General features: G+C 63.0%; 224 protein-coding genes and 3 tRNA genes (1 of these 227 running past the window's edge). 120 read left to right on the forward strand and 107 right to left on the reverse strand.

The window, feature by feature from the left end; genetic code table 11:
- On the forward strand, positions 1–905 hold a 905-nt coding region (locus tag NKI47_RS05050), incomplete at its 5' end, for an IS91 family transposase (protein WP_352588026.1).
- Between the two features lie 494 nt (positions 906–1,399).
- On the opposite strand, the gene NKI47_RS05055 is transcribed toward NKI47_RS05050, so the two are convergent.
- The gene (locus tag NKI47_RS05055; RefSeq protein WP_023675440.1) at positions 1,400–2,293 is read right to left on the reverse strand and encodes a LysR family transcriptional regulator; all 894 of its coding nucleotides are present in this window, start codon (positions 2,291–2,293) and stop codon (positions 1,400–1,402) included.
- Between the two features lie 151 nt (positions 2,294–2,444).
- Between NKI47_RS05055 and NKI47_RS05060 the strand changes: the two genes are divergently transcribed.
- From NKI47_RS05060 to NKI47_RS05095, 8 genes are all read left to right on the forward strand, one after another.
- A complete protein-coding gene (locus NKI47_RS05060) occupies positions 2,445–3,635 on the forward strand; it encodes an MFS transporter (protein WP_031211387.1) in 1,191 nt (396 codons plus the stop codon).
- Positions 3,632–4,114 (forward strand): cyclophilin-like fold protein, encoded by a 483-nt coding sequence (locus tag NKI47_RS05065; RefSeq protein WP_502894480.1) that lies wholly within the window; start codon positions 3,632–3,634, stop codon positions 4,112–4,114. The genes NKI47_RS05060 and NKI47_RS05065 overlap by 4 nt, the downstream gene beginning before the upstream one ends.
- A 12-nt stretch (positions 4,115–4,126) precedes the next feature.
- A complete protein-coding gene (locus NKI47_RS05070; protein WP_023675437.1) occupies positions 4,127–4,522 on the forward strand; it encodes a (R)-mandelonitrile lyase in 396 nt (131 codons plus the stop codon).
- A gap of 26 nt (positions 4,523–4,548) precedes the next feature.
- Complete coding sequence (locus tag NKI47_RS05075; RefSeq protein WP_023675436.1) at positions 4,549–5,565, forward strand: zinc-dependent alcohol dehydrogenase family protein; 1,017 nt, start codon at positions 4,549–4,551, stop codon at positions 5,563–5,565.
- Between the two features lie 58 nt (positions 5,566–5,623).
- The gene (locus NKI47_RS05080) at positions 5,624–6,052 is read left to right on the forward strand and encodes a lipocalin-like domain-containing protein (protein ID WP_352588029.1); all 429 of its coding nucleotides are present in this window, start codon (positions 5,624–5,626) and stop codon (positions 6,050–6,052) included.
- 40 nt (positions 6,053–6,092) lie between these two features.
- Positions 6,093–7,274, forward strand: a complete 1,182-nt coding sequence (locus NKI47_RS05085) for an arabinose transporter (RefSeq protein WP_352568106.1) — start codon at positions 6,093–6,095, stop codon at positions 7,272–7,274.
- Between the two features lie 6 nt (positions 7,275–7,280).
- Positions 7,281–7,640 carry a GNAT family N-acetyltransferase gene (locus tag NKI47_RS05090; RefSeq protein ID WP_352568312.1) on the forward strand — a complete coding sequence of 120 codons (360 nt, stop codon included), beginning with the start codon at positions 7,281–7,283 and terminating at the stop codon, positions 7,638–7,640.
- Between the two features lie 200 nt (positions 7,641–7,840).
- Positions 7,841–8,404 (forward strand): GNAT family N-acetyltransferase, encoded by a 564-nt coding sequence (locus NKI47_RS05095; RefSeq protein ID WP_352568107.1) that lies wholly within the window; start codon positions 7,841–7,843, stop codon positions 8,402–8,404.
- Positions 8,405–8,494: 90 nt separating this feature from the next.
- Here NKI47_RS05095 and NKI47_RS05100 read toward each other — a convergent pair whose 3' ends face one another.
- The gene (locus NKI47_RS05100) at positions 8,495–8,893 is read right to left on the reverse strand and encodes a GFA family protein (RefSeq protein WP_352568108.1); all 399 of its coding nucleotides are present in this window, start codon (positions 8,891–8,893) and stop codon (positions 8,495–8,497) included.
- Positions 8,894–9,130: 237 nt separating this feature from the next.
- Positions 9,131–9,583 (reverse strand): Lrp/AsnC family transcriptional regulator, encoded by a 453-nt coding sequence (locus NKI47_RS05105; RefSeq protein WP_023675430.1) that lies wholly within the window; start codon positions 9,581–9,583, stop codon positions 9,131–9,133.
- Between the two features lie 118 nt (positions 9,584–9,701).
- Here NKI47_RS05105 and NKI47_RS05110 point away from each other — a divergent pair, with 118 nt between their 5' ends.
- Positions 9,702–10,712 carry a nucleoside recognition domain-containing protein gene (locus tag NKI47_RS05110; RefSeq protein WP_352588034.1) on the forward strand — a complete coding sequence of 337 codons (1,011 nt, stop codon included), beginning with the start codon at positions 9,702–9,704 and terminating at the stop codon, positions 10,710–10,712.
- A 57-nt stretch (positions 10,713–10,769) separates the two neighbouring features.
- Here NKI47_RS05110 and NKI47_RS05115 read toward each other — a convergent pair whose 3' ends face one another.
- Positions 10,770–12,512: a chloride channel protein gene (locus NKI47_RS05115; protein WP_502898024.1), complete on the reverse strand. Its 1,743-nt coding sequence runs from the start codon at positions 12,510–12,512 to the stop codon at positions 10,770–10,772.
- A 327-nt stretch (positions 12,513–12,839) separates the two neighbouring features.
- Between NKI47_RS05115 and NKI47_RS05120 the strand changes: the two genes are divergently transcribed.
- Entirely contained in the window at positions 12,840–13,124 is a 285-nt protein-coding gene (locus NKI47_RS05120; protein WP_352588487.1) for an SCP2 sterol-binding domain-containing protein, read from the forward strand.
- 54 nt (positions 13,125–13,178) lie between these two features.
- On the opposite strand, the gene NKI47_RS05125 is transcribed toward NKI47_RS05120, so the two are convergent.
- Entirely contained in the window at positions 13,179–13,781 is a 603-nt protein-coding gene (locus NKI47_RS05125) for a GNAT family N-acetyltransferase (protein WP_352588490.1), read from the reverse strand.
- 208 nt (positions 13,782–13,989) lie between these two features.
- On the reverse strand, positions 13,990–15,123 hold the full coding sequence (gene odc2, locus NKI47_RS05130; RefSeq protein ID WP_352588039.1) for an ornithine/lysine decarboxylase: 1,134 nt from the start codon (positions 15,121–15,123) through the stop codon (positions 13,990–13,992).
- A 562-nt stretch (positions 15,124–15,685) separates the two neighbouring features.
- On the opposite strand from odc2, the gene NKI47_RS05135 reads away from it, so the two are divergent.
- The 4 genes from NKI47_RS05135 (at position 15,686) to NKI47_RS05150 (ending at position 19,701) form a co-directional block, all read left to right on the forward strand.
- A complete protein-coding gene (locus NKI47_RS05135) occupies positions 15,686–16,885 on the forward strand; it encodes an amidase (RefSeq protein ID WP_352588042.1) in 1,200 nt (399 codons plus the stop codon).
- Position 16,886: 1 nt separating this feature from the next.
- On the forward strand, positions 16,887–17,786 hold the full coding sequence (locus NKI47_RS05140) for a LysR family transcriptional regulator (protein ID WP_352588045.1): 900 nt from the start codon (positions 16,887–16,889) through the stop codon (positions 17,784–17,786).
- Positions 17,787–17,872: 86 nt separating this feature from the next.
- Positions 17,873–18,541: a DUF1007 family protein gene (locus NKI47_RS05145; RefSeq protein ID WP_352564924.1), complete on the forward strand. Its 669-nt coding sequence runs from the start codon at positions 17,873–17,875 to the stop codon at positions 18,539–18,541.
- 5 nt (positions 18,542–18,546) lie between these two features.
- Positions 18,547–19,701 (forward strand): nickel/cobalt transporter, encoded by a 1,155-nt coding sequence (locus NKI47_RS05150; protein ID WP_502894479.1) that lies wholly within the window; start codon positions 18,547–18,549, stop codon positions 19,699–19,701.
- A gap of 177 nt (positions 19,702–19,878) precedes the next feature.
- Here NKI47_RS05150 and denD read toward each other — a convergent pair whose 3' ends face one another.
- The 4 genes from denD to NKI47_RS05170 form a co-directional block, all read right to left on the reverse strand.
- Positions 19,879–20,850 (reverse strand): D-erythronate dehydrogenase, encoded by a 972-nt coding sequence (gene denD, locus NKI47_RS05155; RefSeq protein WP_352588048.1) that lies wholly within the window; start codon positions 20,848–20,850, stop codon positions 19,879–19,881.
- Position 20,851: 1 nt separating this feature from the next.
- Complete coding sequence (locus tag NKI47_RS05160; RefSeq protein ID WP_352588051.1) at positions 20,852–21,058, reverse strand: hypothetical protein; 207 nt, start codon at positions 21,056–21,058, stop codon at positions 20,852–20,854.
- Positions 21,059–21,120: 62 nt separating this feature from the next.
- Positions 21,121–22,104: a cation diffusion facilitator family transporter gene (locus NKI47_RS05165; RefSeq protein WP_352588053.1), complete on the reverse strand. Its 984-nt coding sequence runs from the start codon at positions 22,102–22,104 to the stop codon at positions 21,121–21,123.
- 114 nt (positions 22,105–22,218) lie between these two features.
- Positions 22,219–22,905 (reverse strand): GNAT family N-acetyltransferase, encoded by a 687-nt coding sequence (locus tag NKI47_RS05170; protein WP_352588056.1) that lies wholly within the window; start codon positions 22,903–22,905, stop codon positions 22,219–22,221.
- An 83-nt stretch (positions 22,906–22,988) separates the two neighbouring features.
- On the opposite strand from NKI47_RS05170, the gene NKI47_RS05175 reads away from it, so the two are divergent.
- Complete coding sequence (locus NKI47_RS05175; RefSeq protein ID WP_352488769.1) at positions 22,989–24,173, forward strand: pyridoxal phosphate-dependent aminotransferase; 1,185 nt, start codon at positions 22,989–22,991, stop codon at positions 24,171–24,173.
- Positions 24,174–24,195: 22 nt separating this feature from the next.
- Positions 24,196–24,576 carry a YciI family protein gene (locus NKI47_RS05180; protein WP_254816974.1) on the forward strand — a complete coding sequence of 127 codons (381 nt, stop codon included), beginning with the start codon at positions 24,196–24,198 and terminating at the stop codon, positions 24,574–24,576.
- A 23-nt stretch (positions 24,577–24,599) separates the two neighbouring features.
- Here NKI47_RS05180 and NKI47_RS05185 read toward each other — a convergent pair whose 3' ends face one another.
- Both NKI47_RS05185 and NKI47_RS05190 read right to left on the reverse strand, forming a co-directional pair.
- Positions 24,600–25,355, reverse strand: a complete 756-nt coding sequence (locus tag NKI47_RS05185) for an SDR family oxidoreductase (protein WP_352588059.1) — start codon at positions 25,353–25,355, stop codon at positions 24,600–24,602.
- Positions 25,356–25,578: 223 nt separating this feature from the next.
- Positions 25,579–26,325 (reverse strand): tellurite resistance TerB family protein, encoded by a 747-nt coding sequence (locus NKI47_RS05190; RefSeq protein ID WP_352588062.1) that lies wholly within the window; start codon positions 26,323–26,325, stop codon positions 25,579–25,581.
- A 277-nt stretch (positions 26,326–26,602) separates the two neighbouring features.
- Here NKI47_RS05190 and NKI47_RS05195 point away from each other — a divergent pair, with 277 nt between their 5' ends.
- On the forward strand, positions 26,603–26,962 hold the full coding sequence (locus NKI47_RS05195; protein WP_352588065.1) for a YybH family protein: 360 nt from the start codon (positions 26,603–26,605) through the stop codon (positions 26,960–26,962).
- A 22-nt stretch (positions 26,963–26,984) separates the two neighbouring features.
- On the opposite strand, the gene trhO is transcribed toward NKI47_RS05195, so the two are convergent.
- Positions 26,985–27,905 carry an oxygen-dependent tRNA uridine(34) hydroxylase TrhO gene (gene trhO / locus NKI47_RS05200; protein ID WP_502898020.1) on the reverse strand — a complete coding sequence of 307 codons (921 nt, stop codon included), beginning with the start codon at positions 27,903–27,905 and terminating at the stop codon, positions 26,985–26,987.
- A gap of 18 nt (positions 27,906–27,923) precedes the next feature.
- Complete coding sequence (locus tag NKI47_RS05205) at positions 27,924–28,085, reverse strand: hypothetical protein (protein WP_352588071.1); 162 nt, start codon at positions 28,083–28,085, stop codon at positions 27,924–27,926.
- On the opposite strand from NKI47_RS05205, the gene NKI47_RS05210 reads away from it, so the two are divergent.
- Complete coding sequence (locus NKI47_RS05210) at positions 28,075–28,713, forward strand: 2-dehydro-3-deoxy-phosphogluconate aldolase (protein ID WP_352448209.1); 639 nt, start codon at positions 28,075–28,077, stop codon at positions 28,711–28,713. The genes NKI47_RS05205 and NKI47_RS05210 overlap by 11 nt on opposite strands.
- A 51-nt stretch (positions 28,714–28,764) precedes the next feature.
- On the opposite strand, the gene NKI47_RS05215 is transcribed toward NKI47_RS05210, so the two are convergent.
- The 3 genes from NKI47_RS05215 to NKI47_RS05225 form a co-directional block, all read right to left on the reverse strand.
- Positions 28,765–28,838, reverse strand: a tRNA-Gln gene (locus tag NKI47_RS05215).
- Positions 28,839–28,943: 105 nt separating this feature from the next.
- Positions 28,944–30,797 carry a peptidoglycan L,D-endopeptidase MepK gene (gene mepK, locus NKI47_RS05220; protein ID WP_352588074.1) on the reverse strand — a complete coding sequence of 618 codons (1,854 nt, stop codon included), beginning with the start codon at positions 30,795–30,797 and terminating at the stop codon, positions 28,944–28,946.
- A 359-nt stretch (positions 30,798–31,156) separates the two neighbouring features.
- Complete coding sequence (locus NKI47_RS05225) at positions 31,157–32,719, reverse strand: sigma-54-dependent transcriptional regulator (RefSeq protein WP_352588077.1); 1,563 nt, start codon at positions 32,717–32,719, stop codon at positions 31,157–31,159.
- Between the two features lie 152 nt (positions 32,720–32,871).
- On the opposite strand from NKI47_RS05225, the gene NKI47_RS05230 reads away from it, so the two are divergent.
- From NKI47_RS05230 to NKI47_RS05255, 6 genes are all read left to right on the forward strand, one after another.
- On the forward strand, positions 32,872–34,707 hold the full coding sequence (locus NKI47_RS05230) for a M3 family oligoendopeptidase (protein WP_352588080.1): 1,836 nt from the start codon (positions 32,872–32,874) through the stop codon (positions 34,705–34,707).
- 390 nt (positions 34,708–35,097) lie between these two features.
- Positions 35,098–35,895 carry a helix-hairpin-helix domain-containing protein gene (locus tag NKI47_RS05235; protein WP_352588083.1) on the forward strand — a complete coding sequence of 266 codons (798 nt, stop codon included), beginning with the start codon at positions 35,098–35,100 and terminating at the stop codon, positions 35,893–35,895.
- 155 nt (positions 35,896–36,050) lie between these two features.
- Positions 36,051–37,202 (forward strand): aminodeoxychorismate synthase component I, encoded by a 1,152-nt coding sequence (locus NKI47_RS05240; protein ID WP_352588086.1) that lies wholly within the window; start codon positions 36,051–36,053, stop codon positions 37,200–37,202.
- Entirely contained in the window at positions 37,151–37,813 is a 663-nt protein-coding gene (locus NKI47_RS05245; RefSeq protein ID WP_352588089.1) for an aminotransferase class IV family protein, read from the forward strand. Before NKI47_RS05240 ends, NKI47_RS05245 begins: the two co-directional genes overlap by 52 nt.
- A 17-nt stretch (positions 37,814–37,830) precedes the next feature.
- The gene (locus tag NKI47_RS05250; protein WP_352454072.1) at positions 37,831–38,118 is read left to right on the forward strand and encodes a YciI family protein; all 288 of its coding nucleotides are present in this window, start codon (positions 37,831–37,833) and stop codon (positions 38,116–38,118) included.
- On the forward strand, positions 38,115–39,053 hold the full coding sequence (locus NKI47_RS05255; protein WP_352568133.1) for a heme-dependent oxidative N-demethylase family protein: 939 nt from the start codon (positions 38,115–38,117) through the stop codon (positions 39,051–39,053). The genes NKI47_RS05250 and NKI47_RS05255 overlap by 4 nt, the downstream gene beginning before the upstream one ends.
- A 98-nt stretch (positions 39,054–39,151) precedes the next feature.
- Here the strand turns inward: NKI47_RS05255 and NKI47_RS05260 are convergent, their stop codons facing one another.
- Together NKI47_RS05260 and NKI47_RS05265 are read right to left on the reverse strand one after the other, a co-directional pair.
- Positions 39,152–39,595 (reverse strand): hypothetical protein, encoded by a 444-nt coding sequence (locus NKI47_RS05260; RefSeq protein ID WP_352588093.1) that lies wholly within the window; start codon positions 39,593–39,595, stop codon positions 39,152–39,154.
- Between the two features lie 15 nt (positions 39,596–39,610).
- On the reverse strand, positions 39,611–39,787 hold the full coding sequence (locus NKI47_RS05265) for a MoaF-related domain-containing protein (RefSeq protein WP_352588096.1): 177 nt from the start codon (positions 39,785–39,787) through the stop codon (positions 39,611–39,613).
- 302 nt (positions 39,788–40,089) lie between these two features.
- Between NKI47_RS05265 and NKI47_RS05270 the strand changes: the two genes are divergently transcribed.
- The 7 genes from NKI47_RS05270 to NKI47_RS05300 all read left to right on the forward strand — a co-directional run bounded on the left by NKI47_RS05270 (position 40,090) and on the right by NKI47_RS05300 (position 48,584).
- Complete coding sequence (locus NKI47_RS05270; protein ID WP_352588099.1) at positions 40,090–41,139, forward strand: LacI family DNA-binding transcriptional regulator; 1,050 nt, start codon at positions 40,090–40,092, stop codon at positions 41,137–41,139.
- 447 nt (positions 41,140–41,586) lie between these two features.
- The gene (locus tag NKI47_RS05275) at positions 41,587–43,032 is read left to right on the forward strand and encodes a homospermidine synthase (protein WP_352588102.1); all 1,446 of its coding nucleotides are present in this window, start codon (positions 41,587–41,589) and stop codon (positions 43,030–43,032) included.
- Between the two features lie 187 nt (positions 43,033–43,219).
- Complete coding sequence (gene omp10, locus NKI47_RS05280; RefSeq protein WP_023720183.1) at positions 43,220–43,594, forward strand: outer membrane lipoprotein Omp10; 375 nt, start codon at positions 43,220–43,222, stop codon at positions 43,592–43,594.
- A 190-nt stretch (positions 43,595–43,784) separates the two neighbouring features.
- Complete coding sequence (locus NKI47_RS05285; protein WP_352588105.1) at positions 43,785–45,812, forward strand: 5'-nucleotidase C-terminal domain-containing protein; 2,028 nt, start codon at positions 43,785–43,787, stop codon at positions 45,810–45,812.
- A gap of 150 nt (positions 45,813–45,962) precedes the next feature.
- Positions 45,963–47,027, forward strand: coding sequence for a ferrochelatase (gene hemH, locus NKI47_RS05290; protein ID WP_352588108.1), 1,065 nt, complete (start codon positions 45,963–45,965; stop codon positions 47,025–47,027).
- A gap of 131 nt (positions 47,028–47,158) precedes the next feature.
- On the forward strand, positions 47,159–48,109 hold the full coding sequence (locus NKI47_RS05295; protein ID WP_352588111.1) for an SPFH domain-containing protein: 951 nt from the start codon (positions 47,159–47,161) through the stop codon (positions 48,107–48,109).
- A gap of 10 nt (positions 48,110–48,119) precedes the next feature.
- Positions 48,120–48,584 (forward strand): NfeD family protein, encoded by a 465-nt coding sequence (locus NKI47_RS05300; protein WP_352454064.1) that lies wholly within the window; start codon positions 48,120–48,122, stop codon positions 48,582–48,584.
- A 7-nt stretch (positions 48,585–48,591) separates the two neighbouring features.
- Here NKI47_RS05300 and NKI47_RS05305 read toward each other — a convergent pair whose 3' ends face one another.
- The gene (locus NKI47_RS05305) at positions 48,592–49,593 is read right to left on the reverse strand and encodes a KpsF/GutQ family sugar-phosphate isomerase (protein WP_023675389.1); all 1,002 of its coding nucleotides are present in this window, start codon (positions 49,591–49,593) and stop codon (positions 48,592–48,594) included.
- 177 nt (positions 49,594–49,770) lie between these two features.
- Here NKI47_RS05305 and NKI47_RS05310 point away from each other — a divergent pair, with 177 nt between their 5' ends.
- Positions 49,771–51,510 carry an outer membrane beta-barrel protein gene (locus NKI47_RS05310; RefSeq protein ID WP_502898021.1) on the forward strand — a complete coding sequence of 580 codons (1,740 nt, stop codon included), beginning with the start codon at positions 49,771–49,773 and terminating at the stop codon, positions 51,508–51,510.
- Positions 51,511–51,642: 132 nt separating this feature from the next.
- Here NKI47_RS05310 and galU read toward each other — a convergent pair whose 3' ends face one another.
- On the reverse strand, positions 51,643–52,548 hold the full coding sequence (gene galU, locus NKI47_RS05315) for a UTP--glucose-1-phosphate uridylyltransferase GalU (protein ID WP_352588118.1): 906 nt from the start codon (positions 52,546–52,548) through the stop codon (positions 51,643–51,645).
- Between the two features lie 207 nt (positions 52,549–52,755).
- Between galU and NKI47_RS05320 the strand changes: the two genes are divergently transcribed.
- Both NKI47_RS05320 and NKI47_RS05325 read left to right on the forward strand, forming a co-directional pair.
- Positions 52,756–53,982 (forward strand): lytic murein transglycosylase, encoded by a 1,227-nt coding sequence (locus NKI47_RS05320; protein ID WP_352588121.1) that lies wholly within the window; start codon positions 52,756–52,758, stop codon positions 53,980–53,982.
- 26 nt (positions 53,983–54,008) lie between these two features.
- Positions 54,009–55,256 (forward strand): SGNH/GDSL hydrolase family protein, encoded by a 1,248-nt coding sequence (locus tag NKI47_RS05325; protein WP_352588124.1) that lies wholly within the window; start codon positions 54,009–54,011, stop codon positions 55,254–55,256.
- 36 nt (positions 55,257–55,292) lie between these two features.
- Here the strand turns inward: NKI47_RS05325 and NKI47_RS05330 are convergent, their stop codons facing one another.
- On the reverse strand, positions 55,293–56,747 hold the full coding sequence (locus NKI47_RS05330) for a glutamate synthase subunit beta (protein WP_352588127.1): 1,455 nt from the start codon (positions 56,745–56,747) through the stop codon (positions 55,293–55,295).
- Between the two features lie 143 nt (positions 56,748–56,890).
- A complete protein-coding gene (gene gltB, locus NKI47_RS05335; RefSeq protein WP_352588129.1) occupies positions 56,891–61,621 on the reverse strand; it encodes a glutamate synthase large subunit in 4,731 nt (1,576 codons plus the stop codon).
- 477 nt (positions 61,622–62,098) lie between these two features.
- On the opposite strand from gltB, the gene NKI47_RS05340 reads away from it, so the two are divergent.
- Complete coding sequence (locus NKI47_RS05340) at positions 62,099–63,151, forward strand: threonine aldolase family protein (protein ID WP_352588132.1); 1,053 nt, start codon at positions 62,099–62,101, stop codon at positions 63,149–63,151.
- Positions 63,152–63,242: 91 nt separating this feature from the next.
- Here the strand turns inward: NKI47_RS05340 and NKI47_RS05345 are convergent, their stop codons facing one another.
- A complete protein-coding gene (locus NKI47_RS05345) occupies positions 63,243–63,707 on the reverse strand; it encodes an Hsp20 family protein (RefSeq protein WP_352588135.1) in 465 nt (154 codons plus the stop codon).
- 474 nt (positions 63,708–64,181) lie between these two features.
- On the opposite strand from NKI47_RS05345, the gene NKI47_RS05350 reads away from it, so the two are divergent.
- On the forward strand, positions 64,182–65,153 hold the full coding sequence (locus tag NKI47_RS05350; RefSeq protein WP_352588138.1) for an alpha/beta fold hydrolase: 972 nt from the start codon (positions 64,182–64,184) through the stop codon (positions 65,151–65,153).
- Positions 65,154–65,173: 20 nt separating this feature from the next.
- Here the strand turns inward: NKI47_RS05350 and NKI47_RS05355 are convergent, their stop codons facing one another.
- The 3 genes from NKI47_RS05355 to NKI47_RS05365 all read right to left on the reverse strand — a co-directional run bounded on the left by NKI47_RS05355 (position 65,174) and on the right by NKI47_RS05365 (position 67,829).
- The gene (locus NKI47_RS05355) at positions 65,174–65,683 is read right to left on the reverse strand and encodes a DUF1579 domain-containing protein (RefSeq protein WP_352588141.1); all 510 of its coding nucleotides are present in this window, start codon (positions 65,681–65,683) and stop codon (positions 65,174–65,176) included.
- Between the two features lie 102 nt (positions 65,684–65,785).
- Positions 65,786–66,559 carry a histidinol-phosphatase gene (hisN, locus tag NKI47_RS05360; RefSeq protein ID WP_352588144.1) on the reverse strand — a complete coding sequence of 258 codons (774 nt, stop codon included), beginning with the start codon at positions 66,557–66,559 and terminating at the stop codon, positions 65,786–65,788.
- 328 nt (positions 66,560–66,887) lie between these two features.
- Positions 66,888–67,829, reverse strand: a complete 942-nt coding sequence (locus NKI47_RS05365; protein ID WP_352488728.1) for an N-formylglutamate amidohydrolase — start codon at positions 67,827–67,829, stop codon at positions 66,888–66,890.
- A 153-nt stretch (positions 67,830–67,982) separates the two neighbouring features.
- Between NKI47_RS05365 and cpdR the strand changes: the two genes are divergently transcribed.
- Entirely contained in the window at positions 67,983–68,345 is a 363-nt protein-coding gene (gene cpdR, locus NKI47_RS05370) for a cell cycle two-component system response regulator CpdR (protein ID WP_006199474.1), read from the forward strand.
- Positions 68,346–68,449: 104 nt separating this feature from the next.
- Positions 68,450–68,524 (forward strand) — tRNA-Val (locus NKI47_RS05375).
- Positions 68,525–68,590: 66 nt separating this feature from the next.
- Here NKI47_RS05375 and fcl read toward each other — a convergent pair.
- Positions 68,591–69,553, reverse strand: coding sequence for a GDP-L-fucose synthase (gene fcl / locus NKI47_RS05380; RefSeq protein ID WP_023675376.1), 963 nt, complete (start codon positions 69,551–69,553; stop codon positions 68,591–68,593).
- A 155-nt stretch (positions 69,554–69,708) separates the two neighbouring features.
- The gene (locus NKI47_RS05385) at positions 69,709–70,860 is read right to left on the reverse strand and encodes a dihydrodipicolinate synthase family protein (RefSeq protein WP_352588148.1); all 1,152 of its coding nucleotides are present in this window, start codon (positions 70,858–70,860) and stop codon (positions 69,709–69,711) included.
- Positions 70,861–71,103: 243 nt separating this feature from the next.
- On the opposite strand from NKI47_RS05385, the gene NKI47_RS05390 reads away from it, so the two are divergent.
- From NKI47_RS05390 to NKI47_RS05450, 13 genes are all read left to right on the forward strand, one after another.
- On the forward strand, positions 71,104–72,159 hold the full coding sequence (locus NKI47_RS05390) for a LacI family DNA-binding transcriptional regulator (protein WP_352588151.1): 1,056 nt from the start codon (positions 71,104–71,106) through the stop codon (positions 72,157–72,159).
- On the forward strand, positions 72,156–73,172 hold the full coding sequence (locus NKI47_RS05395) for a Gfo/Idh/MocA family protein (RefSeq protein WP_352588154.1): 1,017 nt from the start codon (positions 72,156–72,158) through the stop codon (positions 73,170–73,172). Before NKI47_RS05390 ends, NKI47_RS05395 begins: the two co-directional genes overlap by 4 nt.
- Positions 73,169–74,770 carry an acyl CoA:acetate/3-ketoacid CoA transferase gene (locus tag NKI47_RS05400; protein ID WP_352588157.1) on the forward strand — a complete coding sequence of 534 codons (1,602 nt, stop codon included), beginning with the start codon at positions 73,169–73,171 and terminating at the stop codon, positions 74,768–74,770. The genes NKI47_RS05395 and NKI47_RS05400 overlap by 4 nt, the downstream gene beginning before the upstream one ends.
- On the forward strand, positions 74,763–75,539 hold the full coding sequence (locus NKI47_RS05405; protein ID WP_352588160.1) for an enoyl-CoA hydratase/isomerase family protein: 777 nt from the start codon (positions 74,763–74,765) through the stop codon (positions 75,537–75,539). Before NKI47_RS05400 ends, NKI47_RS05405 begins: the two co-directional genes overlap by 8 nt.
- A 14-nt stretch (positions 75,540–75,553) precedes the next feature.
- Positions 75,554–77,065 carry an aldehyde dehydrogenase family protein gene (locus NKI47_RS05410; RefSeq protein WP_352588163.1) on the forward strand — a complete coding sequence of 504 codons (1,512 nt, stop codon included), beginning with the start codon at positions 75,554–75,556 and terminating at the stop codon, positions 77,063–77,065.
- A gap of 59 nt (positions 77,066–77,124) precedes the next feature.
- Positions 77,125–78,378, forward strand: a complete 1,254-nt coding sequence (locus NKI47_RS05415; RefSeq protein WP_031194023.1) for an ABC transporter substrate-binding protein — start codon at positions 77,125–77,127, stop codon at positions 78,376–78,378.
- A 144-nt stretch (positions 78,379–78,522) separates the two neighbouring features.
- Entirely contained in the window at positions 78,523–79,482 is a 960-nt protein-coding gene (locus NKI47_RS05420; RefSeq protein WP_023675368.1) for a carbohydrate ABC transporter permease, read from the forward strand.
- The gene (locus tag NKI47_RS05425) at positions 79,479–80,423 is read left to right on the forward strand and encodes a carbohydrate ABC transporter permease (RefSeq protein ID WP_023675367.1); all 945 of its coding nucleotides are present in this window, start codon (positions 79,479–79,481) and stop codon (positions 80,421–80,423) included. Before NKI47_RS05420 ends, NKI47_RS05425 begins: the two co-directional genes overlap by 4 nt.
- 4 nt (positions 80,424–80,427) lie before the next feature.
- Positions 80,428–81,543: an ABC transporter ATP-binding protein gene (locus tag NKI47_RS05430; RefSeq protein ID WP_023675366.1), complete on the forward strand. Its 1,116-nt coding sequence runs from the start codon at positions 80,428–80,430 to the stop codon at positions 81,541–81,543.
- Between the two features lie 5 nt (positions 81,544–81,548).
- Positions 81,549–83,063: a GMC oxidoreductase gene (locus NKI47_RS05435; RefSeq protein WP_352588166.1), complete on the forward strand. Its 1,515-nt coding sequence runs from the start codon at positions 81,549–81,551 to the stop codon at positions 83,061–83,063.
- Positions 83,060–83,821, forward strand: a complete 762-nt coding sequence (locus NKI47_RS05440; RefSeq protein ID WP_352588169.1) for a 3-ketoacyl-ACP reductase — start codon at positions 83,060–83,062, stop codon at positions 83,819–83,821. Before NKI47_RS05435 ends, NKI47_RS05440 begins: the two co-directional genes overlap by 4 nt.
- A 12-nt stretch (positions 83,822–83,833) precedes the next feature.
- Entirely contained in the window at positions 83,834–85,462 is a 1,629-nt protein-coding gene (locus NKI47_RS05445) for a GMC family oxidoreductase (RefSeq protein ID WP_352588172.1), read from the forward strand.
- 10 nt (positions 85,463–85,472) lie between these two features.
- Entirely contained in the window at positions 85,473–85,784 is a 312-nt protein-coding gene (locus tag NKI47_RS05450; protein WP_352588175.1) for a Dabb family protein, read from the forward strand.
- Here NKI47_RS05450 and NKI47_RS05455 read toward each other — a convergent pair whose 3' ends face one another.
- The 15 genes from NKI47_RS05455 to NKI47_RS05525 all read right to left on the reverse strand — a co-directional run bounded on the left by NKI47_RS05455 (position 85,785) and on the right by NKI47_RS05525 (position 101,477).
- Complete coding sequence (locus NKI47_RS05455; protein WP_352568163.1) at positions 85,785–86,630, reverse strand: EamA family transporter; 846 nt, start codon at positions 86,628–86,630, stop codon at positions 85,785–85,787.
- Positions 86,631–86,637: 7 nt separating this feature from the next.
- The gene (locus tag NKI47_RS05460; protein ID WP_352588178.1) at positions 86,638–87,552 is read right to left on the reverse strand and encodes an endonuclease/exonuclease/phosphatase family protein; all 915 of its coding nucleotides are present in this window, start codon (positions 87,550–87,552) and stop codon (positions 86,638–86,640) included.
- An 89-nt stretch (positions 87,553–87,641) separates the two neighbouring features.
- Positions 87,642–89,192, reverse strand: coding sequence for a cation:proton antiporter (locus NKI47_RS05465; RefSeq protein WP_352568165.1), 1,551 nt, complete (start codon positions 89,190–89,192; stop codon positions 87,642–87,644).
- A 148-nt stretch (positions 89,193–89,340) separates the two neighbouring features.
- On the reverse strand, positions 89,341–90,405 hold the full coding sequence (locus tag NKI47_RS05470) for an ABC transporter ATP-binding protein (protein ID WP_023675358.1): 1,065 nt from the start codon (positions 90,403–90,405) through the stop codon (positions 89,341–89,343).
- A gap of 16 nt (positions 90,406–90,421) precedes the next feature.
- Positions 90,422–91,213 carry an ABC transporter permease gene (locus NKI47_RS05475; RefSeq protein ID WP_352588181.1) on the reverse strand — a complete coding sequence of 264 codons (792 nt, stop codon included), beginning with the start codon at positions 91,211–91,213 and terminating at the stop codon, positions 90,422–90,424.
- Positions 91,210–92,124 carry an ABC transporter permease gene (locus NKI47_RS05480; RefSeq protein ID WP_023675356.1) on the reverse strand — a complete coding sequence of 305 codons (915 nt, stop codon included), beginning with the start codon at positions 92,122–92,124 and terminating at the stop codon, positions 91,210–91,212. Before NKI47_RS05480 ends, NKI47_RS05475 begins: the two co-directional genes overlap by 4 nt.
- A gap of 64 nt (positions 92,125–92,188) precedes the next feature.
- Entirely contained in the window at positions 92,189–93,295 is a 1,107-nt protein-coding gene (locus tag NKI47_RS05485) for an ABC transporter substrate-binding protein (protein WP_352588184.1), read from the reverse strand.
- A gap of 241 nt (positions 93,296–93,536) precedes the next feature.
- Positions 93,537–94,709, reverse strand: a complete 1,173-nt coding sequence (locus NKI47_RS05490) for an iron-containing alcohol dehydrogenase (protein ID WP_352588187.1) — start codon at positions 94,707–94,709, stop codon at positions 93,537–93,539.
- A gap of 38 nt (positions 94,710–94,747) precedes the next feature.
- The gene (locus NKI47_RS05495) at positions 94,748–95,239 is read right to left on the reverse strand and encodes a DUF2569 domain-containing protein (RefSeq protein ID WP_352588190.1); all 492 of its coding nucleotides are present in this window, start codon (positions 95,237–95,239) and stop codon (positions 94,748–94,750) included.
- Positions 95,240–95,281: 42 nt separating this feature from the next.
- Positions 95,282–96,718, reverse strand: coding sequence for an aldehyde dehydrogenase family protein (locus NKI47_RS05500; protein WP_352588193.1), 1,437 nt, complete (start codon positions 96,716–96,718; stop codon positions 95,282–95,284).
- Positions 96,681–97,106, reverse strand: coding sequence for a type II toxin-antitoxin system VapC family toxin (locus NKI47_RS05505; protein WP_352588196.1), 426 nt, complete (start codon positions 97,104–97,106; stop codon positions 96,681–96,683). The genes NKI47_RS05500 and NKI47_RS05505 overlap by 38 nt, the downstream gene beginning before the upstream one ends.
- Entirely contained in the window at positions 97,090–97,485 is a 396-nt protein-coding gene (locus NKI47_RS05510; RefSeq protein ID WP_352588199.1) for a helix-turn-helix domain-containing protein, read from the reverse strand. Before NKI47_RS05510 ends, NKI47_RS05505 begins: the two co-directional genes overlap by 17 nt.
- A 111-nt stretch (positions 97,486–97,596) precedes the next feature.
- Positions 97,597–98,967: a glutamine synthetase family protein gene (locus NKI47_RS05515; RefSeq protein ID WP_352588202.1), complete on the reverse strand. Its 1,371-nt coding sequence runs from the start codon at positions 98,965–98,967 to the stop codon at positions 97,597–97,599.
- Between the two features lie 100 nt (positions 98,968–99,067).
- The gene (locus NKI47_RS05520; RefSeq protein WP_352588205.1) at positions 99,068–100,630 is read right to left on the reverse strand and encodes an amino acid permease; all 1,563 of its coding nucleotides are present in this window, start codon (positions 100,628–100,630) and stop codon (positions 99,068–99,070) included.
- A gap of 22 nt (positions 100,631–100,652) precedes the next feature.
- Entirely contained in the window at positions 100,653–101,477 is an 825-nt protein-coding gene (locus NKI47_RS05525) for an N-formylglutamate amidohydrolase (protein ID WP_352588208.1), read from the reverse strand.
- A 145-nt stretch (positions 101,478–101,622) separates the two neighbouring features.
- Here NKI47_RS05525 and NKI47_RS05530 point away from each other — a divergent pair, with 145 nt between their 5' ends.
- From NKI47_RS05530 to NKI47_RS05540, 3 genes are all read left to right on the forward strand, one after another.
- Positions 101,623–102,450 (forward strand): MurR/RpiR family transcriptional regulator, encoded by an 828-nt coding sequence (locus NKI47_RS05530; RefSeq protein WP_023675348.1) that lies wholly within the window; start codon positions 101,623–101,625, stop codon positions 102,448–102,450.
- Between the two features lie 506 nt (positions 102,451–102,956).
- Entirely contained in the window at positions 102,957–103,772 is an 816-nt protein-coding gene (locus tag NKI47_RS05535; protein WP_023675346.1) for an SDR family oxidoreductase, read from the forward strand.
- 39 nt (positions 103,773–103,811) lie between these two features.
- Complete coding sequence (locus tag NKI47_RS05540; RefSeq protein ID WP_031211357.1) at positions 103,812–104,306, forward strand: MaoC family dehydratase; 495 nt, start codon at positions 103,812–103,814, stop codon at positions 104,304–104,306.
- Between the two features lie 41 nt (positions 104,307–104,347).
- Here NKI47_RS05540 and NKI47_RS05545 read toward each other — a convergent pair whose 3' ends face one another.
- Complete coding sequence (locus NKI47_RS05545; protein WP_352588212.1) at positions 104,348–104,560, reverse strand: hypothetical protein; 213 nt, start codon at positions 104,558–104,560, stop codon at positions 104,348–104,350.
- Between the two features lie 156 nt (positions 104,561–104,716).
- Between NKI47_RS05545 and NKI47_RS05550 the strand changes: the two genes are divergently transcribed.
- Together NKI47_RS05550 and NKI47_RS05555 are read left to right on the forward strand one after the other, a co-directional pair.
- A complete protein-coding gene (locus NKI47_RS05550; protein ID WP_352588215.1) occupies positions 104,717–105,358 on the forward strand; it encodes a TetR/AcrR family transcriptional regulator in 642 nt (213 codons plus the stop codon).
- Positions 105,359–105,535: 177 nt separating this feature from the next.
- Complete coding sequence (locus NKI47_RS05555; RefSeq protein ID WP_352588218.1) at positions 105,536–105,775, forward strand: DUF680 domain-containing protein; 240 nt, start codon at positions 105,536–105,538, stop codon at positions 105,773–105,775.
- 103 nt (positions 105,776–105,878) lie between these two features.
- Here the strand turns inward: NKI47_RS05555 and NKI47_RS05560 are convergent, their stop codons facing one another.
- From NKI47_RS05560 to NKI47_RS05585, 6 genes are read right to left on the reverse strand one after another with little or no spacing between them, the layout of a single operon-like run.
- Positions 105,879–106,103, reverse strand: coding sequence for a hypothetical protein (locus NKI47_RS05560; protein ID WP_023675341.1), 225 nt, complete (start codon positions 106,101–106,103; stop codon positions 105,879–105,881).
- A gap of 53 nt (positions 106,104–106,156) precedes the next feature.
- On the reverse strand, positions 106,157–106,735 hold the full coding sequence (locus tag NKI47_RS05565) for a sarcosine oxidase subunit gamma (RefSeq protein ID WP_023675340.1): 579 nt from the start codon (positions 106,733–106,735) through the stop codon (positions 106,157–106,159).
- Complete coding sequence (locus tag NKI47_RS05570) at positions 106,728–109,721, reverse strand: sarcosine oxidase subunit alpha (protein WP_352588221.1); 2,994 nt, start codon at positions 109,719–109,721, stop codon at positions 106,728–106,730. The genes NKI47_RS05565 and NKI47_RS05570 overlap by 8 nt, the downstream gene beginning before the upstream one ends.
- The gene (locus NKI47_RS05575; protein WP_292519105.1) at positions 109,718–110,014 is read right to left on the reverse strand and encodes a sarcosine oxidase subunit delta; all 297 of its coding nucleotides are present in this window, start codon (positions 110,012–110,014) and stop codon (positions 109,718–109,720) included. Before NKI47_RS05575 ends, NKI47_RS05570 begins: the two co-directional genes overlap by 4 nt.
- Before the next feature lie 8 nt (positions 110,015–110,022).
- Positions 110,023–110,445, reverse strand: a complete 423-nt coding sequence (locus NKI47_RS05580; RefSeq protein ID WP_352588224.1) for a hypothetical protein — start codon at positions 110,443–110,445, stop codon at positions 110,023–110,025.
- Positions 110,445–111,698 carry a sarcosine oxidase subunit beta gene (locus tag NKI47_RS05585; protein ID WP_352588227.1) on the reverse strand — a complete coding sequence of 418 codons (1,254 nt, stop codon included), beginning with the start codon at positions 111,696–111,698 and terminating at the stop codon, positions 110,445–110,447. Before NKI47_RS05585 ends, NKI47_RS05580 begins: the two co-directional genes overlap by 1 nt.
- 200 nt (positions 111,699–111,898) lie before the next feature.
- Here NKI47_RS05585 and NKI47_RS05590 point away from each other — a divergent pair, with 200 nt between their 5' ends.
- Positions 111,899–112,273, forward strand: a complete 375-nt coding sequence (locus NKI47_RS05590; RefSeq protein ID WP_352588229.1) for a YrdB family protein — start codon at positions 111,899–111,901, stop codon at positions 112,271–112,273.
- Positions 112,274–112,319: 46 nt separating this feature from the next.
- Here the strand turns inward: NKI47_RS05590 and NKI47_RS05595 are convergent, their stop codons facing one another.
- Positions 112,320–113,060: a hypothetical protein gene (locus tag NKI47_RS05595; protein ID WP_352588231.1), complete on the reverse strand. Its 741-nt coding sequence runs from the start codon at positions 113,058–113,060 to the stop codon at positions 112,320–112,322.
- Positions 113,061–113,256: 196 nt separating this feature from the next.
- Between NKI47_RS05595 and NKI47_RS05600 the strand changes: the two genes are divergently transcribed.
- The 5 genes from NKI47_RS05600 (at position 113,257) to NKI47_RS05620 (ending at position 116,684) form a co-directional block, all read left to right on the forward strand.
- Complete coding sequence (locus NKI47_RS05600) at positions 113,257–114,015, forward strand: SDR family oxidoreductase (RefSeq protein WP_352588234.1); 759 nt, start codon at positions 113,257–113,259, stop codon at positions 114,013–114,015.
- A 129-nt stretch (positions 114,016–114,144) separates the two neighbouring features.
- Positions 114,145–114,531 carry an SET domain-containing protein gene (locus NKI47_RS05605; protein ID WP_352454023.1) on the forward strand — a complete coding sequence of 129 codons (387 nt, stop codon included), beginning with the start codon at positions 114,145–114,147 and terminating at the stop codon, positions 114,529–114,531.
- Positions 114,532–114,794: 263 nt separating this feature from the next.
- Positions 114,795–115,067 carry a 30S ribosomal protein S21 gene (gene rpsU / locus NKI47_RS05610; protein WP_023675331.1) on the forward strand — a complete coding sequence of 91 codons (273 nt, stop codon included), beginning with the start codon at positions 114,795–114,797 and terminating at the stop codon, positions 115,065–115,067.
- Positions 115,068–115,228: 161 nt separating this feature from the next.
- Positions 115,229–116,074, forward strand: coding sequence for a tetratricopeptide repeat protein (locus NKI47_RS05615; protein ID WP_352588237.1), 846 nt, complete (start codon positions 115,229–115,231; stop codon positions 116,072–116,074).
- Positions 116,075–116,210: 136 nt separating this feature from the next.
- Entirely contained in the window at positions 116,211–116,684 is a 474-nt protein-coding gene (locus NKI47_RS05620; RefSeq protein WP_352588240.1) for a DUF992 domain-containing protein, read from the forward strand.
- A 147-nt stretch (positions 116,685–116,831) separates the two neighbouring features.
- On the opposite strand, the gene NKI47_RS05625 is transcribed toward NKI47_RS05620, so the two are convergent.
- The 3 genes from NKI47_RS05625 to NKI47_RS05635 are packed head-to-tail and all read right to left on the reverse strand — an operon-like array spanning position 116,832 to position 120,318.
- Positions 116,832–118,058: an ABC transporter permease gene (locus NKI47_RS05625; protein ID WP_352588243.1), complete on the reverse strand. Its 1,227-nt coding sequence runs from the start codon at positions 118,056–118,058 to the stop codon at positions 116,832–116,834.
- Positions 118,048–118,791, reverse strand: a complete 744-nt coding sequence (locus NKI47_RS05630) for an ABC transporter ATP-binding protein (RefSeq protein ID WP_352588246.1) — start codon at positions 118,789–118,791, stop codon at positions 118,048–118,050. Before NKI47_RS05630 ends, NKI47_RS05625 begins: the two co-directional genes overlap by 11 nt.
- A 12-nt stretch (positions 118,792–118,803) precedes the next feature.
- Positions 118,804–120,318 carry an efflux RND transporter periplasmic adaptor subunit gene (locus NKI47_RS05635; RefSeq protein ID WP_352588249.1) on the reverse strand — a complete coding sequence of 505 codons (1,515 nt, stop codon included), beginning with the start codon at positions 120,316–120,318 and terminating at the stop codon, positions 118,804–118,806.
- A gap of 1,067 nt (positions 120,319–121,385) precedes the next feature.
- Here NKI47_RS05635 and NKI47_RS05640 point away from each other — a divergent pair.
- Complete coding sequence (locus tag NKI47_RS05640) at positions 121,386–122,837, forward strand: MFS transporter (protein WP_352588252.1); 1,452 nt, start codon at positions 121,386–121,388, stop codon at positions 122,835–122,837.
- On the opposite strand, the gene coaBC is transcribed toward NKI47_RS05640, so the two are convergent.
- The 3 genes from coaBC to ubiE all read right to left on the reverse strand — a co-directional run bounded on the left by coaBC (position 122,834) and on the right by ubiE (position 126,778).
- Entirely contained in the window at positions 122,834–124,291 is a 1,458-nt protein-coding gene (gene coaBC / locus NKI47_RS05645; RefSeq protein ID WP_352588254.1) for a bifunctional phosphopantothenoylcysteine decarboxylase/phosphopantothenate--cysteine ligase CoaBC, read from the reverse strand. The two genes, NKI47_RS05640 and coaBC, sit on opposite strands and share 4 nt — an antisense overlap.
- Positions 124,292–124,356: 65 nt before the next feature.
- A complete protein-coding gene (gene ubiB, locus NKI47_RS05650; RefSeq protein WP_352588257.1) occupies positions 124,357–125,931 on the reverse strand; it encodes a 2-polyprenylphenol 6-hydroxylase in 1,575 nt (524 codons plus the stop codon).
- A gap of 70 nt (positions 125,932–126,001) precedes the next feature.
- The gene (gene ubiE, locus NKI47_RS05655; protein WP_352588260.1) at positions 126,002–126,778 is read right to left on the reverse strand and encodes a bifunctional demethylmenaquinone methyltransferase/2-methoxy-6-polyprenyl-1,4-benzoquinol methylase UbiE; all 777 of its coding nucleotides are present in this window, start codon (positions 126,776–126,778) and stop codon (positions 126,002–126,004) included.
- 167 nt (positions 126,779–126,945) lie between these two features.
- On the opposite strand from ubiE, the gene NKI47_RS05660 reads away from it, so the two are divergent.
- From NKI47_RS05660 to NKI47_RS05670, 3 genes are all read left to right on the forward strand, one after another.
- Positions 126,946–127,920, forward strand: a complete 975-nt coding sequence (locus NKI47_RS05660) for an adenosine deaminase (protein ID WP_352588263.1) — start codon at positions 126,946–126,948, stop codon at positions 127,918–127,920.
- Between the two features lie 141 nt (positions 127,921–128,061).
- Positions 128,062–128,691: a uracil phosphoribosyltransferase gene (gene upp, locus NKI47_RS05665; protein ID WP_023675320.1), complete on the forward strand. Its 630-nt coding sequence runs from the start codon at positions 128,062–128,064 to the stop codon at positions 128,689–128,691.
- 100 nt (positions 128,692–128,791) lie between these two features.
- Positions 128,792–129,352 (forward strand): TIGR02281 family clan AA aspartic protease, encoded by a 561-nt coding sequence (locus NKI47_RS05670; protein WP_352588266.1) that lies wholly within the window; start codon positions 128,792–128,794, stop codon positions 129,350–129,352.
- A 111-nt stretch (positions 129,353–129,463) separates the two neighbouring features.
- On the opposite strand, the gene deoA is transcribed toward NKI47_RS05670, so the two are convergent.
- The 6 genes from deoA to NKI47_RS05700 are packed head-to-tail and all read right to left on the reverse strand — an operon-like array spanning position 129,464 to position 135,638.
- On the reverse strand, positions 129,464–130,783 hold the full coding sequence (gene deoA / locus NKI47_RS05675; RefSeq protein ID WP_352588269.1) for a thymidine phosphorylase: 1,320 nt from the start codon (positions 130,781–130,783) through the stop codon (positions 129,464–129,466).
- The gene (locus NKI47_RS05680) at positions 130,783–131,601 is read right to left on the reverse strand and encodes a purine-nucleoside phosphorylase (RefSeq protein ID WP_352588272.1); all 819 of its coding nucleotides are present in this window, start codon (positions 131,599–131,601) and stop codon (positions 130,783–130,785) included. The genes deoA and NKI47_RS05680 overlap by 1 nt, the downstream gene beginning before the upstream one ends.
- Entirely contained in the window at positions 131,598–131,990 is a 393-nt protein-coding gene (cdd, locus tag NKI47_RS05685) for a cytidine deaminase (RefSeq protein ID WP_292657331.1), read from the reverse strand. The genes NKI47_RS05680 and cdd overlap by 4 nt, the downstream gene beginning before the upstream one ends.
- A gap of 6 nt (positions 131,991–131,996) precedes the next feature.
- Positions 131,997–132,968 (reverse strand): ABC transporter permease, encoded by a 972-nt coding sequence (locus NKI47_RS05690; RefSeq protein ID WP_352588275.1) that lies wholly within the window; start codon positions 132,966–132,968, stop codon positions 131,997–131,999.
- A 1-nt stretch (position 132,969) separates the two neighbouring features.
- Entirely contained in the window at positions 132,970–134,109 is a 1,140-nt protein-coding gene (locus tag NKI47_RS05695; protein ID WP_023675313.1) for an ABC transporter permease, read from the reverse strand.
- The gene (locus NKI47_RS05700) at positions 134,106–135,638 is read right to left on the reverse strand and encodes an ABC transporter ATP-binding protein (RefSeq protein WP_352588278.1); all 1,533 of its coding nucleotides are present in this window, start codon (positions 135,636–135,638) and stop codon (positions 134,106–134,108) included. The genes NKI47_RS05695 and NKI47_RS05700 overlap by 4 nt, the downstream gene beginning before the upstream one ends.
- Positions 135,639–135,820: 182 nt before the next feature.
- Here NKI47_RS05700 and NKI47_RS05705 point away from each other — a divergent pair, with 182 nt between their 5' ends.
- Positions 135,821–136,030 (forward strand): SlyX family protein, encoded by a 210-nt coding sequence (locus NKI47_RS05705; protein WP_031194007.1) that lies wholly within the window; start codon positions 135,821–135,823, stop codon positions 136,028–136,030.
- An 85-nt stretch (positions 136,031–136,115) separates the two neighbouring features.
- Here NKI47_RS05705 and NKI47_RS05710 read toward each other — a convergent pair whose 3' ends face one another.
- The 3 genes from NKI47_RS05710 to NKI47_RS05720 all read right to left on the reverse strand — a co-directional run bounded on the left by NKI47_RS05710 (position 136,116) and on the right by NKI47_RS05720 (position 138,373).
- Positions 136,116–137,105 (reverse strand): BMP family lipoprotein, encoded by a 990-nt coding sequence (locus tag NKI47_RS05710; RefSeq protein ID WP_023675310.1) that lies wholly within the window; start codon positions 137,103–137,105, stop codon positions 136,116–136,118.
- 215 nt (positions 137,106–137,320) lie between these two features.
- Positions 137,321–137,983, reverse strand: a complete 663-nt coding sequence (msrA, locus tag NKI47_RS05715) for a peptide-methionine (S)-S-oxide reductase MsrA (RefSeq protein WP_023675309.1) — start codon at positions 137,981–137,983, stop codon at positions 137,321–137,323.
- A gap of 66 nt (positions 137,984–138,049) precedes the next feature.
- A complete protein-coding gene (locus NKI47_RS05720) occupies positions 138,050–138,373 on the reverse strand; it encodes a hypothetical protein (protein ID WP_023675308.1) in 324 nt (107 codons plus the stop codon).
- 428 nt (positions 138,374–138,801) lie between these two features.
- Here NKI47_RS05720 and NKI47_RS05725 point away from each other — a divergent pair.
- The 4 genes from NKI47_RS05725 (at position 138,802) to NKI47_RS05740 (ending at position 141,477) form a co-directional block, all read left to right on the forward strand.
- Positions 138,802–138,891: transfer RNA gene (locus tag NKI47_RS05725), tRNA-Ser, on the forward strand.
- A gap of 176 nt (positions 138,892–139,067) precedes the next feature.
- Positions 139,068–140,354: a DUF262 domain-containing protein gene (locus tag NKI47_RS05730; RefSeq protein WP_352588281.1), complete on the forward strand. Its 1,287-nt coding sequence runs from the start codon at positions 139,068–139,070 to the stop codon at positions 140,352–140,354.
- On the forward strand, positions 140,341–140,976 hold the full coding sequence (locus tag NKI47_RS05735) for an MAE_28990/MAE_18760 family HEPN-like nuclease (RefSeq protein WP_352588283.1): 636 nt from the start codon (positions 140,341–140,343) through the stop codon (positions 140,974–140,976). Before NKI47_RS05730 ends, NKI47_RS05735 begins: the two co-directional genes overlap by 14 nt.
- 105 nt (positions 140,977–141,081) lie before the next feature.
- On the forward strand, positions 141,082–141,477 hold the full coding sequence (locus NKI47_RS05740) for a hypothetical protein (protein WP_352588287.1): 396 nt from the start codon (positions 141,082–141,084) through the stop codon (positions 141,475–141,477).
- A gap of 240 nt (positions 141,478–141,717) precedes the next feature.
- Here NKI47_RS05740 and NKI47_RS05745 read toward each other — a convergent pair whose 3' ends face one another.
- From NKI47_RS05745 to NKI47_RS05760, 4 genes are all read right to left on the reverse strand, one after another.
- Positions 141,718–142,125 carry a hypothetical protein gene (locus NKI47_RS05745; RefSeq protein WP_023675307.1) on the reverse strand — a complete coding sequence of 136 codons (408 nt, stop codon included), beginning with the start codon at positions 142,123–142,125 and terminating at the stop codon, positions 141,718–141,720.
- Positions 142,126–142,390: 265 nt separating this feature from the next.
- The gene (locus NKI47_RS05750) at positions 142,391–142,663 is read right to left on the reverse strand and encodes a hypothetical protein (RefSeq protein ID WP_031211351.1); all 273 of its coding nucleotides are present in this window, start codon (positions 142,661–142,663) and stop codon (positions 142,391–142,393) included.
- A gap of 462 nt (positions 142,664–143,125) precedes the next feature.
- A complete protein-coding gene (locus NKI47_RS05755) occupies positions 143,126–143,725 on the reverse strand; it encodes a YdeI/OmpD-associated family protein (protein ID WP_352588290.1) in 600 nt (199 codons plus the stop codon).
- Between the two features lie 120 nt (positions 143,726–143,845).
- Positions 143,846–144,271: a cupin domain-containing protein gene (locus NKI47_RS05760; protein WP_352465923.1), complete on the reverse strand. Its 426-nt coding sequence runs from the start codon at positions 144,269–144,271 to the stop codon at positions 143,846–143,848.
- Between the two features lie 321 nt (positions 144,272–144,592).
- Here NKI47_RS05760 and NKI47_RS05765 point away from each other — a divergent pair, with 321 nt between their 5' ends.
- The 14 genes from NKI47_RS05765 (at position 144,593) to NKI47_RS05830 (ending at position 157,455) form a co-directional block, all read left to right on the forward strand.
- Positions 144,593–145,027: a DUF3597 domain-containing protein gene (locus NKI47_RS05765; protein WP_023675304.1), complete on the forward strand. Its 435-nt coding sequence runs from the start codon at positions 144,593–144,595 to the stop codon at positions 145,025–145,027.
- A 407-nt stretch (positions 145,028–145,434) separates the two neighbouring features.
- On the forward strand, positions 145,435–145,665 hold the full coding sequence (locus tag NKI47_RS05770; protein ID WP_023675303.1) for a hypothetical protein: 231 nt from the start codon (positions 145,435–145,437) through the stop codon (positions 145,663–145,665).
- A gap of 232 nt (positions 145,666–145,897) precedes the next feature.
- The gene (locus NKI47_RS05775) at positions 145,898–146,086 is read left to right on the forward strand and encodes a DUF3606 domain-containing protein (RefSeq protein WP_023675302.1); all 189 of its coding nucleotides are present in this window, start codon (positions 145,898–145,900) and stop codon (positions 146,084–146,086) included.
- Positions 146,086–146,268 carry a hypothetical protein gene (locus NKI47_RS05780; RefSeq protein WP_254816845.1) on the forward strand — a complete coding sequence of 61 codons (183 nt, stop codon included), beginning with the start codon at positions 146,086–146,088 and terminating at the stop codon, positions 146,266–146,268. Before NKI47_RS05775 ends, NKI47_RS05780 begins: the two co-directional genes overlap by 1 nt.
- Positions 146,269–146,381: 113 nt before the next feature.
- Positions 146,382–147,863: a hypothetical protein gene (locus NKI47_RS05785; RefSeq protein WP_352588293.1), complete on the forward strand. Its 1,482-nt coding sequence runs from the start codon at positions 146,382–146,384 to the stop codon at positions 147,861–147,863.
- 334 nt (positions 147,864–148,197) lie between these two features.
- Positions 148,198–148,287 carry a K(+)-transporting ATPase subunit F gene (locus NKI47_RS05790; RefSeq protein ID WP_352588296.1) on the forward strand — a complete coding sequence of 30 codons (90 nt, stop codon included), beginning with the start codon at positions 148,198–148,200 and terminating at the stop codon, positions 148,285–148,287.
- 25 nt (positions 148,288–148,312) lie between these two features.
- Entirely contained in the window at positions 148,313–150,016 is a 1,704-nt protein-coding gene (gene kdpA / locus NKI47_RS05795; RefSeq protein WP_352588299.1) for a potassium-transporting ATPase subunit KdpA, read from the forward strand.
- Positions 150,017–150,023: 7 nt separating this feature from the next.
- The gene (locus NKI47_RS05800; RefSeq protein WP_352588302.1) at positions 150,024–150,233 is read left to right on the forward strand and encodes a hypothetical protein; all 210 of its coding nucleotides are present in this window, start codon (positions 150,024–150,026) and stop codon (positions 150,231–150,233) included.
- Positions 150,230–152,323, forward strand: coding sequence for a potassium-transporting ATPase subunit KdpB (gene kdpB / locus NKI47_RS05805; RefSeq protein WP_352588305.1), 2,094 nt, complete (start codon positions 150,230–150,232; stop codon positions 152,321–152,323). Before NKI47_RS05800 ends, kdpB begins: the two co-directional genes overlap by 4 nt.
- A 12-nt stretch (positions 152,324–152,335) precedes the next feature.
- The gene (kdpC, locus tag NKI47_RS05810; RefSeq protein WP_023675296.1) at positions 152,336–152,905 is read left to right on the forward strand and encodes a potassium-transporting ATPase subunit KdpC; all 570 of its coding nucleotides are present in this window, start codon (positions 152,336–152,338) and stop codon (positions 152,903–152,905) included.
- A 53-nt stretch (positions 152,906–152,958) separates the two neighbouring features.
- A complete protein-coding gene (locus NKI47_RS05815; protein ID WP_352588308.1) occupies positions 152,959–155,700 on the forward strand; it encodes a DUF4118 domain-containing protein in 2,742 nt (913 codons plus the stop codon).
- Positions 155,697–156,389: a response regulator transcription factor gene (locus tag NKI47_RS05820; protein ID WP_023675295.1), complete on the forward strand. Its 693-nt coding sequence runs from the start codon at positions 155,697–155,699 to the stop codon at positions 156,387–156,389. Before NKI47_RS05815 ends, NKI47_RS05820 begins: the two co-directional genes overlap by 4 nt.
- Positions 156,390–156,510: 121 nt before the next feature.
- The gene (locus NKI47_RS05825) at positions 156,511–156,816 is read left to right on the forward strand and encodes a hypothetical protein (RefSeq protein WP_023675294.1); all 306 of its coding nucleotides are present in this window, start codon (positions 156,511–156,513) and stop codon (positions 156,814–156,816) included.
- Positions 156,817–156,945: 129 nt separating this feature from the next.
- Complete coding sequence (locus NKI47_RS05830; protein ID WP_352465927.1) at positions 156,946–157,455, forward strand: NUDIX hydrolase; 510 nt, start codon at positions 156,946–156,948, stop codon at positions 157,453–157,455.
- 78 nt (positions 157,456–157,533) lie between these two features.
- Here the strand turns inward: NKI47_RS05830 and NKI47_RS05835 are convergent, their stop codons facing one another.
- From NKI47_RS05835 to NKI47_RS05860, 6 genes are all read right to left on the reverse strand, one after another.
- Positions 157,534–158,385: a citryl-CoA lyase gene (locus NKI47_RS05835; RefSeq protein ID WP_352465928.1), complete on the reverse strand. Its 852-nt coding sequence runs from the start codon at positions 158,383–158,385 to the stop codon at positions 157,534–157,536.
- Positions 158,382–159,566, reverse strand: coding sequence for a CaiB/BaiF CoA transferase family protein (locus tag NKI47_RS05840; RefSeq protein ID WP_352465929.1), 1,185 nt, complete (start codon positions 159,564–159,566; stop codon positions 158,382–158,384). The genes NKI47_RS05835 and NKI47_RS05840 overlap by 4 nt, the downstream gene beginning before the upstream one ends.
- Positions 159,567–159,581: 15 nt before the next feature.
- A complete protein-coding gene (locus NKI47_RS05845) occupies positions 159,582–161,105 on the reverse strand; it encodes a tripartite tricarboxylate transporter permease (RefSeq protein ID WP_352568211.1) in 1,524 nt (507 codons plus the stop codon).
- A gap of 4 nt (positions 161,106–161,109) precedes the next feature.
- Positions 161,110–161,643, reverse strand: coding sequence for a tripartite tricarboxylate transporter TctB family protein (locus tag NKI47_RS05850; RefSeq protein ID WP_352453996.1), 534 nt, complete (start codon positions 161,641–161,643; stop codon positions 161,110–161,112).
- Between the two features lie 158 nt (positions 161,644–161,801).
- Entirely contained in the window at positions 161,802–162,779 is a 978-nt protein-coding gene (locus tag NKI47_RS05855; RefSeq protein ID WP_352588314.1) for a Bug family tripartite tricarboxylate transporter substrate binding protein, read from the reverse strand.
- 207 nt (positions 162,780–162,986) lie between these two features.
- Positions 162,987–163,526, reverse strand: coding sequence for a GNAT family N-acetyltransferase (locus tag NKI47_RS05860; protein WP_352576228.1), 540 nt, complete (start codon positions 163,524–163,526; stop codon positions 162,987–162,989).
- A gap of 225 nt (positions 163,527–163,751) precedes the next feature.
- On the opposite strand from NKI47_RS05860, the gene NKI47_RS05865 reads away from it, so the two are divergent.
- From NKI47_RS05865 to NKI47_RS05880, 4 genes are all read left to right on the forward strand, one after another.
- Positions 163,752–164,207, forward strand: a complete 456-nt coding sequence (locus tag NKI47_RS05865) for a DUF2214 family protein (RefSeq protein WP_352453993.1) — start codon at positions 163,752–163,754, stop codon at positions 164,205–164,207.
- A 185-nt stretch (positions 164,208–164,392) separates the two neighbouring features.
- Positions 164,393–165,370: a tripartite tricarboxylate transporter substrate-binding protein gene (locus tag NKI47_RS05870; protein WP_352588319.1), complete on the forward strand. Its 978-nt coding sequence runs from the start codon at positions 164,393–164,395 to the stop codon at positions 165,368–165,370.
- A gap of 79 nt (positions 165,371–165,449) precedes the next feature.
- Positions 165,450–165,917, forward strand: a complete 468-nt coding sequence (locus tag NKI47_RS05875) for a tripartite tricarboxylate transporter TctB family protein (protein WP_352568215.1) — start codon at positions 165,450–165,452, stop codon at positions 165,915–165,917.
- Positions 165,918–165,926: 9 nt separating this feature from the next.
- Positions 165,927–167,438: a tripartite tricarboxylate transporter permease gene (locus NKI47_RS05880; RefSeq protein ID WP_352588322.1), complete on the forward strand. Its 1,512-nt coding sequence runs from the start codon at positions 165,927–165,929 to the stop codon at positions 167,436–167,438.
- Positions 167,439–167,472: 34 nt separating this feature from the next.
- Here the strand turns inward: NKI47_RS05880 and nth are convergent, their stop codons facing one another.
- Positions 167,473–168,294, reverse strand: coding sequence for an endonuclease III (gene nth / locus NKI47_RS05885; protein WP_352588325.1), 822 nt, complete (start codon positions 168,292–168,294; stop codon positions 167,473–167,475).
- Between the two features lie 22 nt (positions 168,295–168,316).
- Between nth and NKI47_RS05890 the strand changes: the two genes are divergently transcribed.
- Complete coding sequence (locus NKI47_RS05890) at positions 168,317–168,811, forward strand: DUF2244 domain-containing protein (protein ID WP_023675281.1); 495 nt, start codon at positions 168,317–168,319, stop codon at positions 168,809–168,811.
- Between the two features lie 56 nt (positions 168,812–168,867).
- Here NKI47_RS05890 and NKI47_RS05895 read toward each other — a convergent pair whose 3' ends face one another.
- Positions 168,868–169,587 (reverse strand): class I SAM-dependent methyltransferase, encoded by a 720-nt coding sequence (locus tag NKI47_RS05895; RefSeq protein ID WP_352588328.1) that lies wholly within the window; start codon positions 169,585–169,587, stop codon positions 168,868–168,870.
- A 162-nt stretch (positions 169,588–169,749) separates the two neighbouring features.
- Between NKI47_RS05895 and NKI47_RS05900 the strand changes: the two genes are divergently transcribed.
- From NKI47_RS05900 to NKI47_RS05920, 5 genes are all read left to right on the forward strand, one after another.
- Positions 169,750–170,643: a methylated-DNA--[protein]-cysteine S-methyltransferase gene (locus tag NKI47_RS05900; protein WP_352453988.1), complete on the forward strand. Its 894-nt coding sequence runs from the start codon at positions 169,750–169,752 to the stop codon at positions 170,641–170,643.
- 116 nt (positions 170,644–170,759) lie between these two features.
- Positions 170,760–171,668 (forward strand): ribokinase, encoded by a 909-nt coding sequence (locus NKI47_RS05905; RefSeq protein ID WP_352588331.1) that lies wholly within the window; start codon positions 170,760–170,762, stop codon positions 171,666–171,668.
- 6 nt (positions 171,669–171,674) lie between these two features.
- Positions 171,675–173,135: an amidase gene (locus tag NKI47_RS05910; RefSeq protein ID WP_352588334.1), complete on the forward strand. Its 1,461-nt coding sequence runs from the start codon at positions 171,675–171,677 to the stop codon at positions 173,133–173,135.
- A gap of 104 nt (positions 173,136–173,239) precedes the next feature.
- On the forward strand, positions 173,240–173,854 hold the full coding sequence (locus NKI47_RS05915; RefSeq protein ID WP_292663261.1) for a LysE family translocator: 615 nt from the start codon (positions 173,240–173,242) through the stop codon (positions 173,852–173,854).
- Between the two features lie 52 nt (positions 173,855–173,906).
- The gene (locus NKI47_RS05920) at positions 173,907–174,275 is read left to right on the forward strand and encodes a hypothetical protein (RefSeq protein ID WP_245274634.1); all 369 of its coding nucleotides are present in this window, start codon (positions 173,907–173,909) and stop codon (positions 174,273–174,275) included.
- Between the two features lie 490 nt (positions 174,276–174,765).
- On the opposite strand, the gene NKI47_RS05925 is transcribed toward NKI47_RS05920, so the two are convergent.
- Positions 174,766–175,707 (reverse strand): nucleoside hydrolase, encoded by a 942-nt coding sequence (locus tag NKI47_RS05925; RefSeq protein ID WP_352453985.1) that lies wholly within the window; start codon positions 175,705–175,707, stop codon positions 174,766–174,768.
- A 144-nt stretch (positions 175,708–175,851) separates the two neighbouring features.
- On the opposite strand from NKI47_RS05925, the gene NKI47_RS05930 reads away from it, so the two are divergent.
- Together NKI47_RS05930 and NKI47_RS05935 are read left to right on the forward strand one after the other, a co-directional pair.
- A complete protein-coding gene (locus NKI47_RS05930; RefSeq protein ID WP_023675270.1) occupies positions 175,852–176,277 on the forward strand; it encodes an Hsp20 family protein in 426 nt (141 codons plus the stop codon).
- A 65-nt stretch (positions 176,278–176,342) separates the two neighbouring features.
- Positions 176,343–176,600 (forward strand): BQ00720 family protein, encoded by a 258-nt coding sequence (locus tag NKI47_RS05935; protein WP_023675269.1) that lies wholly within the window; start codon positions 176,343–176,345, stop codon positions 176,598–176,600.
- 111 nt (positions 176,601–176,711) lie between these two features.
- Here the strand turns inward: NKI47_RS05935 and ptsN are convergent, their stop codons facing one another.
- The 6 genes from ptsN to lptC all read right to left on the reverse strand — a co-directional run bounded on the left by ptsN (position 176,712) and on the right by lptC (position 181,953).
- Positions 176,712–177,176, reverse strand: a complete 465-nt coding sequence (gene ptsN, locus NKI47_RS05940; protein ID WP_023675268.1) for a PTS IIA-like nitrogen regulatory protein PtsN — start codon at positions 177,174–177,176, stop codon at positions 176,712–176,714.
- Positions 177,177–177,235: 59 nt separating this feature from the next.
- On the reverse strand, positions 177,236–177,820 hold the full coding sequence (hpf, locus tag NKI47_RS05945) for a ribosome hibernation-promoting factor, HPF/YfiA family (protein WP_023675267.1): 585 nt from the start codon (positions 177,818–177,820) through the stop codon (positions 177,236–177,238).
- Positions 177,821–178,111: 291 nt separating this feature from the next.
- A complete protein-coding gene (gene rpoN, locus NKI47_RS05950; RefSeq protein ID WP_352588337.1) occupies positions 178,112–179,638 on the reverse strand; it encodes an RNA polymerase factor sigma-54 in 1,527 nt (508 codons plus the stop codon).
- A gap of 197 nt (positions 179,639–179,835) precedes the next feature.
- Entirely contained in the window at positions 179,836–180,654 is an 819-nt protein-coding gene (lptB, locus tag NKI47_RS05955; RefSeq protein ID WP_023675265.1) for an LPS export ABC transporter ATP-binding protein, read from the reverse strand.
- The gene (locus NKI47_RS05960) at positions 180,654–181,253 is read right to left on the reverse strand and encodes an LptA/OstA family protein (protein WP_023675264.1); all 600 of its coding nucleotides are present in this window, start codon (positions 181,251–181,253) and stop codon (positions 180,654–180,656) included. The genes lptB and NKI47_RS05960 overlap by 1 nt, the downstream gene beginning before the upstream one ends.
- Positions 181,240–181,953 (reverse strand): LPS export ABC transporter periplasmic protein LptC, encoded by a 714-nt coding sequence (gene lptC / locus NKI47_RS05965; protein ID WP_023675263.1) that lies wholly within the window; start codon positions 181,951–181,953, stop codon positions 181,240–181,242. The genes NKI47_RS05960 and lptC overlap by 14 nt, the downstream gene beginning before the upstream one ends.
- A gap of 308 nt (positions 181,954–182,261) precedes the next feature.
- Here lptC and sppA point away from each other — a divergent pair, with 308 nt between their 5' ends.
- The 4 genes from sppA to lhpI all read left to right on the forward strand — a co-directional run bounded on the left by sppA (position 182,262) and on the right by lhpI (position 184,985).
- The gene (gene sppA, locus NKI47_RS05970; protein ID WP_352588340.1) at positions 182,262–183,218 is read left to right on the forward strand and encodes a signal peptide peptidase SppA; all 957 of its coding nucleotides are present in this window, start codon (positions 182,262–182,264) and stop codon (positions 183,216–183,218) included.
- An 81-nt stretch (positions 183,219–183,299) separates the two neighbouring features.
- On the forward strand, positions 183,300–183,584 hold the full coding sequence (locus NKI47_RS05975) for an integration host factor subunit beta (protein WP_023675261.1): 285 nt from the start codon (positions 183,300–183,302) through the stop codon (positions 183,582–183,584).
- 47 nt (positions 183,585–183,631) lie between these two features.
- On the forward strand, positions 183,632–183,964 hold the full coding sequence (locus tag NKI47_RS05980; protein WP_023675260.1) for a LapA family protein: 333 nt from the start codon (positions 183,632–183,634) through the stop codon (positions 183,962–183,964).
- Positions 183,965–184,016: 52 nt separating this feature from the next.
- Positions 184,017–184,985, forward strand: coding sequence for a bifunctional Delta(1)-pyrroline-2-carboxylate/Delta(1)-piperideine-2-carboxylate reductase (gene lhpI, locus NKI47_RS05985; RefSeq protein WP_023675259.1), 969 nt, complete (start codon positions 184,017–184,019; stop codon positions 184,983–184,985).
- Positions 184,986–185,105: 120 nt separating this feature from the next.
- Here the strand turns inward: lhpI and NKI47_RS05990 are convergent, their stop codons facing one another.
- Entirely contained in the window at positions 185,106–185,474 is a 369-nt protein-coding gene (locus NKI47_RS05990) for a VOC family protein (RefSeq protein ID WP_352588343.1), read from the reverse strand.
- An 86-nt stretch (positions 185,475–185,560) separates the two neighbouring features.
- The gene (locus NKI47_RS05995; protein WP_023675258.1) at positions 185,561–186,244 is read right to left on the reverse strand and encodes a helix-turn-helix transcriptional regulator; all 684 of its coding nucleotides are present in this window, start codon (positions 186,242–186,244) and stop codon (positions 185,561–185,563) included.
- Positions 186,245–186,350: 106 nt separating this feature from the next.
- On the opposite strand from NKI47_RS05995, the gene NKI47_RS06000 reads away from it, so the two are divergent.
- The 7 genes from NKI47_RS06000 to olsB all read left to right on the forward strand — a co-directional run bounded on the left by NKI47_RS06000 (position 186,351) and on the right by olsB (position 193,796).
- Entirely contained in the window at positions 186,351–186,836 is a 486-nt protein-coding gene (locus NKI47_RS06000; RefSeq protein ID WP_023675257.1) for a DUF1772 domain-containing protein, read from the forward strand.
- An 88-nt stretch (positions 186,837–186,924) separates the two neighbouring features.
- Complete coding sequence (locus NKI47_RS06005) at positions 186,925–187,986, forward strand: RsmD family RNA methyltransferase (protein ID WP_352588346.1); 1,062 nt, start codon at positions 186,925–186,927, stop codon at positions 187,984–187,986.
- Complete coding sequence (locus NKI47_RS06010) at positions 187,987–188,850, forward strand: TrmH family RNA methyltransferase (protein ID WP_023675255.1); 864 nt, start codon at positions 187,987–187,989, stop codon at positions 188,848–188,850. It abuts the gene before it with no gap.
- A gap of 26 nt (positions 188,851–188,876) precedes the next feature.
- Complete coding sequence (gene lspA / locus NKI47_RS06015; protein ID WP_352588495.1) at positions 188,877–189,353, forward strand: signal peptidase II; 477 nt, start codon at positions 188,877–188,879, stop codon at positions 189,351–189,353.
- A gap of 51 nt (positions 189,354–189,404) precedes the next feature.
- Positions 189,405–190,394 carry an acrylyl-CoA reductase (NADPH) gene (gene acuI / locus NKI47_RS06020; RefSeq protein WP_352453975.1) on the forward strand — a complete coding sequence of 330 codons (990 nt, stop codon included), beginning with the start codon at positions 189,405–189,407 and terminating at the stop codon, positions 190,392–190,394.
- An 88-nt stretch (positions 190,395–190,482) separates the two neighbouring features.
- Entirely contained in the window at positions 190,483–192,771 is a 2,289-nt protein-coding gene (locus NKI47_RS06025) for a PAS domain-containing hybrid sensor histidine kinase/response regulator (protein WP_352588349.1), read from the forward strand.
- 149 nt (positions 192,772–192,920) lie between these two features.
- Complete coding sequence (gene olsB, locus NKI47_RS06030; protein ID WP_023675251.1) at positions 192,921–193,796, forward strand: l-ornithine N(alpha)-acyltransferase; 876 nt, start codon at positions 192,921–192,923, stop codon at positions 193,794–193,796.
- Between the two features lie 167 nt (positions 193,797–193,963).
- On the opposite strand, the gene grpE is transcribed toward olsB, so the two are convergent.
- Positions 193,964–194,599, reverse strand: a complete 636-nt coding sequence (gene grpE / locus NKI47_RS06035; protein ID WP_352588352.1) for a nucleotide exchange factor GrpE — start codon at positions 194,597–194,599, stop codon at positions 193,964–193,966.
- 236 nt (positions 194,600–194,835) lie between these two features.
- On the opposite strand from grpE, the gene NKI47_RS06040 reads away from it, so the two are divergent.
- Both NKI47_RS06040 and NKI47_RS06045 read left to right on the forward strand, forming a co-directional pair.
- Positions 194,836–195,039: a hypothetical protein gene (locus NKI47_RS06040; RefSeq protein WP_352588355.1), complete on the forward strand. Its 204-nt coding sequence runs from the start codon at positions 194,836–194,838 to the stop codon at positions 195,037–195,039.
- 126 nt (positions 195,040–195,165) lie between these two features.
- Entirely contained in the window at positions 195,166–196,188 is a 1,023-nt protein-coding gene (locus NKI47_RS06045; protein WP_352588358.1) for a fatty acid desaturase, read from the forward strand.
- Between the two features lie 148 nt (positions 196,189–196,336).
- On the opposite strand, the gene NKI47_RS06050 is transcribed toward NKI47_RS06045, so the two are convergent.
- The 6 genes from NKI47_RS06050 to cysG form a co-directional block, all read right to left on the reverse strand.
- Positions 196,337–196,957, reverse strand: coding sequence for a DJ-1/PfpI family protein (locus NKI47_RS06050; RefSeq protein WP_352588361.1), 621 nt, complete (start codon positions 196,955–196,957; stop codon positions 196,337–196,339).
- A 135-nt stretch (positions 196,958–197,092) separates the two neighbouring features.
- Positions 197,093–197,629, reverse strand: coding sequence for a DUF934 domain-containing protein (locus tag NKI47_RS06055; RefSeq protein WP_352568237.1), 537 nt, complete (start codon positions 197,627–197,629; stop codon positions 197,093–197,095).
- A gap of 98 nt (positions 197,630–197,727) precedes the next feature.
- Entirely contained in the window at positions 197,728–198,492 is a 765-nt protein-coding gene (locus tag NKI47_RS06060) for a phosphoadenylyl-sulfate reductase (RefSeq protein ID WP_352448339.1), read from the reverse strand.
- Positions 198,467–200,137, reverse strand: coding sequence for a nitrite/sulfite reductase (locus NKI47_RS06065; protein ID WP_352588365.1), 1,671 nt, complete (start codon positions 200,135–200,137; stop codon positions 198,467–198,469). Before NKI47_RS06065 ends, NKI47_RS06060 begins: the two co-directional genes overlap by 26 nt.
- Positions 200,138–200,210: 73 nt before the next feature.
- Positions 200,211–200,516 carry a DUF2849 domain-containing protein gene (locus NKI47_RS06070; RefSeq protein ID WP_352453967.1) on the reverse strand — a complete coding sequence of 102 codons (306 nt, stop codon included), beginning with the start codon at positions 200,514–200,516 and terminating at the stop codon, positions 200,211–200,213.
- A complete protein-coding gene (cysG, locus tag NKI47_RS06075; protein WP_352588369.1) occupies positions 200,513–201,964 on the reverse strand; it encodes a siroheme synthase CysG in 1,452 nt (483 codons plus the stop codon). Before cysG ends, NKI47_RS06070 begins: the two co-directional genes overlap by 4 nt.
- 439 nt (positions 201,965–202,403) lie before the next feature.
- Here cysG and NKI47_RS06080 point away from each other — a divergent pair, with 439 nt between their 5' ends.
- On the forward strand, positions 202,404–202,853 hold the full coding sequence (locus tag NKI47_RS06080; protein WP_023675241.1) for a baeRF12 domain-containing protein: 450 nt from the start codon (positions 202,404–202,406) through the stop codon (positions 202,851–202,853).
- A gap of 91 nt (positions 202,854–202,944) precedes the next feature.
- Here NKI47_RS06080 and NKI47_RS06085 read toward each other — a convergent pair whose 3' ends face one another.
- The 5 genes from NKI47_RS06085 to NKI47_RS06105 all read right to left on the reverse strand — a co-directional run bounded on the left by NKI47_RS06085 (position 202,945) and on the right by NKI47_RS06105 (position 208,866).
- A complete protein-coding gene (locus NKI47_RS06085) occupies positions 202,945–203,697 on the reverse strand; it encodes an SDR family NAD(P)-dependent oxidoreductase (RefSeq protein ID WP_023675240.1) in 753 nt (250 codons plus the stop codon).
- A 61-nt stretch (positions 203,698–203,758) separates the two neighbouring features.
- Positions 203,759–206,011: a transglycosylase domain-containing protein gene (locus NKI47_RS06090; protein ID WP_023675239.1), complete on the reverse strand. Its 2,253-nt coding sequence runs from the start codon at positions 206,009–206,011 to the stop codon at positions 203,759–203,761.
- A 291-nt stretch (positions 206,012–206,302) separates the two neighbouring features.
- A complete protein-coding gene (locus tag NKI47_RS06095) occupies positions 206,303–206,554 on the reverse strand; it encodes a hypothetical protein (RefSeq protein WP_352588372.1) in 252 nt (83 codons plus the stop codon).
- Between the two features lie 202 nt (positions 206,555–206,756).
- Entirely contained in the window at positions 206,757–207,377 is a 621-nt protein-coding gene (locus NKI47_RS06100) for a ribonuclease D (RefSeq protein WP_023675237.1), read from the reverse strand.
- 103 nt (positions 207,378–207,480) lie between these two features.
- A complete protein-coding gene (locus NKI47_RS06105; RefSeq protein WP_352588375.1) occupies positions 207,481–208,866 on the reverse strand; it encodes a M20/M25/M40 family metallo-hydrolase in 1,386 nt (461 codons plus the stop codon).
- 449 nt (positions 208,867–209,315) lie between these two features.
- Here NKI47_RS06105 and polA point away from each other — a divergent pair, with 449 nt between their 5' ends.
- The 3 genes from polA to NKI47_RS06120 all read left to right on the forward strand — a co-directional run bounded on the left by polA (position 209,316) and on the right by NKI47_RS06120 (position 213,450).
- Entirely contained in the window at positions 209,316–212,264 is a 2,949-nt protein-coding gene (gene polA / locus NKI47_RS06110) for a DNA polymerase I (protein ID WP_352588498.1), read from the forward strand.
- Between the two features lie 360 nt (positions 212,265–212,624).
- Complete coding sequence (locus NKI47_RS06115; RefSeq protein WP_352577441.1) at positions 212,625–212,903, forward strand: type II toxin-antitoxin system RelE/ParE family toxin; 279 nt, start codon at positions 212,625–212,627, stop codon at positions 212,901–212,903.
- A gap of 94 nt (positions 212,904–212,997) precedes the next feature.
- A complete protein-coding gene (locus NKI47_RS06120; protein ID WP_352568251.1) occupies positions 212,998–213,450 on the forward strand; it encodes a hypothetical protein in 453 nt (150 codons plus the stop codon).
- Between the two features lie 141 nt (positions 213,451–213,591).
- Here the strand turns inward: NKI47_RS06120 and NKI47_RS06125 are convergent, their stop codons facing one another.
- Complete coding sequence (locus NKI47_RS06125) at positions 213,592–213,996, reverse strand: Fur family transcriptional regulator (RefSeq protein ID WP_023675234.1); 405 nt, start codon at positions 213,994–213,996, stop codon at positions 213,592–213,594.
- A gap of 211 nt (positions 213,997–214,207) precedes the next feature.
- Here NKI47_RS06125 and NKI47_RS06130 point away from each other — a divergent pair, with 211 nt between their 5' ends.
- From NKI47_RS06130 to NKI47_RS06140, 3 genes are all read left to right on the forward strand, one after another.
- Positions 214,208–216,409, forward strand: a complete 2,202-nt coding sequence (locus tag NKI47_RS06130; RefSeq protein WP_352588379.1) for a caspase family protein — start codon at positions 214,208–214,210, stop codon at positions 216,407–216,409.
- 102 nt (positions 216,410–216,511) lie between these two features.
- A complete protein-coding gene (locus NKI47_RS06135; protein WP_031211345.1) occupies positions 216,512–216,892 on the forward strand; it encodes a hypothetical protein in 381 nt (126 codons plus the stop codon).
- On the forward strand, positions 216,889–217,593 hold the full coding sequence (locus NKI47_RS06140) for a DUF4760 domain-containing protein (protein WP_352588382.1): 705 nt from the start codon (positions 216,889–216,891) through the stop codon (positions 217,591–217,593). Before NKI47_RS06135 ends, NKI47_RS06140 begins: the two co-directional genes overlap by 4 nt.
- Before the next feature lie 84 nt (positions 217,594–217,677).
- On the opposite strand, the gene NKI47_RS06145 is transcribed toward NKI47_RS06140, so the two are convergent.
- Positions 217,678–218,760: a trypsin-like serine peptidase gene (locus NKI47_RS06145; protein ID WP_352588385.1), complete on the reverse strand. Its 1,083-nt coding sequence runs from the start codon at positions 218,758–218,760 to the stop codon at positions 217,678–217,680.
- Positions 218,761–219,151: 391 nt separating this feature from the next.
- On the opposite strand from NKI47_RS06145, the gene NKI47_RS06150 reads away from it, so the two are divergent.
- Positions 219,152–220,249 carry a S1 family serine peptidase gene (locus NKI47_RS06150; protein ID WP_352588388.1) on the forward strand — a complete coding sequence of 366 codons (1,098 nt, stop codon included), beginning with the start codon at positions 219,152–219,154 and terminating at the stop codon, positions 220,247–220,249.
- Between the two features lie 67 nt (positions 220,250–220,316).
- Here the strand turns inward: NKI47_RS06150 and NKI47_RS06155 are convergent, their stop codons facing one another.
- Positions 220,317–220,667 carry a hypothetical protein gene (locus NKI47_RS06155; protein WP_023675228.1) on the reverse strand — a complete coding sequence of 117 codons (351 nt, stop codon included), beginning with the start codon at positions 220,665–220,667 and terminating at the stop codon, positions 220,317–220,319.
- Positions 220,668–220,857: 190 nt separating this feature from the next.
- On the opposite strand from NKI47_RS06155, the gene NKI47_RS06160 reads away from it, so the two are divergent.
- Entirely contained in the window at positions 220,858–221,187 is a 330-nt protein-coding gene (locus tag NKI47_RS06160; RefSeq protein ID WP_352568256.1) for a DUF2934 domain-containing protein, read from the forward strand.
- Positions 221,188–221,234: 47 nt separating this feature from the next.
- Here NKI47_RS06160 and NKI47_RS06165 read toward each other — a convergent pair whose 3' ends face one another.
- The 4 genes from NKI47_RS06165 to NKI47_RS06180 form a co-directional block, all read right to left on the reverse strand.
- Positions 221,235–221,927 (reverse strand): molybdate ABC transporter substrate-binding protein, encoded by a 693-nt coding sequence (locus NKI47_RS06165; protein ID WP_352588391.1) that lies wholly within the window; start codon positions 221,925–221,927, stop codon positions 221,235–221,237.
- A gap of 82 nt (positions 221,928–222,009) precedes the next feature.
- Positions 222,010–223,056 (reverse strand): L-glyceraldehyde 3-phosphate reductase, encoded by a 1,047-nt coding sequence (gene mgrA, locus NKI47_RS06170; protein ID WP_352588394.1) that lies wholly within the window; start codon positions 223,054–223,056, stop codon positions 222,010–222,012.
- Between the two features lie 129 nt (positions 223,057–223,185).
- Positions 223,186–224,334, reverse strand: a complete 1,149-nt coding sequence (locus tag NKI47_RS06175; RefSeq protein WP_023675225.1) for a Gfo/Idh/MocA family protein — start codon at positions 224,332–224,334, stop codon at positions 223,186–223,188.
- 12 nt (positions 224,335–224,346) lie between these two features.
- Positions 224,347–224,603: the 3' end of a sugar phosphate isomerase/epimerase family protein gene (locus NKI47_RS06180; protein ID WP_023675224.1), read on the reverse strand. It continues 490 nt past the right edge of the window; 257 of the gene's 747 nt are visible here — the last part of the coding sequence; its start codon lies off the right edge, out of view; it ends in the stop codon at positions 224,347–224,349.

Here is a 224,603-nt window from a genome sequence, read left to right on the forward strand (position 1 = left end):
TCGTCTTCACGCTGCCGGCCGAGATCGCCGACATCGCCTATCCCAACAAGGCGGTGATCTACGACCTGTTGTTCCGCGCCGCCTCGGAAGCGATGCTCACCATCGCCGCCGATCCAAAACATCTCGGCGCCCGCATCGGCATCACCGCCGTGCTGCATAGCTGGGGCTCGGCGATGACCCATCATCCGCATGTCCACATGATCGTGCCCGGCGGCGGCATCGCGCTCGATGGTGAGCGGTGGGTGTCCTGCCGGCCCGGCTTCCTCCTGCCCGTGCGCGTGCTCTCAAGACTGTTCCGGCGGCTCTTGCTGGCCAAGCTTACTGATGCCCATGCCGCCGGCCGGCTGAGGTTCTTCGGCGACAATGCTGGCCTCGGCGACAAGCGCGCCTTTGCTAAATTCCTGGCACCGCTCAAGAAGAAGAACTGGTTCGTCTACGCCAAGCCGCCCTTCGCCGGACCCGAGGCCGTGCTGGCCTACCTGTCGCGCTATACCCACCGCGTCGCCATCTCCAACAGCCGGTTGATCGCGCTCGACGAGGCGGGCGTCACATTCCGCGTCAAGGACTACCGCCGCAATGGCAGCGAGCGCTACCCGACCATGACGCTGGAAGCGGGCGAGTTCATCCGCCGATTCCTGCTCCACGTGCTACCCAAAGGCTTCCATCGCATCCGCCACTATGGGCTGCTCGCCAGTGCGCACGCCAAGGCCAACATCGCGCGCGCTCGCGAACTTCTCGCCGCGCCGCAGCCCAAGGCCGAATGCAACGGAACGGGCGCCGATGCCGCCACGCCATCGGACTGGCGGCCGCCATGTCCATGCTGCGGCGGCAGGATGATCGTCATCGAGACCTTCGAACGCGGCGGCGACCGCGCCCGCGCGCCGCCTTGGACGAGGGCGCCATGACCACAAACCGCTCTTCATCGCTCTGCATACCCGCCGAGGACTCTGGTCGTCGGCGGCCCGAGGCGATCGTGCGTCTCCGGCCGATCGCATGTCCCGCACCATCTGCAGCGCCGAAACCGCCCGCTCTTCAAGGGCCGCATCGCAATGCGCACAGCCATCGCCAGCCCATCGAGCTACGCCTGCCCACCCACCAAGCCCATCGGTGCGGTCACAACGGACCAAGCCGAACCGTCAAATCCCCATAGCCGCAAAACCGAAATCTCCACCCCGCGGGTTCCTTCCCTGGAGGCTTCCGGACGCCGGCCTCGAGCCACGCCATCTCAGTAGACGGCCGGCATCCGAAACCCATCACAATCACAGGCATAGAGGCGAGCGAGCTACACGTCTGCTTTGAGGCGAAAGCAGCCGCCCGCAGCGTAGAAGTCAAATGGCTTGGGTCAGAACCTACCATTTACCAATGTCAGCTTCATGATTCATAGGCACAGTCTTGGGAGTCAGATGCGATGGCGGAGCGTCTCAATGATCACCGCCATCGCAGGCGAGAGCTGTCGCCTGCTCGGGTAGTAGAGGTGATAGCCCGCAAATGGCGGACTCCAGTCGTCAAGCACGAGCCTAAGGCATCCCTTGGCGATGTGGTGGCTGACGAGGTTTTCCGGGACATAGGCAATCCCGAAACCGCTTATCGCAGCCTCGATCATGGGAATGGACGAATTGAAGGTGAGTTGGCCTTCCACCCGCACACGAAGGTCGCGGCCATCCCTGGCGAATTCCCAGGCATATAATCCGCCGAACGTCGCCTGCCGCATATTAATGCAGTCATGATCGACCAGATCCTGCGGTGCGGTCGGAACCGGATGGCGGGAAAAGTACTCCGGCGAAGCCACGGCCACGAGCCTCCAATCCGGCCCGATGCGCACTGCGATCATATCCCTGTCGATGCTCTCACCAAGCCGCACGCCTGCGTCGAAGCGCTCCTCCACAATGTTCTTCATGCCGTTGTCGCTGTAGAGTTCGACGCACACGTCAGGATAGTCGCTGAGCAAGGGCTGCAGCTTCGGCCAGACGGTCGTCTGGAGCGCATGGTCGGAAAGCGTGATACGGACCGTTCCGGAGGGCTTGTCGCGAAAGGCCACCAGGCTTGCGAGGTCCGCTTCGATTTCCTCGAAGCGGGGAACAAGAGATTGGAAAAGTCGCTCGCCGGCCTCGGTCGGAGCGACGCTCCGCGTCGTACGCGTCAGCAGGCGGACGCCAAGACGAGCTTCAAGCTCCTTGATTGTCGAGCTCAGGGTCGACTGCGAGGTTCCGAGCTTGGCCGCCGCCTTGGTGAAGCTGCGCTCCCGGGCGACCGCCACGAACCAGAGCAAATCCTTCATGCCATCGCGCTGCATAGGGCACCTCCCGTCGGACATTTATATCATAAGCAGATAAGTCCATGCGAATTACTCAGTCTAATAGAATGGGTTCCTCTGCAATATCTTCCAGCATGGTGACGGGGATGGGCGGCTGATCCACCCCCGTCGCCTTGCAAGGATGCCAATTATGGAAACGACCTACGACACAAGGCTTGTCGAAGACCGCGCCGCATGGGGCGCGGTGCTGTCGATGGCTCTGTGTGTTTCCGTGCTCATCGCGTCGGAATTCATGCCGGTCAGCCTGCTGTCGCCGCTAGCGGCCGATCTCGGCATCACCGAGGGCCGCACGGGACAGGCGATCTCGATTTCGGGCGCTTTCGCCGTCGTGACCAGCCTGCTGGTCGCCGGCCTCACGCGCCGGATCGACCGCCGACTGGTCGTGACCGGCTTCACCCTTCTCCTCATCGTGTCCGGGCTCACTGTCACCTTCGCGCCGAACTACGCGTTCCTCATGGTCGGCCGGGCGCTGCTCGGCATCGCGATCGGCGGGTTCTGGTCGATGTCGACCGCGATCGTCATGCGCCTCGTGCCGCAAGACATGGTTCCGAAGGGTCTCGCCATGCTAAACGCTGGCAATGCCATTGCGGCCACCATCGCCGCGCCGCTGGGCAGTTTTCTTGGCGCCTATGTCGGCTGGCGCGGCGCTTTCTTCCTCGTCGTGCCGCTTGGGCTCCTGGCGCTGGTCTGGCAGTGGACAAGCCTGCCGGCGCTGCCCCCGCGCCGGAGGAAGCGTCCAGGCAATCCGCTGGCGCTCCTCGGCCGTCTTCCTGTCGCCACCGGCATGGCGTCGATCATGATGCTGTTCATGGGCCAGTTCGCGCTCTTCACCTATCTGCGGCCCTTCCTCGAGAGCGTCACTAGGGTCGACATCGCCGCGCTTTCGGCGATCCTGCTGGCGATGGGGCTGGCCGGGGTGCTCGGCACCCTCTGCATAGGCCGGCTTTTGCGCACGCGCCTGTTCAGCATCCTCATCGTCATCCCGCTGGTCATGGCCGCGCTGGCAGCTGCGCTCATCGCCCTCGGTGCCTTGCCGGTTCCCACAGCGCTGCTGCTCGTTGCCTGGGGCTTCTTCGGCACGGCCGCGCCCGTTGGCTGGGGCACGTGGCTCAGCCGGACGTTGCCGGACGACGCAGAGGCCGGCGGCGGGCTGCAGGTGGCAGTCATCCAGCTCGCCATTACAGGCGGCGCCGCGATCGGCGGCACGCTCTTCGATACGGTCGGCTGGTGGGGTGCATTCATTTTCGGCGCGGTGCTGCTCTGTGGATCGGCGCTCGCCGCCTTTGCAGCATCGCATTTGGCCCGGAGGTCGCAGCCATGACGGCAGCCATGACGATCGACCGTCCGGACCTCAGCCGCCGCGCGTTGCTCGGCGGCGCGCTCGCGGCAACGGTCCTGCCGCGGGCCGCCCGCAGCCAGCAGGGCAGCGACCCAGGCAGCCAGGAGCCCACCGACATGAAGATCAAGATGATTTTCAATGGCCGGACCATGACCGCCACGCTCTACGACAATCCGTCGGCGCGCGACTTCTTCACCATGCTGCCGCTCGATCTCACCATCGACGACTACGCGCATAACGAGAAGATTGCCTATCTGCCGCGCAAGCTGACGGAGGAGGGCAGCGGCCCGTTCGGCAACGAGCGGCCATACGACCTTTGCTATTTCATGCCCTGGGGCAATCTGGCCATGTTCTACGCCGACTACCGCCATCCCGGGCTGATCAGGCTCGGCCGCTTCGACGCGGGCGAAGAGGCCCTACACGTAAGCGGCAAGTTCCCGCTTCGCATCGAACGCATCTGACAGGAGATCACCATGGATATTCTTCGCGCAGGCACCAGGCCGTCTGGCAACGGGCCTTCCGACTGGTTCACCGGCACGGTCCGCATCGATCCGCTGTTCAACCCGTTCGACGCCGCGCGCGTGCAGGGCGCGCAGGTGACGTTCGAGCCGGGCGCCCGCACCGCCTGGCACACGCATCCGCTTGGACAGACGTTGATCGTCGTCTCCGGCCTCGGCCTCGTTCAGAGCGAGGGCGGGCCGGTCGAGGAGATCCGTCTCGGTGACGTTGTCTGGTTCGCACCCGGCGAGAAGCATGGGCACGGTGCCTCACCCGAGACGGCCATGATCCACATTGCCCTCCAGGAGGTCAAAGACGGCAAGGTGGTGGACTGGCTGGAACACGTCAGCGACGCCGACTACGGCGCCTGACATCGATTGAACGAAAGGAAAGCAAAATGCTCGCAACCGTTCTTCATAAGCCCGGCGACATCCGCTGCGAGGAAGTCGAAGACCCAAGGATCCTTCGCCCGACGGATGCTATCATCAAGCTCTCGGCGAGCTGCATCTGCGGCTCGGACCTGTGGCCCTATCGCGGGCTGCAGCCGGTCAACGGCCCGATGCATATGGGCCACGAATATTGTGGCATCGTCGTCGAGGTCGGCGCAGAGGTGCGCACGGTCCGTCCCGGCCAGTTCGTCGTCGGCTCGTTCTGCCTCTCCGACAATACCTGCCCGCATTGCCGCTTCGGCTTCCAGTCGTCCTGTGTGCAGCGCGAGTTCATGTCGGGCGCGCAGGCGCCTTACGCCCGCGTGCCGTTGGCGGATGGCACACTGGTCGCCACCGCCGAGGTGCCGCCGGCCGAACTCATCCCTGACCTGCTGGCTGTGTCCGATGTGCTCGGCACCGGCTGGTATGCGGCCGACGCAGCCGAGGTCCGAGAAGGATCGACGGTGGTGGTGGTCGGCGACGGTGCGGTCGGCCTGATGGGCGTGCTTGCGGCCAAGGAGATGGGCGCCGAGCGCATCATCGCCATGAGCCGGCACGCCAGCCGCCAAAAACTCGCCCGCGAATTCGGCGCGACCGACATCGTCGCTGAGCGCGGCGAGGAAGGTGTGGCCCGGATCAAAGGGCTCACTAAGGACGTCGGCGCGGACTCGGTGCTGGAATGCGTTGGCACGGCGGAATCCTTCGACCAGGCGCTGGCCTGCTCTCGCCCCGGCGGCACCATCGGCTATGTCGGCGTGCCGCATGGCGTGAGCTTCGATGGCCAGAATCTCTTCTTCGGCCAGAAGCGCATGCTGGGCGGCCCCGCGCCGGTGCGCCGCTTCCTGCCCGACCTCATGGACCGTGTGCTCAAGGGCAGGATCAAGCCCGGCAAGGTCTTCGACCTCAAGCTGCCGTTGGCCGAGGTCGCTGAAGGCTACCGCGCCATGGACGAGCGGCGCGCCATCAAGGTCATGCTTTCGGTGTAAGCGAAGATTGGGCGGACGGCCTGTCCGCACCCACAAACCAGAAAAAGAACAACGACATATGACGATGAGATTGAAGATCGCTGCGCTTGCGCTTTCGGTCGCCACGCCGGCTTTCTCCCAAGAGTCCCCGATCATCGGCGCATGGCGCATGAGGTCGCTCGAGGCCGGTGCCGAGGGAAACCTCAAGCCCGTGCCATATTCCGGCCAGGTCATCTTCACCGAGGCCGGCACCCTCTCGGTGCAGGCCCAGAACCCCGACGCTAAGGCGCCGGACACGCCTTACACGGCGAATGGCTACGAAGCCTATTACGGGCCGGTCGCCATCAACGACCAGGACAAGACCTTCGTCATCACGATCGAGTCCTCCCTGGTCCGCAACCTTGTCGGGAAGAGCATGAAACGCAAATTCGAAGTCTCGGACAACAAACTGGTCCTGACGCCGGACAATCCGGCCGAAGGCTGGCGCGTGACCTACGAACGTTACTGATCGGAACAGCCCGGCTGTCAAAGTGTTATCGGTGGCCACAATGGCGCGGACTTCTGACCGAAATGGCGCGATGGCGGAACTGGTGCCAATCATGGCGGCTGTCTTCGCCGGCTTCCTCCTGATCGGCTTGGCGCTACCCGTCCTGCCGCTGCATCTTCACCAGCAACTCGGCTTCGGCCCCTTCGCAGTCGGGCTGGTGACGGGCAGCCAGTTCGTCGCCTCGATGCTGTCGCGCATTGGAGCCGGAAATTATGCCGATGGGCGCGGCGGCAAGCGGGCCGTCGTCGTCGGCCTCATTGCCGCTGCCCTGGCGGGGTTCATTTACCTCGGCTCGCTGGCATTGCTCGACCGGCCGGCAGCGTCCGCATCGGCGCTCTTCGCCGGCCGGGCGGTACTGGGCGCGTCTGAGAGCTTCATCATCACAGGCGGCGTCGCCTGGGGCCTCTCCCTTGCGGGCGGACAGAACTCCGGAAAGGTCATAGCTTGGGTGGGCACGGCGATGTTCGCAGCACTCGCGCTAGGCGCGCCGATCGGATCTGCGCTTTACACGGCGAGCGGCTTCGCCGCGATCGCACTCGCGACGGTCGGCCTGCCACTTGCGACGCTGCTTGCCATCCTGCCTATGCGTGGCACCAGCCTCGCCGCGAGCGCCGCGCGACAGTCATGGACGAGCGTGGCGCAAGCGGTCTGGCTTCCCGGCGTCGGAGCTGCTTTCAGCAGCCTTGGCTATGGCGCAATCCTGTCCTTTGGCGCGCTGCTCTTTGCCGAACGCGGCTGGCAGCCGGTCTGGCTTCCCTTCACCACTTATGCCGCGTCGCTGATCGCGGCAAGGCTGTGCTTCGGCCACCTGCCTGACAGGTTAGGGGGCGCGCGCGTCGCCGTGATCTTCGTGGCGGTCGAGGCGGCAGGGCTGATGCTGATCTGGCTTGCGCCCGGGCCTGTTCTCGCCGCCATCGGAGCGGGCCTGACTGGCCTCGGCTACTCGCTGGTCTATCCCGGTTTCGGTGCCGAGGCCGTAAGCCATCTTCCACCACGCAGCCGCGGCCTGGCCATGGGACTCTACACCGTCTTCCTCGACATGGCGCTCGGCTTCGGCAGTCCGGCGCTCGGCTTGGTCGCTGGGTCGGCCGGGCTGCAATTCGTCTTCTTCGCCGTCGCGACGGCGACGCTTCCGGCGTTGGGCATCGCTCTGCTGCTGGGTCGCCGTAACGCTCCACTATAGAGCCGGATAGTCTGGGCTCGAGATGTCGCGCAACTACGATCGCTCCCGCTTCGCGAGAAGCTGAGGCATCAGCCGAACCTGCTTTTGGTGGCGATAGAGGCCGATCAGGTCGTCGGATCGATCATGGCCGGGTATGACGGCCATCGAGGGTGGATATCGCGCATCGCTACCTTGCAGTCCCATCGCCAAAAAGGGATCGGCGAGGCCCTCATCCATGAGGCCGAAAGGCGGCTCGCCGGCCTTGGTTGCATAAAGATCAACCTCCAAATTGTCGCTTCCAATTCGACGGTTCTTGGGTTCTACCGACAGTGCGGATACGAGGTCGAGGAGCGCATAAGCATGAGCAAACTGTTGCCGAAAGTTTGAGGTGCTCCGCCGATTAACTCGTCGTCGCGGCTCGACGGCTCAGGTCCATTGGAATCTTGCTGCCGGTCATTATTGTGGCAGGCGAACCTCTCCGGGTGAATCGCGCTGCGGGATACGGCCGACGGCCGAAGCCGGGCGAAGTCCAGCCAGCCGGAGGGAGCCCTACATACGGTCGAATTACTGGAGCAGTGAGGACATGCATGCAGATCGCATCCAAGCCACGCGTCCGCCTGGCAAGCCGTCAGGAACTGGATGGAATTGGGTTGCTCGTCTCGGAGGCTTTCGCATCGTTACGGCCCGTTCTGGCACCGCACATCTTCGAGCCCTACGTCAAGGATGCGCGGGATGTCGCGGGGCGATGGGCGAAAGCTAGCGTCGCGGTGCTCGAAGCCGAGGGACGCCTCGTCGGGACGGTCACCTACTACGCCGATGCCGCCTTTGACGGCATGGGCTGGCCGCCCGGGCTGGCAGGCCTCAGGACTCTCGCGGTTGTTCCCTCGGCACAGGGCCGCGGATATGGCCGCGCGCTTTGCGAATGGTGCGTCATGCAAGCGCGTCTGCAGGGCTCAGGCGGCCTTGCGCTTCACACTGCCTCGTCCATGACGTCTGCATACAAGCTGTATGAAAGCCTTGGCTTCGAGAGACGCCCCGCCCACGACCTTTTCGCCTCCGACATTATTGGCTTTGATCCAGCACTCGGCGATCAGCAGATCATCGCCTACCTGCTGCCGCTCAAGCAGGTCGAGAGCAGCCGCGATCGATAATGTTCGACCGCCGTTTGAACGGACGGAGGCATCATCTCGCTTCCGGATGCTGTCCGCAGCTTCCACCGTTTGTCTCGATGCGAGCAGATCCTAGCCTTTCGTATAGTCAGGCCCAAAACGAGTCGGCAGGTTGTCGGCGAGTTTCAACCAAGGGAGCTTCTCCTCAAAAGCGACATGCAGCGTAGGTGCAAAATTTTCTGGCTCTTCCATTGCTGCCGAAAAAAAATGCATGACATCAGACATGTTTTTTGAGCGGAAGGACAGCGGCGTGCCACAGTGATTGCAAAATGTTCTTTCCACACCGGGAGAAGAGTTGAATACCTTCGGTAGCTTGCCCAGCCATCGCCATTGGCCGTCCAAGACTCCAATATAGGAGGTCATCGGCGCAGAACATTGCCGCCGACAACTTTCACAATGACAGACCACGCAGGCCTGTGCCGGGCCATCGACTTCAAAGGCAATAGCGCCACATAAGCAATGACCACGCATGCAAATTCTCCTTGAGCCAACAAGGACAGCTTCATGCCTGGGCGTGAGGGAGGCGCCATGAAATGCGTCGAGCTGGCGCCCAATTCCGACATTCGGCGCTGGCGATTGTCCTCGCGTGCGCGAGGCGTTGCCTCCAAGCTGCCTTCACTACCCCCTTTCGGCATATAGAAATGTTCGTAGAGTTTCTCCGCCGGGCCGCTGAATTCACGGCCTGGCAGATCTATCGCAACCCGAACACTACAGTGGAATTGCGGTCACTTCCTTGGCCGTTCGGATCACGAACATCGTGTGGTATCGCGCGACGTTGCTTCGGTCTCGGAACAGTCGCTCGCACAGCGCATCGAACTCTTCCATATCCGTCAGGCGGAGCATGAGGACGGCGTCGGTTTCGCCGCTTACACTGTAGGCCTGAGTGACGGCCGGTTCCTGAGCGGCCAACTCGAGAAAGTCCCTCATATACTGCTCACCATGACGCTCCAGTTCGACGGCGACGATCGCCTTCAAGCCCCGGCCAGCCTTTGCCGGTGCGAGAAGCGCGACAACGCGGCTGATGACACCGCTTTTCTTCAGTCGTCGTATGCGGCGCAGGCAGCTCGAAGGGGAAAGCCCGACTAACCCCGCCAGTTTGGCGTTAGTTCGTGAGGCATCATCCTGGAGCAGGTTGAGAAGCCTTCTGTCGATCTTGTCCATGTCGGTCACGCTCATCGTCGGTGCGTTGCAATTTTATTGCACGGAATCGCAAACTTTGACCACAAATGCGAAGCGTCTCACGCTACTCAGATGGCTCCAGGGATGATGGAGCAGCATGATGGCAATTTGCGCCGCCTTCTATCGCAAGACATTGGAGACGCTTGAAATCTATTGGGAACTGGTTCGCGTGATCGTTCCGGTTGCGATTGCCACGCGGCTGCTGCAGGACCTTGGCGTCATCCAGGCGATTTCTCCGTTCTTCTCCCCGCTCATGTTGCAGGTGGGGTTGCCACCTGAACTCGCCTTTGCCTGGCTGACGGGATTGCTGGTCGGGATCTGGGGCGCGCTTGTGATCGTACTCACCTTGGTTCCGGTTTCGGCGCTCAGCACTGCCGACATGACGGTTCTTTCGGCTCTCTTGCTGTTTGCACATGCCATTCCGATCGAGCAACGGATCATTCAGAGGGCCGGGCCGAGCTTCCTGGTCACCGCGGCGCTTCGTATTGGCGGGGGTTTGGTCTTTGCTGTCCTTCTGCATCAGATATTCGCCGTGACCGGATGGCTGTCAGGACCGGTGAAGCCGGCGTGGATGCCGACGAATGAAAGCACCGACTGGGGCGGCTTTCTCCTGGGTACGCTCAAAACCCTGGGCATCATGCTCGTTGTTCTGCTTGCGCTGAGCTGGGTGATCGAGCTTCTCAAGATGTCGGGCATTTTGGAGTGGATGAACAGAGGGCTTGCACCGCTCTTTCGGCTCGCCGGCATCGAAAAGCAGACGGTACCTTTCGCCGCTGTTGGCCTGTTTCTCGGGATTTCCTATGGCGCAGGACTGCTGATCCGCGAGGCGCGCACGCCTAGCGCCGAGCCGCGTCAGATATTCCTTGCCTGCGTGTTCATGGGTTTTGCCCACAGCCTCATTGAGGATACGTTGGTCGTTGTCACACTTGGCGCTGATGTTACGAGCGTGCTTCTCGGTCGCCTAGCGTTTGCCGTGCTCGCGACCGCCGTGATCGCAAAAGTAATCAAGGCGGTTCCCGACGCTCTTTTCTTCAAGACACTCTTCCACAAGGAAGAAGACAGTCCGCGCAATCAGATTTCGGAGCCGGCGATTAGCGGGCCGTTGACGTGAGCCCTCCTTACGCAGCAGCCGACATGTTTGTCGCATCGCTATCGCGAAAGGACGCGGCTACCCCTCGCCCGACAGATCGCGCCGCGCCTTGTCGAGTTCCTCGGCATAGCGCCGCATCAGGTGGCCTTCGGTCAGCAGACCGACCACCTTGCGATCGGTGAAATCCTCGACCACCGCCAATTCCTCGGCGCCGGCGCGCTGGAAGGTCTCGGCCGCCGATTGCACGTTCATGCTCGGCACCAGCACCGCATCCCTGAATTTGGCGAAGGACAGCACCGGCATCTCGTCATCCGACAAATGGCTGTGCAATTCGGCGACGATCAGCACGCCGACATAATGCAGGTCGGCGTCAACCGCGATGACGCGCTGCGAGGCACCGAGCGGCACCTGCTTGCGGAATTCCGCAAGCGTCGTCGAGGCGTCGATGGTGCGGACATCCTTTCGCATCATCGAGCCGACAGTCAGGCTCCGCATCCAGCCGACATCATGCGCGCTGCGGATGGTTTCGCCGCGCAGGTGAAAACGCCACGTCGAGAAGGAATAGCCGAACGTTTCGCGCACCAGGATCGCCGCCATGAGCGAGGCGGCCAGCACCACGCCGGTCAGCGTCAGGTCGCGGGTCGATTCCAGCGCCAGGAAGGTCATCGTCAACGGGCCGCCGACGACGCCGACGGCGAGCGAGGTCATGCCGACGACGGCGGCGACGGCAGGGTCGATGCCGGTCGCCGGCGAGACGAATACCATCGCGCCGGCAAACATCTTGCCGAGCAGCGCGCCGAGAAACAACGAGGCAAAGAACAAGCCGCCGCGGAAGCCGGAGCCGAGCGAGATCGCCGAGGCCGCCAGCTTCAGCACGAAGACGCTGGCCACCACGGCCAGCCCGTAATTCATCGCGAATTCGCGGTGCAGCGCGCCATGGCCGCTGGACAGGACCTGCGGCGTGACCAGCCCCAGCAGCCCGACCATCACGCCGCCGAAGGCGGGGCGCAGCGAGGCGTCGATCGACAGCCGCGCAAAGAGGCGCTCGATCAGGCTCACCAGATGCATGATGGCGATGGAAGCACCGCCGCCCAGAAGCCCGAGCAGCATGAACGGCAAATACTGGCTGACGGTGAGCTGCGGCAGACCGGCGAGCTCCAGCGGAAACGGCACGCCGCCGAACACCTCTGCGGTCAGCGAGGCCGAGATCGCGGCGGCCATCACCGGCGCAACATTGGCGACCGAGTAGATGCCGATGACTAGCTCGAAACCGTAGAAGGCGCCGGTCAGCGGCGCGTCGAAGGCGGCGGCGATCGCGCCGGCGGCACCGCAGCCGACCAGGATGCGGACATCGTTGCGGCGCAGCCTGAACAAGCGCGCCAGCCGCGACGCCAGGCCCGAACCCACCTGCGTATAGCCGGCCTCGAGCCCGACCGAAGCGCCGAAGCCGCTCGAGATCATCGTCTGCCCGGCGATGATGAAGGTGTCGGTCAGCGACATGCGGCCGCCATAAAGCGCGTTGGCTTCGATCGGATCGACCGGCGTGCGGAACTTCCGCTTTCTCAGCCAGATCACCGTCAGCCCGAGCAGGATGCCGCCGATCGCCGGGATCAGCGCCTGCTCCGGCCTTTGCAGCGAAAACATCGCCGAAAGCCGACCGCCGGGCTGAACGCCGAACATAAGCCCGTGCAGGACCTGCACCAGTCCGCTCATGCCGGTGACCAGCGCACCCGCCATCACCCCGACCAGGGCAGCCAGAATGACGACGGCAATACCGCGCGCCTCGAGCAGCGGGATCGATCTGATCAGCACCGCGCGCAACCGGCGGGCATAGACTTGCGGTTCGTTTCTGGGCGGTTCGTTTCTGGAAAGCACCGGGGCGGCTCGCCGATATTCGTGGGTGCCTGATACCCTCGGCAACATCGCATGGCAACATGCAGGCCGCCGAGGTGTCATGCCCGCGTGATGCTGCGGCGATAAACCCCATCTTCATCTCGGGGAGCCGCGTTGACGTAAACGTCAACCCGAAGCTATATGCGCCGGCGACCGTGATCGCGAAATGCGCAAGACGGCGACTTCGGCCAGATCGAAGTGTCCCGGATCGAAGTGCCAATGAGCGACAAACGCAACGAGACGAGGAGAACCGCCATGGGCGTTCAGGAAATTGCCGACAAGATCAGCGCGCGCGTGGCGAGTGCCGGGTTCGACCGTTCCGTGAAGTTCGATACCGGCGGCGACGGTGTCATCGTCATCGACGGCGCTGATGTCTCGACCATCGACGGGCCGGCCGACTGCACCATAAAGCTTTCGCTCGACGATCTGGACTCGCTGATATCAGGCGACCTCAACCCGACCATGGCCTTCATGTCCGGCAAGATAAAGGTCGAAGGCGACATGAGCGTCGCCATGGCGCTCAGCCAACTGATCGGCTGATCGCTTGAGGTGAAACAAGCCGCCGCACGATGGCGGGCGGCTTGCTTCGAACCATCAGGCAGCGAGCGGCAGTCTCTGCGCCTTCAGCTTGCGCCCTGCCGCCTTCAGCGTGCCTTGCGCGCCGTCGAGTGCGCCGACAACCAGTTCCCGCGCCAGCAGGCGGTGCCGCTCGTAAGGCCCCGGCATGGCCAGCGAGCCGGTCTTTGCGGCCGAAAACCCGAAGCGCTCGTAATAGGGCGCGTCGCCGACCAGCAGGATCGCCGCATGGCCAAGCCGCTCGGCCTCAGTGACCGCATGGCGCATCAGCGCCGAGCCGATGCCGGCATTTTTCAGCGCCGGGTCGATCGCAAGCGGGCCGAGCAGCAGCGCTGCCGTGCTGCCCTCGCCCAGCACCACGTCCCACAGCCGCACCGTGCCGGCAACAGTGCCCGACGCGTCGCGCGCGACAAAGGCCAGGCCCTCCGAAGGCCGGCGGCCGCGCCGCAGCTTTTCCGACGACTTCTTCCGGCGCTTCGGCCCCATGGCGCGATCGAGCAAAGCCTCGCGAGCCGGGACGTCGGCGGCGGTTTCGGCGACGACCGCAATCTCCCCCCTCGAGGGGGAGATGTCGCCGAAGGCGACAGAGGGGGTTGTCGCGCGTGAAGCGCCGGCCTCCATCTGCGGCAGGAGGCCGAGTCCAGTCGAACCGACCCCCTCTGGCCGCTTCGCGGCCATCTCCCCCTCGAGGGGGGAGATTCCCACGCCTTCAACGATGAGATCTGCAATGTTCATTTCCGCGATCCTTCCCAAGCGGATTGTTCCACAGGCGAGCCCGGGCGGGCGACAGGCGCCCACCGGGGATGATCTGAGCAACTCTTGCGAGGCCTCAGATCACGTAGGATCGGAGAGGCTCGAAGCCGTTGAAGGCGACCGAGGCGTAGGTCGTCGTGTAGGCGCCGGTGCCCTCGATCAGCACCTCGTCGCCGATGGTCAGCGATAAGGGCAGCGGGTACGGCGTCTTTTCGTACATCACGTCGGCCGAATCGCAGGTCGGGCCGGCGAGCACGCAAGGCGCGGTCTCGCTGCCGTCATGCGCGGTGACGATCGGATAGCGGATCGCCTCGTCCATGGTCTCGGCAAGACCGCCGAACTTGCCGATGTCGAGGAACACCCAGCGCACATTGTCGTTATCGGCCTTCTTCGAGATCAGCACGACCTCCGACTTGATCACCCCGGCATTGCCGACCATGCCGCGGCCCGGCTCGATGATCGTCTCGGGGATGGCGTTGCCGAAATGCTTCCTGAGCGCCGAGAAGATCGCCTGGCCATAGGCCTGCGCCACCGGCACATCCCTGAGATAGCGGGTCGGGAAGCCGCCGCCCATATTGACCATCTTCAGCACGATGCCTTCGTCGGCCAGCGTCGCGAACACCTTCTTGGCGTCGGCCAGCGCGCGATCCCAGGCGGTCAGGTCGGTCTGCTGCGAGCCGACATGGAATGATACGCCATGGGCGTCGAGGCCGAGCGCCCTGGCATGGCGCAGCACGTCGACCGCCATCGCCGGCACACAGCCGAACTTGCGCGACAGCGGCCATTCGGCACCCTCGCCGTCGGTCAGGACGCGGCAGAACACACGGACGCCGGGAGCGACGCGGGCGATCTTCTCGACCTCCTCGACGCAGTCCACCGCAAACAGCCGGATGCCGAGCTGGTAGGCGCGCTGGATGTCGCGCTCCTTCTTGATGGTGTTGCCGAAGGAGATGCGGTCCGCCGGCGCACCGGCGTCCATCGCCATCTCGACTTCGGCAACGGAAGCGGTGTCGAAGGACGAGCCCATCGCAGCAAGCAGGCGCAGGATTTCCGGCGCCGGATTTGCTTTCACCGCATAGTAGATCTTGGAATCGGGAAGCGCCTTCTCGAAGGCGCGGAAATTGTCGCGCACGACATCGAGGTCGACGACGAGGCACGGGCCGTTCGGACGTCGGGTGGCGAGAAAGTCAAGGATGCGCTGGGTAGCCATCGGGGTCTCTCCATCAGCGCCTTTCGGCGCGCACAAAGGCTTGCGGACGCGGGCTCTCGGCCTCGCGAACACGCGGTGGACAAAGGCGGGACGGAAATCCATGGAACCAGCCGGTGGAGACCCCGGAACCATGAAGCGCCGTCTCGCGGCGGTGAACCTTGGCCTTGCCCGGCCTCGGTTCGCTTTGTCTGCCTTGGCTTGGATGGGAGACCCGTCCGCACTGCCGGCAATGAAGGTGTGCCTCTTCAGTAACCCCGGTCTTTGGACGACCGGCAGAACACCAGAAAGGCCCGCACCGTCGTTGCTTCAAGGTGTCCTCGGTTGGCGGTTGGCCGCTAAACCGACTGGAGGGGTTGGCTCCAGTTACCTTACCGATTGCCCTCACCATTCGAGGATCGGCGGACACCCACAGGCACGTGCGACTTTGGGCAAGCGCGATATAAGATCGAAAGATTTCACAATCAATAAAAATCGTATCGCAGGTTGTAAAATTTGTGGCATCGAACAATGCTGCGGGACCAGAAGAACAATGCTGCGGCAAGCACACCCGGATATCGAACGCATGACAGGCACTCGCGGCCCGCTGAACGCTTTTCTCGATCTTGATCAAGTCCCTGTTACCAATGCGCAATCCGGCCCGCTTGCCGGCTTGCGGTTGGCCGTCAAGGATATCTTCGACGTCGCCGGGTACCGCACCGGTTGCGGCAATCCGCAGAAATACCGCGAAGCCTCGCCGGCCACGGCCACCGCGCCGGCCGTCCAGACGCTGCTTGATTCGGGCGCCCGCTTCGTCGGCAAGACGCAGACCGACGAACTCGCCTTTTCCCTGCTGGGGCTGAACGCGCATTTCCCATCGCCGATCAATCCGGCGGCACCCGACCGCGTCACCGGCGGCTCGTCCTCGGGTTCTGCTTCTGCAGTCGCCGGCGGGCTGGCCGATATCGCCACCGGCTCCGACACCGGCGGCTCGATCCGTGCGCCGGCAAGCTTCTGCGGCCTGATCGGCCTCAGGACCACGCATGGCCGCATTTCGCTCGACGGCGCCATGCCGCTGGCGCCTTCGCTGGACACGTTCGGCTGGTTTGCCAGGGATATCGTCACCTACGAAAAGGTCGGCACGGTGCTGCTCGGCGACGATCCGCACCGCCACGAACTGGTACGCCCTCTTGCCCTCGACGCGCTGGACAGCCTCGTGCTCGGCCCGCTGGAGGCCGAGGAATATCGCGCCATGGTCCGCAGTGTCGCTTCGGTGCTGGGCGCGCCGCGCAGCGTTGGCCCGCTGTCGCATTCCACCGACGATCTTTATTGGTGCTTCCGCAAGCTGCAAGGCTATGAAGCCTGGCAAAGCCACGGCGCCTGGATCGCTGGCGGCGACCGCATGCTGGGACCCGGCGTCAAGGAGCGCTTCGAGCATGGCGCGACCGTCGGCCCGGCAACCGCGCAGCACGAAACGGAACGTCGCGTTTCGTTTCGCCTCGAGCTTACCGACCTGCTTGGCGAGGACGGCGTTCTTGTGCTTCCGACCGCTCCGGGTGCCGCGCCGCTCAAGGCCGAATTATTTGATGATTTGCAGATCTATCGCGAGCGCGCGCTGAGATTGCTGTGTCTTTCCGGCCTGTCTGGATTTCCGCAGATCACGCTGCCGCTCGGCAAGACCGGCGGGGCGCCGTTCGGTCTTTCGCTGCTCGGCCCGAAGAACAGCGACCGGCAGTTGATTACGCTCGCCGCCCGCATCCTTTCAGCCCACCAAGGAGGCGCATGACATGGATACGCTGACCCGCATGCGCGCCTTCATCGATGTCGTCGAGGCCGAAGGCTTTTCGGCGGCGGCACGCAAGATCGGCCGCTCGAAGGCGCTGCTGTCGAAATATGTGCGCGAGCTGGAGGACGAGCTCGGCGCGCTACTGCTCAACCGCACCACCAGGCAGTTCTCGATGACCGAAGCCGGCCACACCTATTACCGGCGCGCCTCGGAGATCGTGCGCGAGGTCGACAGCCTTGCCGATGCGGTGCGCGAATCCTCCGGCGACGTGCGCGGCAGGATCAAGCTGTCGGCGCCGCGCACCTTTGCCGACGCGCCGATCGGCCAATCGCTGATCGACTTCGCCAAGCAGCATCCCGACATCGTGCTCGACATTCATCTCGACGACCGCTTCGTCGATCTGGTCGAAGAGGGTTTCGATCTGGCAGTGCGCATTTCGCGGCTGGAAAATTCCTCACTGATCGCCAGGCGCCTGGCGCCGTTTTCGGTACGGCTTTGCGCGTCTCCCGAACTGATCGCCAAGCACGGCATGCCGGTCAGGGCGCAAGACCTTGCCCGCGTGCCTTGCATCATCGACACCAATGGCCGCTGGCTCACCAACTGGCCGTTCAAGGGCGACGGTGCCGATACGGTGAGTGTTTCGGTCTCCGGCCCGATCGAGGTCAACAGCCCGATGGCGGCGAGGGCGGCCGCCGTGGCTGGACTGGGGTTTTCCATCCTGCCGGATTTTATCGCCGCGCCCGACATCGAAAGCGGCAAGCTGGTGACTGCGCTGGATGACCGCATTCTGCCCGGCGGCGGCATTTTTGCTGTCTATCCGCACCGGCGCTATCTGCCTGCAAAAGTTCGCGTTTTCGTCGACTTCCTGGTGCAGTGGTTCAAGACGCTGGACAACGCATGAGCTTTCAGCCGCGTTGCGGTCCCATTTTCGCCCGCTTTCTGGTAACTGTCGGCAATTCACCGAAGCCGATTGAATCGCGACCGAGAATGCACCTGAAACGGCAAGCAATGATGCTGGCTTCGGCCTTGACCGCGACGTTTGCCGCCGTCGGACCGGCTGAGGTGCATCCCCACGTCTTCGCTGAAGCCCGCCTCGAAGTGGTCCTCGGCCCGGATCACCAAACTGTGAAGGCATTGCGCCATGTCTGGCGCTTCGATGATTTGTTTTCGAGCACGGTGATGATGGAGTTCGACAAGAATTCCGACCTGAAACTCGACGACAAAGAGCTGAAGGATGTCGCCGACACCGTCCATGCCTCGCTTGCCGAGTTCAACTATTTCCAGCTCGTCACCGTCGACGGCAAGGACGTGGCAATGACCCCGCCGCCTCATTTGATGGCCAATTTCGACAATGACCAGTTGATCATCCTGTTTGAATCTGAACCGAAGGTGCCGATCAAACTGAGCGGCAAGATAGATATCGGCGTCTACGACCCGACCTTCTACACCGCGATCGATTTCACCGAGGATGCCAATCTGCAGGTCGATGGGTTGCCGCCGACCTGCACCAGCAAGGTTGTCCGCCCGAACCCGGACGAGGCGATCGCCCAGAACCAGAAGACCCTGACCGAGGCCTTCTTCAACGATCCGACAGGCACCGACATGAGCAAGATCTTTGCCACCAAGCTTGAACTGACCTGTCAGCCGGAAGGATAGATCCAGTGACCAAACCGTCCCTGCGTTTGGCATTCGGTCTTCTGGCCGTCGCCTTTGTGATGACGCACTTTCTCGGCACCGCCCACGCCCAGAGTTCACTCGGCATCGGCACCAATGACGGCATGGCTCCAACCGCCACCGGCCCGTTCGCCCACATCCTGATGTGGATCAATCTGCGCCAGCAGGAATTCTATCATGCGCTTGCCGGCGCGATGAAGGCGATGCGCCAGGACGGCAGCAAGTTGTGGCTGCTCATCGGCCTGTCCTTTGCCTATGGCATTTTCCACGCCGCCGGCCCCGGTCACGGCAAGGCGGTGATCTCTTCCTACATGGTGGCCAATGAAGTGGCGCTCCGGCGCGGCATCATGCTGTCCTTCGTCTCGGCCCTGCTGCAGGCGCTGACCGCGATCGTGGTGATGCTGGTCGCCTATTTCTTGCTGCGCGGCACTGCTGTCTCGATGACAGACGCCGCATGGTTCCTCGAAATCATGAGCTATGTCTTCGTCACTCTGTTCGGCGCCTGGCTGCTGTGGCGCAAGGCCGGCCCGGCCATCCTTCGCCTGTTCGGCGCAAATCCGGGCTACAGCCTCTCGGCTGCCCATGCCGGCCATTCACATTCCGGCCATTCACATGCCGCCCATTCACATGCCCATGCGGCACATTCCCACGCGCTTGATGCGCATGACCACCACGATCATGCGCATGACCATCACGATCACGGCGCCCACGACCACGCCCATGCTGCGCACGATCACCACAGCCATGCGGCGGGCGAGGTCTGCGAGACCTGCGGACACTCGCATGCGCCCGACCCGGCGCTGCTTTCCGGTGATCGCTTCGATTGGCGCACGGCCTGGTCGGCGGTGGCTGCCGTCGGTATCCGCCCCTGTTCAGGCGCGCTGATCGTGCTGAGCTTCGCCTTGCTGAACGGGCTGTGGTTCGGCGGCATCCTTTCGGTGCTGGCCATGGCGCTCGGCACCGCAATCACCGTCTCGGCCCTGGCGACGCTTGCGGTGACCGCCAAGAACTGGGCGGTGTATTTCGCCGGCGATGGCCGCATGGGCAACCGCATCCATTCCTTCGTCGAGATCGGCGGCGCCGCCTTCGTCTTCCTGTTCGGCCTGCTGCTGCTCTCGGCCAGCCTGACGACCGGCGGGTGACGTCCAGGCGCGACTCTCCCTTCTCCCCTTGTGGGAGAAGGTGTCGCCGAAGGCGACGGATGAGGGGTGTTCCAGCTTGGCGCCAACAGCGCTCCGTCCAGCACCCCTCAACCGTCTTGGCGCTGCGCGCCAATCCACCTTCTCCCACAACAAGGGGAGAAGGAAGACGGCGCCACGTTAAATCCTGCCGCCCAGCTCATCCTCAATATGGACGCGTATAATCTCATCAAAACTCGTCTCCGCCGCAAAGCCAAGCTCCCTCGAGCGCCGCGCCTCGAAGCGCGTCGGCCAGCCCTTGACGATCGCCCAGATCGTCTCGTCGGGCTCCTCGCGGATCAGTTTCACCGCCTTGGCGCCGGCAACACGTTCCAGCGCTTCGATCTGTTCGCCGACGGTGACGGCGACGCCCGGCATCGTCAGGTTGCGGCGCGGGCCGACGGCACTGCCGTCGATCTGAGCCGCATGGATCAGGAAATTCACCGCCGAACGCGGGCTGGCGTGTGTGTGGACGACCGAGCGCGGCACCGGCAGGATCGCTTCATGGCCGCTCAGCGGCTCGCGGATGATACCCGAGAAGAACCCTGAGGCCGCCTTGTTCGGCTTTCCCGGCCTGACGCAGATGGTCGGCAGCCTGATGCCGATGCCGTCGAAGAAACCGCGGCGCGTATAGTCGGCAAGCAGCGCCTCGCCGATCAGCTTCTGCGTGCCGTAGGAGGTCAGCGGCGTCGGGTGGAACTCGTCCGGAATGATGTCGGGAGACGGTGCGCCGAACACGGCGATCGACGAGGTGAAGACGACGCGTGGCGTATAGGCGGCCAAGCGGATGGCATCGAACAGCGCCCTTGTGCCGTCGAGATTGACGCGGTAGCCGAGATCGAAATTGGCCTCCGCCTCGCCCGACACCACGCCGGCGAGATGAAAGATCACGTCGGGGCGCGGCGCGACCAGATTTGCCGTCGCGCCGGGCGCGGCAAGATCGCCGGTGTGGAGGGTAATGCTGACACCTTCGAGCACCGGCGCTTGCGGCGGCACGATATCGTGAAGATCGAGCGCGGCGATCTTGCGGCCGCCGAGCGTCCCGTCCTTGGCCAACCTGGCGATGAGCTTGCGGCCGACCATGCCTGCCGCGCCGGTAATCAGAATGCGCATGTCACTTTCCCTTTTTGCGCTGGCTGCGGCTACGCAGCCAGAACACCACGAAGATTGCCCCCATGAAGATCGCCGCGACGACGCCGGCAAGAACCGTCGAGACCTTGCCGACCGCCAGCATCACGGTTGGAAGATAATAGGCTGCGATGCCGAACAGCAGCAAAACCCAGGCGGCGCCGATCGCCGCATTGCGGGTGTCGCGGTCCATCACGCGGCGCCAGGGTGGCGAGAGTTCATGTCAATCGTTGCCAATGCCCAGAACTCCCGAAGTCAGTGATAATGGCCGCGGTGCGGTGCCGTATCATGCGCATGATCGTGCTCGTCATCATGCTCATGGCTGTCGGCACATCGGCCGAATTCCGGTTCGACCGTGGCATGGGCTATGCCATGTTCCGCCGCAAGCCGCTTCTTGATCGCGCTGACCGCCATATGCGCGTCGACGCCGTCATTGAGGCAGGCATGCAACGTCGCCATGTTGCTGGAACCGTCGATCGACCAGACATGCATGTGATGCACCTCGCGCACGCCCTTGATCGAGCCTTCGATGTCCCTGGCGATCAGGTCGCGGTCGAGGCTTGCCGGCACGCCTTCGAGCAGGACGTGGGCGGCCTCGCGCATCAGCGACCAGGCCGTGGACAGGATCAGCAGCGCGACAAGCACCGATAGGATCGGATCGATGGGCGTCCAGCCCGTCGCCAGGATCACCAGCGCCGCCACGATCGCCGCGGCCGAGCCTAGCAGGTCCCCGAGAACGTGCAGGATGGCGCCGCGCATGTTCAGGCTATCGCGGTCGCCGCCATGCAGCACGTAGAACGAGCCGAGATTGACCAGCAGGCCGGCGATCGCGACGACCAGCATCGGCCCGCCGAGCACCGGAGCCGGCGCTTGCAAGCGGCCCCAAGCCTCGTAGACGATCCACAGCGCGATGGCGAAGATGGCGATGCCGTTGGTGTAGGCGACCAGCGTCTTGACCCGGCCGAAGCCGTAGGTGAGGCGCACGGTCGCCGGCCGGCTCGCAAGGTGAAAGGCATACCAGGCAAGGCCGAGCGCGACGCAATCGGCAAGCATATGGCCGGCATCCGCCAGCAGCGCCAGTGAACCGGTGAAGATGGCGCCCAGCGTCTCCGCGACCATGAAGCCGGCGGTCAGGCAGGCCGCGATCAGCACGCGCTTCTTGTCGGTCGAGCCGTGCACATGCCCGGCACCGTGACTGTGGTCGTGGCCCTGCGCAGCATGGTCGTGGGAATGCGCCATCTATGAGCTCCTGCTAGAGCCTGGTCCATCCCGGCAGAATCGGGATGGAGGCACTATCTTTTTATTTGACCATGATCTTTTCCGAAAACCGGATTCCACTTTTCGGGATCATAGTCAGGCGCCGAACTCGGCGCGAAAATCCTCGAGCCGCCGCTTCTGCTGGCCATCGCTGTCGAAATTGGCCGGATCGAGCCACGCCTCATAGGCTCTGCGCAGATCAGGCCATTCCTTGTCGATGATCGAATACCACGCGGTATCGCGGTTTTCGCCCTTGACCACAAGATGCTGACGGAAAATGCCCTCGAACTTGAAGCCGAAACGTTCCGCCGAGCGCTTCGACGGCTCGTTGCGGTTGTTGCATTTCCATTCGTAGCGGCGGTAGCCAAGCTCGTCGAAGACGTACTTCATGAACAGGAACTGCGCTTCCGTCGCCGCCGGCTTTCGCGAGATCAGCGGGCCCCAATAGATGTTGCCGATCTCAATGACGCCGTAGGTGGCGTCGATGCGCATCAGCGTCTGGCGCCCGGCGATCTTGCCGCTGGCCTTGTCGATGACCGTGAAGAACAGCGGGTCTTCGCTGGCTTCCGCCTTGTTCAGCCATGGCTGGAAGGCAGCGCGGCTCTCCGGCGGGTAGTCTGGCAGCCAGGCAAAGCGGCCGTCGACATCGGCCACCGACGAGGCCTCAAACAGGCCGTCGCCGTGCTTTTCGGCGTTGAGCGGCTCCAGCCTGACAGTGCGCCCCTCCAGCACCTTGCGTTCGGGCCGCGGGCGCGGTTGCCAATTCTTGAGATTTTCCGACACCGAAAACTCCAATCCGTTTGACTTTTGCGGGCGGACGCTCACAAAAACGCACGCTCGCTGAAAGAACCACACGGACAGGAAAAATGCTCCACACGATTTCGGCCTTCGATCGCCTCGGCGAGGAAAATGCGTTCGCGGTGCTGGCGCGCGCCACGGCACTTGCCCATCAGGGCCGCGACATCGTCAATCTCGGCATCGGCCAGCCCGACTTCAAGACGCCGCAGCATATCGTCGAGGCCGCGATCAAGGCGCTGCGCGACGGCCATCACGGCTATACGCCGGCCAACGGCCTGCTGGCGACGCGCGAAGCGGTGGTCCGCCGCACGCTGGCCACTACCGGCGTCGAAGTCTCGCCCGAAGCGGTGATGATCCTGCCCGGCGGCAAGCCGACCATGTTCGCGGCCATCCTGATGTTCGGCGAGCCGGGCGCCGAAATTCTTTATCCCGATCCCGGCTTTCCGATCTACCGCTCGATGATCGAGTTCACCGGTGCTGCCCCCATCCCGGTGCCGATGCGCGAGGAGAACGGCTTTGCCTTTTCGGCTGCGGAGACCTTGGCGCTGATCACCCCGAAGACTAGGCTGCTGATCCTCAACTCGCCCGCCAATCCGACCGGCGGCGTCACGCCTCGCGCCGAGATCGAAAAGCTGGTCAGGGGGCTGCAAGCGCACCCGGACGTCGCCATCCTCTCCGACGAGATCTACGACGTGATGACCTATGACGGCGAGACGCACTGTTCGCTGCTCGCCTTCCCCGAAATCCGTGACCGGCTGATCGTGCTCAACGGCTGGTCGAAGACCTGGGCGATGACCGGCTGGCGCATGGGCTGGTCGATCTGGCCGAATGGCGACAAGGGCGCGCATCTCTACGACAAGGTGCGCAAGCTGGCGGTCAATTGCTGGTCCTGCGTCAACGCACCGAGCCAGTATGCCGGCATAGCCGCCATCGACGGCCCGCAGGACGATGTCGACAAGATGATGCGCGCCTTCGACCGCCGCAGGAAGGTCGTGGTCGAGGGGTTGAATGCCTTGCCCGGCGTTTCCTGCATTACGCCGAAAGGCGCCTTCTATGCCTTCCCCAATGTTTCCAAGACCGGCTGGAAGGCCAAGAAGCTCGCCTCGGCGCTGCTCGAGGACGCCGGCGTGGCGCTGATCGGCGGCCCCGATTTCGGCATTCTCGGCGAAGGCTATGTCAGGCTGTCCTATGCCAATTCCGAGGAGAACATCCTGCGCGCGCTGGAGCGGATCGAGGCGTTCCTGGCGAAGTGAGGACGACGAAAGGAGACGCCAGATGTTCTATGCCATTCTTGCCTATCACGAGGAAGAAGCGATTACGGCACTGACGCCTGAGCAGGATGCGGCGCTGATGACCGATCTTCTCCAGATCAACGATCGGCTCTACCGGCAAGGCACCCTTGGGCCGGCGGCCCGGCTCGGCGCGACACAAGACGCCTGCACCTTGCGCGGGCCAGGCACCGGAATGGTTATCGACGGCCCCTTTGCCGAGACCAAGGAACAATTGCTGGGGCTCTATGTCGTCGACTGCGCCAACCGTGACGCCGCCATCGACATTGCGCGCGACCTTCGCCGCGTCAATCCGACCGCCGTCTACGAAATCCGCCCGATTTCGCTATATTTACCCGGCGTGCCGCTTCCGGTCACCCGGCCCTGATTTAGGACCGGGTTGAGACTAATTTAGCCTCGCCCGACAAATGGCATCTTCGTCGCCATCACGGTCATGAACAGGACGTTGGCGTCGAGCGGCAGGCTGGCCATATGGAGGACGGCATCGGCGACGCGCTCGACGTCCATCACCGCTTCGGCGGCGATGGAGCCATTGGCCTGCGGCACACCGACCGTCATCGCTTGCGCCATGTCGGTCAAGGCGTTGCCGATGTCGATCTGGCCGCAAGCAATGTCGAAGGGCCTGCCGTCCAGCGCCAGCGTCTTGGTCAGTCCGGTAATGGCGTGCTTGGTCGCGGTATAAGGCACAGAGCCCGGCCGCGGCGCGTAGGCCGACACCGAGCCGTTGTTGATGATGCGGCCACCCATCGGCCGCTGCCTGCGCATGGCGCCAAAGGCGGCGCGGGCGCACAGGAACGAGCCGGTGAGATTGACCCCGACGATGTCGTTCCACACGTCGACCGGGATGTCGTCGATCAACGTCGATTTGTAGCTCGTGCCGGCATTGTTGAAGAGCAGGTCGACGCGCCCGAAAGCCGCAGCCACCGTCTCGAACAGATCGTCGACCTGATCGGCCTTGCTGATGTCGCAGGCGAAGGCCAATGCCTTGGCCTGCGTCGGCCCGGCCGCGGCGATCGCATCCTCCAGCACCGGCTTGCGGCGACCGCAGAAGACCGTGTTCCAGCCGGCCTTGAGCAGCGCCGTGGCGACGCTTTTGCCGATGCCCGTGCCGGCGCCGGTTACGATGGCGGTTTTAGAGTCGGTCATGGCTGTACTCCCTGAAAGGGACGAGGCATCGCAAATGACGGGAACCATGGCAAGCCGGCGCAAAGCCTGTGCTCACAAAAAGGGCGGTCATTGGCGACCGCCCCTGATCCGAACCGGGCTTGGGAGGAGGAAAGCCGATCCGACTGCCTGAAATCATGCGCCCACCGGATTAACGAGAAGCTAACGCGAATGCCGCCGAGCTCTCCGAGGCTCCTCCCCCAAGCTACCAGCGCGAACCGCTCACCGGCTTGGCCGTGCTGCCCGTTGCCGGCACCTTCGCCGCCGTCACCGTCGCCTCGACATGATCGACCAGCGCGTCCGGCAGGCCGAGACGGCCGGCAAGCAGGTCGAGATAGCCGCGTTCGGCCCGCGTGTCCGGATCGATGGCAAGACGCGAGGCGGTGTAGAGTTCCAGCTTTTGCGCATCGGTCTTGGCGCCGGCGATCAGCACATCCAGATCGAGCGGCGCCTCGAGTTCCGACATCAGGAATTTCTCCGCTTCGGCGCCGACGCCGGCGAGGCTGAGCTTGCCGGCGATCTTCTGCCGCTCTTCGTCATCGACGTGGCCGTCGGCCTTCGCCGCCGAGATCATCGCCCTGACCAGCGTCAGCGTGAATTCGTCTTCGCCCTGCGGCGCTTGCGACGGATGGAAGGCGGTATCGGCCGGCGGCGGCAGCAATTCCGGTTCGCCTGCAGCTTGCGTCTCGGCCGGCGCGTTGCCGTTCTTGTAGTTCTGGTAGGCCTTGTAGGCGAGGCCACCGATCGCAGCCAACCCACCAAGCTTCACCGCCGCACCGGTGACCTGGCGGCCGGGGCCGGTTCCGAGCAGCACCGCGGCCAGCGCACCGGCTGCAAGCGGATTGTCCTTGGCCATCTGCACCGCCTGCCCGGCCTTGTCGCGGACGGTCGATCCGGTGCCGGGAATTTGCGAGCCGAGCAGATCGTCGAGGAGCTTCTTGGGATCGAACATCTATGCCTCCAGAATTGGCCCGGCCGAAGGTGCGCGGGCAGGTTTGCACGTCGAAGACCTAGGTCCCGCAGTTTGACATTACAATGACGGGGTGCATCGTTTTGCCCGCTGCCACGCATGACCTCGCACCGACATCTGCTGGGATTTCACGCGGAAATCAAAGTGCTGCAGCCTCCTTCCGTGCCCAAAAAACACGCGACGCTCTGGACATTGGACGTGTCGAAACCGCCCCCGACTTCGACTAATGTCGCGGCATGTCGCTTGGGAGGAGCCTGGCATGACCGATGAGACAGACCGCCAGCCGGCACGCGATCCCCAGGAACTGGAGCGCCTGCTGATTTCACGGCAATGGGTCGGAGACATTGACGGCATGGCAGCGCTTTTCGAGCAGCATGCCGTCATCGACAGCGGTGGCGGACAACTGACGTTCGGCCGCGAAGCCATCCGGGGGCTGTTCGCGGAGATCACCGCAACCGGCCGAAAATTTCAGTCCGGAGATCAGCGCCCGGCTGTCATCAATGGCGACCTGGCGCTCACCTCGACCCGGCTTCCCGACGGCACCATCACCACCGAGGTCGCGCGCCGGCAGAACGACGGGACATGGCTGTGGGTCATCGATCGTTTCTCTGTTGCTTGACGTGAAGTTGCTTAACGTGAAGCTAACTTCCGATGTGACGATCGCCGCGCGCTTGCGCCAGCTCGACCTGGCGCTGGCGCTCGGCGTAGCGGGCGCGATCCTCGTCCGAGCGGGCGTCGAAGCAATGCGGGCATGAGATGCCGGTGGCATATTCCGGCGACAGCCGGTCTTCTGCGGCCAGCGGATGCCGGCAGGCGCGGCAGAGTTCGGCGTCGCCTTCGAGCAGCCCGTGCGATACCGAAACGCGCTCGTCGAAAACGAAGCATTCGCCTTGCCACAGGCTCTGTTCGGCGGGGACGTCCTCGAGATATCTCAGAATGCCGCCCTTGAGGTGGAACACATCCTCGAAGCCGAGCGACTTCACATAGGCCGTCGCCTTCTCGCAGCGTATGCCGCCGGTGCAGAACATGGCGACCTTGCGCCCCTCGAGCTCATGCCGATGCTGCTCGACCCAGGCCGGGAATTCGCGGAAGCTGTTGGTGGTAGGATCGACAGCGCCCTTGAAGGTGCCGAGCGACACCTCGTAGGCGTTGCGCGTGTCGATGACGATGGTACCCGTATCCGAGATCAGTGCATTCCAGTCGGCCGGCGCAACATAGGTGCCTGCACCTGCCGCCGGATCGATATTGTCCACGCCCATGGTGACGATCTCGCGCTTCAACCGCACCTTCATGCGGTGGAACGGCATCGTTGCTGCGCTGCTGTATTTGATCTCGAGGCCGGCGAGACCGTCGATGGATTCGAGATGATCGATGAGCGCGGCGATTGCCGTTTCACTGCCGGCGACCGTGCCGTTGATGCCCTCACGCGCCAACAGCAGCGTGCCTTTGATGCCGCGTGCGCAGCAGAAGGCGGCGAGCGGCGCGCGCAGCGCCTCGAAGGTGTCGAGCCGGGCGAAGCGGTAAAGCGCGGCAACGCGGAAGGCTTGGCTGGGAAGTGTCATCACCAAGCCACTAAACGCTCACGACAGCCGGATCAAGGCAGAGCCGGGAGCGGTCTGATCGCGGAAGGTTTCGAACACCACGCGTGACATCGCGACACGCCGCGTTTCGTGGACAGAAAAACCGCCTTCTGCTAACCGGTCGACTTGATCAACAGAGGAGAGACGACGAATGCCCAGCACGACCGAAAAGCTCCTGTCGCTCCTCAACGGCCAGCCGGTCATACCGGTGCTGAAGATCGCCAATCCTGCCGACGCGGTGCCGCTGGCCCGGGCGCTGGCCAGCGGTGGCCTGCCGGTGATCGAGATCACGCTGCGCACCGCCGACGCGCTGGAGGCGATCCGCCGGGTGGCAGGCGAGGTCGAAGACGCGGTCGTCGGCGCCGGCACCATCCTGGACGCCCGCCAGTTCGGCGAGGCGGCGGCCGCCGGTTCGAAGTTCATCGTCAGCCCCGGCATCACCCGCGAGCTTCTCGCGGCAGCCAAGGACAGCGACGTGCCGTTGCTGCCCGGTGCCATCACGCCGGGAGAGGTCATGGCCGCCCGCGAAGCCGGTCTGCGCTTTCTGAAATTCTTCCCGGCCGAACAGTCGGGCGGCATTGCCTCGCTCAAGGCTTTCGCCTCGCCGCTTGCCGACGTGAAATTCTGCCCGACCGGCGGTATCACCGGCAAGAACGCCGCCGACTACCTCAGCCTGCCCAACGTCATCTGCGTCGGCGGTTCCTGGGTGGCGCCGGACGAGCTGGTCAAGGCCGGCAAATGGGACGAGATCGAAGCCTTGGCACGCGCCGCGAGCAAGCTCGGGCGATAACGTCTTCTGCATCAAAAGCCGCCGCCGATCTGGCCGATCCGGTTCGCCGGCTGGTTCCCGCTCATGGGCTCGAACCACGATTCACGCCTTCAAAGGGCGCTGTCCTACCATTAGACGAAGCGGGAGAATGCCGACCGCTGGTTAGCATCCCTGGATGAAGGAAGCCAGTGCCGGCGGTGGAGGCCGCGCGGGGTGCCAGCGCAGCCTTTACGATATTTGCCCAGCGCGGCCTACTCGGTCTTGAAGCGGGCAACCGACATGAACTTGACGGCTTTGCCGGTGAACCGGTTTGCGTCGGCCATCTCGTTGCCCGGCTGGAAGCCTATCGTATAGACCTCGCTCGGTGCCGTACGGACGAAGTCGTAGGCGTAGCGCGGCGCCGTTGTCGCATCTGAAACGGTTGCGACATACTCACCGCTGTGCAGCGCCCACCGGGCGGCCTGCGGCGCGGCGGCGACCACCACCGGCTTGGGGCCGGGCTTCAGGTCGCGGGCGGTGGCCCTGGGTTCCTTGCGTGTGGTCTTCACGCCTGCACCGATGACGGCGGCCGGATCGGAGCCGGCCGGGCGGGCAACGATGGCCTCGCGCGGCGATGCCCCGTCGCTCGATGCCCCGTCGTCGCTCGCCGGTTCCTCGAACACCGATGCTTGCTCGGAAAGCGACGCGACCTTGTATTCGTCGGTCGCGCTGACCCTTTCCAGAACGGCCTTGACCTCGTCGGGCTGGGAACTGTCGGGCCGCGCCGACGGCAACACCGAGAATGCGTCGGTGGCGGTGTTGCTCCGCTCGGCCGCACTCGCCAGCGCCAGCAACACTTGCTTGTCCTGCGGCGCAAGACTAGCCGGCGAAAGATCGGCCGGCAGCGAATGATCGGGCCGCCAGCTCGGCACGGGAATGTTGTTTGCCGCGACCTGCACCGGGCCGGCCGCGGCAGACGGGTCTGCTATGCCGAACGGAACATTTGCCGGCGCCACGCTTGCCGGCGCTTGCGCGGTCGCCACCGCCTGTTCAGTCGATCCAGCCGCATCCGCCACGCCGAACGGAACGTTCTCAGGCGGCTGGGCGCCGACGTCCGTCTTCGGACGCGGAGCAAAATCCGGCAGCGGAATGCTGCGCGCCGGCAATGCCGCGATGATCGTCTCCGGCGTGTCGTTCTCCGGTTCAGGCGCAGGCGCCGGAGCATCGGCGACTTCCGGTATCTCGGCGCGCTTGGCATCCTGAGGCGCGACGATAGCAATACCAGGCAGGTTGCTGCTCTTGGCGGACGGCGCCGGCTTCACGTTACGGGGTTTTGGTGCTGGCTCGGCCATCGCCACATCGGCGCTGTCGTCCGCCTCGTCGTCGCCGCCGCCGAACAAGGCTGCCAGGAACCCGCGGGATTTCTTGCCGCCGCTGCTTGCGCTGGCCAGTTCGATGGCCGGCGCGCCGGCGCCCTTGCGGGCCTTGTAGGAGGCGAGCGCCTGTTGATAACCAGGCAGCGGCTTGCCGTCGCTCGGCACATGCAGCGTCTTGCCGTTGGGGAACACGCGCGCCAGTTCCTGGCGGCTGATGCCGGGCCAGTGGCGCACATTGCCGACATCCATATGCACGAAGGGCGAGCCGGAGCTGGGATAGTAGCCGACGCCGCCGCCCTGCATCCTGAGGCCGATGTCACGCAGCTTCTTCAATGGGACGCCAGGAATGTAGAAATCCATCGCCCTGCCGAGCATGTGCTGGCTCTTCTCGGCGACGCCCCTGCTGCGGCTGCGCAGCATCGAATTCGTGGCCGGCGAACGATAGCCGCAGACGACCTGGATGTAATCGGTGGCGCCGCTCTCCCGATACGCTTCCCAGACCAGGTCCAGCAGGCGCGGATCCATCTTGGTCGGCTCGTTGCGGCGCCAGTCGCGCAGGATGATGTTGATCTTTCGCAAGCCCGCCTGGTCGTAGCGGCCATTACGCTTGTAGACGATCTCCGCCTTTTCATGCGTGTGGAGATGATAGAGCTTCAGCGAACGTGTCTCGGCGCTGGCGCCGGTTGCCGCCGCTGCAAGGAACCCGACGGCAACAATCACCGCTGCCAGCCATCTCGGCCAGACGCTCATGTGATAATGCCGCCCGTTTTCGTGTCGTTCGATTCTGCTCAAATCAAAAGGCCTTGCAGGCTGCCGTTTTGTCCCCGGATTTGACCAAACGGATGCGAGGTGTGTGCACCCGAATATCGATCCTAATGGTTAATCATCGCTTATTGAAGCCGAAATGCGGTAACACGGTGGCGATATCCCGCCAAAAATATTGCGCAGGATATCTTGGTAAACCGCTGGTTTAGATCATGTTTTGGCGCCAGCTCGAAACACGATCTGTTACCGTCCGCCTTAATACGTGAACACTGTGGCGAACACATCATTTCGAGGCGCAGTTGCGTGGAATGATGTCCGGATGAGAACCGGCTTGGCCCTGTGACTCAGGAAGCGAGCCGTTCGACGCGGCCGGTTTCCGGGTCGATGCCGTATTCCTTGAGCTTGCGGTAGAGCGTCGACCGGCCGATGCCGAGGCGGCGGGCGACTTCGCTCATCTGGCCGTTATAGTGATCGATGGCGAGCTTGATCATTTCGAGTTCGACGTCGGCCAGCGCACGCACATTGCCGCGCTCGTCGAGCGCCCGCAGCGTGCCGAAACGAGGCCTGGCCGGTGCATCGGGCTCGGCCGCGGCGACGCCGACGGCGGCCGGGACGTTATCACGCGGCTGGCTGCCCGAAGCCACTCCAGAAGCTGGCCACCCTGAAGCTGGCCCCACTGAATTGGGCAAGGCGATACCCGCATCGAGATTGACCGTGCCCTCGACCTGCGCCCGGATCTGCGGGAACTCTTCTTCGGTCAGCATGTCGCCGTCGGCAAGCACCGAAGCCCGGAAGACGGCATTTTCGAGCTGCCTTATATTGCCCGGCCAATCATAGGCCTGCAGCATGACAAGCGCCGCAGCCGAGATGCCCCGCAGGCGGTGGCGCGGATCGGCGGGTGCCACCTTCTCCATGAAGTGCTCGACCAGATAGGGGATGTCGTCGCGACGGTCGCGCAATGGCGGCACGAAGATCGGATAGACGTTCAGCCGGTAGAACAGATCCTCGCGGAACTTGCCGTCCTTGACCTGCTGCAGCAGGTTGCGATGGGTTGCCGAGATCAGCCTGATGTCGACCCTGACGGTCGAGCGCCCGCCAACCGGATCGACCTCGCCGTCCTGTACGGCGCGCAACAGCTTGACCTGCACGTCGAGCGGCAGGTCGCCGATTTCGTCAAGGAACAGCGTGCCGGTGTGCGCTTCGACGAACTTGCCGGTATGTTTTTCGGTGGCGCCGGTGAACGAGCCCTTCTCGTGCCCGAACAGGATCGATTCGACCAGATTGTCGGGGATGGCGCCGCAATTGACGGTGACGAAGGGTTTCGAGCGGCGGTCGCCGCTGCCCTGGACGGCGCGCGCCACCAGTTCCTTGCCGACGCCGGATTCACCTTCGATCAGGATCGGAATGTTGGACGCCGCCGCCTTGCGGCCGAGCCGGATCACCCGATCCATCGCCGGACTGTGGGTGATCATGTCCTTGAATGTCAGATGGCCGCCACGCTGTCGTGACGAGCGCTTCACTTCGCCTTCGAGCGCTTCGACCTTGAGGGCGTTGCCGATCGACGCCTGCAGCCTGTCGGGGGAGGCCGGCTTGACGACGAAGTCGAAGGCGCCGTGACGCATTGCCGAAACGACGGTTTCGATGCCGCCCTGCGCGGTCTGCACGATGACGGGAATGTGGATGCCACGCTCGCGCATCGCCTTCAGCACGCCGATGCCGTCGAGCCCGGGCATCATAAGGTCGAGGATGACCACCGACACGTCGCGCGCATTGGGTCCGTCGACAAACTCGAGACCCGCCTCGCCGCCATCGGCGACGATCGCGGTGTGGCCGAATTTCGTCACCGCCGCCTCGAGAAGCCTGCGCTGCACGGGATCGTCATCGACTATGAGTATGGAAGCTGCCATGACTGATCCGACCGTGCCCGCCCGAGAATGCGCCCTATGGATCATCTTGGCACAGGGTTCTAAATAAGCTTTCAAAAAACCCGGTGAATGAATTCCTTAGGATTTGACCGGCTTCTCGTTTCCTCGAATTTTTGTGTCTGGAAGGATCGGCAATGCGCATGGTTTTTGCTCGAAAGCTGGCGGCGGCGCCCGGTCAGGGCGTGGCGCAGCTTGGCGACCTGCCGGAATGGAATCTGGCCGATCTCTATTCGGGCATGGAAGCGCCCGAGTTGAAGCGCGACATCGCCAAGGCCGCCGTCGATGCCATCGCCTTCGAGAGCCGTTGGAAAGGCACGCTCGCCGCCGAGGCCGGGCGTGGCAGCGCCGGCAGGCTTGGCGAGGCGCTTCAGGCCTATGAAGCGCTGGAGGAGCTGATCGGCCGCATCGTCTCCTATGCCGGGCTTGTCTATGCCGGCAACACGTCGGATCCGCAGCGCGCCAAGCTCTATGGCGACATCCAGGAAAAGATGACCGATGCCAGCGCGCACCTGCTGTTTTTCGCGCTCGAGCTGAATCTCATCGACGATAGCGCGATCGAAACCGCACTCGCCGCCGATCCGGCCTTCGCCCATTACCGGCCCTGGGTGCTCGATCTGCGCAAGGACAAGCCCTATCAGCTCGAAGACCGCATCGAGCAGCTCTTCCATGAAAAATCGATCACCGGGCGCGGGGCCTGGAACCGCCTGTTCGACGAGACGATGACCGATTTGCGCTTCGACGTCGACGGCGAGGAGCTGACGCTGGAGCCGGCACTCAATCGCCTTCAGGATGCCGACGGCGAGGTGCGTCGCCGGGCATCCGAGGCGCTGGCCACGACCTTCCGCAAGAATTTGCGCGTCTTCACGCTGGTCACCAACACGCTGGCCAAGGACAAGGAGATTTCTGACCGCTGGCGCGGCTTCGAGGACATTGCCGATTCCCGCCACCTCGCCAACCGTGTCGAACGCAGCGTGGTGGATGCACTCGCCGCCGCGGTTCGCGACGCCTATCCACGCCTGTCGCATCGCTATTACGCGATGAAGGCGCGCTGGCTCGGCATGGAGGTGATGAACCACTGGGACCGCAATGCGCCATTGCCCGAGACCCCACAGGCGGTCATCGGCTGGGACGAGGCCAAGAACACCGTGCTTTCCGCCTACCAGCGCTTTTCGCCCGACATGGCGGAGATCGCCAGAACTTTCTTCGACCGCAACTGGATCGATGCACCGGTGAGACCCGGCAAGTCGCCTGGCGCCTTCGCGCATCCGACCGTGCCTTCGGCGCATCCCTATGTGCTGCTCAACTACATGGGCAAGCCGCGCGACGTGATGACGCTGGCGCACGAGCTCGGCCACGGCGTGCACCAGGTGCTGGCCGGCGGCCAGGGCGCCCTGATGGCATCGACGCCGCTGACGCTGGCCGAAACCGCATCGGTGTTCGGCGAAATGCTGACCTTCCGCTCGCTGCTCGAGCAGACCACCGACAAGCGCGAACGCAAGGCCATGCTCGCCCAGAAGGTCGAGGACATGATCAACACGGTCGTGCGCCAGATCGCCTTCTACGAGTTCGAGCGCAAAGTGCATGCCGAGCGCAGGAGCGGCGAACTGACCTCCGACAAGCTCGGCCAGTTCTGGTTGGAAGTGCAGGCGGAAAGCCTCGGGCCGGCGATCAAGCTGCGCGAAGGGTACGAGATTTTCTGGACCTATATCCCGCATTTCATCCACTCGCCTTTCTACGTCTATGCCTATGCATTCGGCGATTGCCTGGTGAACTCGCTCTACGCGGTCTACCAGAACGCCGAGCGCGGCTTTCAGGAGAAATATTTTGCCATGCTGCGCGCCGGCGGCACCAAGCATCATTCCGAGCTTCTGGCACCATTCGGCCTCGACGCGGCCGACCCTGCCTTCTGGCAAATCGGGCTTAGCGTGATCAGCGGACTGATCGACGAGCTGGAAGCACTGGACAATTGATGCGCAACACTGGGTGATGCGCAACACCGGATGACTGGGTTTTCCAGAACAGTTTAGCTGCAATGCATATTGGCGATGGTTCTATTCTTGTTTTGGATATTTGTTCTTAAATAACTTTCCATGGAAGTTTTCCGTTAGATTCCCGTAAGCTGTATGATAGCGTCCGCCCTCAAGCTCAGCCGGGCATGAATGGGTCCGGTCGGAAAATCCCGACCGGTCATGCGTGTCGGCGGATGCGACAACGGCTGTTGGCCAGGGGCAAACCGGTCGCCGACGGCTCGATCGAAGCCGGCTGTTCTGCAAATTGCGGAACCACCATCGAATGGTCCTTCGCCGAGGTCATGGCTCTACAGGCCAGGGCGGACGGATCGGACTGGAGAGAGAAAGACAATGGGCACTTTTTTCTACATGCTCCTGGCGTTCCTGGTAGGTGTGTTGGTTGGCTGGTTCATTTGGGGACGCCTGCGTGGCGAACTCGACAGTTTGCGCGGCGATCTAGACCGCACGCGCAGCGAACGCGACAGATTGCGGGCCGATAGCGACCGTCTGACCGGTGAGTTGGATGCATGCGGCCGCGCCCGCGCCGATCTCGAACGCCGGCTGGGCGAGGCGAAAACCACCCAGGCGCCAACCGCGAAGGCGGTAACAGCCAAGGCGCCAGCCGCCAAGACCGGCGCGACCAAGGCGACGATGCAGGCGCCGTCAACGCTGATGTCGACATCCGCACCGGCCAAACCGGCGCCGAAGAAATCTGCAACGGCGAAGGCCGCGACCGCGCCACGCGCAAGTGCCGCGAAAGCGGCAACACCGAAACCGCCTGCATCGAAAGCGAGCGCCGCGCCAGCGGCAAGCAAGGCTGCGCCGGCGGCAAGCAAGGCCGCGCCAGCTGCAAAGAAAGCCGCGACCGGCAAGGCAACAGCCACTGCCCCAGGCAAAGCCAACGATCTGCGTCGCCTGATCGGCATCGGCCCGACCAGCGAGCGGCTGCTCAAAGGGCTTGGGGTCACGACCTATGCCCAGATCGCCGCCTGGACGCCCGACGATGTCAAGCGGATCGAGGCGACGTTGAATTTCGACGGCCGTATCGAACGTGAACGCTGGATCGAGCAGGCGAAACTGCTTGCCGCCGGCGACGAAAAGGAATTTGCGCGCCGCTTCCCGACCGCGGGAGAAGCCAGCAACACCTGATCCATCGCAGGCGGCATCTTGAACAAGGCGGCGCCCACTGGCGCCGCTTTTGTTTTTGCCGCCGCGCCTTTGCGTCTTGAGACGCCGTTCCCTCGATTGCGCACGGTCGAGCCCCCATATAGATCGATCGCTGGTGACCGCAGCATCCGAGCCTTATGTCCCTGCCCCTGCCCTTTGCAATTTTCAGGAACGACGAGACCGCGCGGCAGCTCGTTTTCGACCGGCCGGCCGAGATAATCGCAGCGCATGGCGAGGCGGATTTTTTGCCGGCGCTGGAAGCCGCGCAGGCTGCACATGACGGCGGCAAATGGCTGGCCGGTTATTTCTCCTACGAGGCCGGTTACCTGCTCGAACCCAAGCTCGTTCCGCTGCTGCCGGCCGGCCGCCGCGCCCCGCTTTTCTGCCTCGGCGTGTTCGATGCGCCGGTCGAGGAGACGGTCGCGCCAGGCGATCTGCCGGCTAGCAACGGCCCAATCTTCGACGCCAAGGCAGCCTGGTCTTCGGACGACTACGCCAAACGCTTTGCCAGGCTGCATGACCACATCCGCAAGGGCGACTGCTACCAGGGCAATCTGACCTTTCCGGTCCATGCGCAATGGTCGGGCGATCCGCTGGTCGCCTTCAACGCGCTGACCGAACGCCAGCCGGTGAAGTATGGGGCCCTGGTCGCGCTCGGCGATCCGATCGTCTTGTCGCGTTCGCCCGAACTGTTCTTCGAGGTGGACGCGGAAGGCATGATCGAGACGCATCCCATGAAGGGCACCGCGCCGCGCGGGGCAACAAAAGCCGAGGACGATCGCCTGAAAGCGTTCTTGCGCAACGACGAGAAGAACCAGGCCGAGAACCGGATGATTGTCGATCTCCTGCGCAACGATATTTCACTGATCAGCGAGGTTGGCACGCTCGATGTGCCGGAGCTTTTCCGCATCGAGAGCTACCCGACCGTCCACCAGATGGTGAGCCGTGTGCGGGCGAAACTCTTGCCCGGCCTCGCCATCCGCCAGATTTTCGCCGCGCTGTTCCCCTGCGGCTCGATTACCGGCGCACCGAAGATCCGCGCCATGGAGATCCTGCGCGAGCTGGAAAGTGGCCCGCGCGATGTCTATTGCGGCGCCATAGGCTGGATCGCGCCCGGCGGCCGGATGCGCTTTTCCGTGGCGATCCGCACCATCTCGCTCTTTGCCAATGGCGAGGCGGTCTACAATGTCGGCGGTGGCGTCGTCTTCGATTCGACAGCCGAAGAGGAGTACCAGGAGTGTCTGCTGAAAGCCCGTTTCGCGACGGGAACACTGCCGATTTCGAACTGATCGAAACAATGCGCTGGGAACCCGGCTCGGGTTTCCTCCGTTTCGACCGCCATCTCGCGCGGCTCTACGGCTCGGCAAGCGAACTCGGTTTCGCCTGCGATCCGCAAAGGGTCGGCGAAGCGCTGATGAATGCGGTCGGCCGCGAGCACATCGCATTGCGCACTCGCCTCGTCCTGTCGCGCAAGGGCGAAGTCGCGGTTTCGGCGCAGCCTTACGAGCCGCTCGCCGCAGACAAGGTCTGGACACTTCAACTGGCACGGGTGCGGCTTGATTCGAGCGACACGCTGCTGCGTCACAAGATCAGCCGCCGACAACCCTATACGCGCGCCCGCGCCGAATATCTCGCCAGCCGCGCCGACGAGGTGCTGCTCGCCAATGAGCGCGGCGAAATCTGCGAGGGCACGATCACCAACGTCTTTGCCGATTTCGGCGACGGCGTGCTGGCCACGCCGCGGCTCGATTGCGGCCTGCTGCCTGGCGTCCTGCGCGGCGAACTGCTGGATCAAGGCCGCGCCGGTGAAGCGCTCTACACGTGGAACGAACTGCAATCGGCCAAGGCGCTGTTCGTCGGCAACTCGCTGCGCGGATTGATCCCGGCGCGGCTGGGCTGAAGCATCTGGAGACAACAATGTTCGTGGTTTCGCTGAACTACAAGGTGCCGCTGACCGAGATCGACTGCCTGCAGCAAGCGCATGTCGAGTGGCTGAAGGCCTGCTATGCGCAAGGTATCTTTGTCGCCTCCGGGCCAAAGCGGCCAAGGACCGGCGGCATCATCATCGCGCGCGGTCCACGCGAGGAACTCGATGCCAGACTGGCGGACGATCCCTTCGCCAAGGCAGGTGCCGCCGATTACGAAATCACCGAATTCACGGCGAGAATGGCCGCCGCCGCACTGGAAGCCTACAAAGAAGCATGAGTTTCCGCACACCGACCCACACACCCTATGACGGCTCGTCGAAACTGTTCACCATCGGGCTGAAGCCGCTCAATCTCGATAGCTGGATCGAGGTCGACGAATATCTGCTGCCCTATCTTGCCGAGAAACGCCGGCTTTACGCGGAAATTCCCGACAAGGTTTTTGTCGAGGAGCAAGCAACGCGCGACGCCCAGCGCGAAGTGCTCGATCTGCTCGGTGCGCATCTGGCGGCGAACTTTCCTGAGACCCACAGGCGTACCGACAATGCGATCGAGGCGATCGGCGGCACCGACGATCTCGAAGGCTCGGGCACCGCAGCTTCTTTCAGCGATGCGCCGCTTGTCGCGGCCTCGCTGCTTGTGCAGGAGGATTTGATCCTGATGCGCCGCGACGACAGCGGCTGGCGTCTGGCGGCCGGCTCGCTCTGCTTCCCCTCGTCATGGTCGCTGATCGAAAAATTCGGCAAGCCGCTGCAGCAGATCCACGCGCCGGTACCGGGTTTCGGCCCGGGCACACGCCCGGCCGATCTCATCAACCGCATGTTCGACGGCCTCCAGGGCCAAGCCGTCGAGCGCTACAACTGGTCGATCCAGGCGGGCGACGCGCTCTACCATCCGCTCTCCAACCTCGAACGTATCGACCGCGCCAGCAGTCGCCCGTCGAGATTCCCGGACGGCGACATCGACGCCCATGTCTTTATCCGGGTCGAGCGGCAGACGCTGAGAAAGCTCCCCGTTTCGGGCGACGTACTCTTCACCATCCGCATCCATCTCGACCCGCTCGCCGTGCTGGAACGCCACCCCGACCGCGCGGCGCTCGCGGCGTCCTTGGCCGAACAACTTCTGGCGCTGGACGAGGCACAACTCGACTACAAGGGGATGACCGCCGACCGTGACCGGCTGGTCGCGTGGCTCAGGGCGCTGGCGCTGTCCTAGAGCAGTTCATCGTCTCACGGAAACGCCGAACCGCTCTATCTCTTTGTTTCTGCGCAATCCCGGACGGAAAACCGTTTCACACCTTTCCTGGAATTGCCCTAAATCGCAGCCAGGCCCAGCAGCAGGATCGCGGACATCGCGGTAAAGACGGTGACGTTGACGTCCCACCGCCAGCCCGCCGGTCCAAACGGCGGCCGGAACGGCAGATAGCCGTTCTCGTCATACAGCACGCCGCCATAGATCGGCCGCGAGAGCATGGCCGCGAAGAATGCTCCATACATAGCCGCGGCCAATCCCCCGGCGAGATAGAGCCGCTCGGCTTCGAGTTGTCCCTTGATCCAGATAAGTCCGAGCGCAATCAGCGCCACTCCGGTGTAGCTCAGCACCTGCCAGACGACATGAAACCGGGCGTGTGGGGTCCACAACGGATTGGTTGCATGTGTGGCGTTCAAGTCGGCTTTGATCGTCGCTACACCGTAACCCGCGGTCGCGACGCTCAGCAGAATTCGGGCAAGCAGATGACTGTCATAAGCGAGTTCCATCGCATTTTCCTCCCCTCACGCCGGAACGGCTTGAATGGCCCCCTGGGCACAGAAGAGCTGCCCATCGGCCAGCCGCGCATAATTATGGACGATCCCCTTCTCGTGATCCTGCAACTGCACGATGAAGTTGCCGCTCTGCTCCGTCCAACTCGCGAGATTCGGGTGTACGCTGGTCAGGTCGACCTTGACCACCTCGTGGTCCCGATCGACGCCTGGATATGCAATTCCTGCGGCGAGAAAAACGTCAGCCGTGGTACGAAGGGGCCGAAAACGCAGTCGAAAGTCTTGCCGACGAGCGAAGCTGGAAAAGCATCGGTTTCTGCCATCATCCTCTCCTTGGCATGGCCGCTGCGGCCACGCCATTTGACGATTCTCGGTGTCGCAGTCGCATAAACATTCCGAATATACGATCGGCCTATTTCGGTTTTGAGTCAATAAAATTCTTGGAGCGCTCCAAAAAATGGTCTACCTCAGGAAAAACGAGTGAATGGCCAATGCCAACCCTAGCCGATGTCGGCAAGGCTGCCGGAGTTTCCCGGGGGACTGTCTCCAACGTCTTCAACCGGCCGGAGCTGGTCAGGCCCGAATTGCGCGAGCGCGTCGAAGCGGCCGCGCGAGCGCTCGGGTTTGGCGGCCCCGATCCGAAAGGACGATTGCTGCGGCACGGCAAGTTCAATGCCATCGGGTTCATGCCGCCTGGCGCCTACGCCATCTCCGAAGTGATGAGAAGCCCCTATGGCCGCGAGCTGGTGCTCGGCGTTTCGCTCGCCTGCGACGAGGCTGGAACGACGCTCAGCCTTGTAAACGGCACCGATGACACGCGCTTCGCCAGCATCCGCGATGCGCTGGTTGACGGCTTTATCCTTGGTCACAGCGCCGATATCGGTCTCATAATTTCGGTCCAGAGACGGCGTCTGCCCTTCGTCATTCTCGAAAGCGACGCAGGTCCCGACATCAATTCGATAAAGATCGACGGCTGGAGCGGCGCGGTAGCTGCCGTCCGGCATTTGACCGGGCTGGGGCACCGGCATTTTGCCATCCTTTCGGTGCGACGGACTCCCGGCCCACCGATTGTCCACATGCCCGGACAGGCAACGCGCCCGCTTCTGGCCGGCTTCCCGCTCGACGATGAAAGGCTCGACGGTTTCAAACAGGGTTTGGCGGAGGCGAATTTGTCGATCGACGATGTCCCGATCATCGAGACGATCCCAGGCGAGCCATCTGCCGGAGCAGTGGTGTTCGACAGGGCGCCTGAAGCAACCGCGATCCTGACCATGTCGGATTGGCAGGCGATCACAATACTGGACGAGGCGGTTCGCCGCGGCATCGACGTGCCGGGCCACGTATCGGTCGTTGGCTTCGATGGGACCGCTGAATCCGCACGCACCACGCCTCCGATGACCACTGTGGCGCAAGACGTGATCGGAAAAGGCAGGCTTGCCGCCCGAATGGTTATTGACAATGAAGCCCCCCGCCAGGTCGTTCTGCCGGTAGAACTGGTGGTTCGAGCCTCCACAGCCGCGCCGAGGGCAAAAATCCGCTGAAACGCGCGGATGCGCCATCCGCATCTGGGGCGGCGCTGGCAGCGTCTTTTCGCTGAGCAGCGTCTGGCACTGAACGGGGCACAACTTGACTATAAGGGCCTGACAGCCGACCGTGACTGTCGGCGGAAGACAACTGTAACTTGTGGCTTGGGGGAACAATGATCCAGCATCTTGGCAGGCCGGTCACGTTCATGGCCGCGATCCTGGTACTGTCGATAGCAGCTGAGGCGGAGCCGAGGCCTGCGCCGACGATCTGCTGGACCTGCCGGTCTCCGAGGCACGTGACCTCTTCAAGCCTGAATTCGCAAGACTGGTCGAGCCGTAGCCGGGATGGCGCGGTGTAACGCCGGCCGTCCGCTTTTCGCTTTATTGTGACAATGATCTATGGTTTGTCGCGCCGCGGCCAAGCCGCTGTTCCGAAGCGTTTTTTGAGGGAGTAATCGATAAATGGCGAATGAAAACTGGCCCGTTTACGGTGAGATCACCGGCCCTGTCGTGATGATCGGCTTCGGCTCGATCGGACGGGGAACGCTGCCGCTGATCGAGCGCCATTTCAAATTCGACAAGTCGCGCATGACGGTCATCGACCCGCGCGACACCGATCGTAAATTGCTCGACGAGCGCGGTATCACCTTCATGCAGGATGCGGTGACCAAAAAGAACTACAAGAAGCTGCTGACACCGCTTTTGACCAATGGCGGCGGCCAGGGCTTTTGCGTCAACCTGTCGGTCGACACTTCCTCGCTCGAGTTGATGAAGCTCTGCCGCAAGCTTGGTGTCCTCTATATCGACACGGTGGTCGAGCCCTGGCTCGGCTTTTATTTCGACGAAAAGGCCGACAACGCCTCACGCACCAACTATGCGCTGCGCGAGACCGTACGCACTGAAATCGCGAAGAACCCTGGCGGCACCACGGCGATCTCGTGCTGCGGCGCCAATCCGGGCATGGTCTCGTGGTTCGTCAAGCAGGCACTGGTCAATCTCGCCACAGATCTTGGCCTCGACTTCTCGGAACCCGCGCAGCACGATCGCGAAGGCTGGGCCAGGCTGATGAAGAAGGCCGGCGTCAAGGGCATCCATATCGCCGAGCGCGACACCCAGCGCACCAAGAAGCCCAAGCCGATGAACGTGTTCTGGAACACCTGGTCGGTCGAAGGCTTCATTTCGGAAGGGCTGCAGCCGGCCGAGCTCGGCTGGGGCACGCATGAGGCGTGGATGCCGAAGAACGCCAAAAGCCACAAGCACGGTTCGAAGGCCGCGATCTATCTGGAGCAGCCCGGCGCCAATACACGCGTGCGCACATGGTGTCCGACGCCCGGCCCGCAATACGGTTTCCTGGTGACACACAACGAAGCGATCTCGATCGCCGATTTTTTCACCTTGCGCGGCAAGAAGGGCAAGGTGCAATACCGGCCGACCTGCCATTACGCCTATCATCCCTGCAACGACGCAGTGCTGTCGCTGCACGAGATGTTCGGTGTCGCCGGCAAGGCTCAGCCCGTGCATCACGTGCTCGACGAAAATGAACTGGTCGATGGCGTCGACGAACTCGGCGTGCTGCTCTACGGCCACGCCAAGAACGCCTACTGGTATGGCTCGCAGCTGTCGCTGGCCGAGGCGCGCAAGCTGGCGCCCTGTCAGAACGCCACCGGCATGCAGGTCACGTCGGCGGTGCTGGCCGGCATGGTCTGGGCGCTGGAAAATCCCGAGGCCGGCATCGTCGAGGCCGACGAGATGGATTACAAGCGCTGCCTCGACGTGCAGGGCCCCTATCTCGGGCCGGTCAGGAGCTATTATACCGACTGGACACCGCTCGACAATCGGCCTGGTCTGTTTCCCGAGGATCTCGACACCAAAGACCCGTGGCAATTCCGCAACATCCTCGTTCCATAGCAGCGTTGCCTCGACACTCCGCCAGCTTGCAATCGCCCGGAAATCGGGCGATTGAAGAGGGGCGGCCCAGAGCGACGTGCGTCCATTTGGACGCACAAAGTACGCTCTAGCACTTTGAATGTGCGCATCGTGCTTTCCGAAAATCGGATCGATTTTCGGGCCGATGCGAGAGGAGAGGATCTTGAAGATGACGATTGCGCAAAGACTGCTTTCGGCTGGCATTGCCGCGGCCGCTACGGTCGCGTTGGCGGCCTGCACGACAACCGGCCCAGGCGAGCCGCCGGTGATCACGGCCAAGGGGGTTGAAGGCTCCTGGATCGACGCGCAGGGCACGGGCTTGTCCACCTTCAAGGGCGGCAGCTTCGCGACCGTCGCAACCGACACCGGCCAGAAGCTTGCCGATGGCAGCTACACCATGACCGGCGGCACCTCGGTCGAGATCCATGGCACTTCGCTGATCCGCCAGACGCCGATCAGCTTCAACTGCCTGATGGTCTCCACCAGCCAGCTCAATTGCACCAGCGCGAGCGGGCAGAATTTTGTGCTGACCAGGCGCACCTGAAATCCGATTCCGAATTTACTTTGCACAAGGGCGGCGGCTTCAAGCCGCCGTCTTCTTGCGCCGGCAAAGCTGATGCCGATTTCCGCTTGCATCGACTGAAACACGATGTGAACATAGCCCAAGAGGGCTGTTACATCCCAGTCAAACAAGAGCGTTAAACGCCTCTGGTCAGGTTATCCGGGAGACGAGAATGAAGAAGATTGCTGCCATCGCCGCGCTGTCGGCATCGGCGCTTGGCCTGTCGGCAGGGGTATCCTTTGCCGACTACACGCTCAACATCCTGCACATCAACGACTGGCATAGCCGCATCGAGAGCAACAACAAGTACGAATCGACCTGCTCGGCCGAGGAGGAGACCAAGGGCGAATGCGTCGGCGGCGCCGCCCGCCTGGTCACCGCTATCGCGCAGGAGCGCAAGAAGCTGGAAGGCCAGAACGTGCTGCTGCTCAGCGCCGGCGACAATTTCCAGGGCTCGCTCTTCTACACGACCTACAAAGGCAAGACCGAAGGCGAATTCCTCAACCAGATGAAATTCGATGCCGAGGCTCTGGGCAACCATGAGTTCGACGATGGCGAGTCGGCGCTGGCGCCGTTTCTCGACATGATCCAGTTTCCGGTGCTCGGCGCCAATGTGAAGGCCAATGCGCAATCCAAGCTCGGCGACCGCGTCAAGCCGTCGATCGTGGTCGAGGTCGGCGGCCAGAAGATCGGCATCGTCGGCGCGGTCACCAACGACACGCCGGAGCTTGCCACCCCTGGCCCGAACATTGCCATCGAAGACGACGTCAAGTCGATCACCGCTGAGGTCGAGAAACTGAAGCGAGAGGGCGTCAACAAGATCATCGCGGTCACCCATATCGGCTACAAGCGCGAGCGCGACGTGATCGCCAAGATCCCGGGCATCGACGTGGTGGTCGGCGGCCACAGCCATTCGCTGCTGTCCAACACCGACCCCAAGGCGGAAGGCCCATATCCGACGATGGTCGACAATCCGGACGGTTACAAAGTGCCGGTCGTGCAGGCGGCGTCCTATTCGAAATATCTCGGCGAGTTCAAGGTCGTGTTCGACGACAACGGCGTCGTCAAGGAGGCAAGCGGCGATCCCATCCATCTCGACAAATCGATCACGCCCGACCCCGCCGTGCTTGCCCGCATCAAGGAACTCGGCGCGCCGATCGAGGCCTTGAAGAACAAGGAAGTCGCCGAGACCACCAAGGCGATCGACGGCAGTCGTGAAAACTGCCGCGCCCGCGAATGCGAGATGGGCAATCTGGTCTCCGACGCCGTCCTCGACCGGGTCAAGGGCCAAGGTGTCGAGATCGTCATCTCGAATGGCGGCGGCTTGCGCGCCTCCATCGACCAGGGCACCGTCACCATGGGCGAGGTTCTCACCGTCCTGCCGTTTCAGAATACGCTGGCGACCTTCCAGATCTCCGGCAAGGATTTGGTTGCCGGCCTCGAAAGCGGCCTCAGCCAGGTCGAGGACGGCGCCGGGCGCTTCCCGCAGGTTGCCGGCCTGAAATATGCGTTCGACAAATCGGCGCCGCCTAACGGACGCGTCAAATCGGTCGAGGTCATGGAAGGCGGCGCCTGGACGCCGATTAAGCCGGACAAGGATTACCTGGTCGCCACCAACAACTATGTCCGCCAGGGCGGCGACGGCTACAAGGTGTTCGCCGAGAAGGCCAAGAACGCCTATGATTACGGCCCGGGGCTGGAACAGGTCGTCGCCGACTACCTAGGCGCGCACCGGCCCTATACGCCGAAGCTCGACGGCCGCATCACCGAGATCGCCGCGACCGTGGCCCCGGCCGCAGAACCTGCCAACCCTGCCGAACCGCCAAAACCTGCTGAGGCTGCGCCGGCAAAGCCCGTTGAGCCGGCAATGCCCGAAATGCCGGCCGGCTCCGGCGACATTTCCAAGACCCCGCCGGCCGTCCCGGCTGAAACAGCGCCGGCACCCGCACCCGCCGAGCCGGCCCAGCCGGCGGCACCTGCGGCTCCGGCCACACCGGCTCCGGCGACCCCTGCTCCGGCTGAGCCGGCACCGGCCGAAAGCAGCCATGTAATCGTCGCCGGCGATACCTATTGGGATCTCGCGGTGAAGGCTTATGGCGACGGCACCAAATGGAAAATAATCTCCGATGCCAACAAAGCCTACGAGCCACGCCGCCTTCCGGTCGGCGCAACCTTGACGATCCCGGCGGCCTCGAAGTAATCCGGCCGCAGGAACGCAATGCACCCGCCCGGCAGACCGGGCGGGTCTTGCATTTCTGGGATAAGGTGCGGCCAGACGCAGCATTTGAAAACCGGCGCGGCATCGCTACTTTCGCCGCGGCACCGTTGGTTCGCGGTGTTGGAGAACCTCATGACGCTTGCCAACCCTGCTGAAATCAAAGCCGAGAAGACTGCCGCCTCGCCGTCGGCAGGGCGCCCTCTGGTCAGGACCGGCAAGGTCGGTGTCATGCTGATCAATCTCGGCACCCCGGACGGCACCGGCTTCAAGCCGATGTGGCGCTACCTCCGGGAGTTCCTGTCCGATCCGCGCGTCATCGAGCTCAACAAGGCGATCTGGTATCCGATCCTCTACGGCGTGGTCCTCACCACCCGGCCGAAGAAATCAGGGGCCAACTATGCCAGGATATGGAACCGGGAGCGCAACGAGTCGCCGCTGCGAACCTACACCCGCGCCCAGGCCGAGAAGCTCGCGCTCGCGCTCGGCGAGCTACCCAATGTCGTCGTCGACTGGGCGATGCGCTACGGCAACCCTTCGACCGAGAGCGTGGCCGAGAGACTGGTCGAGCAAGGCTGCGACCGCATCCTGTCTTTCCCGCTCTATCCGCAATATTCGGCGACGACGACTGCGACTGCCAACGACCAGCTGTTTCGCGCGCTGATGAAGATGCGCCGCGCCCCGGCCATTCGCAGCGTGCCACCCTATTACAACGAGCCGGCCTATATCGAGGCGCTCGCCCGTTCGATCGAAAAGCATCTGGCGAGCCTCGACTTCGAACCGGAAATTGTCATCGCTTCCTATCACGGCATTCCGAAACCCTATTCCGACAAGGGCGACCCCTACCAGGCCCATTGCCTCGAGACGACCCGACTGCTGCGCGAAAAGCTCGGCTGGGATGAAAACAAGCTGATTACCACCTTCCAGTCGCGCTTCGGCGCGCAGGAGTGGCTGCAGCCCTACACCGACAAGACGGTCGAAAGACTAGGGCGCGAAGGCGTGAAATCGGTCGCCATCGTCAATCCAGGATTTTCCGTCGACTGCATCGAGACGCTGGACGAGATCGGCAGGGAAGCGTCCGAGACCTTCCATCATGCCGGCGGCGAGAAGTTCGCACACATCCCTTGCCTCAACGACAGTGCCGAGGGCATGGCGGTGATCGAGGCGATGGTGCGGCGCGAGCTGTCCGGCTGGGCCTGAACAGATTACCCGTCTATGCACCCGCAATCCGTGATCACCTGATTGTAACATTGCTGAAACACACTTAAGTGTTTGATGGGAATCGGTCGCGTGGAATATCCAACATGGCCGGCCTTTGAGGGGAGAGCCAAATGGGTTTCAGTGGTTTTGATATCGCGCTTCTTGTTCTTGTCGCCCTTGTCGTGCTGGTGCTTATCAAGGGCATCCGAACAATTCCGCAAGGCTATAATTATACCGTCGAACGTTTTGGCCGTTACACCAAGACATTGAACCCAGGCCTCAACCTGATCGTGCCTTTCGTCGACCGTGTCGGCGCCAAGATGAACATGATGGAGCAGGTGCTCGACGTTCCGACGCAGGAGATCATCACCCGCGACAATGCCACCGTTGCCGTCGATGGCATCGCCTTCTATCAGGTGCTCAACGCGGCGCAGGCCGCCTACCAGGTCTCCGGCCTGCAGAATGCGATTCTCAATCTCACGATGACCAACATCCGCACCGTGATGGGCTCGATGGACCTCGACGAACTTTTGTCGAACCGCGACGCCATCAACGAGCGCCTGCTGCGCGTCGTTGACGAGGCGGCGCATCCCTGGGGCATCAAGATCACTCGTGTCGAGATCAAGGACATCAACCCGCCGGCCAATCTCGTCGAATCGATGGGCCGACAGATGATGGCCGAGCGCAATAAGCGCGCGCAGATCCTCGCCGCCGAAGGCCTCAAGCAATCGCAGATCCTGGAGGCCGAAGGCCGCAAGGAAGCCGCGTTCCGCGATGCCGAGGCGCGCGAGCGCTCGGCCGAGGCTGAAGCACGCGCCACGCAGGTGGTGTCGGAGGCGATTTCCAAAGGCGACGTGCAGGCGCTCAACTACTTCGTCGCGCTGAAATACACCGAAGCGCTGACCAGGATCGGCTCAGCGACAAATAGCAAGCTCGTGCTGATGCCGATGGAGGCCTCATCGCTGATCGGCACGCTCGGCGGTATTGGCGAAATCGCCAAGGAAGTTTTCCGAAGCGAAGGCACCGCCGGTGCCGCACGACGGGCCGCCCGCCCGCCGGTCGTTCGTCCGAGCGAAACCTGAGGCCACAGCCATGCTCGACCGCATTGTTTCCGAACTCGGCCCGTGGAGCTGGATGGTCCTCGGCTTCGTCCTGCTGGTAATGGAGGTCATCGCGCCGGGCATTTTCATGCTGTGGATCGGCATTGCCGCGCTGTTGATCGGCGTCGTCTCACTGCTCATCTGGGATGCCGGTTTCTGGACCTGGCAAGTCCAGGTCCTCGCCTTCCTCGCGCTGTCGCTGGTCTCGGCCTATGTCGGCAAGCGGCTGGTGGGCGGGCGCCATGATGAAACCGACCAGCCCCTGCTCAACCGTCGCGGCGCACAGATGGTCGGCCGGACGGCGACCCTTGCCGAGCCGATCAAGGACGGGCGCGGCCGCATAAAGCTGGGCGACACGTTGTGGCGCGTCTCCGGCCCTGACCTGCCGGCCGGCACGCAAGTGCGCGTGACGGGCGCCGCTGATACCGACCTGGAACTGACGGTCGAGGCGGTCTAGAAGCCCGCTAGGCAGCACCGATGCGCAGCAGATCGTGCAGATGGACGAGCCCGATCGGCCGCCTGCCTTCGACCACCATCAGGCTGGTGATAGCCGAGTCGTTGATCGTCTGCAGCGCCGTCGCAACAAGCGTGTCGGGCGCGGCCATTTTCGGCTCTCTGGTCATCACCTGATCGACGCTCATTGCCAGGAGATCGCTGCCGATATGGCGCCTGATGTCGCCATCGGTGATGATGCCGATCAGCTTGCCGTCCGCGGCAGTCACGGCCACGCAGCCAAACCCCTTGCGCGACAATTCGAGGATTGCCTCGCGCATGCCGGTACCTGACGACACCAGCGGCAGCCTGTCGCCGACATGCATGATCTCGCGGATCTGCGTCAGGTTGGCTCCGAGCTGGCCGCCGGGATGGAACGTGCGGAAATGGTCCGGGGTGAAGCCGCGTGCCTCGAGGAGCGCGATGGCCAGCGCATCGCCCATCACCATTTGCAATAGTGTCGAGGTCGTCGGCGCAAGCCCGTGCGGGCAGGCTTCCGGTGCTCGCGGCAGCAGAAGCACAACGTCGGCCGCGCGCGCCAGAGCCGATTTTTCACCCGCGGTGACCGCGACCAGCGGGATCGAGAAGCGCCTCGAATAGGCGATGATGCCCTTGAGCTCAAGGCTTTCGCCCGACCACGAAAGCGCGATTATGGCGTCGTTTCTGGCGATCATGCCAAGGTCGCCGTGATTGGCTTCGGCAGGGTGGACGAAGAAGGCCGGCGTGCCGGTCGAGGCGAGCGTTGCGGCGATCTTCGAGCCGATATGGCCGCTTTTGCCGACCCCGGTGACGATGACGCGGCCATCGATCTGCGACACCATGCCGACGGCTCGTGCGAACGGCTCGGCCAGCCCGTTTTCGAGAGCGTCTGCCAGTGCCGCGACGCCGGCCTGCTCCGTCGCCACGGTTCTCAGCGCCGAGGCAATCGCGGCCTGCCCGTCATGCCGCTTCCTGTCTGGGGATTTCACGTCCATGGACGATGCGATTAGCGCTTCGGCGCGCGCCTGTCCAACGGAATTGCCGTCCCGAACCTCCTGACGGGCCATGCCTCAACGCTCCGTTAACCATCCCCATTTACGGTTTCGTAAGTATGGCGCGCGTGCGCCGCGCAAGCAGTGGTGCCGATGTCCGGGTTTCAGCCTCAAAACAAAATGGGACGAAAGGGCAAGGCGGTCTGCGCTTTGCTGCTGGCAACCAGTGTCTTTGCGTTGTCGCGGCCGGCACTGCTTTGCGCCCAGGAAACCGAGCTGCGCGGCGAGGTTTCAGAATCGACAATCCTGGACGACCAGCAGTACAAGATCAGGCAATCGAGCATAGCCGGAACCCAAGCCGCGCAGGCTGCTGCAACCGCCAACGACAATACGCCGCTGCCTACCTATCGCCCGGCCAGCCAAGGGGCGTTGCCTGACGACGGCACGGGCGAGGCGGTCACAACCGGCGGCACTTTCGATCAACCAGCGGCCAGCGGCGATCCATTTCCCGACAACCCTGCTCCGCCCCCCCGACGGCGGCCAAGCCCGACACAACGCGCCGCCAATGCGGCCAACGCCGAAGACGAGACCGCTGACAGCCAGAAGCGCAAAAGAACCGCGACTGCAGCCGCGGCGGCGACCGATGACACCGATACCGCCGCCATAGACGAGCAGGATACGGTCAACCGCCGTGCCGTCACCATCGATTCCGCCGAGAGGCTCAAGCTCGACCCCGGCGCCGAGCGCACCGAAGCCATCGAACGCCAGGACAAGAAGAACGAGGACGACCCGTTCGCCGCCACCGGCATCAAGCTCGGCTCCTTCGTGATCCGGCCGACGCTCGAGCAAGGCCTGACGTCTTCGACAAACGCCGATTCGAGCAGCCTCGGCAAGCCGGCCTTGCTGTCGGAAACGACGCTGCGCTTCAACGCCGTCTCCGACTGGCGGGAGAATTCGGCGACGGTTGAGGGCTATGGCATCTTCCGCGAAACCTTGTCCGGCTATGACATTCACGAGGCGCAAGGCCGCGTCGACGGCACACTCAACATCGATCTCGACAATGATCTGCGCGCCATCGCCAAGCTGGGCTATGAGGCCGTGCCCGAATCGGCCTCGGCGCCGGACGCGGTCGTCGGCGCCGTTGGCCAGCCGGTGCGTCAGACCATGAACGGCAGTCTCGCCGTCGAGAAGGATGCCGGCAAGATGCGCTTCGCGCTGACCGGCGCGGTCGAGCACGACATCTTTGGCGACGCCAAGCTTTCGTCGGGCGGATCGCTGTCGCAGAAGGGCCGCGACTCGACGCTGTACACGGCCCTTTTGCGTACCGGTTACGAGATCTCGCCTGCCATCACCCCGTTCACCGAAATCGAGATCGGCCGGCGCGCTTATGATTTGCGCGTCGATCCAAACGGCTTCCAGCGCTCCTCGACCAGGCTTGGCGCACGGGCCGGCGTCGAGCTCGATCTCCGCGAGAAGCTTACCGGCGAGTTCTCGGTCGGCTGGCTGCGCGAAGCTATCGACGACGATGCCCTGCCGGCTATTTCGGGCGCGACGGTCAATGCCGATCTCAAATGGTCGCCGGAACGCGGCACCACGATCGGGCTTACCGCACAGACGACCGCCGAGAACACGACGAATGCGGGCGAAAGCGGCGACATGCTCTATTCCGGCAGCCTCACCGGCGAGCGGCAGATTCGCGCCAACCTGACCGGAAATGCCGCTCTCGGCCTTGAATGGCGCGACTATACCGGCTCCGACGATCATGATTTGACGCTGAGCGCCGAGGCTGGGCTGACGTGGTGGCTGAACCGCTACACCGGGCTCACCACCCGCGCCAGGACTGAAAAACTGACCAGCAACCTGGTTGGGCGCGACTACACGGCCAACAGTATCTTCGTCGGCTTGAAGTTGCAGCGCTAAATGCATGTCGCGCAAAAGTGTGCAGCGGTTTTGCGATAACGACTTGCGTAAAACAAGAACCTAAAGCGCGTCGCATGAGGCCGGTCGAACGCGGCGCGCTTTAGCCGATCAGCGCGGCAACCGGTGTTGAAACTACAAGGCTACGCCGCGGCGTTCTGACGGCGCGAGTTCGTCGAGAAGCGTGCGAATGACACCGGCCATGCTGGCATTCATGTCTCTGCGCCACAGTGCGAAGGCAACGTTGGCCTCGACGAAGCCTTCGGGCGAGCCGCAGTCGAACGTTCGCCCGCGGTAGTGGTAGCCGTAGAAGGGCTGTTGCTTCTGCAGCTTCAGCATTGCATCGGTGAGCTGGATCTCGTTGCCGGCGCCTTTTTCCTGACCTTCGAGTATCTTGAATATCTCCGGCTGCAGGATATAGCGCCCGTTGATGTAGAGGTTCGACGGCGCCGTGCCGGTCTTCGGCTTTTCCACCATGCCGGTGATGCGGAAACCGTGATGCGCGTCCTCGCCGCGGCCGACAATGCCGTATTTGTGCGCCTCGGCCGGATCGCATTCCTGCACGGCGACGATGTTGTTGCCGGTCTGGGCGTAAAGCTCGACCATGTCCTTCATGCAGCTTTTTTCCGACTGCATGATCATGTCGGGCAACAGTAGCGCAAAGGGCTCGTCGCCGACGAGCTCGCGCGCGCACCAGACGGCGTGACCAAGGCCGAGCGGTACCTGCTGGCGGGTGAAGCTGGTCTGCCCCGGCGCCGGCTGCAGCCGCTGCAGGCGGGCGAGCTGGTCGTCCTTGCCGCGCTGCGCAAGCGTGTCGTAGAGCTCGAACTGGACATCGAAGTGATCCTCGATGACCGCCTTGTTGCGGCCGGTCACAAAGATGAAATGCTCGATCCCGGCTTCGCGCGCCTCATCGACCACATACTGGATGACCGGCCTGTCGACGACCGTCAGCATTTCCTTGGGAATGGCCTTGGTGGCGGGGAGAAAGCGCGTGCCGAGACCGGCAACCGGGAACACTGCCTTGCGAACTCTCTTCATGTGCCAATTATCCATTTGCATGCTTGTTCGGCAATCCCGATTCGAGACATTTTCATGCCGAAATCGAGGATTACTGAACGGCGGGTCAGAAATCTCAGCTGGTAAAGCATTGACGCATCTTTTCACCCCGGACGGCACCTATGGTAAACCAAATGCTAACCGGGTTCGGCGATGAATAGTCTTCCTGAGATGAAGAAGGAGGAAAAGATGTCCGTTCGCAACGCCGCAAGGCGCTTCACCAGCGTCCTGACGGCCGCCAGCCTCTCGTTTGCCTTGCTCATGCCCAGCGGGCCGGCTTTTGCCGATGCCGGCTTCCGCCAATGGGTCGCCAGCTTCCGTGCTACCGCCGTGGCGAGCGGCGTTTCCGGCTCCGTCTACGACCAGGCATTCAAGGGCATCAACGATGCTGACCCGGTGGTGCTGGAAAAGGCCCGTACTCAACCCGAATTCACCGCACCCGCTTGGGATTATTTCGACAACCGCGTCCATGACCAGTCGGTCGCCGTCGGCCAGCAGATGGCAAGGAAATGGAAGCCTTGGCTGGACAGGATCGAGGCAAGATACGGCGTCGACCGCTACATCCTGCTGGCCATCTGGTCTATGGAATCGAACTACGGCGAAACCCTCAAGCGCGATGATATCATGCGCAATGTGGTGCGCTCGCTGGCGACGCTTGGTTATGCCGACCCGAAGCGAGCGAAATTTGCCCGCACCCAGCTGATCGCGGCGCTGAAGATCCTGCAGACCGGCGACATCGACGAAAGCCATCTCAGCGGCTCATGGGCCGGCGCGATGGGCCATACCCAGTTCATCCCCACCAGCTACCAGTCCTATGCGGTCGATATGGACGGCAACGGCAAGCGCGACATCTGGAATTCGATTCCCGACGCACTGGCGACAGCCGCCAATTTGCTGAGGAAGAACGGCTGGCAAGCAGGCAAGACCTGGGGGTATGAGGTCAGCCTTCCGGACGGCAAGAAGCTGCCCGGAGGCTCGAAGTCGCTGTCGCAATGGCAGGCGCTGGGGGTCAGCCGTGCCAACGGCAAGCCGTTCAAGAACGGTGCGGACAAGGCGACGTTGAAGCTGCCCGGCGGCCGCGGCGGGCCGGCTTTCCTGATGATCAAGAATTTCTCGGTCATCAAGCGTTACAATAATGCCGACAAATATGCGCTCGCCGTGGGCCTTCTTGCCGACGAAATTGCCGGCTATGGCGGGCTTGTGCAGGACTGGAAGCGACCGTTTACCAAGCTCTCCTTCGAGGAAAGGCAGGAGCTTCAGAAGCGACTTTCCGAGCACGGCTATTACGACGGCAAGTTCGACGGCAAGATCGGTGACGGATCGAAAACCGCCATCATGGCCTTCCAAGCAAAGGCTGGCTTGACCCAGGACGGGTATCCGAGCAAGGAAGTGCTCAAATGGCTCAGGCAGAACTAGAGCCGGTTGCGGGATGGAGAGGGTGATTGGTTTCGGCTGCGCGCATCCGGTTAATCGTTCGTCGCGTGCCGATCCTGGTTCTGGCGATCGCCGTTCTGGCAGTCGGCGGCGCCAGTGCCTTTCATACCGCGGCCATGGCGCAGGAGCCGGAAAGTCGTGGCTGGTCGCTGCGCGACCTGTTGTTTCCGCGCAGAAGCGAGCGGTTTGAGCAGCCGCCGCCCGAATTCCAGAGAGAATTCCAGAGAACAAAGCCCAGGCCCAAGCTGAGAAAGCCCCGGTCAGTTCGCCGGCCGCCGCCGGCCGAGCCGACAACCCCGGTGGCCGAGAAGGCGCCGGATGCACGCGTCGTTCTGGTGGTCGGCGATTTCATGGCGTCTGGGCTGGCTGAGGGGCTCGACGCCGCCTTTGCCGAGAACACCGGCGTCAGGATCGTCGTCCGTGCCAACGGATCGTCCGGCTTCGTGCGTGACGATGTCTACAACTGGCCAGAACAGGTTAAGTCGCTGATCGCTGCCGAAAAACCGGCAGCCGTCGCCGTCATGCTCGGATCCAACGACCGGCAGCAGATGCGCGTCGGCGATGTGCGCGAGCAGCCGCGATCCGAAAACTGGACCAAGGAATACGAGCGCCGGACCGATGCGTTCGGCAAGGCCATCGCCGCAACCAAGGTGCCGTATCTGTGGGTCGGCATGCCGGCCTTCCGGGTCTCGAAAATGACCTCCGACATGCTGGCCTTCAACGACATCTTCCGCTCGTCCGCCGAAAGCCACGGCGGCGAATTCGTCGACGTCTGGGACGGGTTCGTCGACGAGAACGGCGCCTTCATCACCAGCGGACCGGACATCAACGGCCAATCGGTGCGCCTGCGCTCCGACGACGGCATCAACATGTCGAAGGCCGGCAAGCGCAAGCTCGCCTTCTATACCGAAAAGCCGCTGATGAAGATCCTTGGGCTGGCCGCGCCGGGAAGCGTGGTCCCGGCTTCTGCCCCGGCCGGCGCTCCCGTCGAGGCGCCGTCACCTGCTGCCGCGCCGATAGCTGTCGATCGCACCGTGCCGATGCTGCTCAGCGATCCGGCGCTGGACGGCGGCTCGGAACTTCTCGGCGCCGCCCCGCCGGCAAAAGCGGACAAGCATTTGCCGGGCGAAAGGCTTGTCATCGAGGGCAAGGCGCCCGACGCCTCACCGGGCCGTGCCGACGATTTCTCGTGGCCACCCAAGACACAGCCTGCGACGGCGGCCGCATCCGATACGACGACGGCGATCCGGCAGTAAAGCTGGCGCCTCTTTCTGTAGAGTTTCGGAACGGGCTCAGCGCGGCAGCACGCTCGATCCCATCAGCGCCTCGTCGATGGCGCGCGCCGCCTGGCGGCCCTCGCGGATCGCCCAGACGACCAGCGACTGGCCGCGCCGCACGTCGCCCGCCGTATAGAGCCTTTCGACGCTGGTCCTGTAGTCCCGGTCATTGGCCTCGACATTCTTCGAACGGCGGCTGTCGGTGACGATCTTCATCTGCCCGTCGAGTTCCGAGACCGGCCCGTGAGCGGCTGGCCCGGCAAAGCCGATGGCGATGAACGCGAGATCGGCGCGGATGACGAATTCGGTGCCGGCGATTGGCTTGCGCTTTTCGTCGACCTCGCAGCATTTGACCCCGGTCAGCTGGCCGTCCTCGCCGATGAATTCAAGCGTCGCCACCTGGAATTCGCGCTCGGCGCCTTCGGCCTGCGACGATGACGTGCGCATCTTGGTCGCCCAGTAGGGCCAGACCGACAGCTTGTCTTCCTTTTCCGGCGGCTGCGGCCGGATGTCGAGCTGGGTGACGCGCACCGCGCCCTGGCGGAAGGCGGTGCCGACGCAGTCTGAGGCAGTGTCGCCGCCGCCGACGACGACGACGTGCTGGCCGCCGGCGACGATCGGGCGCGACGGCCATGCGACCGACTGGATCGGCTCGCCGCCGATACGCTTGTTCTGCTGCACCAGATAGGGCATGGCGTCGTGCACGCCGTCGAGATCGTCGCCCGGGATGTTGGCCGGGCGCGGCGTTTCGGAACCGCCGCAATAGAGCACGGCATCATATTCGGCGAGCAGTTCGGCGACCGGCTTGTCGACGCCGACATTGACGCCGCAATGGAAGCTGACACCTTCGCCCTGCATCTGCTCAATGCGCCGGTCGATATAATGCTTCTCGATCTTGAAATCGGGGATGCCGTAGCGCATCAGCCCGCCCGGCCGGCTCTCGCGCTCATAGACGTGAACGTCATGGCCTGCGCGGCCGAGTTGCTGGGCAGCCGCCATGCCTGCCGGCCCCGAGCCGATGATCGCGACGCGCTTGCCGGTCTTCCGTTCCGGCGGATAGGGCCGGATATGGCCGGTTTCATAGGCTTTGTCGGCAATCGCCTGCTCGATCGTCTTGATGGCGACCGGAATATCCTCGAGGTTCAGCGTGCAGGCTTCCTCGCAAGGTGCGGGGCAGATGCGGCCGGTAAATTCCGGAAAATTGTTGGTCGAATGCAGGTTGCGGATCGCGTTTTCCCAGTCGCCATTGTAGACGAGGTCGTTCCAGTCCGGGATCTGGTTGTGGATCGGGCAGCCGGTCGGTCCATGGCAATACGGAATGCCGCAATCCATGCACCGCGCGGCCTGTTTCTCGACCTCCTTGTCCGACATCGGCAGCGTGAACTCGCGGAAATGCCGGATGCGGTCGGAAGCCGGCTGGTACTTGTGCACCTGCCGGTCGATCTCGAGAAACCCTGTTACCTTGCCCATAGTCCAGTCCCTACTGTCCGGAAGGCACGCCTGGCGACGCACCCGTTAACCTCATAAGGCAGCTGTGGCAACCTTCAGTCCGAGGTCAGGATTCTTGATGAAGATGGTTGCCGGGACGCACGGCCTCCCGGCAATTTCCAAATCTATTCCGCCGCCACGTTCATGCGCATCCGCTCCATCTCGATCAGCGCGCGGCGGTATTCGACCGGCATGATCTTCCGGAATTTCGGCCGGAAAGTCGTCCAGTCGTCGAGGATTTCGCGACCTCGTACCGAGCCGGTGTAGTGGACGTGGTTGGAGATCAGCTGGTAGAGCCGCTCCTCGTCATGGCTGGTCATATCGCCGGATACGTCGACACGGCCCTTATGGTCGAGATCGCCGCCATGGTGGAGCAGCTTTTCCATCAGGTCGTCCTCTTCCGGAACCGGCTCCAGCTCGACCATCGCCATGTTGCAGCGTTCGGCGAAATCACCCGCCTCGTCGAGCACATAGGCGACGCCGCCCGACATGCCGGCGGCGAAGTTGCGGCCGGTCTGGCCGATGACGACGACGATACCGCCAGTCATGTATTCGCAACCATGGTCGCCGACGCCTTCAACGACGGCGGCGACACCCGAATTGCGCACGGCAAAACGCTCGCCGGCAACGCCGCAGAAATAGGCCTCGCCCTCGGTTGCGCCGTAGAGCACGGTATTGCCGACAATAATGGATTCGGCAGCAACGATTTTCGTGTTCTCCGGCGGGCGGATGACAATGCGGCCACCCGACAGGCCCTTGCCGACATAGTCGTTGGCAGCACCCACCAGTTCGAACGAGACACCGCGCGCCAGGAAGGCGCCAAAGGACTGGCCGGCCGTGCCGGTGAGCTTGACCAAGATCGTGTCCTCGCGCAGGCCCTTGTGCTTGAAGCGCTTTGCCACCTCGCCCGACAGCATGGCGCCGGTCGAACGGTCGACGTTGCGGATCGGCAGTTCGATACTGACCGGCTGCCTGGCTTCGAGCGCCGGCTTTGCGAGTTCGATCAGCTTGCGGTCGAGCACGTCGTCGATCGGATGCTTCTGCCGCTCGGTCCAGTGCACCGCCTCGTGCGGCGCATCGGGCTTGTAGAACATCTTGCTGAAGTCGAGCCCGCGTGCCTTCCAGTGCTGGATCAGCTCGCGCTTTTCCAGAAGGTCGGTGTCGCCGATGATCTGGTCGAGATGGGTGTAGCCCATCTCGGCAAGCAGCGCCCGCACCTCTTCCGCCACATAGAAGAAGAAGTTGATGACGTGCTCGGGCGTGCCCTTGAAGCGCTTGCGCAGCACCGGGTCCTGTGTCGCGACGCCGACGGGGCAGGTGTTGAGATGGCACTTGCGCATCATGATGCAGCCGGCCGCGATCAGCGGCGCGGTCGAAAAGCCGAACTCGTCGGCGCCGAGCAGTGCGCCGATGATGACGTCACGCCCGGTGCGCAGGCCGCCATCGACCTGCAGCGCGACGCGCGACCTGAGGCCGTTGAGCACCAGCGTCTGGTGCGTCTCGGCAAGGCCCATCTCCCACGGGCTGCCGGCATGCTTGAGCGAGGTCAGCGGCGAGGCACCGGTGCCGCCGTCATAGCCTGATATGGTGATGTGGTCGGCACGCGCCTTGGCGACGCCGGCCGCAACCGTGCCGACGCCGACTTCCGAGACCAGCTTGACCGATACGTCGGCCGCCGGATTGACGTTCTTCAGGTCGTAGATGAGCTGCGCCAGATCCTCGATCGAATAGATGTCGTGATGCGGCGGCGGCGAGATCAGGCCGACGCCCGGCGTCGAATGCCTGACCTTTGCTATGGTCGCATCGACCTTGTGGCCCGGCAGCTGGCCGCCCTCGCCGGGCTTCGCCCCTTGCGCGACCTTGATCTGCATCATGTCGGAATTGACCAGATACTCCGCCGTGACGCCAAAGCGTCCCGAAGCGACCTGCTTGATTGCCGAGCGTTCGGGGTTCTTGCCGCCGCCCGGCAGTGGCAGATAGCGGTCGGCCTCTTCGCCGCCCTCGCCGGTGTTCGACTTGCCGCCGATGGCGTTCATGGCGCGCGCCAGTGTCGTGTGCGCTTCCCTTGAGATCGAGCCGAAGGACATCGCCCCGGTCGAGAAGCGCTTGACGATATCGGCCGCCGGCATCACCTCGTCGAGCTTGACCTTCTTACGCCCGGTCTCTTGCGCAAGCTTGATCTTGAACAGGCCGCGAATGGTCTGCGCCTGCGCCGTCTCGCTGTCGATCTGGGCGGAATAGTCCTTGAACGTCTCCCACGAGCCTTGGCGCACGGCGTGCTGCAAGGTCGCCACTGCGTCGGGCGACCAGATATGGGCCTCGCCGCGCATGCGGAACATGTATTCGCCGCCGACCTCGAGGCTGTTGCGCAGCACCGGGTCGTTGCCGAAGCCGTCGGTGTGGCGGCTGACCGTTTCGGCGGCGATCTCGTCCAGCCCGACGCCTTCGATCAGCGTCGCCGTGCCGGTGAAGTACTTCTGCACGAAGTCCGACTTGAGCCCGATGGCGTCGAATATCTGCGCGCCGCAATAGGACTGGTAAGTGGAGATGCCCATCTTGGACATCACCTTCAGGATGCCCTTGCCGATCGACTTGATGTAACGGGAGACGACTTCGTAGGCATCGACCTCCGCCGGCAATTCGCCACGCTTGTGCATGTCGAGCAGCGTGTCGAAAGCGAGATAGGGATTGATCGCCTCGGCGCCGTAGCCGGCGAGACAGCAGAAATGATGCACCTCGCGCGGCTCGCCGGATTCCACGACGAGCCCAACCGAGGTGCGCAATCCCTTGCGGATCAAATGATGGTGCACGGCCGCAGTCGCCAGCAGTGCCGGAATGGCGATGCGGTCCGGGCCGAGCTGACGGTCCGACAGGATGATGATGTTGTAGCCGCCGGCGACCGCCGCCTCGGCGCGCTCACATAGCCGGTCGATGGCGCCCTGCATGCCGGCCGCGCCTTCATTCGAACCGTAAGTGATGTCGATCGTCTTGGTGTCGAAACGGTCTTCGGTGTGGCCGACGGAGCGCAGCTTCTCCAGATCGCCATTGGTCAGGATCGGTTGGCGCACTTCGAGCCGCTTGCGGCGCGAATTGCCGACAAGATCGAAGATGTTGGGCCGCGGCCCGATGAAGGACACCAGGCTCATCACCAGCTCCTCGCGGATCGGGTCGATCGGCGGATTGGTGACCTGTGCGAAATTCTGCTTGAAATAGGTGTAGAGCAGCTTTGATCTGTCCGACATTGCCGAAATCGGCGTGTCGGTGCCCATCGAGCCGACCGCTTCCTGGCCGGTGGTCGCCATCGGCGACATCAACAGCTTGGTGTCCTCCTGGGTGTAGCCAAACGCCTGCTGGCGGTCGAGCAGTGAGACATCCCTGCGCAGGGCGCGCGGCTCGACCGGGTTCAGATCCTCGAGGATGAGCTGTGTGTTGGCGAGCCAGCTCTTGTAGGGATGCCTGGTCGCGATCTCCGACTTGATCTCCTCGTCGGAAACGATGCGGCCCTTGTCCAGGTCGATCAGCAGCATGCGGCCGGGCTGCAGCCGCCACTTCTTGACGATCCTTTCCTCCGGCACCGGCAGCACGCCGGCTTCCGAAGCCATGATGACGCGGTCGTCATCGGTGACGATGTAGCGCGCCGGCCGCAGCCCGTTGCGGTCGAGTGTGGCACCGATCTGGCGGCCGTCGGTGAAGGCAACCGCCGCTGGCCCGTCCCACGGCTCCATCAGGGCTGCGTGATACTCGTAGAAGGCCTTGCGGTCCTGACCCATCAGCTTGTTGCCGGCCCAGGCTTCCGGGATCAGCATCATCATGGCGTGGGCGAGCGAATAGCCGCCCTGCGTCAGGAATTCGAGCGCATTGTCGAAGCAGGCGGTGTCCGACTGCCCTTCATAGGAGATCGGCCACAGCTTCGAGATGTCGTTGCCGAACAGTTCGGAATCGACCGAGGCCTGCCGCGCCGCCATCCAGTTGACGTTGCCGCGCAGCGTATTGATCTCGCCATTGTGGGCGACCATGCGGTAGGGATGCGCCAGCTTCCACGACGGGAACGTGTTGGTCGAGAAGCGCTGGTGGACCAGGATCAGCGCCGTCTCGAAACGCGGGTCGGTGAGGTCCTTGTAGTAGGCGCCGACCTGATAGGCCAGGAACATGCCCTTGTAGACGATGGTCCGCGACGACATCGAGACGACATAGAAGCCGTTGTCGACGCCTTTGGTCTCCTCGTGGATACGGCCGGAAATGACCTTGCGCAGGATGTAGAGCCGCCGCTCGTAATCGTCGTCGTTCTCGATCTCGGCGCCGCGGCCCAGGAATACCTGTCGGTGCACCGGCTCGGAAGCGGCGATGTCGGGCGCCTTGGACAGCGACGAATTATCGACCGGCACGTCGCGAAAGCCGAGCAGCGGCTGGCCCTCGAGTTGCGCCACCTCGGCGATGATGCCTTCGATATGCGCCTGCAGCTCCGGGTCGCGCGGCATGAACACATGGCCGACGGCATAGTGGCCGGGCTTCGGCAGTTCGACCCGTTGCTTGGCCATCTCCTCGCGGAAGAAGCGGTCCGGCAGCTGCACCAGCACGCCGGCGCCGTCGCCCATCAGCGGATCGGCGCCGACGGCGCCGCGATGCGTCAGGTTTTCGAGCACGGCAAGGCCGTCCTCGACGATCTGATGCGACTTCACGCCCTTCATGTTGACGATGAAGCCGACGCCGCAGGCATCATGCTCGTTGCGCGGATCATAGAGGCCGTGCGCGGCATAGCCGGTGCTGGTTCGCCCAATATTGGTCAGGGACGGATTTTTGACGGCTGCCGCTTTCGTCTGCGCGGCGTTCGTCGCAGATGGCGTCATGTCCGTCATCGTCCTGTCCTCCGTTCCGTCCCCTTCGGGCGCTGGTTTCCGTCGGGAAGCGCGTGGCTCCCCTTTCAATCTTGCGGCACGTCTTGCGAAATTCTTGCCGACCGTGCGGCTTTCCGCATGGTTCGCATATGGTATATTCGTACAGGCCGGAGCCAGGCTGTCTAGCTGTCGCTCGCGGCAATGCCGCAGAGGCGCAATCATATGCCAATGCGGCCAGTTTTGTGCGACAAAATAAGACAGCACTGCTGTCCTAAATTTTTATGACAGAAATTTTGGATGCACACAAGACCGATTCACAAAATTCTTGAAGCTTTCGCGACAGAAAATTGCGCGGAACGGCGTGTCAGCGTAGCCTTCAGTCGCTGCATCTACGCTCATGCGTTTCGCTGGCTTTAGCGGATTTTCGGCATCTGCCACTTGCGGCCGGCATGCGAAAGCGGCCAAGCTCGCATCGATTTCCCCAGCATAGGCAGACGCATGATTTTCGCTTCCGACAATTGGGCAGGCGCCCATCCCCGTATCGCTGCCGGCCTGTCGGGCCATGCCGACGGCTTCTCCACCGCCTATGGCGACGGTGCCCTCGACAAGGCCGTTTACCAGCGCTTCAATGAAATCTTCGAATGCGAGGTCGCGGTGTTTTTCGTCGCCACCGGCACCGCTGCCAATTCGCTGTCGCTGACTACCTATAACAAGCCAGGCGGCATTTCCTTCTGCCATCGCGAATCGCACGTCATCGAGGACGAATGCGGTGCACCGGAATATTTCACCGGCGGTTCGCGGCTTTATACAGTCGAAGGCGCACTCGGCAGGATCGATGCCGGCAATCTGGAACGGGCGGTGGACCGTTTCGCACCCGAAAACGTCCATTCCGGGCGGCCGGTTGCCGTTTCGATCACCCAGTCGACCGAAGTCGGCACCGTCTACACGCTGAACGAAATCGCCAGGATTTCGGCGATCGCAAAGCAGCATGGACTGCCGCTGCACATGGATGGGGCCCGCTTTGCCAATGCGCTCGTCGCGCTGGAAACGACGCCGGCCGAAATGACCTGGAAGCACGGTGTCGACATCCTCTCCTTTGGCGGCACCAAGAATGGCTGTTGGTGCGCCGAGGCGATCGTGCTGTTCGACCTCGAGCGAGCCAAGGAATTGGCCTTTTTGCGCAAGCGCGCGGCCCAGCTGTTCTCGAAATCGCGCTTCATCGCCGCGCAATTCGATGCTTATTTCAGGGGTGGGCTATGGCTCGACACAGCACGGCACGCCAATGCGATGGCGGCACGGCTTGCCGCGGCGATAGAAGATTCCCCTTCGGCCCGGCTGGCCTGGCTGCCGCAGGCGAACGAGGTCTTCGCAGTCATGAAAAAGGCCGAGGCCGAAAGAATGCAAGCGGCAGGGGCGGCCTTCCACAACTGGCACAGGCCGCTCGGCTACGACGGCTACATTGGCGAAGACGAAGCGCTCTATCGCTTCGTCACCAGCTTCGCGACCACGCCCGACGAGGTCGACCGTTTCGGCTACCTGCTCGCCGGATAGCAAGCCTTGCCCACCAGCAAAAAAGGGCGGCGCATTGCTGCACCGCCCTTTCTTCCCGGGGAGTTGGCGTCCCGGAGTTTAGCTGCCTGGCTTAGGGGGCAGTCTTGGCCTCGATCTGCTTGGCCTTGGCCGGAGCCGAGGTGATCGCGATCTTGCGCGGCTTCAGCTCTTCGGGGATGTTGCGCTTGAGGTCGACGAAGAGCAGGCCGTTCTTCAGCGCGGCGCCGACAACCTCGACGTGATCGGCAAGCTGGAAGCGGCGCTCGAAGGCTCGGCTGGCGATACCGCGATAGAGCAGTTCGGAGCCTTCGCCATTGCCTTCCTCCTTGCGCTCACCCTTGACGGTCAGCACATTGCGGTGAGCTTCGATCGAAATCTCATCTTCCGAGAAGCCGGCCACAGCCATCGAGATGCGATAGGCATCCTCGCCCGTGCGCTCGATGTTGTAAGGCGGATACGTCTGGCCTTCCGGCTGCGCAAGCGAATCGAGCATGGTGAACAGCCGGTCAAAACCGACGGTCGAACGGTAGAGCGGGGAAAAATCAACGTGACGCATGGTGTGTTCTCCTGTTGAGCAACAAGGTTGCGTATGGCCGGTGCGAAACCCGTGACGGCGTTCCGGATGGACCAGCGGCCCCGACATTGGCGACCGCATGACAAATTTGGGAAGCCGGCGACGGCATTTCAAGATTTTCCCGCGTCCGAACGGAACCGGTCCCGGCCCACGTCCCGATGCCGATGAACGGCAGATGAACCGTGGCTTCGGCGAGCGTTCAGCCAGGCGGCACTAAAACTGTTCTCGAGATCACGAACAGGTCGCCGGAAAAGGCGACACGACGAGGCCGAACCGGGTGTAACGTCCCTTCCTCCCGGTCGACAGAGGCCGGAAGCACGCCAAGGCTGCTTCCGGCCTTACTTGTTCGCTGCCTGGGTCGACCTCCCCGGCGTCCCGAATTCCTTTTGCTTTTGGCGCATGGGCGTTTATGCCTGACTTGCGCCCACGCCGGCACCGACACCAACCAAACACCGTATGACCGATCTTCTCCACCAGCCCCCTCTCTTCCACGAAACTCCGGGCAATCCGCTGCCGGAAAACACGGCCGGCGGCTTCTTCACCACGCGCGACGGCAAGAAGATCCGCTATGGGCTGTTTGCCGCGGTTGCCCGCCCGATGAAGGGCACCGTCGTTGTCCTGACCGGCCGCAACGAGTGCATCGAGAAGTATTTCGAGACCATTCGCAACCTTACCGACCGGGGCTTTGGCGTGGCAACCCTCGACTGGCGCGGCCAGGGCGCTTCCGACCGGCTGATCGGCGACCGACAGCGCGGCTTCGTCCGGAGCTTCTTCGACTACACCGGCGATCTGGAGCAGTTCTTCGAGGAGATCGTGCTGCCCGATTGCCGAGGACCCTACTACATACTGGCCCACTCGGCCGGCGCGGCGATTGCGCTGCTCGCCGCGCCCTCGATGGCGAACCGCGTGCGCCGCATGGTGCTGATCGCACCGTTCTTCACCGTGCCGGACCTGCCGGTTTCGGTAAAAACCGTCCGCCGCATCTGTTCGCTGTTCTGCCTTCTCGGCCTTGGCCGACTCTATGCCGCATGGGGGCCGCGGCCCAAGGAATCGGTGCCCTTCGCCATAAACAAGCTGACCAGCGACCCGGAACGCTATCGGCGCAATACGCTGATCTACGAAACCTATCCGCAGCTGGCGCTCGGCGGACCGACGATCCGCTGGCTGAAGGCGGCGACGGAGGCGTCCTTGATCGTCAGCGACCCGGATTTCATGGCCAAGATCCACGTGCCCTTGCTGATGATCGCCGCCGGCGCCGACCAGGTCATCTCGACCAGGGCAGTCGAGGCCTATGCGAGACGTCTGCGCGTCGGCTCGCTAGTGATGATCGACGGCGCCCGCCATGAGATCCTGCAGGAAGCCGATCTCTATCGCGAGCAGTTGCTAGCCGCATTCGATGCCTTCATCCCCGGAACCGGTGACGTCTGAGCCACATACCTTGTCCGGCTTCAGCTCGTGCGGGCGAAATCCATGATCCAGTTGGTCTCCCATGCCTTGCCGCCGTCCGGCGAAAAGGCCTGCTCCCAGCGCGCCGACCCGTCCGTGATCCGCGACCACAGGAAGCGGACCTGGATCGGCTGGCCGTCGAAGACGTCTTCGCACAGGAACGTGCCGACGCCCGCCACGAAAGTGCCGCGCATCGGAACATCGATGGTCGACGGATTGCGGCCGTCGATCCACCAGATCGACCATTGCCTCGCCGCAGGGTCGAAGGTCCGCAAGGTGGCGGCGCGATAGGGCCCGCCGGGCAATTCAATCCAATTGTCGTCGACATTGCCGAGGCCGCCAAGGATCGGCCGCACCTCGCACGTGCCGCCAAACACATCCCAGTTGCCGTCGCCCTGCAGCCGCTTCTGCAATCTTCGATGGCCGACGGTCCAGCGCCCGAAAAAGAAATCGAAATCGCTCCGCCCGTCCGCCGGAGCATCGGAATGGCTGGCTGCTGGCTGCGTCGGCATCTATGGTCCTCCCCGGCTGACAGCGTTCCATAGCGCATGCCAACTGACATCATCCTGTCAGGAGGTATGGCAACGATCTTGCCTGGGCAGCAATGGCCAATCTCAGCCGCGCAGCGCCGCCATTGCTGCCGCGTGCAGCTCCGGTGTCGCCGCTGCCAGAATGTCGCCGCCCTTTTCCGCCGGTCCGCCTTCGAAAGTGGTGATGACGCCGCCCGCCTTCTCGATGATCGGGATCAGCGCGACGATGTCGTAGGGCTTCAATCCGGGATCGGCGACGATATCGACGCTGCCCGCCGCCACCATGGCGAAGGCATAGCAGTCGGTGCCGTAGCGGGCGAGCTGGACCTGTTGCTCGAACAGGTCGTAGCGCAGGCGCGCGTCTCCCTTGAACAGCGCCGGCGTGGTGGTGAACAGCGTCGCCTCGGCGAGATTCGTCCTCTTGCGCGTCGCGAGTCTTCGCGGGCCACCGGGACCTTCATAATGCGAGCCGGAGGCATTGGCGTAGAACAGCTCGCCGGTGAAGGGCTGCGACATCATGCCGGCGACGGCATCGCCGTCGACCGTCAGTCCGACCAGCGTGCCCCATACCGGCAGGCCGGAAATGAAGGCGCGCGTGCCGTCGATCGGATCGATCACCCAGACATGCCGGCTGGAGATGTTTTCGCCGCCATGTTCCTCGCCGAGAATGCCGTGATCGGGGTACTGCGCTGATATCAGCGCCCGGATGGCGCGCTCGGCCTCGCGGTCGGCCTCGGTGACCGGGTCGAAGCTGCCGCGCTCCTTGTTGGTGACCGCGCCCTGGTTGCGGAAGCGCGGCAAGGTCTCGGCTGCGGCGGCACGCGCAATGCGCCGCATGAACTCGATGCTGATGTCCAACTGATTCTCCCGCTCCAGCATGTTTGGAGATACCCGTTTGCCTACGGATTTATGCCGAAACAAAGGCGTTCGGAGCCTTTCGCATGGTGCCAACTGTTGCTCGAATGCAACGCCGCCGTCATGGAAATGCAATTTCCACTTCACAGTGAATTAAAATAGCCGGAACGCGCCTTGACATTTGTGCAGCGCACAATACGTTTGTTCTCGGACAGGGGTTCCTGTCCATGCCCTCCTTGGGCGTTTCCTCCCTAGACTTCGACCGTGTCGTGCAAACGATGCGGTCTTTTTTTACGCTGCCGCATGAGCGGCGAGTATCGCGATTCCGCGGCTATTCGGCGGCCAGCGGCAGATCCATGAAATTGTGATCGGGCATCGCCATCAGTTCGGCCGAAAACCGCGCCAGATCGTCGGCCAGGGCGTCGAAACCAGCCGATCTCTGGAACGTCCGCTCATTCATGTAGAGCCCGCGATTGACCTCGATCTGCAGCGCATGCAGATGGCGCACGGGGCGGCCATAGTGCTCGGTAATGAAGCCTCCGGCATAGGGCTTGTTGTGGGCGACGCTGTAGCCCATGCCGGTGAGCAGGCCGATCGCCGTCTCGGTCAACGCCGCCGCGGCGGAAATGCCAAAGCGGTCGCCGACGATGAAGTCCGGCCGCAATCCGCTGTCGCCGACCCTTATGCTTGCCGGCATCGAGTGGCAGTCAATCAGCACGGCGTAGCCGAAGCGCGCATGGGTTCTGGTCAAAAGCCGTTTCAGCGTCTCGTGATAGGGCTTGTAGACCGCTTCGATGCGCGCCACGGCTTCCGCCAGCGGCAAGCGGCCGGAATAGATGTCGAGCCCCTCGCCGACCAGCTTGGGCACGGTGCCGAGCCCGCCGGCCACCCGCGCCGAGCGGATGTTGCAGAATGACGGCACCGGTTCGGCGAACATGCGCGGGTCGAGTTCCCACGGCTCCCGGTTGACGTCGAGATAGGCGCGCGGGAAGTTTGCCGCCAGCATCGGCGCCCCGAGCGCGACGGCGCCGCCGAACAATTCCTCGACATAGCAGTCCTCTGAGCGGCGGATGGCGTTGCGGTCCAGCTTGGCCATAGCCATGAACCGGTCCGGATAGTAGCGGCCGCTATGCGGCGAGTTGAAGAGGAAGGGAACGCGCTGTTCGGCGCCCGATCGGATTTCGAAGGGTGGAACGACCGAAAAATCCTCGGCTGCCGTTTTCAATTTGAACGAACCCGGAAATACCAATGCATCATGATAGGAAAGTGCCACCTCGCCGCCCGCATGTCCAGCCGCCGAAGCGCAAGCCAAAACAGGATTGTGCGGCCAACGTTCACTTGATGTTTACCGTCGCCTCCTCATATACAGCATGGTTAACGGGCTTGCCGCACGGCATTGTCGGTTGGGTGATTCGGACGGGACAAGATGGCACGCATTCTGCTGGCGGAAGACGACGACGACATGCGCCGGTTCCTCGTCAAGGCGCTGGAGCGCGCCGGTTATCAGGTCAGCGATTTCGACAATGGCGCCAGTGCCTATGAGCGGCTGCGCGAGGAACCTTTTTCGCTACTTTTGACCGACATCGTCATGCCCGAGATGGATGGCATCGAGCTCGCCCGTCGCGCCACGGAGATCGATCCCGACCTCAAGGTGATGTTCATCACCGGCTTCGCCGCCGTCGCGCTGAACCCTGATTCCAAGGCGCCGAAAGACGCCAAGGTGCTATCGAAGCCGTTCCACCTGCGCGACCTCGTCAACGAAGTCGAAAAGATGCTGCAGGCCGCCTGACGCGTTTTTTCTCGCGTCTTGACCGACCCGGCAAGCCAGCCATTCTTTCGCTTTTCCCGCTATTGACGTGCAGAACCAAAAATGGTGTATGCGCGGCTTCGGATGGGCGTGTAGCTCAGCGGGAGAGCACTGCATTGACATTGCAGGGGTCACAGGTTCAATCCCTGTCACGCCCACCATCCAGATAATCCCTCAATTGGCCGTCGGTATTTTTCGTCGACTGACGTTCCCGGCCTATACCGGCCTCAGGCCGCACCGAGGCGCAGATCGCCGGTCTCGACGTGCTCCAGAAACCAGGCATAGGTCTGTTCCAATCCGCTGCGCAGCGAGTAGCGCGGGCGCCAGCCGGTGGCGAACAGACGCGACACGTCCATCAGCTTGCGCGGCGTGCCGTCCGGCTTCGTCGCATCGAATGTTATTGCGGCATCGGCGCCGGCGACCGACACGATGGTGCGGGCAAGATCGGCAATGGTGATGTCTTCCCCAGAGCCGACATTGATGTGGCTGTCGCCCGAATAATTCTTCAGCAGCCAGACCAGCGCGTCGGCGGCGTCGTCGACATGCAGGAATTCGCGCATCGGCGTGCCTGATCCCCACACCTCCAGGCTCTTGCGGCCGGCGCGCCTGGCCTCGTGCGCCTTGCGCATCAGAGCGGGCACGACATGGCTGGAATTGAGGTCGAAATTGTCGCCCGGACCGTAGAGATTGGTCGGCATCGCCGAGATGTAGTCGACGCCGTATTGGCGCCGATAGGCCTGGCACAGTTTCAGCCCGGCGATCTTGGCGATCGCATACCATTCGTTGGTGGGTTCGAGCGGCCCGGTCAGCAAGGCGTCCTCGGAGATCGGCTGCGCCGCGAATTTGGGATAGATGCAGGATGAACCGAGAAACAGCAGCTTCTGCACCTCGTTGCGGAAGGCGCTGTCGATGACATTGTTCTGCATGACGAGATTGTCCTGCAGGAAATCGACGGGAAGCCTGTTGTTGGCCAGGATACCGCCGACCTTGGCCGCCGCCATCACCACTGCATCCGGCTTGCGGTCGGCCATCCAGCGCCGCACGCCGGCCTGGTCGAGAAGATCGAGCTCGGCGCGCGAGGCGGTCAGGACTTCGCAATCCTCGTCGGCCAATCTGCGCAGGATGGCCGAGCCGACCATGCCGCGATGTCCGGCCACGAAAACGCGCTTGCCCTGAAGGTCGAAGGTCATCAGCTTACCCCATTGCAGAACGGCAGCTATGCCAGTTGGCCGGCGGAGCGCCGGATCGGCTTCTCTGTTGCCGGACGCATACCGCATACAGATTTGCCCAGACAAGGCAAATCGCAAGCTACCGAACCTGACTTTGGATCGGACAGCGTTTGCGATCAGATGCCTGCTACCGCGCAGAGGCTTGTCATTCTGGCAATCGCGAGTTCGGGGTCGGCCAGCAACCCTGCCTGGTCGGCAAGGCGAAAGACATCGGCATAGTGACGGATGCCGCGCGCCGATTGCATGCCGCCGACCATCGAAAAATGCTCCTGGTGGCCGTTCAGCCATGCCATGAAGACGATGCCGGCCTTGTAATATTCGGTCGGTACCTCGAAGATTTTGCGCGACAGCGGCACTGTCGGCGCCATCAGCGCGTCATAGCCGGCGCGGTCGCCGTCGGCCAGCCTTGCCAGCGCTACATTGGCGACCGGCGCGATGGCATCGAAAATGCCGAGCAGCGCGTGCGAATGTCTGTCGCCGTCGCCGGCGATCAGCTCGGGGTAATTGAAATCGTCGCCGGTGAACATCAGCACGCCCTCAGGCAGCCGGTCCCTGAGCGCAATCTCCTTGCCGGCATCGAGCAGCGATATCTTTATGCCTTCGACCTTGCCGGCATGGCGTTCGATGATCGCGACCACCGTCTCCAGCGCAGTTTCGAAATCGCTGCTGCCCCAGTAGCCTTTCAGCGCCGGGTCGAACATGTCGCCCAGCCAGTGCAGGACGACCTTGCCGGAGGCCTGGGACAGGATGCGGTCGTAGACGCCGATATAGTCGTCGGGGCCTTTGGCGACCGCCGCCAGCGCCCGGCTGGCCATCATGATCGCCTTGCCGCCAAGCCCTTCGATGAAGCCGAGCTGTTCTTCATAGGCCGCGATGACATCGTCTAGCCTGCTGGCGCCCCCCGCCAGATGGTCGGTGCCGGCGCCCGACGCAAGATCGGCGCCTTCGACGCTGCGCGCCTCGGCGATCGAGCGGCGGATCAATTCCTTGGCATTCGCCCAGTCGAAACCCATGCCGCGCTGAGAGGTGTCCATCGCTTCGGCGACACGGAAGCCAAGCCGCCAGAGGTGATGGCGAAACGCCATCGTCTTGTCCCAGTCGACCGCGGGCCTCGACCACGGATCGGCCATGGCGAGGGGATCGGCAACGACATGGGCGGCGGCGTAGGCGATGCGCGAGAAGCGAGCGCCGGCCACAGGCTGCACCGGCTGGCCGACAAGCCGGTAGCGGACACGGCCGGCGCCTTCCCCGGGCAAGGTGATGTCCATGGCTCTCTCCCTTACCAACGCCTATTAAATGGAACGTTCCAACAAATCAAGATATTTTGCCGCCCTGCCTCGTGCAGCGAAAATTGCTGCATCGCAGCAGCCGAAAGCCCTGCTTGCCGGAGGATTGCGCCGCCGAGCCGCATTTTTCCCGGCTTCGCAAAAACGCGATTGACTCAAATGCGCCGCAGGGATTAGATCGTTCCAATAAAATCGCACAAGAAACCACCGGGAGGACAGATCTGGATGGCCAGCCGGGCCAAGGCAACGATACTCGACATCGCCCGTGAGGCGGGCGTGTCCAAATCGACGGTATCGCTGGTGCTGCAAGGCAGCGGGCTGATCCGGCCCGAAACCGCGCTCAAGGTGCGCAAGGCGATCGAGGACGTCGGCTATGTCTACAACCGCGGCGCCGCCAATCTGCGCAAAGCCCATTCCAACGTCATCGGCATGGTCATCAACGATCTCACCAATCCGTTTTTCGCCGAGCTCGCGGTCGGCATGGAGCGCGTCTTCCAGTCGGCCGGCGTCGTGCCTTTCATCGCCAATACGGCTGAAAACCCGGTGCGCCAGGAAGAGGTTCTGAAATCGTTGATGGAGCAGGGTGTCGCCGGGCTCGTCGTGTCGCCGGCGCGCGGCACCACGCCTGGCGCGTTCCGTCGCCTTGAGACCGCAGGCGTTCCGGTCGTCTTCGTCATGCGCCGGCTTCCCGAAAGCCGTATCCCGGTGATCACGCCCGACAATCATCGCGGCGCCTATCTCGCCACCGCCCATCTGATCGGCAAGGGCCATCGCCGGCTGGCCTTCTTCGGCGGCTCGTCCGACCTTGTCGTCTATCACGAGCGCCTGGGCGGCTTTCGCGAGGCCTGTGAAGCGCTCGGCATCGAACCGGCCGACAGGCTGGTCTTCGAGGGCGAAACCAGCCGCAAGGGCGGTATTGCCTGCCTGGAAACCGCACTTGCCATGGCCGCGCCGCCGACCGCGGCCCTTTGCTTCAACGATGCGGTCGCCTTCGGCGTCTTGCTGGCGCTGCGCAAGCGCGGCCTGGAACCCGGCGCGGACTTTGCCGTCGTGGGCTTCGACGACGTCGCCGAGGCCGAGCACTATATGCCGGCGCTGACCAGCGTCGCGGTGAACACCGCCGGCCTCGGCGAGCGCGCCGCCCATGTCGTGCTGAAGATGATCCAATCGCGCACCACGCGCGCCGAGGATCATATCGGCGCCGTCAACCTTGTGGTCAGGGAAAGCTGCGGCCCCGATCGCAAGGAGCATGGCTGTGCAGGAATGGGAGACGCGGCATGACCGTCAGTTGGGGGCTGATCGGCGCCAGCACGATCGCAAGACAGTTCATGATCGGCGCCATCCGCGCGCAGAAGGACGGCGAGATCGCCGCGGTGATGAGCTCCAGCCCGGAGCGCGCCGCCACTTACGCCAGTGAAAACCGCATTCCGGCGGCGGTCTCGACGCTCGACGCCCTGCTCAAATCCGATATCGACGCCGTCTACATCTCGACCACTAACGAATTGCATCTCGAACAGGCACTCGCCGCCATCGAGGCGGGAAAGCATGTGCTGTGCGAAAAGCCGCTGGCGCTGACCAGCGCCGACGCGCGCAAGATGGTCGCGGCGGCCAGGGCCGCCGGCGTTGTGCTCGGCACCAATCACCATCTGCGCAATGCCGGCTCGCATCGGGCGATGCGCGAAGCGATCGCTGCCGGCCGCATCGGCAGGCCGATCGCCGCGCGCGTCTTCCACTCTGTCTATCTGCCGGAACACCTGCAGGGCTGGCGCATCACCAGGCCGGACGCCGGCGGCGGCGTGGTGCTCGACATCACCGTCCACGATGCCGATGCGCTGCGGTTCGTGCTCGGCGACGATCCGGTCGAGATCTCGGCATTCACGCAATCGGCCGGCATGGCCGCCGGCGGACTGGAAGACGGCGCCATGTGCCTCTGGCGCTTCGCATCGGGCGTCATCGCCCAATCGCATGAGGGCTTCACGACAAAATTCGCCGGCACCGGCTTCGAGGTGCATGGCAGCGAAGGCTCGCTGATCGCCAAAAATGTGATGACGCAGAAGCCGGTCGGCTCGGTCTTGCTTCGCACGGCACAGGGCGAGGAGGAATTGAGCTTCGACCGCGAAGACCTCTATGCCCGTTCGCTGCGCGAATTCCACGCAGCGATCCGTGGCGACGGCCAGCCGTCCACCACCGGCGAGGACGGCGTCTGGTCGCTGACATCAGCCGAGGCGGCATTGCAATCGGCCAGGTCCGGAAACGCCGTTGCCATCGACCCGAAGCTCGGGAGCGCCGCGTGAGCAAGCTCGTTTCAGCGGCTGAAGCTGCCGGCCTGATCAGGGATGGCATGGTCGTTTCCGTGTCATCGTCGAGCGGCCTCGGCTGTCCGGATGCGGTGCTGGCCGCCGTCGGCGAGCGCTTCGACGCGGAAGGCCATCCCAGGGACATCACGACGCTGCACCCGATCGCCGCCGGTGACATGTACGGCATCAAGGGCATCGACCATCTAGCCAAGCCCGGCCTGTTGAAGCGCACTTTGTGCGGCTCCTATCCGTCCGGGCCGTCATCGTCGGAACCGCCGCAGATCTGGAAGATGATCGGCGACAATTCGGTCGCCGCCTATAACGTGCCGTCCGGCATCCTGTTCGACATGCATCGCGAGGCCGCGGCCAAGCGCCCCGGCGTGCTGACCAAGGTCGGGCTCGATACCTTTGCCGACCCGCGCCATCAGGGTTGCGCCATGAATGCTGCCGCCAGCGAGCCGATCGTTTCGGTGCAGCAGTTCGATGGCGAGGAATGGCTCTATTTCCGCTCGATCGTACCGCAGGTCGCGATCATCCGCGCCACCACGGCGGACGAGCGCGGCAACCTTACCTACGAGCATGAGGGTGCCTATCTCGGCGGCCTCGAACAGGCGCTGGCCGCCCGCAACAATGGCGGCATCGTCATCGCGCAGGTCAAGCGCGTCGTCGAGAACGGCACGCTGAAGCCGCACGATGTGCGCGTGCCCGGCGTGCTGGTCGACCATATCGTGGTGGCGCCCGACCAGTTGCAGACGACGCTGACGCCTTACGATCCGGCCATCTCCGGCGAGATCTTCCGGCCGCTGTCGAGCTTTCGCAACGCCGAGATGAACGTCCAGAAGGTCATTGCGCGCCGCGTCGCCATGGAGCTTGCCGACGGCATGGCGGTCAATATCGGCTTCGGCATCTCGGCCAATGTGCCGCGCATCCTGCTCGAGGAAGGCCAGCACGGCAAGGTCACCTGGGTCATCGAACAGGGCGCGGTCGGCGGCGTGCCGCTGCTCGATTTCAAGTTCGGCTGCTCGTCGAACGCCGACGCCTTCATGCCTTCGCCGCACCAGTTCATCTATTTCCAGGCCGGCGGCTTCGACGCCTCGCTGCTGTCCTTCCTGCAGATCGACCGGCACGGCTCGGTCAATGTCTCGAAGCTTTCGGCGCGGCCGCATGTCACCGCCGGCGCCGGCGGCTTCGTCGACATCACCGCGCGGGCGAAGAAGATCGTCTTTTCCGGTTTCTTCAATGCCGGCGCCAAGTTGTCGCTTGCCGGTGGCGGCATCCGCATCGACCAGGAGGGCAAGGTCAAGAAAGTCGTCGGCGAGGTCGAGCATATCACCTTCTCGGGCAAGCGTGCCGTCGCGCAGGGACAGGATATCACCTATGTCACCGAGCGCTGCGTGATGAAGCTGACGCCTGCGGGGCTGATGGTGACCGAGTTGGCGCCGGGCATCGACCTCGAGCGCGATGTGCTGGCGCAGGCCGAGATCCCGCTCGCCGTCGCCAACGACCTGAAAGTGACGCCGGATGCGCTCTACCGGGACCGGCCGATCGGCCTATCGCTCAATGGCGGCGCGTCGCTTGGAGGCGCACATGGCTGAGCGTCTGGTAACCTTTGAAACCGACGGCGCCATCGGCATTGTCACGCTGCGCCGGCCGGAGAAATTCAACGCGCTCGATATTCCGATGCTGCGGGCGCTGGAAGCGGCACTCGACGAGGCCGAGACAGCAACCGGCGTCCGCGTCGTGCTGGTCTGCGGCGAAGGCAAGGGCTTTTGCGCCGGCGGCGACGTCGAGGCTTGGGCAGAAATGAGCGCTGCCGATTTCCAGGTGCAATGGGTGCGCTACGGCCACCGCGTCTTCGACCGGCTGGCGCGGCTGCGGCAGCCGACGATCGCCGTGCTTGCCGGCCATGCGCTGGGCGGCGGGCTGGAACTGGCGGCCGCTGCAGACTTCCGCGTGGCGGAAATACAGGTGAAGCTGGGGTTCCCCGAAACCTCGATCGGCGTCGTTCCCGGCTGGTCCGGCACCCAGCGCGCCGTGCGCCGCTTCGGCGCGCAGGCGGTGCGGCGGATGGCGCTCGGCGGCGAAGTGTTTCTGGCTACCGAGGCTCTTGCTCTGGGGGTTGTCGACCGGGTGGTCGAGACCGGTAAGGCGTTCGCCGAAGCCAAGGCCTGGGCCGGCAAGATCGCCGAGCGCGGCCCGCTCTCGACCGAAGCCGCCAAGCTGATGATTGCCATCGCGGAGGGCGAAGAGAGTGCTGCCGCGACCGAAGCGCTGGCCAGCGGCTTCATCGCGCTGACAAGCGATCTCAGGACCGGCGTCGATGCTTTCAAGGCCAAGCAGAAACCGGCGTTCTCAAGATCTTAGGACCTGAAACTCACATGAACGCACCTCTCAACATCGCCATGCCCGCCGAGGCAGCCGCAGCGCCGAAACGCTACCGGCTGCTGATCGACGGCAAGTTCGTCGACGCCCAGGACGGCCGCACACTGGAGCGCAGCAGCCCCGGCCACGGCTTCACCGTCTCGCGCTATGGACAGGCCGGCGCGGCGGACGTAGAGGCGGCAGTTCAGGCCGCGCACAAGGCCTTCGACACCGGCCCGTGGCCGCACATGAAGGCCGCCGAACGCGCCACGATCCTGCTCAAGGCTGCTGACCTGATCGAGGCGCGGCTGGACGAGATTGCCCGGCTCGACGCGCTGGAATCCGGCAAGCCGATTGCGCAGGCGCGCGGCGAGATCGGCGGCGCCGTCGACATCTGGCGCTATGCCGCGGCACTTGCGCGGACGCTTCACGGCGAAAGCTACGCCAATCTCGGCGATGCCATGCTCGGCGTCGTGTTGCGCGAACCGATCGGCGTCGTCTCCATCATCACGCCGTGGAATTTCCCGTTCCTTATCGTCAGCCAGAAACTACCCTTCGCGCTCGCCGCCGGCTGCACGGCGGTGGTCAAGCCGAGCGAGATAACCTCGGCCTCGACTTTCGTGCTCGGCGAGATCCTGATGCAGGCCGGCTTGCCGGATGGCGTCGTCAACATCCTTGCCGGGTTGGGCGCCGATGTCGGCGCACCGATAGTCAGCCATCCGCTGGTCGAGATGGTGTCGTTCACCGGCTCCACCCGCGTCGGCAAGATGACCATGGCGTCTGCCGCCAACTCGCTGAAGAAAGTCGCGATGGAGCTCGGCGGCAAGAACGGCCAGATCGTCTTTCCCGATGCCGACCTCGAGGCCGCCGCCGACGCGGCGGTGTTCGGCGGCTTCTTCAATGCCGGCGAATGCTGCAATGCCGGCAGCCGGCTGATCGTCCATGAGGCGATCGCCGACGAGTTCCTCGGCGCCGTCAAAGCCCTCACCGCCAAGGTGGTTGTCGGCGACCCGCTCGACGACCGCACCAAGGTCGGCGCGATGATCTCCGCCGACCATATGGCCAAGGTCACCGGCTACGTGACGGCAGCGGAAAACGGCGGCGGCCGGATCTGTAGCGGCGGCAATCAGCTTGCTTCGAGCGCCGGCCAGTATCTTGATCCGACCATCGTTCGCGACGTCACCGAAGACATGGCCATTGCACGCGAGGAAGTGTTCGGTCCGGTGCTCTCGGTGCTGACTTTTGAATCGATTGAAAGGGCGTTGCACATCGCCAACAACACGCCCTATGGTCTGTCGGCGGGCGTGTGGAGCGCCAGCATCGATACCTGCATGTCGGTGGCGCGGAATGTGCGTTCGGGAACCGTTTGGGTGAACACGTTCATGGAGGGTTACCCCGAGCTGCCTTTCGGCGGCTACAAGCAGTCCGGTCTCGGACGCGAACTCGGCAAGCGCGCCGTCGAGGATTATACCGAGGAAAAGACAATCCAATTTCATCGCGGCCAGCGCACCGGATGGTGGGTCGGCTGAGTTGGGAAGAACCCGGTGGGCATCCGCCGGTCGTGTAAGTTCAACAAGGGAGGAAGTACATGTTGCGCAAACTGCTTATCGGGACGGCTCTCGCATCGGGCGTTGCGTTCGCGGCCCATGCCGAGGACGTCAAGGAAGTCCAGATGCTGCATTGGTGGACGTCGGGCGGCGAAGCTGCCGCTCTGAACGTGCTCAAGCAGGATCTGGCCAAGGAAGGCTTTGCCTGGAAGGACGTGCCGGTGGCCGGCGGCGGCGGTGACGCCGCCATGACCGCGCTGAAGGCGATGGTGGCAGCGGGCAACTACCCGACCGCCTCGCAGATGCTTGGCTATACCGTGCTCGATTACGCCGCAGCCGGCGTTATGGGCGACCTGACCGAGACGGCGATAAAGGAAGGCTGGGACAAGTCCGTTCCCGCGGCCCTGCAGAAATTCTCCGTCTATGACGGCAAGTGGGTCGCGGCTCCGGTCAACGTCCACTCGGTCAACTGGCTATGGATCAACAAGGCGGTGATGGACAAGATCGGCGGCACCGAGCCCAAGACCTTCGACGACTTCATTGCGTTGCTGGACAAAGCCAAGGCGGCGGGCGTCATCCCGCTCGCGCTGGGCGGCCAGAACTGGCAGGAAGCGACAATGTTCGACTCAGTCGTGCTGTCGACCGGCGGGCCTGAGTTCTACAAGAAGGCCTTCAACGACCTCGACGAGGAGTCGCTGAAGTCCGACACGATGAAGAAGTCGTTCGACAATCTCGCCAAGCTCGTCACCTATGTCGACCCGAACTTCTCGGGCCGGGACTGGAACCTCGCCACCGCCATGGTCATCAAGGGCGATGCGCTGGTGCAGGTGATGGGTGACTGGGCCAAGGGCGAATTCAACGCCGCCAAGAAGGTCCCGGGCACCGACTTCCTGTGCTACCGCTTCCCGGGCACCGACGGCAGCGTCGTCTACAACTCCGACATGTTCGGCATGTTCAACGTTCCGGAGGACCGCAAGGCCGCCCAGATCGCCCTGGCCACCGCCACGCTGTCGAAGAGCTTCCAGTCGGCCTTCAACGTCGTCAAGGGCTCTGTTCCGGCCCGCACCGACGTGCCGGACACCGATTTCGACGCTTGCGGCAAGAAGGGCATGGCCGACCTGAAGGCCGCCAATGAAGGCGGCACGCTGTTCGGTTCGCTGGCGCAGGGCTATGGCGCGCCTCCCGCGGTTGCCAACGCCTACAAGGATGTCGTCTCGAAATTCGTGCACGGCCAGATCAAGACCTCGGACGAGGCCGTGACCCAACTGGTCAGCGCGATCGAAGACGCCAAGTAAGGCACCCGCCCATGTGAATGATCTCCCCGGCGCAAGCCGGGGAGATCCCCTGCGGCGAGGTTTTGCGGTTGCGCCGACCGGCACGCTTTCGTGCCGCAGAGCCCGAGACAGCAGAATTCCGGACCCGCCATACGGAATGGACAGATGAGCACAGTTGCTGAAACCAGTATCACGCTGACGCCGGAGCACGATGCCCGTCCGGGCGCCACGGTGCGCTCGCGCCTTCAGGACGCGCTGCCGAAGCTCGTGCTGGCGCCGAGCTTCGCCGCCACTATCGTCTTCGTCTACGGCTTCATCCTGTGGACGATCTATCTGTCCTTCACCAATTCCAAGACCTTTCCCTCCTATGCGATCACCGGGCCACGCGCCTATCAGCGGCTATGGCGCTGGACTTTCGAAAGCGATCCGCCGTCCTCCTGGTACACGTCGATCACCAATATGGGGATTTTCGGCTTCCTCTATATTTCCATCTGCCTGGCGCTCGGCCTGTTCCTGGCGATCCTGCTCGACCAGAAGATCCGCGGCGAAGGTGTGCTGCGGCCGATCTACCTCTACCCGATGGCACTGTCGTTCATCGTCACCGGCGTTGCCTGGAAATGGTTTCTGGACCCCGGCCTCGGCCTCGAGCAGACGCTGCACCAATGGGGCTGGACGAGCTTCCATTTCGACTGGATCAAGAACAAGGATTTCGTCATCTACACAGTGGTCATCGCCGGCGTCTGGCAGGCGTCGGGCTTCATCATGGCGATGTTCCTGGCCGGCCTGCGCGGCATCGACGGCGAGATCCTGAAGGCGGCGCAGATCGACGGCGCCACCACCTTCCAGCTCTACCGTCGCATCGTCATCCCGCTGCTGCGGCCGATCTTCCTGTCCGCCTTGATCGTCCTCGCGCATCTCGCCATCAAATCCTACGATCTGGTGGTCGCGCTGACCAGCGGCGGGCCGGGCGGTTCGGCCTGGCTGCCGTCCAACTTCATGTATGAGTACACCTTCAAGCGCAACGAGATGGCCGTCGGCTCCGCCAGCGCCGTGATCATGCTGATGACCATCACCGCGATCATCGTTCCCTATCTCTATTCCGAGCTTCGGGAGAAGCCGCGATGAGCGCCGTGGCCACTCCTGCTCGCCAGAGCACTGGCGGTATCAGCGCCAGGACGGTCAACCGTATCGTCATCTACGGGCTGCTGGCGCTATTCGCGCTGTTCTATCTGATGCCGCTGTTCGTCATGCTGGTGACCTCGTTCAAGACCATGGACGAAATCCAGAACGGCAACATGCTGGCGCTGCCGCAGGAGCCGACCTTCGCACCTTGGATAAGGGCGTGGAGCGAGGTTTGCTCGGGTCTCACCTGCGTCGGCATGAAGGGTTATTTCTGGAACTCGATCAAGATGGTGGTTCCGGCGGTCATCATCTCGACCCTGCTCGGCGCGCTCAACGGCTATGTGCTGACGAAGTGGCGCTTTCGCGGGGCGACGCTGGTGTTCGGGCTGATGCTGTTTGCCTGCTTCATTCCGTTCCAGTCCGTCCTCTTGCCGATGGCAACGATCCTCGGCAGCCTCGGCCGGTTCGGCGTCAAGCTGCAGAACGCGACCGGCCTCACCTTCGGCTTCGGCAATCCGACCGTGAACCTGGTGTTCGTTCACGTCGTCTACGGCATCGGCTTCACCACCCTGTTCTTCCGCAATTATTACGAAGCGTTTCCGAACGAGCTGGTGAAGGCGGCGCAGATCGACGGCGCCAGCTTCTTCCAGATCTTCCGGCGCATCATGCTGCCCAACTCGCTGCCGATCATCGTGGTGACGGTGATCTACCAGTTCACCAACATCTGGAACGACTTCCTCTTCGCTTCCGCCTATGCCGGCTCAGGCGACGTGATGCCGATGACGGTGGCGCTGAACAATGTCGTCAACACCTCGACCGGCGTCGTCGAATACAACGTCAACATGGCGGCGGCGATGATCGCCGCGCTGCCGACGCTCCTCGTCTACGTGCTCGCCGGCCGCTATTTCGTGCGCGGCCTGATGGCCGGCGCCGTCAAAGGATAATCGCATGGCTTTTCTGGAAATTGACGGGCTGAAGAAGCGTTTCGGAGCGGTCGAGATCCTGAAAGGCATCGACCTCGACCTGGAAAAGGGCGGCTTCCTCGTGCTGGTCGGGCCTTCCGGTTGCGGCAAGTCCACGCTGCTCAACACTATTGCCGGCCTGGAAACCATCACCGAAGGGGAAATCCGCGTCGACGGACGCACGATCAACGATCTCCACCCCTCCAAGCGCGACATCGCCATGGTCTTCCAGAGCTACGCGCTCTATCCGAACATGACGGTTGCCGGCAATATCGCCTTCGGCATGGAGATGCGCGGCGTGCCGGCCGGCGAGCGCCAGAAGGCGATCGACAAGGTGGCGAAGGTCCTGCAGATCGGCCATTTGCTGAAGCGCAAGCCAAGCCAGCTCTCCGGCGGCCAGCGCCAGCGCGTCGCCATGGGCCGGGCGCTGGTGCGCGATCCAAAGCTGTTCCTGTTCGACGAGCCTTTGTCCAATCTCGATGCCAAGCTGCGTGTCGACATGCGCATCGAGATCAAGCGCCTGCACGCCACCACCGGCACCACCATCGTCTACGTCACCCACGACCAGATCGAGGCGATGACGCTGGCCACCAAGATCGCGGTGATGCGCGACGGCGAGGTGCAGCAGTTCGGCACGCCAGCCGAAATCTATAACAATCCGGTCAACCTGTTTGTTGCCGACTTCATGGGCTCGCCGGCGATGAACCTGATCCCGGCGACGATCGGCAGCAACGGCAGCGGCTTCTCCGTCGTCATGGAGCGCGAGGCGCGCCAGCCGATCTCGCTGCCGCTGGGCAATGCGCCGGCCGGCCTGTCGGCATTCCAGGGAAAACCGATCATCTTCGGCGTCCGCCCGGAAGCACTGACCGATCCCGAGGGTGCCGAACGCAACGCCTCGAACATCGCCCGCGCCGACTGTCACATCGAGGTCATCGAGCCGGCCGGCTCGGATACGTTCGCGGTCACCAATCTCGGCGGCAAGGCGGTGGTGGCGCGGCTGCGCGCCGATGCCAAAATCCAGCCCGGCACGGTCACGCCGCTCGCCTTCAACCTGACCAAGGCGGTGTTCTTCGATCCGGCGACCGAGAAACGCATCGTCTAACGGCCATGACAAATCCCGACATCGTCATCATCGGCTCCGGCATAGGCGGCGCCACGATCGCCTCCGGCCTTGCCGGCGGTGGCGCTTCGATCCTGATGCTGGAGCGCGGCGAACCACTGCCAGCAACGCCGCACAAACGCGACACCCGCGCGATCTTCGTCGACGGCCATTATCGGCCGAAGGAGATGTGGCTCGAGGCCGGCGGAGCGCCTTTCAACCCGGGCAATTACTACTATGTCGGCGGCAATTCGAAATTCTACGGCGCGGTGCTGATCCGCTACCGTAGGCAAGACTTTTCGGAGATCGAGCATTATGGCGGCATCTCGCCGGCCTGGCCGTTTTCCTATGAGGAATTCGAACCCTGGTATTCCAGGGCCGAGCAGCTTTTCCGCGTGCGCGGTGCGCTGGGTGAAGACCCGACCGAGCCGTTCCACTCGATGCCCTATCCTTTCGGGCCGGTACCCGACGAGCCGCCGATCGCGCGCGCCCGCGCCGAACTCAGGAGCCTCGGCCTGCACCCGGCATCGCTGCCGCTCGGCGTCGACATCGAAGCCTGGCTGAAAGACGGCAGCACGCCGTGGGACGCGTTTCCCAACACCGGGACCGGCAAGGTCGACGCCCAAACGGGACCGCTGGCCGCCGCCCTTGCCGACCAGAAGATCAAGCTCGAGACCGGCGCCCATGTCGAATATCTCGAGGCATCGCCGGATGCGAGGACGATCATCGCCGTCCATTATCGACAGAACGGTACGCTGAAGAAAGTCGCGCCGAAGCTGGTCATCCTATCGGCCGGCGCAGTCAATTCCGCCGCCATCCTGCTGCGCTCGCCCACCCCTCAGGGCAGAGGCGGTGGCAAAGGCCTGGCCAACCGCTCCGACCAGGTCGGCCGCAACTTCATGAATCACAATTCGAGCGCCATGCTGGCGATCGATCCACGCCGCCGGAACAAATCCGTCTACCAGAAGACGCTGATGCTGAACGATTATTATCTGTCCGACGGCAAGGGCGGCAAGCCGCTCGGCAATGTCCAGCTCCTCGGCAAGATCGACGGCAACATCCTCAAGGCCAATGTCAGGCGCGCGCCCAAATTCGCGCTCGATTTCATGGCCGGCCACGCCGTCGACTGGTATCTGATGTGCGAGGACCTGCCCGATCCCGAGAGCCGCATCATGGTCGACGGCAAGGACATCGTCATGCAGTGGCGGCGCTCCAACATGCAGTCGCTCGACGGACTGACCAAGGTGATGCGCGAGAATTTCCGCGCCTGCGGCTATCCGATCGTCCTGTCGCGGCCGTTCGACAAGCGCACGCCCTCGCACCAATGCGGCACGGTGAAGATGGGCAACGATCCAGCGACCTCGCCGCTCGACCCGTTCTGCCGCTCCTTCGACCACAGCAATTTGTTCGTCGTCGATGCCGGCTTCCTGCCGAATTCGGCCGCCGTCAATCCGGCGCTGTCGATCGCCGCACAGGCGCTGCGCGTCGCCGATCATATCCGCAAGACGGAGCTTGCAACATGAGCCGCCCGGCAGCGATCGTCACCGGCGGCGCGCGCGGGATCGGCCTTGCTTGCGCCGAGGCGCTGGCCGACGCAGGCTTCGACATCCTCCTCTCAGACCTTGCCGACGAAGCCGCCGACGGGCTCGCCGCCGACATCACAGGGCGCGGCGCGAAGTTCGCCTATGCCAGCAGCGACATCGCCGACCTCGACGGCCACGCAGCGCTGATTGATGCCGCGACAAGCGCCTTCGGCCGCATCGACTGCCTGGTCAACAATGCCGGCATCGGCGCCGTCCTGCGCGGCGATCTGCTCGAGCTCAAGCCCGAAAATTTCGACCGGGTGCTCGGCATCAATCTGCGCGGCACCGTATTCCTCAGCCAGGCCGTCGCCAAAGCGATGCTCGGCCTGCCAAGCGATGGTGCGAGATCGATCATCACCATCACCTCGGTCAGCGCCGCCATGGCCTCGCCGGAACGTTCCGATTACTGCATCTCCAAGGCTGGGCTTTCGATGTGGGTGAAGAACCTGGCGCTGCGGCTTGCCACCGAAAACATCGCGGTGTTCGAGGTGCGCCCGGGCATCATCCGCACCGACATGACCACGGGTGTGACCGCCAAATATGACGGGCTGATCGACGGCGGGCTGGTGCCGGCGATGCGCTGGGGCGAGAGCGAAGATATCGGTGCCGCCGTGGCAGCACTCGCCGGTGGCAAGTTCGGCTTTTCGACCGGCTCGGTCATCAATGTCGACGGCGCGCTGTCGGTGCCGAGGCTATGAACAGGTGACGCCATGACCGACTACATCATCGTCGGCGCCGGCCCGGCCGGCTGCGTACTCGCCAACCGGCTGAGCGAAGATCCGTCGCATCAGGTGCTGCTGCTCGAAGCCGGCGGCAAGGACTGGAATCCGCTGATCCACATGCCGGCCGGTTTCGCCAAGATGACCAAGGGCATCGCCGCCTGGGGCTGGTCGACGGTGCCGCAAAAGCACATGCAGGACCGTGTCTTCCGATACACGCAGGCCAAGGTGATCGGTGGCGGCTCTTCGATCAACGCCCAGATCTACACGCGCGGCAACGCCCGCGACTACGACGCCTGGGAGAAGGAAGAAGGCCTTGCCGGCTGGGGCTATCGCGACGTGCTGCCCTATTTCAAGCGCGCGGAGAACAACCAGCGTTATGCCAACGATTTCCACGGCGACCAAGGCCCGCTCGGCGTGTCGAACCCGATCGCGCCGCTGCCGATCTGCGAGGCCTATTTCCGTGCCGGACAGGAGATGGGCATCCCCTTCAATCCCGACTTCAACGGGGTAGCCCAGGAGGGCGTCGGTTACTATCAGTTGACGCAGAAGGACGCGAAGCGCTCCTCCGCCTCGGTCGCCTATCTCAGGCCGATCCGGGAGCGCAAGAATCTCACCATCAGGACCGGCGTTCTGGTGACACGCATCGTCGTCGACAAGGGCCGCGCCGTCGGCGTCGAGATCGTCGACAGGCCGGGCGGCCAGCCAACGATCCTGCGCGCCGAACGCGAGGTGATCGTCTCGTCCGGCGCCATCGGCTCGCCGAAGCTTTTGCTGCAGTCGGGCATCGGCCCGGCCGACCATCTGAAGGCGGTCGGCGTGACACCGGTGCACGATTTGCCCGGCGTCGGCTCCAACCTGCAGGATCATCTCGACCTGTTCGTCATCGCCGAATGCACCGGCGACCACACTTACGACAACTATGCCAAGCTGCACTGGACGGCGTGGGCCGGCCTGCAGTATCTGCTCCTGAAGAAAGGCCCGGTGGCTTCCAGCCTGTTTGAGACCGGCGGCTTCTGGTACGCCGATCCGACCGCCGCCTCTCCCGATATCCAGTTGCATCTCGGCCTCGGCTCCGGCATCGAGGCCGGCGTCGAGAAGCTGAACAATCCGGGCGTGACATTGAACTCGGCCTTCCTGCGCCCGCGCTCGCGCGGCACCGTGCGGCTGAACAGTGCCGACCCGGCCGACCGCCCGCTGATCGATCCGAACTATTGGTCCGATCCCTATGACCGCGACATGTCGATCAAGGGGCTGAGGCTGGCGCGCGAGATCATGCGGCAGAAGGCGCTGCAGCCCTATGTACTGCGCGAGGTACTGCCGGGACCCGACCTGCAGAGCGGCGACGAGCTGTTCGACTACGCCTGCCGCAGTTCCAAGACCGACCACCACCCGGTCGGCACCTGCCGCATGGGCCACGATGCGATGAGCGTGGTAACGCCAGATCTCAGGCTGCGCGGTATCGAGGGCCTGCGCGTCTGCGACGCCTCGGTGATGCCGCGCATCCCCTCCTCCAACACCAATGCCCCGACGATCATGGTTGGCGAAAAAGGCGCCGATCTGATCCTTGGCCGCGAGCCGCTGCCGCCGGCGGTGTTTTCCACCAACCGAGCGGCATGAGGGACAAAGAATGATCAGGCACTGTGTCTTCGTCAGATTTCGCAACGATGTCGCCGACGCCGAGCGCGCGGCAATCCATGCCGATCTCGAAGCGTTGCGGGCGGTGATCGACGGCATGGGCAAGGTCGAATTCAGCGCCAATACCAGCCCGGAACCCTTCGCCCGCGGCTTCACGCACGGCTTCACCATCGACTTTCGCGACGCTGCGGCACGCGATGCCTATCTGGAGCGTGAAGCGCATCAGCGAGCCGGCGCAAAACTGGTCGCGGCGCTCGAAGGCGGCACCGACGGGCTGATGGTGTTTGACCTGGAGATCGCGTGACTATCCCATTCTCAGCGCAACGACGCCGGCAACGATGCTAAGCACCGCGGCACCTCGCCATGCCGTCATCTTCTCGCCGAGCGCGAACACCGAGATCATCATGGCGAACAGGATCGATGTTTCGCGCAGCGACGCCACCGAGGCGATCGGCGCCTTGGTCATCGCCCACATTACGATCCAGTAGGCGCCGCCGCTGAGCACGCCGGTATAGATTCCGGCCTTCCAGTCGCGCGCCAGCACCGGCAGCGCCTGTGGGCCGCGAAAGACGACGCATAGCACCAGCGCCCACAGCGCATCGCAGACGAACAGCCAGGCGGCATAACTCGACGCGGTGGCGGCCAGCCGCGCGCCGCTGCCGTCCGACAGCGTGTAGCTGGCGATGAAGATCGATGTGCCCAGCGCGAAGCCGACGGCGCGCAGGTTCAATTTCTCCAGATGCGCGCCGCCGCGAAACGACAGCACCAGCGTGCCCGCCGACAACAAGAGGATGCCGAGAACGGCGAGCGGCGCCGGCATCTCGGCAACCACCACAACGCCCCCCAAAGCGGCCAGCAATGGCGCGGTGCCGCGCGCCAGCGGATAGGTCTGGGCGAAATCGCCGGCCTTGTAGGCGCCGATCAGGAACGTCCTGTAGCCCATGTGGAAGACAACCGAGGCGAGGATGTATGGCCACACTTCCGGCTTCGGCACCTCGACGAAAGGCAACGTCACCAGCGCAGCGGCACCCATGCCGAGCGTCATCAGTGTGATCGACAGGAAACGGTCGAGATGGACCTTGACCAGCGCGTTCCAGATCGCATGCATGGAAGCGGCGGCGAGCACCGCGAAAAAGACAAACAGGCTCATCGGCGGTTCATCCGCCGCCCGTCTCGATGACGATCGGCGTCTCCAGGTCGATATCGACCCAGAGCGGAAAATGGTCGGAAGCGATTTGGCCGATATCGGCGCTGACCGAGCGCACGCGCCCGGCAAACATGCCGCCGACGAAGCAATGGTCGAGCCGGCGCTTTGCCAGCCTGCCATCGATAGTCTTCACATGGGTGTGCAAATCCGCTGTCGGTTCCATTGCGACGGCCGCGGCATCGACAAAACCGTCGAGATAGGCGGCACCGCGATGATAGGGCGCGCTGCCGACAATGCGCCGGTACTCGGCGCTATCCGGCTCCATGTTGAAGTCGCCCAACCAGATCGCCGCTACGGGGTTTTCTGGCTCCTGTTCGCCATTGCTCCAGTTGCGCGCCGGCTCGTCGTCGGCGCCGCTCCATGGACCGCCCTCGGACGGCGCGCGGCGATGCTCGGCGAGCAAATAGTCGATCTGCTCCAGCCGCTCCTCGGCCGCGATATGCGCCAGATGCAACGACAGCACCCGCACCGGACCGGCAGGGGTGCGGATCATGCATTCGAGTGCGGCATTGCGGGTGTTGAGCGGCCGCAGCGTGCGCCTGAGCGGCAGCGTATGCAGCCGCGACCAGACGATCGGAAGCTTCGACAGAACCATGGTGCCGAATTGCCGCCGCCGGTTGACGATGCGGCCTTCACGCCGGTGGCTGGCATCCATGTCGAAGGCCGGCCCGTAGACCCAATGATAGTCGGGCAGCAATTGCGAAAGAAGTTCCGGCTGGTCGTCCTCGTTGCTGCGCAACCAGTGCCGTTCCACCTCCTGCAAGGCGACGATGTCGGCGCCGGCCACGACCTTGGCACAACGCGCCAGGTCGTAGCGGCCATCGCTGCCGAAGCCGTACTGGATGTTATAGCTGACCAGCTTCATTGCTTATCCGGCTCAGTTTCCTGCTGGCAGTAGCCGTTCGCTGACAGCCTTGCAATGTGCAGCCGGGCGGAGGGAGCTTGGGCCAGATGCTAAGTGGTCAGCGGCTGGAACCGACCGGGCGGGGATGCTGCCAGTTCCGACCAGTCGATTTCTTCCTCAAGGCGGTGGTAGGCTTCGTCGCCGATCGTTCCGTCGATGCGCAAACGCTCCAGCGCATCGCGCTGGCTCTTGATGGCGTAAAGACGCAATCTGTCATACTCGGTCGCCGCCTGGGCATCCTCCGGGTTTTCGGCGATGGCGCGCTGGGCGGCATATTGCTCTCGCACCGCCCCGGCCGCGCTGGATGTCTTGCCGCTGAGCACGTCCAGCGCCGCCTGCATGATGGCGACGCGCGCCTGCGCCACCTCCCGGTCGACCGTCCGGTCGAGGTCGAGATTGAGCAGAAGCAGCAACGGTTTCAGGCTGACGCCTTGCAGCACCAATGTGCCGAGCACGACCGTGAAAGCGGCGAGCACGATCGGATCACGGCCCGGAAAGTCGGCCGGCAAGGCAAAGGCTGCCGCAAGCGTCACCAGGCCACGCATGCCGCACCAGCCGATAAGCACGCCGCCGCGAAATGTCGGCGCGTCTTTTTGCCTGTCCTCGTCACCCAGACGTGCCAGCGCTCTGAGGATCGCGCCGCAGCCCAGCACCCAGACGAGCCGTGATACGATGACGACGGCCAGCACAGCCAGGGCAAAGACGAACGCCTCGCTTTGCCCTTGCTCGGCAAGTCGACCGACGATCGACCGCGCTTGCAGGCCCATCAGAACGAAGGCCAGCACGTTGAGCACGAACACCGCCGTCTCCCAGACCGAGTAGGAGCTGACACGATTCCTTGCCGGCATGCGGCGCGGCGATGTACGTGCGATCGTCATGGCATAGACGACGATCGTGATGATGGCAGAAAGCCCTATCCTGTCGGCCAGGATCCAGACGCCGAAGGTTGAGGCGAATTGCACCACGGTGCCGCTCGCCGGGTCGTCGATGCGGCCGAGTATGGCGAGAGACAACCGGCCGAGCACATAGCCTGCGGCAAGGCTGCCGACCGTCGACAGCAGGATCATTGGAACGGCACTGCTCAACAGGATGGAGCCGGCGGCTGCGGAAACCGACATCCTGTAGATCAGCAGCGCCGTGGCGTCGTTGAGAAGGCTCTCGCCTTCCAGGATGGCGGTGATGCGGTGCGGCACCTTGAACTGTCCGAGCACGGCCGCCGCCGCCACCGCATCGGGCGGCGCTACGATCGCGCCGAGCGCTATGGCCGCGGCAATGGGCAGGCCTGCCATCGTCCAGCCGACCAGCGCGACCGTCACGGTGGTGAAGATGACGGCGCCAAGCGCCAGCAGGATGAGCGAAACCTTGTAGCGGTTGAGATCGCGCAGCGACGTGTCATAGGCCGCGTCGAGCAGAACCGGCGCGATGAACAGAGCGAGCGCCAGCTCTGGGTCGATCTCGATGGTCGGGGCAAACGGCAGGAAGGCGATGCCGGCGCCGGCCAGCGCCAGCAATGACGGATAGGGAATCTGCAGACGCCGCGACAGCGCGGTCAGTGCGACCGCGATGAGAAGCAGGACAAGGGTGAGTTCAAAAAGCGCCATGCCTTATCGTAGCGGTGAAGCCGGGCGATTGGCACTGCAAAAACGGCGACGGCTTTGGCTGCTCGTGAATGGTGAATGGCTGCGTGCAGAGGAATTTCGGCGCGTAAAGCGCATTCTTACTATTCACTATTCACCATTCACTCTTCTCCTAATGCAGCACCAGCATGTCGCCCGACGAGAACGAAATCTCGGCCTTTTCGCCGACGGCCGGCGGCGGTGTGGCCGGACTGTTGAACGTGTCGAGCGAGACCGTGCTGCCGCCGATGCCGACGCGAACCCGGATGACCGAGCCGAGGAAATGCACCTCGGCGATTTCGCCCGAAAGGCTGGAATCGCGGCCGGGGTGGCGGCCGAGCGAGATCGCCTCGGGCCGCAGCGCCAGCGACAGCGTGTCGCCGGACTTCGAGCCGTTGAGCTTGCCCTTGAGCGAGACCTCTTGCGAGTTGACGCGCACCTTGCCCGAAGCGGCGTCGGTGACCGTGCCTTCGAGCACGTTCAGCGTGCCGACGAAATTGGCGACGAATTTGGTTGCCGGCCGGTTGTAGATCTCGAACGGCGTGCCGACCTGCTCGGCCTTGCCGCCATACATGACGGCGATGCGGTCGGAGATCGACAGCGCCTCTTCCTGGTCGTGGGTAACGAAGATAGTGGTGATGCCGAGCTTCTTCTGGATCGAGCGGATTTCCTCGCGCAGCGACACGCGCACCTTGGCGTCGAGCGCCGACAGCGGCTCGTCGAGCAGCAGCAGTTTCGGCTTGGGCGCAATCGCCCGCGCCAGCGCGATGCGCTGCTGCTGACCGCCGGAAAGCTGGTAGGGATAGCGGTCGCCCATCTGCGGCAGCTTGATGATGTCGAGCATCTCGGCAACGCGCCTGTCGGCATCGGCCTTCGGCATGCCGGCGACCTTCAGCCCGAAGCCGATATTCTGCGCCACGGTGAGGTTCGGAAACAGCGCATAGGCCTGGAACACCATGCCGACATTGCGCTGGTTGGGCTTGAGCCGGGTGATGTCCTTGCCGGCCACGACGATCTTGCCGGCGGATGGCTCTTCGAAACCGGCGACCATGCGCAGCACCGTCGTCTTGCCGCAGCCCGACGGGCCAAGGAAGGAGACGAATTCGCCCGGCTCGACGTCGAGGTTGAAATCCTGCACCACGGTGATGGGGCCGAAGGATTTTCGCACATGCTGGATTGAGAGGAATGGCTCGGTCATGGCTTTTTCTTTCGGGTCAGTTCGGACGGTTCGCCGATCGCGGCGCGAAGCGCGACAGGATCTGGATCAGCGACATGCAGCCCCAGGTGATGGCGAAGGCGATGATGGCAAGCGCCGCCGGCTCGTAGGCGCGATTGGCGCCGACGTTCTGCAGATAGGGTCCGAAAGCAGGCCGGTTGAGCAGGCTGGCCATGGTAAATTCACCGATGACGATGGCGAAGGTCAGGAAGGCGCCCGACAGCACCGCGATCAGCACGTTCGGCAGGATGACCCGAGCGATGATCGTGCCCCAGCCGGCGCCGAGGATCTGCGCCGCCTCAGTCAGTGTCCGCACGTCGATGGTGCGAAGCCCGGTGTCGACGGCGCGATACATATAGGGCAGCGCCAGTGTCGCATAACCGATGACCAGCAAGGCATTGGCTCCTGTGTCGCTGGCCAGGAACGGCAGCGGTGAGTTCGACCCGTACATTCTGATGTAGCCGAAGACGATAACGATGGCCGGGATGACCAGCGGCAACAGCGTGATGAACTCGACGACGGGCCTTAGCTGCGGCAGCCGCAGACGAATCCAGTACGCCGCCGGCACCACCACCAGCACGCCAAGGATGATGGTGAAGATGGCGGCGACCACCGAATAGATGAAGGTCGCCTGGAAGCGGGGATCGCCGAGCACGACCTGATAGGCATCGAAGGAATACGCGCCGCGCCGCATGCGCATGGAGAATTCCACGGTCGCGATCAGCGGAATGAAGAAATAGGCCGCGCCCAGCGCGAAGACGATCCAGGCCCAGAATCTGCCGGACTTCATTTGAGCCACCTCTCAGAGCGCGTCCTGAACCAGATGTAGAAGACATTGGCCAGCCCAGTGATGACGATCATGCCGAAGGCGATGGCGTAGCCGAGATGGGCATTGTGCAGCACGTCACCGCGGATCTGCGCGTAGAGCAGGATAGGGACGATGTTAAGCGAGGAGCCGGTCAGAGCGTAAGCGGTGGCGATGGCACCGAAGGCGTTGGCGAACAAGAGGATGACGGTGCCGAGGAAACTTGGCCAGATCACCGGAATGACGACCATGCGCCAGAACTGCGCCTGGGTCGCGCCAAGCGTTGCCGCCGCTTCGCCCCATTCCTTCTTCAGCCCATCGATCGCCGGCACGATGATCACCACCATCAGCGGGATCTGGAAATAGACATAGGTCAGCGTCAGGCCCCAGAACGACAGGATGTTGAAACCATGGGCATAAATGTTGAAGCCGACCAAGACGTTGAGCAGCACCGTGGCGAGCCCGAGCCGGCCGAGCGTCGCGAGAAAGGCGAAGGCCAGCGGCACGCCGGCAAAATTGGAGGCCACGCCGGAAAAGGTCAGTGTCGCCGAGCGTATCCACTCCGGCAGCCCGCCGCGGACGATGGCGATGGCAATGGCAAGTCCCGCGAAAGCACCGATCAGCGACGAGGCGAGGCTGACCTTGATTGAGATCCAGTAGGCGGCAACGATCGACGGCTGCGCCAAGGCCGCTATGTTTTCGAAAGTGAATTCGCCGGCATCGTTCCGGAATGCGCCCAGCATCAGATAGAGCGTGGGCAGGATCAGGAACATGATGGCGAAGATGAAGAAAGGCGCAACGCCAAGCCATTGCGTCGGCAGCCTCATGCTGCGGGCGTCGGCAGGAGGCGCGGTCTTCCCGGCAACAGCGTGATCGGACAACGAGATATCGGTCATGCGCCGGCTACCGTCCTGGAGGTATGCCGGGCGGCGATCTAAGCCGCCCGGCTGATCTCAAGTCTTACTTGACGTTGGCGCCGACGACGGCATCCCAGTTCTTGGTGATGGCTTCCTTGGCCTTGCCCTGCTCGTCGAGCGTCGGGAACACCGCGGCTGCATAGGACTCGGCCGGCGGCAGCTTGGCCATCACGTCAGCCGGGAGCTTGCCATTCTTGGCGAGGTCGTTGAAGCGGATCGGGTGACAATAGCCCTTCAGCCAGCCGATCTGGCCTTCGTCGGAATAGAGATATTCCAGCCATAGCTTGGCAGCATTCGGGTGCGGCGCGTAGGCACTAATCGCCTGAACATAGACGCCGGCGACGACACCGGTCTTCGGCACGACGACGTCGACCGGCGGATTGCCCTTCAGCGTATCGCGGCCGGCAAGCGCGTTATAATCCCAGGTCACCAGGATTGGCGTCTGGCCTTGGGCAAGCGTCGCGGGCTTGCCGATGACCGGCACGAAATTGCCGGCGGCGTTGAGCTTCTTGAAGAAGTCGAGACCAGCCGTGCCGGCGGCTTCGCCGGCAGCCGCACCGCCGGAAAGGCCGGCGGCATAGACTGCCTGGATGGCCTGGTTCGAAGCACGCGGGTCACCGGCGAGCGCCACGGTATTGGCGAATTCCGGCTTCAGCAAGTCGGCCCAGTCGGCCGGCGCTTCCTTGACCAGGTCCTTGTTCACCAGAAACGAAAGCACGCCGTAATAGTCGCCGGTCCAAAAGCCTTCGGCATCCTTGGCGCTGTCCGGGATCGAGTCCCAGGTTGATACTTTATAAGCCTGGATCAGGCCATCCTTCTTTGCGGTCGGGCCGAAGCTCAGGCCGACGTCGATGACGTCGGGCGCTTGCGGGCCCTTGTTGTCCTTGTTGGCCTTGATCGCCTCGACCTCGTCGCCGGAGCCGGCATCCGGGTTGAGTTCGTTGATTGTGATTTCCGGATATTTCGCCTTGAAGCCGTCGATGACCGCGCCGTAGCCGCACCAGTCATGGGGCAGCGCGATGGTGGTGAGCTGGCCTTCAGCTTTGGCTGCGGCGACCAGTTCATCCATGGACTGGGCCGACGAGATGGCAGAGGTCGCCATCAGGGCGACGGCCGAAAGGGAAAGCAGTTTTCCCGTGAATTTGAACATGTGTTCTCTCCGTTGAACTGACGCCGTTGGACGCCTGCGATGCGGTATCGTTTTCGTGTGACAGCCAGATGAAAACTTTGTGAAAGCGATGCCCCGCAGTATGAAAAAGTAAACTCTTTTTAACCGGCTGTAGCAATCGCTTCGCGATTCTTTTTCCGGCTAACTAGTTTCGATCTTGCCTTTCATCTTTCCCCCTTTCCTTTGCCTCTTTCCCAAGTCGATTTCCGATGCGAAAATTGTCTCAGACGGTGCCGGCGATGGCGTTTTCGAGCAGCGTCAGCGCCGCCTTTTTGGTCAGCTTGACGGGGTTGCCGCCGGCGGTCGGGTCGACCACCGCCATGTCGGCAATCAGGCCCTTGCGCTTCTTGTCCATGTCGAGGCCCTTGATCAGGCCGGGCAGCGCGTGCGGCACCTTGAGCTCCTTGCGCAGCTTGACAACAGCCTTGGCAAAACCGTCGAAGCCGCCCTTGATGCCGCAATAGGCGGCGAGCCGGGCTATGCGCGGCTCGATCGCCTCTCGGTTGAAGGCCAGCACATAGGGCATGAACACGGCGTTGGTCATGCCATGGTGGGTGTCGTAGAGCGCGCCGATCGGATGCGACAGCGAATGAATCGCTCCAAGCCCTTTCTGGAAGGCGGCCGCTCCCATGGCAGCGGCGCTCATCATGTTGGCGCGGGCGACCAGATCCTTGCCGTTGGCATAGGCTTTCGGCAGGTTTTCGAAGACCAGCCTGATGCCTTCCACGGCGATGCCGTCGGCCATCGGGTGATAGCCCGGCGCGCAATAGGCTTCGAGGCAATGGGCAAGCGCATCCATGCCGGTGCCGGCTGTGATGAAGCCCGGCATGCCGACCGACAGCTCCGGATCGGCAATGACGATCGCCGGCAAAAGCTTTGGATGGAAGATGACCTTCTTGGTATGGGTCGCTTCATTGGTGATGACGCCGGCGCGGCCGACTTCCGAGCCGGTGCCGGCCGTGGTCGGCACGGCGATGATCGGCGCGATCGCATCGGCATCGGCGCGTGTCCACCAGTCGCCGACGTCCTCGAAATCCCAGACCGGCCGTGTCTGCCCGGCCTGGAAGGCGATGAGCTTGCCGAGATCGAGCGCCGAGCCGCCGCCAAAGGCAATGACGCCGTCATGCTTGCCCTTCTTGAACACGGCAATGCCGGCGGTCAGGTTGGAATCCACCGGGTTCGGCTTGACCTCGGAAAATACGCCATACGGCACCTTGGCGTCGTCGAGGATCTTCAGCGTCGAGGCCACCACCGGCAGTCTGGCCAGTCCCGGATCGGTGACGAACAGCGGCCGCTTGATGCCGGTCGCCGCCAGCACCTCCGGCAGCTCCTTGATGCGTCCGGCGCCGAAGCGGACGGTCGTCGGGTAATTCCATTTGGAAACGAGTTTTGTCATTTCGACCTTCTTGACTGCTTTCGTGCTCTTGGATGTCATTAGTTCACAAAGGTGTTGGCCACACGTTCCGACCGCATCATGTACGGAACCCAGATGACTGCGGCCCATATCGAGCGCGAAATTCCGCCCACGGTGTCTGCGTCGTACGCATCGGCCAATTCTGGAACGACGGTGGGAAAAGCCAGATGCACAGCCCATGGATCGAGAACGGCATATACCGGCATCGCGAATGCCCAAATCATGTACCAGCCGGGGAATATCTGCCAGCGCTTGAACATGAAGAACAATATTAGGGCCGGGGCCGTAAGGTTTAGTATGCCGGATATCACCAATTCGGCAAGAATCAGCACACCTTGGGACAAACTGTAGGCCTGCCAGTTCTGTAACATGCCGAGATAGTCGGAATTGTGCAGTTGTACCAACCCCAGTATCGGCGTGAGCATCAACCCGAGCATCGGCAGGACAAGCCATCCGCCGATACTCTCGGGACCCTCACGATCTGGCAGCGCCGATTGTTGTGTATCCGCCATTACTCCCCCTCAACAGCGATCGCATGCTTGTCGATCGCCACCTTAGATCACCTCGCGCAGATGGTATGATTTCGGCCTGGTCAGATTGTCGTAGCCGATGGCCGACAGTGCCGCGCCCTTGCCGGTGTCCTTGACGCCGGTCCAGACCAGCGCCGGGTCGAGATAGTCGCAGCGGTTCATGAACACGGTGCCGGTCTCGACGCGATCGCCGATCGCCGCCGCATGGCCGGTGTCGCGCGTCCAGATCGAGGCCGTCAGCCCATAGGGGCTGTCGTTCATCAGCGCGATCGCTTCCTCGTCGTTGCGCACCTTCATGATGCCGACGATCGGGCCAAAGCTTTCCTCGCGCATGACGCTCATCTGGTGGTCGACCTGGGTCAGCACTTCCGGCGCCAGATAGGGGGAACCTTGCCTGTCGTTGGCCACCTTCATATTGATGTGTGCCCTGGCGCCCTTGCGCAACGCCTCGGCCTTCTGCTCGCGGATCAGGTCGGCGAAGCGCGCCTGCGCCATCGGCCCCATGGTGGTCGCCTGGTCGAGCGGATTGCCGACGACGTAATTCCTGGTCTCGGCAATGAAGCCCTCGACGAATTCATCGTAGACCTTCTCGTGGACATAGACGCGTTCGATGCCGCAGCAGCACTGGCCGGAATTGTAGAAGGCGCCGTCGACCAGATTGGCAACGGCATGGTCCATCTTTGCGTCCGGCAGCACATAGGCCGGATCCTTGCCGCCGAGTTCGAGGCCGAGCGTCATGAAGGTGCCCGCCGCCGCCTTTTCGATGGCGCGGCCGCCGGCGACCGAGCCGGTGAAGTTGACATGGTCGATCTTGCCGGAGCCGAGCAGCCTTTCAGTCTGCGCGTGGTTCAGGACGAGGTTCTGGAACAGGCCCTTGGGCAGGCCGGCCTTATCAAACGCCTGCTGAAACCGTTCGCCGACCAACAATGTCTGTGCCGCATGCTTGAGGATGACGGCGCTGCCCGCCATCAGCGCCGGGACGATGGTGTTGACGGCGGTGAGATAGGGATAGTTCCACGGCGCGATCACCATGACCACGCCGAGTGGCACCTTCTTCACATAGCGGCGAAAGCCGTCCTTCGGATTGGAGGCCATGACCGGCTTCAGGGCCGCCTCGGCGATCTCGACCATGTAGCTGACGCGTTCCCTGACGCCGCCGAACTCGCCGCCATAGCGCACCGGCCGGCCCATCTGCCAGGCGATCTCCGGCACGATCTCGTCGGTCATGGCGACCAGCGCTTCCAGCATGGCAAGCATGTATTTGCCGCGCTCGACGACCGGCGTCTCAGCCCACTTCTCCTGCGCCGCCTTGGCACGTTCGACCGCGGCACCGATCGCCTGGTCGGTGGCAAGAGGCCGTTCGGCATAGATCGAACCGTCGACGGGGGATTTTATCTTCACGGTTTCCAAGGAGGTCTCCAAATCAACAAGGCACTGTTTTGACGAAGCCGGCCGCGCCATAGGCAAGGATTGCGCGATCGCGGGTGATGATCTCGAGGTCTTTCGAGCGCGCCGTGGCTATGATGATCCGATCCGTTGGATCGTTGTGAACGACGCCGGGCAGGAACGAAGACTCGACCAAAAGCTCACTGTCGATCCCCTCGACGCTCGCTGCCCCGGTCTGCACGAACCGTTCGAACCATGCGAGCGGTGACTTGATGAATGGCAACCGGCCCTTGGCTACAAGCATGCCGATTTCCCAGGCGGACATCACGGAAACGGCGATCACGCTGCCATTTTTGCGTGCGCTGGTCACCTTCTCGACCGCAGCCCTCGTGACCGGCTGCTCCGTTGACAGCCACAGCATGAAGCATGTGTCGAGCAGAACCCCCTCACTCGTCATAGACATTGCCCCAATCCGGATCGGCGGGCGCGGTATAGTCGACGTCCGGAAGCAGGGTGAGCGTCCCGGCCATGCATCCAAACAACGGATCGGCACCCCGAGGCGGCACGATGTACTCTTCCTTGTTGCCGTTCATGTCGTCCACGAAATCCACTTGCCCCTCCTTGAAACCAGACCGGCGATCAGGCTCCGGTGGCTTCGCCGCATCATTGGAACTTCCCAGGTGCACCAATATCTCGCTTTCCTGCCGGTCGAGAATTTCAGCAATCTTGCGTATCTCGTCGACCTGCATACGCCGCTCACCGTTCAGTGTCCGCGACAAGGCGCTGTAGTGTATGTTCATGCGGCCGGCCATGCTGCGTACCGTGAGCTTGCGCTCGTTCATTCGACTCATGAACCACGCCTTGTCGACATGGGCTCTACCTTTGGGCAAACGCTGCCTCCTGCGTGTTGCTGGTGCGATAACCGCAACAATATTGCGTAAAGCGCAACGCCGTCAATACCGCTCGAACCCCCTGTGCAGTTCCCAGTCCGTAATCCGGCGGTCGTACTCCAACTGTTCCCAGTGTGCCGTGTGGACGTAATGTTCCAGCACATCGTCGCCGAGCGCCTGCCTCAGCATTTTCGATTCCGCCAGCGTCGCGGTGGCGTCGCGCAATGTCTTTGGAATTTCAGGCAGCTGCGAGGCCTGGTAGGCATCACCGACGAAGGGCTTCTGCAGTTCAAGCTTTTCATCGATGCCGGCAAGCCCGGCCGCGATCAGCGCGGCGAAAGCCAGATAGGGGTTCAAATCGGCGCCGCCGATGCGGCATTCCATGCGGATGCCCTTGGTGCCCTCGCCGCAAAGACGGAAGCCGGCGGTGCGGTTGTCCTCGCTCCACATGATCTTGGTCGGCGCAAAGGTGCCGGCCTGGAAGCGCTTGTAGGAATTGATGTAGGGCGCCAGGAACCAGGTGAATTCCTTGGCATATTTGAGCTGGCCGGCCGCCCATTGCTGGCCGAGTGTCGACAGCGTCCACTCGGCATTTTTGTCGTAGAACAACGGCGTCTTGCCGTCGGCGCTCCACAGCGAATTATGGATGTGGCTGGAATTGCCGGCGAGCCCGTAATTGTACTTGGCCATGAACGAGATCGCCTTGCCTTCGGACTCGGCGATTTCCTTGGCGCCGTTCTTCAGGATGACGTGGCGGTCGGCCATGTCGAGCGCCTCGGCGTAGCGGACATTGATCTCTTCCTGGCCTGGCCCCCACTCGCCCTTCGAATTCTCGATCGGGATGCCGGCCGCCTCCATCTCGTTGCGCAGCCGGCGCATGACGCCTTCTTCCTTGGTGGTGATGCCGATCTGGTAGTCGCCGATGTAGGGCGATGCCGTCTCGAGGCCCTGCCAGTGCTTCTTGCGGGCGGAATCGTAGGTTTCGCTGAACAGATAGAATTCGAGCTCGGAAGCGAAATAGCCGATATAGCCGCGATCCTGCAGCCGCTTGACCTGCTTCTTCAGCATGGCGCGCGGCGAATGCGCCAGGTCGTCATGGGTATGGTGGTCGAGCACGTCGCAGATCACCAGCGCCGTCTTCTCCAGCCACGGAACGAGCCGCAGCGTCGCAAGGTCCGGCTTCATGACGAAATCGCCATAACCCTTCGACCAGCTCGCCGCCTTGTAGCCGGGCACCGGTTCCATATCGATGTCTGCCGCCAAGAGATAGTTGCAGCCATGCGTCTCGTCATGCGCGGAATCGACGAAATAACGGGCCAGGAACCGCTTTCCCGCGAGCCGGCCCTGCATATCGACGATGCAGGCCAGCACCGTGTCGACCTCGCCGCTGGAGACCGCTTGCTTCAACTGATCGAACGAGAAATTTCCGGCCATTCCTTTGGCACTCCAGCGCTTGTCGTTTCGGGCTTGTCACTTTGAAAAGGAAACGGAAATCCATGACCGGCACGATGCCGGCCATGGTCATCAGAGAGCGTCAGGCGCCGGCTTCGCCGACGGCTATCTCGGCTGCCTTGATCGCCGCCTGGCGCTTTGCGATCTGGTCGCCGATGGGCGGACCCTGGAAGCGGCGGTTCTCGAAACCGAACCAAAGCACCGCGGTCAGCACAATGAAGCCCAGGGTGATATAGAGCACTTTGTCGTTCGGCGGCTGGATGGCGATGTAGAAGATGATCGCCATGCCGATGACCGACAGGATGCAAAACAGCTTGAACAGGCCGGCGCCGAGATTCCATGGGCCGGGGTTCGGCCATTTCTCCGTTCCGAAAGCCATCATGCCGAGCACGATCGGAATAATGAAGGACAGAAACAGGAACACCAATGTCGAATTGACGACGATGGTATAGATGTTCGTGCCGCCGACCGAGATGAACTGGGCAAGAAAGACATAGATGACCTCGAGCACAGCAGCCGTCCAAATCGCATTGACCGGCGTGCGCCAGGTCGGGCTGACCTTGGCTAGCGAGGCCGAGCCGACCGGCATGCCGCCGTCACGCGAAAAGGCGAAAAGCATGCGCGAGGCAGAGGTGACCGTTGCCAGACCGCAGAGGAACTGCGCGATCAGAATGCCCAGATAGAGCAGTGTCTTCAGCCACGCCGGCAAGATTGCGTCCATCGTGGCGAAGAACACGCCCCAGCCCTGCTTGGCGCCGGCCGCCAGATCCGGAATCGCCAGTACGATCGCGCACAGCATCACCCAGCCGATCAGCGACGACCAGAGTACGGACGAAACGATTGCCCGCGGAACCGAGTGGGCCGCCCTCAACGTTTCTTCCGAAGTATGCGCCGACGCGTCATAGCCAGTGATGGTGTAAACCGGCAGCAGCAGGCAGAGCAGGAAGAGATACGTCATGGAATCGGACTGCGGGAAAACACCGCCCCCCGCATCGCCCGAATAGTTCGTGAACGTCCACAGCCGCGTGATGTCGATCGCTGGCGCAAACACCAGGCAAGCGACGATCAGCACGGCTGTCGTTGCCAGGATCAGGAAGCCGGAGGCGTCCGTCAGCATAGCCGTCAACCTGATGCCGAAATGATTGAGCAGCGCCTGCAACACCGTGATGAAGGCGACAAACCCGACGATCTCACCAGGCGTGCCGGTCATGCCGAAGGCTGCGCCGAAAGTGCCGACGAAAAAGAAAGCCGTGCCGATGTTGATCGCACCGAGCACGGTGATCAGGCCGAGCAGGTTGAGCCATGCGGTCAGCCAGCCAGTGAAACGGTTCCCCAGAATAGATGCCCAGTGATAGAGGCCGCCCGCGGTCGGAAATGCAGAGGCGATCTGGGCCATGGCGAGCGCGAAAAGTCCCGAAACCATGCAGCCGACGATCCAGCCGATACCAGCGCCCGCGCCACCAATGGACGATGTCGCTTGCGCGAAGGAATTGATGCCGCCTGAGAGAATGCAGATGATCGAGAACGAGATCGCGAAATTCGAGAAGCGGCTCATGCTTCGAGAAAGTTCCTGAGCATAGCCCATTCCATGGAGAACTTTCAGGTCCTCCTTCTTATCAACTTCACTGTAACCCGGTGCTACCATTTTGAAGTCCCCTTTTGGTTTCTTAGCTGGCCGATTGAACTGACTTTCCGACTGCGCTTGGTCTGGGGCCATTGGCCGCCTCGGGCTCCAGATTGAGAAAAATGCCGGTGAGCAGATCCGCCCATTTCCGCTGCCCGGCCGCGCCGGAGATCTCGTCGTTGCGGATTTCGATCATCGCGCAAGGCAGCCCGCGCGAGCGCGCATGGCGTTCCAGCGTGAAATAGACCCGGTCGGCCGGCGAATAGGGTTCGTTGACGCCGACGGTGACGCCGGCGAGCCGCTTCAGCGCCGCGATCAGCGGCGCCGCCAGCCGGCGGTCCTCGTCATGGATGATGCCGATGTGCCAGGGCCGGCTTTTGCCTTTGTAGAGCGGCGTGAAGGAATGGATCGAGACCAGCCTGGTCTCCCGCCCGGCCGCCAGGCGCTCGTCTACGATCGTTGCGATCCGCTCGTGAAACGGTCGCCACGCCAGCGCGATGCGCGCCTCCCGCTGGTCGGCCGAAAGTCCCTGGTTGGCCGGGACCACGGTTTTTTCGCTGGCGCTGACCGTCACTATCAGGTCCGGCGCGTCGAGCGGGCGGTTGCAGTCGATGACGAGCCGCGAGATGCAGGTCTCGACCAGCGTCGCATCGAGCGCCTCGGCCATGCGGCGCGCCACCGGCAAGGCGCCGGGATCCCAGGCGATGTGGCGGGAAAGATCCTCGGCGGCAAGGCCGAGCGTTCCGAATTCCGGTGGCAGGAAATTTGAGGCGTGGTCGCAGGTCAGCACGAAGGGGCTCGATCCGCCGGGGTTCGTCACCCTTACGGTTTCAGGCGATGCAAGGCTGGCGGGCCGTGCTGTCTCCATTGTCTGCTGTCCCCGGGGAGCGCTGTATCGTATGTTACGTATTTTGCCTCATTGCGTCCCTGCGGATGATTTCATACAGTTTGGCCGGCTTTGTCAAACGCGATTTCGATAATGCGCTAACGGCACGGCCAGGGTGGGGAAAAACATGGTTTCCAGCATTGCCGAACTGATCTCCGACCGCATCGGCACCATGCCGGCAGGCGAGCGGCGCGCAGCGCAAGCGCTGATCGCCAGCTATCCGCTGATCGGGCTGAAGACGGTCGCCGAATTCTCGGCTACGGCCGGCGTATCATCGCCCACGATCCTGCGTTTCGTCGCCCGGCTCGGCTTCCAGAACTATCCGGAATTCCAGTCGACGCTGCAAGACGAGCTGGCGGCGCAATTGCAGTCGCCGGCCTCGCGCACGCTCAATCCGCCATCGCCGGGCAGCAGCGCCGTGTCGCCGATGCTGGAGGCGACCCTCGACAACATGCGCGAGACCTTCCGGCATCTCTCGGACAAACAGCTTGCCGACATCGTCGCCAAGCTTGCCGACCGGCGCGGCAAGACATTCCTGATCGGTGGCCGCTTCACCGACCCGCTGGCGCGCTACATGGCCGCCCACCTCGCCATCATCCAGCCCAACGTTTTTCACCTCGGCGGGCAGGAAAGCGTCTGGCGCGACCGACTGATCGACATGGGTAAGCGCGACGTGCTGGTGATCTTCGACATCAGGCGCTACCAGGACAGCCTGGTCCGCTTTGCCGAGACGGCCAACCAGCGTGGCGTGCAGATCGTGCTGTTTACCGACCAGTGGCTGTCGCCGATCGCCCGCTTCGCCCGCCACGTCATCGCCGGGCGCACCGCCGTGCCTTCGGCCTGGGACTCATCCGCCGCCCTTTTCGTCGTTGCCGAAGCGCTGATTGGCGCCGTCACAAGGCAGCTCGAGGCCGACGGCGCCAAACGCATCCGCGAGCTGGAAAGCCTGCGGTAGAGCCCCTCCGGAAAGGGACGCGTTTCGCTTCGGTCTAGTCCTCTAAAAAACTGATCATCTGCAGGATCAGGATCAGCAAAAAGACGCCAAAGACAGTCGCAAAAACCGCTGCCAGCAGGACGGTGCGTTGTTTCTTACCCATGGCTTTCCCCCCGAAAGCATAGTCCCCGTCCACGAATACGAATGTCAGTCCCGCCCCACTGCTCGGCCACCTCCCAACTCCTCAAGACCCGCCTGCGGCTGGGGCGGAGGAGTAACGACGACTGGTTCACGCGCGAAATGAACAGCTTACCAAGGTGCTCGCTAACGGGCACGGCCGCATCATTCATCCGACCCATGTCACGGCCGAATGACCACCTTGCATTTCGGGCTTAACCATTCAGCCGCTAAAGCGTGCCCCACCCCAGCTACTTTACCCATGGCAAGCATGATCGAAGTTCGGCTAGCCTTGTCGACGCGAAGCCGCTTCCTGAACCAAAGCGCGGTGAACTGCACGGAGGAATTCGATGAGCTATCTGGACGAGCTGTTCTCAGTCGCCGGCAAGACGGCGCTGGTCACCGGCGCCGCGACCGGCATCGGCCGCATGGCGGCGACCGCTCTGGTCATGGCCGGCGCCGCGGTGATGATCGCCTCGCGCAAGAGCGAGGATTGCGTCAGGGTAGCGGGCGAGTTGAACGGCCTTGGCGCATCCGGCCGGGCGGAAGGTTTTGCCGGCGACGTCTCCAGCGAGGCCGGCATTGCGGCGCTTGTGGCCGAGGTCAGGGCGCGGACCGAGCGGCTGCATATCCTGGTCAACAATGCCGGCATCTCCTGGGGCGCGCCGCTGGAAAGCTTTCCCTACCATGCCTGGGCCAAGGTGTTCGGCGTCAACGTCACCTCGGTCTTCCACCTGACGCGCGAATTGCTGCCTCTGCTCGAGGCCGCGGCCAGCGACGCCGACCCGGCCCGGGTGATCAACCTCGGATCGGTGATGGGCACGCAGCCTTTAGCCGAAGATGCCTACTCCTACTCGGCCTCGAAGGCCGCGGTTCACCACCTGACGCGCATCCTGGCAATCGAGTTCGCCGCCCGCCGCATCACCGTCAACGCCTTTGCGCCTGGCCCTTTCCAGAGCCGGATGACGGCCTTCGCCACCGGCACCGAGGACCAGGCAAGACATATCGGCAACCACGTTCCGATCGGCCGCATCGGCGCACCGGATGACATTGCCGGCGCAACGCTCTATTTGTGCAGCCGGGCCGGCAGCTATGTCACCGGCGCCATCCTGCCGATCGATGGCGGGCAGTCGGTGCAACACGGGCTGACATTGTTCAAGGAATGAGACGCACGCCATCCGGCGAGTGAAATGCCGGGGGTGAAGATGGAGGACATCAGCGTGGAACCGATCAGTCTCGATGTGCTTCTGGCCAACGTCGGCAAGGAAGTCGGTGTGTCGCCATGGCGGGTCGTCACCCAGCGCATGATCGACCAGTTCGCCGACGCCACCGACGACCATCAGTTCATCCATTGCGATCCGGAACGCGCCAGCCGCGAAACGCCGTTCGGCGGCACCATCGCGCATGGCTTCCTGTCGCTTTCGCTGTTGTCGGCGATGACCTTCGAAACCATGCCGCCGCTGGAAAACAGCAAGATGGGCGTCAATCACGGCTTCGATTCGCTGCGCTTCCTGGCGCCGGTGAAGACCGGCTCGCGCATCCGCACCCGTTTCGTGCTGGCCGACGTCAAGGTCAGGCCGTCGGGGTGGGTGCAGACGGCGCACGACGTGACGATCGAGATCGAGGGCTCGAAAAAACCGGCGCTGACCGCGCGCTGGCTGACGCTGACGCTGATCGAACGCCAGCCGGAAGCGGTCTGACTCTCGTCAGGCGGAGAAGCCCAAATCTATCTGTGCCAAATCTATTTAGCTTCGGCCGCGACGTACTTCATGTGACGGCTGACCTGCAGCGCAATGTAGACGACCAGTGAACAACCGATCGGGAACACGATCTCGTTGAGGCCGGTTGCGATCGCCTGTGGCATTGCGAGAGCAGCGTCATTTGCCGCGGCCGTCTCGATGGTCAGCACCGTGATGCCGCCGCCGAATACCGCGCCTATCAGGGCGCCTGCCACCCGCAAATCTGACGGTCAGAATGAGAGCTTCCATGGCGAAGCCGAGCGCGATCGCCAGCCATACGACAGTCAAGCTTCTGCTTCGTGCCACCCTTGCCCGACGCCGTACAGCGTATATATGCTGCATCCAGCCATCAGTCATAAGGCAGTGGAAAGTTGCAGCTAAGCGTCCAGGAGCGCCGCGAAAAACAAAAGGCCGAACTGCGTTCCGAACTTGTCGACGCCGCGCACAAGCTTGTCCAGGAAGAAGGCTATGACGGCCTCACCATCCGCAAGCTCGCCAAGCGCGTTGGCTATGCGCCGATGTCGGTCTATTCCTATTTCGCCGACAAGCAGGACATCCTGTTCGCGCTGGCCGAGGATGCCTTCGAGACCTTGGCCAGGCGCATCGCAAATCATACGGCCGACGACCCGATCGAGGCGCTCAAGGCGGTGCTTGTCGAATACGCCGCCTTTGGGCTGGAAAATCCCAACGAATACCGCACCGTCTTCATGACCGAAAAAGTCAGGCCGCCAGCCGGAAAGACCTTCGCCGAAATGGAGAGCGGCAACCCGGCGATGAAAATGCTGATCGCGAGGGTCGAAGCCTGCGTTGCCGCCGGCAGGCTCAAAGGCGATCCACGCGCCATCGCCGCCATGCTGTGGGCGGTCGGCCACGGCGCCATCTCGCTGCTGATCACCTTCCCGTTCTACCCGTTCGGCGACCAGACGACGTTCATCACACGGATCGGCGACATCATGCTCGAAGCCATCGCCGCGCACGAGATTGCGCCGCTCACGCCGCCGGTCAACTGCTGAAGAGCGGCGCTCCTCCCGATCTGCAGGATCTTCTCCGACCGATCTGCGCTGCGGCGCCGAGCGTTCGGCAATTCTCCGTACGCGTACGATTTTGCTTGAACACCGGGAGGCCAGGGCGTATCTGTGCGCAATGCCGTACATGTACGAGAAATTCAATAGCTGAACCGGAGACCGACGATGAAGAAGGCAATCCTCACGCTCGCCGCCCTGCTGGCGCTCTCTGGCGCCGCATTTGCCGGCAGCAGTCAGCCAGCCAAGCAAGAAGCGGCCTGCGTCGACACCAAAACCGGTGCTAAGCTTGATTGCGCGCCAACCGGATCGCTTGAAAAGGCCGATGCCGCGGCCCACAAGGCCGGCAGCAAGGGCCCGAGGCTCGGCATCGGCATCGACCCGTGGATCGTGCCAAGCAGCTTCTGAGCCGATCGGGCGACAATACGCGGTGAGGAAACGAAAGGGCGGCAGCAATTTCCGGCCGCCCATCGTGCCGGCCTCAGCCCTGCTTTTTGTCACCCCGCGCAGATCACTTCTTGCGCTTCTGTCCCACCACGCTTTTGGGCTTGCCGGGTCTTGCCGGTGCGCCGGGAATGGCCGTTCCGGTGATCGACACCGGATCGCTGGCCGGGAATGTATCCTCGAGGCCTTCCTCGAGTTCCTCTTCGATATCCGTCCCAGTGCGCTGCTCGTCTTCGAAAGAGCGCACGGCCGGCGTCTTGACCGGCGACTTCGGCGCGGAGTTCGGCGGCATTTGCATTCTCCCTCGGCTCGCTGTCGCAGAACGGTCGGGCGCGGCGAACATGCCTATGCTGCCGCGTCGCGCGCTGCCTCCGACAGAAAAGTAAAGACATAATCGGAAAAGGAACGCCAGCATTCGACGCGGAACGCGTCGGCCGCCGTGCGCAACAGCACGATTTCGACCTTGCCGAGAATGGTACGCGACGCCGCCCCGACCGGAAAGGCGTCGAGCGACAGATCCTGCGGGCAGCCGGCATTGATCGTCGCCGCGGCAGCCGGACCGGTAACCGATATGGCGACGTTGCGGTGCGAGATGCCGACCGCCGAATGCAGTACGGAAATGCTTGCGCAGTCGGCGAGCGGATCTTTTCCGCTCTCGTCGATGACCAGCCATTCGTCCGGCCCGAGCCACAAGGCCGTGCGTCCGGCCTTTGCCGCCGAGGTTTTCGGCCTTTGCGGCAGGACGACGCCGAGCGCTTTCGAAAGTGCCGCAATCGAGGCTTCCGGCGCGCGCAGCGATATGCGCTCGGCCGGCGGCAGCACGGCAAGTGTAACGCCGGCGGCGGAAAGCGACTGGCCGGCGAGAGCCGGACGGCGTTCGACTGAGGGTCCGGCGGCGTCGGTTTTCAAAGCGGCCTTAGCCATTGAGGCGCTCCCCCTTCTCATCGAAGAACACCATGCCGGTGACCTCCACCTCGATCACCCCGTTCGGCATCGGCACATAGAGCGTCTCGCCCGTGCGATCGCGGCCGCCGGCGACCAGCCCCAGCGCGATCGAGCGGCCGCAATTTTGCGACCAATAGCTCGAGGTGACATGGCCAATCATCTTCATCGGGATTGCCTGCTTCGGGTCCGCGACGATCTGCGCGCCCTCCTCCAGCACCACCTTGGGATCCCTGGTCTTCAGGCCGACAAGCTGCTTGCGGCCCTTGGCGACCAGATCCGGCCGCGCCATGCCGCGAATGCCGACGAAGTCGGTCTTCTTCTTGCCGACCGCCCAGTCGAGCCCGGCGTCGTTCGGCGTCACCGTGCCGTCGGTATCCTGGCCGACGATGATGTAGCCCTTTTCAGCGCGCAGCACATGCATGGACTCGGTGCCGTAAGCACAGGCGCCATGCTTCTGGCCCTCGGCCCATAGCGCTTCCCAGACTGCCTCGCCGTAATCGGCCGGCACGTTGATCTCGAAGCCGCGCTCACCGCTGAACGACATGCGAAACAGCCTGGTCGGCACGCCGCAGATCCGGCCTTCGCGCACCGACATATGCGGCAGCGCCTCATCCGACATGTCGATGCCCTCGACCAGCGGCGCAATGATGTCGCGAGACTTCGGTCCCTGCACGGCAATCACCGCCCATTGCTCGGTGATCGAGGTCAGCCAGACGTTGAGATGCGGGAACTCGGTCTGGAGATAGTCTTCCATATGGTTCATGACGCGCGGCGCGCCGCCGGTCGTCGTCGTCACATGGAAACGGTCGGGTGCAAGCCTGCCGACGACACCGTCGTCATAGATGAAGCCGTCCTCGCGCAGCATGATGCCGTAACGGCAGCGGCCGGGCTCGAGCTTCTCCCATGGATTGGTGTAGAGCAGTTCCATGAATTTGGCCGCATCCGGCCCGACCACCTCGATCTTGCCCAGCGTCGAGGCGTCGAACAGGCCGGCCGTCTTGCGCACCGTGACGCATTCGCGGTCGACGGCCGCATGTATGTCCTCGCCCGGCTTCGGGAAATACCAGGCGCGCTTCCATTGGCCGACATCCTCGAACATCGCGCCTTGACGCTCTGCCCAGGGATGGATCGCCGTCTTGCGGGTCGGGTCGAACAGCGGACCCCGCGCGTGGCCGACGATCGAGCCGAATGTCACCGGCGTATAGGGCGCCCGGAACGTCGTCAGCCCGACCTGCGGGATCGGCTTGCCCAACGTCTCGGCGGCAATCGCCAGGCCGTGCATGTTGGAGGTCTTGCCCTGGTCGGTCGCCATGCCATTGGTGGTGAAGCGCTTGACGTGCTCGATCGAGCGCATGCCCTCATGCACTGCCTGGCGGATGTCCTTGGCGGTGACGTCGTTCTGGAAGTCGACAAAGGCCTTGACCGTCGTATCCGATCCGGCACCGGGTGCTGCACCCAGCATGCCGCGCGACCAGCTCTCGCCGGCGTCGACCTTCGGCTTGGTGCCCTTGGCCGGCCTGCTGCCGGCGTCCTTGGCCGCCTTGGCGCCGGCCGCGTAGGCCTCGTCGATCGTCGCCGACAGCCCGTCGGTGCCGTTGCAGGCGCCGACCGAGACGCAGTCCTGCGCATAAATTCCGGGCACGAAGCGCTTGCTCTCGTCATTGAAGGCAACTTTGCCGCGCGATTGCGAGAACAGATGCACCGACGGCGTCCAGCCGGCCGACATCAGGATTGCGTCAACCGGCATGGTGCGTTCGCCGCCGCCATTCTTCGGCTGCACAGTCATCGACGACACCCGCAATTTGCCGCCGGCGCGGATCACCGCGCGGCCGAAATTGACCTCGATGCCGAGCGCCCTCGCCTCGTCGATCGCCGGCCCGGTCGGGTTGTCGCGCAGGTCGACAATCGCCGCCACGTTGATGCCGGCCTTTTTCAGGTCGATCGCCGCCGCATAGGCGGAATCGTTCGCCGTATAGACGCCGATATTCCTGCCGACGGCGACGCCGTAATGGTTGAGATAGGTGCGCGCCGCCGACGCCAGCATGATGCCGGGCCGGTCGTTTTCGGCAAACACCATGTGGCGCTCGATGGCGCCGGTCGCCAGCACCACGCGGTTGGCGCGAACCTGCCACAGCCGCTCGCGCGGCAGGTCGCGGCCGGGATTCTGCAGATGGTCGCTGACGCGCTCGACCAGCCCGACGAAATTCTGCGCGTAATAGCCGAAGGCGGTGGTGCGCGGCAGCACGCGGACATTGTCCATCGTCCGGAGCTTGGCAACAGCGGACTGCGCCCAGGCAAAACCGTCCTGGCCTTCGATCCTGGCGCCGCTCTCGAAGCGCAGGCTGCCGCCGAATTCCGCCTGCTCGTCGGCAAGGATCACGCGCGCGCCGGTCTCGGCCGCGGCCAATGCCGCGGCGATGCCCGCGGCACCGCCGCCAAGCACCAGCACCTCGCAATGGGCGAAGCGCGCCGAATAGTGGTCGGGATCCGGCTGGTCAGGAGCGACGCCGAGACCGGCGGCGGCGCGGATCTTGGGCTCGTAGAGGTTTTTCCACGCGGCCTTCGGCCACATGAAGGTCTTGTAGTAGAAGCCGGCCGAAAGCATCGGCGAGGCAATACTGCTGACGGCACCGATGTCGAAAGCGAGCGACGGCCAGCAGTTCTGCGACTGTGCGGTCAATCCGTCATAGAGTTCCTGCACCGTGGCACGAACGTTCGGCGTCTTGCGTGCCGCGTCGCGCTTGATCTCGACCAGCGCGTTCGGCTCTTCGGCGCCGGCCGACAGAAAACCGCGCGGCCGGTGGTACTTGAACGAGCGGCCGACGAGATGGACGCCGTTTGCAAGCAGCGCCGAGGCCAACGTATCGCCCTCGATGCCGGTATAGGGGCGGCCGTCGAAGCTGAAGCCAGCTATCTTTGCCTGTTTGAGCCGCCCGGCGCCGGCAATGCGGAACGTGGCGCTCATTTGGCGGCTCCCGGCAGCTTGGTGGGCTTCGGTTCGCCGGCCTTGTAGGTCATCAGGAACCTGTCGCTGACGGTGTCGCGCACGGCATTGAAGAACCGCGCACAGCCATGCATGTGCCGCCAGCGCTCATAGATGATCCCCTTGGGATTGGAGCGGATGAAAAAGAACTTTTCAAAATCGTCGTCGCTCTCGCCGGCGATGTTTGGGGAACGCGCGATATGCGCCTCGCCGGCGTTGCGGAATTCGAGCTCCGGACGCTCTTCCTCGCAATAGGGGCAGCGGATGAGAAGCATGGTCGGTCCTACAGTTCGCCGTGGCCGACGCGAGCGCCGGCAGGTTGGTCGCAAAGCCTCTGGCCCATCGTCACGAAGGGCGCCACCAGCCGGATGCGCTCCTCGATGCTGGCTACCGGGCGGAAAAGGTCGCGATACGCCATATTGCCGACCGAAAGCGTCATCGGTTCGGTCGTCACGATGACGTAGCGCCGCTCGAATTTTTCGCCTTCCTCGAGATCGGCTGGCCGGTTCTCCATAAAGGTGACCACTCTCTGACCGGCGCTCCAGGCGCAGGCGAGTACACCCTCGTCGACGGAAAACGGCCAATCTGCTTCATTGCCGGCCCGGCTGATGGGCTGCAGGCGCACCTCCTCTGGCGTGGGGATATGGAACAGGCCTTGCTCGCCGGCGAGCATCAGCGGCATAGCGATGGCCATCTCGGTCATCATCAGTGCGCCACCGCTGCCGCCGCCGCCTCGTCGATGAGGCGGCCGGTGCGGAAGCGCTCGATGGTGAAGGGCGCGTTGATCGGGTGCGGATCGTCCCTGGCGATCGTATGGGCAAAGACATGGCCCGAACCCGGCGTCGCCTTGAAGCCGCCTGTGCCCCAGCCGCAATTGACATAGAGGCCGGGCACCGGCGTCTTGGCCAGGATCGGCGAACGGTCCGGCGTCACGTCGACGATGCCGCCCCATGAGCGCAGCATCTTCATACGGGTGAAGATCGGGAACATCTCGCAGATCGCGTCGAGTGTGTGCTGGAGGATGTGCAGGCCGCCGGTCTGCGAATAGGAGACATACTGGTCGGTGCCGGCGCCGATGACCAGCTCGCCCTTGTCGGACTGTGAGATATAGGCATGCACCGTGTTCGACATCACCACGCAAGGCACCACCGGCTTGACCGGCTCCGATACCAGCGCCTGCAGCGGATAGCTTTCCAGCGGCATGCGCACGCCGGCCATGTTCATGATCACCGACGAATGCCCGGCGGCAACCACGCCGACCTTCCTGGCGCCGATGAAGCCGCGCGTCGTCTCGACACCGGTTACCGCGCCGTTCGGCGCCCGCTTGACGCCGGTGACCTCGCAATTCTGGATGATGTGGACGCCACGCGCCGAGGCGCCGCGCGCATAGCCCCAGGCGACCGCATCGTGGCGCGCCGTGCCGCCGCGGCGCTGCAGGGAGGCGCCCATAACCGGGTAGCGTGCATCGCGCGAAATGTTGAGCGGCGGGCAGAATTCCTTGGCCTGCTCCGGCGTCAGCCATTCATTGTCGATGCCGTTCAGCCGGTTGGCGTGGACGTGCCGCTTCAGCACCTGGATGTCATGGATGTTGTGGGCGAGCATCATGACGCCGCGCGGCGAATACATGACGTTGTAGTTGAGCTCCTGGCTGAGCCCGTCCCACAGCTTCAGCGCATGGTCGTAGATGCCGGCGCTCTCGTCGTAGAGATAGTTCGAGCGGATGATGGTGGTGTTGCGCCCGGTATTGCCGCCGCCGAGCCAGCCTTTTTCCAATACCGCGACGTTGGTGATGCCGTGCACGGTGGCGAGATAATAGGCTGTGGCCAGGCCGTGGCCGCCGGCGCCGACGATGATGACGTCGTACTCCTTCTTCGGCTCCGGCGAGGACCACTGTTCCTCCCAGCCTCTATGACCGCGCATGGCCTCGCGGGCGATGGCGAATACCGAGTATTTCTTCAACGTCGCAGGCCTCGCAAATGGCGGCAGGGCAGATCAGCCAGCCCCGGCGCGCGAGCTTGTATCACTAGCGAAACCGTGCTGCCAGCCTTGCACTGTTTGCGACGGCGCTTGCCGTTTTGCGCCGTGGTGAAAAAGCCGCATCCGGGCAGGTTGATGCAATTGCCTTCCACCGCTATCCGTCGCCTGACGATCGGAGGATTATGGCGGTGGCTAACGTCTGGTGGAATCTGACATTGCGCTTCTTGCTGGAGCTCGCCGCTTTGCTCGGCCTCGGCATGGCGGGCTGGAGCCTCTCAGCGGGCATGTGGCGCTGGATCCTTGCCGTGGCATTGCCGTTCGTTGCCGCCGCGCTCTGGGGAATCTTCGCGGTGCCGAACGATCCGAGCCGCTCGGGGCGGGCGCCGGTTCCGGTGCCGGGCGGTTTGCGGCTGGTGCTCGAACTCGTCATCCTGTTCGGCGGCGCTGCCGGATTCCACCTGGCCGGCTACACGACGGCCGGCATGGCCGTCGCCCTGCTGATCGCCGTCAGCTACGCATTTTCGCTCGATCGGCTCGGCTGGCTGCTTAGGCAATAGTGGCCTTGCACCGTTTGCGACGGCGCTTGCCGTTTGCGCCGTGCTTTCACTGGTCGCTGTTCTGAGCTTCGCTTTTCGTTGGGTCAGCCGGAGCACGCTTCACGATGCACGGCCCGATTGCATAGATCGATCGCAAATAACCCTCACGGCAATCGGCCGCGATTTTGCGAACTTCCGCGTCGTTCGACTGCTCCGCCATGGCAACGAAGCGCTCGACGATCACCTCGCGTGGCCTGATCGCCACTGCCGCCGCAAAGCGCCGCAAAACCGCATCCGGATGTTCGAGTAACCGTGGCAGGTCCTTGGAACTCGGCATGACATAGTGACCATAGGCGTCGACCAGTGTCGTGAAAGCTGAGTCCAGACGAAGCGCGGCGGCATTTTCCACCGCAAGCCTTAGCTGCCAGCGCTGTGCAAGGCAGATGAATTGGACGACCCTCCACCGAACGCCGGCATGTTCGTCATCCAGCCGCAGCATCACGCGGCCGAGAATGGTGCCGTCCGCAGGCGTGGTGCACCCTAGAAGCGCCTCGATCGCGTCGCACCGGATGCCCGAAGATTCGCTGTCGAGCAGATCGGCTATTTCCGCGACAACGCAATTCATCTTGTAGCTTGTTTTGGGACTGGCTTCGGCCACCAAGAAAGCGGCGGCGGCTTGGGTATGAAGGTTGCCGGACGTCAGCAGCGGCCGGAGATTTTCTATCGGAAAGCCTTTGCCAAATTCCGATTGAAGGGCGGACGTCAACTCGCTGTCGCCCTCGAAGCCGGGGGCCAACAACCTGCTCATTATGTCTTGGGGGGTCATTGGAATGGGTGGCGCGTCCACCCGCGAGTTTTGGATGACGATCCGTAGCCTGGTGGCAAGCGGACGTCAAGAAGGGCTGTCGAGGGCAGCGCAGGTATCGGGTGGCTCGCGCCGCCCCGATTTGCGACCAAGCATCCCGATTGCCGGCCAGAGCCGGCGCGAAAAAAGGATGCAGAAAATGTTCGCACTCACCAACAAGGTCGCCATCGTCACCGGCGCCAGTTCCGGGATCGGCCGCGCCACGGCAAAACTCTTTGCCGAGCAAGGCGCCAGGCTCGTCGTCGCCGCCCGCCGCCGGGCGGAACTCGATGCGCTGGTTGCCGAAATCGAAGACGCCGAGGGCACCGCCATTGCGCTTGCCGGCGACGTCCGCGACGAAGCCTACGCGAAAGTCCTGGTCGACCTGGCGGTCGAGAAATTCGGCGGGCTCGACATCGCCTTCAACAATGCCGGCTCGGTCGGCAGGATGGGGCCGGTTTCTGAGCTGTCGCTGAAGGGCTGGCGCGAGACGCTCGATACCAATCTGACCAGCGCCTTTCTCGGCGCGAAATACCAGGTGCCGGCGATGGTCGAACGCGGCGGCGGGTCGTTGATCTTCACCTCGACCTTCGTCGGCCACACGCTCGGCATGCCCGGCATGACCAGCTATGCCGCGAGCAAGGCCGGACTGATCGGATTGACGCAGGTGCTGGCCGCCGAATTTGGCGCCAAGGGCGTCCGGGTCAACGCGCTGCTGCCGGGCGGCACCGACACGCCTTCGGCGACATTCAACACACCTGAATCGCGGGCGTTCGTCGAAAACCTGCATGCCTTGAAGCGCGTCGCCGAGCCAGAGGAGATCGCCCGCTCGGCGCTTTACCTGGCTTCCGATGCATCGAGCTTCACCACCGGCACGGCACTGTTCGCCGACGGCGGTGTCTCGATCACCCGCCCGTGAAGCGTTTCGCGGTTGGCGTCGGCCCGCCAGCCGCAATGTCAGCCCGCCAGCCGCAATGCCGGAAAAACCGGTCTTGCTTTTCCCGGCGATTTGACGATTCCGTCTTCTCCTCGAAAACGGGTTGGAAACATGCTGCTGATCAGGACGTATATCGCTGCAAGCGCAATCGAAGGCGTCGGCGTGTTCGCCGCCGAGCCGATCCGGAAAGGGGCGCAGATCTGGCGGCTCGATCCGGACTTCGACCGGCTGATCCCGATGGAAAGATACGAGACGGCGCCGCCGCACCTCAAGGAATTGCTCGACAGATATGCCTATCCCAGTCCGGACCGGCCGGGCTTCATGGTCTATGAGGTCGACAATGGCCGCTTCATGAACCACGCCGACAAGCCGAACACCGACTTTTCGCAATATGGCGGGGCCACCGCGACCCGCGACATCGCCGCCGGCGAGGAGATAACCTGCGACTACGGCGAGTTCTTCGAGGGTTTCGAGCAGCTCCACCTGGCCACGGCATAGCCGCGCCTATCTGACCCAAGGCGAATTTTGTTCTTGCTTTGTGCCGGCAGCTATGCTACTAAATTGCGTATGGTGCTGATTCACCAGAGACCCGCCGCCGAGGCGGGTTTCTCGTTTCGGGATCGGCACCGCCTCTCAATCGGCTGTGGACAGCGCCCCTTGATTCTGCTATCAGCCGCCCCAATTCGTGGTGTAACGCGCCGCGGAGGCTTGCGGCTATGGCCGCTTGCCTGTTGATTTCAAACCGAAAGACAGGATTGCACGTGCAGGTACTCGTCCGCGACAACAATGTTGATCAGGCGCTTCGCGCGCTCAAGAAAAAGATGCAGCGCGAAGGCATCTTCCGCGAAATGAAGATGCGCGGACATTACGAAAAGCCCTCCGAGAAGCGCGCCCGTGAAAAGGCGGAAGCCGTGCGCCGTGCCCGCAAGCTGGCCCGCAAGCGCGCCCAGCGTGAAGGCCTGCTGCCGATGACGCCGCGTCCGGTCGCGGCCGGTGCTGCCGGTGCCGGTGCTCCGCGTCCGCCGCGGTTCTGACGTCAATTTTTCGTCCTTTTCCAAGGATATCCAAGGTGGCGCGATGCGGAATCGCCGCCACCTTTTTGTTGTGAGTTCGACCCGGTCCGAGAGGACCGGTTGGGAGAGATGCCGGTTCGGAGGGGGAACGGACCAGACGGCGCAGTAAGGACAGGGCAGACATGGACGCAATCACCGTAGAGCGCAGAACCGCGTGGCGCGGCCTCGCCCTGACGGCAGCCCTGCTTTCCGGGATGGCGCTTGCCAGCTGCCAGAGCGTTCCGACCGGCGAGTTCAACAACATCGACAAGGCGCAAGCCTCGACCGAGAACATCTCCTCACTGTCGGCGGTGATCCAGCGCAACCCCCAGGATCCGGAAGCCTACAATGTGCGCGGCTCGGCCTATGGCCGCGGCGGCCAGTACCAGGCGGCGCTCAAGGACTTCAACACCGCCATCCAGCTCAATCCGAATTTCTACCAGGCCTATTCCAACCGGGCGCTCATCCAGCGCTTCCTCGGTGATCAGGCAAGCGCGCTTGCCGACTACAACCGCTCGATCCAGATCAATTCCAACTATGACGCCGCCTATATCGGCCGCGGCAATCTCTACCGCAGGGCGGGCCGGGTCCAGGAAGCCTTCAACGATTTCCAGAAAGCCATCCAGCTCGACACGACCGATGCGCGCGCCTATCACAATCGCGGCCTGATCTATCAGAGTCAGGGCCAGCACGCCTTTGCCATCGAGGATTTCTCGACCGCCATTTCGCTGGCGCCGGATGCCTCCGAGCCTTACAACGGGCGCGGCCTCTCCTACCTTGCCATGAACGACGAGGACAATGCCTTCGCCGACTTCAACGTGGCCATCAAGCTCGACGGCAAGAATGCCGAGGCCTGGTCCAATCAGGCGTTGATCTACGAGCGGCGCGGCGACAAGGTCAGGGCCGCGAAATCCTACCGCGAGGCCGTGCACCTCAATCCGACCTACCAGCCGGCCAAGGACGGCCTGGCCCGCACCAGTGCCGGCTGAGCGGCCGGTTAATCGGGCCTCCGTTTCCGCACTCCGACAACCCTGCGTTTAGCTTCGCTTTGCTGGCGCCAAGTTTTCGGCGGAACGCTCGGCGTGCTCAGCCGTTTGTACAAGGCAATTTCGAAAGGACCCTGCCATGATCAAGAAACTCGCTTGTGCCGCTGCTCTCGCCACGACCGTCGTTGCCGCTCCCGCCAGCGCCAGCAGGCTCCAGCTCGGCGTGCTCGACTGCACCATCGACGGCGGCACGGCCTATCTCGTCACCTCCAACAAGGGTGTCTCCTGTGTCTTTCGTCCGCATCGTGGCGGCCCCTCTGAAGTCTATACAGGGGTGATTTCCAAGCTCGGCGTCGATGTCGGCCGGACGCATCAGGGCCAGCTGGTATGGGCGGTTCTGGCGGCGACCCGCAACCACGATGAAGGTGACCTTGCCGGCAGCTACTATGGCGTGAACGCCGAGGCCAGCGTGGTCACCGGTGGCGGCGCCAATCTCCTGGTCGGCGGCCTCGACAGCGCCTTTTCGCTGCAGCCGCTCAGTGTCCAGGCACAGACCGGCGTCAACCTGGCGGTCGCCGTCACTTCGCTGGACCTGATCCATTCGTTCAAATAGCGGCCTCTGGCAAATACGGCCCATGGCCTTTCATCATGCGCCGGGATAGGACGGTTCCGCGCCGCGTAGTCGCCGGCGCGTGGCAGCCTTTTGATTGGGCGCCGTGCGGCTTCGAAATTGACCGATGATCGCGCGGTGGCGCCAAACTCATTCTGCGCGCAGCGCTTCGATCGGCTGTAGGCTTGCGGCCTTGCGGGCGGGATAGTAGCCGAAAAAGACGCCTACAGCCGCGGCAAAGCCGATAGCCAGCAGGATGGCGCTGAGATCGATGATCACCGGCCATTGAGCGATAGACCCAACGGCGATTGCAGCAACAATCCCAATACCAGCACCTAGAATACCCCCGAGCAGGGCAAGCGTTGCTGCCTCAACGAGAAACTGGGCAAGGATATCTCGCCGTCGCGCGCCCACCGCAAGCCGCAGTCCGATCTCGCGGACCCGCTCCGTCACCGTCGCCAGCATGATGTTCATGATGCCGATCCCGCCCACGACCAGCGAAATTGAGGCCACCGCCGAAAGCAGCAGCGACACCACGCGTGTGGTCGAACCTTCGGCATTCGCAGCTTCGGCGAGGTTGCTCACCATGAAGCTGTCTTCCTGACCCGTCCGCAACCGGTGACGCTGCCACAGGAGTTGGCGGATCGCTGCCATCGTGTCCTCGGCCGAGGTCCAATCGGCGAACTTGACGGTGATGTTGTGTACGAAGGTCGGATTGGCACGGCTCGTGCCAATGAACTGACGTCGCGCCGTCCTCAGCGGCACAAGTGCCACATCGTCCTGATCATCGCCCCACACGCTCTGGCCCTTCCGCTCCAGCAGTCCGATCACCGTGAACGGCACGTCGCGGATGCGGATCGCGGCGCCCAGCGGATCGGCTTTTCCGAACAACTTCTCCCGCATCGTCGTTCCGAGGAGCACCACGTTGGCGACGCGGTTGTTGTCCTCCGGGGTCATCTCCTGCCCGGCAATAACCCTCCACTCGCGCGCTGAGAAATATTCCGGCGTCACGCCGCGAAGCACGCCTTGCCAATTGGCGGAGCCGATCGTGAACTGCTCGCGGGCGTAGAGGAGTGGCGCCGCCACCACGACGCCGGGGATTTCCATTCCGATCGCCGCCGCGTCCTCTTCACTCAGCCGCGGCGCGCCACCGGCCCCAAGCCGCACGCTGCCCATCTTCGCACTGCCCGGACTGACGCTGATGAGGTTGGCGCCGAGGCTGCGGATCTGCGCAGTGATCCGTTCGCGCGCACCAACCCCGATCGCGATCATCACCACGACAGCGGCCACACCGATGATGATGCCCAACATGGTGAGCGCGCTGCGCATATGATGGGAGCGTAATGATCGCAGGGCGGTTCTTGTGCTACCGGACATTGTTGTACGCCAGCGCTAGACGGCGAGTGTCATCCAAAGGTCGGACCTGCTGTATGACAGGGGTGTCTGACAGAACGCGGCCGTCTCGAAAGGCTACAATGCGATCCGTATGGGCAGCTATCTCAGCCTCATGGGTGACCAGCACAATGGTCAGGCCCTCTCCATTGAGTCGGCGGAAAATTGCCATGATCTCCAGCCCTGTCTGGCTGTCGAGCGCACCAGTGGGTTCATCGGCCAGTAAAAGTAAAGGCTCCGTCACCAGGGCGCGGGCAATGGCAACGCGCTGCTGTTGTCCGCCCGAGAGTTCGGCAGGAGTATGTCTGGCCCGATCGGCGAGCCCTACCTTGGCCAGCATCGCCAGCGCTGCGCGCCGCCGCTCACCAGCCCACATGCGGCGATAGACAAGCGGCAGTTCCACATTTTCTAGTGCGCTGGCCCGCGGCAGCAGATTGAACGACTGAAACACGAAACCGATGTTCCTATTGCGGATCGCAGCGAGTTCATCGTGATGGAGTCCACCGACGTTTACCCCGTTCAGCCGATAGCGGCCTTCACTCGGACTGTCGAGGCAGCCCAGTATGTTCATGAAGGTAGACTTGCCCGATCCTGAAGATCCGATCACCGCGACGAATTCGCCTCGTTGAATCGTCATGGTCACCCCTTCGAGCGCCCACACCGGCTCTCCGCCAACACGGTAGCAATGGCGCAGCCGGTCGACGTCAATCAGAGCCATGGATACCTGACCTCACCACAACCGGAACTTGACCAGGACGGAAGACGCGTCATCGTCCCGACGCGGAGCAGTGGCAAGCCCCGTAATGACCTGCTGCCCCTCAGTCAGGTCGCCTGCCAGCACCTCTGTTGCACGACCGTCGGTGATTCCAAGCCGGAGCAAAACAAGCTTCGGCTCGCGGTCTGGCCCAAATACAAATACCTCGCCCGGGCTTCCCGCCTCTACGCCCGTTTTGGCAATGGCCGGCGCGGTCGATCGCGCCTCGTCCCCGGTATCACTCGGCGGCCGAAAACGCAGGGCCGCATTGGGCACTTTCAAGACCCCATGTCGCTTAGCCATTACCACGCTCAGATTGGCGGTCATGCCGGGCAACAGCAGCTCATCGGAATTTTGCGTACCGACCACCACTATGTATGTGACGACGTTTTGAACGACCTGCGGTGCCTTGCGTATCTGTTTTACCGTGCCGGTGAAAATTCGGTCGGGATAGGCATCGGCAGTGAAAGTAACCGGCTGCCCGAGCGCAAAACGGCTAATGTCGGCTTCCACCACGGAAGCTTCCACCTGCATCTCAGTCAGGTCTTGAGCTATGGTGAACAGTATCGGGGTCTGCAGGCTAGCCGCCAGGGTCTGACCGCCACTGACGGCGCGATTGACCACCGTGCCGGTGACCGGCGCGCGTACATAGGTGCGGTCAAGATCAATTTGGGCCTGCTGAAGCACCGCTTCCTTCTGCTTCACCTGGGCAAGCGTGTTGGCGAGCTCCGCTTCTGCCATGTTGAGGGTCGCCTTGGCGGCTCGAACGACTGCCGATTGCGACAGTTCCTCGGCCTGGGCGGCAGTCGCCTGCGCCTTGGCAGAATTATGCGCGGTATTCTCCCGCTCCCATTCACCCACCGCGATGATCTTCTGCTTAGCCAGGGAACGTTTGCGATTCACTTCCTGCGCCGCACCATCGAGCGCGATTTCGGCGCGTGTAGTCTGTGCGGCGGCAGAATCATATCTGGCCTCGGCGGTCTCCATCTCTGCCCTGGCCCGCTCGATCTGCGCCCGATGTACCGAAACCTGCGTTTGCGCCATCTCCCGTTCGGCAAGGGCTTGCGCTACTCTCGCTTCGTAAATCTCCGGCTCAACCCGGGCTATGACCTGGCCTTTGGTGACCTTGGAGTTGAAGTCGACATAGAGTTCCTTCACCCGACCCGAGAGCTGAGAACCGACTTCCACCATAACTAGCGCGTTCAGCGTGCCAGCCGCCTGCACCGTTGTGACGATATCGCCGCGCTCCACGGCTTGCGTGCGATAGGCGGGGGTATCGGGCCGGATCGAGGACGGCTCGAGGAGAGCTGAGAGCTGATTGAAGGCCGACAAAACCTGGCCGGAAGTCGCCGATGGTGTCGGTCCCATGGAACTCCCGGGCGTTACCGCCGCGCCGAGGATTACCGTAACGAACAAAACGCTGCGCATCATGTTCTGACCACCTCTGAGCCGGAAGGGAAAGGTAATCCCTTCCAGCTCTTTAATCTGCACTTGGCAGTGCCGCAGAGGAATTCTACAAACCTATAGAATAAACCCGTCAACAGCCAAATACATAGATGTTTATTCGAAATTTCGGATATTACTACTTGCAGTGGCCGGGATTACCCTCGCAGGCCGTCTCGGTCTTGTTGCCAATGTTGCCTTGGCCTTCAGCCGTATCCTGCGTTGCCGTGCCGAATGCATTGCCATTCACATCCTTCTTTGTCTCCGTGCATACGCAGTCGGGAGTGGCGCCGGTCTTCGTGCAAGACGCCACCGTGGATCCCCCGGCGGCGCAGAAGTCTTCGCACTGTGTCTGCGATACGCCGGGACAGGTCTGCGCTAGCGCTCCGCCTGTTCCAAGCAACAGTGCCCCACCCATGAAAGCCGCAGCCGCGGCCACCCTTAAACCACTACATCTACATCCAATAATCATGTTCTCCTCCGATTTTGCCAGAGCTAGAGTGTGCTGCGCAGGCCATCTCTGGCACTGGTCGGCAGCATGAGGGCGCAACAAAGCCCTCGATTCGGCTCGATCGATTATGCTGTGGGGGATGCGGAAGTTATGAGGCCGCCAGCAACGGCTTTAAGCCGCCGGGCCTCCCAAGACTCTTTCGGGTGACAAGACTCTTTCGGATGAAGGGCCCTCTGCGGCGCACAGAATCGCCGCAATACTTGGCCTGCGCAAATCGGCAGCGCCCATTGTCGTGCTCCAGTACGACTGTAAGCGGGAATATTTCTTCTTGCTAATATATTAACCATATTTGCGGAAGCTGGCAACCAGTATCTGGGATATACGTCGGTTGAGGTGCTGCTAAATCGATTGGTAGAACGGCGTGAACATCGCAATCGGCGTCAACCAGTATCAGTTGCGCCGCAGAGCGGGTTGATCGTGGAGCCGAGATGCACGATCACCCTGGCTTCCCGCCTACATCATCATCTCAGCACACCGGAAAAACCGCTTGAACTCAACTGCGGTTGAGGTTTTACAAGCCATCCCCGAAGCGCCGCGTGCCCATTTGGAGACGAAGAGCGCTCCAATATTTTAGACCAGCGCCTAAGAAAGCCTGGGGGACCGGATGACCAAGACAAGCACAAACAGGGTCGACTGGCGCGCGCTGTGGGCGAGCGGCGACCTGGCGCGCTTCTGCTTTATCGGCCTCGGCATTCTGCTGCACGCCACCAACGAAACCATGGTAGCAACGGTCATGCCGGCCATGGTCGGCGAACTCGCCGGCGTGCAACTGGTCGGCTGGTCGCTGGCGATCTACGAGCTCGGCGCCATCGTTGCCGGTGCGGCCGCCGGACGGCTGGCGAGCTATGTCGCGCTGCGTACCAACATGATGGTCGCCGCAATGCTCTATGCCGTCGGCGCGCTGGTCTGCGCCACCGCGCCTTCGATGCCGCTGTTCCTCTGCGGCCGCCTGATCGAAGGGCTCGGTGGCGGCGCGCTGGTGTCGCTGGCCTTCGTCTCGGTCGAGCGGCTGTTTGCCCGCGCGATCTGGCCGCAGCTTTTCGGCGTCATGTCGGCGATCTGGGGTGTCGCCGCCTTCAGCGGGCCGGTGCTCGGCGCGGTCATGACCGAATTCTCGTCCTGGCGCTGGGCCTTCGGCGTCTTCACCCTCGGCGGCACGGCCATGGCGCTGGCAAGCTTCCTCGTGCTCGATACGCCTGAAGCAACGAGGCAGGCGAAGGGCGGCTCGGCGCCGCCCTTCCCCTTTGCGGCACTTGGCTGCCTCGCCGGCAGCGTCGTGCTGATTGCCACTGCCGGCGTCGACATCGCCCTGCTGCGCTCGTCGCTGCTACTCACCCTCGGCCTGATCGGCCTGGCGCTGTTTATCTATATCGACGCACTGAAGCCGCGCTCGCGCCTGTTCCCGTCGCGGCTGTTCTCATGGCGCTCGCCGGTCGGCGCGGGCATGACCATGGTCGCGGCGTTTTCGGTGGCGACCTGCTCGTTCGCGGTCTACGGACCACTGCTTCTGACCAGCCTGCACGGCATTCCGATCCTGACCACCGGCTACATCATCGCCGCCGAATCGATCGCCTGGTCGATCCTGTCGATCCTCGTCGCCAATGCGCCACCGGAGCGCGAGCGGCTGATCATCGTCGGCGGGGCGCTGATGATCGCCACGGGCGTCGCCGGTTTCGCCTATACGGTGCCGGCCGGCTCGATCCCGCTGATCCTGTTTTGTGCTTTGTTGCAAGGCGGCGGCTTCGGCATAGCCTGGCCGTTCGTCACGCGTGTCATCGTGGCATCGGCCAAGGAAGGCGAGCAGACGATCGCCTCGGCCGCCGTGCCGACCATGCAGCGCATCGGCTATGCCGTGGGTGCGGCACTGACCGGCATCGTCGCCAACGCCAGCGGCTTTTCCGAAGGCCTGAACCGCGAGGCCGCGGCGAATGTCGCCGCCTGGCTGTTCCTGGCGTTTATCCCGCTCGGAATCCTGGGATGCCTTGCCGCTTTGCGGATTTCGGGGGCGCCGCCAGCGAAGCTGCCAATCTCCCCCCTCGTGGGGGAGATTGACTAGACGACGACCGTCTTCAGCCGCTCGGCGATCAGTGCCGCGAGCCGCGTCGCCACCTCGTCTTTGCTCATCTCCGGCCATTCCTCGACGCCGGCCTTCGAGACGATCCGCACCTTGTTGCGGTCGCCGCCCATCACGCCCGGGGAACCATCTTCATGCGAGACATCATTGGCGACGATAAGATCGGCACCCTTTTTTGCGAGCTTGGCCTCGGCATTCCTGACCAGATCCTGCGTCTCCGCAGCGAAACCGACCACCAGCATCGGCCGCTTTTTGTGATGCCCGACACCGGCAAGAATATCGGGATTTTCCACCATCTGCAGCGAGGGCGGCCCCTCGCCCGCCATCTTCTTGATCTTTTCCCCGGCCGAACTTTGAGTGCGCCAGTCGGCAACAGCCGCGACGAACACTGCCGCGTCGGCCGGCAGCAGCTGCTCGACGGCGTCCTTCATCTCGACGGCCGTTTCGACGTGCAGCGTGGCGACGCCGGCCGGATCGGCAATGCCGACCGGGCCGGAGACGAGACGCACGTCGGCGCCGAGCCTGGCCAGCGCCGCCGCGATGGCGTGGCCCTGCTTGCCCGACGAGCGGTTGGCGATGTAGCGCACAGGATCGATCGCTTCATGCGTCGGTCCGGAAGTGACGATGATCTTCCTGCCCGTCAGCGGCTTTGGCCTGATATCGAGCAGCGCCTCGATCGCGGCGACGATCTCCAGCGGCTCGGCCATGCGGCCCTCGCCCACCTCGTTGCTTTCGGCCATCTCGCCTTTCGCCGGGCCGACGAACTTGATGCCGTCCTTGCCCAGCGTCGCGCGGTTGCGGCGGGTCGCCGGATGCGCCCACATTTTCGGGTTCATGGCCGGCGCCATCAGCACTGGCTTGTCGGTGGCGACGAGCACGGTCGAGGCAAGGTCGTTGGCGTGACCGTTGGCGAGCTTGGCCATCAGGTCGGCGGTTGCCGGCGCCACGACCAAAAGGTCGGCCTCGCGCGACAGCCTGATATGGCCGACATCGTGCTCGTCCTGCCGATCGAACAGTTCGGTGAAAACATGGTCGGCGGACAGCGCCCCGGCCGACAGCGTAGTGACGAACTCCTGCGCCGCCGCGGTCATCACCACCCGCACCGAAGCACTGCGCTCGCGCAGCCGGCGGATCAGGTCGAGCGCCTTGTAGGCGGCGATGCCGCCGCCGATGATCAGCAGGATGCGCTTGCCGGAGAGGATGCCTCGCGGGCTGGAGACGGCGACCACCGGCGCTGCTGGACTCTGCGAACTCGTCAGTTCGCGCAGTGTTTTCTCGATCTGGTCGATGCGACCAGCCGAACCGAACTGACCTTCGACCGCTGTGCGGATCATCACCCGCGCCTGGTCTTCCATCGACCGGCCATTCTCCGCCGCCAGTCGGCGCAGCAGGTCCTTGACCTCGTCATCAAGGTTGCGGATCGTGATGCTGGCCATCTGATTGCACCTTGCCCGGAATTGCTGAGTGCAATGATAGCAATGCAATCACGTTGCAACAAGCGCTAGAAAATACGCCAGGCGATATACACCAGCGTCAATGCGATCACCCACAGCGCCAGCCGGCCGGAGCGGGTGTAGCGCGCCTCGGCCTTGCCGATCGCGCGTGCGGTCCTTTCGTCGAAGCGCAGGCCGTGTTCGGCCATCAGGTCGATCTCACGCGACAGCCGCTCGGTGCGGGCTGCGAGGTCCGGTGCCTGGCGGGCCAGCGCCAGCAGCGCGCTGGCACCGTCGCGCGCATCGGCCAGCAGCGCGCGCGGGCCGAGATTGCGGGCAATCCAGCCGCTCACCACCGGCTCCGACGTCTTCCACATGTTGAAGGCCGGGTCGAGGGTGCGGGCGACGCCTTCGACAACGACCATGGTCTTCTGCAGCAGCACCAGCTCGGACCGCGTCGCCATGTCGAAGAGGTCGGTCACCTCGAACAGCAGCGTCAACAGCTTGGCCATCGAGATGGTCTCGGCCGGCTGGCCGTGGATCGGTTCGCCGATTGCCCGGATCGCCTGGGCGAAAGCCGCGACATTGTGCTGGCGCGGCACGTAGCCGGCCTCGAAATGAACTTCGGCGACGCGCTGGTAATCGCGCGTGATGAAGCCGTAGAGGATTTCGGCGAGGAACCGGCGCTCCTTCCTGCCGAGCCGGCCGGCAATGCCGAGATCGACGGCGACGATGGTGCCGTCGGCTTCTATAAACAGGTTGCCCGGGTGCATGTCGGCGTGGAAGAAACCGTCACGCAGCGTATGGCGCAGAAACGACTGAACGAGGTTGGCGGCAATCGCCTTCAGGTCGTGGCCGGCGGCGGCTAGGCCGGCAATATCGTTCATCTTGATGCCGTCGACCCATTCCATGGTCAGCACGTCACGACCGGTGCGCTCCCAGTCGACCGACGGCACACGGAAGCCGGGATCGTCCTTGGTATTCTCGCCGAGCTCCGAAAAAGCCGCCGCCTCCAGCCTCAAATCCATTTCGATTTTGGTCGTCTGGGCCAGTGTCTCGGTCACCTCGACCGGCCGCAGCCGGCGCGACGACGGGATGTATTTTTCCTGCAGCCGGGCGGCGAGGAAATAGCTCTCGAGATCGCGAAAGAACCGGCGGCGCACGCCCGGCCGGATGACCTTTACTGCTACCCGGGTAATGACGCCGTCCTGCAGGGCTTCGGCGGTATGAACCTGGGCGATAGAGGCGGCGGCGACGGCCTCGCCAAAACTGACATAGAGCTCGTCGACCTTGCGTCCGAGCGAGGCCTCTATCGCGGCGACAGCCTCGGCCTTCGGAAACGTCTGCATCTTGTCCTGCAGCATGGCGAGATCAAACGCGATATCGTTTCCGACGACATCCGGCCGTGTCGCCAGGAACTGGCCGAGCTTGACGTAGGACGGGCCGAGCCGCACGACCGCCTTGGCCAGCCTGTCGCCGCGCTCATAGGCAAGCGCGCGACGGCGGGTGAACAGCCGGGCCATGCGCCAGCCGAATTTCGGCAAGCCGAAGAGCTCGTCACCGGGCAAAGCCGCGATGACACCCTCGCGGACCAGCACCCAGCCGGCCCGTACGAGCCTGAAACCAGCGCCGATGCTGCTCATGGCTGGCTTTGCCTCGCCGATTTCCTAGACCGGCGAAGAGCACATTGAGTACGAAAGATACGGGCCAGCCTCAAAGCTTCCAGCCCGAGTGGAGCGCGGCGATGCCGCCGGAATAATTGCGGAACGAGGCGCGCTCGAAGCCCGCGCGCGAAATCATCGCCGCGAAATTCTGCTGATTGGGAAACTTGCGGATCGATTCGACCAGATAGGAATAGGGCTCGCCATCACCGGTCACCACCTTGCCGATCCGCGGAATGGCGTTGAACGACCATGCCTCATAGACCTTGTCGAGCAGCGGCATCTCGACCTCGGAGAATTCAAGGCAGAGAAAGCGCCCGCCAGGCTTCAGCACGCGATAGGCTTCGGCAAGCGCCACATCGATGCGCGGCACGTTGCGGATGCCGAAAGCGATGGTGTAGGCGTCGAAAGTGGCGTCGGCAAAAGGCAGTTCCTCGGCATTGGCTTCGACGAAATCGGTATTTGCCGACAGGCCTTTTTTCTCGGCCCGGTCGCGGCCGACGGCGAGCATCGAGCCGTTGATATCGAGAACCGTTGCATGAGCGTGCCTGCCGCTCGCCTCGACGATGCGGAAGGCGACATCGCCGGTGCCGCCGGCAACGTCGAGAACGCTCCAGCCCGGCCGCTTCGGTGGATTGAGCCAGGCGACCATGGCGTCCTTCCACAACCGATGCAACCCGGCCGACATCAGGTCGTTCATCAGGTCGTAGCGGTTCGCCACCTTGTGGAAAACGTCATTGACCAGGGACTGCTTGTCGCCTGGCCCTACCCGTCTGAAACCATAGGAGGTTTCCATGCCGCCCGCAGCCGTGGTTCTTTCAACCGACATCGTTTTGATCCGCCATAAAATCGGCGGGACCATAGCCGATCGATGGTGCGGGCGCTATTGTTTAAGGCGCGGTGTTCGGCCGCGCTTCGAAGCAGGTTCCGGAAAAGTGTCACACGGTTTTCCGACAGGAACCTGCGTCATAAGAAAAAGCCTGACGGGATAATTGAATGCCTTTGAAAGCAGAACTGCACTGCCACATCGAAGGGGCAGCGGCGCCTGAACTCGTCCTCCGCCAGGCTGAGAAATACGGCAAGGATGCCTCCCCCTACATCCAGGACGGCTCCTTCGTCTGGCACGACTTCACCTCTTTCCTCGCCGCCTACGACTTCTCGTCGGACCTGTTCCGCACCGAAGAAGACTATGCGCGGCTGGCCGACCATTACCTGACCAGCCTCGCCCGCGACGGCGCCATCTATTCCGAGGTTTTCACCTCGCCCGACCATGCCAGCAAGGCCGGGCTGTCGCCGAAGGCCTATACCGACGCGCTCGGCGAAGGCATGGCCCGCGCCAAGGCGAAGACCGGCATCGAAGGCCGCATGATCGTCACCGGCGTGCGCAATTTCGGTGTCGAATCGATCGAGCGGGCGGCGCGTTTCGCCGCCCGCTGCGGGCATCCGCTGGTCACCGGTTTCGGCGTCGCCGGCGACGAGCGGATAGGCGACCTGGAAGATTATGTCAGGGCCTTCGAGATCGCCCGCGAGGCCGGCCTCGGCATCACCGTCCATGCCGGCGAATTGATGGGCTGGGAGAGCGTCGAGGCGGCACTCGACCACATCCGCCCGTCTCGCATCGGCCATGGCGTGCGCGCCATCGAGAACCCCGAGCTTGTGCGGCGCATCGCCGACGAAGGCGTCGTGCTCGAATGCTGCCCCGGCTCCAACATCGCCCTGAAAATCTTTGACAGCTTCGCTGACCATCCCTTTCCCGCCTTGAAGGCGGCGGGCTGCAAGGTGACGCTCAACTCCGATGACCCCCCCTATTTCTGGACCTCGCTGAAACGCGAATACGACATCGCTGCCGAGCATTTTGCGATGGACGACAAGGCGCTCACCGCCGTCACCAGGACGGCCATCGAGGCAGCCTTCGTCGACAGGAAGACCAGGGCGGTGCTGCTGGGCAGGCTCGGCGCCAAGGGCAGGTGAATGGTGAATGGTGAATGGTGAACCCGGCGCTTCGGTTCGTCAACCGCGAGTTTTCCGCGCAACCAAGGACTCGCAAACCAGTTCACTATTCACTATTCACCATTCACCATCCACTATTCACCTGCGCAGTTGGAGAACACCATGAAGGGCGTTACCGTCGTCGACCATCCGCTTGTCCAGCACAAGCTGACCATCATGCGCAAGAAGGAAACTTCGACGGCCGGCTTCCGGCGGCTGCTGCGCGAGATCTCGCTGCTGCTCGGCTACGAGGTCACCCGCAACCTGGAACTGACGACGACTACGATCGAGACGCCGATCGAGACGATGGAGGCGCCGACGCTGGAGGGCAAAAAACTGGTCTTCGCCTCGGTGCTGCGCGCCGGCAACGGCTTGCTCGAAGGCCTGCTCGATCTGGTGCCGGCGGCGCGTGTCGCCCATATCGGCCTCTATCGCGACCATGAGACGCTGGAAGCGGTCGAGTATTTCTTCAAGGCGCCGGGCGACCTCGCCGACCGGCTGGTGATCGTCGTCGATCCGATGCTGGCGACCGCCAATTCGGCGATCGCGGCGATAGACAAGCTGAAAGGCCGCGGTGCCACCAACATCCGCTTCCTCTGCCTGTTGGCGGCACCAGAGGGCCTCGAGCGGTTTACCCAGGCGCATCCCGATGTTCCGGTCTTCACCGCTTCCATCGACCGCCAGCTCAACGAAAAGGGCTACATCATGCCGGGTCTCGGCGATGCCGGCGACCGCATGTACGGCACCAAATAGATCCGTTTACCGATTGTTTACGCAAACGGCTGGTTTCCGCACTCGTTAAAGCGGCAATCACCATGTCGGACTAAGGATCGGCAACCACAAAGGCCGGTCCATGCTGCGCAAGCTCCTCATCCTTGGCGTGTTTGCCGGAACGTCGGCATCGCTGCCGATCGTGTATCAGTCCAATTCACAGGTAATCGAGCGGCTGTTGAAATCCGCCATCGGTGCCAGGCCGGCTGACAGACAAACCGACCTGAATCTCGCCGCCGTCCCGGACAGGCCCACAACGCCGCAGCCGCTCGGCCGCAAGGTCGTCGTCACCGCGGACGCGCGCGGGCATTTCATGTCGGTGTTCAAGTTGAACGGCCGCCAGATCGACGGCATGATCGATACCGGTGCCACGCTCGTCGCCATCAACACCTCGACCGCGCGCAGGATCGGCATCTCGCTCAATTCGACGGACTTCAGCCATCAGGTCAACACCGCCAATGGGGCGATCAAGGCCGCCGTGGTGACGATTGATCGCCTGCAGATCGGCAGGATCACCGTCGAGGGCGTCGAGGCCGTCGTGCTCGACGACAGGGCGCTGCACACCAACCTGATCGGCATGAGCTTTCTGCAGCGGCTCGAAAAATACCAGGTCGAAGACGGCACGCTGCTGCTGGTTCAGTAGAACGTGATCCCGAACCGCAGGTCCGCGCCAGCGAAAAGTTTGGGGACCGGTCTTCGGACAAGATCGTGGTCCAAAGAAAGATAGAGCCCATCCGATACCGTCGGAATGGCTCTACCCGCGCGGCAGGATCCGCCGGATGACGGTTTTCTCCGTGGCCGGTTTGGAAGTGCCGATCGTATAGGCCGAAAGCACGGCGGCCGCGGCCGCTTCGGCATCCCCGGTATTGCGGGCATGGACCAGCGCCAGCGCTTCGCCGGTCCGCACTTCAGCGCCGACCGGCAACAGCCTGGTGATGCCGACGGCGTGATCGATCCTGTCGTCGGGCCGCGTCCGCCCGCCGCCAAGCCCGACTACGGCAAGCCCGATCTCGCGGGTCGCGATGCCGGTGACAAAGCCGTTCGCGCTCGCCTTGACCGCGAATTCCGTTGCCGCTTTCGGCAAATATTTTTCCGGATTGTCGACAAAGTCGACGGGACCACCCAGTGCCGCCACCATGCGCGCGAAGATGGAAGCGGCGCGGCCGCCGGCCAGCGTTTCGGCGGCGCGGCGCAGGCCGTCCTGGTTGGACGACACAAGGCCTGCCGATTGCAGCATCTCGGCGGCCAGCGCCAGCGTCACGTCCTCCAGCCGCCGGTCGCGAAAGCGGCCGGTGAGAAAATCGACGGCGTTGCGCACCTCGACCGCATTGCCGGCGGCGGACGCCAGCGGCTCGTTCATGCCGGTCACCAGCGCCGAGGCCTTAAGGCCGGCGCCATTGGCGATGTCGACCAGGCTGTTGGCCAGTGCGGTTGCGTCGCGCGATTTCTCCATGAAGGCGCCGTTGCCGACCTTGACGTCAAGCACCAGCGAATTGAGGCCGGCGGCCAGCTTCTTCGACAGGACCGAGGCGGTGATCAGCGGCACCGATTCGACCGTTCCCGTCACATCGCGGATCGCGTAGAGCCTGGCGTCGGCGGGTGCCAGATCGGCGGTCTGGCCGATGATGGCGCAGCCGGTTTCGAGCACGGTCTTGCGGAACCGCGCAACATCCGGCTGGCTGATATAGCCGGGGATCGCATCCATCTTGTCCAGTGTGCCCCCGGTATGGCCCAGACCCCTGCCGGAAATCATCGGCACATAGGCGCCGCAGGCAGCGACGATCGGCGCCAGCATCAAGGAGACATTGTCGCCGACGCCGCCCGTCGAATGCTTGTCGGTGACCGGGCCGGGCAGATCCGACCAGTCGAGCACATCGCCGGAATCGCGCATCGCCATAGTCAGCGCCACCGCCTCGTCGCGGCTCATGCCGTTGAAGAACACCGCCATGGCAAAGGCGCCGACCTGCGCGTCGGTGACTGTGCCGGCGGTCAGACCCTCGATGAAGAACGCTGTCTCCTCAGCCGAGAGCTTCTGGCCGTCGCGCTTGCGGCGGATGATTTCCTGGGGAAGCATCAGGCGTCGACCCTGTGCTCCGGAAGCCCGTCCTGAAAAACACGCTGCAGAATGGTCGCCAGCCGCGCGCCGCCGACCGGCGCCATGTCCTTGGTCTCCTGGTGCGACAGCTCGGCTCCGGTCATGCCGGCGGCAAGGTTGGTCACGACCGAACACGCGGCGACGCGCAGCCCAAGAAAGCGGGCGAGAATGACCTCCGGCACCGTCGACATGCCGACCGCGTTGGCGCCCATGACGCGCGCCATGCGGATCTCGGCGGGCGTCTCGAAGCATGGGCCGGAGAACCACATATAGACGCCCTTGTGCAGCGTGGTACCGGTGGCCTTCGCCGCCTGCTCGATGGCGGAGCGGAGACCGGCGTCGTAGGCTTCGGTCAGGCCGACGAAACGGCGGTCGCTCGGTTCGCCGATCAGCGGGTTGGAGCCCGAGAAATTGATGTGGTCGGTGATCAGCATCACAGAGCCCGGGCCCATCCCGGGATCGACCGAACCGGCGGCGTTGGTGAGGATCAGCCCGGAGATGCCGAGGCCGGCGAGCACCTCGAGTGCCGGCCGCATCGCCGCCGCGTTGCCGTGCTCGTAATAATGCGCCCGGCCGGACAGCATCAGCACCGGCGTGCCGGCAAAGAGCCCGGCCACCACCTCGCCGGCATGGCCGCTGACGCCGCTTCGGGGAAACCCCGGCAAGTCGGCGTAGGAGATGCGCACCGCATCCTCGACCTGGTCGACAAGCCCGCCAAGCCCTGACCCCAGCACCAAGGCGGTGGTCGGCGCCAGCCCGTCCAGCCTTTCGACGAGGTGATCGAGCGCTTCCTTCATTTCAGCACATCGCCTTCAAACCCGTATGGCAGCAACTCGCCCATGGTCACGGTCTCAACCACGCCGCTATCATCGCAGAGATAGAACTTCGTCTCCGGCCGGCAGAATTCCGCCAGCCGCTGCCGGCAGCCGCCGCAGGGCGAGCATTTTGCCACGCGTTCGGCGATCACGGCGATTTCAGTGATCTTGCCGCCGCCGCCCATGATGTAGTTGGCAAGTGCGGTGGTTTCGGCGCACCAGCCCTCCGGATAGGACGCGATCTCGACATTGGCGCCGGCAAAGACACGGCCGTCCTCGGTGCGCAACGCCGCGCCGACCGGAAATTTCGAATAGGGCGCATAGGCCTTGGCCATGGCGGCTTTCGCCGCTTCGAACAGATCATGAGCCATGATAGATCAGCGTTCCTTGACATAAGGCACGCCGCCGGCGCGCGGCGGGATTGCCTTGCCGATGAACCCGGCAAGCAGGATGACGGTCAGCACATAGGGCAGCGCCTGCATGAATTGCACCGGCACCTTGCCGATCAGCGGCAGCGGCGTGCCTTGCAGGCGGATCGACGCCGCGTCGAGGAAGCCGAACAGCAGGCAGGCGAACATGGCGTTGACCGGTTTCCATTTGGCGAAGATCAGCGCGGCCAGCGCGATATAGCCCTTGCCGGCGGTCATGTCCTTCACGAAGCCGCCATTCTGCACCATCGACAGATAGGCACCGGCAATGCCGGTGAGCACGCCGGTGCAGATCAGCGCCCGGTAGCGCAGCCAGGCGACCGATATGCCGGCGGTGTCGACCGCGGCCGGGTTCTCGCCGACGGCGCGCAGGCGCAAGCCGAAGCGGGTGCGAAACAGCACCCACCAGGTGAACGGCACGGCCAGGAAGGCGAGATAGACCAGCACGGAATGGCCGGAGATGAGTTCCGAATAGATCGGCCCGAGGATCGGCACGCTCCTGAACGCCTCCGCGCCCGGCCAGATGATTGCCTCGAACCGCTCGCCGGCGGCCAGCGCCGGCGTGCGCCCGCCTTGCTGGAACCAGGCCTGGCCGAGCATGATCGTCGATCCGGCGGCAATGAAATTGATCGCGACGCCGGAAACGATCTGGTTGCCGCGATGGGTGATCGAGGCAAAGCCGTGGATTAGCGCGAAGGCGACCGAAATGAGGATGGCCATGCCGAGGCCGAGATAGGCCGAGTGGAAGACCGAGGCGGCGGCCGCACCGGCGAAGGCGCCGGCAAGCATCTTGCCCTCGAGCCCGATGTCGAAGACGCCGGCCCGCTCCGAGTAGAGGCCGGCGAGACAGGCGAGCAGCAAGGGCACCGACAGGCGGATGGTCGAGTCCAGGACCTGTACGATGGCGTTGAAGAAATCCATCTCAGGCGCCCTTCCCCTTGACCGCTTCCATGCCGACCGATTTCGGGCTGAGCGAGGCGAACAACGCCTGGACGTAGGGCCGGAACATATGCTCGAGCGCGCCGGCGAACAGGATGACGAGGCCCTGGATGATAACGATCATGTCGCGGCTGATCGCCGGCATCTCGAAGGCGAGTTCGGCGCCGCCCTGGTAGAGCATGCCGAACAATATTGCCGCCATGACGATGCCGACCGGATGCAGGCGGCCCATCAGCGCCACCGCGATGCCGACGAAACCGGCGCCCGAAACGAATTCGAGTGCGACATTGTGCTGGTCGCCCATCGTCGGGTTGAGCGCCATCATGCCGGCTAGCGCGCCCGAGATCATCATCGCGATAATGATGATGCGGATCTCCGAAATGCCGGCATAGCGCGCCGCTTTCGGGCTGTGGCCATAGGTGCGCATCTCGTAGCCGAGCTTGGTGCGCCAGATCAGCACCCACACCAGGAAGGCCATGGCTAGCGCCAGCAGGGAACTGACGTTGAATGGCGCCGAACGGATTTTGGCGCCGAACAACTCGATGACCCAGTTGAGCTTCGGCAGTTGCGCGCCTTCGAGGAAGGTGCGGGTCTGCGGTGCCATCGAGGCGGGGGGCTTCAAGTACCCGACCAGCGCACGGACCATGACGCTGGCGGCGATGAAATTGAACATGATGGTGGTGATGACGATGTGCGAGCCGCGCTTGGCCTGCAGATAGGCCGGGATCAGCGCCCACAGCGCGCCCATCGCCGCGGCGGCGATAATGGCGATCGGGAAGGTCAGCCACCAAGGCAGCACGCTGTCGAAGGCCAGGCAAACAATGCCAATGCCGAGACCGGCGATATAGCCCTGGCCCTCGCCACCGATGTTGAACAGGCCGCAATGCGCCGCAACCGCCACCGAAAGCCCGCTGAAGATGAAGGTGGTGGCATAGAAAAGCGTGAACGCGATGCCTTGGCCGCGGCCGAAGGCACCCTCGACCAGGACGACGGCTGCGCGCAGTGGGTTCTCGCCAACCAATATGACGACGAAGCCGGCAACGACGAAGGCGACGAACAGGTTGATCAGCGGGATCAGGACGTAGTCGGCCCAGGCCGGCAGCTTGGCATAGGGAGTGCTCATTCCGCCGCCTCGCGCTGCTCGACGCCGGCCATCAGCAGGCCGAGCTCGCCCTCGGTCGCGTCGGGGCCGCGTTCGCCGACGATGCGGCCGGCAAACATCACCAGGATGCGGTCGGACAGCGAGCGTATCTCGTCGAGCTCGACCGAAACCACCAGCACCGCCTTGCCCTGGTCGCGCATGGCGATGAGGCGCTTGTGGATGAATTCGATGGCTCCGACATCGACGCCGCGCGTCGGCTGGCCGACGATCAACACGCCGGGATCTTGTTCCATTTCCCGCGCAAGCACGATCTTCTGCTGGTTGCCGCCGGAGAAATTGACGGTCTTGAGGCGGCAGTCCGTCGGGCGGATATCATATTTGACGATCTTGTCCCGGGCATCGTTACGGATGGCGTCAATGTCAAGGAACGGCCCCTTCAGATAGCGCTCGTCGTCCTGGTAGCCGAGGATCGAATTCTCGTTCTCCTCGAAGGCCAGCACCAGCCCGACATGATGGCGGTCCTCCGGCACATGGGCAAGGCCGCGCTCGCGCAGCTCGCCAGGGTCGGCGGCGCCGGTGAGGTCGATCGGCTTGCCGTCGAGCATGACCGAGCCCGAAACGGCATGCCTGATGCCGGAAATCGCCTCGAGCAATTCGGACTGCCCGTTGCCGGCGACGCCGGCAATGCCGACGATCTCGCCGGCATGGACATCGAAAGAGACGTCGTCGACCATGGTGACGCCGCGGGAATCCTTCACCGTCAGGTTCTTGATCGCGAGCTTGACGCCGCCGGCCTTCGCCTCGCCCTTCTCGACGCGCAGCAGCACGCGCCGGCCGACCATCAGCTCGGCCAGTTCCTCGACCGTGGTCTTCTTGGTCTCCCTGGTCGCCACCATCGTGCCCTGGCGCATCACCGAGACGGTGTCGGTGATCGCCATGATCTCGCGCAGCTTATGGGTGATCAGCACGATCGTCTTGCCCTGCTCCTTCAGCTGCCTGAGGATGCGGAACAGGTGGTCGGCCTCGGCCGGCGTCAGCACGCCTGTCGGCTCGTCGAGGATCAGGATCTCGGCGCCGCGATAGAGCGCCTTGAGGATTTCGACGCGTTGCTGCAGGCCGACCGGCAACTCCTCGATGATGGCGTCCGGATCGACTTCGAGCCCGTATTCGCGCTCGAGCCGCTCCAGCTCGGAACGCGCCTTGGCGATGCTCTTCTTCAGCAGCGCATCGCTTTCGGCGCCGAGAATGACGTTTTCCAGCACCGAGAAATTGTCGACCAGCATGAAATGCTGATGCACCATGCCGATGCCGAGCGCGATCGCATCGTTCGGTGTCTTGATCGATGCCGGCTGCCCACCGACACGGATTTCGCCGGAATCGGCCTGGTAGAAACCATAGAGGATCGACATCAGCGTCGACTTGCCGGCGCCGTTTTCGCCGACTATGCCATGGATAGTGCCGCGCATAATCTCCAGATTGATGTCGCGGTTGGCGCGCACGGCGCCAAAGCTCTTGTCGATGCCGATCAGCTCGATTGCGGCTTGCGCCATGCAGCCTGTTCCCACTGTTATTTTTTTACCGCTTGGTCAAACGCCTAGCATGACGCCCAGTCTGTGCCAATTGGGTCCGTACCAATTGGCCGGAGCAGGGTTCACTCTCGACAAATCCCGCCATGCTTGTCAATTTCCAACGTGGCCGCACCCCTGCACAATCGCCTGATCGAGGATTTCACATGACCATGCCCGACGACCGGCTGACGACGCTGGAAATCCGCGCCGCCGAGCAGGAGAAGACCATCGAGGAACTGTCCGGCCAGATCGCCGAGCAGTGGAAGGTGATCGAGCGCATGCAGCGCAAGCTCGACGCGCTGGCCGAGCGCTTCCTGGCGCTGGAGGAACAGGCCGCACCCGACGTGCCGGTGACCAAGCCGCCGCACTGGTGAGGCGGGCCGACAAGACAAAACCGCCGGGCTTTCACCCGGCGGCTCGTCAGTTCAGCAGTACCAGTCGATCAATAACGGCAATCGATCAATACGGGCAGGCATTGTCCGACATGTAGTCGTGCACCTTGATGGTGCCGGCGATGATGTCGGCCTTGGCTTTTTCGACCGCCGCCTTCATTGCATCGTCGACAAGCGCCTTGTTGTTGTCGTCCATGGCGTAGTCGACGCCGCCTTCCTTGAGGCCGAGATCGTTAACGCCGGCCGTGAATTTGCCGTCCTTGGCATCCATGAAGGTGTTGTAGACGGCAACGTCGACGCGCTTGACCATGGAGGTCAGCACCTTGCCGGGCTGCAGGCCGTTCTGGTTGGAATCGACGCCGATGCCGAGCTTGCCGGCGTCGGCCGCTGCCTGCAGCACGCCGACACCGGTGCCGCCTGCCGCCGCGTAGACCACGTCGGCGCCCTGGTCGATCTGCGTCTTGGCGATCTCGCCGCCCTTGGCCGGATCGTTCCAGGCTGCCGGCGTATCGCCGGTCATGTTCTGGATGACGTCGGTGGCGCCGGCCGCCTTTGCGCCGCCGACATAGCCGCAGCCGAACCTGCGGATCAGCGGAATGTCCATGCCGCCGACGAAGCCGACCTTCTTGGTCTTGGAAGCCATCGCCGCCATCACGCCGACGAGGTAGGAGCCTTCCTGCTCCTTATAGACCAGCGAGCGGACATTGGGCTTGTCGACGACCATGTCGATGATGGCGAATTTGGTGTCGGGGAACTCGGTGGCGATCTTGTCAAGCGCGTCAGCCCACGAGAAGCCCGCCATGACGATGGGGTTGCGACCGTCCTCGGCGAAACGGCGTAGCGCCTGCTCGCGCTGGGTGGCGTTGCTGACCTCGAATTCCACATAGGGGATGCCGGTCTCGGTCTTGAACTTTTCAGCGCCGTTGAACGACGCCTCGTTGAACGATTTGTCGAACTTGCCGCCGAGATCATAGAGGATCGCGGGTTGAATGTCCGCGGCGAAGGCCGGAAGAACCATTGCAGCTGCGGCCATAAGGCCGAGAACGATACGTTTCATGTGATCCACACCCCTGTCAGTTATTTGTCCATTATGCACCGCATTCCGGCCCGGTTCTCCGGCAGGCATACGGCGTCGGGCAGGAGTGTCTTCCTCCCGCTTCGGGTCAATCTGGCACGGCCCGAAACAAAATTCACGTGGAATTTTGACCCTTTGGAAAAGCATGGCGCCGCATCGCGGCGCCACAGCATATTCCTTGCGTCAGGGGCATAAAATCAGGCGGAGACGGCGGCCGGAATGGCGCAGGAGACGCCGGTTCCCTGCAGGCCGCAATAGCCGTAGGGGTTCTTCGCCAGATATTGCTGGTGGTCTTCCTCGGCGAAGTAGAATTCCGGCGCCGGCGCGATCTCGGTGGTGATCTTGCCGCGTCCGGCGCCGCGCAGCGAACCCTCGTAGGCGTCGCGCGAGGCGATCGCAGCCTGGTGTTGAGCGTCGTTGAACGTATAGATCGCCGAGCGGTAAGTGGTGCCGACATCATTGCCCTGGCGCATGCCTTGGGTCGGGTCGTGGCTTTCCCAGAACAGCTTCAAGAGCTCGGCATAAGACACGATCTTGGGGTCGTAGACGACGAGCACGACTTCGGCATGGCCGGTGAGCCCCGTGCAGGTTTCCTGATAGGTCGGGTTGGGCGTGACGCCGCCGGCATAGCCGGCCGCCGTGACCCAGACGCCCTCGACTTGCCAGAACAGGCGCTCGGCGCCCCAGAAGCAGCCCAGCCCGAACATCGCCGTTTCCATCCCTTCGGGATAAGGACCCTTGAGCGGCCTGTTCGAGACAAAGTGCTTCGATGCGGTCGGGATCGGCCGGTCGCGGCCGGGCAACGCCTCGGAGGGTTTCGGCAGGTTGAGCTTCTTGTTCAGCATGTCGCTGAGAAACATGTGTGGGTTCCTTTTCTTCTTGGTTGAGCGTCCCCGGTACGGGAACACCGGGTCAGGCTGGAAATGTCAGGTTGCGGCGAACCGCCCGCTGGGGCGCTGCCGCCTGTAACCGATGGCATAAAGAATGAACGCCAGCACCGCGAACACGGCAAAGCCAGGCTGGCTGAGCACCCAGGCGATGGCACCGTCCCACAGCAGCGGGTTGATCTTATCGCGGACGAAGCTTTCGAAGGCGCTGCGCGTATCCGGCGAGACAGCGAGCCAGCTGGTGTTGAGCGGGGTCATCACCAGCGCCGAAGCCGCCACCGAGCGGGTCGCATCGAGCACGGCCATGATGACCGAAACCGAAAGCGCGACCATTGCAGCGAGACGAAAGACGAAGCGGAACATCCGGACCCTTCCTCCCCAGGAGTTTATCAGAATGTCGTGTCGGACTGTTAAATAGGATCTACCCGCTTATTGCACAATCGCGACACGCGAAGTTGACCTGCGGCAGCCGGGTTCGCCGGGACCGGTGGCGCGCCGGGGACGGCAAGCACACCTCCGCCGCTCCTTTCGATAGGCTCCCAACGGGTGCCCCGGCGGCATGGGCTGAGCATCCGTGTCCGGCAAAGCGAATAGACTGCCGTTATGTCTTGGCATTCGGCACCGGATCGACTAGATGAGCCCCGCGCCTGTTGCTTTGACGGCTTAGGTGCGGGGAAAGGGTATCCGCTGGTTGACGGCGCCCGCGGCCGGAATTCCGGCCGGAATCCCCAAGGAGAGGCATCTCCCCAACCCGCACGGCGAAACCGGCCGCGGCGAAAATGCTAAAGGATGGAGAGGTGGCCGAGTGGTTGAAGGCGCACGCCTGGAAAGTGTGTTTACGGGAAACCGTAACGCGGGTTCGAATCCCGCTCTCTCCGCCAGTCAACCCGCAAGCCTTACACTTCCAAGGCTCGTAAAAATCACTGACCAAATCGCACTACCAAAGCTAGGTCCCTTGCGCCTAGGCTTCCCGTTTGCGTTAATCCGGAAAGTTGAGACCTTGGCCGCGGGACTCGTTACATCTGAAAACGGCCGCGGTCTCTTTGGGGGGCGATAGATGTTAAAAGACGAGATTGACGCAGCCAAACACAACGTAAATACTGATACCGTTCAGATGACAATTGGCGAAATCGGAAATATGTACAATAGCAATGAGCTAAACATACTTCCAGATTTTCAACGCTTGTTTAGGTGGACTCCGGAAAAGAAATCAAATTTTATAGAATCGATACTGATCGGAATTCCTATTCCGCCCGCTTTTGTTTACGAAAAGAGTGATGGCACTTGGGAATTGATCGATGGCCTTCAGCGAATTTCCACCGTTCTGGAGTTCATGGGCATTTTGAAGGATCCTGACACCGGTGAGCCCAGAAGATCGCGCCTTCAAAAGACGAAGTACCTACCTTCGCTAGAGAACGTAGTGTGGGAAGCGGGTGGCGGAGCTGTAAACGAAGAAATTTTCGAACGTCCTGATGAAGACCTAGTTGATTTGGGCTCCGTCGAAGCTGAGGAGGCGGTCGAAGAGGCCGGGATTGCCATCGAACAGGCCGCAGTTGCTGTCGAAGAGGCCGCGGTGACCGAAGGAATTGCAGTCATAGTCGCCAATCCAGCCGAGGCACAGCCAGAGAGAGTTTTAGACAAGGCGCTACAACTCTTTTTCCGTCGGCATCGGATGGACTTCCAAATTCTAAAATATCCGAGCGACCAGAAAACTAAGTTCGATCTTTTCCAACGCCTGAATCGAGGCGGTGCGTACGCGAATGAACAAGAGGTCCGGACTTGTGCGATGGTCTTGGCAAACGGAACGTTCACGACCCAAATTCGCGAATTCGCCGCGGCAGATGCATTCCAGAGGATTTTTAAGATATCCTCAGAGCAGAGAAAAAATCAAAAAGACATCGAATACGCAGTGCGCTCGATAGTCCACACCTATGTTGATTTTGAACGTGGCAAAGATGTTCAAGAATTTCTAGACGACGCGATCCTCAAAATAATCACCGAACGCGCGCCGGGAGAGGTGCTAGAAACCGTCTATTGGGCTGTAAACACACTCCACGCCGTACTTGGTGATGACGCGCTAATCCCGCCGAAGGGTAAGCCCGCAGGGATTGCGAACCGTTTTTCCCTTCGAGCCCTTGAAGGGATAGTGGTTGGGCTTGCTCGCAATAGAGCCGCAATCATCGATGCTGGACAGGTCGAGGCTTTCGTAACGGCAAAGGTCGAGGAGTTTTGGAAGCAGCCGGATATTCAGACGATGGCGTCTCCGGGATTGCGCGGGACGGTGCGCCTTCAGCGAACTGTTGCGTTTGGATCACAATGGTTCAACCCAAATGCCGAGCATTGATCGCTTCTTTGATGAGATAGATGGTAACCGATCGCGCCGCGCGAGAGAACTATCAGAAATTGAAACAAAGTTTTCTGACTCAATAAATGCTGATCCAATGGGAATTGGATCAAAGGCTGTCGTGGTATTGACTTACTCCCATTGGGAAGGCTTTTATAATGACTGCGTCAAAACCTATATTGAATTTCTTAAAGAACGAGGTGGTAGAATTCGAGATTCTGATTGGATGATGCTTTCAGGCGCATTTTTGTCAGAGTTTCAGTCCTTGCAAAATAAGAACCATTCGTTTGAGGCACGATCGATATTCATTAATAAGATGAAGGATATAATTGAGTCAGGTTTCGATATCTTTAGCGTTGAGGTTGTTCTGGCGAGATCAAATCTCAATTTCGCGAAACTTAGCGAAAATTATAAGATTCTAGACTTTGACCTTCAGCCCTTTCAAAGGCATCGTATCAAGCTAGATAAAGAATTGGTCCAATGGAGACACCAAGTTGCACACGGCGATCAGCCCGACCTTAGTGCACTCGATATCGGGCAACATATAAATTTGACCTCCAATCTCCTTCTACTGGTTGCGGATAGATTCCAGCAAGGAATTCTCGATCGCTTGCCACCGTGACAGTTTCTCGCGTTTTGGGAGCCAAGCTGGGCAAATGGCGAGGCAGTCCGTTGTGATTCCAATTCTGTGTAGTCCTGCGAAAATTGGACGTCTGCGAGATTTATGATGGCCGAGAAACTCAACCATACCCAGTGCTTCGATCATTTTGGAACTAAGCCGAGAAACGTTCAGTGGAGTTGGTCTGCACGGAATGAGGTAACCAAGACTGTGGTGGTGACGCTGTGGCAACACGAATTCACTTGGGTGGACGGTCAGCCGTCCTACGAACGGTCCTGGCTCGACCCAACAAAGAAGGTTCGTCCAGGGCACAATGAGCTGATGGAGAATTTGCGCTGGGCAATCGACAATTGCGATAGGCGCGTCAGTGTCATCATCGCCATCGCAAAGGACAAGTTAGCGGTAAAAAAATCAATAGCGGAATGCTTCGCAAGCAAGATGGTTTTAAACGTCACCAAGTTGGATGAGGCTAGCGGGGCTTTCCGATTGGAGGCGAGTGTTTGACTTTATGGTGGTCACAGCGACGATTGCATCAGGACGCCACAGCAAATGGCCCGCAACTGAACGGTGTCGACAGATGCCTTCACTGCTCAGTCGCTGCTCCAACGCTGACTGCAGCGTGGACCAGCGATGGACCAACCGCTAGATTGGACAGTCAACCCCCAGATCGGCGAGCAACCCGATCGACCCGCGCTCCTCCAGAAGCGCGGGCTTTTGATAGGCTCAGCGATATCCCGGCGCCGTCTAGCGCGGGACCGCTTGTATTCCCGAGACTGAGCGCTCTGTTTCGGCGGAGAAAACCACGAAGGCAAAGATAAGCACGGCGACAGCGACGATCATTGAGCCGGTGGCCACGATCGGCTCGAGCGCCGGATTTCCCTGCAGCATCAGGTAAAGCGCCGGCAGCATCACGACCAGGCCGAGATTGTAGACGCCATAGTGGATCATCGCGCTCCTGCGGGCAGCCTTCGCCGGGTTCAGCGCATAATAGCCGCCGAATATTGCACTGGTGACCCAGCCCAGCAGGTTGATGTGCGCGTGAGCCGGAAACGCGCCGTGATCGCCTGAAATTGCCATCTGCAGGCCAGCTGCAATTCCCAGAATAAGAAAGATGATGGCTGTCTTGAAAAAGAGTTCCGAAACCTTAGGCATGTCATTCTCCCAAACCCGTTTTGCCGCCGCATCATGTGGTTCCGGCGATCTTGCCAAGGGACCGTCGGGCCTGCGGAGCCATTTATCGCCGGCCTGACAGCCCGTTGGCGGCCGGCCGCCGGGCTTGGCCGGTTGCGAGTCCAGCCAGCAAAAAATATGCACTCACGCTAATTTAATTGCAACATTACCGGCCAGGCTCCATGTCGTTCTCGCTAGCGAAGTGTCCTGCACGATCGTGGTGCCATACGCGCCAAAGGTCTGCCCGTCAGTGTTGCAGCAAGGCCTCGCCAAACTTCTCCCACAGCTGTGCGCAATCTGTTGCTCTGAGGCTGGGGGTTCCGAGTGGGCCATATCTGATGACGGCGGCGTGAACATCATAGCCAACGATAGGTGCATTGGCGACAAAGTGGATAGCCTCGCCCAATCGGCGGGGGCCAATTGGCGCATCGGTTTTGTTGGTGATATCGAAGACACCACGAATATCCGCTTCCTGATTCCTGGCTGCCAACGCAGCCGCCATTACCCTTTCTTGCATCATCGAAATCTCTCCTATCGGTCTAAGTCTAAGAACCGCGGCTTGTGCCGGTCCGGCAGCTGACAACCGGCAAATCGAAGTGCCTTTTGCAGCATCTCGATTGCCTCTTGCTGCGAGCCACTCCGCCCGCTCCCGCGGCAAGCCGATAAGGCAACTGCCAGCGAAATCCGCAGGCACGTCCACGGTCGCATCAAACACGGCCCACGTGCCAGTCGGCTCCTGAACGGGCAAAAACCTCATAACAGCGCCTGCTAATATACTATGCCGACTGTGAGGACGAGACTTTTTCCTGCATCAACTAAACGAATGAGAGCTGGTGTCGAAGTGCCGGGCGACGCTCGTCGAAAACAAATCGTCGGCGACATCGCCTGGATCGAAGGGGGGCCTGAGCAGCGATCCGGCCGCATTCGGGGCTCGCCGATAGGGACAAGCACAAGACGCAGCGCCGGCACGCCTCGTCAGATGTTACTTTCTGCCCTGCGGATAGATCGTCTCGCCGCGCTTCAGCATCTCCACGAACGCCGCGATCTTCCTCTTGCGTCCGGCTTCGGTTTTCATGTTGTGGATGCGGAAGGCGAGTGCGAAGCGGTTTTGCCCGCTGAGCTTTGCCAGCATCTCTTTCGCCCTGGGCTCGGCGTCTATTGCCGCCTGGAGGTCGTCGGGGATCTTCATCTCCTTGCCGCTCTTGTAGGCGCGCGCCCAGCGGCCATCGGCCTTGGCCGCATCGACCTGCCTCAGCCCGTGCTCGGTCATCCGGCCCTCCTCGATCAGCCGGGCGACATTGTCGACATTGATCTGGCTCCAGGTGCTCTTCTTGCCGCGCGGGGTGTAGCGCTGCAGGTAGCTTTTGCCGTCCAAGGCCTTGCGCACCGCATCGATCCAGCCCCAGCACAACGCCACGTCGATGGCTTGCTTCGGAGTGATCGACGGCAGTCCCGAATCGAGCTTATGGATCTTGATCCAGACTTCGTCCTCGCTGTCGTGATGCTCGCCAAGCCAGGCATGGAAGCTTTCGGCATCCCTGAACTCGCGCACCTTGGCGGGGTCGACCTTGACGGGCGCCATCAGCCGGTCCGCCCATGACGCGAGCGCGTAACGACGCCAAACCGCTTGCCGGCCGCGCGCGCGCTCATCTCAGCTCCGAGTCCGCAATCCGCAGGCCTGGTGATTCTCGCCGGCACGCATTCAGCCCGCACGATTGGGCGTTCCGAGGACATGGGATTTCGGCGGCAGCATGACGTTGTCGAATGTCTGCGTGAACATCGCCGCCGCAAAGAAAGCGACGGCGCGCAGGGTTTCGGTGCCGGTGTTGACGAGGTCGTGCCTGACCGGCGTCGGAAGTACCAGGACGCTGCCGGGCCCGACCGGGTGGGTGGTGCCGCCCTCGATGTGCAGCTCGCCGGTGCCGGCGATGATGTATTGCGTCTCTTCGGTGGCGTCGCTGTGCCAGCCGAGCCGCTTGCCGGGCTCGATCTCGTAGACAATGACCGAGGACTGGGTGGTGCCGTGCCCGCCGTAAACCGCGAAAGCGCCGGCCCATTTGACAGACGGATCGTCCTCTGCCCAAACCAGCGAACGTTCGAGCCTGTCGGATGCGACGACTGCTGTCATGGCTTCGTTCCTCTCAGCGAATTGCGAACACGAATCTAGATGATTTTTCTGGTCTGCGTCAGCAAAACTGGCTGCTGACCGTTCCCTCGCCCATAGCGCGTGACGATTTGTCGGGCCGCGATCCGACCTATTCTACTCTCGGGCCGGATCACTGAGCCGATTCCCCAATGCAACCAAGCCTTTACCTTTGAGCCAGTTTTAAGTTGCCCCTGCGTTGCGTTCGTGGTCCGGTACAACCAGGGCGCTCAATGCGGCATTCGGCAACGGTCGCCCCACCGACCGTCAAGGCAACACACCGTCGAGCCAACACAGGAGATAGCAATGGGCATTTTCGACAGTATCAAAGGTGCGATTTTCGGAAACGCGGTTGCGGCCGAAGCGCCGCCGGCGCAACCGTCTCCCGCGCCTGCTTCGAGCACGGCCACCCAGCCGACGGCGCCTACCCGATCCGCCCCGGCTGCAACCCCGGCTCCGGCCGCGCCGGCCGCGCCGTCCTCTGCCCCGGACATCGCTGCCATTCTCGACAAGGCGGTGGCCGCGAAGGGGCAGAAACTCAACTGGAAGAATTCGATCGTCGACCTGATGAAGGCTCTGAATATCGACAGCAGCCTCGGCGCCCGCAAGGAGCTTGCCCACGAGCTGAACTACACCGGCGATATGAACGACACTGTAACGATGAATCTGTGGCTGCACGACGCACTGATGAAAAAGCTGGCCGAGAATGGCGGCAAGCTTCCGAGCGACCTGGCCGCCTAGAGTCACAAGACAAGCAATTCCAGGAAAACGTGTGAACGGTTTTCCGTCCGGAATTGCGTCAAACAAAAAGACAGACCGGTTCGGCGTTTCCGTGAAACGACGAACCGTCCCGGTCCTGCCCGCACCGTGGTTCTTGCTGCGCTGGCTTCGGCCGCAACCGAGCAGACCACACTGCCAAGCATCAGACTGCCAGTAAATAAAATTGAGACCGATCCCGGCCGCCGGGATTGGGTCTATGGCGAAGTCGCATGGCACAAAAGCGCTGCCGCCTCGCGCCCGGATTGCCTCCCGCAAAACCGACGATTTCGGTCGCTGCCCACGCGCTGGTAGGACCACCATTTCGCTGGCGAAACGCGACGTTCGGCGTATCATTCTCCCGGGAGAGGGTTCATGGTGGGAGGAAGCCAATGAACGTGGTGCAGCGGGTGACCGTCGCCGACTTGACGGCCCAAGAGCTTGTTTCATCTGCGCTTTCACGGTTCGGTGCCGGCGACACCATATCGACGAGGGCGATGCTGGACATCGTTCGCAGGACGGCCCCGGCCTGCGGCAACAGTGACGACGATCTGGTCGAGCTTATCGTCATGACGGCCGTTGGTAGGACCATGGGCGTCGTGTTCGACCATCGCTCCCATTAGCAATCCGGAACGAATACCAGGCTGCGCCCAGGAGCAGTGGCGGGCGGTTGGCAGCGCCGCCAAAGAGGCCAGCCTGTTTGTGCGCGAAGGCCGGCCTGACGCCAAGCCCCTGCTTTGAGCAAACCGCCGCGCATGCCCGGTCATGCCCGAGGGCAGGCAACTGGGCGACACGCTCGAAGGAACTCGCTGAAATCTTGCCCGTTATGCTCTCGTCGAGATGAGGAGAGCTGCCATGGCCGACGACAAAACCAAGACCGACAGTCGCGACCGCTCACGAATGGCGGGCGGCGAAGACTACGAGGTACGTCACTTCGCCGAGGAAGCGGGCATCACCCCGGATCAGGCACGCACGCTGATCAAGCGCCACGGCACCGACCGCAAGGTGCTGAACGAAATCGCCGAAAGCATAAGAGCGTCGTAATGGCTGACAAGAAAACCGCAATGGCCGACCGCAAGACGCGCGATCCGGACGAAAAGGAGGCTCTGCGCCTGGCCGAAACCACCGACGTTTCGCCGAAGCAGGCGAAGGATCTGATGCGCAAGCACGGCAAGGACAGCCCGAAGGTCGAGAAGGAAGCCAAGAACTTCAAGGCCGAGGGCTGAGCCGCCGAGCCGGTTGGACGCGCGGCACAGGGTTGTGGCCGCAATCCTGCAGCTTATCGGTTTTCTAACAAATTCGGCCTATCCCTTCCGCTATCGCGGCTCAGGGATGCCATATGCGCGGGATATCTGGTGAGGCGAGGCCGTCGATAGACGACATACGGCATGTGAGGCTGATGTTTTGCCTGCTGGCGGCGGTCGTGATGGCGGCGGCGCTCCTCGCCTTTGCCACCTCCCTCCTGCAGGATCCTGATAGCTGGTGGCACATCAAGATCGGCATGGATATGCTGGCAAGCCGCACATTCCCCACCGTCGACATCTATTCCTATACTTTTGCCGGCCAGCCATGGATCGCCAAGGAATGGCTTAGCCAGGTTCTCCTTGCAATTGCCTTTGAAGCCGGCGGCTGGAACGGCGTGGTGCTGCTGGCGACTGCAATAATCGCGCTGACGGTCTTTTTGACGTCGTGGTATCTCAGCGCGTGGTTGAAGCCGACGCTGGCGATAGGACTGACGCTGGTTCTCGCGCTCTTGATCGGGCCAGTCTATGTCGCCCGGCCGCACATCTTTACCTTGCCCATCATCGTCGTCTGGACCGCCGGTCTTTTCCAGGCCGCACGCAACGAGAAAGCACCGCCCTTATGGCTGCTGGCGCTGCTTTGCCTGTGGGCCAATCTCCATGCCACCTTCACCTTCGGTTTCGTCATCGCCGCCTTCGCCGGCCTCGATCTCGTCACGCGCACACGCTTGTCGAACCCCTGGCTGCTGGCCAAGTGGATCGTTTTCGGGCTGCTTTGCCCGCTGGTCAGCCTGCTCAATCCCTATGGCGTCAAGGCCATACTCGCCACATTCACCGTGGCCTATGGCAATGAGGCGGTGCCTTACATTGCGGAGTGGCAACCCTTCGACGCCTCGCGGCACACCCTCCAGGAGGTGGCCCTGCTGGTGGCGTTTTTCGGGCTGCTCGTGTCGAGATTGCGCATTGGCTGGGCCAAGGCGCTGTTCCTTGTCTTCACGTTGCACGTCTATCTCACCCACATACGGTTCATGTACCTGTTCTTTCTTCTCGTGCCGGTGGTCCTTGCCGTCGAGGTCGCGCAACAATATCCAGCGCTTTCAGCCGAGAAATGGGCGGCGGAAAAGCGTGACGGACTTGAACAATTTTTCGCACGGCAATTTTCCAGGATTTGTGCTGGACTTGCCGTTTTGCTGGTTTTGGCGGCTGCCGCCTTCACGACCTATCCGGTCGCGCCGAGCCAGAAGACCTCGGCGAGGGACGCACTGGCCTTTGCCCAAACCCATAATCTGTCGGGCAATCTGCTGAACTCCTACGATTTCGGCGGCACGCTGATTTTCCACGGCATCAGGACGTTTATCGACGGCCGCGCGGATCAGCTCTTCCTGAATGGCTTTACGGAAACGGATGAGCAGACGGGGCACAGCCGGGGCAAGCCGATCCTGAAAGCCCAACTCGACAAATATACGATAGGCTGGGCATTGTTGACCGCCGACGACAGCCGCATTCCGTTCTTCGACGAACTGGGCTGGAAGCGGGCGTATGCGGACGATTACGCGGTGATCTACACCCGCGCGGACTGAGCCCCGGCAGCTTCGCGCGCCGGTGCGCACTTCCCCCCCTGAAGCTTCGGCCAGCGCCGAGGCGGCGAAATCCTTATGGGATTTTGATTTCTTTGCTCCGCGTCCCGTCTCGAACCTTTATGGCACTTTGATCCATATTCACAGGAGCGGTGTATCCAGCCGCCGATATGATGCGGCGACGGGTTTGGATAGTTTGTTAAAGTAAACAAACAAATACAACATAAGGAAAACGCGCGGTGGACATAGTTGTTGTCGCGATTGGAATCGCGTTCTTTGCTCTATGCTTCGGCTACATCAAAGCTTGCGACAAGCTGTAAGTTTAGGGGATCGCAACATGCTTTTAGACTATATCCTCGGCGGCGCCGTGACCTTGTTTCTTCTCGCCTACCTGACATACGCCCTCGTTCGCCCGGAACGCTTCTGATCTCCGCTGGCAAGGAGCCAACCCCATGACAATCAACGGATGGCTGCAGATCCTCGTCTATTGCGGGATCGTCGTTCTGCTGGCCAAGCCGCTCGGCGGCTACATGCATCGCGTTTTCAGCGGCGAGCGCACATTCCTGTCGTCAATTCTGGCCCCGCTCGAGCGCGGGCTCTACCGCATATCAGGGACCAGCGAGCGCGAGGAGCAGCACTGGACCTCCTATGCGGCGGCCCTGCTGTTCTTTAACCTGGCCGGCTTCCTGGTGCTCTATTCGCTGCAACGGCTGCAAGGCGGCCTGCCCTACAATCCGGCCGGCATGACCGCCGTCGAACCTGGGCTGGCCTTCAACACCGCCGCCAGCTTCATGACCAACACCAACTGGCAGAACTACGGCGGCGAAAGCACGATGTCCTATCTCGTGCAGATGGCCGGCTTGACCGTGCAGAATTTTCTGTCGGCGGCGACCGGGATCGCCATTGCGGTCGCACTGATCCGCGGCTTTGCCAGGGCCTCAGGCAAATCGATCGGCAATTTCTGGGTCGATATGACCCGCGGCACGCTCTACCTGCTTTTGCCCTTTTGCATCGTGTTGACTCTGGTCTATGTCTATCTCGGCATGCCGCAGACGCTCGCTGCCTACGTCAACGCGACGACGCTCGAAGGCGCGCAACAGACTATCGCGGTCGGGCCGGTCGCTTCCCAGGTTGCCGTCAAGATGCTCGGCACCAATGGCGGCGGTTTCTTCAACGCCAATGCAGCGCATCCCTTCGAAAATCCCGATGCAATCTCCAACCTGATCCAGATGGTGACGATCTTCGCCCTCGGCGCGGCGTTGACCAATGTCTTCGGCCGCATGGTAGGCAACCAGCGCCAGGGCTGGGCAATTCTGTCGGCTATGGGCGTGCTGTTCATCGCCGGCGTTGCCGTCTGCTACTGGGCGGAAGCCGCCGGCAATCCGCTCGTCCATGCGCTGGGCGTCGACGGCGGCAACATGGAGGGCAAGGAGAGCCGCTTCGGCATCGCCCTGTCGGCACTGTTTGCCGTCATCACCACGGCCGCATCCTGCGGCGCGGTCAACGCCATGCATGACAGCTTCACCGCACTCGGCGGCATGATCCCCATCATCAACATGCAGCTCGGCGAGGTCATTGTCGGCGGCGTCGGCGCCGGCTTCTACGGTATCCTGATGTTCATCGTCATTGCCGTTTTCGTCGCCGGGCTGATGGTCGGACGCACGCCCGAATATCTCGGCAAGAAGATCGAGGCCAAGGAGGTCAAGATGGCTATGCTGGCCGTGCTCTGCCTGCCGCTTGCAATGCTGATCTTCACCGCTATCGCGGTGGTGCTGCCGACCGGCGTTGCTTCCATCGCCAATGCCGGCCCGCACGGCTTCTCCGAGGTTCTCTATGCCTACACCTCGGCCGCGGCGAACAATGGCTCCGCCTTTGGCGGCCTCAGCGGCAACACGCCCTGGTACAACGTAACGCTCGGCATCGGCATGCTGATGGGCCGGTTCCTGGTCATTATTCCGGCGTTGGCGATTGCTGGCTCGCTGGTTGCGAAGAAGACCGTCCCTGCCTCCGCCGGCACCTTCCCGACCGACGGTCCGCTGTTCGTCGGGCTGCTGGCCGGTGTCATCCTGATCGTCGGCGGCCTGACCTTCTTCCCGGCCCTGGCGGTCGGACCGATCGTCGAGCACCTGGCGATGATTCACGGTCAGACATTCTGAAACGACGATGCCCTGGTTCGAGATCATGCCTCGAAAGGTCCGGCATCGCCCCGAGCCGGAGGGGGAGAAAACGCCTCCTCCTTTCCCGACGCTGTCCACATTCCTCGCTATTGCGGCAGCCTTGATCATGATCTGGCTGCTGGCTTACGGGCCGCCGCACCTTCGTTCGGCACACGATCGACCGGTCAACAACATCGACACTGGAGCTACCAAATGAGCCCGTCGAAATCCGTGAGCATCATGGATACCCGCATTCTGTGGCCCGCTATCGGCGATTCCTTCAGAAAACTGAACCCGCGCACCTTGATGCGAAACCCGGTAATGTTTGTCGTCGCCGTCGTCTCGGCGCTCACCACCGTGCTGTTCGTCAAGGATCTCGTTACCAGCGGCGGCGATCTTGGCTTCACGCTGCAGATCATCATCTGGCTGTGGTTCACCGTGCTCTTCGCCAATTTCGCCGAAGCGGTGGCCGAAGGCCGCGGCAAGGCGCAAGCTGACTCGCTGCGTCGGGCGCGAACCGAGACGCAGGCCAAGCTGTTGAACGGTGGCGACCGCAGCAAGTTCAAACTGGTGCCCGGCACCAGCCTGAAGGTCGGCGACATCGTGCTTGTCGAAGCCGGCGACATCATCCCCTCGGACGGCGAGGTGGTCGAAGGCGTGGCGTCGGTCAACGAGGCGGCCATCACCGGCGAATCCGCACCGGTCATCCGCGAATCCGGAGGCGATCGTTCGGCGGTGACCGGCGGCACGCAGGTCTTGTCCGACTGGATCCGCGTGCGCATCACCGCGGCTGCCGGTCATACGTTCCTCGACCGCATGATCTCGCTGGTCGAGGGCGCCGAGCGCCAGAAGACACCCAACGAGATCGCGCTCAACATCCTGCTCGTCGGCATGACGCTGATCTTCGTGCTGGCGACGGCGACGATCCCGAGCTTCGCCTCGTATTCGGGCGGCTATATCTCGGTGACCGTGCTGGTCGCCCTGTTCGTTACCCTGATTCCGACCACAATTGGCGCCCTGCTGTCGGCTATCGGCATTGCCGGCATGGACCGCCTGGTGCGCTTCAACGTGCTCGCCATGTCGGGCCGCGCCGTCGAGGCGGCCGGCGATGTCGACACGCTGCTGCTCGACAAGACCGGAACCATCACGCTGGGCAACCGTCAGGCGACGGCATTTCGTCCGGTCAAGGGCGTCACCGAACAGGAACTGGCCGACGCGGCTCAGCTTGCCTCGCTTGCCGACGAAACGCCGGAAGGCCGCTCGATCGTCGTCCTGGCGAAGGAAAAATACGCCATCCGCGCCCGCGACATGGCAAGTCTGCATGCGACTTTCGTGCCCTTCACCGCGCAAACCCGCATGAGCGGTGTCGATCTGGAAGGCTCCTCGGTCCGCAAGGGCGCAGTCGATGCGGTACTTGCCCACGTCAACCTCTCGACCGTTGCCACAGGCAGTACGCGCCCCGGCAGCGACACCGTCCGCGACCTTCAGGCGATCGCCGACGAGATCGCCAAATCGGGTGGCACTCCACTCGCGGTAGAGCGCGACGGGCGCCTGCTCGGCGTCGTCCATCTGAAGGACATCGTCAAGGGCGGCATCGCAGAACGCTTTGCCGAATTGCGCCGCATAGGCATCCGCACGGTGATGATCACCGGCGATAATCCGATGACCGCGGCGGCGATCGCGGCGGAAGCCGGCGTCGACGACTTCCTTGCCCAGGCGACGCCCGAGGACAAGTTGAAGCTGATCCGCGACGAGCAGGCCAAAGGCAAACTGGTCGCGATGTGCGGCGATGGCACCAACGATGCGCCGGCCCTTGCGCAGGCCGATGTCGGCGTTGCCATGAACACCGGCACGGTCGCGGCGCGCGAGGCCGGCAACATGGTCGATCTCGACAGCGATCCGACCAAGCTGATCGAGATCGTCGAAATCGGCAAGGCGCTCCTGATGACGCGTGGCTCGCTGACCACCTTCTCCATCGCCAACGACGTGGCCAAGTATTTTGCCATCATCCCGGCAATATTCGCCGTCTTCTACATCGCCCCGGGCCAGACCGCCGGGCCGCTGCAAGCGCTCAATGTCATGCATCTGGCGACGCCGCAGAGCGCTATCCTCTCGGCCATCATCTTCAACGCGCTGATCATCATTGCGCTGATCCCGCTGTCGCTGAGGGGCGTCAAATACCGCGCGGTCGGCGCCGGTGCGCTGCTCAGCCGCAATCTCATTGTCTATGGCCTTGGCGGCGTCGTAGTGCCCTTCGTCGGCATCAAGATGATCGACATGGCCATCACCGCTCTCGGTCTCGCCTAAGGAACCACGTCGATGCTCAATCAAATCAGGCCCGCGATCGTCATGATCGTCTTCTTCACCATTCTGACGGGTTTGGTCTATCCGATCGGCATGACCGGCATTGCCCAGGCGCTGTTTTCGCGCCAGGCCAATGGCAGCCTGATCGAGAAGGACGGCAAGCTCGTCGGTTCCGAGCTGATCGGCCAGGCTTTCGAAAGCGACCGCTACTTCCATGGCCGCCCGTCGGCTGCCGGCGACGGCTACAATGCCGCCGCCTCGGGCGGCTCGAATCTCGGCCCGACCAACCCGAAGCTCATCGACAGGATCAAGAGCGACGCCGAAAAGCTGAGAGCCGAAAACCCGAGCCAGCCGGTACCGATGAATCTGGTCACCACGTCCGGCAGCGGCCTCGATCCGCATATCAGCCCCGATGCGGCCTATTTTCAGGTTGCCAGGGTGGCCAAGGCCAGGGGCGTCGATGAATCCAGGATCAAATCGCTTGTCGACAGCCATGTCGAAGATCGCGAATTGGGATTCATCGGCGAGGCGGTGGTCAATGTGCTGGCCCTCAACCTTGCGCTGGACGATGCGATGAAACAGTGAAGGACCGGCGCCGGGATCGACACCGAAGCCGGCGCCGTTCATGATTGACCCTTATGCCAGACGACAGCCGCACCGCCGAAACCAGGCCCTCTCCCGACGCGCTGCTCGAGCATGCCGAGCGGGAGGAGCGCGGTCGCCTGAGGATATTTCTCGGCGCCGCCCCCGGTGTCGGCAAGACCTACGAGATGCTGATGTCGGGCCGCGCCAGGCTGGCCGACGGGGTCGACGTGGTGATCGGCATCGTCGAGACGCACGGCCGCAAGGAAACCCAGACGCTGGTCGAAGGCTACGAGGTCATTCCTCGCCTTGAGATCGATTACAAGGGGCGGATCCTTGAGGAGATGAATCTCGACGCCATCCTCGCCCGGCACCCGGCCCTAGTTCTGGTCGACGAACTCGCCCACACCAACGTCGCCGGCAGCCGTCACCCCAAGCGCTATCTCGACGTCCAGGAAATCCTGACGCACGGCATCGATGTCTACACGACGCTGAATATCCAGCACGTCGAGAGCCTGAACGATGTCGTGGCGCAGATCACCCGCGTCAGGGTGCGGGAAACTGTCCCCGACTCCATAATCGACCAGGCCGACGACATCGAGATCATCGACCTCACCCCCGACGATCTGATCAAGCGGCTTGAGGAAGGCAAGGTCTACATCCCCAGCACCGCCCAGCGCGCCATCGAGAACTATTTCTCGCCGGGCAATCTGACGGCGCTCCGGGAATTGGCGCTCCGCCGCACTGCCCAGCGGGTCGACGAGCAGTTGCTGACCCACATGCAGGCCCACGCGATACCCGGGCCTTGGGCGGCGGGGGAAAGGGTTCTCGTCTGCGTCGATGCGCGTCCGGGCGGGGCGGCCCGTGTACGCTATGCGCGGAGGTTGGCCGACCGGCTCCGCGCCCCTTGGACGGCGCTTCATGTCGATACCCCTCATTCAGCGGCCATGCCCGAGGAGGACAAGGATCGGCTGGCGACGCAGCTGCGCCTTGCCGAGCAGCTCGGTGCCGAGGTGACGACCATTCCGGGTCAGAACGTCGCGCAAGACATCGTTCGGCATGCGACGGCGAACAACTTCACCCATATCGTGATCGGCAGGCCGACCCGATCGCGCTGGCGGGAATTGATCGAAGGCTCGCTCACTTACGATCTCATCCGCAATGCCGGCGACATCAGCGTCCATGTCATTTCGGGAAACGAACGCAACGCCGAGGCGACGTCGAGGACCGTCAAGGCGGCGGACGAGCAGTGGCAGTTCGAGATCTGGCCCTATCTCAGGGCCACGGCCTATGTTGTTGGCTCGCTCGCCTTCGCCGTTCTTCTCGACCAGTTTCTCGACGTCCGCAATCTGGCGATCATCTTTCTCATTGGGGTCCTGACGTCGGCGGTGACCGGCGGTCTCTGGCCGGCTTTGTATGCCTGCCTCATCAGCGCCATTGCCTTCAACTATTTCTTCCTGGAACCACGCTACACGCTGACGATCGAGGATCCGGAGAGCATCGTTGCGCTGGCTGTCTTCCTGGTTGTTGCGGTCATTGCCAGCAATCTAACAGCGCGCGTGCAGCGTCAGGCGGTCGCTGCGCGCTCGCGGGCACGCGCCACAGAAGATATTTATCTCTTCTCAAAGAAGCTCGCCGGCGCTGGGACGCTTGATGACGTTCTCTGGGCGACTGCCTTCCAGATCGCCTCGATGCTGAAGCTGCGCGTGGTGCTGCTTCTGCCGGAGAACGGCACAATTGCGGTCAAAGCCGGCTACCCACCCGACGACACGCTGGCCGAGGCCGACATCGCAGCAGCCCGCTGGGCCTGGGAGCATAACCGCGCCGCCGGGCGCGGCGCCGACACGCTGCCCGGAGCAAAGCGCCTCTATCTGCCCTTGCGGACCGGACGCACGGCGGTGGGCGTTGTCGGCCTCGACAACGACAAGCAAGGTCCGCTGCTGACACCCGAGCAGCAGCGTCTGCTCGATGCGCTCGCCGACCAGGCGGCGGTCGCCATCGAGCGCATCCAGCTCGTCGCCGATGTTGACCGGGCCAAGCTCGCGGCCGAGGCAGACCGTCTGCGCTCGGCCTTGCTCACCTCCATTTCCCACGATTTGAAGACGCCACTTGCCGCCATCATGGGCGCGGCCGGAACACTCAGGGACTTCGAGGCCGCACTTCCCGAGCAGGACCGGACGGAACTGCTGTCGACCGTGCTCGATGAAGCGGAGAGGCTTAACCGCTTCATTGCCAATCTGCTCGATATGACCAAGATCGAATCCGGCACGATGGAGCCGAACTATGCGTTTCACTATCTCGGCGACATTGTCGGTTCAGCTCTGTATCGGGCCCGCAAAATCGTCGGCGAGCATAAGACCGAGATCGACATTCCATCGGATCTGCCGATGTTGCGGGTCGACCCCGTTCTGTTCGAACAGGTGCTGTTCAACCTCCTCGACAATGCTGCAAAATACGCGCCGCCAGGTTCGACGATCCGCCTGCAAGCCTGGGCCGACAACGGCTTCGTCATCCTGCAGATCATGGATGAGGGACCAGGCATTCCGCCAGCGGATCTAGAGCGCGTTTTCGACACTTTCTACCGTGTGCGCAAGGGTGACCAGGTGCGTGCCGGCACGGGGCTCGGCCTGTCGATTTGCCGCGGCTTCATCGAAGCGATGGGCGGGACGCTCTCGGCGGCAAACAGGTCCGACCGCTCGGGGGCGGTTTTCACCATCAGGATGCAACTGGTGCCGGCGGAACTGCCCAACCTCGGCGAACCCGATGCGGGCCATCAAAATATGGACGATCTGGCATGACGAGCCTGGACGTCAGGATATTGGTGGTCGACGATGAACCGCCGATCCGGAAACTGCTTCGCGTCGGGCTTGGCAGCCAAGGCTACGCGATCAGCGAGGCGCCGAACGCCAGGGCGGCGATTGAACTCATCGAGACGGAAAAGCCGGACCTTGTCCTGCTCGATCTCGGCCTCCCCGGCATGAGCGGCCATGATTTGCTGCGCAAATGGCGGGATGATGGCCTGGACATTCCCGTGGTTATTCTTTCCAGCCGCACTGATGAGGCCGGCATCGTGTCCGCCCTCGAACTCGGCGCCGACGACTATGTCACCAAGCCGTTCGGTATGAACGAGCTTGTCGCACGCATCCGCGTAGCGCTTCGCCACAAGTTTCAGCAGCAGGGTGAGAGACCGGTGTTCCAAACCGGCGACCTCTCCGTCGATCTGGTGAAGCGCGTCGTCAAGGTCGAGGACAAGGAGATAAAGCTCTCGCCGAAGGAATACGACATTCTTCGCACCTTGGTGCAGCACGCCGGCAAGGTTCTCACCCACCAGTTCCTGCTGAAGCAGGTCTGGGGCGATTCCACCGACGTTCAATATCTCAGAGTCTATGTCCGGCAACTCAGGCTAAAGATTGAGAAGACGCCCGACCAGCCCCGCTATATCACGACCGAGACCGGCGTCGGATACCGGCTGCGCGAAGTCGATTGACGCGAGGAGCATCCGAAGCCGAAATGCCTCTTCCAATCCGCTTCAAATCAGCGGCGGCCATGGTGTCGTCGGACAAAAGCCCTATATTAAGGAAAGATCGGTTTTGTGCGGGAATGAATGGATGTCACGGCTTCGTCTATTGACGTTTTTAGGGTCGGCAATGCTGACCGCGGCGATGCTGTCGGGCGTAAATCCTGCTGCATCGGCACAGGTCGTCAGTCCCGCCGACCGCAACGTGTTGATCCAGCAAGACCAGTTGCAGATGTTGGAGAACAGGCTGCGGCGGCAGCAATACCAGCAGCAGCAACAGCAGTACCGTGCCCAGGATCGCCAAATCCCAACACCGCAACGGCAGGAGGTGCCGCAGATGAGGCCAACTTGCCAGTTGCTGCCGTCGGGGAGCGGCTTTGTCAGCACCTGCCGCTGACGACCGGCCCTTCCATTTATTTAGCCGACTTATATATTGTGGAAACCGCTCCGCTTGCGCCCCATTGAAAGCGGCCGACTTTGCAACGCTGCCCTTGCCGTTTGGGCACCGCCTCGACTGGATTATCGAATGGCAGCCAGCAAGAAGAAGGTCGTACGCAAGGCAAGGGAGGGCGACCGGATTCGCCAGGTCGCGGCGATTCCGTTTCGGCTGAACGAGCATGGCGAAGTCGAGGTGATGCTGGTCACATCGCGAACGACAAGGCGCTTTATTGTGCCGAAGGGCTGGCCGATGAAGGGCAAGAGCGGCCGCAAGGCGGCCACCATCGAAGCACAGGAAGAAGCCGGCGTTCTCGGCAAGACACTGAAACAGCCGGCCGGCACCTATTGCTACTGGAAGCGGCTGGCGAACCGCTTCGTCCGTGTCGACGTCGTCGTCTATTTGCTGGAGGTAACCGAGGAACTTGCCGACTGGCAGGAATCCAAGAGGCGTCAGCGTGCGTGGCTGGCACCAGCCGACGCGGCGTTGCTCATCGACGAGCCGGATCTTTCGACGCTGGTGAGGAACATCAGGATTGCCGAGCTGGAGCATAATCCCAAAAAGCAGGGTCCGGCGTTCGGAAAAGATCCCGCTCAATAGAAGATGGAGGCCTGCCCCGACTGTGTCGGGATGGAATTGGTTCCAGCGCCCGCCGCCGCCGTCTCTTGAACCGATGCCTCACTGACTGCCATCGTCTTCCTCGGGCAGAGGCCGCGCCGGCGTGCCGGTATAGGCCCACAGCCATTCGCGCGGCAGCGGCCCCTTGTTGCGGTCGCTTTCCTGCGACTGTTCCCACGCATGTGCGAGGATGCCGACCGAGCGCGACAGCACGAAAAGGCCGCGCGTCAGCGGCGGCGGAAAGCCGAGCTCGCCGTAGATGACGGCCGTGGCGCCGTCGATATTGAGCGGGATTTTTTTGCCCTTGCGCCGCGCCACCTCGGCCTCGATCGCCTCGGCGATATCGGCGAAGCGCCCGCTGACGATGCCGCGCGCGGCAAAGTCGCGGGTTAGCTCGATGAGGCGGGGCGCCCGCGGGTCGACCGGATGGAAACGATGGCCGAGCCCGGGCACATAACCGTTTTCCCCGGCAAGGAAACGATCGAGCCGCGCCGACACGGCGTCCGCAAGCGGCATGCCGGCGTCCAGTTCGGCAGCGATGTCTCCGTAGAAGGAAAGCGCCTGTTCGCCGGCGCCGCCATGCACATCGCCAAGCACGTTGACGGCTGATGCCATGGCGCTGTTGATGCCGACGCCGCAGGTGATCGCCATACGGGCGATGGCGATCGACGGCGCCTGCGGCCCATGGTCGACGGCAGCACCCAGCGCGATGCCAAGCAGCGCCGCCTGCTCCTCGCTTGGCGTTTCGCCGCGCAGCATGAGCCAGATCATTGCCGGAAAGCTGACGCGACCGATCAGATCCTGGATTTCATAGCCGCGCAGCCGGATGACGCCGGGGCGCATCTCGATGATGCCGGTCTGCCACCATTCCTCGCCGCGCGCGCGACCAGTCTTGTTTTGCGTTCCGCTCATGCCTTCGCTCTTTTCTTGGCGCGTGGCGGCAGGTCGGCAAAAACCTCGTCCATATGCTCGCCCAGCCCCGGCGGCGGCCTGCTCGGCAAAGGTGCCTTGCCATCGACCATGAAGCCGCCGCGCACCACGGTCAGCGGCTTGTCCATTCCGGACACAGCCTGGAAGCGCGCCGTCATGCCGCGCTCGATCACCTGTTGCTCCTGCAGTATCTGCGGGATTGTCAGCACCCGGCCTGCCGGCACGCCGGCGCGATTGAACGTCTCCTCCCAGGCGGCGGCCGAGCCGCTCGCCAAGGCATCCTCGATCAGCGCTTTCAATGCAATGCGGTTCTGCTTGCGCGTTTCTCGCTCGGCAAAGCGGACATCCGAGGCCAGCTCCGGCCGGCCGATCAATCGGCACAGCGCGATGAACTGCTCCTGCTTGTTGGCTGCGATGTTGAGCAAGCCGTCGCCGGTGCGAAACGCGCCAGACGGTGCGGCCGTCATGTTTTCATTGCCCATCGGCTGCGGCTCGACGTCCGCCGTCAGATAGTTCGACACCGGCCAGCCGAGCGCAGAAAGCGTGCATTCGAGCATCGACACGTCCAGGAACGCGCCCTCGCCTGTCGTCTTCTGCTTGACCAATGCGGCGGTAATGGCGAACGCCCCGACCAGCCCGCCAAGCGTATCGGCAACCGGATAGCCGACACGCAGCGGCGCCGTTTCCGGTGTACCGGTGATGCTCATAATCCCGGAAAGACCCTGGATGATCTGGTCGTAGGCTGGATTGTCGCGCATCGGCCCGGTCTGGCCGAAGCCCGATATCGCACAATAGACAAGGCTTGGCCGGACCTCCTTCAGCCTGGCATGGCCAAGCCCCAGCCGGTCCATTACGCCGGGGCGGAAATTCTCGACCAGCGCGTCGGCCGAAGCGACCAGATCGAGGAAGCGTTCGCGGCCGGCCTCCTGCTTGAGATCGAGCGCCACCGAGCGTTTGCCGGCATTCTGCGCCAGGAACGAAGCGCCCATGCCCGCCCGGTTGAGCTCCGGCGAGGCGCCGAGCTGGCGCGCCAGATCACCGCCTTGCGGCGTCTCGACCTTGATGACGTCGGCCCCGAGCAACGCCAGCTGGTAGGCGCAATAGGGGCCGGCCAGCACATTGGTCAGGTCAAGGATGCGGATGCCGGAAAGCAGGTCTGTCATGACGTCACGAACAGCTCAGGCATCGCCCGGCACGTGCTCCGGTCCACGCATGCGTCTGTGCTCGATGTAGGCCCAGATATGCGGTCCAACCAGCCCGATGAAGGCCAGCGTCAGCAGCGTCAGCGACAGCGGATGCTTGTAGAACACCGTCCAATCGCCGTTGGAGATGGTCATCGCGCGGCGGAACTGCGTTTCGGCAAGCGGCCCGAGAATCATGCCGATGATGACGGGCGCGGTCGGGAAATCGAAACGCCGCATCAGAAAGCCGGCGGCACCGAGCAGATAGAGGATGACGAGGTCGATCGGCGATTGCGAGATGCCGTAAGTGCCAACCGTGGCGAACACCAGGATGCCGGCATAGAGTTGCGGGGCCGGGATCTTCAGCAATCGCACCCAGAGCCCGATCAGCGGCAGGTTGAGGACGACGAGGATGAAATTGGCGATGAACAGGCTGGCGATCAGCCCCCACACCAGGTCGGCCTGTGTCGTCAGCAGCAGCGGCCCCGGATTGATACCGTAGCTCTGGAACGCCGACAGCATGATCGCGGCCGTCGCCGAGGTCGGCAGGCCGAGCGTCAGCATCGGCACCAGCACGCCGGCCGCGGATGCATTGTTGGCGGCCTCCGGCCCGGCAACGCCCTCGATGGCGCCGACGGTGCCGAACTCCTCCTTGTGTCTGGAGAGTTTCTTCTCGATCGCATAGGACAGGAAGGTCGGGATTTCGGCGCCGCCGGCCGGCATGGCGCCTATCGGGAAGCCGATCAGGGCGCCGCGCAGCCATGGCCTCCACGAGCGCGACCATTCGGCCGCGGTCATATAGAGCGACCCTTTCAACGGCACGATATCGTCCTTACCGGCATAACGGCGCGAGGCCATGTAAAGCGTCTCGCCAACGGCGAACAGGCCAACGGCGACGACGATGACGTCGACGCCGTCGAGCAATTCGCTCGTGCCGAAGGTGAAGCGCGGCTGCCCCGTCTGCAGGTCGACGCCTATCATGCCGACGACGAAGCCGACGAACAGGCTGGTCAGGCCGCGCACCGACGACGAGCCGAGCACTGCCGAAACCGTGATGAAGGCCAGCACCATCAGCGAGAAATATTCGGCCGGGCCGAAGGCCAGCGCGAATTTGACGACGATCGGCGCCAGGAAGGCAACGCCGATGGTGCCCAGCGTGCCGGCGACGAAGGAGCCGATCGCCGAGGTCGCCAGGGCCGCACCGCCGCGGCCGGAGCGGGCCATCCGGTTGCCTTCCAGCGCGGTGACGATGGTGGCGCTTTCGCCAGGCGTGTTGAGCAGGATCGATGTCGTCGAGCCGCCATACATGGCGCCGTAGTAGATGCCGGCAAACAGGATGAAGGACGCCTCCGGCGCCACCTGATAGGTGATCGGCAACAGCAGCGCGATGGTCAGTGCCGGCCCGAGGCCGGGCAGCACGCCGATCGCAGTCCCCAGCGTGGTGCCGACCAGGCACCATATGAGATTGATCGGCGAGAAGGCGACCGAAAATCCGTGCGCGAGATGGCCGAGCGTTTCCATGGCGTCAGCCCCTCAGCATGGCAACGACCGAATCGACGATCGCGTTCAGCTGGTTTTCGATGAAGCCGGCGCCGATATTGACGCCAAGCGCCCTGGCAAAGCCGAAATAGGCGGCCAGCGCCAGGATCAGCCCGAGCAGCACGTCACGCAGCGGACGCCGGCTGCCGAAACCGTGGCAGATGAGAACGAACATGATGACAGATGCAGCGGTAAAGCCGAGCGGCTGGATCAGCACCAGATTGGCGATCAGTCCGAGGGCGACGATGCCCATCGCCTTCCAGTCGGTCGGCGTCTCCTTTTCGTCCTCCGGCTGCCATCCGCCCCGCAAGGCGGCAATGATGAGCAGCAGCGACAGGATCATCATCCCGGTCATGGTGATGTAGGGAAAGACGGTCGGACCGACCTTGGAATAGAGCGGCGACACCGGGATTGCCAGCGTCTGCCAGGCAACCGCACCGGCACAGGCGAGGAGCCCGACGCCGATCAGCAGTTCGGGCACTGCAAGGCGCGGCGGCGCCGGCTGGTCGCTGGTGCTCATCATCGTCCTCCCAATGTCGGTCCCTTCGGGCCGGTTCTCCTTGGACCGGTCTCACTCGGCCGATCTCGGCGTAGTTTCACCTCCGGCGCCGCGTATGTCCATGCGGCTGGCGAAAGTCGGCAAGGGTTGGCGCAGGCTGCCGCCCCTTGCCGAGAGCATCACGCTAGGCCGAGGTCCTTGAGGATCGTCCCGATGCGGGCCGTGTCTTCTGCGACGAATTTCGCATAATCGTCACCGGTGAGCAGGATCTGCGTCCAGTTGCGGTTCTTGCATTCGGTGGCCCAGGCGTCGCTCTTGGCCATGGTCTCGATCAGCTTGATCATTGCTGCCTTGTCGGCGTCCGAGACGCCGGGCGGTGCGAAGACGCCACGCCAGTTGAACAGCTCGACATCTATGCCGGCTTCCTTCATCGTCGGCGCATCGATCCCCTCCTGGCGTTTGTCCGCGGAGATGGCCAGCAGCCGCAGCGCACCCGCCTTGACCTGTTCGGCGAACTCGCCATAGCCGGAGATGCCGGCCGCGACCTGGTTGCCGAGCAGCGCCGAAAGCGCCTCGCCGCCGCCGGCGAACGGCACATAGGAAAGATTGGTGGCCGGAACACCAACGGTCTTGGCGATGAGGCCGAACAATATATGGTCCGAGCCGCCGGCCGAACCGCCAGCAACCGGAACCTGCGTCGGGTCAGCCTTGAGAGCAGCGACAAAGTCCGCGGCCGTCTTGAACGGCGAGGCGGCCGGCACCACAAGCGCCTCGAACTCGCCAGTAAGGCGGGCGATTGGCGTGACCTCGGTAAGGTTGTTAGCCGCCTTGTTGGCGATGATCGCGCCGACCATGACCATGCCAGCCACCATCAGCGCATTGCCCTTGCCCTTCCACTGATTGACGAATTGCGGCAGGCCGACAGTACCGCCGGCGCCGCCGACATTGGTGATCTGCGAGCCGGAGACAAGTTTTTCACTGCGCAGCACCTGGTCCATGGCGCGCGCCGTCTGGTCCCAGCCGCCGCCTGGCGCCGCCGGCACGAAAATCTGCAGCTGCGGCGCGTCCTGCGCGAAGGCGGGGATAAAATGCGATTGCGCGAGTCCGGCAGCACCTGCTGCCGCGGTGCTCATCAAGAATCGGCGTCTGTTCAGCATGGGATTCCTCCAAATCGCGACACCTCCTCCGGTGCCTGCCAGAAACGTGGCCTGACTTCAGACCCGCTCGATAAAATTCATGCAGAGTTTGCGTCCTCCTGTCAAAGACAGAACACGCCGCATGCGGCACAATCGGCCTGCGCGATTTTCAGGCTGGCGGACCGGACGCCCGAAGACGACGTGGCAGGCAGTGCCAAACAGCATCCGTCAGGGTTGCCGCTCCAGCAGGATGGTCGGCTTGCCTTGGTAGACGGTTCGCAGCACTTCGCCATAACCGCATTTTGCCGCGACGTTCAGCGAGCCGGTGTTTTCCGGATCGATGATGCAGACGGTCTTCGCGGCTGCAAATGCCTCATCGCCCCAGGCAAGCACCCGTGCGACGACTTCGCTGGCCAACCCCTGGCCATGCACGCCCGAAACCAGAGCCCAGCCGGCCTCCGGAATGCCCTCGATCGACGGCGTCATGTCGCGTTTCAGATCGTGAAAGCCGGCCTCGCCGATGAAGCGGCCGGTCGCCTTTTCCTCGATCGCCCAGAAGCCGTAGCCCAGAAGCGACCACAGGCCGGCATGGCGCAGGAAACGCATCCAGCTTTCCTCCCGCGTGCGCGGCTTGCCGCCGATAAAACGGGTGACGACGGGATCGGCCCACATTGCGACATAGGCGTCGAAATCGTCCAGCCGGTGCGGCCGCAGGACCGTGCGAGAGGTCTCAATCACTGGGGCGACAATTGTATGCGGACTGGCCATGGTCATGTCTCGGTTGTGTTGCCGGTGCCTAATGCAGGTCATCCAACGGTTAGGACAGCGACATGCATGAGACTGGGAATCAAAATCCGTTGCGTAAAACAAGAGCCAAGGCTGTGTAGATTATCTTCCAGGCTGATGTGAATTCTGCCAAGCAGTGTTATTTTTCGCCAGTATTGGTTCACGTGCGTTCGGTTTCGGCGCTGCCGTCCGACAGAGGGGAACAGCATGGACACCACCGACCTTGTGCTTGCCATCTTCCATCATCTGCTGGTGTTTTCGCTGGCAGGCATCATCGGCGCCGAGTTCGTCCTGATCCGCAGCGACTTGTCCGCCGCGACGCTGAAGCGGCTTGTCGGCATCGATCGCCACTACGGCATCATCGCCATGCTGATCATCGTCGCCGGCATCGGCCGCGTCATCTATGGTCTCAAGGGCTGGGAATTCTACGTCTACAACTGGATGTTCTGGGCAAAGATGGCCGCTTTCGCAATTGTCGGCCTGTTGTCGATTATCCCGACCGTCCGATTCCTGTCCTGGAACAGGCAGGCGAGCGCCAGTTCCGGCTTCCAGGTGCCTGCGGCGGAGCTAGCGTCCGTTCGCACCTATGTCCGCACCGCGGCCTTCATCTTCCTCTTGATCCCGGTGTTCGCGGCGGCGATGGCGCGCGGCTATGGCTACTAGCATAGGTTGGAGGAAGGGCATCGCACGGCCCAGCCTTCCCACTCATTTGCGCGGATAGACGTGCAGTTTGCCGTTTGAGCCCGATTGTCATTTGTCGGGTTGCGCTAGTTATTGCTCCATCTACAGTCAGTTTTGAGAGGAACTCCACGCAGCGGTTGGTAATTCGTATCATGGGAGGAATCACGATGAGAAAATTCGTCGCCGCGCTGGCTGTCGCTGCGGCCGCCATGCTTTACCCACCGGCCGCTGGCGCGCAGACCTACCCCGAACGCACCATCACCATTGTCGTGCCGTTTTCGGCCGGCGGCCCTACTGACACCGTCACGCGTCTTGTCGCGGAAGCCATGTCGAAGGACCTCGGCCAGCAGGTCATCGTCGAGAATGTCGGCGGCGCCGGCGGCACACTGGGCGCCGGCCGCGTCGCAAATGCCGAGCCTGACGGCTACACGCTGCTCCTCCATCACATCGGCATGGCGACAAGTGCTACGCTCTACAGAAAGCTCGCCTACGACACGCTGAACGCATTCGAATATGTCGGCCTCGTCACCGAGGTGCCGATGACCATCGTCGGCCGCAAGGACCTCGAGCCGACCGATCTGAAGGGGCTGGTCGACTACGCCAAGGCCAACAAGGACAGCATCACCGTTGCCAATGCCGGGATCGGTGCCGCCTCGCATCTGTGCGGCATGCTGTTTATGAGCGCCATCGGCACGCCGCTGGTCACCGTACCCTACAAGGGCACCGGCCCGGCCATGACCGATCTTCTCGGCGGCCAGGTCGACATCATGTGCGACCAGACGACCAATACCACCAAGCAGATCCAGGGCGGCACGATCAAGGCTTATGCCGTAACCTCGCCGCAACGGCTAGACGTGCTGCCGGACGTGCCGACGACGATAGAGGCCGGTCTTCCCCAGGTGCAGGTCGGCATCTGGCACGGCATCTATGCACCCAAGGGCACGCCGGCCGAGATCACCGAACGCCTGTCGAAATCTCTGCAGGTGGCGCTGAAGGACCAGAACGTCGTCGCCCGATTTGCCGAACTCGGCACCAAGCCGTCGCCCGAGGCCGATGCCACGCCGGCCGCGCTCAAGGCCAAGCTGGAAAGTGAGATTGCGCGCTGGAGGCCGATCATCGAAGCGGCCGGCCAGTACGCCGACTAAAGGTTTTCAACGGGGCGCCGCCAGCGCCCCGTTTTTACACCGGCATCGGCACGCCCGTGAGGCGGGCCGGGAGGACGCCATGAAACCTTTCGCAATCGACAGAACCAACGGCATATGCGCCGCGCTGTTGATCTTTATTGGCGCCTTTTTCGCGCTGCAGTCGCTGGGCCTCGAAATCGGCACCGCCTTTCGCATGGGGCCGGGCTATTTCCCCCTGGTTCTGGCGATCGTGCTCATTCTGCTCGGCGCCGTCATCCTAGTCGAGGCAGTGCGCTTCGAGAGTGAGCCGATCGGTTACATTGCGTGGCGCGGCATGCTGTTCATCCTGCCTGCTCCGATCTTCTTCGGCCTGACGGTGCGCGGCCTCGGCTTCATCCCGTCGATCTTCCTGACGGCGCTGATCGCATCTTTCGGTAGCGGCCGTATGAAGCCGCTGACTGCACTCGTGCTGTCAGCCGGCCTGACGCTGTTCGCATTCGTCGTCTTCAGCTACGCACTCGGCCTGCCGTTTCGGCGTTTCGGCCCGTGGTTGCCACTGTCGTTGTGAGGAGATGAAATGGAACTCCTCAACAACCTCGCACTCGGCTTTTCGACAGCCACATCTTTGGCAAACCTCGGTTTCTGCCTGATCGGCGTCCTTCTCGGCACGCTGATTGGCGTTCTGCCCGGCATCGGTGCCACCGCAACCATCGCCATGCTGTTGCCGATCACCTTCCAGATCGGCGACCCGGTTTCCTCTCTCATCATGCTCGCCGGTATCTATTACGGCGCGCAGTATGGCGGCTCGACCACCGCCATTCTCATCAACATGCCCGGCGAATCCTCGTCGGCCGTCACCGCAATCGACGGCTATCAGATGGCCAGGAACGGCCGCGCCGGAGCAGCCCTGGCGACCGCGGCGATAGGCTCGTTCTTTGCCGGCACGGTGTCGACCTTCCTCGTCGCCATCTTTGCCCCACCGCTGACGGCGATAGCGCTGAGATTCGGCGCGGCCGAGTATTTTTCGCTGATGATCGTCGGCCTGGTCTCGTCCGTCGCGCTCGCCCACGGCTCGATCGTCAAGGCGCTGGCTATGGTCGTGCTCGGCCTGCTGCTGGGACTTGTCGGCACCGATATCTACACCGGTACGCCCCGCTTCACACTCGGTATCCGCGAATATGCCGACGGGCTGAATTTCGTCGCAGTGGCGGTCGGTGTCTTCGGCGTCGCCGAGATACTGCGCAACCTCGAAAACGAGCATGAGCGTTCCGTGCTGATCCGAAAGATCTCCGGCCTTATGCCGACCCGCGAAGATTTTCGGCGCATGGCGGCTCCCATCGTGCGCGGAACGATCATCGGTTCGGCGCTCGGCATCCTGCCGGGAGGCGGCGCGATCCTTGCCGCCTTTGCCTCCTACACCGTCGAAAAACGTGTCTCGAAAAATCCCGGGGAATTCGGCAAGGGCGCCATCGAAGGCGTCGCCGGACCGGAATCGGCCAACAATGCCGGCGCCCAAACCTCCTTCATCCCGATGCTGACGCTCGGCATTCCGGCCAACCCGGTAATGGCGCTGATGATCGGCGCGATGATCATCCAGGGCATCGTGCCCGGCCCCAATGTCGCCATCGAACAGCCTGCACTGTTTTGGGGTATCATCACCTCGATGTGGATCGGCAATCTGATGCTGATCATCTTGAACCTGCCGCTGATCGGGCTTTGGGTGAAACTTCTTACCATCCCCTACTATGTGCTCTTCCCGATCATCATGGCGTTCTGCTCGATCGGCGTTTACAGCGTCAACACCAACGTCTACGACCTCTATGCCGTCGCCTTCTTCGGCTTGCTTGGCTACCTCCTGACCAAGCTGCGCTGCGAACCTGCGCCGCTGCTGCTCGGCTTCGTGCTCGGCCCGCTGCTCGAGGAAAACCTACGCCGCGCCATGATCCTCTCGCGCGGCGATCCGAGCACCTTCGTGACGCGGCCGATCAGCGCCAGCCTGCTCCTCATCGCGCTTGCCGTGCTCGTCATCGTGTTTCTCCCCGCAGTCAGGAAGAAGCGCGAGGAGGTGTTCGTCGAGGAGAGTTCCTGAATGTGGACGGCGCCACATACGAGGAACTTCAGAGTCACTTGCCGGGCACTGACTCAGTAGCCGCTTCTACTGGCCCGAGCGGCGCGATCTCGACCAGCGGTGCAGGCACGCTGGTCGTCTTTTCCTTGGCCTTGCAGATATCGGCGATGACGCAGGCCGGGCAATCCGGCTTGCGCGCCTTGCAGACATAGCGGCCGTGCAGGATCAGCCAATGATGCGCGTGCCGCATATATTCATCCGGAATGATCTTCAGGAAACCTTGCTCGACCTGTTCCGGCGTCTTGCCCAGCGCCAGGCCGAGCCTGTTACCGATGCGGAAGATGTGCGTGTCGACCGCCATCGTATGCTGGCCGAATGCCACGTTGAGCACGACGTTGGCGGTCTTGCGGCCGACACCCGGCAGCTCGACCAGTTGATCGCGATCCTCAGGCACCTCGCCGCCATGGTCGCGGATCAGCGCCTCCGACAGCGCGATGACGTTCTTGGCCTTGTTGCGCCATAGCCCGATGGTGCGGATATGGTCGCCGAGCTTGGCCTCGCCTAGCGCCAGCATCTTTTGCGGCGTGTCGGCGATTTTGAACAGCGCCCGCGTCGCCTTGTTGACGCCGGCGTCCGTCGCCTGAGCCGAAAGCACCACCGCCACCAACAGCGTGAAGGCGTTGATATGTTCGAGCTCGCCCCTCGGTTCCGGCCGCTGAACGGAAAAGCGCCGGAAAATCTCATGCACCTCGGCCGCGCTGTAAAGCGCCCGCGATCTCGCCGGCCGCGGACGCGGCTTGACGTTCGAGCCGTCGCGGCGGCCGGGCAACAGGTCTTTTTTTAGCGCAGAAGAGTTTTTGGGCTTGGGGCTTGTCATTGCCTTCCTATAATATTCCCCAATGAGCGACACAAACGCCTCATTTCAGGCCGACGAGCCATTTTTCCAGGCGCTGCTGACACCGCACCGGTCGCTGGGCAAGACCGGCTTTGCCATCCTGATGGGCGCCCTGCTGTTCGGCTGGCTGGTGACCGGAGCTTTTTTTCTGTCGCGCGGCGCCTGGCCGGTGTTCGGCTTCTTCGGCCTCGACGTGATCGCCGTCTACATCGCCTTCCGCGCCAATTATCGTGCCGCCCGGGCTCGCGAGGAGGTATCGGTGTCGCGCACCAGCCTCGACATCCGCAAGACTGCCCCGTCAGGCAAATCGGAAGCACACCGCTTCAATCCGTTCTGGGCGCGCTTTTCGATCGCCCGCCACGCCGAGATCGGCATCACCAGAATGGCGGTCGAGGCGCAAGGAAAAACCGTCTCGATCGGCGGCTTCCTCAACCCTGCCGACCGCGAAAGTTTTGCCACCGCATTTTCGCGCGCTCTGGCAGCCGCCAAGGCGCGCTGAGCCAGCGTTTCAGAACCGATAGCGCAACAGCCTGCCGATCTTGCGCAATGCTGGAATTATTTCCAAAGGCGAACGAACAGTTTCGCGAACCAGCGCATGCGAGCGGCATGTTCCGGCTTATAGGCAGGGATGTCCTCGACGAACCGCAGCTTCGGAACGGCTCGCTCCAATTCATGCGGGTTCTCGATGCTCCAGTGGACCTCGGCGCCGGTGGCGCGGAAGGAGGAATTGAGGCGAATGATCTTCAGTCCCAGGCGACTATAGGCATCGAAAACCAGTTCGCCGCTCGAAAGATGTCCCACCAAACGAGAAAACAGTTGCTGCCCCTCCTCGGCACCCAGGTAGGGAGTCAGGCCTTCCGCCACGACTATGGCCGGGCGATCCCGAGGTACTTTGTTCAGCCATCCAGGTTCGGTGACCGACGAAGCGATCAGATGGTAGTGATCCCGCACTGGATAGAGCTTGCGCCTGAGATCGATGACTTCGGGATAGTCGACGTCGAACCAGTCCACGCCGGCTGGCGGGTCGATACGGAATATGCGCGTATCGAGCCCACACCCGAGATGCAGTACGATGGCGTCAGGATTTCGGGCGAGAAAGTCCTGAACGCAGACGTCCAGCGTCTTTGCCCTGATTGCTAGACCGATGCCGAGATTGTTGTCGACCTTGAGCCGTGAGAAATCATAATCGATGTTGCGCACCGCCTCGTCGGCAAAGTAGTCCCTGAGCAGCGAATTGGGCAGCCGGCTCTCCAGCGCCTTGCCGTAAAGTGTCAAAAGCAAAGTCTCCTTTGCCCCGGTCAAGTTTACTTTTTCACCAGCCACGACCGTCCTTCCCATTCAAAGCCGACTCTATCTGGGTACATGCTGCGGGAAAGCAAGTTTCGGGTGGTGATCGGCGCCGCGAAGGACGATATTCGCACTCAAGGAGATACTGCCATGAACGCCCAAATGCCTCTCAAAACGACAGCAATCCTTCAGAAAGACATCACGCCTGAAGGTGGAGACTACGAAATCGTCCGTCGTGCCATCGAAAAGATCAGCCTCGACTATCGCGACCAGCCTTCGTTGGAAGTGCTGGCCGAGGAGGTCGGCGAGACGCCGACCGGGCTGCAGAAGCTGTTCACCCGCTGGGCCGGCCTGTCGCCCAAGGCTTTTCTGCAGGCCGTCACCCTCGATCATGCGCGCAAGCTGCTCGATGCCGGCATGCCGCTGCTTGAAACCTCGTTCGAACTCGGCATGTCCGGCCCAGGCCGGCTGCACGATCTGTTCGTCACCCACGAAGCGATGTCGCCGGGCGATTACAAGACCCGCGGCGCAGGGCTCACCATCCGCTACGGCTATCATATCTCACCTTTCGGCATCGCGCTGATCATGGTGACGGACCGCGGCCTTGCCGGCCTCGCCTTCAACGATCCCGGCGGCGAGCGTGCGGCCTTTGCCGACATGTCCAGCCGCTGGCCGAATGCGACCTATGTCGAGGACATGGCGGCGACGGCGCCCTATGCCGCGCGCATCTTCGATCCGTCGCTGTGGCGCGCCGACCAGCCGCTGCGCGTCGTCATGATCGGCACAGACTTCCAGGTCCGTGTCTGGGAGGCCTTGCTGCGTATTCCGATGGGCCAGGCCTGCACCTATTCCTCGATCGCCGCGCGCATCGGCGCACCGAGTGCCAGCCGGGCTGTCGGTGCCGCGGTCGGTGCCAATCCGATGTCCTTCGTCGTGCCGTGCCACCGGGCTCTCGGCAAGTCCGGCGCACTCACCGGCTACCATTGGGGCCTGACCCGCAAACGCGCCATCCTCGGCTGGGAGGCGGGACAGGTCTCTTCTTGAATAGCCAACGAATGGAACGATTGGAGCGATGCAAGGACCGCTAGGGTGACAAGCAGCGATCTTACGGAGTAGCTTCCCGCGCAATTAGAGTGGTATGCGCTAGCGGGAGGCACTTCTTGATCGTCGTCATCGGCTCCATCAATCTCGATCTCATCGCCAGTGTCGACCGCTTGCCCGGTCCCGGCGAGACCGTGCGCGGCTCCGGTTTCGCTACTGCCCCCGGCGGCAAGGGCGCCAACCAGGCGCTGGCCGCCGCCCGCGCCGGCGCCAAGGTGCGCATGGTCGGCGCGGTCGGCAAGGACAGCTTCGCCAGCGACGCTCTCGCGCTGCTGCGCGACGGCAAGATCGACCTGTCCGGCGTCGGCGAGACCTTTGCCTCGACCGGTACCGCGTTGATCATGGTCGGCGCCGACGGCGAGAACGTGATCGCCGTTGTGCCGGGCGCCAATGATTCGGTCGTGCCGGGTGACCTTTCCAAGGCTTTCGTAAAAAACGGCGACGTCGTGCTGCTGCAACTGGAGATCCCGCTGCAGACCGTCGAGGCAGCACTCGACGCGGCAAGGACAGCCGCCGCGATGACCGTGCTCAACACCGCACCTTTCCATGGCGACGCGGCCGGCTTCCTCGGCAAGGCCGACTATCTCGTCGCCAACGAAACCGAGTTCGACCTCTATGGCGAGGCGCTGTCGTTGAATGGCCGCGACCGCCCGGCACGGATGCGCGACTATGCCGCGAGAACCGGCCGCACCATCGTCGTCACGCTTGGCTCGGACGGCGTTCTGGCGGCAACGCCGGACGATCTCCTGATGGTTCCGGCGCTGAAGATCACCCCGCTCGACACGGTCGGTGCCGGCGACACGTTCTGCGGCTATTTTGCAGCCGGGCTGGCAGCCGGCCTGCCGCTCGACCAGGCGCTTGCCCGCGCTGCCGCAGCCGGTTCGCTGGCCTGCCTGAAAGCCGGTGCACAGCCGGCCATCCCGCTGGCCAGGGACGTCGATGCCGCCCTGCAGAAATCTACAGGCTGAAGCCGGATGACAGCCATGCGCCCGACGACCAAGCATGCGGTGCCGCCCGCCGGCGACATCTGCCGCCTGTCTGCCGTGGCGCTTGCCGGGAAGATCAGGCGCCGGCAGCTTTCGGTGCGCGAAGTGGTCGCGGCATTCCTCGACAGGATCGAGGCGGTGAACCCGCTGGTCAACGCTATCGTTTCATTGCGTGAGCGTGCCGACATCCTGCGCGAGGCCGACAGCGCTGACGCCCATCTGGCGCGAGGAGGAGATACCGGATCGCTGTTCGGCCTGCCGATCGCGATTAAGGATCTTGCGCTGACAAACGGCCTGAGAACCACCTTCGGCTCGCCGATCTTCGCCGATTTTGTGCCTGAGGAAGACGACTTCTTCGTCGAGCGCGTCCGCAAGGCCGGCGCGATCATCATCGGCAAGACCAACGTTCCCGAATTCGGGCTCGGCTCCAACACCTACAACACCGTGTTCGGACAGACGCTCAACGCATTTGACCCGGCGCTGACCGCCGGCGGCTCGAGCGGCGGTGCGGCGGTCGCGCTGGCGCTCGACATGGTTCCCGTTGCCGATGGCAGCGATTTTGGCGGTTCCCTGCGCAATCCCGCTGCCTACAACAATGTCTATGGCTTCCGTCCATCGCAGGGATTGGTGCCGGCCGGCCCTGACCTTGATGTGTTTCTTGCGCAAATGGGCGTCGAAGGGCCGATGGGGCGTAACGTGCGTGACATGGCGTTGCTGCTCGACGTTCAGGCCGGCTATCATCCTCGCGCGCCGCTGTCGCATGATAAACCAGGCTCGTTCCTCGAAGGGCTGGAAGCACCGGCGGCCGGCGGGCGCATCGCCTGGCTCGGCGATCTTAACGGCCATCTGCCGGTTGAAGCAGGCATTCTACAGCTTTGCGAGGCAGCACTCGGCCGGTTCGCGGATGTATCCTTCGAGGCCGAGCCGCTGATGCCGGAATTCGACTTCGAAGCGCTGTGGCAAGCCTTTGTAACGCTTCGCCAGGCGAGCAGCGGTTGTGCACTCAAGGCGCATTACGACGATCTCCTGAAACGAAGTCTGCTGAAGCCGGAGGCCGTTTGGGAGGTGGAACATGCACTGCGCCTCACCGCGCCGCAGATCCACGCCGCCACGGTGAGGCGCTCGTCCTGGCATCGAATGCTGCTGTCGCTCTTCGAGCGTTTCGACCTGATTGCGCTGCCAGCCGCACAGGTCTTTCCCTTCGATGTCGTCACCCACTGGCCAAGGGAAGTGGCCGGGCGTGCCATGGACAGCTATCATCGCTGGATGCAGGTCTCAGCGCTCGCCACGCTGGGCGGCTGCCCGGCGGTCAACGTACCGGCGGGCTTCGACGCCAGGGGCAGGCCAATGGGCATGCAATTGATCGGGCGACCGCGCGGTGACCTCTCCGTGCTGAGGGCGGCTGCCGCCTATGAGGCAACGCTGCCATGGCAGGCCGGCGCCTGCTGAAATCAACTCCGCATTGTCGGCGCCTCGCCGACTTGCACGCAACTCATCGCCATGCATTGATCGCGACAGCGCGCCGCACGAGCGGCATTCTGTGGAGGGAAAAAATGTCGCTGGAACTCTACGCCACCTACGTCGTCGCCTGCATCGTCATCATCCTGGTGCCGGGGCCGACGGTGACGCTGATCATCGCCAACAGCATCCGCCACGGCTCGCGCGCCGGTCTCGCCAATGTCGCCGGCACCCAGGCCGGGCTGGCCATCATGATCGCCATCGTCGGCATCGGATTGACTTCGCTGATCGCGGGCATGGGCCACTGGTTCGAGTGGGTCCGGCTGATCGGCGCCGCCTACCTGATCTGGATGGGCGTGCAGATGTTCCGCTCGAAAGGCAAGCTTAACGCCGACGGAACGGCAAAAAGGCCGCGTGGCGGCTTCTTCCTGCAGGGGCTGCTGGTGGCGATCAGCAATCCAAAGACGCTGGTGTTCTTCGGCGCCTTCTTTCCGCAGTTCATCGCTCCCGAAGGCAATTACGCACTACAGATCGGCGTCATGGGTCTCACCGCGATGATCTTCGCCGCAGTCTCGGATTCGACCTACGCGCTGGCCGCCGGCCGCGCAGGGCGTCTGCTGTCGGCCGGCCGCGTCAAGCTCTTGTCGAGGATCAGCGGCAGCTTCCTGGTCGGCGGCGGCCTGTGGCTGGCGTTTTCCAAGGCGAAGTAACGGCCGCGAGCCCGGCGACGCCAACAGCAACATCCTGGAATAGGAAGGCCGATTGAAAGTCGGCCTTCAGGCCACCACATGGATCAACAGTTGGGGATTCATGTCTATGCCGTGGACTTACGCGGATTTGAAAAGGAACGCGTTTGGCGTGATCCTGTCCATCGCTTTGTTCGCGGCGATGGTTCCGTCGGCTCTGAACAAATGGGCGAATGACGCAAGTCCGATCCGGTCGGTCGACCCGGTCGATGCAACGATCAAAAGTGGACAGGGTAAAGGGCGCAATATCCAATATCTGCTGGTCCTTGAGAACGGTTCGACGGTCCTCGTTTACGACGACCTCCCGCATCTGATCGGCTCGCGCGTCGGCATCGAGCGCGTCACGCGCGACAATGGCTTCGTCTTTTACCGGTTTGCAAATTGAACGACGATCGATCGATAAGCTGTTTTCAAAGGTGAAGCGAGTGACATGGCTTTTTCGGGGAATCGCTCTTGAACAAAGCCCCTATGCTACTCAACTCTAAGGTATGGGGCCGACAAATATTTCTCTTAGAACCCGCATTCTTTTGCTTCGGGAAGAGTTTCGCGACAGAGTTGTTGGCATCACAATCTTGTGCGCGCTCGCTCTCGCGATCGCTGTGCCGATTGTAACTAGGCAGAACAGTCCGATCACTGGCACACAACTCGTAGGAGGCACCGTCGAAGATGTTGCGACGATGCCTCTAAATCCGAAAGGTTCCGTCGGACATGGACTTTATTATAGATATGAAGTCCGCCTCCATGACGGCAACGCTCGGATATTTGTCGATGGTGAGGTGGAAACACCCCACATGATCGGATCGGAAGTATCGATCGAAGAACAGCAACGCCAGGACGGTACCACCACCTACCGCCTGCTCAACTACTGAGCAGCCCTAAAGCCGCCCCAGCCTTTCCAGCAACAGCGCGAAAAACGCATCATGGTCGATGTCGCGCATCACCATGGCGTTCTTCGGCCGCTTGGTCACCCCCCACCAGTCGATCACCGTCATGCCCATGGTGAGCTCCGAGGCGGTTTCCACGCTGACATTGCAATTGCGACCCTTGAACAGCTTCGGCTTCAGCAGATACGCGATCACGCAAGGATCGTGCAGCGGGCCGCCGTCGGTACCGTATTTCTCCTCGTCGAAACGTTCGAAGAATTCCAGCATGTCCGCGGTGGCCGTGCCGACCCTGGTGCCGAGCTTGCGGAAGGCCTTCGTGCGCTTGGCGGTGGTCAGCGCCTTGTGGGTGACGTCCAGCGGCATCATCACGATCGGAATGCCGGATTTGAACACGACATCGGCGGCATGCGGATCGACATAGATGTTGAACTCGGCGGTCGGCGTGACGTTGCCGCCCTCGAAGAAGCCGCCGCCCATCAGCACGATTTCCTTGATGCGCGGCGCGATTTTCGGCTCGCGGATCAGCGCCAACGCAATGTTGGTGAGCGGCCCGAGCGCGCAAAGCGTGATCGTGCCGCTCTCCTCCCTCATCAGCGTCTCGACTATGAAATCGACCGCATACTCTTCCTGCAGTTTCATCTTTGGTTCGGGCAGTTGCGGCCCGTTGAGGCCGGTCTTGCCATGCACTTCCTCGGCGGTGACCAGTTCGCGCGCCAGCGGCCGGATGGCGCCTGCATAGACCTTGACGTCCGGCCGGCCGGCCAGCTCGCAGATCTTGCGGGCGTTTTTTTCGGTAAGTTTCAACGGCACGTTGCCGGCCACCGCGGTGATGCCGACGATCTCCAGCTCGGCGCTGCCGAGCGCCAGCAATATGGCGACGGCATCGTCCTGGCCGGGGTCAGTGTCGATGATGATCCTGCGGGATTGGGGCATTTCAATTCCTTGTTTTGGCAAGTCTTTTTGGGCGGGACGTGTGACGGCTTGAAGTCTGCCGGGCGGCGGACCATATCAAGACCATCGGGAAAAATGCCATCCGGGTTTTTCCACTTTATGTCGCTCTTGAGAGGACACTGTAACATGAGCCGAATGACGCCTTTTTCCAGCCCGCTTCTCCTCGGTTTCGATTCCATGGAAAAGACGCTGGAGCGCTTGGCAAAGTCCGGTGACAGCTATCCTCCCTACAACATCGAGCGCCTCAGCGGTGCCGACGGCAAAACCGAAAGGCTGCGTATCACGCTCGCCGTCGCCGGTTTCGCGGAAAGCGATCTCGATGTCACAACGGAGGAGAACCAGTTGGTCGTGCGCGGCCGTCAGAACGACGACACCGAGCGCGAATTTCTCCACCGCGGCATCGCCGCGCGCCAGTTCCAGCGCTGTTTCGTGCTGGCCGACGGCATGCGGGTGATTGCGGCGGAATTGAAGAACGGCCTTCTGTCGATCGATCTCGATCGGCCGGAATCCGAACGGCTGGTACGAAAAATAAACATATCGGTGAAAGACTGATTTTTGCCGATAGCTCTCATGGGCGGGATGGCCTTGAGCGGCGTCTCGCGGCAAGGAGGCTTGAAATGACCAGAACTAACGAGAATATCATCATGACCAGCGGCGAATTCGCCCATCTCGGCGAAGGTTCGGTCGCCTATCTCAGGAAAGTGTCGAGCGACGATCTGCGCGGCCGTTTCCCGGGCCTCGGCGAAATCGCGCCGGGTCTGGAACTGTGGGCCCTGTTTGCCGCTAATGGCCAGCCGATCCTGCTTTCGGACGCTCGCGACCGGGCACTGGCTGGCGCGCTGGAAAACGATCTGACCCCGGTCGCTATCCACTAACGTCGCTATCCACCAACATTGGCGCCATCAACTGACAAATATGGCGCAGCGATCTGGCTGGAAACGGACAGGGCCGCTCACGGCGGCCCTTCAAAGGATTTAATCAAAACCTCAAGCGGCGTGCGAGGCCTGCGTGTCCGACAGCAGCGCATGGATGGCCACGGCGTCGCGCGTGCCCCTGATCTTGGCAACCGTGTCGGCGTCGCGCAGCACCCGCGCGATGCGCGACAGCGCCTTGAGGTGGTCGGCGCCGGCACCTTCGGGAGCCAAAAGCAGAAACACCAGGTCGACCGGCTGATCATCGAGGGCCTCGAAGTCCACCGGTGTCTCCAGCCGGGCAAAAACGCCGGCGATCCGCTTCACCCCAGCCAGCTTGCCGTGCGGAATGGCGATGCCGTTGCCGACGCCGGTGGAGCCGAGCCGCTCGCGTTGCAGGATGGTGTCGAACACCTCTCGCTCCGGAATGCCGGAAATTGCCGCCGCCCTTTCGGACAGCAATTGCAGCAGCTGCTTTTTGGAGTTCGCCTTCAACGCCGGCATGATTGCCGGAACGCTGACGAGATCGCTCAGATCCATGCTTGAAATCCCTTGTTCGCCTGCCGTCGCCAGTCCCCACGCTCGCGTGCGGCTGGTCTTTACCCCTGCGCGACCTTGGCCGTGGACGGGTCGATCCAGCCGATATTCCCGTCCGGCCGGCGATAGACGATGTTGAGATGGTCATTTCCGGCATTGCGGAAGACCAGGACCGGGCTGTCCTTGGTGTCGAGTTCGATCACCGCTGACGCCACCGACATGGTCCGCAGCGTCATAGTCGATTCGGCGACGATGGCCGGCGCGAAATTCTCCGGTATGTCCTCCTCGTCGTCGGCAAGCGGCGCCATCACCGTATAGGCGACGTCGGTGAGCTCGCCGTTGCTATTGCCTGAATTGTGCGACTTCAGCCGGCGCTTGTAGCGCCTGAGGCGCGTTTCCAGACGGTCTGCCGCAGTATCGAAGGCAAGCGTTGGATCCTGGGCATCGCCGGTCGCCTGCAGCGAAGCACCGGAGTCCAGCCGGATCATGCAATCGGCCGTGTAGCGCGACCCCGATTTGACGACTACGATTTGCCCTGAAAAGCCCCGATCGAAATATTTCCCGATCACTTCCCCGACACGGTCGTTGATGCGCGTACGGAACGCATCGCCGATATCCATGTGTTTTCCCGATATGCGCAGTGTCATCTGAAAACTGACCTTCCTTGCTCAGGCTTCAAACTGTCCCGAGTTTATACTCGTGGTCCGCGCGCACAAGCTTTTGCGGCGTCACTTGCGCCGATTTTAGATCCGAACTTTCCGGTTGATCACAAGCCGCCTTCTTGGCCGTCCCGTGGCCTACGTCGTGACGGACCATCTCTCGTGCGGGCATCGGCGAACTCAAATCCACTCGCCAGCCCGTCTCATGCGGGCGGGCTTCTAGCCACTTCGTCGCCGCTTGTCAATGAAGGGCGAAAGCTGTGGAAATTCCGCCGGAGATCAACGGCCGGCGCTGGCCAAAGCGCGTTTTTCGCGCCGCCGCTGCACCGAAGAGGGTATGTTCATGCCTTCCCGGTATTTGGCCACCGTGCGCCTGGCGATGTCGACGCCGCTTTCCCGCAGCATGTCCACGATGGCATCGTCGGAAAGCACATCGATGGCTTTCTCCTCGTCGATCAGCTGCTTTATGCGGTCGCGCACCGCTTCCGACGAATGCGCATCGCCGCCACCTGACGAAGCGATCGAGGCGGTGAAGAAATAGCGCAGCTCGAACACACCGCGCGGCGTCAGCATGTATTTGTTTGCCGTGACCCGGCTGACCGTTGATTCGTGCATGCCGATGGCGTCCGCCACCGTGCGCAGGTTGAGCGGCTTCAGGTGCCGCACGCCGTGGACGAGAAAAGCGTCCTGCTGGCGCACGATCTCAGAGGCCACCTTGAGAATGGTCTTCGCCCGCTGGTCGAGGCTGCGCGTGAGCCAGTTGGCGTTCTGCAGGCATTCGGCAAGGAAATCCTTTTCCGCCTGGTTTTTCGCATGTGGCGTGACCTGGGCGAAATAGATGTGATCGACCAGCACGCGCGGCAGCGTCTCGGCATTGAGCTCGACCGTCCAGCTGCCGTCATTGGCTGCACGCACCTCGACGTCGGCCACGATCGCATCGCTGGCACCGCGCGAAAACGCCATTCCCGGCCGCGGGTCGAGCGCCCGGATCTCGGCCAGCATGTCGAGCAGATCCTCCTCGTCGACGCCGCAAATCCGCTTCAGCGTCTGGAAATCGCGCCGTGCCAGGAGTTCGAGATTGGCGATCAGCGCCTTCATCGCCGGATCGAGCCGGTCGCGCACGGCCAGCTGCAGCAACAGGCATTCGGCGAGGTCGCGGGCGAATATGCCGGCGGGCTCAAATGTCTGGCAGACCGCCAGGACCGTTGCCACCGCCGTGGCGTCCGTGCCGAGGCGGGCGGCGATCTCGGCCATGTCGGCACGCATGTAGCCGGCCTCGTCGAGGCCGTCGGCAAGCTCGCCGGCGATCAGGCGCGCCGCCGGATCGGCAAAGGCGAGCGCCACCTGCTCGCCGACATGGTCGCGCAGCGTGATGGCCGCCGCCGCCATATCCGCGACGTCGAAGCCGTCGGAGGAAGAGGTGGAACCGTTGCCGGACGCCGATTTCCATTGTGCCGTCAGGTCGGGCCCGAGCCGCTCGCTCGTACCAGGATCGTCAGGAAACAGGTTTTCCAGCGACGTATCGAGCTTTTCCGAGATCGCCTCGGCGCTCCACGCCGTTTCCGCCTCGAACCAGTCGCCGTCGGCAGCCGGGTCCGATGCGGCGTCGCCCTTCTGCGCCTGATCGCTGGCGGCGTCCTCCTGCGGTTCGGCGCGTTCCAACAGGGGATTGCGTTCGATCTCGTCGTCGATGAAGCGTTCCAGCTCGAGATGGGTGAACTGCAGCAGGCGGATCGACTGCATCAGCTGCGGCGTCATCACCAGCGACTGCGACTGTCGTAGCTGTAGTTTTGCCGCCAACGCCATGGTTCGGTTTCAAACGCTCCGTCTACGCACCCGCACTGCTGGAAGGAATTTTCCAGGCCAGCATAGAAACTGGCCCGGCTTTTGCTTGTCAAGGCGAGGAGCGGTAAAACTCGCCTGCCGGCGCGTTTTCAGGCAGAAAATTGAAGAAAAAGCTGCTGGACTACGCCGGAAATCCCGCTCGAGCCGGAATTTCGCACTTAGAGCGTAAATCCCTCGCCGAGATAAAGCCGCCGCACATCGGCATTTGCGACCACTTCGTCGGCTCGACCATGGGTCAGCACCTGGCCGGCATGGATGATGTAGGCGCGGTCGATCAGGCCAAGTGTCTCGCGGACATTGTGGTCGGTGATCAGAACGCCGATGCCACGTGCCGTCAAGTGGCGCACCAGCTGCTGGATGTCGGCGACGGCGATCGGATCGATGCCGGCGAAAGGTTCGTCGAGCAACATGTAGGCGGGGCGGGTTGCCAAGGCGCGGGCAATTTCGAGACGACGCCGCTCACCGCCGGAGAGCGACAGCGACGGAGCCTTGCGCAGATGGCTGATGTGGAATTCCTCGAGCAATTCGTCGAGCAGGCGCTCACGCTCCTTGCGGCTCTTTTCTACCACTTCGAGCACGGCCCGGATGTTTTGCTCGACATTCAGGCCGCGAAAAATCGAGGCTTCCTGCGGCAGATAGCCGATGCCGAGACGGGCGCGGCGATACATCGGCATCGACGTGACGTCGAAACCGTCGATTTCGATGGTGCCTTCGTCGACCGGAACCAGGCCGGTCACCATGTAGAAACAGGTCGTCTTGCCGGCGCCGTTGGGGCCGAGCAGCCCAACCGCCTCGCCGGCGCGCACGCCTAGCGTCACGCCGCTGACGACTTTGCGGCCCTTGTAGCTTTTGGTCAGCCCCTTGGCGATCAAGGTTCCCTTGAACTTTGCCGCTTCGACGGTGACCCTGGCCGGTGCCGCAAGTTGGCTGGCGGCGCGCCCTGGAAGACGCGCCAGCAGCGACGATATGCCGGTCATCAGGGTTTCGCTGCTCCAGACTTCGCCGGCGGCGTGATCGACATCATGACGCGGCCGCCGCAGGCGTCGACCTGGGCAAGGCCGCTCTTCATCTGCACAGTGAGCTTGCAGCCGACAAGCACGTTGTCGCCTTGCGAGAGCACGACCTTGCTGCCCGAAAGCACCAGCACTTCGGTCTTCATGTCGAAAGTGCCGCGGTCGCCGGTGGCAACCTGATTGTCCGATTTGATGTAGACCTTATCGTCGACCTCGAGATGGTCGATGTTGGCGGATCCGGTCATTGCCGCGGCACCCGCCGGCTGGGCGCTTTTGGCGGCGCCTGCATCCCTGACGTAATAGACCGTCATTTTGCCGGCCTTGAGCACAGTTGGACCCTGGACGACGTTGACGTTGCCGGTGAAGACGGCAACGCTTTCCGCTTGGCGCACCTCGAGCTTGTCGCTTTCGATCTGGATCGGCTTGTCGCCCGACAGCCTGAGGCCGGACATTTGGCTGGTGGCCTTGGACTGCGCCAGCGACGGCGCCGTCCCCAAGGTCAGCCCCAAGGTTAGCAACGCCGAAATCGCGGCGAGGCGCCGTGCCGAACTACTGAACCGCATTGGTCTCTCCGCTCTTTGCCTCTGCCGCCTTCAAACTGGCGGGATCGATGTCGACGCGCACCTTGTTCTCGAAAACCAGGACCTTGCCATTGTCCTGGACCGACATCGAATCCGCCCTGATCCGCGACCCGCCGCGGCTGACATCGACGGGCTCGCTTGTCTTCATAGTGCCTTCGCCCATGTCGAGATAGACTGATTTGAATTTTGCCACCACACCATCCGTGGTCGACACGGTCACATCGCTGGTCAGGCTGAGCGTGTTGCCGTCGCGATCATAGGTGCCGTGCGTGGCATCGATGGCGGCCGTGTTGTCGGCCGCAATCGGCAGCTTGGCCTTGATGCCTTCCAGATCGATGATGCCTTGTTTGCTGACATCCTGTATGGCGCGCAGGGCTGTCATCGAATAGGGCAGGTTCTGTTTGGTGAAGCCGTTGAGCTTGGGGTTGGCCATCACCAGCTTGCCATCGGCAAAGGCGCCGCCGTCGGCCTGCACCTCGATTGCAGCGGGAGCCATGAGATAGGAATAGACGGGAAACGCGACCGCAATCACGGCAGCGACCAGCGGCACGGCCAGTTTGAGGATACGGACCCGGCGCGAATGACGCTGCGCAACGTCAAATGCGTCGACCCGCGCCCGGCCTGCGGCCTTGGGAGCCAACTCCGTCTCGGTGTTGGTCGGTTCGATTGGTCCCGCTAACATGACTGCTTCTTCTAAACCCCTGCCCGCCAGGCCGCCCTATAGGTGGGGTGCCGGCGCCCTCAAGCAAGCACAAGCCGAGGAAAACCGCAAAAATGTGACAGCCGCCCCTGTACAATGAAAATGGCCCCAGCGCAGCCTGTACCTCATACCAGATATGGGCGCACAGTGTTAGAGCCTGTAGAACGTGACAGGTTGAGGCTTGCCGCGAATGCCTAAGACGGCCTTTGGCGCAAGGCCGTCAGGAAACGGTAGCCGGGCGCGAATGGTTGCTTTAAAAGCATCTGCTCCCACCGACTACGAGGCTGACCATGGCATTGAGAGCCGACGACCTGATCGACCGCCGCCGCTTGCGCCGCAAGCTGACATTCTGGCGTGTCGCGGCGATTATCGTCGCCGCAGCCGGGCTGATCGCCTTTTCGGCGTGGATCTATGGTGACGACTTCACCGGCGCGGCTGTCGACCACATCGCCAAGGTCAAGATCGAAGGTACCATCACCGAAGACGAAGAACTGATCAAGCGGCTGGAGGCAATCCGTCAGTCGCCGCGCGTCAAGGCTGTGATCCTGTCGATCGATTCACCCGGCGGCACCACCGTCGGTGGCGAATCGATCTATGAGGCAGTGCGCAAGCTCGCCGCCGACAAGCCGGTGGTGGCCGAGGTCGGCACGCTCGCGGCTTCGGCGGGCTATATGATCGCCACCGCGGCCGACCATATTGTCGCACGCAAATCCTCGATCGTCGGCTCGATCGGCGTGCTGATCCAGTACCCGGACGTCAGCGGCCTCATGGACAAGCTCGGCGTCAAGCTGGAGGAGGTGAAATCCTCGCCCTTGAAGGCCTCGCCTTCTCCCTTCAAGCCGACCAATGAGGATGAGCGCGCCATGGTCCGCAAGCTCATCCTCGACAGCTACGACTGGTTCGTCGGCATCGTCGCCGAGCGCCGCAACATGACCAAGCCGGAGGCGCTGGCGCTCGCAGACGGGTCGATCTTCACCGGCCGGCAGGCGGTCACCAACAGATTGATCGACGCGGTCGGCGGCGAGGCCGAAGCAATCGACTGGCTTGCAGGCAACGGTGTCGATGCCAAGCTCAAGGTGGTGGAATGGAAGGACACGGAAAAACGTGGTGGTTTCCTGTTCTCCAAGGCGATGGCGCAGACCGTCGGTGCTGCGCTTGGCCTGCCCGGCCATGGCGGCGACGTCCTTCACGAAATTGGAGCGGACCGCTTGTTTCTTGACGGTCTCGTTTCCGTCTGGCACCCTTGAGGAACCGCTTGGGACGAGTGAAAAACCAAATAAAATCATTCTGATAATTTCGGCGGCACTGCTTTTACGGGGAGCCTTTTCATGATCAAATCCGAACTTGTGCAGATCATCGCCACGCGTAATCCGCATCTTTTCCTGCGCGACGTCGAAAACATTGTCAGCGCCATCTTCGATGAAATCACCGACGCGCTTGCCGAGGGCAACCGGGTCGAGTTGCGCGGCTTCGGCGCGTTTTCGGTGAAAAACCGCCCTGCCCGTACCGGCCGCAACCCGCGCACCGGCGAATCCGTAGAGGTCGAGGAGAAATGGGTACCGTTCTTCAAGACCGGCAAGGAATTGCGTGAAAGGCTGAACGGAGGCAAATAGGCGCGGCGCCCGCCACCGCTCCCGCCTTTTCTTCCGAACGGAAAAACATGTTCAATCGCTTTCTCCTCATCGTGGTTTTCGTGCCGCTGGCCGTCATCCTGATTGCGTTGGCCGTCGCCAACCGCGAACCGGTCGCCTTCACGCTCGATCCGTTCAACCCCGGCAATCCGGCGCTGACGCTGACCATGCCGCTCTTCATTTTCCTATTCCTGGCGCTGGCCATCGGCATGATCGTCGGCAGCCTGGCGACCTGGACCAAGCAGGGCCGCTACCGCAAGCTGGCGCGCCAGCGCGGCGCCGAGGCAGAGAACCTGCGCCAGGCGGTCAGCCGCGCGCCCACCGCGTCGCAGGGCCCAGCCTTGCCGAAGCCGACGAACTGAGCCGCGGCTCGGGCCTGAAGCACAACCGGCCTAGTTCTCCACGGAGCCTTTCATGCTGACCATTTCCGCCGCCGAGGTCGACCGCGCGCTGACCTTTTCCGGGCTGGTCGAGACGTTGCGCGCCGCTTTTCGCGATGGCGCCGTGCAGCCGGTCAGGCACCATCACACGGTCGAGCGGCCCGATGGCGCCGCCTCGACCCTGCTTTTGATGCCGGCGTGGACCGACTTCAACGCCACTGGCACCTCGGCCGATGGCCATATCGGCGTCAAGATCGTCACCGTGTCGCCCGACAACAATGCCGTCGGCAAGCCTGCGGTGATGGGTCTCTACCTGTTGCTCGACGGCGCCACCGGCGAGCCGCAGGCCTTGATCGACGGCCAGCGGCTGACGCAGTGGCGTACCGCCTGTGCCTCGGCGCTGGCCGCCTCCTATCTGGCCCGCAAGGACGCCTCGCGGCTGCTGGTGGTCGGTGCCGGTGCGCTGTCGCCATTCCTTGCAAAGGCGCATTCGGCGGTGCGTCCGATCAAGAACATCCGCATCTGGAACCGTACGCCGGCGAATGCCGAAAAGGTCGTGGCAAAATTGCGTGCCGAGGGTTTTGCGGCCGAAGCCGCAGGCGATCTCGACGCCGAACTCGGCCAGGCCGATATTGTGTCATCGGCGACCATCACCACCACGCCACTGATCAGGGGCGCCCTCTTGAAGCCCGGAACCCATGTCGATCTGGTCGGCGGCTTCACGCCGGCGATGCGCGAAAGCGACGACGACGCGATTGCACGCGCCCGCGTCTATGTCGATACCCGCGCCGGCGCCACCAAGGAAGCCGGTGACATCGTCCAGCCGCTGGCCTCCGGCGTGTTGAAGCCGGAAGCCATCGTCGCCGACCTTTATGAACTCACGCGCGGCCAGAAAAAAGGCCGGCAGAACGACGACGAGATCACGCTGTTCAAGTCGGTCGGCGCAGCCCTCGAGGACCTCGCCGCTGGCATTGCCGTGTATCGCGCAAGCGTAGGGCAGTAGGGCAGTAGGGCAGTAGGGCAGTAGGGCAGTAGGGCAGTAGGGCAGTAGGGCAGTAGGAAACTGTACTGATCGTGCGGCGCCGCGCCAGCTATATTTCCTGTCACATACTCCCCTACTGCCCTACTCCCTTTGCCAATAAACCCGCAGCCGGTGGCTGTCGGGATCAAGCGCGACGAAGGTGCGGCCGAAATCCATGTCGGTCGGCGTCTGCAGAATTTTCAGCCCGCGCCCGGCCCACTCGGCATGGGTGGCGTCGACGGCACCCGGCGTGTCCAGCGCAAAGACGATCTCGGCGCCACCGCCTGCTGCCGCGGCGGCCGGTTCCACGGTGTTACGCGACCAGAGGCCGAGCTTGAAGCCGTTGTCGAGCACGAACAGCACGAAGGTCGGCGAGGTCTCGACCGGCTGCCGCCCAAGCAGCGCGCTATAGAAGGCGCCGCTTTGCTCAGGCTTGTCGACATAGAGGATGACGAAATTGGGCGATGTCATGAATTGCTCTCCAGATGGTTTCGACTGGAGGAGCATACCGTACGCCACTGCCAGATTCTGGCAGCAGTCTCAACTGAGCAGCAGCCTTAGCTTGGCGTGTCGAGCGTCGCCCGCCATTCTTTGAGCAGCACCTGACGGCGGCGCGGATAGCGCATCTCGGTGGCATTGAGGCCGGATATCCGGTCGGCGCGAAAGTGCCTGAAATCCTGGCGCATCTCGCACCAGGCCGCGACGACGCGCACCTTGTCGAAGAAGCCGAGTGCGAACGGCCAGACGGTGCGCTCGGAGGCAGCGCCGCCGGCGTCGCGATAGACAAAGCTCAGCTTGCGCTCCTCGCGGATGGCCTGCCGCACCAGGCCGAGATCGATGCCTTCGGTGACCTCGGTGCGCGACCCGACCAGCAGCGTCGAGGCGTCGAGCTCTTCGCGCAAATCGTCCGGCAGCACCGCGGCGATCTTGGCCAGCGCGTCGGTGGCGGCGTTCGCAAGCCGCCAGTCCGGCTGCTTGGCCACCCAGCGCGAACCGAGCACGATCGCCTCGATCTCCTCATCGGTGAACATCAAGGGCGGCAGCATGAAACCGGGCCTGAGCACGTAACCCAACCCCGCCTCGCCCTCGATCGGCGCGCCCTGCCCCTGCAGCGTGGCGATATCGCGATAGAGCGTGCGGATCGACACACCCATTTCGCCCGCAAGGCTGCGGCCGCTGACCGGCCGGCGATGCCGGCGCAGGATCTGGATCAGGTCGAGCAGGCGTTCAGCACGGGACATGAATCATGACCTGGTTTCAATCACGATAGAGCCCCAGCACTTTCGGCGGCAAGCGACATGGTGGCGGACGGGAACGTCTGCGCCCTGACGCCGTTGTCCGGCCATTATGGATATACGCGGGTTCCTGTTGTTCTGGTCGGTTTTGACCGCCATCGTCGCTGCGCTCAGCCTCGGACCATCCTTCGCCCATGTGCTGGAATCGGTGCCGCGGCTGACCAGATGGCCGCCTTCGCTCTGGCGTGAAACCACTGTCTTCAACGCTCAGTTCCAATTCTTCGCGATTGTCGGCGCACCGCTGGACGTGGCCGCGATCGCCTGTCCGGGGCTTCTCGCCTGGATGCTGCGCAGCGACCGCCCGGCATTCTGGTGGATTTTGGCCGCCACCGTGCTTTATCTGATGGCCCTCGTGGCGTGGTTTACCCTGGTCAAACCGGCAAACGATGTCCTGGCCACCTGGGTGCCTGGACCGATCCCGGACAATTTCGAAAGTGTCCGGAGCAGCTGGGAAACCGGCCATATGGTCGTCACCGGCTTCAAGGCCGTTGGTTTCATAGCGCTCGCAGTCGGCCTGCTTTCGATCAGGCGCGGCTGATCCGGTTGCACACGTCGGCAGCCCTTTTGTTGCGCCGGTCAATGTGCTGTGGCAGAAGCGGCGAGCCGCCTTCCGGAGATGCGCCTTCTTGAAACCTTTTCGCGACAAACGCCGCGACAGCCGCCCGCCCGCGAAGGGCGGGGCGGAGCAGCCGCGGCGGCGCGACGCCGGCCTGACCGCCGGTTCGGAGCCTAAACTGCAGGACCGGTCCGAGCCGAAAGCCACGCCGCGCCCTCTATCCCGCCGCGATGGCGCGCTGCCTGCCGAACATCTGCCGCTGATCCTCGAGGTCGGCCCCAATCAGGACTACGCGCTGCTCGACAGCGGCGCCGGAGAAAAACTCGAGCAATACGGCCCCTACCGCATCGTTCGGCCGGAGGGCCAGGCGATCTGGCAAAAGGCTTTGCCGGCCAGGGACTGGGAGCGCGCCGACGCCATTTTCACCGGCGATACCGACGAGGAAGGCATCGGCCGCTGGCGTTTCCCCAAGACGCCGCTCGGCGAGACCTGGCCGATGAAGCATGACGGCATCGATTATCTCGGCCGCTTCACCTCGTTTCGCCATGTCGGCGTCTTTCCCGAGCAGGCCTCGCACTGGGACCACATGGCCGGACTGATCGCGGCGGCAAAACGGCCGGTGAAGGTGTTGAACCTGTTCGGTTACACCGGCCTTGCCTCCTTGGTGGCGGCGCGTGCCGGCGCCGAGGTCACCCACGTCGATGCTTCCAAGAAGGCGATCGGCTGGGCGCGCGAAAACCAAGAAATGGCGGGCTTGTCGCAAAAGCCGATCCGCTGGATCGTCGATGATGCCGTGAAATTCGCCGAACGCGAGAAGCGCCGCGGCAGCCGCTACGACATCATCCTGTTCGACCCGCCCGCCTATGGCCGCGGACCGAAGGGCGAGGTCTGGCAGCTGTTCGAGGATTTGCCGGCGCTGACCGATATCTGCCGCGCGATCCTGACGCCGAAGCCGCTCGCTGTTGTGCTGACCGCCTATTCGATCCGCGCCTCTTTTTTCGCCATCCATGCCGTGATGCGCGACACCTTCGCCGGCATGGGCGGCACGGTCGAGTCGGGTGAATTGATCATCCGCGAGAAATCTGCCGGTCGGGCGCTGTCGACCTCGCTGTTCTCACGCTGGGTGGCCTGAATGAGTGCGTACGAACGGCACGCGGGCGCGCCAGGGCAGGTGAAGGAAGTCACCAGCCTCGCCAACCCGCTGGTCAAGGACATCAAGGCGCTCGCGCTGAAGAAATTCCGTGACCAGCAGAATGCCTTCATGGCCGAAGGCCTGAAGCTGGTCATCGACGCGCTCGATCTCGGCTGGTCGATCAGGACATTGGTCTTCGCCAAGGCCGGACGTGGCAATACGGCGGTTGAAAAGATCGCGGCGCGCACGGTCGCCGCCGGCGGCACCGTCCTTGAAGTTTCGGAAAAAGTGCTGGTCGCCATCACCCGCCGCGACAATCCGCAAATGGTCGTCGGCGTGTTCTCGCAGAAATTCCTGCCGTTGAAGGACATCCGCGCCCGTGACGGCGACGTCTGGGTGGCGCTCGACCGCGTCCGCGACCCCGGCAATCTCGGCACCGTCATCCGCACGGTCGACGCTGTCGGGGCCAGGGGCGTCATCTTGGTCGGCGAGACCACCGATCCCTTTTCGGTCGAAACGGTGCGCGCCACCATGGGCTCGATTTTCGCCGTGCCGGTCGCCAAGGCGTCGCCCGAAGCTTTTCTCGCCTGGCGAACGAGCTTTCCCGGCCTCGTCGCCGGCACCCATCTGAAGGGTGCGGTCGACTACCGCTCGGTCGATTTTTCAAAAGGCCCGGTGCTTTTGATGATGGGTAACGAGCAGCAAGGCCTGCCTGACGAGCTTGCCGCAAGCTGCGACAAACTGCTGCGGATACCGCAGGCCGGCCGCGCCGATTCGCTCAACCTTGCGGTGGCCACCGGCGTCATGCTGTTCGAGATCCGGCGCGGCGCGCTGAAGCTCGGCCCGGAGGATGCCCGATCGTGACGTCCCAAACCGTGAAACTGCAAACTATGAAGTCCTGGAGCCCCTACGCTTTTCTGGTTGTCGCCGCGATAGCGCTCGACCAGTGGCTGAAATATCTGGTCGAGACCGGCCTTGCCTTTCAGGAAAAGCTCGATCTCCTGCCTTTCCTGGCGCTGTACCGCACCTACAACACCGGCATCGCGTTTTCGCTGTTTTCGTCCTTCGGCGACACCGGCCTGGTGGTCGTCGCGGTTGTGGTGGTCGCTTTCGTGCTCTACCTTGCGGCCCGCACGCCGCCGGGCCACCTGCTTGCCCGCATCGGCTTCGCGCTGATCGTCGGCGGCGCGCTCGGCAATCTGATCGACCGCGCTATCTACGGTCATGTCATCGACTATATTCTGTTTCACACGCCGGTCTGGTCCTTCGCGATCTTCAACCTCGCCGATGCCTTCATTTCGGTCGGTGCCGTGCTGGTCGTCTTCGACGAACTCATTGGCTGGCGGCGCGGAGCGTCGAGCGATTGACCTCACTCGCCTGGCGCCGCACATTCTGATCTGCAAGCCCGAGGAGAAAAAATGCCCGAAACCTTCAAAGCCATCCTCGTTTCGCGTGACGCCGAGAAAAACCAGTCAGTCGCGGTGACCGAGCTTACCGAGGCAGACCTGATGGAGGGCGACGTCACCGTCGCGGTCGAGGCGACGACGGTGAACTACAAGGACGGTCTTGCAATTACCGGCAAGGCGCCGGTAATCCGCCGCTGGCCGCTGGTGCCGGGCATCGATTTCGCCGGCACCGTCATCTCGTCTTCCAATCCCGACTGGCGCGAAGGTGACAAGGTCATATTGAACGGCTGGGGCGTCGGTGAGACGCATTTCGGCGCCTTTGCAGGGCGCGCCCGCGTCAAGGGCGACTGGCTGGTGCCGTTGCCGGACGGCATGAGCCCGCATGATGCGATGGCGGTCGGCACCGCCGGCTACACCGCCATGCTTTGCGTCATCGCGCTGGAGCGCCACGGCATCGTGCCCGATCGCGGCCCGGTGGTGGTGACCGGCGCTGCCGGTGGCGTCGGCTCGGTCGCGGTCTCGATCCTGTCCAGCCTCGGCTATCACGTCATCGCCTCGACCGGCCGCGCTGCCGAAAGCCCCTATCTGATCGACCTCGGCGCCGCGGAAGTGATTTCACGCGACGAGCTCACCCAGCCGGCAAAACCGCTCGCCAAGGAACGCTGGGCCGGCGGCGTCGATGCGGTCGGCAGTCACACGCTGGCCAACGTTCTGTCGATGACCTCCTATGGCGGCGCCGTCGCCGCTTGCGGCCTCGCCGGCGGCATGGACCTGCCGGCAAGCGTCGCCCCCTTCATCCTGCGCGGCGTCTCGCTGCTCGGCATCGATTCGGTGATGGCGCCGAAGGCGGTCCGCCTCGAGGCCTGGCGCCGCATCGGCGCCGATCTCGACCACGCAAAGCTTGCCAGCCTGTCGACGAGCATCGGCTTCGACGGCATCATCGGCGCCGCGCATGACATCGTCGAGGGTAAGATCCGCGGCCGCGTGGTGGTGGATATGTGAGCCCCCAAGGGATAAAAAAGAGCGCGACCGCTAAAATTCGAGCGATCAACCACAACCTTCGATAAGCTCTGTCTGGCAGGATTTCCGTATGATTGCGGAACCCGGCATCAGAGAGGCGGAACCAGCCGAACGGGCCGACGGGACGGCCCCCGCGGCGCCAGGACGGCAGCCTGTCGCCGCGCCACCGCTGGCGCCGGAACTGCCGGCCTCCAACCGCGAAGGCCTGCCCTTCCTGACGCTCGTCGCCATCGTCGTGCTGGCAGGCTTTTCGCATCTGACCGGGGCGCCGATCTTCATCACCATCGGCCTTTTGGCGACAGCCATCGCCGGGCTCGCCATGCATCTGCGCAACAGGCGCACCGAGCGCCGCGCGGTGGCCCTGCTCGATGCCACGACCGCCCGCAGCCGCGCCGAAATCGAGACGCTGGCCGACCGCATGTGGGAGATGCAGGAGAGCGAGGAGCGCTTTCGCGGGCTGATCGATGCACTCGGCGATCTCGTCGTCCATCGTGACCGCGACGGCCACATTGTCTACGCCAACAAGGTTTTCGCCGACCTTGTCGAAACCGACCAGCGCGACCTTGCCGGCAAGACCCTGGCCGAACTAGGCATCGATGTCGGCATCGTCCCCGACGCCGCGTTTTCCGACCATGAATGCCTGAGTTCCACCGACGTCGCCATTCGCACGCCGGACGGCCCACGCTGGTTCTCTTGGATCGAGCTGTCGGTGCGCGACAAGGACAGCGGCGCCGTTTCGCATCGCGCCATCGCCCGCGACATCACCGCTCGCAAGCGCGCCGAATCCTCGCTGATCACCGCCCGCGAGCGGGCCGAATATGCGAGCCAGGCCAAATCGCGCTTCCTCGCCACCGTCAGCCACGAGATCCGCACGCCGATGAACGGCATCATGGGCATGGCCCGGCTTCTCGCCGACACCAGCCTTTCGCCCGAGCAGCGGACCTATGTCGGCGCCATCTCGACCTCGGCCAGCGCGCTGCTGGCGCTGATCGAGGACCTGCTCGACTACTCCAAGATCGAGGCCGGCCGCTTCGATCCCGAACCGCAGCCGATGTCGGTGCGCGAGATCGCCGACAATGTCATCGAGCTTTTGGCGGCGCGGGCTTTTGCCAAGGATATCGGCCTCGGCTGCCATGTCGAACCCGACGTGCCGCAGCTGATCACCGCCGACCCCGGCAGGGTCAGGCAGGTGCTGCTCAATCTCATCGGCAACGCCGTCAAGTTCACCGACAGCGGCGGCGTCCTGGCAAGCATCGCCCGCGTCCGCACCGAAACCACCGACCGCATCCGCTTCACCATCACCGACACCGGCCCCGGTCTGCGCGAGGAGGACATGGAGCGCATATTCGAGGACTTCGAACAGGCTGACGGCACCTCGACCCGTGCGCATGGCGGTGCCGGCCTCGGTCTCGCCATTTCCAAGCGTCTTGTGACCGCCATGGGCGGCACTATCTCTGTGTCGAGCCGGCTTGGCCAGGGGTCCGAATTCGTCTTCGAGATTCCCGCTATTTCCGCCGTCGAGGCGCCGCAGATCCGCCAGGACGCGCTGTCGGGCCGGCATGCGGTGATCGTGTCGAAGAACCTGGTCGAGGCCGAAGCCCTCGCCCGCACCATTCGCGCCAATGGCGGCACGGTCGATCTGGCCACCGCCGCCGCCCAGGCCACCGCTTTCGCCGAGGGCTGTGACGTGCTGCTGATCGATGCTGCCATGGAGCAAAGCGACGGCAGGCTGCTCAGGCGCCTGCGCCAGAGCGGATTTGCCGATTGCGAGGCAGTGACGCTGATCGCGCCGACCGACCGCGGCATGCTTGGCGAGTTCCGTGCCAATGGTTACGCCACCTTCCTTGCGAGGCCGGTGCGCGGCGAGACATTGCTGCGCGTGCTCTTGACCAGCCACGCACCGGTCGTCGCCGAGCCGCAACTGCAAAAGCGCGGCGCGCAGGCGGGGCACGCCATTGGCGCCCGCCAGCAGGGCCTGTCGGTGCTGATCGCCGAGGACAACGACATCAACGCCATGCTGGCCCGCGCCACGCTGCTGAAGGCCGGGCATCGCGTGAAAGTGGTCGGCAACGGCAAGGCCGCCGTCGAGGCGGTCATCAGCACCGGCCACAAGCACCGTTACGACGTGGTGCTGATGGACTTGCATATGCCTGTCATGGACGGCCTGGACGCCATCGCCGCCATCCGCCGCCATGAGGAGGAGACCGCGGTGCCGCCGGTGCCGATCATGGTGCTGTCGGCCGACAGCCAGGAAAAGACCCGCCACGCCGTGCTCGCTCACGGTGCCAGCGGCTTCGTCACCAAGCCGCTCGACCCCGATGCCCTGGTTCATGCGGTCGAAGGGCAAGCGGCCGCCTGAGGCACAACATAGACGGTTGATAGATTACCCAGCCGACGAAGTATTGCCCGCAGAGCCGTATCACGGTACTGTCACAATCCTGTTGCACCTACACCGTATCCCCGTGCCAAGAGGGATGGCTCGAAGGAGAATCACTCGTGCATACAGTCATGCCGGAATGTGATGCTCGGCCGAACGCCAGCGGGCCTTTGCTCGTCGGCCGGAACGCCGATGCCGTCATAAAAGGCGCATCGCTCGGCCGCATCGGCAATCTCGAAGTGCGGCTCGCCCGCAACGAGGCCGAGATCGCTGCCGCGCAGGAAGTGCGCTACCGGGTGTTCTACGACGAGCTTGGTGCCAGGAAGGACCTGTTCCAGATGCAGGACCGCCGCGATGCCGATCGCTTCGATCCCCTCTGCGATCATCTGCTGGTCTTCGATACTTCGCTTTCCGGCCCCGAGCATCGCCGCATCGTCGGCACCTACCGCCTGCTGCGGCAGGAGATTGCCGCGGCCGCCGGCGGCTTCTATTCCGAAGGTGAATTCGAGCTGACCAAGCTGATCGCGCGGCATCCCGGCCAGCGCTTCCTCGAGCTCGGCCGCTCCTGCGTTCTGCCGGAATACCGCTCGAAGCGCACCATCGAGGCGCTGTGGCAAGGCATCTGGGCCTACATCAACCATTACGGCATCGGCGTGATGACCGGCTGCGCGTCGTTCCACGGCACCGTGCCGGCGGCACATGCGGAGGCGCTGACCTATCTTGCCCACCACTGCCGGACGAATTCATCCTGGGACGTGCGCGCCGTCGCCGGGCGCTATTGTTCCATGGATCTGATGCCGATCGAGGCCGTCAATACCAAGGCGGCGATCGCCGCGATGCCGCCGCTGGTCAAGGGCTATCTGCGCGTCGGCGCGCGCATTGGCGACGGTTGCGTCATCGACCGTGAATTCTCGACGGTCGACGTGTTCGTGGTGATGCCGGTCAAGGAGATCGGCGCCCGCTACGTCAATTATTATGGCGGAGAAGCGCAGCGGTTTGCGGCCTGAGTAGTGAATAGTGAGTGAATAGTGAGTGAATAGTGAATAGTGAATAGAACCTAGCACTGACTGCTGGAGCAGCAATTGGCTACTCACTACTCACTACTCACTACTCACTACTCACCATTCACTACTCACCATTCACTACTAACCATTCACTATTGACCATTCACCATTCACGCATCTTTCTCAGCCTGCTCGTTGACCGGCCCCGGCTCCACCGGCGCTTCGCTTGCGACATGCTTGGGGCCGCCCTTGGCGACGCCGACCATGGCCGGCCGCAGAACACGCTCGCCGATCGAATAGCCGGGCTGCACGACCTGCACGACCGTGTTGGCCGGTACGTCGGGATTGGGCACCTCGAACATCGCCTGGTGGAAATTCGGATCGAATTTCTCGCCCTCGGGCTCGAGCTTCTTCACGCCGTGGCGTTCCAGCGCCGACAGCATGGCGCGCTCGGTGATCTCGACGCCGTCGATCAGCGCCTTGAAGCCGGCATCGCCCGAAGCCTTGGCCTCCTCCGGGATGGCATCCAGCGCACGGCGCAGATTGTCTGACACCGAAAGCATGTCGCGGGCAAAATTGGCAACCGCATAGGCGCGCGCATCGTGGACGTCGCGGGCGGTGCGGCGACGCAAGTTCTCCATGTCGGCCGCGACGCGCAGCGCGCGATCCTTCAGCTCTTCGTTTTCCTTCAGAAGCCGCACAAGCGCTTCATAGTCGCCGTCGACGCCACCTTCCCTTGGCTCCGCGCCAGCCTCGGTCTTCTCGGCTTCATCGGGCGCGCGTTCGTCTTTTGCCTGGTCGCTCATCGCCGTTTCCCGTCATTTTCGAATGGTGTGGATTTGCGCCCGATATCGAGGTTTAGCGGCCAAAAATCAAGGGGCAAGCGCTACTGCAGCCGCTGTCGCGGCTTGATGGCGGACGGCGCAGACCTTTCGATTTTAATTCAAACTTTACCGTACCCGACGGCTTTGCTTGCCAGCATACTACAATGCGGGAACCATTCCTCCCCTGGAAGAGTTTCGAAGCCGACACAGGATTTTGGATGATGCCCCGCAGGAATGGCGAAAAACGCGACGGGCTCGCCGGCGATATCCGGCGCCAGCTCGGCACCGAGGCGACCAAGCGCTTTCTGCGCACCTTGCCGGCCTTCCGCACGGAGTCCGATATTCCCGACCGTCTGAAGGAATTGCTCGACCGCCTGGACGGCGTCGAAGCCAAGGTGGTCGCAGGCGGGCGCCGTCGGTAGACACCATCGCAAGCAACGCGACCTGCGATTGCGGCCGCAATTCCTCGCCATCGCGCGACATTTACCCGCAGTAACTTTGCGTGATCTCCGCCTTGCGGCAGCGCGCCGCTCCGCCTATGTTTCATGATGAACATGATTTCCCCCGAAGCTGTGGCAAACAGCAAGCGCGCCTGGTTGAAAATCCTGTCGCGCTATAAAAAGCCCGACAGGCGTCGCAGCGCCGTCGAACTCGCCATCACCCTCATTCCTTTCGCCACGCTGTGGGCATTGTCCTCGGCCGCTTATGCCTATGGCCATTGGTGGGGTCTGGTCCTCATCCTTCCGGCCGCCGGCTTTCTGGTGCGGATCTTCATGATCCAGCACGATTGCGGCCACGGCTCCTTTTTTGCCAATCGCTATGCCGACGACTGGATCGGCCGCGTCCTTGGCGTGCTGACGCTGACGCCCTACGATTGCTGGCGCCGCGCCCACGCAACCCATCACGCCAGCGCCGGCAATCTCGACGAGCGCGGCACCGGCGACATCAAGACACTGACCGTCGCCGAATACCGGCAACTGTCGTGGCGGGGCCGGCTCGCCTATCGCCTCTATCGCCATCCGCTGGTGATGTTCGGCCTTGGCCCGATCTGGATTTTCATTTTCGAGCAGAGACTGCCCTTGGGCATGATGCGGGGCGGCCTCACCCCCTGGGTGTCGTCGATGTCCACCAACCTAGCCATCACGGTCATAGCCGCTCTGCTCATCTGGTTCGTTGGCCCCGGCGCGTTTCTGGTCGTGCATTTGCCGATCGTCATCCTCGCCGGATCGGCCGGCATCTGGCTGTTCTATGTCCAGCATCAGTTCGAAGAGACGGAGTGGACAAAGGACTCCGAGTGGGAATTCCAGCACGCTGCCCTGCACGGTTCGTCCTATTACGACCTGCCGCCGGTGCTGAACTGGATCACCGGCAATATCGGCGTCCACCACGTGCACCACCTCTCGGCCAAGGTGCCATGCTACCGGCTTCCGGAAGTGCTGAGGGACTATCCGGAGCTGCGTGAGATCGGCCGCGTCACACTCCTCGACAGCTTGCGCTGCGTCAAGCTGGCGCTGTGGGACGAGAGCCGCAGCAAGCTGGTATCGTTCCGCGAAGCGCGGATGGCCGTGTAGACGCACCGCCGCACCTAAAGCGCGTCGCGCTCGACCGGCCTCATGCGACGCGCTTTAGGTTCTTGTTTATGCATGCCGTTATCGCAAAACCGCTGAACACTTTTGCGCGACATGCGTTAGGGGTGCGGCGGGGCTCCACATTCCGAGCTTAAGCTGCCTGGCGCTGGTCGCGCATCAGGATCTCGCCCTGGCGGATCTCGGTGCCCAGCACTTTCAGGCATTCGCGCATGAACGCGGCAAGGCCCGGCCAGCCCTTGGCCGACACCAGATTGCCGTCGACATGGGCGCCGGTCGGTGCAACATCGATATAGATGCCGCCGGCCAGCGTGACTTCCGGCTCGCAATATTGCAGCGCCGCGACTTCGCGGCCGCGCACCACGCCGTCGACCGCGATCAGGATCTGCACGCCGTGGCAGATGGTGAAGATCGGTTTTCCCGTCTCATGGAAATGCCGCACCAGCGCCTGCACGCGCTTGTCGATGCGGATATATTCCGGGACGCGCCCGCCCGCCGCGTAGACGGCATCGTAGTCGGCCGGATTGACCTCGGAAAACGTCTTGTTGAGGATGTAGTCGTGGCCGAGCTTTTCCGTATAGGTCTGGTGGCCCTCGAAGTCGTGCAGCGAGGTCTTCAGGATATCGCCGGCCTTCTTGTCGGGGCAAACGACATGGACGGTGTGGCCCACCGCATGCATGGCCTGTTCAAAGACGAAAATCTCGTACTCCTCGCTGAACTCGCCAACGAGCATCAATATCTTCTTGCCAGCCATACCCGGTTCCTCCCTTGTGGCCACATTTATTCGGATCGCGAAATAATGGGCCTATCCTAAGGCGGAGAGGCGCAAAATAAAAGGCTGAATCGGGAATGTGGTCCGACCAGAAGGCTTCTGGCCCTCTGGAGCGGATCAGCCGGCGCGCACCCGCCGCCAGGAATATTTCGGGCCTTTGGCCTCCGGCTTCACCGCCGGCTGATAGAACAGCGGCAGTCCGCCTGTGCGGCCTTGCTCGAGCCGCTTCAGCAGCACTGGGTGCGATATCTCGAATTCATCGAAGCCGACCCGCAGCATATGCGGCAGCTGATCGATCAGCACCTGCCCGGTGGCGCGCATAGCGCCTGCAAAATGATAACGGCTGCGCAGCAATTCGCCCTTGGAGAACGAGCGGCCGTCATTGAACGCCGGAAACGCCAGCGCCACCAGCGACAGCTGATCGAGCAGGCCTGCGATCTTCTCGAGCTGATCGCCGGGCTGCAGCAGCACACCGATGCGCTCCTTCGCCGACCGCCGCACCTCCGGATCGAGGCCGAGAAACGCCTGCAACGGCAGGATGAAACGGCCATTGCCGACCAGCGCCTCGGCACTTTCGGCATGAACCCACTCGTCCTCGCGGAACCCATCCGGTGTCCACAGCCGCATGGCGTTTTCGGCTATCAAGTCGCTCATCAAGAAAATTTCCAAGTCCACAAGGTTCTAAAGTGCAAAACACCTCAGGGTGTGTTGAGATTCAGATCAGGCCGGCATCACTTGAATATCAACATACCCTAAAGCGAGGCGTCGGTCAGCGACCTTTCCAGCCCCGACAAATGGATGCCGCATTCGGTCTTGGCGTGCCCGGCCCAGCGGCCGCTGCGCGCGTCGTCGCCCGGCTGCACCGGCTGCGTGCATGGGAAACAGCCGATCGACAGATAGCCATAGGCGACCAGCGGGTTTTCACGCAGCGCATGCGCGCGCATGTAGCCGGCCTGGTCCGATGTCGTCCAGTGCGCCAGCGGATTGATGCGGATGCGCGAGCCGACCGCCTCGAACACCGGCAGCGCTGCCCGGGTCGCTGCCTGGAAGCGCTTGCGGCCGGTGAACCAGGCGCGGAACGGCTCGACGCCGCGCGCCAGCGGCTCGACCTTGCGGACGTCGCAGCAGGCGTCGGTGTCGGTCTCGTTCAGATTGCCGGTCGGGTCGATCCTTGCCAGCGCCGCATCGTCGGGCCTGATCACCCGGATATCGCTCAGCCCGAAATCGGCGGCCAGCGCGTCACGATAGCCGAGCGTCTCCTCGAAATGCTTGCCGGTGTCGAGAAAGATCACCGGCAGCGTGCGGTCGATCTCGGCGATCATGTGCAGCAGCACCGCCGAATCCGCGCCGAAGGACGAGACGGCGGCGATTTCGCCGTGAAAGAACTCCCGGGTCGACCGCTCGATGATCTCCAGCGGCTTCAGATGGCCGTAGAGCGCGTCGAGACCCGCCGCTTGGGCGGCGATGCCGGCCTCGACGTCGACGATCCGGTCAAGCGGCCTTGGCTTCGCCAGCATAGAGCGCCTCCTTGAACGGCGCGGGACCGACACGGCGGTAGGCGTCGATGAATCTTTCGTTTCTGTCCAGCCGAAGCCCGAGATAGGTTTCGACGATCTGCTCGATGGCGTCGGTGATCTCTTCTGAACTGAAGCCGCGGCCGATGATCTCGCCGACCGAGGTGTTCTCGTCGGCCGAGCCGCCGAGCGTCACCTGGTAGAGTTCGGCGCCTTTCTTCTCGACCCCGAGGATGCCGATATGGCCGACATGGTGATGGCCGCAGGCATTGATGCAGCCGGAAATCTTCAGCTTCAATTCGCCGATCTCGCGCTGGCGCTCCAGCGAGGCGAAGCGCCGCGAGATTTCCTGCGCCACGGGAATCGAGCGCGCGGTTGCCAGCGCGCAATAATCGAGGCCGGGGCAGGAGATGATGTCGCTGACCAGGTTGGAATTGGCCGTCGCCAGCCCGATATCGACAAGCGCGTCATAGACCGCCTTGAGGTCGGCCCGCGCGACATGCGGCAGGATCAGGTTCTGCTCGTGACTGACGCGCAGCTCGTCGAAGGAATATTTTTCGGCAATGTCGGCGACCGCTTCCATCTGGCTGTCGGAGGCATCGCCCGGCGTCTCGCCGATGCCCTTGAGCGAGATGGTCACCGCCGCGTAGTCGGGATGGCGATGGGTGACCACATTCTGGTCCAGCCATTCGGAAAAGCTCTTGGAGTCGAGGCGGGCAAGCTTGACCGCCTCGTCGCCTTCCGGCCGGTCGACAAGCGCCGGCGGCGCGAAATAGGCATCGATGGCGCGGATGTCTTCTTCCGGCAGCCTCAGCTCGGCGTCCTTCAACTCCTGCCATTCGGCCTCGACCTGGCGGGTGATCTCCTCGACGCCGGTCTCATGGACCAGGATCTTGATGCGCGCCTTGAACTTGTTGTCGCGCCGGCCATAGAGGTTGTAAACGCGCAGGATCGCCGTGCAGTAGGACAACAGATCCGCTTCGGGCAGGAAGTCGCGGATCTTCTTGGCGACCATCGGCGTGCGGCCCTGACCGCCGCCGACATAGACGGCGAAACCAAGCTCGCCGGCGGCGTTCTTCTTCAGGTGCAGGCCGATGTCGTGCGTCTGGATGGCGGCGCGGTCGCGCTCGGCGCCGGTCACCGCGATCTTGAATTTTCGCGGCAGGAACGAGAACTCCGGATGCACCGAGGACCATTGCCGCAGGATTTCGGCATAGGGGCGCGGATCGGCAACCTCGTCAGCGGCGGCGCCGGCGAAGTGGTCGGCGGTGACGTTGCGGATGCAATTGCCGCTGGTCTGGATAGCGTGCATCTCGACGCTTGCCAGATCCGCCAGGATCGCCGGGATGTCCGACAGCGCCGGCCAGTTGAACTGGATGTTCTGGCGCGTCGTGAAATGCCCATAACCTTTGTCGTATTTGCGGGCGATGTGGCCGAGCATGCGCAGCTGCTTGCTGTTCAGCGTGCCGTAGGGCACCGCGATGCGCAGCATGTAGGCATGCAGTTGCAGATAGACGCCGTTCATCAGCCGCAGCGGCCGGAACTGGTCCTCGGTGATCTCGCCGGCAAGGCGCCGCGCGACCTGGTCGCTGAACTCGGCGACGCGGGCCTTGACGAAATCGTGGTCGAACTCATCGTAACGGTACATATTCAGATCTTTCCGGGCGCGTCCGCCCGTTATTTTCTTCGTTCGAGCATGATCGGGATCATGCTTGGGTCATCTATGCCGCGCGTGCGGCTTGCGGACGGGCCTGCTTGCCCAGGTCGTTGCGGGTGGTCGGGCCGGCGGCACGGATCTTTTCACGCAGCCGGACCGCTTCGACCGTGCCGTTGGCCACGGTCACGTCTATCAGGTTGACGTCGACCACTTCGTTGTTGGCGGAGGCCTTGGCGCCGATCGCCTCCAGCCGGTCCTCGGCCGCCTTGTCATGGGCGATGTCGGCATGGTCGATGGTCTCGGCCCAGCCGCCATTGGCGTACCAGACGGCTATGCCGTCGGCGAGGCGGTTCGCGGTCAGGACTTTCATTGGTTCACTCCTTGCGCGGCAGCACGGGCCACGCTTTCCTGCCTGTGTGCCGCCAGCGGCTCGGACCGTTCGAAATTGGCGCCGGCGACGGCGTCGCCGATGATTGTCATCACCGGGCCGCTGAGGTCGGCGCGCGCCTCCAGCGACGGCAGGTCGGCGAGCGTGCCGTGGAAACGGCGGCGGTTGGCAAGGCTGGCATTCTCGACCACGGCGACGGCCGTATCCGGCGACAGGCCGGCTTCGATCAGCCGGCCGGCGACCTCGGCGGCGACCGAGCGGCCCATATAGACGGCGACCGTCGCGCCGGAAATGGCGAGCTTTGCCCAGTCTGGCAGCGAATTTCCCTTGAGGTCGTGGCCGGTGGTGAACACCATCGACGACGACACGCCGCGCAGCGTCAGCGGCAGTTCGAAATCGGCGGCGGCGGCGAAGGCCGCGGTGACGCCCGGAACCACTTCGTAGGCGACGCCGGCATCGCGAAGTGCCGCCATCTCCTCGCCGGCCCGGCCGAACACCAGCGGGTCGCCGGACTTCAGCCGCACGACACGCTTGCCGGCGTGGCCAAGCTCGACCAGCAGCGCATTGATCTCGGCCTGGCTCTTGGAATGGCAGCCCTTGCGCTTGCCGACCGGCAGGCGCTCGGCATCGCGACGGCCCATGGCGACGATCGCCTCCGGCACCAGCGCGTCATGGACGATCACGTCGGCTTCCATCAGCAGGCGATGGGCGCGCAGCGTCAAAAGGTCCTCGGCGCCTGGACCGGCGCCTACAAGCGCGATATGGCCCGATGCCGGTTCTGTCGAAAGCAGCAGGCCGACGGCCGCATCATGCGCCTGCGAAAGCTCGCCGGCCTCGACAGCGCGGGCCGGCGCGCCGCCAAAGAAATCGCTCCAGAAGCGGCGGCGGGCATTGCCCTTCGGCAGCAGTCTTTCGGCGGTGTCGCGAAACGATGCGGCGAGCGCCGCGAGCGGACCGAGCGAGGGCGCCAGCATGCGGTCGATGCGGCTGCGCAGCATCTGCGCCAGCACCGGGCCGGCACCTTCCGTGCCGATGGCAATGGCGACCGGCGCGCGGTTGACCAGTGCCGGCGTGAAGAAATCGCATAGCTCCGGCCGGTCGACGGCATTGACCGGAATGCCCAGCCGGCGCGCATCCCCGGCAACGCGGCGATCGAGCGCCTCGTCGCCGCTGGCGGCAAACACCATCACCGCACCATTGAGATGTGCTGCATCATAGGCGTCGGCGATGTGGGCGGCCCCCGTCTCGGCGATAAAGGCCAGCAGCTCCGGGCTTGTTTCATCGCTGACGATGCGCAGCACAGCGCTCGACTGCGCGAGCAGCCGCGCCTTGGCCAGCGCCTCCTCGCCGCCGCCGACGATGGCTACGGCTTCGCCCTCGACCCGCATGAAGACGGGAAAGGCATTGAGCTTGGGCGTGGCTTGCGGCATGACGAGCGGAATCCTGGAACCGTTTGTCAGTTCTACGCGGGGGCGCGAAAAACCAGAAGGCACCCACTCGCGCATCGCTTCGTAGCAGGCAATCTCTTTTCTGCAAGCATGAAGGCCAAGAGAAAAATATTCCACATTCAAATGCGGAGCAGATTGAAGCTGCTGTTGCAGCCCTTGATCCGCTGCCTTTTTAGCGGCCGGAGGAGCTAACCACAAAACAGATTTTTCTAAATTCTATCAATTTAGTAGATTAAGCCGCCGGATGCTGACCGAGCGATCGACGGCAGCCCCGCACTCTCGCCGGCCCTTGTCGGAATACCGGGTCCGAGTACCGGAACATTCCCGCCTCGGCACGCGTTTGCACTAGGGCCCAAGCCCGGTCATGCCCCTACGGCAAAGGCTTGGCGATGGGCTTGAAAAATCAAAAAAGGAGCGCCCCATGAGCAACGTCAGACTGAAACGCGGACTGTGGATCGTGGTGGCAGATGGCGAAAAGGCGCTGTTTCTCGAGAACCGTGGAGACGTCCAATATCCCGACCTTCAGGTCGTGCACGAGATGGAGCAGGAAAATCCGGCAACCCGAGAACAGGGCACCGACCGCCCCGGCCGCTACAGCGACGGCCCTTCCGTCCACCGCAGTGCGGTCGAGGACACCGACTGGCACCGTCTCGGCAAGGAGCGTTTTGCCGAAGAGATTGCCGACAGGCTCTACAAGCTCGCGCATCGCGGCAGCTTCAAGGAGATCGTGCTGATCGCGCCGCCGCCGGTGCTGGGCGACATGCGCAGGAAACTGCACAAGGAGGTCACCGACAAGATAACGGCCGAAATTCCAAAGACGCTGACCAACCACAGCATACCCGATATCGAGAACCTGCTGCAGGCGACCTGATCGGGCATCGGCGGCGTCAACCGCCGCCAGACTTGAACACGCCGCCCGCGATGCTGACAAATCCTGCCGGCTCGCTCGCCTGGAAAGCCTTCTACACGTGCTGGCCGCCATTGATGTGTATTTCCGAGCCGGTCACGTAGGACGCCTGCTGCGAGCACAGGAAGAAGATGATGTCGGCGACTTCCGCCGTGGTGCCCAGCCTTCTCAGCGGAATGGTCTCGACGATTTTTTCGGTGCCCGGCGACAGGATCGCGGTGTCGATCTCGCCCGGCGCAATCGCATTGACGCGAATGCCGTGGGGGCCGAAATCATGCGCCATCTCGCGGGTCAGCGAGCCGAGTGCCGCCTTCGACGTCGCATAGGCGGTACCGGCGAAAGGATGCACGCGGGTGCCGGCGATCGAGGTGACGTTGACGATCGAGCCCTTGGCCGACGCCAGCTCCTTGAACAGGCCCCGCGCCAGCATGATCGGGGCGAAGAAATTGACCTGGAAGACGTCGCGCCAGACATGCATCGGCGTGTCGATCGAGTTCATGCGGCTGTTGCCGTCCTTGAGCTTGGGCGAGATGCCGGCATTGTTGACCAGCGCATGCAGCTGGCCGCCATGCGCCTCGAGCCGGTGGCGGATTTCCGAGATGGCGATGCCGACATCCTCCTGGTCGGCGAGATCGACCTTGATGTGGTCTTCCGGTCCGGCCGGCCACGGGCAGTCCTCGGCAAAGGCCTGGCGCGAGCAAGTGATGACGCGCCAGCCTTCGCGTGAAAAGCGCTTGACCGTAGCGTGGCCGATGCCACGGCTGGCGCCGGTCAGCACAATGGTCTTTCTGGTGTCGGTCTCTGCCATTCGCGGTCTCCAAACGGGAGATGTAGCGGAACGCGGCAGCGGTGGCGAGGGGGCCTGTTGTTCAGCCGCCTGTCAGGATGTCCAGGATCGACGTCTGCCGCTTCTTGACCGGGCCGCCGACATTGCCGGGCGGCACCGGGTGCTTGATCGATCCGGTGGTGCCGTCGACGCCCGGCATGGCCAGGCCGCCGGCATCGACCGTCTCGGCAGGACGCACGGGACGCGAAGCCGACTGGGTAGCTGCCGCAGGCGGCGCCGATTGGCCAACGGAAGCGACCGGCGCCGGCGGCGCCGTGTCGGACGGTATGTCGTCCGGGACGATGGTGTCGGGCGGCGTCGACTTCCAGGTTCCGGGCAGCGGCCGCACCGGCACGCCCTCATGCGCGGCGACCATGAACTCGTGCCAGGCCTGCGCCGGCAGTGCGCCGCCGGTGACCTTCTTCATCGCGCTGCCGTCATCGTTGCCGAACCAGACGCCGGTGGTCAGATTGGCGGTATAGCCGATGAACCAGGCGTCGCGCGAGTTCTGGCTGGTGCCGGTCTTGCCGGCCGCCGGCCAGGCGAACGCCGCCTTCCTGGCCGTGCCGATCTCGACCGTGCCGGTCATCATCGAGTTCATCATACCGACGACATCGGGCTTGACGACGCGCGGCGCACCGCCGCCATTATTTTCGTAGAGCACCTTGCCGTCGCTCGTCGTGACCCGGCGGATGAAATGAATGTCGGGCTTATAACCGCCATTGGCGAAGGGAACATAGGCCGAGGTCAGTTCCAGCGGCGTCACTTCCGAGGTGCCCAGCGCGATCGAGGTGTTGGCCGTCAGCTCGGACTGAATGCCCATGCGGTGCGCCGCCTCGACCACCGCGTTCGGCCCGACTTCCATGGTCAGCTGCGCGGCAACCGAGTTCAGCGATTTTGCCAGCGCCGTCGCCAGCGTCACCTTGCCGAAATATTTGCCGCCGTAATTGTCGGGCGTCCAGTTGCCGATCTTGATTGGCGCGTCGTTGCGCACGCTGTCGGGCGTGCGGCCGGATTCCAGCGCCGCCATATAGACGAACGGCTTGAACGCCGAGCCCGGCTGCCGGCGCGCTTCCGAGGCGCGGTCGAACTGGCTGGTCGAATAGTCGTAACCGCCGACCATCGCGCGCACCGCGCCGGAATTGTCGATCGACACCAGCGCGCCCTGACTGACATTGAGTTTTTTGCCGCTCTGGTCGATCAGCCGGCGGATCGATTGCTCGGCGAGCTTCTGCAGCGTCAGATCGACGGTCGTGTCGACGACGATATCGCGGCGCACGTCGCCGATCAGGTCGGGCAGTTCTTCCATGATCGTATCGGCGACGTAGTTTTCCGAGCCGGTCCAGTAGGACGGCGCGCGTGTCGCCGGCGCGCTCATCGCCGTTGTCTGCTCCTTGGCGCTGATCTTGCCCTCGTCGCGCATCGCGGCGAGCACCAGCTGCGAGCGCTGCTCGGCCGCCTTCGGGTCGCGCGCCGGCGACAGCCGCGACGGCGCCTTGAGCAGGCCGGCGAGGAGTGCGGCCTCCGACAGCGTGACGTCGCGCGCGCTCTTGCCGAAATAGCGGCGCGAGGCCGCTTCGACACCATAGGCGCCAGAGCCGAAATAAACCCGGTTGAGGTACATTTCGAGGATCTGGTCCTTCGTATGCTTGTGCTCCAGCCACAGCGCCAGCAGCACTTCCTGCACCTTGCGTTCCAGCGTGCGGTCCGGCGTCAGGAACAGGTTCTTGGCCAGCTGCTGGGTCAGCGTCGAGCCGCCCTGCGAAAAATGCCCGCCGAGCACATTAGTCACCATGGCCCGGGAAAGGCCGATCGGATCGATGCCGAAATGCGAATAGAAACGGCGGTCTTCGATGGCGATGACGGCCTCGGGAATATAGGGCGACATTTCGTGCAGGCCGACGGCCTCGCCGCCGCTCATGCCGCGATTGCCAAGCAGCTGGCCGTCGACCGAGACGATCTTGATGTTGGGGGCGCGGTCGGGAATGGCCCAGGTGGTGGCCGCCGGCATTTTCGCGCCGTAATAGACGACGATGCCGGCAGTGGCGATGCCGCCCCAGATGGCCAGCACGAAGCACCAGTAGAACAGCCGGGCAAGCACGCCGAACACGCCGCGCCGGCTTTTGCCGCGCCCGCCGCGCGGCGGCTTGGCCTTGGAAGATTTGCGCTTTGCAGCGGCTTTTCGGTTGCTCGGCACGACGCGGTCCTCCTCGCTTACCGAAAAACCGGCCGAGGATCTCGCCCCCGGCGATGCCTCGAAGCTGGGCTCGATGCGGCTGTCTTTCCGGTTCGCCATGCGCTGTGCTGTCTTCCCCATGCCTATGGCGTTGGGGTTGAAGACTAGATGCGGCGGTTTAAAGGCGGGTTAAGTCGGGAAAAATCGAAGCAAACTGTATGCAGTCGCTTGCCGAATGGCTGCGGCCCGCGACAGCGCCAAAGCCGGAAATGAAAAACCCGCCTCGGCGGGCGGGTCGTTGGAGCCAATGAGCACCATAGCGAAATTAGTAGCATAGCTGCCGGCACAAAGCAAGAACAAAATATGCTTTGCCTCAGAATAATCACTTCAGTTCGGCGGTTGCGACAACCCTCAGTCGTCGGCATCCGCATCGTCGGAGGCCGGGCGCCAGCTGATCGGCTGGATCTTCCTTTGCGTATGGCCGTCGGTATAGGCCCACCAGCCGGCGTCGCTTTCGTCCCAGTCGCCGCCGGCCGCCTTCAGCCGGTCGAGCGAACGGTATTGCGCGATGCTCTCGTTCATCACGCCGTCGCTGTCCTGCCAGTAGACGGTGACCTTGGAGCCGTCCCTCGGTGCCGTTTCGATTGATTTTCGGGCAGCCATTTTCATTTCTCCCGGTGAAGCGAACGGAACGCAGGGACAAGCGTCCGGTTCCTGGCCGATGGCCTTTAGGAGAATTCGCTCCGGCGAGACATATGGCGTGGTTTTCGAGAACCGGAGCGCAGCGGACATTTGGGTCCGTGAGCACCGGAAGCGGAGAAAACTGCGCCAGATGGCCGCCGGAGTAGAATTATCATGAAGGCCATTAGCTGTGGGCGAAGATATCCTCCTCATCCCAGCCCATCAGGTCGAGTTTCGCACGCGTCGGCAGGAAGCGGAAGCAGGCATCGGCCTCCCTGGTCCGGTTGTCGCGCGCCAGACGCGCGCTCAGTACGTCGCGCAGCCGGTGCAAATAGAGCACGTCGGAGGCGGCATATTCGAGTTGCTCGGGCGACAGCGTCTCGGCGGCCCAGTCCGATGATTGCTGCGCCTTCGACAGGCCGACGCCGAGGAGCTCGAAGCAGATGTCCTTCAGCCCGTGCCGGTCGGTGTAGGTGCGCGTCAGCCGCGACGCGATCTTGGTGCAGAACACCGGCTCCGGCATGACGCCGAAAGCGTTGTAGAGCACGGCGAGATCGAAGCGGCCGTAATGGAACAGCTTGGTGATGCTGCGGTTCTTCAGCAGGCTGACGAGGTTCGGCGCCTTCTTCTGGCCGGGCGCGATCTGGATGACGTCGGCCGAGCCATCGCCCGGCGAGATCTGCACGACGCAGAGCCGGTCGCGATGCGGGTTCAGCCCCAGCGTCTCGGTGTCGATGGCGACCGCCCCGACATCGTAATGCAGCAGGCCGGGCAGATCGTTTTTGTGGAAACGTATGTCGCTCATCGTCTTCTCCGGTCGCGGCCCCGTGCAGCGATGCGCGACGGACCGTGCCCGTCCTTGCCGCGATCCGGCGAAAAATCAACAAAAACTTGAGTCTGGCGCAATTTCAGCGTGTCAGCGCCTCTAGAATGCGCGCCCAGGAGCGCTGGCCCTTGTGGAAGGAACTCATCTCGTACTTCTCGTTCGGCGAGTGGATGCGGTCGTCGTCGAGACCGAAACCGACCAGCAGCGATTCCATGCCGAGATAGGTCTGGAAATCGCCGACCACCGGGATCGAGCCGCCGCTGCCGGTCACCACCGCCGGCTTCGGCCATTCGTCGGACAGCGCCTGCTTGGCCTTGGCGAGGAAGGGCGAGTCGTAGGAAAGCTGGATCGCCGGCGAGCCGCCATGCGGATGAAATTCGACCGAGCAGTCGGCCGGAACGCGCTCCCTGGCGAATGCCTGGAAGGCGGCGCGGATTTTTGCCGGATCCTGTTTGTGGACCAGGCGGAAGGAGACTTTTGCCGAGGCTTGCGCGGCGATCACCGTCTTGAAGCCCTTGCCGGTATAGCCGCCGATAATGCCGTTGAACTCGGCCGTCGGTCGCGCCCAGGTCAGCTCGAGCACCGAGCGGCCCTTTTCGCCGGACGGAATCGACAGGCCAATCGGGCCGAGGAAGGTATCGGCCGTCTCGCCGAGCGACAGCCACGACTGCAATATCTGCGACGGCGTTTCCTCGACGCCGTCATAAAAACCTGGAATGGTGACGTGACCATCCGCATCGTGGATGTCGGCCAGGATCTTTGCCAGGATGCGGATCGGATTGGCGGCCGCACCGCCATAGAGCCCGGAATGCAGGTCGCGGTCTGCGGCAGTCACCGTGATCTCCTCGCCGACCAACCCGCGCAGCGAGACGCAGATCGACGGCGTATCGCGGTCCCACATGCCGGTGTCGCAGACCAGCGCGAAATCGGCCCTGAGCTCATCCGCGTTCGCCTCGAGAAACGGTTTCAGCGACGGCGATCCGGACTCCTCCTCGCCCTCGAACAGGATTGTGATTCGGCACGGCAATCCGCCATGCACCTGCTTCCAGGCGCGGCAGGCCTCGACGAAGGTCATCAGCTGGCCCTTGTCGTCGGCCGCGCCGCGTCCGGTGATCACCTTGTGGCCGGGCTCGATCTCCCTGACCGCCGGCGCGAACGGGTCGCTTTCCCACAGCTCGATCGGATCGACCGGCTGGACGTCGTAATGGCCGTAAAACAGCAGATGCGGCGCGCCCGCCGGCCCATCGTGATGCGCGACCACCATCGGATGCCCCGGCGTGTCGCGCACGCTGGCGTCGAAGCCGATCAGCTTGAGCTCGGCGACCAGCCATTCGGCGGCCTTGCGGCAGTCGGCGGCATAGTCCGGATCGGTGGAGATCGACTTGATGCCGAGCAGGCCGAACAGGCGTTCCAGGCTCTGGTCGAAGTTCTTGTCTAGGCGGTCGAGAACAGGGGAAACTGCGGACATCTGGCGGGGCCTTTCGATTCTGGCGGCGAATCTAGAGCCCATACGGCGAAACGGAAAGCCCGCGACCGTTAGGCCACAAGGCAGGATCTTATCGAAAGGCAAAAAAATGCCGCCGTGGTGGAGGGGGAACCACGGCGGCCTTACTCGAAACGATGCGGCAGCCCGGAGAGGGGGGATAGGCTGCCGCAAGTGTCCGGGATAGGCGGGGGACGGGCCTTGCTCCGGACTTCGGCGAAAACTGCCGATGGCGTTTATCTGTGTCTGCGAACGTGGCGATTCAAGGGCACAAAAATTACACTTTTGTAACATAGGCGTGAGCGAACAAAGCTCCGGCCACGCCGGCAGGGCCGGCCAAGCTCGCACGCCATTTGTCAGGGTGTTGCCGGAACCCTTGGCGGAAGCCGCCTTTGGCATGGACCGCGGCGCTGCGCCGCGCTATCCCTCGTGCCATGAAAAAAGGCGATCATCTCTTCCTTGTCGACGGCTCCGGTTACATCTTCCGTGCCTATCACGCGCTCCCGCCGCTGTCCCGCAAGTCCGACGGGCTGCCGACCAGTGCCGTGCTCGGCTTCTGCAACATGGTCTGGAAGCTGACGCAGGACGCCCGCAACACCGATGTCGGCATCGTGCCGACGCATTTCGCCGTGATTTTCGACTATTCGTCGAAGACCTTCCGCAACGACCTCTACCCCGAATACAAGGCCAACCGCTCGGCGCCGCCGGAAGATTTGATCCCGCAATTCGGCCTGATCCGCCAGGCGACCAGGGCCTTCAACCTGCCATGCCTTGAGACGGAAGGCTACGAGGCCGACGATTTGATCGCCACCTATTGCCGGCTTGCCTGCGAAGCCAGCGCCGACACCACCATCATCTCTTCCGACAAGGACTTGATGCAACTGGTCGGCCCAACGGTTGCCATGTACGACCCGATGAAGGACCGCCAGATCGGCGTTCCCGAGGTGATCGAGAAATGGGGCGTGCCGCCACAGAAAATGATCGACCTGCAGGCGCTGACCGGCGATTCGGTCGACAATGTGCCGGGCGTGCCCGGCATCGGGCCGAAGACGGCGGCGCAATTGCTCGAACAGTTCGGCGACCTCGACACGCTGCTCGCCCGCGCCGGCGAGATCAAGCAGGACAAGCGGCGCGAATCGATCATCGCCAATGCCGACAAGGCGCGCATCTCGCGTGACCTGGTGACGCTGAAGAACGACGTGCCGGTGACCGAAGGGCTCGACGAGTTCGTGTTGCACGCGCCGGACGGCCCAAGGCTGATCGGCTTTCTCAAGACCATGGAATTCTCGACGCTGACCCGCCGCGTGGCCGAAGCGACCGGAACCGACGCGGGCGACGTTCCAGCCACCCCCGTCACCATAGAGCGTGCCGATACCGCGCATGGCCCCGATATGGGTTTTGGCGCGCCCGCGGCCGCCGAGAGCGCACCGCCGTCGGACAAAGCGGCACTCGAAGCCCCGGCCGCAGCCAAGCAAGGCGACACCCCATCCCTGCTTTCGGCGCTTCGCCTGGAGGCTGCCACCGCCCGCAAGATCGACACCAGCGCCTACGCCTGCATCCGCGACGCCGCGACGCTGAAGGTCTGGATCGCCGAGGCGATGGAGAGAGGCATCGTCGCCTTCGACGTTAAGACCTCCTCGCCCGATCCGATGCGGGCCGAACTGATCGGCCTTGCCATGGCCGTCGCGCCCGGCCACGCCGCCTACGTGCCGCTTGCCCACAAAAACGGCAATGGCGACCTGCTCGGCGGCGGCGCGGTCGAAAACCAGATCCCGATCCGCGACGCGCTGGCGTTGCTCAAGCCGCTGCTCGAGGACAAATCCGTCCTCAAGATCGTGCACGACATGAAATACCGCCTTGTCGTCATGAGCCGTCACGGCATCGAGATCGGCCCCTATGACGACACCATGCTGATCTCCTACGTGCTTGAGGCCGGCACTCATGGTGGCCATGGCCTGGAGGCGCTGGCCGATAAATGGCTCGGCCACGCGACCATTCCGCTGAAGGAACTGGCCGGTTCGGGAAGAAGCTTCGTCGGCCTCGATCAGGCCGACCTCGGCAAGGCGACGGCTTACGGGGCCGAGCACGCCGACGTCGCGCTCAGGCTCTGGCAGGTGCTGAAGCCACGGCTTGCCGCCAAGGGCCTGGTCTCGGTCTATGAACGGCTGGAACGGCCGCTGGTGCCGGTCCTGGCACGGATGGAGCAGCGCGGCATCTCCGTCGACCGGCAGATCCTGTCGCGGCTCTCCGGCGAACTGGCACAGGGTGCCGCACGGCTCGAGGACGAGATCTACCAGCTGGTCGGCGAACGCATCAACATCGGCTCGCCAAAACAGCTCGGCGACATCCTGTTCGGCAGGATGGGTCTGCCCGGCGGTTCAAAAACCAAGACCGGCCAGTGGTCGACCTCGGCGCAGCTTCTCGAAGACCTCGCCGCCGAAGGCCACGAATTGCCGCGTAAGATCGTCGACTGGCGCCAGCTGACCAAGCTGAAATCGACCTATACCGATGCGCTGCCCGGCTTCATCCATCCCGACACCAAGCGCGTCCACACCTCCTACGCGCTTGCCGCGACGACGACCGGACGGCTGTCGTCCTCGGATCCCAATCTGCAGAACATTCCGGTACGCACCGTCGAGGGGCGAAAGATCAGGACGGCCTTCATTGCCGACAAGGGCAACAAGCTGGTTTCCGCCGACTACAGCCAGATCGAATTGCGCGTGCTGGCCCACGTCGCCGAAATCCCGCAGCTCAAGCAGGCCTTCGCCGACGGCGCCGACATCCACGCCATCACCGCGTCCGAAATGTTCAACGTGCCGGTCGAGGGCATGCCTTCGGAAGTGCGCCGCCGTGCCAAGGCGATCAATTTCGGCATCATCTACGGCATTTCGGCCTTTGGCCTCGCCAACCAGCTGTCGATCGCGCGCGAGGAAGCCGGCGACTACATCAAGAAATATTTCGAGCGCTTCCCCGGCATCCGCGACTATATCGATGCGACCAAGGCCTATGCCCGCGAGCACGGCTTCGTCGAGACCATTTTCGGCCGCCGCATCCACTATCCGGAAATCAGATCGTCAAATCCTTCGGTCCGTGCCTTCAACGAGCGCGCCTCGATCAACGCCCGCCTGCAGGGCACCGCGGCCGACATCATCCGCCGCGCCATGATCCGTATGGACGATGCCCTGGAAAAAGCCAGGCTTTCCGCCCGCATGCTGCTGCAGGTGCATGACGAGCTGGTCTTCGAGACCATCGAAGCCGAGGTCGAGGCGACGATCCCGGTCGTGTGCCACGTCATGGAGAACGCGGCCATGCCGGCGGTGTCGATGTCGGTGCCGCTGCACGTCGACGCCCGCGCCGCCAACAACTGGGAAGAGGCGCATTAGGGCGGGGACGGATATCGACTTCCTGTTGAGGAGCCCCAATATTCTGATGTGGCCTACCTTCATCAGCCTACGCGCCCGTTGAGCCATCTTTTCTCAAGGTTCACGAAAAGCAGCGGTGTGGTATACTGCCCCCATGATCACGAAGACACTCGAGAACCTGGTAAAGCACGCGGAAGCTTGGCCTCGCGAAGACCAGGAGGAGCTTGCCGACTATGCCCGCGTCATCGAGGCGCGCCGAACCGGAGTGTATGCCACGTCGGAATCAGAGCGCAGCGCCATCACAACGGGACTCGCAGAAGCCGACCACGGCACTTTCGTAGATGAGGATACGGTTCGCGCGGCAGACACCCGCCGCAGACTATGAAGGTCCGATTTACGCGGCAGGCCTTTGCCGAACGCGAGGCGATTTTCAACTACCTCGACGAGCGGGCGCCCCAGGGCGCCCTTTCAGTTGTTTCTCGGATCCAAGCTGGGATTTCGCGACTTGCCGAATTTCCAGAAAGTGGCCACGCGACCGATATTCCTGGCGTTCGCGTTCTCTTCATAGGTCGCTACCCCTACAAGGTTTTCTATCGTGCCCGTTCCGATGCAATCGAAATCCTGCACATCCGGCATACCTCAAAGAAGCCGGTTGGCTAGGCCGTAAACTAGGTGGAAAGCGGACTTGGGATTTGTGGAAAGCACTCATGGCGTATGTCATGCTAGAACCGCAGTCATCAAGAATGGTTCATGCATGAATTGGGAACAGATAGCATCGGATTTCGCTTGGGACGGCTCATGGCGAGACATCTACGTTCTGAACACGTCTGAGGCAGATTGGCAGGGCGTCTGGAACATCCTCCTGGAATGGACCCCGCCTGCTAGTTTCAGTGTCTCCGGCAAGATCGAGTCGATGCCATTGGGCGTCGAAGCGGCCCTGGAAAGCGAAACAGGCAGCTTACTGTCTTTTTACGTCGGGCCAATTCAGCTTGCATGTCACTTCTTCACCGTTATCGAAATTGAGTTCGACTTCGATCCAAGGCAAGTCAGCGGAAAAACCGAGGTTGAGCACCTTGACCGCTTTATGCGATTGCTCGGTGACGCTACTGGGAAGCAGATAATTCTGACGCAGGAAAATGATCAACAGGCTATCATCGCACGCTACTCTCCCGATCTTGAGAGGGTAGTTTGGACTGCACTTTCATAGCCGAATGTCTGCAACGGGTCGTTTGTTGACTGGCGGCTTCCGCCTCATGGAGGCTATCGCCAAACCATAGGAACCATCGTGAGCCCACCAGCGAGGCGTGAATACTGCCCCGCCGCCTTCGAAGTGTTGCCTTCGGGCTTGCTAAGCCGCTTCAGCCAAACACTTCGCACATGTCCCACGAAACTCGATCACCGCCTTCTTGGCGGCGAAGCCGGTCGAACGCACCCATTCGTCGAGCCGGTGTCCGACATCGTGGTCGGAGAACTCGGTCACCTGGCCGCAGGTGTCGCAGATGGCAAACGCCGTCATCGAATGGCTGTGGTCGTGCGGCTCGGCACAGGCGACGAAGGAATTGAGGCTTTCGAGCCTGTGCACGAAGCCGGATTTCACCAGCGTGTCGAGCGCCCGGTAGACCTGCAGCGGCGCGCGAAAACCGCGCTCGCGCAGTTGGTCGAGCAACGTATAGGCGCTGAGCGGGCCGCTGGCGGCCTCGAGCTTCTCGAGAACGCAAAGCTGGTTCTTCGTCAGTACATCCCTTGCCGCCATGATCCTGTTCCAAGCCGCTCCGTGCCGATCGCTGCCATTTCGCAAGCAGTCGGACCTCTTCCACTGAGATAGCGACGAACTGCCATTTTTGCTACTGTTTCTATTCGCAGCCGGTGGTCGGCTGGCCGGCGGCGCCATATTCAAAATACTGACAAAATCCTCGGCCAGGCTGGCCGTGCTTGGAAATTCGATCGGGCTTGGGGAAGCAATCATGATCAAAGTGACGCGGCGGACGCTGCTTGCCGGCACGTCCGCGCTGGCCGCTGCCGGCCTGGTGCCGTTTCGGGCATTCGCAGCGGCGCGCACCTACCATGCGCTGCTTGTTGCCTGCACCGATTACCCGAACCTGCCGAAGAAAAACTGGCTGATCGGACCGAAAAACGATGCCGGCCTGGTGCGCGATTACCTCCTGGGGAACACGCCCGCGCCGGTAAAATTCCTGGCCGAAAACGTCACGCTGCTCGCCAAGGATGTCGAAGGCGCCAACGGACCGCCGACACATGCGGCGATCAAGGCGGCGTTGGCCGATCTTGCCGCCAAGGTCCAGCGCGACGATTTCGTCTACCTGCATTTGTCCGGTCACGGCGCGCAGCAGCCGGCAGCGAACAAGGGCGACGAGACGGACGGCCTCGACGAGATTTTCTTGCCGTCCGACATCGACAAATGGGTCAACCGCGAAAAGGGCGTGCCCAATGCGCTGGTCGACAACGAGATCGGCACCGCGCTCGACGCTATCCGCGACAAGGGCGCCTTTATCTGGGCCGTGTTCGACTGCTGCCATTCCGGCACGGCGACGCGCGCCGCCGAGGTCGACGACGAGCTGGAACGCAAGGTCGAGTTCGCCGATCTGGTCGGCGGCGACGACGCTGCCAGGGCGGCTGCGGTGAGAGCCTATGACGAGATTGCGTCGGCCGCGCCGCGCGGCTTTGACGAGGACGGGCAGCGCAAGCCGGCCTTCAAGCTGACGCCGACCGGCGCCGAGGCTACCACCAAGGGCAAATTGGTCGCCTTCTACGCGGCGCAGACGGTGGAGACGACGCCCGAGATGCCGCTGCCCAAGGGCACGGCCGATGCACCGCGTTTCGGGCTGTTCACCTTCACCATCCTGTCGAAACTGGCCGAGAGCCCCAACATCACCTATCGCCAGCTCGGCCAGGCCGTGCTGCAGCAATATTCGGCGGACGGCCGCACCCGGCCAACGCCGCTGTTCGAGGGAGAACTCGACGCACGCGTCTTCGGCACCGACAAGACCGAGGCGGTCATGCAATGGCCAATCGTCATCGAGAACGACAAAGCCACGATCGGCGCCGGGTTGCTGCATCGCCTCACCCCCGGCAGCAGCCTCGCAATATTGCCGTCGGCGCTGTCGCCGCTGTCCGAGGCGCTTGGCTATCTCCAGGTGCAGTCGGCGAAAAACCTGGAAAGCCGGGTCAAGCCGGTCGAGTTCGGCGGCAAGCCGGCACTCAAGCTGGCCGACATCCCCGCCAATGCCTATGCGCGGCTGGCCGAGCTCGCCGTCGACTACAAGCTCGTGGTCGCGCGGCCGGCAGCGGCCAAAGGCCTCGAGAAAGAGGCCGCGCTGGCGAACTCGGTTCTCGACGATCTGGCGGCCAGGGAGAGCTCAGGGTTCCACATCGCGCTGGTCGAGCCGGGCAAGAGCGCAGATCTGCGTCTCGCAGTGCTGCGCGAGAACGCCATTGCCGGCGCCGCAGAAGATGCCACCGACACGCCGGCGCTGTGGTTCCTGCCGGCTTCGGGCGACATGACGCTCAAGGATGGCAGCAAGCCGCCGCTGATCGTCATTCATCCGGACGGCCGCGAAAAGTTGATCGAGGCGGCCGCAGGGAATCTGACGAAAATCTTCCGCGCCGTCGGACTGTCGAGGCTGGCCGCCGCTTCCGACTATCGGCCGGAAGAGGTCAGCGTCGAGTTCCGGATCAAGCGTTTTGACAGCGACACGCTGCAGCCGATCGAACCGTCGACGGTGCCGCGTGTTTCGCCCGACGATCAGGTCCACGTGCTGGCCAGGAACGGTTCGACCAACCTGGTCGACATCAACGTGCTCTATGTCGGCTCCGACTATTCCATCCAGCATTTTCTTGCCGAGCGCCTGACCGAAGGCGCCGTGCTCGAGGAAGGCCTGTTCAAATTCACCGACACCAGCTTCGGCATGGAGCGGATGATCGCCGTCTTGACCGAAGCACCGCCGCAGAGCGAGAAGCAGGATCTGAGTTTCCTGGCGCAAGAGGGGGTTGTCTCGGTAACGCGCGGACTGGGACAGCCAAGCTTCGCCGACATGCTGGCCGATATCGGCATGGCGCCGGCGACGCGGTCGGCCATGCGGCTGACCGACGACAAGGGGTCGAAGGGCGCCGTGATGATCTTCCCGATGGAGACGGTGCCGCGCGCCTGAGGCGGGGTCAGGTGCCCGGCCGGGCCTCTTGCCTAATCGGCTGATAATGAACATTCTTCGACCGCCGCTGTCGGCGGCCGAACGGAACGGATGAGGGCGTTCGTGAACAGGATCGTATTTTCGTGGCGCGCAACAACCGCCGGCCTTGTCGCCGGGCTGTTGCTGGCCGCCAATGCTTCGGCGGACGAGGCTTGCGGCCTCTGCGCCAAGGAGGTCGTCATCAATTCCGAACTGGCGAGTTGCTTTCTCGACCAGTACGACCAGATCGCCAAAACCGGCAACGCCGCCGTTGTCGTCGATCTCAGCAGTTGCACCTCACGCGGCGTGGTCGAACCATTGCCGTCGCCGGGCAAGGCGCAGGTGGCGCCTGACGTGCAGTTCATCGTTTCGCGGGCGCAGCTGGATTGCCTGAAGAAGAAGCTGGAGGCGCCGGGCATCGTGCTCGACCCGTCCGCCACCATAGAACTGGACAGCTGCGGATGACGAAAGCGGGGGGCAACGCAACGCAGCAGGCAGTGACAGCGCCGGTACCGCAAAAGAAGCCGGTGTCGCTGCCGGAAACCGTCGAAGGCCTGCCGTGGGTGAGCAATCACGAGGTCAAGAAGGAGGCGAACCCATTCACCGATCGCGACTGGCGCATGCTCGTCTATGCCTGGTCCGGATTGCTGGTGCGCCTGGCGATCATCTTCACCTTGATCTTTTCGGTCTACCAGTTCCTGGCGAACCAGGAGCAGAAGCGCGTCGAGCAAACGATGTCGCTGGTCGAGCTCTGGGAAAGCAAGGATTACCAGCAGGCGCAACGGGCCCTCAAGCAACGCCTGGCGGCGCTCAACGCCAAATACGGCAATCTGCTCAGTGCCAATCCGACGCCGACCGAGGAACAGGTGTTCAGACAGCGCATCGGCATCGAAGCGATGAGCGCAACCGGCGGCGACATGCCGCTGGCCGAGTTCAGCGACAATTTCGACCGCATCGTCTATTTCCTCAACCGCCTTTCCTTCTGCGTCGAAGGCAGGCTGTGCTCGCGTCAGGTCGCCGACTCCTATTTCCGCGACTATGCCGCTTCCTTCTGGAGCTATTTTGCCGGCTATATCGACAAGGAGCGCAAGGCCGGTTCACCGACTTTCGCGCAGCCGATCGAGAACTATGTCCGCCAGGCGCCACCCTCGGCCCAGTCCAGATAATTCCCGAAAATGCGAAAGCCGGCGACGGAAATGCTCCGCCGCCGGCCGGTTTTCCGCGACGATCGCGGCGGAAACTCTGCAGGCCTATTTGTACAGGCTGTTGATCCACTGGACGTTGATGGCGTTCAGACGCACGGCTGTGTTGGCATCCGGGCTCTCGGCCACGTTCACGCCGGTGATGACGCGCTGCTTGGAGCCATTGTCGTAGGCATAGACCGAGCTGCCGCTCGATCCTGGATAGGTGTCGCAGTCGTACTGGAAATACTCGGTGGCGATGTGTTCGGCGAGCACTTCGCAGGTCGCCTTCCACATCGTGCCCATCGGCTTGTCGCCGGGATAGCCGACGATGTTGGCGGTGAAATCGCCGAGATCCACATAATTGGCATAGCCCAGCCAGCCGAGGTTGGTGCCGACATCCTGCTTCAAGGTGACGATGCCGAGATCCCATGGCACGACCGAGCCGTAAAAGCCCTGGTAATTGTCGATGAAGCCCTGGACGATATAGGCGCTTTCATAGGTGAAGGCGCCGAACGGTGCGTCGTCGGCGGTCTTGCCATTGAGAGCCGGGACGAACAGGATATCGTCCAGCCAGGCCTTGTCTTCGTGGCTGTAGAGGCAGTGCGCCGCGGTGAGCACCGTGCGCGGGCCGATCAGCGTCGCCGAGCAGCTGCCATAGCTGCCGCTCTTCGATTTGCCTTCGAGATAGCCGATCGCCGTGAACGGGTAGGTTTTGGTGTTCTTGATCTGCTCGCGGTCGTCCGTCCCGAACACCTGGCGGCCGGCCTCTTCGCCTCCGCTCAGCCCGGAATTCTCGGACTTCTGTCCCTCGGCGGGCGCGTTCATTTCCTTGATGACAAGGTCCTTCAGCGTCTCGTTCGGATCGATCTTGATGTCCTTGCCATCGGCGGAGCGGCCGACGATGCCATAGGATTTGACGGCCGTTGCTCCGTCGGTGAGCGGCGCGGCGCGGTTGGCCTCGTCCTCGGTCAGTTTCGGCGGGGCGATCGGTTTCGCCCGGCCAGGCTTGTAATCGCCCGATGTCACATCCCGCATGCTTTCGCCGTTGCCGGCATTGGCGGAACCTGGCTCGGCAGCCAAGGCAGGAACCGCCCACATTGCGGTGGAAAGCAACGCGGACGCAATAATGCACTGTGTCAGTTTTGTCATGGTGAGACTCTCCCAAAAGTCAGCAAGGACTGGATCAAGATACAGAAATATTGTCGAGATCGTGGTGGCGCAGAAAAATGAAATTAGTTACCGGTGTCTTTACCGGGCCATTATTCAGTGCAGCCAGTTTAGGTCCCCGCCAAAAAAGCCTGCAACGGTATACTGCCTAAAATAATCCAACATTGGCAACGACAAATTGCTTCCACATAGCCCGTGGAGGGCTATAGGATTTTGGGCGGGTTTGGCTCGACAGCACGACTAGCAGAAATGGTACTCGGCTTTGTGACGGATCGTGCTTCGCCGTGGAGCATGATCTCACCGGCCGGTTCCATTTCAGTGGATCATGCGTCGGCGACTGACCTGTCGGGAACATCGTCTCAGGGGGTTCGAGGTGAAGATCATCCATAGGTTCAGACCGATTGCCGCCGCCGCGCTGCTCGGCATCGCGGCGGCCGTGCCGGCCGTCAATTCCGTTCATGCCGGAGACGCGGCCGCCCGGCCGGAGGCGGCGATCTCGCCGATGAAACGCGTGGCCGAGGCCAGGGCAAAGGCCAGGGTGGAGAATCCCGACGGCGCCGATCGCGTCTACGGCGGCAAAGAGGCCGAGAAGGGCGCTTACCCGTTCCAGGTGGCATTGTTGACCACCAACAGACTGGACAAAAGCCCGGCCTCGCAGGCGAATGCGCAGTTCTGCGGCGGCAGCCTGATCGCGCCGCAATGGGTGCTGACGGCGGCGCACTGCCTCAATGACGACGGCGGGCCGATTTCGCCTGATGTGGTCACCGTGCTCACCGGCGCCACCGATCTCAGCGAGGGCAAGCGCTACAAGGCGGCAGAGATCATCGTCAACGAGGGCTATAGCGAGCAGACGCTGGACAACGATCTCGGCTTGATCCGGCTGGCCGCGCCGGCCGATGCCCCGACCATCAAAATTGCCCGTGAGCCGACACCGGACACCGGTAAGACGACGGTCACCGGTTGGGGCAAGATGCAGGACGGAACGTTTCCCACCGCGCTGATGGTCGCCGACCTGGACCTCCAGCCGAACGCAACCTGCAACAGTGGCATCAAGGCGATTTATGCGCATGATTTGAAGGCAGCGCTCGGCGAGCTCGCCCGCCGCATGCGTTACTCGGAAAGGGGCATCGAGGCGGCCTCCAACGCGATTGCAGCTGACATGGCCGATCCGCTGACCGGCAACATGATCTGCGCCGGCACCGCAAGCGGCGAGCGCGACGCCTGCAACGGCGACAGCGGCGGACCGCTGTTCATGATCGGCGCCGATGGTCCGGTGCAGGTCGGCGTCGTCAGCTGGGGCGAAGGTCCGGCCGACGGCAGCACCGCCTGCGGCCACAAGAACGCCTACGGCATCTACACGCGGCTGGCGAATTACACCGGCTGGATCGAGGAGAAGATGAAGACGGCAGCTCCCGCGCCGGCAGCGCCCAAGGCGGCCCTCGGCACGGCGCAGAAGCCCGCCACGCCCTGACCGGTGTCATTTGCTGAATGACGGCGGGAGCAATCCCGCCGTTTCTGCCCGGAACCTTAGATCGGGACTAGAACCAGCGATCGCGGCGCTGGTCTGTGGCGGCCAAGGCGAGGCCCAGTAGCGCCCCTACGGCCGCTCCGAGTATGAAGGCGGACGATATTGTGCCGGGATTCTCCTGGACAACCCCGGACACTGTCTGCGCCCTGTTGCGCAGGGCTTGTGCCGTCCGCGAGGCGCGCTCAGCAGCGTTGCCATACCAATCGCCGGCGTCCTCAATCGCCTCTTCCGCGCGTTCGGCCAAGGTTCGGTTGATCTTGTTGATCTCGCGCCTCAGCTGCGCGACCTGCTTCTCCAGGGCTTCCTGAGCTTCACGTTGAGTCATCTTCGGTGCTGCGGATTCGTTCGGTTCGTCGGCCATTGTAATCTCCTTTGCTCAGGCTCGGCTCAACGGCCGGCCCACTGTGCAGGTTCCTCCGCAAAACGCGTATGTCCGGTGTTTGTTCGGTGAGAAACCGGCTTTTGTCCGGCATGTCTGCGAATTCGGCATCAACATCGGATCGTTCCGGCGCTCCCCGCGTTGGTGAAAACGCCACAAGGGAGGAACCGCCATGGACGACGATCGGCATGAAAAAATTCGGCAGCGAGCCTATGAAATCTGGGTGCGCGAGGGCCGCCCGCACGGCGCACATGAGCGTCATTGGCAGCAGGCGAAACATGAGCTTGACCTCGACGACGCGACAACGGTGCCGGCAGATGATGGCGCGGCCGAGCACGGTCCCACTGGAACGATCGCCAGTTCCGACGTTCTGACGGTCGAGGCACTGGCGATGCGCACCGGGATAACCGGTGATCAGGCGCAAGAGCTGATCGACAGGCTTGGCAACGACAGAGCGACGCTCGAGGAAGCCGCGCGGAACCTCAAGGCAGCCGAAAGTTAGAGCGTGTTTGAGAAGGGGATTCCCAGCGCTGCTTATCAAGCACGCTTTTAGCGGCGCTCGACACCCTTTGCCGCCAGGATGTCATCAACGGCTGCCGACATCAGAAATTCCGACAGCTGCTTGGCCGCTTCTGCGTCCGTCGAATCGGCGCTGATGCCAATGGCGAAGTCGACGTAACTTTGGAGTTCTTCCGGAAACCGACCGACAAGCATGACCTCGGGAGCGGCCGCGAGAATCGAAGTCACGGGAACGACCCCCAACTCGGCTTCCCCACGGCCTACTGCCGACGCTGTCTGCCCTCCTGGTATGGCCACCAGCTTGGGCTTCACCTCATCCGCTATCCCCAAACGTTCCAGCAAACCGGAGAAGTAGCCACCGCTGGTTCCTTCACTGGCGTAGGCGATCGATCTGGCGCTCTTCAACGCCTGTTCGAATGCATCCACGGACCCGATGTCGAGCGGTCGACTGCCTGCCTTGGCTGCCACCCCCATTGCTATCCGGCCAAACGCCACCTGGGTCCCCTCCTTGACCTTTCCCGAGGCAGTCAGATCCTGAACCAGGTCCGGATTGGTGATGACGAGGTCAAAACCTTCCCCAGCTTCAATCTGCTTCTTTACTGTCGGATTGAGCTCCCACCTGACCACAACTGTGAATCCCGTGGCCGCTTCGAACCGAGGTATGAGCGCAACGACGGCGGGGCGGACCGCAATGGCGCCAAAAAGCCGGATTTCCTGATTCATGGCCTAACCCCGAATCGATCGTAACGACCTTCCTTAGAATGCGTATCTAAGCCTTCATTCGGCGACCAGATGCCGTCGTCGCCTACTTCCTCGGCGGCCCCTTGCGCTCGGCCGATGCCGCCCAGAGATTGATGTCCGACTCGCGGGCAAAGGTGTCGATCTCGGCGAGCTCGGCATCGCTGAAGTCGAGCGCCTCAAGCGCGCCGACGCAATCCTCGACCTGTTCCGGCCGGCTGGCGCCGATCAGCGCCGACGTCACCCTGCCCCGGCGCAGCACCCAGGCCAGCGCCATCTGCGCCAGCGTCTGGCCGCGGCGACGGGCGATGACGTTCAGCGCCTCGATATTGGCGATCGACTTGTCGTTGATGAATGCCGGGCGCAGCGACTTGCCCTGGCTGGCGCGGCTGCCATCGGGGATGCCGCCGAGATATTTGTCGGTCAGCATGCCTTGCGCCAGCGGCGAGAACACGATCGAGCCGACACCAAGCCCCTCCAGCGTATCGAGCAGGCCATCATCCTCGACCCAGCGGTTGAGCATCGAATAGCTCGGCTGATGGATCACGCAAGGCGTGCCGAGCTGCTTCAATATGTCGGCGGCCTCGCGGGTGCGCTGCGAATTATAGGAGGAAATGCCGGCATAGAGCGCCTTGCCCGAGCGCACCGCGTGATCGAGCGCGCCCATCGTTTCCTCCAGCGGGGTGTCGGGGTCGAAGCGGTGCGAATAGAAGATGTCGACATAGTCGAGCCCCATCCGCTTCAGGCTCTGGTCGAGGCTGGCCAGGACATATTTGCGGCCGCCCCATTCGCCATAAGGTCCTGCCCACATTTCGTAGCCGGCCTTGGTCGAGATGATCAGCTCGTCGCGATAACCGGCAAAGTCCGTCCGCAGGATCTCGCCGAACGCCCGCTCCGCCGAGCCGGGCGGCGGGCCGTAATTGTTGGCGAGGTCGAAATGCGTGATGCCGAGATCGAACGCCCTGCGCGCGATCGCCTGCTTGGTTCTATGCGGCGTGTCGTCGCCGAAATTGTGCCACAGCCCAAGCGAGATCGCCGGCAGCTTCAGGCCGGACCGCCCGCAGCGATTGTAGACCATCTTCTCGTAGCGGTTTTCGGCGGGGACATTCGGCATGGGAAATCCTCAAATCGAAACGAGCCCGACGGCTGCCGCAGCGACAGTGGGGCAGTCGAACTTGCCACCCTTAGCCTCTCCCCGCGCAAACGGGGAGAGGCTTTTTGCGGTGCTTGGGAGGCGCGCCGCCTACTTGGTTTTCTTCTTCGCCAGCAGCTCCTTCGCCGCCTTGACGCCGAGTGCCGCGGGCCGCTCGCAGCTGGTCTGCATGGCGACGAACTTTCCGGTCTCGCCCGAACGCAACAGGCCGGTCATGACGTCGACGGCATGCAGCGCCAGTTCCATCGAGCAGCGGTGCGGCCGACCTTCCCTGATCGCGATCGCCATGTCGGCCAAACCGGCGGTGCGGTAGTTGGCCATCATGCCTTGCGAATGCATCTCGTTAGGCACGCCGAACGGATGCGGCCATTTCCGCAGCTTCTTCACCGGTTTGGCGGCTTCGGTGTAGCGCACTTCGCCGCCGAAGAAGTTCGGATCCGGCACGAACACCGTGCCCGCCTCGCCATAGAGTTCCATCGGCGCGTGGCCATGGCTCCAGACATCCCAGCTGGTGTTGAGCGTCACCATGGCGCCGTTCTCGAATTCCAGCACGCCGTGGATCGTCGTCGGCGTGGAGACCGGGATCTTTTCACCGGCGCGCGGCTTCGAGCTGATGATGCGTTCCGTCATCGGGATCGAAGCGAAGGCGGCGACCCGCTTCACCGCCCCGATCAGCTGGATCAGGTTGGTGATGTAATAGGGTCCGATGTCGAGCACCGGCCCGGCGCCCGGCTGGAAGAAGAAGTCCGGATTGGGATGCCAGTGCTCCATGCCATGGCTCATCACATGACAGGTGCCGCTGGTGATTCTGCCGAGCCTGCCGGTGTCGATCAGGTCGCGGACAAGCTGGTGCGCGCCGCCGAGGAAGGTGTCGGGGGCCGAACCGATGCGCAGCCCCTTGCTTTCCGCCCGTTTTTTCAGGTCGAGCCCTTCCTTGACCGACAGCACGAAGGGCTTCTCCGAATAGACGTGCTTGCCGGCGTCGAGGATCTGCTTCGACACCTCGTAATGCACCGCCGGAATGGTCAGGTTGACGATGATGTCGATATCGTCGGCCTTGAGCAGCCCCTCGACGGTCTCGGCGCGCAGTTTGAACTCTTTTGCCCGCGCTTTCGCCGCTTCCATGTTGATGTCGGCGCAGGCGCGCATCTCGATGCCGCGAAACAGCGGCGCCAGCGAGAAATACGCCTTCGAGATGTTGCCGCAGCCGATAACGCCAATGCCAAGTTTTGTTGCCATGCTGGTGTGCTCCTAATAGGTCTTGGCGGCTGCGATCGAGCGGCGGGCGAAGCGCTCGATATCGTTGGGATTGTCCTGTTCCATGACGTAGTATTTTGCGGCGCTTTTGGCGCGCAGCGCCTTGATCAGGCCGGGCCAGTCGATGGTGCCGTGGCCGACATCCGACCAGCCGTCCTCGTCGAGGCCCTCGCCCGGCTTGGCCAAGTCCTTGACATGGACGGCGACGATGCGCTTGCCGTGCTTCTCGATCCAGGGCAGCGGATCGACGC

Source organism: Mesorhizobium sp. M0633 (assembly GCF_040320645.1).
Classification (GTDB): domain Bacteria; phylum Pseudomonadota; class Alphaproteobacteria; order Rhizobiales; family Rhizobiaceae; genus Mesorhizobium.

Excerpts from the sequence above, each read along its gene's own strand:
- NKI47_RS05070 (WP_023675437.1), top strand. The coding sequence starts at position 4,127 with ATGGATATTCTTCGCGCAGGCACCAGGCCGTCTGGCAACGGGCCTTCC.
- NKI47_RS05890 (WP_023675281.1), top strand. The coding sequence starts at position 168,317 with ATGAGCGACACAAACGCCTCATTTCAGGCCGACGAGCCATTTTTCCAG.
- odc2 (WP_352588039.1), bottom strand. The coding sequence starts at position 15,123 with ATGGCTACCCAGCGCATCCTTGACTTTCTCGCCACCCGACGTCCGAAC.
- NKI47_RS06130 (WP_352588379.1), top strand. The coding sequence starts at position 214,208 with ATGATCAAAGTGACGCGGCGGACGCTGCTTGCCGGCACGTCCGCGCTG.
- NKI47_RS05515 (WP_352588202.1), bottom strand. The coding sequence starts at position 98,967 with ATGGCCGGAAATTTCTCGTTCGATCAGTTGAAGCAAGCGGTCTCCAGC.
- NKI47_RS05385 (WP_352588148.1), bottom strand. The coding sequence starts at position 70,860 with ATGGACATCACCTTGCCCGGGGAAGGCGCCGGCCGTGTCCGCTACCGG.
- NKI47_RS05075 (WP_023675436.1), top strand. The coding sequence starts at position 4,549 with ATGCTCGCAACCGTTCTTCATAAGCCCGGCGACATCCGCTGCGAGGAA.
- NKI47_RS05190 (WP_352588062.1), bottom strand. The coding sequence starts at position 26,325 with ATGTTCGATCCCAAGAAGCTCCTCGACGATCTGCTCGGCTCGCAAATT.
- NKI47_RS05530 (WP_023675348.1), top strand. The coding sequence starts at position 101,623 with ATGGTTTCCAGCATTGCCGAACTGATCTCCGACCGCATCGGCACCATG.
- NKI47_RS05240 (WP_352588086.1), top strand. The coding sequence starts at position 36,051 with ATGTCCCTGCCCCTGCCCTTTGCAATTTTCAGGAACGACGAGACCGCG.
- NKI47_RS05255 (WP_352568133.1), top strand. The coding sequence starts at position 38,115 with ATGAGTTTCCGCACACCGACCCACACACCCTATGACGGCTCGTCGAAA.
- NKI47_RS05055 (WP_023675440.1), bottom strand. The coding sequence starts at position 2,293 with ATGCAGCGCGATGGCATGAAGGATTTGCTCTGGTTCGTGGCGGTCGCC.
- NKI47_RS05425 (WP_023675367.1), top strand. The coding sequence starts at position 79,479 with ATGAGCGCCGTGGCCACTCCTGCTCGCCAGAGCACTGGCGGTATCAGC.
- NKI47_RS06145 (WP_352588385.1), bottom strand. The coding sequence starts at position 218,760 with ATGACAAAACTGACACAGTGCATTATTGCGTCCGCGTTGCTTTCCACC.
- grpE (WP_352588352.1), bottom strand. The coding sequence starts at position 194,599 with ATGAGCGACCAGGCAAAAGACGAACGCGCGCCCGATGAAGCCGAGAAG.
- NKI47_RS05625 (WP_352588243.1), bottom strand. The coding sequence starts at position 118,058 with ATGTCCGGTAGCACAAGAACCGCCCTGCGATCATTACGCTCCCATCAT.
- NKI47_RS05790 (WP_352588296.1), top strand. The coding sequence starts at position 148,198 with ATGCTTTTAGACTATATCCTCGGCGGCGCCGTGACCTTGTTTCTTCTC.
- NKI47_RS05835 (WP_352465928.1), bottom strand. The coding sequence starts at position 158,385 with ATGAGCGGAACGCAAAACAAGACTGGTCGCGCGCGCGGCGAGGAATGG.
- NKI47_RS05065 (WP_502894480.1), top strand. The coding sequence starts at position 3,632 with ATGACGGCAGCCATGACGATCGACCGTCCGGACCTCAGCCGCCGCGCG.
- NKI47_RS05510 (WP_352588199.1), bottom strand. The coding sequence starts at position 97,485 with ATGAACGAGCGCAAGCTCACGGTACGCAGCATGGCCGGCCGCATGAAC.
- NKI47_RS05710 (WP_023675310.1), bottom strand. The coding sequence starts at position 137,105 with ATGAAACGTATCGTTCTCGGCCTTATGGCCGCAGCTGCAATGGTTCTT.
- NKI47_RS05535 (WP_023675346.1), top strand. The coding sequence starts at position 102,957 with ATGAGCTATCTGGACGAGCTGTTCTCAGTCGCCGGCAAGACGGCGCTG.
- NKI47_RS05595 (WP_352588231.1), bottom strand. The coding sequence starts at position 113,060 with ATGAGCAGGTTGTTGGCCCCCGGCTTCGAGGGCGACAGCGAGTTGACG.
- NKI47_RS06010 (WP_023675255.1), top strand. The coding sequence starts at position 187,987 with ATGAGTGCGTACGAACGGCACGCGGGCGCGCCAGGGCAGGTGAAGGAA.
- kdpC (WP_023675296.1), top strand. The coding sequence starts at position 152,336 with ATGCTCAATCAAATCAGGCCCGCGATCGTCATGATCGTCTTCTTCACC.
- NKI47_RS05875 (WP_352568215.1), top strand. The coding sequence starts at position 165,450 with ATGAAACCTTTCGCAATCGACAGAACCAACGGCATATGCGCCGCGCTG.
- NKI47_RS05555 (WP_352588218.1), top strand. The coding sequence starts at position 105,536 with ATGAAGAAGGCAATCCTCACGCTCGCCGCCCTGCTGGCGCTCTCTGGC.
- lhpI (WP_023675259.1), top strand. The coding sequence starts at position 184,017 with ATGCTGACCATTTCCGCCGCCGAGGTCGACCGCGCGCTGACCTTTTCC.
- upp (WP_023675320.1), top strand. The coding sequence starts at position 128,062 with ATGAAGGGCGTTACCGTCGTCGACCATCCGCTTGTCCAGCACAAGCTG.
- NKI47_RS05620 (WP_352588240.1), top strand. The coding sequence starts at position 116,211 with ATGATCAAGAAACTCGCTTGTGCCGCTGCTCTCGCCACGACCGTCGTT.
- NKI47_RS05340 (WP_352588132.1), top strand. The coding sequence starts at position 62,099 with ATGATTTTCGCTTCCGACAATTGGGCAGGCGCCCATCCCCGTATCGCT.
- NKI47_RS05750 (WP_031211351.1), bottom strand. The coding sequence starts at position 142,663 with ATGATGCAAGAAAGGGTAATGGCGGCTGCGTTGGCAGCCAGGAATCAG.
- NKI47_RS05230 (WP_352588080.1), top strand. The coding sequence starts at position 32,872 with ATGCGCATGGTTTTTGCTCGAAAGCTGGCGGCGGCGCCCGGTCAGGGC.
- NKI47_RS06055 (WP_352568237.1), bottom strand. The coding sequence starts at position 197,629 with ATGAGCGACTTGATAGCCGAAAACGCCATGCGGCTGTGGACACCGGAT.
- NKI47_RS05505 (WP_352588196.1), bottom strand. The coding sequence starts at position 97,106 with ATGTCTATGACGAGTGAGGGGGTTCTGCTCGACACATGCTTCATGCTG.
- NKI47_RS05125 (WP_352588490.1), bottom strand. The coding sequence starts at position 13,781 with ATGGAGGCCGGCGCTTCACGCGCGACAACCCCCTCTGTCGCCTTCGGC.
- NKI47_RS06080 (WP_023675241.1), top strand. The coding sequence starts at position 202,404 with ATGAGCAACGTCAGACTGAAACGCGGACTGTGGATCGTGGTGGCAGAT.
- NKI47_RS06085 (WP_023675240.1), bottom strand. The coding sequence starts at position 203,697 with ATGGCAGAGACCGACACCAGAAAGACCATTGTGCTGACCGGCGCCAGC.
- NKI47_RS05175 (WP_352488769.1), top strand. The coding sequence starts at position 22,989 with ATGCTCCACACGATTTCGGCCTTCGATCGCCTCGGCGAGGAAAATGCG.
- NKI47_RS05900 (WP_352453988.1), top strand. The coding sequence starts at position 169,750 with ATGAACGCCCAAATGCCTCTCAAAACGACAGCAATCCTTCAGAAAGAC.
- NKI47_RS05825 (WP_023675294.1), top strand. The coding sequence starts at position 156,511 with ATGTCACGGCTTCGTCTATTGACGTTTTTAGGGTCGGCAATGCTGACC.
- NKI47_RS06060 (WP_352448339.1), bottom strand. The coding sequence starts at position 198,492 with ATGCTGGCGAAGCCAAGGCCGCTTGACCGGATCGTCGACGTCGAGGCC.
- NKI47_RS05410 (WP_352588163.1), top strand. The coding sequence starts at position 75,554 with ATGAACGCACCTCTCAACATCGCCATGCCCGCCGAGGCAGCCGCAGCG.
- NKI47_RS05460 (WP_352588178.1), bottom strand. The coding sequence starts at position 87,552 with ATGAAGCTGGTCAGCTATAACATCCAGTACGGCTTCGGCAGCGATGGC.
- NKI47_RS06125 (WP_023675234.1), bottom strand. The coding sequence starts at position 213,996 with ATGGCGGCAAGGGATGTACTGACGAAGAACCAGCTTTGCGTTCTCGAG.
- NKI47_RS05140 (WP_352588045.1), top strand. The coding sequence starts at position 16,887 with ATGGATACGCTGACCCGCATGCGCGCCTTCATCGATGTCGTCGAGGCC.
- NKI47_RS05690 (WP_352588275.1), bottom strand. The coding sequence starts at position 132,968 with ATGGATTTCTTCAACGCCATCGTACAGGTCCTGGACTCGACCATCCGC.
- NKI47_RS05695 (WP_023675313.1), bottom strand. The coding sequence starts at position 134,109 with ATGAGCACTCCCTATGCCAAGCTGCCGGCCTGGGCCGACTACGTCCTG.
- NKI47_RS05730 (WP_352588281.1), top strand. The coding sequence starts at position 139,068 with ATGTTAAAAGACGAGATTGACGCAGCCAAACACAACGTAAATACTGAT.
- NKI47_RS05355 (WP_352588141.1), bottom strand. The coding sequence starts at position 65,683 with ATGCCGACGCAGCCAGCAGCCAGCCATTCCGATGCTCCGGCGGACGGG.
- NKI47_RS05100 (WP_352568108.1), bottom strand. The coding sequence starts at position 8,893 with ATGCGTGGTCATTGCTTATGTGGCGCTATTGCCTTTGAAGTCGATGGC.
- NKI47_RS05305 (WP_023675389.1), bottom strand. The coding sequence starts at position 49,593 with ATGGACGTGAAATCCCCAGACAGGAAGCGGCATGACGGGCAGGCCGCG.
- NKI47_RS05440 (WP_352588169.1), top strand. The coding sequence starts at position 83,060 with ATGAGCCGCCCGGCAGCGATCGTCACCGGCGGCGCGCGCGGGATCGGC.
- NKI47_RS05480 (WP_023675356.1), bottom strand. The coding sequence starts at position 92,124 with ATGACCGATATCTCGTTGTCCGATCACGCTGTTGCCGGGAAGACCGCG.
- NKI47_RS05930 (WP_023675270.1), top strand. The coding sequence starts at position 175,852 with ATGAGCCGAATGACGCCTTTTTCCAGCCCGCTTCTCCTCGGTTTCGAT.
- NKI47_RS05080 (WP_352588029.1), top strand. The coding sequence starts at position 5,624 with ATGACGATGAGATTGAAGATCGCTGCGCTTGCGCTTTCGGTCGCCACG.
- NKI47_RS05780 (WP_254816845.1), top strand. The coding sequence starts at position 146,086 with ATGGCTGACAAGAAAACCGCAATGGCCGACCGCAAGACGCGCGATCCG.
- NKI47_RS06115 (WP_352577441.1), top strand. The coding sequence starts at position 212,625 with ATGAAGGTCCGATTTACGCGGCAGGCCTTTGCCGAACGCGAGGCGATT.
- NKI47_RS05120 (WP_352588487.1), top strand. The coding sequence starts at position 12,840 with ATGGGCGTTCAGGAAATTGCCGACAAGATCAGCGCGCGCGTGGCGAGT.
- NKI47_RS05705 (WP_031194007.1), top strand. The coding sequence starts at position 135,821 with ATGACCATGCCCGACGACCGGCTGACGACGCTGGAAATCCGCGCCGCC.
- rpoN (WP_352588337.1), bottom strand. The coding sequence starts at position 179,638 with ATGGCGTTGGCGGCAAAACTACAGCTACGACAGTCGCAGTCGCTGGTG.
- NKI47_RS05435 (WP_352588166.1), top strand. The coding sequence starts at position 81,549 with ATGACAAATCCCGACATCGTCATCATCGGCTCCGGCATAGGCGGCGCC.
- NKI47_RS05085 (WP_352568106.1), top strand. The coding sequence starts at position 6,093 with ATGGCGCGGACTTCTGACCGAAATGGCGCGATGGCGGAACTGGTGCCA.
- NKI47_RS05160 (WP_352588051.1), bottom strand. The coding sequence starts at position 21,058 with ATGGACCGCGACACCCGCAATGCGGCGATCGGCGCCGCCTGGGTTTTG.
- NKI47_RS05430 (WP_023675366.1), top strand. The coding sequence starts at position 80,428 with ATGGCTTTTCTGGAAATTGACGGGCTGAAGAAGCGTTTCGGAGCGGTC.
- NKI47_RS05060 (WP_031211387.1), top strand. The coding sequence starts at position 2,445 with ATGGAAACGACCTACGACACAAGGCTTGTCGAAGACCGCGCCGCATGG.
- NKI47_RS05185 (WP_352588059.1), bottom strand. The coding sequence starts at position 25,355 with ATGACCGACTCTAAAACCGCCATCGTAACCGGCGCCGGCACGGGCATC.
- NKI47_RS05110 (WP_352588034.1), top strand. The coding sequence starts at position 9,702 with ATGGCAATTTGCGCCGCCTTCTATCGCAAGACATTGGAGACGCTTGAA.
- NKI47_RS05680 (WP_352588272.1), bottom strand. The coding sequence starts at position 131,601 with ATGAAGGAAGCGCTCGATCACCTCGTCGAAAGGCTGGACGGGCTGGCG.
- nth (WP_352588325.1), bottom strand. The coding sequence starts at position 168,294 with ATGACAAGCCCCAAGCCCAAAAACTCTTCTGCGCTAAAAAAAGACCTG.
- NKI47_RS05455 (WP_352568163.1), bottom strand. The coding sequence starts at position 86,630 with ATGAGCCTGTTTGTCTTTTTCGCGGTGCTCGCCGCCGCTTCCATGCAT.
- NKI47_RS05105 (WP_023675430.1), bottom strand. The coding sequence starts at position 9,583 with ATGGACAAGATCGACAGAAGGCTTCTCAACCTGCTCCAGGATGATGCC.
- NKI47_RS05700 (WP_352588278.1), bottom strand. The coding sequence starts at position 135,638 with ATGGCGCAAGCCGCAATCGAGCTGATCGGCATCGACAAGAGCTTTGGC.
- NKI47_RS05330 (WP_352588127.1), bottom strand. The coding sequence starts at position 56,747 with ATGGGCAAGGTAACAGGGTTTCTCGAGATCGACCGGCAGGTGCACAAG.
- NKI47_RS05925 (WP_352453985.1), bottom strand. The coding sequence starts at position 175,707 with ATGCCCCAATCCCGCAGGATCATCATCGACACTGACCCCGGCCAGGAC.
- NKI47_RS06090 (WP_023675239.1), bottom strand. The coding sequence starts at position 206,011 with ATGGCGAACCGGAAAGACAGCCGCATCGAGCCCAGCTTCGAGGCATCG.
- NKI47_RS06025 (WP_352588349.1), top strand. The coding sequence starts at position 190,483 with ATGATTGCGGAACCCGGCATCAGAGAGGCGGAACCAGCCGAACGGGCC.
- NKI47_RS05465 (WP_352568165.1), bottom strand. The coding sequence starts at position 89,192 with ATGGCGCTTTTTGAACTCACCCTTGTCCTGCTTCTCATCGCGGTCGCA.
- mgrA (WP_352588394.1), bottom strand. The coding sequence starts at position 223,056 with ATGCCGAATGTCCCCGCCGAAAACCGCTACGAGAAGATGGTCTACAAT.
- NKI47_RS06165 (WP_352588391.1), bottom strand. The coding sequence starts at position 221,927 with ATGAATCAGGAAATCCGGCTTTTTGGCGCCATTGCGGTCCGCCCCGCC.
- olsB (WP_023675251.1), top strand. The coding sequence starts at position 192,921 with ATGCCGGAATGTGATGCTCGGCCGAACGCCAGCGGGCCTTTGCTCGTC.
- NKI47_RS05500 (WP_352588193.1), bottom strand. The coding sequence starts at position 96,718 with ATGGCGCGGCCGGCTTCGTCAAAACAGTGCCTTGTTGATTTGGAGACC.
- NKI47_RS05250 (WP_352454072.1), top strand. The coding sequence starts at position 37,831 with ATGTTCGTGGTTTCGCTGAACTACAAGGTGCCGCTGACCGAGATCGAC.
- NKI47_RS05850 (WP_352453996.1), bottom strand. The coding sequence starts at position 161,643 with ATGAGCACCAGCGACCAGCCGGCGCCGCCGCGCCTTGCAGTGCCCGAA.
- polA (WP_352588498.1), top strand. The coding sequence starts at position 209,316 with ATGAAAAAAGGCGATCATCTCTTCCTTGTCGACGGCTCCGGTTACATC.
- NKI47_RS06155 (WP_023675228.1), bottom strand. The coding sequence starts at position 220,667 with ATGGCCGACGAACCGAACGAATCCGCAGCACCGAAGATGACTCAACGT.
- coaBC (WP_352588254.1), bottom strand. The coding sequence starts at position 124,291 with ATGGCCAGCATCACGATCCGCAACCTTGATGACGAGGTCAAGGACCTG.
- hemH (WP_352588108.1), top strand. The coding sequence starts at position 45,963 with ATGACGCTTGCCAACCCTGCTGAAATCAAAGCCGAGAAGACTGCCGCC.
- omp10 (WP_023720183.1), top strand. The coding sequence starts at position 43,220 with ATGACGATTGCGCAAAGACTGCTTTCGGCTGGCATTGCCGCGGCCGCT.
- NKI47_RS05755 (WP_352588290.1), bottom strand. The coding sequence starts at position 143,725 with ATGGCGCCCGTCAAGGTCGACCCCGCCAAGGTGCGCGAGTTCAGGGAT.
- NKI47_RS05225 (WP_352588077.1), bottom strand. The coding sequence starts at position 32,719 with ATGGCAGCTTCCATACTCATAGTCGATGACGATCCCGTGCAGCGCAGG.
- NKI47_RS05180 (WP_254816974.1), top strand. The coding sequence starts at position 24,196 with ATGTTCTATGCCATTCTTGCCTATCACGAGGAAGAAGCGATTACGGCA.
- NKI47_RS06065 (WP_352588365.1), bottom strand. The coding sequence starts at position 200,137 with ATGTACCGTTACGATGAGTTCGACCACGATTTCGTCAAGGCCCGCGTC.
- NKI47_RS05820 (WP_023675295.1), top strand. The coding sequence starts at position 155,697 with ATGACGAGCCTGGACGTCAGGATATTGGTGGTCGACGATGAACCGCCG.
- NKI47_RS05295 (WP_352588111.1), top strand. The coding sequence starts at position 47,159 with ATGGGTTTCAGTGGTTTTGATATCGCGCTTCTTGTTCTTGTCGCCCTT.
- deoA (WP_352588269.1), bottom strand. The coding sequence starts at position 130,783 with ATGCTTCCCCAGGAAATCATCCGCCGCAAGCGCGACGGCCAGAAGCTC.
- cysG (WP_352588369.1), bottom strand. The coding sequence starts at position 201,964 with ATGCCGCAAGCCACGCCCAAGCTCAATGCCTTTCCCGTCTTCATGCGG.
- NKI47_RS05880 (WP_352588322.1), top strand. The coding sequence starts at position 165,927 with ATGGAACTCCTCAACAACCTCGCACTCGGCTTTTCGACAGCCACATCT.
- acuI (WP_352453975.1), top strand. The coding sequence starts at position 189,405 with ATGCCCGAAACCTTCAAAGCCATCCTCGTTTCGCGTGACGCCGAGAAA.
- lptC (WP_023675263.1), bottom strand. The coding sequence starts at position 181,953 with ATGTTAGCGGGACCAATCGAACCGACCAACACCGAGACGGAGTTGGCT.
- NKI47_RS05350 (WP_352588138.1), top strand. The coding sequence starts at position 64,182 with ATGACCGATCTTCTCCACCAGCCCCCTCTCTTCCACGAAACTCCGGGC.
- NKI47_RS05720 (WP_023675308.1), bottom strand. The coding sequence starts at position 138,373 with ATGTTCCGCTTCGTCTTTCGTCTCGCTGCAATGGTCGCGCTTTCGGTT.
- NKI47_RS05980 (WP_023675260.1), top strand. The coding sequence starts at position 183,632 with ATGTTCAATCGCTTTCTCCTCATCGTGGTTTTCGTGCCGCTGGCCGTC.
- NKI47_RS05495 (WP_352588190.1), bottom strand. The coding sequence starts at position 95,239 with ATGGCGGATACACAACAATCGGCGCTGCCAGATCGTGAGGGTCCCGAG.
- NKI47_RS05485 (WP_352588184.1), bottom strand. The coding sequence starts at position 93,295 with ATGTTCAAATTCACGGGAAAACTGCTTTCCCTTTCGGCCGTCGCCCTG.
- msrA (WP_023675309.1), bottom strand. The coding sequence starts at position 137,983 with ATGTTTCTCAGCGACATGCTGAACAAGAAGCTCAACCTGCCGAAACCC.
- NKI47_RS06105 (WP_352588375.1), bottom strand. The coding sequence starts at position 208,866 with ATGTCCGCAGTTTCCCCTGTTCTCGACCGCCTAGACAAGAACTTCGAC.
- NKI47_RS05860 (WP_352576228.1), bottom strand. The coding sequence starts at position 163,526 with ATGGCCAGTCCGCATACAATTGTCGCCCCAGTGATTGAGACCTCTCGC.
- NKI47_RS05800 (WP_352588302.1), top strand. The coding sequence starts at position 150,024 with ATGCCCTGGTTCGAGATCATGCCTCGAAAGGTCCGGCATCGCCCCGAG.
- NKI47_RS05995 (WP_023675258.1), bottom strand. The coding sequence starts at position 186,244 with ATGTCCCGTGCTGAACGCCTGCTCGACCTGATCCAGATCCTGCGCCGG.
- NKI47_RS05445 (WP_352588172.1), top strand. The coding sequence starts at position 83,834 with ATGACCGACTACATCATCGTCGGCGCCGGCCCGGCCGGCTGCGTACTC.
- NKI47_RS05490 (WP_352588187.1), bottom strand. The coding sequence starts at position 94,709 with ATGACAAAACTCGTTTCCAAATGGAATTACCCGACGACCGTCCGCTTC.
- cdd (WP_292657331.1), bottom strand. The coding sequence starts at position 131,990 with ATGGCTCATGATCTGTTCGAAGCGGCGAAAGCCGCCATGGCCAAGGCC.
- NKI47_RS05580 (WP_352588224.1), bottom strand. The coding sequence starts at position 110,445 with ATGATGACCGAGATGGCCATCGCTATGCCGCTGATGCTCGCCGGCGAG.
- NKI47_RS05390 (WP_352588151.1), top strand. The coding sequence starts at position 71,104 with ATGGCCAGCCGGGCCAAGGCAACGATACTCGACATCGCCCGTGAGGCG.
- NKI47_RS05660 (WP_352588263.1), top strand. The coding sequence starts at position 126,946 with ATGCCTTTGAAAGCAGAACTGCACTGCCACATCGAAGGGGCAGCGGCG.
- fcl (WP_023675376.1), bottom strand. The coding sequence starts at position 69,553 with ATGACCTTCGACCTTCAGGGCAAGCGCGTTTTCGTGGCCGGACATCGC.
- NKI47_RS05575 (WP_292519105.1), bottom strand. The coding sequence starts at position 110,014 with ATGCTTCTCATCCGCTGCCCCTATTGCGAGGAAGAGCGTCCGGAGCTC.
- NKI47_RS05320 (WP_352588121.1), top strand. The coding sequence starts at position 52,756 with ATGTCCGTTCGCAACGCCGCAAGGCGCTTCACCAGCGTCCTGACGGCC.
- NKI47_RS05450 (WP_352588175.1), top strand. The coding sequence starts at position 85,473 with ATGATCAGGCACTGTGTCTTCGTCAGATTTCGCAACGATGTCGCCGAC.
- lspA (WP_352588495.1), top strand. The coding sequence starts at position 188,877 with ATGAAGTCCTGGAGCCCCTACGCTTTTCTGGTTGTCGCCGCGATAGCG.
- ubiE (WP_352588260.1), bottom strand. The coding sequence starts at position 126,778 with ATGTCGGTTGAAAGAACCACGGCTGCGGGCGGCATGGAAACCTCCTAT.
- NKI47_RS05235 (WP_352588083.1), top strand. The coding sequence starts at position 35,098 with ATGGGCACTTTTTTCTACATGCTCCTGGCGTTCCTGGTAGGTGTGTTG.
- NKI47_RS05990 (WP_352588343.1), bottom strand. The coding sequence starts at position 185,474 with ATGACATCGCCCAATTTCGTCATCCTCTATGTCGACAAGCCTGAGCAA.
- NKI47_RS05135 (WP_352588042.1), top strand. The coding sequence starts at position 15,686 with ATGACAGGCACTCGCGGCCCGCTGAACGCTTTTCTCGATCTTGATCAA.
- denD (WP_352588048.1), bottom strand. The coding sequence starts at position 20,850 with ATGCGCATTCTGATTACCGGCGCGGCAGGCATGGTCGGCCGCAAGCTC.
- NKI47_RS05395 (WP_352588154.1), top strand. The coding sequence starts at position 72,156 with ATGACCGTCAGTTGGGGGCTGATCGGCGCCAGCACGATCGCAAGACAG.
- NKI47_RS06140 (WP_352588382.1), top strand. The coding sequence starts at position 216,889 with ATGACGAAAGCGGGGGGCAACGCAACGCAGCAGGCAGTGACAGCGCCG.
- NKI47_RS05775 (WP_023675302.1), top strand. The coding sequence starts at position 145,898 with ATGGCCGACGACAAAACCAAGACCGACAGTCGCGACCGCTCACGAATG.
- NKI47_RS05855 (WP_352588314.1), bottom strand. The coding sequence starts at position 162,779 with ATGCTGAACAGACGCCGATTCTTGATGAGCACCGCGGCAGCAGGTGCT.
- NKI47_RS05845 (WP_352568211.1), bottom strand. The coding sequence starts at position 161,105 with ATGGAAACGCTCGGCCATCTCGCGCACGGATTTTCGGTCGCCTTCTCG.
- kdpA (WP_352588299.1), top strand. The coding sequence starts at position 148,313 with ATGACAATCAACGGATGGCTGCAGATCCTCGTCTATTGCGGGATCGTC.
- NKI47_RS05260 (WP_352588093.1), bottom strand. The coding sequence starts at position 39,595 with ATGGAACTCGCTTATGACAGTCATCTGCTTGCCCGAATTCTGCTGAGC.
- mepK (WP_352588074.1), bottom strand. The coding sequence starts at position 30,797 with ATGAGCGTCTGGCCGAGATGGCTGGCAGCGGTGATTGTTGCCGTCGGG.
- NKI47_RS05840 (WP_352465929.1), bottom strand. The coding sequence starts at position 159,566 with ATGACAGACCTGCTTTCCGGCATCCGCATCCTTGACCTGACCAATGTG.
- NKI47_RS05405 (WP_352588160.1), top strand. The coding sequence starts at position 74,763 with ATGGCTGAGCGTCTGGTAACCTTTGAAACCGACGGCGCCATCGGCATT.
- NKI47_RS05745 (WP_023675307.1), bottom strand. The coding sequence starts at position 142,125 with ATGCCTAAGGTTTCGGAACTCTTTTTCAAGACAGCCATCATCTTTCTT.
- NKI47_RS05630 (WP_352588246.1), bottom strand. The coding sequence starts at position 118,791 with ATGGCTCTGATTGACGTCGACCGGCTGCGCCATTGCTACCGTGTTGGC.
- NKI47_RS05415 (WP_031194023.1), top strand. The coding sequence starts at position 77,125 with ATGTTGCGCAAACTGCTTATCGGGACGGCTCTCGCATCGGGCGTTGCG.
- NKI47_RS05785 (WP_352588293.1), top strand. The coding sequence starts at position 146,382 with ATGCGCGGGATATCTGGTGAGGCGAGGCCGTCGATAGACGACATACGG.
- NKI47_RS05740 (WP_352588287.1), top strand. The coding sequence starts at position 141,082 with ATGGCCGAGAAACTCAACCATACCCAGTGCTTCGATCATTTTGGAACT.
- NKI47_RS05600 (WP_352588234.1), top strand. The coding sequence starts at position 113,257 with ATGTTCGCACTCACCAACAAGGTCGCCATCGTCACCGGCGCCAGTTCC.
- NKI47_RS05565 (WP_023675340.1), bottom strand. The coding sequence starts at position 106,735 with ATGGCTAAGGCCGCTTTGAAAACCGACGCCGCCGGACCCTCAGTCGAA.
- trhO (WP_502898020.1), bottom strand. The coding sequence starts at position 27,905 with ATGACACTTCCCAGCCAAGCCTTCCGCGTTGCCGCGCTTTACCGCTTC.
- kdpB (WP_352588305.1), top strand. The coding sequence starts at position 150,230 with ATGAGCCCGTCGAAATCCGTGAGCATCATGGATACCCGCATTCTGTGG.
- NKI47_RS05345 (WP_352588135.1), bottom strand. The coding sequence starts at position 63,707 with ATGCGTCACGTTGATTTTTCCCCGCTCTACCGTTCGACCGTCGGTTTT.
- NKI47_RS06050 (WP_352588361.1), bottom strand. The coding sequence starts at position 196,957 with ATGGCTGGCAAGAAGATATTGATGCTCGTTGGCGAGTTCAGCGAGGAG.
- NKI47_RS05760 (WP_352465923.1), bottom strand. The coding sequence starts at position 144,271 with ATGACAGCAGTCGTCGCATCCGACAGGCTCGAACGTTCGCTGGTTTGG.
- NKI47_RS06070 (WP_352453967.1), bottom strand. The coding sequence starts at position 200,516 with ATGAAAGTCCTGACCGCGAACCGCCTCGCCGACGGCATAGCCGTCTGG.
- NKI47_RS05935 (WP_023675269.1), top strand. The coding sequence starts at position 176,343 with ATGACCAGAACTAACGAGAATATCATCATGACCAGCGGCGAATTCGCC.
- NKI47_RS05870 (WP_352588319.1), top strand. The coding sequence starts at position 164,393 with ATGAGAAAATTCGTCGCCGCGCTGGCTGTCGCTGCGGCCGCCATGCTT.
- NKI47_RS06175 (WP_023675225.1), bottom strand. The coding sequence starts at position 224,334 with ATGGCAACAAAACTTGGCATTGGCGTTATCGGCTGCGGCAACATCTCG.
- NKI47_RS05865 (WP_352453993.1), top strand. The coding sequence starts at position 163,752 with ATGGACACCACCGACCTTGTGCTTGCCATCTTCCATCATCTGCTGGTG.
- NKI47_RS05525 (WP_352588208.1), bottom strand. The coding sequence starts at position 101,477 with ATGGAGACAGCACGGCCCGCCAGCCTTGCATCGCCTGAAACCGTAAGG.
- NKI47_RS05420 (WP_023675368.1), top strand. The coding sequence starts at position 78,523 with ATGAGCACAGTTGCTGAAACCAGTATCACGCTGACGCCGGAGCACGAT.
- NKI47_RS05770 (WP_023675303.1), top strand. The coding sequence starts at position 145,435 with ATGAACGTGGTGCAGCGGGTGACCGTCGCCGACTTGACGGCCCAAGAG.
- NKI47_RS05605 (WP_352454023.1), top strand. The coding sequence starts at position 114,145 with ATGCTGCTGATCAGGACGTATATCGCTGCAAGCGCAATCGAAGGCGTC.
- NKI47_RS05815 (WP_352588308.1), top strand. The coding sequence starts at position 152,959 with ATGCCAGACGACAGCCGCACCGCCGAAACCAGGCCCTCTCCCGACGCG.
- ubiB (WP_352588257.1), bottom strand. The coding sequence starts at position 125,931 with ATGAGCAGCATCGGCGCTGGTTTCAGGCTCGTACGGGCCGGCTGGGTG.
- NKI47_RS05915 (WP_292663261.1), top strand. The coding sequence starts at position 173,240 with ATGTCGCTGGAACTCTACGCCACCTACGTCGTCGCCTGCATCGTCATC.
- sppA (WP_352588340.1), top strand. The coding sequence starts at position 182,262 with ATGGCATTGAGAGCCGACGACCTGATCGACCGCCGCCGCTTGCGCCGC.
- NKI47_RS05145 (WP_352564924.1), top strand. The coding sequence starts at position 17,873 with ATGCACCTGAAACGGCAAGCAATGATGCTGGCTTCGGCCTTGACCGCG.
- NKI47_RS06095 (WP_352588372.1), bottom strand. The coding sequence starts at position 206,554 with ATGGCTGCCCGAAAATCAATCGAAACGGCACCGAGGGACGGCTCCAAG.
- ptsN (WP_023675268.1), bottom strand. The coding sequence starts at position 177,176 with ATGGATCTGAGCGATCTCGTCAGCGTTCCGGCAATCATGCCGGCGTTG.
- NKI47_RS05300 (WP_352454064.1), top strand. The coding sequence starts at position 48,120 with ATGCTCGACCGCATTGTTTCCGAACTCGGCCCGTGGAGCTGGATGGTC.
- NKI47_RS06100 (WP_023675237.1), bottom strand. The coding sequence starts at position 207,377 with ATGAGCGACATACGTTTCCACAAAAACGATCTGCCCGGCCTGCTGCAT.
- NKI47_RS05910 (WP_352588334.1), top strand. The coding sequence starts at position 171,675 with ATGACAGCCATGCGCCCGACGACCAAGCATGCGGTGCCGCCCGCCGGC.
- NKI47_RS05165 (WP_352588053.1), bottom strand. The coding sequence starts at position 22,104 with ATGGCGCATTCCCACGACCATGCTGCGCAGGGCCACGACCACAGTCAC.
- NKI47_RS05670 (WP_352588266.1), top strand. The coding sequence starts at position 128,792 with ATGCTGCGCAAGCTCCTCATCCTTGGCGTGTTTGCCGGAACGTCGGCA.
- NKI47_RS05590 (WP_352588229.1), top strand. The coding sequence starts at position 111,899 with ATGGCGGTGGCTAACGTCTGGTGGAATCTGACATTGCGCTTCTTGCTG.
- NKI47_RS05520 (WP_352588205.1), bottom strand. The coding sequence starts at position 100,630 with ATGGTAGCACCGGGTTACAGTGAAGTTGATAAGAAGGAGGACCTGAAA.
- NKI47_RS05570 (WP_352588221.1), bottom strand. The coding sequence starts at position 109,721 with ATGAGCGCCACGTTCCGCATTGCCGGCGCCGGGCGGCTCAAACAGGCA.
- NKI47_RS05470 (WP_023675358.1), bottom strand. The coding sequence starts at position 90,405 with ATGACCGAGCCATTCCTCTCAATCCAGCATGTGCGAAAATCCTTCGGC.
- cpdR (WP_006199474.1), top strand. The coding sequence starts at position 67,983 with ATGGCACGCATTCTGCTGGCGGAAGACGACGACGACATGCGCCGGTTC.
- NKI47_RS05270 (WP_352588099.1), top strand. The coding sequence starts at position 40,090 with ATGCCAACCCTAGCCGATGTCGGCAAGGCTGCCGGAGTTTCCCGGGGG.
- lptB (WP_023675265.1), bottom strand. The coding sequence starts at position 180,654 with ATGACCGGCATATCGTCGCTGCTGGCGCGTCTTCCAGGGCGCGCCGCC.
- NKI47_RS05735 (WP_352588283.1), top strand. The coding sequence starts at position 140,341 with ATGCCGAGCATTGATCGCTTCTTTGATGAGATAGATGGTAACCGATCG.
- NKI47_RS05615 (WP_352588237.1), top strand. The coding sequence starts at position 115,229 with ATGGACGCAATCACCGTAGAGCGCAGAACCGCGTGGCGCGGCCTCGCC.
- galU (WP_352588118.1), bottom strand. The coding sequence starts at position 52,548 with ATGAAGAGAGTTCGCAAGGCAGTGTTCCCGGTTGCCGGTCTCGGCACG.
- NKI47_RS05475 (WP_352588181.1), bottom strand. The coding sequence starts at position 91,213 with ATGAAGTCCGGCAGATTCTGGGCCTGGATCGTCTTCGCGCTGGGCGCG.
- NKI47_RS05975 (WP_023675261.1), top strand. The coding sequence starts at position 183,300 with ATGATCAAATCCGAACTTGTGCAGATCATCGCCACGCGTAATCCGCAT.
- NKI47_RS06040 (WP_352588355.1), top strand. The coding sequence starts at position 194,836 with ATGATGCCCCGCAGGAATGGCGAAAAACGCGACGGGCTCGCCGGCGAT.
- NKI47_RS06160 (WP_352568256.1), top strand. The coding sequence starts at position 220,858 with ATGGACGACGATCGGCATGAAAAAATTCGGCAGCGAGCCTATGAAATC.
- NKI47_RS06000 (WP_023675257.1), top strand. The coding sequence starts at position 186,351 with ATGGATATACGCGGGTTCCTGTTGTTCTGGTCGGTTTTGACCGCCATC.
- NKI47_RS05640 (WP_352588252.1), top strand. The coding sequence starts at position 121,386 with ATGACCAAGACAAGCACAAACAGGGTCGACTGGCGCGCGCTGTGGGCG.
- NKI47_RS06045 (WP_352588358.1), top strand. The coding sequence starts at position 195,166 with ATGAACATGATTTCCCCCGAAGCTGTGGCAAACAGCAAGCGCGCCTGG.
- NKI47_RS05540 (WP_031211357.1), top strand. The coding sequence starts at position 103,812 with ATGGAGGACATCAGCGTGGAACCGATCAGTCTCGATGTGCTTCTGGCC.
- NKI47_RS05210 (WP_352448209.1), top strand. The coding sequence starts at position 28,075 with ATGCCCAGCACGACCGAAAAGCTCCTGTCGCTCCTCAACGGCCAGCCG.
- NKI47_RS06120 (WP_352568251.1), top strand. The coding sequence starts at position 212,998 with ATGAATTGGGAACAGATAGCATCGGATTTCGCTTGGGACGGCTCATGG.
- NKI47_RS05285 (WP_352588105.1), top strand. The coding sequence starts at position 43,785 with ATGAAGAAGATTGCTGCCATCGCCGCGCTGTCGGCATCGGCGCTTGGC.
- NKI47_RS05195 (WP_352588065.1), top strand. The coding sequence starts at position 26,603 with ATGACCGATGAGACAGACCGCCAGCCGGCACGCGATCCCCAGGAACTG.
- NKI47_RS05765 (WP_023675304.1), top strand. The coding sequence starts at position 144,593 with ATGGGCATTTTCGACAGTATCAAAGGTGCGATTTTCGGAAACGCGGTT.
- hpf (WP_023675267.1), bottom strand. The coding sequence starts at position 177,820 with ATGACACTGCGCATATCGGGAAAACACATGGATATCGGCGATGCGTTC.
- NKI47_RS05830 (WP_352465927.1), top strand. The coding sequence starts at position 156,946 with ATGGCAGCCAGCAAGAAGAAGGTCGTACGCAAGGCAAGGGAGGGCGAC.
- NKI47_RS05275 (WP_352588102.1), top strand. The coding sequence starts at position 41,587 with ATGGCGAATGAAAACTGGCCCGTTTACGGTGAGATCACCGGCCCTGTC.
- NKI47_RS05960 (WP_023675264.1), bottom strand. The coding sequence starts at position 181,253 with ATGCGGTTCAGTAGTTCGGCACGGCGCCTCGCCGCGATTTCGGCGTTG.
- NKI47_RS05310 (WP_502898021.1), top strand. The coding sequence starts at position 49,771 with ATGGGACGAAAGGGCAAGGCGGTCTGCGCTTTGCTGCTGGCAACCAGT.
- NKI47_RS05095 (WP_352568107.1), top strand. The coding sequence starts at position 7,841 with ATGCAGATCGCATCCAAGCCACGCGTCCGCCTGGCAAGCCGTCAGGAA.
- NKI47_RS05560 (WP_023675341.1), bottom strand. The coding sequence starts at position 106,103 with ATGCCGCCGAACTCCGCGCCGAAGTCGCCGGTCAAGACGCCGGCCGTG.
- gltB (WP_352588129.1), bottom strand. The coding sequence starts at position 61,621 with ATGACGGACATGACGCCATCTGCGACGAACGCCGCGCAGACGAAAGCG.